The organism is Ruegeria sp. CDSC068, from assembly GCF_059610545.1.
The window spans coordinates 625,002-850,970 of sequence record NZ_JBXWNV010000001.1; the positions used below are offsets into that span (position 1 = coordinate 625,002).

Annotated in this window: 228 protein-coding genes, 6 tRNA genes and 1 other RNA gene (2 of these 235 running past the window's edge); 118 read left to right on the forward strand and 117 right to left on the reverse strand. The window is 56.8% G+C overall.

The genetic code is table 11. From position 1 onward, the window contains the following. Positions 1–684: the 3' portion of a fructose bisphosphate aldolase gene (locus AC2FID_RS02960; protein WP_496835325.1), read on the forward strand. It extends 198 nt beyond the left edge of the window; 684 of the gene's 882 nt are visible here — the last part of the coding sequence; its start codon lies off the left edge, out of view; the stop codon is at positions 682–684. 1 nt (position 685) lies between these two features. Here AC2FID_RS02960 and AC2FID_RS02965 read toward each other — a convergent pair whose 3' ends face one another. The 5 genes from AC2FID_RS02965 to fumC all read right to left on the reverse strand — a co-directional run bounded on the left by AC2FID_RS02965 (position 686) and on the right by fumC (position 3,652). Continuing rightward, entirely contained in the window at positions 686–1,288 is a 603-nt protein-coding gene (locus tag AC2FID_RS02965; RefSeq protein ID WP_496835326.1) for a DNA-3-methyladenine glycosylase I, read from the reverse strand. Between the two features lie 63 nt (positions 1,289–1,351). Beyond that, positions 1,352–1,570: a ribbon-helix-helix domain-containing protein gene (locus AC2FID_RS02970; protein WP_496835308.1), complete on the reverse strand. Its 219-nt coding sequence runs from the start codon at positions 1,568–1,570 to the stop codon at positions 1,352–1,354. After that, a complete protein-coding gene (locus tag AC2FID_RS02975) occupies positions 1,567–1,743 on the reverse strand; it encodes a DUF4169 family protein (protein WP_058271553.1) in 177 nt (58 codons plus the stop codon). Before AC2FID_RS02975 ends, AC2FID_RS02970 begins: the two co-directional genes overlap by 4 nt. Then, positions 1,740–2,264, reverse strand: a complete 525-nt coding sequence (gene aroQ, locus AC2FID_RS02980) for a gamma subclass chorismate mutase AroQ (RefSeq protein WP_496835328.1) — start codon at positions 2,262–2,264, stop codon at positions 1,740–1,742. Before aroQ (AC2FID_RS02980) ends, AC2FID_RS02975 begins: the two co-directional genes overlap by 4 nt. Further along, positions 2,261–3,652: a class II fumarate hydratase gene (gene fumC / locus AC2FID_RS02985; RefSeq protein ID WP_058271555.1), complete on the reverse strand. Its 1,392-nt coding sequence runs from the start codon at positions 3,650–3,652 to the stop codon at positions 2,261–2,263. The genes aroQ (AC2FID_RS02980) and fumC overlap by 4 nt, the downstream gene beginning before the upstream one ends. 207 nt (positions 3,653–3,859) lie before the next feature. Here fumC and AC2FID_RS02990 point away from each other — a divergent pair, with 207 nt between their 5' ends. Further along, positions 3,860–4,423, forward strand: coding sequence for a hypothetical protein (locus tag AC2FID_RS02990; RefSeq protein WP_348774488.1), 564 nt, complete (start codon positions 3,860–3,862; stop codon positions 4,421–4,423). A gap of 34 nt (positions 4,424–4,457) precedes the next feature. Here the strand turns inward: AC2FID_RS02990 and AC2FID_RS02995 are convergent, their stop codons facing one another. The 7 genes from AC2FID_RS02995 to AC2FID_RS03025 form a co-directional block, all read right to left on the reverse strand. Continuing rightward, a complete protein-coding gene (locus tag AC2FID_RS02995) occupies positions 4,458–4,919 on the reverse strand; it encodes an SspB family protein (RefSeq protein ID WP_058271556.1) in 462 nt (153 codons plus the stop codon). A gap of 76 nt (positions 4,920–4,995) precedes the next feature. Further along, entirely contained in the window at positions 4,996–6,249 is a 1,254-nt protein-coding gene (chrA, locus tag AC2FID_RS03000; RefSeq protein WP_496835330.1) for a chromate efflux transporter, read from the reverse strand. After that, positions 6,246–7,058, reverse strand: a complete 813-nt coding sequence (locus tag AC2FID_RS03005) for a chromate resistance protein ChrB domain-containing protein (RefSeq protein ID WP_496835332.1) — start codon at positions 7,056–7,058, stop codon at positions 6,246–6,248. Before AC2FID_RS03005 ends, chrA begins: the two co-directional genes overlap by 4 nt. A 126-nt stretch (positions 7,059–7,184) precedes the next feature. After that, positions 7,185–7,616, reverse strand: a complete 432-nt coding sequence (locus AC2FID_RS03010; RefSeq protein ID WP_496760508.1) for an ester cyclase — start codon at positions 7,614–7,616, stop codon at positions 7,185–7,187. A gap of 99 nt (positions 7,617–7,715) precedes the next feature. Beyond that, positions 7,716–8,061: a transfer-messenger RNA gene (ssrA, locus tag AC2FID_RS03015) on the reverse strand. A 36-nt stretch (positions 8,062–8,097) separates the two neighbouring features. Further along, complete coding sequence (locus AC2FID_RS03020; RefSeq protein WP_058277883.1) at positions 8,098–8,460, reverse strand: DUF4345 family protein; 363 nt, start codon at positions 8,458–8,460, stop codon at positions 8,098–8,100. Positions 8,461–8,470: 10 nt separating this feature from the next. Next, positions 8,471–9,202 carry a FadR/GntR family transcriptional regulator gene (locus AC2FID_RS03025; protein WP_058271561.1) on the reverse strand — a complete coding sequence of 244 codons (732 nt, stop codon included), beginning with the start codon at positions 9,200–9,202 and terminating at the stop codon, positions 8,471–8,473. Between the two features lie 86 nt (positions 9,203–9,288). Between AC2FID_RS03025 and AC2FID_RS03030 the strand changes: the two genes are divergently transcribed. The 18 genes from AC2FID_RS03030 (at position 9,289) to AC2FID_RS03115 (ending at position 25,407) form a co-directional block, all read left to right on the forward strand. Next, positions 9,289–10,080, forward strand: coding sequence for a DUF2182 domain-containing protein (locus tag AC2FID_RS03030; RefSeq protein ID WP_496835335.1), 792 nt, complete (start codon positions 9,289–9,291; stop codon positions 10,078–10,080). 4 nt (positions 10,081–10,084) lie between these two features. After that, positions 10,085–10,789: a DUF1326 domain-containing protein gene (locus AC2FID_RS03035; protein ID WP_058277886.1), complete on the forward strand. Its 705-nt coding sequence runs from the start codon at positions 10,085–10,087 to the stop codon at positions 10,787–10,789. Then, positions 10,789–11,295: a DinB family protein gene (locus tag AC2FID_RS03040; protein WP_282118484.1), complete on the forward strand. Its 507-nt coding sequence runs from the start codon at positions 10,789–10,791 to the stop codon at positions 11,293–11,295. Before AC2FID_RS03035 ends, AC2FID_RS03040 begins: the two co-directional genes overlap by 1 nt. Next, positions 11,296–12,399, forward strand: coding sequence for a dimethylsulfoniopropionate demethylase (locus AC2FID_RS03045; protein WP_496835337.1), 1,104 nt, complete (start codon positions 11,296–11,298; stop codon positions 12,397–12,399). 57 nt (positions 12,400–12,456) lie between these two features. Continuing rightward, positions 12,457–13,452: an acryloyl-CoA reductase gene (gene acuI / locus AC2FID_RS03050; RefSeq protein ID WP_282168351.1), complete on the forward strand. Its 996-nt coding sequence runs from the start codon at positions 12,457–12,459 to the stop codon at positions 13,450–13,452. A gap of 185 nt (positions 13,453–13,637) precedes the next feature. Then, positions 13,638–14,201 carry a ribosome recycling factor gene (frr, locus tag AC2FID_RS03055; RefSeq protein ID WP_058271567.1) on the forward strand — a complete coding sequence of 188 codons (564 nt, stop codon included), beginning with the start codon at positions 13,638–13,640 and terminating at the stop codon, positions 14,199–14,201. Positions 14,202–14,210: 9 nt separating this feature from the next. Then, positions 14,211–14,942 carry an undecaprenyl pyrophosphate synthase gene (gene uppS / locus AC2FID_RS03060; RefSeq protein WP_282118480.1) on the forward strand — a complete coding sequence of 244 codons (732 nt, stop codon included), beginning with the start codon at positions 14,211–14,213 and terminating at the stop codon, positions 14,940–14,942. Continuing rightward, on the forward strand, positions 14,939–15,721 hold the full coding sequence (locus AC2FID_RS03065) for a phosphatidate cytidylyltransferase (RefSeq protein ID WP_496835338.1): 783 nt from the start codon (positions 14,939–14,941) through the stop codon (positions 15,719–15,721). Before uppS ends, AC2FID_RS03065 begins: the two co-directional genes overlap by 4 nt. After that, positions 15,721–16,893: a 1-deoxy-D-xylulose-5-phosphate reductoisomerase gene (gene dxr, locus AC2FID_RS03070; protein ID WP_496753952.1), complete on the forward strand. Its 1,173-nt coding sequence runs from the start codon at positions 15,721–15,723 to the stop codon at positions 16,891–16,893. The genes AC2FID_RS03065 and dxr overlap by 1 nt, the downstream gene beginning before the upstream one ends. A gap of 4 nt (positions 16,894–16,897) precedes the next feature. Then, entirely contained in the window at positions 16,898–18,250 is a 1,353-nt protein-coding gene (gene rseP / locus AC2FID_RS03075; protein ID WP_496835339.1) for an RIP metalloprotease RseP, read from the forward strand. Positions 18,251–18,339: 89 nt separating this feature from the next. Further along, a complete protein-coding gene (locus AC2FID_RS03080) occupies positions 18,340–18,468 on the forward strand; it encodes a hypothetical protein (protein ID WP_282118476.1) in 129 nt (42 codons plus the stop codon). A gap of 126 nt (positions 18,469–18,594) precedes the next feature. Then, positions 18,595–20,955 carry an outer membrane protein assembly factor BamA gene (bamA, locus tag AC2FID_RS03085; protein WP_282118475.1) on the forward strand — a complete coding sequence of 787 codons (2,361 nt, stop codon included), beginning with the start codon at positions 18,595–18,597 and terminating at the stop codon, positions 20,953–20,955. A 79-nt stretch (positions 20,956–21,034) separates the two neighbouring features. After that, positions 21,035–21,547 carry an OmpH family outer membrane protein gene (locus AC2FID_RS03090; protein WP_496704263.1) on the forward strand — a complete coding sequence of 171 codons (513 nt, stop codon included), beginning with the start codon at positions 21,035–21,037 and terminating at the stop codon, positions 21,545–21,547. A gap of 72 nt (positions 21,548–21,619) precedes the next feature. Further along, positions 21,620–22,093, forward strand: coding sequence for a 3-hydroxyacyl-ACP dehydratase FabZ (fabZ, locus tag AC2FID_RS03095; protein ID WP_480792879.1), 474 nt, complete (start codon positions 21,620–21,622; stop codon positions 22,091–22,093). Next, positions 22,090–22,875: an acyl-ACP--UDP-N-acetylglucosamine O-acyltransferase gene (gene lpxA / locus AC2FID_RS03100; RefSeq protein ID WP_058277897.1), complete on the forward strand. Its 786-nt coding sequence runs from the start codon at positions 22,090–22,092 to the stop codon at positions 22,873–22,875. The genes fabZ and lpxA overlap by 4 nt, the downstream gene beginning before the upstream one ends. Positions 22,876–22,878: 3 nt before the next feature. Then, positions 22,879–23,673: an LpxI family protein gene (locus AC2FID_RS03105; protein WP_496835342.1), complete on the forward strand. Its 795-nt coding sequence runs from the start codon at positions 22,879–22,881 to the stop codon at positions 23,671–23,673. Next, positions 23,673–24,839, forward strand: a complete 1,167-nt coding sequence (gene lpxB, locus AC2FID_RS03110) for a lipid-A-disaccharide synthase (protein WP_496835344.1) — start codon at positions 23,673–23,675, stop codon at positions 24,837–24,839. The genes AC2FID_RS03105 and lpxB overlap by 1 nt, the downstream gene beginning before the upstream one ends. Then, positions 24,832–25,407 (forward strand): hypothetical protein, encoded by a 576-nt coding sequence (locus AC2FID_RS03115; RefSeq protein WP_496835345.1) that lies wholly within the window; start codon positions 24,832–24,834, stop codon positions 25,405–25,407. The genes lpxB and AC2FID_RS03115 overlap by 8 nt, the downstream gene beginning before the upstream one ends. Before the next feature lie 10 nt (positions 25,408–25,417). Here AC2FID_RS03115 and mnmA read toward each other — a convergent pair whose 3' ends face one another. Further along, positions 25,418–26,563, reverse strand: coding sequence for a tRNA 2-thiouridine(34) synthase MnmA (mnmA, locus tag AC2FID_RS03120; protein ID WP_282168343.1), 1,146 nt, complete (start codon positions 26,561–26,563; stop codon positions 25,418–25,420). Positions 26,564–26,692: 129 nt separating this feature from the next. Between mnmA and sciP the strand changes: the two genes are divergently transcribed. The 5 genes from sciP to AC2FID_RS03145 all read left to right on the forward strand — a co-directional run bounded on the left by sciP (position 26,693) and on the right by AC2FID_RS03145 (position 32,357). After that, positions 26,693–26,986 carry a CtrA inhibitor SciP gene (gene sciP / locus AC2FID_RS03125; protein WP_108858661.1) on the forward strand — a complete coding sequence of 98 codons (294 nt, stop codon included), beginning with the start codon at positions 26,693–26,695 and terminating at the stop codon, positions 26,984–26,986. A gap of 82 nt (positions 26,987–27,068) precedes the next feature. Beyond that, a complete protein-coding gene (ctrA, locus tag AC2FID_RS03130) occupies positions 27,069–27,785 on the forward strand; it encodes a response regulator transcription factor CtrA (RefSeq protein ID WP_113790658.1) in 717 nt (238 codons plus the stop codon). Between the two features lie 124 nt (positions 27,786–27,909). Then, complete coding sequence (gene ligA, locus AC2FID_RS03135; protein ID WP_496835348.1) at positions 27,910–30,036, forward strand: NAD-dependent DNA ligase LigA; 2,127 nt, start codon at positions 27,910–27,912, stop codon at positions 30,034–30,036. Then, the gene (gene recG, locus AC2FID_RS03140) at positions 30,033–32,123 is read left to right on the forward strand and encodes an ATP-dependent DNA helicase RecG (protein ID WP_496835637.1); all 2,091 of its coding nucleotides are present in this window, start codon (positions 30,033–30,035) and stop codon (positions 32,121–32,123) included. The genes ligA and recG overlap by 4 nt, the downstream gene beginning before the upstream one ends. Before the next feature lie 111 nt (positions 32,124–32,234). Then, the gene (locus tag AC2FID_RS03145) at positions 32,235–32,357 is read left to right on the forward strand and encodes a hypothetical protein (protein ID WP_255414864.1); all 123 of its coding nucleotides are present in this window, start codon (positions 32,235–32,237) and stop codon (positions 32,355–32,357) included. Between the two features lie 187 nt (positions 32,358–32,544). On the opposite strand, the gene AC2FID_RS03150 is transcribed toward AC2FID_RS03145, so the two are convergent. Together AC2FID_RS03150 and AC2FID_RS03155 are read right to left on the reverse strand one after the other, a co-directional pair. Continuing rightward, positions 32,545–33,183 carry a MarC family protein gene (locus AC2FID_RS03150; protein WP_058277905.1) on the reverse strand — a complete coding sequence of 213 codons (639 nt, stop codon included), beginning with the start codon at positions 33,181–33,183 and terminating at the stop codon, positions 32,545–32,547. A gap of 59 nt (positions 33,184–33,242) precedes the next feature. Then, positions 33,243–33,695, reverse strand: a complete 453-nt coding sequence (locus AC2FID_RS03155; RefSeq protein WP_282168340.1) for an iron-sulfur cluster assembly scaffold protein — start codon at positions 33,693–33,695, stop codon at positions 33,243–33,245. A gap of 48 nt (positions 33,696–33,743) precedes the next feature. Here AC2FID_RS03155 and hisI point away from each other — a divergent pair, with 48 nt between their 5' ends. Further along, positions 33,744–34,133 carry a phosphoribosyl-AMP cyclohydrolase gene (gene hisI, locus AC2FID_RS03160; protein WP_496835351.1) on the forward strand — a complete coding sequence of 130 codons (390 nt, stop codon included), beginning with the start codon at positions 33,744–33,746 and terminating at the stop codon, positions 34,131–34,133. Positions 34,134–34,139: 6 nt separating this feature from the next. Here hisI and gluQRS read toward each other — a convergent pair whose 3' ends face one another. The 4 genes from gluQRS to AC2FID_RS03180 all read right to left on the reverse strand — a co-directional run bounded on the left by gluQRS (position 34,140) and on the right by AC2FID_RS03180 (position 38,075). Beyond that, positions 34,140–35,036 carry a tRNA glutamyl-Q(34) synthetase GluQRS gene (gene gluQRS, locus AC2FID_RS03165; protein WP_496835353.1) on the reverse strand — a complete coding sequence of 299 codons (897 nt, stop codon included), beginning with the start codon at positions 35,034–35,036 and terminating at the stop codon, positions 34,140–34,142. Continuing rightward, positions 35,033–35,647, reverse strand: a complete 615-nt coding sequence (locus tag AC2FID_RS03170; protein ID WP_496835355.1) for a class I SAM-dependent DNA methyltransferase — start codon at positions 35,645–35,647, stop codon at positions 35,033–35,035. The genes gluQRS and AC2FID_RS03170 overlap by 4 nt, the downstream gene beginning before the upstream one ends. Positions 35,648–35,684: 37 nt before the next feature. Next, positions 35,685–37,025, reverse strand: a complete 1,341-nt coding sequence (gene trmFO, locus AC2FID_RS03175) for a methylenetetrahydrofolate--tRNA-(uracil(54)-C(5))-methyltransferase (FADH(2)-oxidizing) TrmFO (protein WP_496835357.1) — start codon at positions 37,023–37,025, stop codon at positions 35,685–35,687. 264 nt (positions 37,026–37,289) lie between these two features. Further along, positions 37,290–38,075, reverse strand: coding sequence for an enoyl-CoA hydratase (locus AC2FID_RS03180; protein WP_496835358.1), 786 nt, complete (start codon positions 38,073–38,075; stop codon positions 37,290–37,292). A gap of 58 nt (positions 38,076–38,133) precedes the next feature. Between AC2FID_RS03180 and AC2FID_RS03185 the strand changes: the two genes are divergently transcribed. After that, positions 38,134–38,577 (forward strand): PaaI family thioesterase, encoded by a 444-nt coding sequence (locus AC2FID_RS03185; protein WP_496835360.1) that lies wholly within the window; start codon positions 38,134–38,136, stop codon positions 38,575–38,577. A 58-nt stretch (positions 38,578–38,635) separates the two neighbouring features. Here AC2FID_RS03185 and AC2FID_RS03190 read toward each other — a convergent pair whose 3' ends face one another. Next, entirely contained in the window at positions 38,636–38,863 is a 228-nt protein-coding gene (locus AC2FID_RS03190; RefSeq protein WP_058271589.1) for a DUF1127 domain-containing protein, read from the reverse strand. A gap of 99 nt (positions 38,864–38,962) precedes the next feature. Here AC2FID_RS03190 and AC2FID_RS03195 point away from each other — a divergent pair, with 99 nt between their 5' ends. Then, positions 38,963–40,366: an aminotransferase-like domain-containing protein gene (locus tag AC2FID_RS03195; protein WP_496835362.1), complete on the forward strand. Its 1,404-nt coding sequence runs from the start codon at positions 38,963–38,965 to the stop codon at positions 40,364–40,366. A gap of 4 nt (positions 40,367–40,370) precedes the next feature. Here AC2FID_RS03195 and AC2FID_RS03200 read toward each other — a convergent pair whose 3' ends face one another. Further along, entirely contained in the window at positions 40,371–40,733 is a 363-nt protein-coding gene (locus tag AC2FID_RS03200; RefSeq protein WP_496835363.1) for a nuclear transport factor 2 family protein, read from the reverse strand. Positions 40,734–40,970: 237 nt separating this feature from the next. On the opposite strand from AC2FID_RS03200, the gene rplM reads away from it, so the two are divergent. Both rplM and rpsI read left to right on the forward strand, forming a co-directional pair. Beyond that, positions 40,971–41,429, forward strand: a complete 459-nt coding sequence (rplM, locus tag AC2FID_RS03205; RefSeq protein ID WP_058271592.1) for a 50S ribosomal protein L13 — start codon at positions 40,971–40,973, stop codon at positions 41,427–41,429. Between the two features lie 5 nt (positions 41,430–41,434). Further along, positions 41,435–41,920: a 30S ribosomal protein S9 gene (gene rpsI, locus AC2FID_RS03210; RefSeq protein ID WP_496835364.1), complete on the forward strand. Its 486-nt coding sequence runs from the start codon at positions 41,435–41,437 to the stop codon at positions 41,918–41,920. A 74-nt stretch (positions 41,921–41,994) separates the two neighbouring features. On the opposite strand, the gene AC2FID_RS03215 is transcribed toward rpsI, so the two are convergent. The 16 genes from AC2FID_RS03215 to AC2FID_RS03290 form a co-directional block, all read right to left on the reverse strand. Further along, a complete protein-coding gene (locus tag AC2FID_RS03215) occupies positions 41,995–43,155 on the reverse strand; it encodes an ABC transporter substrate-binding protein (RefSeq protein ID WP_496753988.1) in 1,161 nt (386 codons plus the stop codon). 30 nt (positions 43,156–43,185) lie between these two features. After that, positions 43,186–45,072, reverse strand: a complete 1,887-nt coding sequence (locus AC2FID_RS03220) for an AMP-dependent synthetase/ligase (protein WP_496835366.1) — start codon at positions 45,070–45,072, stop codon at positions 43,186–43,188. Between the two features lie 5 nt (positions 45,073–45,077). Then, on the reverse strand, positions 45,078–45,851 hold the full coding sequence (locus tag AC2FID_RS03225; RefSeq protein WP_496835368.1) for an ABC transporter ATP-binding protein: 774 nt from the start codon (positions 45,849–45,851) through the stop codon (positions 45,078–45,080). Next, positions 45,848–46,612, reverse strand: a complete 765-nt coding sequence (locus AC2FID_RS03230; protein WP_282151185.1) for an ABC transporter ATP-binding protein — start codon at positions 46,610–46,612, stop codon at positions 45,848–45,850. The genes AC2FID_RS03225 and AC2FID_RS03230 overlap by 4 nt, the downstream gene beginning before the upstream one ends. Then, a complete protein-coding gene (locus AC2FID_RS03235; RefSeq protein ID WP_496835370.1) occupies positions 46,609–47,706 on the reverse strand; it encodes a branched-chain amino acid ABC transporter permease in 1,098 nt (365 codons plus the stop codon). Before AC2FID_RS03235 ends, AC2FID_RS03230 begins: the two co-directional genes overlap by 4 nt. A gap of 3 nt (positions 47,707–47,709) precedes the next feature. Continuing rightward, positions 47,710–48,585, reverse strand: coding sequence for a branched-chain amino acid ABC transporter permease (locus AC2FID_RS03240; RefSeq protein ID WP_282168328.1), 876 nt, complete (start codon positions 48,583–48,585; stop codon positions 47,710–47,712). A gap of 75 nt (positions 48,586–48,660) precedes the next feature. Beyond that, positions 48,661–49,689 (reverse strand): alcohol dehydrogenase catalytic domain-containing protein, encoded by a 1,029-nt coding sequence (locus tag AC2FID_RS03245; RefSeq protein WP_496835372.1) that lies wholly within the window; start codon positions 49,687–49,689, stop codon positions 48,661–48,663. Between the two features lie 183 nt (positions 49,690–49,872). Next, positions 49,873–50,367 carry a hypothetical protein gene (locus tag AC2FID_RS03250; protein ID WP_496835374.1) on the reverse strand — a complete coding sequence of 165 codons (495 nt, stop codon included), beginning with the start codon at positions 50,365–50,367 and terminating at the stop codon, positions 49,873–49,875. A gap of 435 nt (positions 50,368–50,802) precedes the next feature. Further along, a complete protein-coding gene (locus AC2FID_RS03255) occupies positions 50,803–52,224 on the reverse strand; it encodes an AMP-binding protein (protein WP_496835375.1) in 1,422 nt (473 codons plus the stop codon). Further along, positions 52,217–53,062: a hypothetical protein gene (locus AC2FID_RS03260; protein WP_496835377.1), complete on the reverse strand. Its 846-nt coding sequence runs from the start codon at positions 53,060–53,062 to the stop codon at positions 52,217–52,219. Before AC2FID_RS03260 ends, AC2FID_RS03255 begins: the two co-directional genes overlap by 8 nt. Then, positions 53,059–54,390 (reverse strand): hypothetical protein, encoded by a 1,332-nt coding sequence (locus tag AC2FID_RS03265; protein ID WP_496835379.1) that lies wholly within the window; start codon positions 54,388–54,390, stop codon positions 53,059–53,061. Before AC2FID_RS03265 ends, AC2FID_RS03260 begins: the two co-directional genes overlap by 4 nt. Continuing rightward, positions 54,387–55,487, reverse strand: a complete 1,101-nt coding sequence (locus AC2FID_RS03270) for a BtaA family protein (RefSeq protein ID WP_496835381.1) — start codon at positions 55,485–55,487, stop codon at positions 54,387–54,389. Before AC2FID_RS03270 ends, AC2FID_RS03265 begins: the two co-directional genes overlap by 4 nt. Beyond that, complete coding sequence (locus AC2FID_RS03275) at positions 55,474–57,936, reverse strand: PEP/pyruvate-binding domain-containing protein (RefSeq protein ID WP_496835383.1); 2,463 nt, start codon at positions 57,934–57,936, stop codon at positions 55,474–55,476. Before AC2FID_RS03275 ends, AC2FID_RS03270 begins: the two co-directional genes overlap by 14 nt. Then, positions 57,933–58,844, reverse strand: a complete 912-nt coding sequence (locus AC2FID_RS03280) for a UbiA family prenyltransferase (RefSeq protein ID WP_496835384.1) — start codon at positions 58,842–58,844, stop codon at positions 57,933–57,935. The genes AC2FID_RS03275 and AC2FID_RS03280 overlap by 4 nt, the downstream gene beginning before the upstream one ends. After that, positions 58,841–60,028 carry a hydroxymethylglutaryl-CoA reductase gene (locus AC2FID_RS03285; RefSeq protein ID WP_496835386.1) on the reverse strand — a complete coding sequence of 396 codons (1,188 nt, stop codon included), beginning with the start codon at positions 60,026–60,028 and terminating at the stop codon, positions 58,841–58,843. The genes AC2FID_RS03280 and AC2FID_RS03285 overlap by 4 nt, the downstream gene beginning before the upstream one ends. Before the next feature lie 604 nt (positions 60,029–60,632). Next, a tRNA-Ser gene (locus AC2FID_RS03290) sits at positions 60,633–60,722 on the reverse strand. 123 nt (positions 60,723–60,845) lie between these two features. Here AC2FID_RS03290 and AC2FID_RS03295 point away from each other — a divergent pair. The 10 genes from AC2FID_RS03295 (at position 60,846) to AC2FID_RS03340 (ending at position 68,791) form a co-directional block, all read left to right on the forward strand. Continuing rightward, positions 60,846–61,688 carry a DUF2059 domain-containing protein gene (locus tag AC2FID_RS03295; protein WP_496835388.1) on the forward strand — a complete coding sequence of 281 codons (843 nt, stop codon included), beginning with the start codon at positions 60,846–60,848 and terminating at the stop codon, positions 61,686–61,688. Beyond that, positions 61,688–62,488: a DUF2059 domain-containing protein gene (locus tag AC2FID_RS03300; protein WP_496835390.1), complete on the forward strand. Its 801-nt coding sequence runs from the start codon at positions 61,688–61,690 to the stop codon at positions 62,486–62,488. The genes AC2FID_RS03295 and AC2FID_RS03300 overlap by 1 nt, the downstream gene beginning before the upstream one ends. A 208-nt stretch (positions 62,489–62,696) precedes the next feature. Then, a complete protein-coding gene (locus AC2FID_RS03305) occupies positions 62,697–63,314 on the forward strand; it encodes a 50S ribosomal protein L21 (protein ID WP_058271645.1) in 618 nt (205 codons plus the stop codon). A gap of 11 nt (positions 63,315–63,325) precedes the next feature. Then, positions 63,326–63,595, forward strand: a complete 270-nt coding sequence (rpmA, locus tag AC2FID_RS03310; RefSeq protein WP_058271644.1) for a 50S ribosomal protein L27 — start codon at positions 63,326–63,328, stop codon at positions 63,593–63,595. A gap of 84 nt (positions 63,596–63,679) precedes the next feature. Next, positions 63,680–64,180, forward strand: a complete 501-nt coding sequence (locus AC2FID_RS03315) for a GNAT family N-acetyltransferase (protein WP_496835391.1) — start codon at positions 63,680–63,682, stop codon at positions 64,178–64,180. Further along, a complete protein-coding gene (locus tag AC2FID_RS03320; protein WP_058271642.1) occupies positions 64,177–64,785 on the forward strand; it encodes a LysE family translocator in 609 nt (202 codons plus the stop codon). Before AC2FID_RS03315 ends, AC2FID_RS03320 begins: the two co-directional genes overlap by 4 nt. Further along, a complete protein-coding gene (locus AC2FID_RS03325) occupies positions 64,782–65,318 on the forward strand; it encodes a GNAT family N-acetyltransferase (RefSeq protein WP_058277925.1) in 537 nt (178 codons plus the stop codon). Before AC2FID_RS03320 ends, AC2FID_RS03325 begins: the two co-directional genes overlap by 4 nt. Before the next feature lie 37 nt (positions 65,319–65,355). Next, a complete protein-coding gene (gene obgE / locus AC2FID_RS03330) occupies positions 65,356–66,390 on the forward strand; it encodes a GTPase ObgE (RefSeq protein ID WP_496835393.1) in 1,035 nt (344 codons plus the stop codon). Further along, positions 66,378–67,484, forward strand: a complete 1,107-nt coding sequence (gene proB / locus AC2FID_RS03335) for a glutamate 5-kinase (protein WP_496835395.1) — start codon at positions 66,378–66,380, stop codon at positions 67,482–67,484. The genes obgE and proB overlap by 13 nt, the downstream gene beginning before the upstream one ends. A gap of 44 nt (positions 67,485–67,528) precedes the next feature. Continuing rightward, positions 67,529–68,791 carry a glutamate-5-semialdehyde dehydrogenase gene (locus AC2FID_RS03340; RefSeq protein ID WP_496835639.1) on the forward strand — a complete coding sequence of 421 codons (1,263 nt, stop codon included), beginning with the start codon at positions 67,529–67,531 and terminating at the stop codon, positions 68,789–68,791. Here the strand turns inward: AC2FID_RS03340 and AC2FID_RS03345 are convergent. Further along, positions 68,788–69,384, reverse strand: coding sequence for a histidine phosphotransferase family protein (locus AC2FID_RS03345; protein ID WP_496695472.1), 597 nt, complete (start codon positions 69,382–69,384; stop codon positions 68,788–68,790). The genes AC2FID_RS03340 and AC2FID_RS03345 overlap by 4 nt on opposite strands. Before the next feature lie 44 nt (positions 69,385–69,428). Here AC2FID_RS03345 and AC2FID_RS03350 point away from each other — a divergent pair, with 44 nt between their 5' ends. From AC2FID_RS03350 to tsf, 5 genes are all read left to right on the forward strand, one after another. Further along, positions 69,429–69,611, forward strand: coding sequence for a DUF3553 domain-containing protein (locus AC2FID_RS03350; RefSeq protein WP_058271637.1), 183 nt, complete (start codon positions 69,429–69,431; stop codon positions 69,609–69,611). Between the two features lie 97 nt (positions 69,612–69,708). Then, positions 69,709–70,464 (forward strand): L-ornithine N(alpha)-acyltransferase, encoded by a 756-nt coding sequence (gene olsB / locus AC2FID_RS03355; protein WP_496835397.1) that lies wholly within the window; start codon positions 69,709–69,711, stop codon positions 70,462–70,464. A 4-nt stretch (positions 70,465–70,468) separates the two neighbouring features. Continuing rightward, a complete protein-coding gene (gene olsA / locus AC2FID_RS03360) occupies positions 70,469–71,305 on the forward strand; it encodes a lyso-ornithine lipid O-acyltransferase (protein WP_282118441.1) in 837 nt (278 codons plus the stop codon). 166 nt (positions 71,306–71,471) lie between these two features. Then, entirely contained in the window at positions 71,472–72,275 is an 804-nt protein-coding gene (gene rpsB, locus AC2FID_RS03365) for a 30S ribosomal protein S2 (protein ID WP_058271914.1), read from the forward strand. A 76-nt stretch (positions 72,276–72,351) separates the two neighbouring features. Continuing rightward, positions 72,352–73,227: a translation elongation factor Ts gene (gene tsf, locus AC2FID_RS03370; protein WP_108858613.1), complete on the forward strand. Its 876-nt coding sequence runs from the start codon at positions 72,352–72,354 to the stop codon at positions 73,225–73,227. 372 nt (positions 73,228–73,599) lie between these two features. Here the strand turns inward: tsf and AC2FID_RS03375 are convergent, their stop codons facing one another. The 3 genes from AC2FID_RS03375 to AC2FID_RS03385 form a co-directional block, all read right to left on the reverse strand. Continuing rightward, complete coding sequence (locus AC2FID_RS03375) at positions 73,600–74,355, reverse strand: helix-turn-helix transcriptional regulator (RefSeq protein ID WP_058271634.1); 756 nt, start codon at positions 74,353–74,355, stop codon at positions 73,600–73,602. Further along, the gene (gene aroQ, locus AC2FID_RS03380) at positions 74,352–74,801 is read right to left on the reverse strand and encodes a type II 3-dehydroquinate dehydratase (RefSeq protein ID WP_496835401.1); all 450 of its coding nucleotides are present in this window, start codon (positions 74,799–74,801) and stop codon (positions 74,352–74,354) included. The genes AC2FID_RS03375 and aroQ (AC2FID_RS03380) overlap by 4 nt, the downstream gene beginning before the upstream one ends. 126 nt (positions 74,802–74,927) lie before the next feature. Beyond that, positions 74,928–75,929, reverse strand: coding sequence for an NADPH:quinone oxidoreductase family protein (locus AC2FID_RS03385; RefSeq protein WP_496835403.1), 1,002 nt, complete (start codon positions 75,927–75,929; stop codon positions 74,928–74,930). 134 nt (positions 75,930–76,063) lie between these two features. Here AC2FID_RS03385 and AC2FID_RS03390 point away from each other — a divergent pair, with 134 nt between their 5' ends. Together AC2FID_RS03390 and AC2FID_RS03395 are read left to right on the forward strand one after the other, a co-directional pair. After that, entirely contained in the window at positions 76,064–76,882 is an 819-nt protein-coding gene (locus AC2FID_RS03390) for an SDR family oxidoreductase (protein ID WP_496835404.1), read from the forward strand. Positions 76,883–76,905: 23 nt separating this feature from the next. Further along, a complete protein-coding gene (locus AC2FID_RS03395) occupies positions 76,906–77,931 on the forward strand; it encodes a phosphotransferase family protein (RefSeq protein WP_496835407.1) in 1,026 nt (341 codons plus the stop codon). 8 nt (positions 77,932–77,939) lie between these two features. Here the strand turns inward: AC2FID_RS03395 and AC2FID_RS03400 are convergent, their stop codons facing one another. Then, on the reverse strand, positions 77,940–78,548 hold the full coding sequence (locus tag AC2FID_RS03400; protein WP_496835409.1) for a 2-hydroxychromene-2-carboxylate isomerase: 609 nt from the start codon (positions 78,546–78,548) through the stop codon (positions 77,940–77,942). A gap of 196 nt (positions 78,549–78,744) precedes the next feature. Here AC2FID_RS03400 and AC2FID_RS03405 point away from each other — a divergent pair, with 196 nt between their 5' ends. Further along, positions 78,745–79,974 carry a serine hydrolase domain-containing protein gene (locus AC2FID_RS03405; protein ID WP_496835410.1) on the forward strand — a complete coding sequence of 410 codons (1,230 nt, stop codon included), beginning with the start codon at positions 78,745–78,747 and terminating at the stop codon, positions 79,972–79,974. 49 nt (positions 79,975–80,023) lie between these two features. Then, on the forward strand, positions 80,024–80,893 hold the full coding sequence (locus AC2FID_RS03410) for an acyl-CoA thioesterase (protein WP_496764877.1): 870 nt from the start codon (positions 80,024–80,026) through the stop codon (positions 80,891–80,893). Here the strand turns inward: AC2FID_RS03410 and AC2FID_RS03415 are convergent. The 12 genes from AC2FID_RS03415 to AC2FID_RS03470 all read right to left on the reverse strand — a co-directional run bounded on the left by AC2FID_RS03415 (position 80,890) and on the right by AC2FID_RS03470 (position 92,660). Continuing rightward, a complete protein-coding gene (locus AC2FID_RS03415; protein ID WP_496764873.1) occupies positions 80,890–81,657 on the reverse strand; it encodes an SDR family oxidoreductase in 768 nt (255 codons plus the stop codon). The two genes, AC2FID_RS03410 and AC2FID_RS03415, sit on opposite strands and share 4 nt — an antisense overlap. Before the next feature lie 120 nt (positions 81,658–81,777). Next, on the reverse strand, positions 81,778–83,007 hold the full coding sequence (locus AC2FID_RS03420; protein WP_496835412.1) for an acyl-CoA dehydrogenase: 1,230 nt from the start codon (positions 83,005–83,007) through the stop codon (positions 81,778–81,780). Between the two features lie 125 nt (positions 83,008–83,132). Beyond that, entirely contained in the window at positions 83,133–83,822 is a 690-nt protein-coding gene (phoB, locus tag AC2FID_RS03425) for a phosphate regulon transcriptional regulator PhoB (protein WP_109311502.1), read from the reverse strand. Positions 83,823–83,834: 12 nt separating this feature from the next. Further along, on the reverse strand, positions 83,835–84,536 hold the full coding sequence (phoU, locus tag AC2FID_RS03430; RefSeq protein ID WP_058271623.1) for a phosphate signaling complex protein PhoU: 702 nt from the start codon (positions 84,534–84,536) through the stop codon (positions 83,835–83,837). Positions 84,537–84,552: 16 nt separating this feature from the next. Then, positions 84,553–85,350, reverse strand: a complete 798-nt coding sequence (gene pstB, locus AC2FID_RS03435; RefSeq protein WP_496835376.1) for a phosphate ABC transporter ATP-binding protein PstB — start codon at positions 85,348–85,350, stop codon at positions 84,553–84,555. Positions 85,351–85,362: 12 nt separating this feature from the next. Then, positions 85,363–86,724 (reverse strand): phosphate ABC transporter permease PstA, encoded by a 1,362-nt coding sequence (gene pstA / locus AC2FID_RS03440; protein ID WP_282118432.1) that lies wholly within the window; start codon positions 86,722–86,724, stop codon positions 85,363–85,365. After that, complete coding sequence (gene pstC, locus AC2FID_RS03445; RefSeq protein WP_496835380.1) at positions 86,721–88,193, reverse strand: phosphate ABC transporter permease subunit PstC; 1,473 nt, start codon at positions 88,191–88,193, stop codon at positions 86,721–86,723. The genes pstA and pstC overlap by 4 nt, the downstream gene beginning before the upstream one ends. A gap of 82 nt (positions 88,194–88,275) precedes the next feature. Next, the gene (locus AC2FID_RS03450) at positions 88,276–89,316 is read right to left on the reverse strand and encodes a substrate-binding domain-containing protein (protein WP_108858624.1); all 1,041 of its coding nucleotides are present in this window, start codon (positions 89,314–89,316) and stop codon (positions 88,276–88,278) included. A 196-nt stretch (positions 89,317–89,512) separates the two neighbouring features. Further along, positions 89,513–90,559 carry an ATP-binding protein gene (locus AC2FID_RS03455; protein ID WP_496835416.1) on the reverse strand — a complete coding sequence of 349 codons (1,047 nt, stop codon included), beginning with the start codon at positions 90,557–90,559 and terminating at the stop codon, positions 89,513–89,515. Positions 90,560–90,590: 31 nt separating this feature from the next. Then, positions 90,591–91,115, reverse strand: a complete 525-nt coding sequence (locus tag AC2FID_RS03460; RefSeq protein ID WP_058277944.1) for a gamma carbonic anhydrase family protein — start codon at positions 91,113–91,115, stop codon at positions 90,591–90,593. Further along, complete coding sequence (gmk, locus tag AC2FID_RS03465; RefSeq protein ID WP_496835417.1) at positions 91,112–91,753, reverse strand: guanylate kinase; 642 nt, start codon at positions 91,751–91,753, stop codon at positions 91,112–91,114. Before gmk ends, AC2FID_RS03460 begins: the two co-directional genes overlap by 4 nt. 16 nt (positions 91,754–91,769) lie before the next feature. Further along, positions 91,770–92,660 (reverse strand): YicC/YloC family endoribonuclease, encoded by an 891-nt coding sequence (locus tag AC2FID_RS03470; RefSeq protein ID WP_496835419.1) that lies wholly within the window; start codon positions 92,658–92,660, stop codon positions 91,770–91,772. A 245-nt stretch (positions 92,661–92,905) separates the two neighbouring features. Between AC2FID_RS03470 and AC2FID_RS03475 the strand changes: the two genes are divergently transcribed. Next, on the forward strand, positions 92,906–93,577 hold the full coding sequence (locus AC2FID_RS03475; RefSeq protein WP_496835421.1) for a PAS domain-containing protein: 672 nt from the start codon (positions 92,906–92,908) through the stop codon (positions 93,575–93,577). A 57-nt stretch (positions 93,578–93,634) separates the two neighbouring features. Here the strand turns inward: AC2FID_RS03475 and AC2FID_RS03480 are convergent, their stop codons facing one another. After that, a complete protein-coding gene (locus AC2FID_RS03480; protein ID WP_496835423.1) occupies positions 93,635–95,005 on the reverse strand; it encodes a class II 3-deoxy-7-phosphoheptulonate synthase in 1,371 nt (456 codons plus the stop codon). Positions 95,006–95,174: 169 nt separating this feature from the next. Here AC2FID_RS03480 and AC2FID_RS03485 point away from each other — a divergent pair, with 169 nt between their 5' ends. Next, a complete protein-coding gene (locus AC2FID_RS03485; protein WP_282168302.1) occupies positions 95,175–96,179 on the forward strand; it encodes a GlxA family transcriptional regulator in 1,005 nt (334 codons plus the stop codon). Between the two features lie 4 nt (positions 96,180–96,183). Here AC2FID_RS03485 and AC2FID_RS03490 read toward each other — a convergent pair whose 3' ends face one another. Both AC2FID_RS03490 and AC2FID_RS03495 read right to left on the reverse strand, forming a co-directional pair. Then, positions 96,184–96,594 carry a hypothetical protein gene (locus AC2FID_RS03490; protein WP_496835425.1) on the reverse strand — a complete coding sequence of 137 codons (411 nt, stop codon included), beginning with the start codon at positions 96,592–96,594 and terminating at the stop codon, positions 96,184–96,186. A gap of 32 nt (positions 96,595–96,626) precedes the next feature. Beyond that, positions 96,627–97,724 carry a PQQ-dependent sugar dehydrogenase gene (locus AC2FID_RS03495; RefSeq protein ID WP_496835426.1) on the reverse strand — a complete coding sequence of 366 codons (1,098 nt, stop codon included), beginning with the start codon at positions 97,722–97,724 and terminating at the stop codon, positions 96,627–96,629. Between the two features lie 166 nt (positions 97,725–97,890). Here AC2FID_RS03495 and AC2FID_RS03500 point away from each other — a divergent pair, with 166 nt between their 5' ends. The 9 genes from AC2FID_RS03500 to AC2FID_RS03540 all read left to right on the forward strand — a co-directional run bounded on the left by AC2FID_RS03500 (position 97,891) and on the right by AC2FID_RS03540 (position 105,290). Further along, the gene (locus AC2FID_RS03500) at positions 97,891–99,072 is read left to right on the forward strand and encodes an ABC transporter substrate-binding protein (protein WP_058271614.1); all 1,182 of its coding nucleotides are present in this window, start codon (positions 97,891–97,893) and stop codon (positions 99,070–99,072) included. A 130-nt stretch (positions 99,073–99,202) separates the two neighbouring features. Further along, positions 99,203–99,991, forward strand: coding sequence for an ABC transporter ATP-binding protein (locus AC2FID_RS03505; protein WP_282118423.1), 789 nt, complete (start codon positions 99,203–99,205; stop codon positions 99,989–99,991). After that, positions 99,988–100,830: an ABC transporter ATP-binding protein gene (locus AC2FID_RS03510; RefSeq protein ID WP_282118422.1), complete on the forward strand. Its 843-nt coding sequence runs from the start codon at positions 99,988–99,990 to the stop codon at positions 100,828–100,830. The genes AC2FID_RS03505 and AC2FID_RS03510 overlap by 4 nt, the downstream gene beginning before the upstream one ends. Continuing rightward, a complete protein-coding gene (locus AC2FID_RS03515; protein WP_496835427.1) occupies positions 100,823–101,266 on the forward strand; it encodes a hypothetical protein in 444 nt (147 codons plus the stop codon). The genes AC2FID_RS03510 and AC2FID_RS03515 overlap by 8 nt, the downstream gene beginning before the upstream one ends. Positions 101,267–101,514: 248 nt before the next feature. Then, the gene (locus AC2FID_RS03520) at positions 101,515–101,838 is read left to right on the forward strand and encodes a hypothetical protein (protein ID WP_170557293.1); all 324 of its coding nucleotides are present in this window, start codon (positions 101,515–101,517) and stop codon (positions 101,836–101,838) included. A gap of 222 nt (positions 101,839–102,060) precedes the next feature. Further along, positions 102,061–102,414 carry a hypothetical protein gene (locus tag AC2FID_RS03525; RefSeq protein ID WP_496835428.1) on the forward strand — a complete coding sequence of 118 codons (354 nt, stop codon included), beginning with the start codon at positions 102,061–102,063 and terminating at the stop codon, positions 102,412–102,414. A 116-nt stretch (positions 102,415–102,530) separates the two neighbouring features. Next, positions 102,531–103,541, forward strand: a complete 1,011-nt coding sequence (locus tag AC2FID_RS03530) for a branched-chain amino acid ABC transporter permease (protein ID WP_282118420.1) — start codon at positions 102,531–102,533, stop codon at positions 103,539–103,541. After that, a complete protein-coding gene (locus tag AC2FID_RS03535) occupies positions 103,538–104,851 on the forward strand; it encodes a branched-chain amino acid ABC transporter permease (protein WP_496695516.1) in 1,314 nt (437 codons plus the stop codon). The genes AC2FID_RS03530 and AC2FID_RS03535 overlap by 4 nt, the downstream gene beginning before the upstream one ends. 187 nt (positions 104,852–105,038) lie before the next feature. Then, entirely contained in the window at positions 105,039–105,290 is a 252-nt protein-coding gene (locus AC2FID_RS03540) for a hypothetical protein (RefSeq protein WP_282118418.1), read from the forward strand. A gap of 42 nt (positions 105,291–105,332) precedes the next feature. Here AC2FID_RS03540 and AC2FID_RS03545 read toward each other — a convergent pair whose 3' ends face one another. Next, a complete protein-coding gene (locus tag AC2FID_RS03545; protein ID WP_496835429.1) occupies positions 105,333–106,874 on the reverse strand; it encodes a helicase HerA-like domain-containing protein in 1,542 nt (513 codons plus the stop codon). Positions 106,875–107,306: 432 nt separating this feature from the next. On the opposite strand from AC2FID_RS03545, the gene AC2FID_RS03550 reads away from it, so the two are divergent. After that, positions 107,307–107,915 carry an invasion associated locus B family protein gene (locus tag AC2FID_RS03550; protein WP_496835430.1) on the forward strand — a complete coding sequence of 203 codons (609 nt, stop codon included), beginning with the start codon at positions 107,307–107,309 and terminating at the stop codon, positions 107,913–107,915. A 63-nt stretch (positions 107,916–107,978) separates the two neighbouring features. On the opposite strand, the gene AC2FID_RS03555 is transcribed toward AC2FID_RS03550, so the two are convergent. From AC2FID_RS03555 to AC2FID_RS03570, 4 genes are read right to left on the reverse strand one after another with little or no spacing between them, the layout of a single operon-like run. Next, positions 107,979–109,187 (reverse strand): beta-ketoacyl-[acyl-carrier-protein] synthase family protein, encoded by a 1,209-nt coding sequence (locus tag AC2FID_RS03555; RefSeq protein WP_282168295.1) that lies wholly within the window; start codon positions 109,185–109,187, stop codon positions 107,979–107,981. A gap of 9 nt (positions 109,188–109,196) precedes the next feature. Next, positions 109,197–109,454 carry an acyl carrier protein gene (locus tag AC2FID_RS03560; RefSeq protein WP_058271604.1) on the reverse strand — a complete coding sequence of 86 codons (258 nt, stop codon included), beginning with the start codon at positions 109,452–109,454 and terminating at the stop codon, positions 109,197–109,199. 32 nt (positions 109,455–109,486) lie between these two features. After that, positions 109,487–110,578, reverse strand: coding sequence for a UDP-3-O-(3-hydroxymyristoyl)glucosamine N-acyltransferase (gene lpxD, locus AC2FID_RS03565; protein ID WP_282118415.1), 1,092 nt, complete (start codon positions 110,576–110,578; stop codon positions 109,487–109,489). Positions 110,579–110,613: 35 nt separating this feature from the next. Then, positions 110,614–112,218, reverse strand: coding sequence for a L,D-transpeptidase family protein (locus tag AC2FID_RS03570; protein ID WP_496835431.1), 1,605 nt, complete (start codon positions 112,216–112,218; stop codon positions 110,614–110,616). A 354-nt stretch (positions 112,219–112,572) separates the two neighbouring features. Here AC2FID_RS03570 and mepK point away from each other — a divergent pair, with 354 nt between their 5' ends. Continuing rightward, positions 112,573–113,142: a peptidoglycan L,D-endopeptidase MepK gene (gene mepK, locus AC2FID_RS03575; RefSeq protein ID WP_113790634.1), complete on the forward strand. Its 570-nt coding sequence runs from the start codon at positions 112,573–112,575 to the stop codon at positions 113,140–113,142. Positions 113,143–113,427: 285 nt separating this feature from the next. After that, positions 113,428–113,604, forward strand: a complete 177-nt coding sequence (locus tag AC2FID_RS03580; RefSeq protein WP_282118413.1) for a hypothetical protein — start codon at positions 113,428–113,430, stop codon at positions 113,602–113,604. A gap of 83 nt (positions 113,605–113,687) precedes the next feature. On the opposite strand, the gene AC2FID_RS03585 is transcribed toward AC2FID_RS03580, so the two are convergent. Next, a complete protein-coding gene (locus tag AC2FID_RS03585; protein WP_496835433.1) occupies positions 113,688–114,023 on the reverse strand; it encodes a winged helix-turn-helix transcriptional regulator in 336 nt (111 codons plus the stop codon). 74 nt (positions 114,024–114,097) lie between these two features. Here AC2FID_RS03585 and AC2FID_RS03590 point away from each other — a divergent pair, with 74 nt between their 5' ends. Next, a complete protein-coding gene (locus AC2FID_RS03590) occupies positions 114,098–115,192 on the forward strand; it encodes an NAD(P)/FAD-dependent oxidoreductase (protein WP_282118411.1) in 1,095 nt (364 codons plus the stop codon). A gap of 101 nt (positions 115,193–115,293) precedes the next feature. Here the strand turns inward: AC2FID_RS03590 and AC2FID_RS03595 are convergent. From AC2FID_RS03595 to iscR, 9 genes are all read right to left on the reverse strand, one after another. Then, positions 115,294–115,370, reverse strand: a tRNA-Arg gene (locus AC2FID_RS03595). A 66-nt stretch (positions 115,371–115,436) separates the two neighbouring features. Beyond that, complete coding sequence (locus tag AC2FID_RS03600) at positions 115,437–116,657, reverse strand: cysteine desulfurase (protein ID WP_496835434.1); 1,221 nt, start codon at positions 116,655–116,657, stop codon at positions 115,437–115,439. A gap of 13 nt (positions 116,658–116,670) precedes the next feature. Beyond that, positions 116,671–117,237 carry a Yip1 family protein gene (locus tag AC2FID_RS03605; protein ID WP_282168290.1) on the reverse strand — a complete coding sequence of 189 codons (567 nt, stop codon included), beginning with the start codon at positions 117,235–117,237 and terminating at the stop codon, positions 116,671–116,673. Beyond that, positions 117,234–117,719 carry a YIP1 family protein gene (locus tag AC2FID_RS03610; RefSeq protein ID WP_058277968.1) on the reverse strand — a complete coding sequence of 162 codons (486 nt, stop codon included), beginning with the start codon at positions 117,717–117,719 and terminating at the stop codon, positions 117,234–117,236. The genes AC2FID_RS03605 and AC2FID_RS03610 overlap by 4 nt, the downstream gene beginning before the upstream one ends. Continuing rightward, on the reverse strand, positions 117,719–118,999 hold the full coding sequence (locus AC2FID_RS03615; RefSeq protein ID WP_496835437.1) for a SufB/SufD family protein: 1,281 nt from the start codon (positions 118,997–118,999) through the stop codon (positions 117,719–117,721). Before AC2FID_RS03615 ends, AC2FID_RS03610 begins: the two co-directional genes overlap by 1 nt. Continuing rightward, the gene (gene sufC / locus AC2FID_RS03620) at positions 118,999–119,754 is read right to left on the reverse strand and encodes a Fe-S cluster assembly ATPase SufC (RefSeq protein WP_058271675.1); all 756 of its coding nucleotides are present in this window, start codon (positions 119,752–119,754) and stop codon (positions 118,999–119,001) included. Before sufC ends, AC2FID_RS03615 begins: the two co-directional genes overlap by 1 nt. 70 nt (positions 119,755–119,824) lie before the next feature. Beyond that, on the reverse strand, positions 119,825–121,345 hold the full coding sequence (sufB, locus tag AC2FID_RS03625; RefSeq protein WP_058271676.1) for a Fe-S cluster assembly protein SufB: 1,521 nt from the start codon (positions 121,343–121,345) through the stop codon (positions 119,825–119,827). 17 nt (positions 121,346–121,362) lie between these two features. Further along, positions 121,363–122,406: a cysteine desulfurase family protein gene (locus AC2FID_RS03630; RefSeq protein WP_496704208.1), complete on the reverse strand. Its 1,044-nt coding sequence runs from the start codon at positions 122,404–122,406 to the stop codon at positions 121,363–121,365. 60 nt (positions 122,407–122,466) lie between these two features. Further along, entirely contained in the window at positions 122,467–122,925 is a 459-nt protein-coding gene (iscR, locus tag AC2FID_RS03635; protein WP_058271678.1) for a Fe-S cluster assembly transcriptional regulator IscR, read from the reverse strand. Positions 122,926–123,102: 177 nt separating this feature from the next. On the opposite strand from iscR, the gene AC2FID_RS03640 reads away from it, so the two are divergent. Genes AC2FID_RS03640 through AC2FID_RS03650 form a run of 3 tightly spaced genes read left to right on the forward strand, consistent with a single transcriptional unit; the run spans position 123,103 to position 125,155 of the window. Further along, positions 123,103–123,756, forward strand: coding sequence for an alpha/beta hydrolase (locus AC2FID_RS03640; protein WP_058271679.1), 654 nt, complete (start codon positions 123,103–123,105; stop codon positions 123,754–123,756). Then, positions 123,756–124,001: a hypothetical protein gene (locus AC2FID_RS03645; RefSeq protein ID WP_058271680.1), complete on the forward strand. Its 246-nt coding sequence runs from the start codon at positions 123,756–123,758 to the stop codon at positions 123,999–124,001. The genes AC2FID_RS03640 and AC2FID_RS03645 overlap by 1 nt, the downstream gene beginning before the upstream one ends. After that, positions 123,998–125,155, forward strand: a complete 1,158-nt coding sequence (locus AC2FID_RS03650) for an HD domain-containing protein (protein ID WP_496754089.1) — start codon at positions 123,998–124,000, stop codon at positions 125,153–125,155. Before AC2FID_RS03645 ends, AC2FID_RS03650 begins: the two co-directional genes overlap by 4 nt. Positions 125,156–125,208: 53 nt before the next feature. Here AC2FID_RS03650 and AC2FID_RS03655 read toward each other — a convergent pair whose 3' ends face one another. Beyond that, positions 125,209–125,340 (reverse strand): hypothetical protein, encoded by a 132-nt coding sequence (locus AC2FID_RS03655; RefSeq protein ID WP_472723796.1) that lies wholly within the window; start codon positions 125,338–125,340, stop codon positions 125,209–125,211. Between the two features lie 205 nt (positions 125,341–125,545). Between AC2FID_RS03655 and AC2FID_RS03660 the strand changes: the two genes are divergently transcribed. From AC2FID_RS03660 to AC2FID_RS03670, 3 genes are all read left to right on the forward strand, one after another. Continuing rightward, positions 125,546–125,881: a DMT family transporter gene (locus tag AC2FID_RS03660; protein WP_282151243.1), complete on the forward strand. Its 336-nt coding sequence runs from the start codon at positions 125,546–125,548 to the stop codon at positions 125,879–125,881. 76 nt (positions 125,882–125,957) lie between these two features. After that, the gene (gene typA, locus AC2FID_RS03665) at positions 125,958–127,775 is read left to right on the forward strand and encodes a translational GTPase TypA (protein ID WP_282118403.1); all 1,818 of its coding nucleotides are present in this window, start codon (positions 125,958–125,960) and stop codon (positions 127,773–127,775) included. A 274-nt stretch (positions 127,776–128,049) separates the two neighbouring features. Then, positions 128,050–129,006: a hypothetical protein gene (locus AC2FID_RS03670; RefSeq protein ID WP_496835443.1), complete on the forward strand. Its 957-nt coding sequence runs from the start codon at positions 128,050–128,052 to the stop codon at positions 129,004–129,006. 145 nt (positions 129,007–129,151) lie between these two features. Here the strand turns inward: AC2FID_RS03670 and AC2FID_RS03675 are convergent, their stop codons facing one another. The 4 genes from AC2FID_RS03675 to recA form a co-directional block, all read right to left on the reverse strand. Beyond that, positions 129,152–129,775, reverse strand: coding sequence for a transglutaminase-like cysteine peptidase (locus AC2FID_RS03675; protein ID WP_282168282.1), 624 nt, complete (start codon positions 129,773–129,775; stop codon positions 129,152–129,154). Positions 129,776–130,141: 366 nt separating this feature from the next. Beyond that, complete coding sequence (locus AC2FID_RS03680; protein ID WP_113790250.1) at positions 130,142–130,429, reverse strand: DUF1330 domain-containing protein; 288 nt, start codon at positions 130,427–130,429, stop codon at positions 130,142–130,144. 1 nt (position 130,430) lies between these two features. Next, on the reverse strand, positions 130,431–133,100 hold the full coding sequence (gene alaS / locus AC2FID_RS03685) for an alanine--tRNA ligase (protein ID WP_282168281.1): 2,670 nt from the start codon (positions 133,098–133,100) through the stop codon (positions 130,431–130,433). A gap of 245 nt (positions 133,101–133,345) precedes the next feature. After that, the gene (recA, locus tag AC2FID_RS03690) at positions 133,346–134,413 is read right to left on the reverse strand and encodes a recombinase RecA (RefSeq protein ID WP_108858591.1); all 1,068 of its coding nucleotides are present in this window, start codon (positions 134,411–134,413) and stop codon (positions 133,346–133,348) included. 192 nt (positions 134,414–134,605) lie between these two features. On the opposite strand from recA, the gene AC2FID_RS03695 reads away from it, so the two are divergent. Then, the gene (locus AC2FID_RS03695; protein ID WP_496835418.1) at positions 134,606–135,199 is read left to right on the forward strand and encodes a sulfotransferase family 2 domain-containing protein; all 594 of its coding nucleotides are present in this window, start codon (positions 134,606–134,608) and stop codon (positions 135,197–135,199) included. On the opposite strand, the gene AC2FID_RS03700 is transcribed toward AC2FID_RS03695, so the two are convergent. From AC2FID_RS03700 to guaB, 3 genes are all read right to left on the reverse strand, one after another. Continuing rightward, entirely contained in the window at positions 135,200–137,494 is a 2,295-nt protein-coding gene (locus tag AC2FID_RS03700; protein ID WP_496835446.1) for an ATP-binding protein, read from the reverse strand. A gap of 104 nt (positions 137,495–137,598) precedes the next feature. Continuing rightward, on the reverse strand, positions 137,599–138,756 hold the full coding sequence (locus AC2FID_RS03705) for an RsmB/NOP family class I SAM-dependent RNA methyltransferase (RefSeq protein ID WP_496754102.1): 1,158 nt from the start codon (positions 138,754–138,756) through the stop codon (positions 137,599–137,601). An 83-nt stretch (positions 138,757–138,839) separates the two neighbouring features. Continuing rightward, positions 138,840–140,288 (reverse strand): IMP dehydrogenase, encoded by a 1,449-nt coding sequence (guaB, locus tag AC2FID_RS03710; protein WP_058271691.1) that lies wholly within the window; start codon positions 140,286–140,288, stop codon positions 138,840–138,842. 217 nt (positions 140,289–140,505) lie between these two features. Here guaB and AC2FID_RS03715 point away from each other — a divergent pair, with 217 nt between their 5' ends. Next, positions 140,506–142,548, forward strand: a complete 2,043-nt coding sequence (locus AC2FID_RS03715; protein WP_496835449.1) for an ASKHA domain-containing protein — start codon at positions 140,506–140,508, stop codon at positions 142,546–142,548. Positions 142,549–142,573: 25 nt separating this feature from the next. After that, positions 142,574–143,431, forward strand: a complete 858-nt coding sequence (locus tag AC2FID_RS03720) for a class I SAM-dependent methyltransferase (protein ID WP_496835450.1) — start codon at positions 142,574–142,576, stop codon at positions 143,429–143,431. Between the two features lie 66 nt (positions 143,432–143,497). Here the strand turns inward: AC2FID_RS03720 and AC2FID_RS03725 are convergent. The 4 genes from AC2FID_RS03725 to AC2FID_RS03740 form a co-directional block, all read right to left on the reverse strand. Further along, positions 143,498–143,571: transfer RNA gene (locus AC2FID_RS03725), tRNA-Gly, on the reverse strand. Between the two features lie 384 nt (positions 143,572–143,955). Next, positions 143,956–145,017, reverse strand: a complete 1,062-nt coding sequence (locus AC2FID_RS03730) for a methyltetrahydrofolate cobalamin methyltransferase (protein WP_058277989.1) — start codon at positions 145,015–145,017, stop codon at positions 143,956–143,958. A 9-nt stretch (positions 145,018–145,026) separates the two neighbouring features. Then, positions 145,027–145,953 carry a methylenetetrahydrofolate reductase gene (locus AC2FID_RS03735; RefSeq protein WP_282168274.1) on the reverse strand — a complete coding sequence of 309 codons (927 nt, stop codon included), beginning with the start codon at positions 145,951–145,953 and terminating at the stop codon, positions 145,027–145,029. A 26-nt stretch (positions 145,954–145,979) separates the two neighbouring features. Then, on the reverse strand, positions 145,980–146,276 hold the full coding sequence (locus tag AC2FID_RS03740) for a virulence factor (RefSeq protein WP_496835451.1): 297 nt from the start codon (positions 146,274–146,276) through the stop codon (positions 145,980–145,982). Between the two features lie 241 nt (positions 146,277–146,517). On the opposite strand from AC2FID_RS03740, the gene AC2FID_RS03745 reads away from it, so the two are divergent. Both AC2FID_RS03745 and AC2FID_RS03750 read left to right on the forward strand, forming a co-directional pair. Next, positions 146,518–147,630, forward strand: a complete 1,113-nt coding sequence (locus tag AC2FID_RS03745) for a Ppx/GppA phosphatase family protein (protein WP_109311858.1) — start codon at positions 146,518–146,520, stop codon at positions 147,628–147,630. Continuing rightward, positions 147,630–148,346 (forward strand): RlmE family RNA methyltransferase, encoded by a 717-nt coding sequence (locus tag AC2FID_RS03750; RefSeq protein WP_058271698.1) that lies wholly within the window; start codon positions 147,630–147,632, stop codon positions 148,344–148,346. Before AC2FID_RS03745 ends, AC2FID_RS03750 begins: the two co-directional genes overlap by 1 nt. 1 nt (position 148,347) lies before the next feature. Here AC2FID_RS03750 and AC2FID_RS03755 read toward each other — a convergent pair whose 3' ends face one another. The 3 genes from AC2FID_RS03755 to AC2FID_RS03765 form a co-directional block, all read right to left on the reverse strand. Beyond that, positions 148,348–148,536: a hypothetical protein gene (locus AC2FID_RS03755; protein ID WP_058271699.1), complete on the reverse strand. Its 189-nt coding sequence runs from the start codon at positions 148,534–148,536 to the stop codon at positions 148,348–148,350. A gap of 97 nt (positions 148,537–148,633) precedes the next feature. Continuing rightward, positions 148,634–150,535, reverse strand: coding sequence for a multiheme c-type cytochrome (locus AC2FID_RS03760; RefSeq protein WP_496835453.1), 1,902 nt, complete (start codon positions 150,533–150,535; stop codon positions 148,634–148,636). Beyond that, the gene (locus AC2FID_RS03765) at positions 150,532–151,398 is read right to left on the reverse strand and encodes a YihY/virulence factor BrkB family protein (protein WP_058271700.1); all 867 of its coding nucleotides are present in this window, start codon (positions 151,396–151,398) and stop codon (positions 150,532–150,534) included. The genes AC2FID_RS03760 and AC2FID_RS03765 overlap by 4 nt, the downstream gene beginning before the upstream one ends. A 178-nt stretch (positions 151,399–151,576) precedes the next feature. On the opposite strand from AC2FID_RS03765, the gene AC2FID_RS03770 reads away from it, so the two are divergent. The 8 genes from AC2FID_RS03770 to AC2FID_RS03805 all read left to right on the forward strand — a co-directional run bounded on the left by AC2FID_RS03770 (position 151,577) and on the right by AC2FID_RS03805 (position 160,004). Beyond that, a complete protein-coding gene (locus AC2FID_RS03770; RefSeq protein WP_496835455.1) occupies positions 151,577–152,662 on the forward strand; it encodes an AI-2E family transporter in 1,086 nt (361 codons plus the stop codon). 3 nt (positions 152,663–152,665) lie between these two features. Continuing rightward, positions 152,666–153,778 (forward strand): acetoin utilization protein AcuC, encoded by a 1,113-nt coding sequence (locus AC2FID_RS03775; RefSeq protein WP_496835457.1) that lies wholly within the window; start codon positions 152,666–152,668, stop codon positions 153,776–153,778. A 108-nt stretch (positions 153,779–153,886) separates the two neighbouring features. After that, complete coding sequence (locus tag AC2FID_RS03780) at positions 153,887–154,864, forward strand: AAA family ATPase (RefSeq protein WP_496835458.1); 978 nt, start codon at positions 153,887–153,889, stop codon at positions 154,862–154,864. A gap of 17 nt (positions 154,865–154,881) precedes the next feature. Beyond that, on the forward strand, positions 154,882–155,829 hold the full coding sequence (locus AC2FID_RS03785; protein WP_496835459.1) for a DUF58 domain-containing protein: 948 nt from the start codon (positions 154,882–154,884) through the stop codon (positions 155,827–155,829). After that, entirely contained in the window at positions 155,826–156,299 is a 474-nt protein-coding gene (locus AC2FID_RS03790) for a DUF4381 domain-containing protein (RefSeq protein ID WP_496835461.1), read from the forward strand. Before AC2FID_RS03785 ends, AC2FID_RS03790 begins: the two co-directional genes overlap by 4 nt. Further along, positions 156,299–157,282, forward strand: a complete 984-nt coding sequence (locus AC2FID_RS03795; protein ID WP_282118385.1) for a VWA domain-containing protein — start codon at positions 156,299–156,301, stop codon at positions 157,280–157,282. Before AC2FID_RS03790 ends, AC2FID_RS03795 begins: the two co-directional genes overlap by 1 nt. Further along, a complete protein-coding gene (locus AC2FID_RS03800) occupies positions 157,279–158,784 on the forward strand; it encodes a VWA domain-containing protein (protein ID WP_496835463.1) in 1,506 nt (501 codons plus the stop codon). Before AC2FID_RS03795 ends, AC2FID_RS03800 begins: the two co-directional genes overlap by 4 nt. Next, positions 158,781–160,004 carry a hypothetical protein gene (locus AC2FID_RS03805; RefSeq protein ID WP_496835465.1) on the forward strand — a complete coding sequence of 408 codons (1,224 nt, stop codon included), beginning with the start codon at positions 158,781–158,783 and terminating at the stop codon, positions 160,002–160,004. Before AC2FID_RS03800 ends, AC2FID_RS03805 begins: the two co-directional genes overlap by 4 nt. Before the next feature lie 2 nt (positions 160,005–160,006). Here AC2FID_RS03805 and AC2FID_RS03810 read toward each other — a convergent pair whose 3' ends face one another. Continuing rightward, on the reverse strand, positions 160,007–160,687 hold the full coding sequence (locus AC2FID_RS03810) for a Crp/Fnr family transcriptional regulator (RefSeq protein WP_058271709.1): 681 nt from the start codon (positions 160,685–160,687) through the stop codon (positions 160,007–160,009). Between the two features lie 194 nt (positions 160,688–160,881). Between AC2FID_RS03810 and AC2FID_RS03815 the strand changes: the two genes are divergently transcribed. From AC2FID_RS03815 to cls, 3 genes are all read left to right on the forward strand, one after another. Then, on the forward strand, positions 160,882–162,483 hold the full coding sequence (locus AC2FID_RS03815) for an arylsulfatase (RefSeq protein ID WP_496754125.1): 1,602 nt from the start codon (positions 160,882–160,884) through the stop codon (positions 162,481–162,483). 102 nt (positions 162,484–162,585) lie between these two features. After that, positions 162,586–163,575, forward strand: coding sequence for an HAD family hydrolase (locus AC2FID_RS03820; RefSeq protein WP_496835468.1), 990 nt, complete (start codon positions 162,586–162,588; stop codon positions 163,573–163,575). 24 nt (positions 163,576–163,599) lie between these two features. Then, a complete protein-coding gene (gene cls / locus AC2FID_RS03825; protein ID WP_496835469.1) occupies positions 163,600–165,012 on the forward strand; it encodes a cardiolipin synthase in 1,413 nt (470 codons plus the stop codon). Here cls and AC2FID_RS03830 read toward each other — a convergent pair. Continuing rightward, positions 165,009–165,443 carry an ion channel gene (locus AC2FID_RS03830; RefSeq protein WP_058278005.1) on the reverse strand — a complete coding sequence of 145 codons (435 nt, stop codon included), beginning with the start codon at positions 165,441–165,443 and terminating at the stop codon, positions 165,009–165,011. The two genes, cls and AC2FID_RS03830, sit on opposite strands and share 4 nt — an antisense overlap. A 170-nt stretch (positions 165,444–165,613) precedes the next feature. On the opposite strand from AC2FID_RS03830, the gene AC2FID_RS03835 reads away from it, so the two are divergent. Genes AC2FID_RS03835 through AC2FID_RS03845 form a run of 3 tightly spaced genes read left to right on the forward strand, consistent with a single transcriptional unit; the run spans position 165,614 to position 169,702 of the window. Continuing rightward, positions 165,614–166,261, forward strand: coding sequence for an ABC transporter ATP-binding protein (locus tag AC2FID_RS03835; RefSeq protein ID WP_496835470.1), 648 nt, complete (start codon positions 165,614–165,616; stop codon positions 166,259–166,261). Continuing rightward, complete coding sequence (locus AC2FID_RS03840) at positions 166,258–168,672, forward strand: FtsX-like permease family protein (protein WP_496835472.1); 2,415 nt, start codon at positions 166,258–166,260, stop codon at positions 168,670–168,672. The genes AC2FID_RS03835 and AC2FID_RS03840 overlap by 4 nt, the downstream gene beginning before the upstream one ends. Then, positions 168,662–169,702 carry a lipocalin-like domain-containing protein gene (locus tag AC2FID_RS03845; RefSeq protein WP_496835474.1) on the forward strand — a complete coding sequence of 347 codons (1,041 nt, stop codon included), beginning with the start codon at positions 168,662–168,664 and terminating at the stop codon, positions 169,700–169,702. The genes AC2FID_RS03840 and AC2FID_RS03845 overlap by 11 nt, the downstream gene beginning before the upstream one ends. A 14-nt stretch (positions 169,703–169,716) precedes the next feature. On the opposite strand, the gene AC2FID_RS03850 is transcribed toward AC2FID_RS03845, so the two are convergent. The 3 genes from AC2FID_RS03850 to AC2FID_RS03860 all read right to left on the reverse strand — a co-directional run bounded on the left by AC2FID_RS03850 (position 169,717) and on the right by AC2FID_RS03860 (position 173,825). After that, on the reverse strand, positions 169,717–170,148 hold the full coding sequence (locus AC2FID_RS03850) for a universal stress protein (protein ID WP_058271716.1): 432 nt from the start codon (positions 170,146–170,148) through the stop codon (positions 169,717–169,719). After that, complete coding sequence (locus AC2FID_RS03855; protein ID WP_282151271.1) at positions 170,145–172,754, reverse strand: TRAP transporter permease; 2,610 nt, start codon at positions 172,752–172,754, stop codon at positions 170,145–170,147. Before AC2FID_RS03855 ends, AC2FID_RS03850 begins: the two co-directional genes overlap by 4 nt. A 102-nt stretch (positions 172,755–172,856) precedes the next feature. Next, positions 172,857–173,825 (reverse strand): TAXI family TRAP transporter solute-binding subunit, encoded by a 969-nt coding sequence (locus tag AC2FID_RS03860; RefSeq protein ID WP_058271718.1) that lies wholly within the window; start codon positions 173,823–173,825, stop codon positions 172,857–172,859. A gap of 389 nt (positions 173,826–174,214) precedes the next feature. Here AC2FID_RS03860 and AC2FID_RS03865 point away from each other — a divergent pair, with 389 nt between their 5' ends. Beyond that, positions 174,215–175,708 (forward strand): BCCT family transporter, encoded by a 1,494-nt coding sequence (locus AC2FID_RS03865; protein WP_496835477.1) that lies wholly within the window; start codon positions 174,215–174,217, stop codon positions 175,706–175,708. 332 nt (positions 175,709–176,040) lie between these two features. Here the strand turns inward: AC2FID_RS03865 and AC2FID_RS03870 are convergent. Then, positions 176,041–176,126 (reverse strand) — tRNA-Leu (locus AC2FID_RS03870). A 146-nt stretch (positions 176,127–176,272) separates the two neighbouring features. Here AC2FID_RS03870 and AC2FID_RS03875 point away from each other — a divergent pair. Next, complete coding sequence (locus AC2FID_RS03875; RefSeq protein WP_058278010.1) at positions 176,273–176,851, forward strand: YqaA family protein; 579 nt, start codon at positions 176,273–176,275, stop codon at positions 176,849–176,851. Continuing rightward, positions 176,848–177,312 carry a disulfide bond formation protein B gene (locus tag AC2FID_RS03880; protein WP_496760334.1) on the forward strand — a complete coding sequence of 155 codons (465 nt, stop codon included), beginning with the start codon at positions 176,848–176,850 and terminating at the stop codon, positions 177,310–177,312. The genes AC2FID_RS03875 and AC2FID_RS03880 overlap by 4 nt, the downstream gene beginning before the upstream one ends. A 6-nt stretch (positions 177,313–177,318) precedes the next feature. On the opposite strand, the gene AC2FID_RS03885 is transcribed toward AC2FID_RS03880, so the two are convergent. Next, the gene (locus tag AC2FID_RS03885; protein ID WP_058278012.1) at positions 177,319–177,903 is read right to left on the reverse strand and encodes an HNH endonuclease; all 585 of its coding nucleotides are present in this window, start codon (positions 177,901–177,903) and stop codon (positions 177,319–177,321) included. 213 nt (positions 177,904–178,116) lie between these two features. On the opposite strand from AC2FID_RS03885, the gene AC2FID_RS03890 reads away from it, so the two are divergent. Then, entirely contained in the window at positions 178,117–178,722 is a 606-nt protein-coding gene (locus tag AC2FID_RS03890; protein ID WP_496835478.1) for an rRNA large subunit pseudouridine synthase E, read from the forward strand. 31 nt (positions 178,723–178,753) lie between these two features. Further along, positions 178,754–179,179 (forward strand): VOC family protein, encoded by a 426-nt coding sequence (locus AC2FID_RS03895; protein ID WP_108858539.1) that lies wholly within the window; start codon positions 178,754–178,756, stop codon positions 179,177–179,179. Between the two features lie 4 nt (positions 179,180–179,183). Here the strand turns inward: AC2FID_RS03895 and AC2FID_RS03900 are convergent, their stop codons facing one another. From AC2FID_RS03900 to AC2FID_RS03915, 4 genes are read right to left on the reverse strand one after another with little or no spacing between them, the layout of a single operon-like run. Continuing rightward, positions 179,184–179,486 carry a putative quinol monooxygenase gene (locus AC2FID_RS03900; RefSeq protein ID WP_496835480.1) on the reverse strand — a complete coding sequence of 101 codons (303 nt, stop codon included), beginning with the start codon at positions 179,484–179,486 and terminating at the stop codon, positions 179,184–179,186. After that, on the reverse strand, positions 179,480–179,983 hold the full coding sequence (locus tag AC2FID_RS03905; RefSeq protein WP_496835482.1) for a GNAT family N-acetyltransferase: 504 nt from the start codon (positions 179,981–179,983) through the stop codon (positions 179,480–179,482). The genes AC2FID_RS03900 and AC2FID_RS03905 overlap by 7 nt, the downstream gene beginning before the upstream one ends. A 2-nt stretch (positions 179,984–179,985) precedes the next feature. Continuing rightward, complete coding sequence (locus AC2FID_RS03910; protein WP_058271726.1) at positions 179,986–180,651, reverse strand: alpha/beta hydrolase; 666 nt, start codon at positions 180,649–180,651, stop codon at positions 179,986–179,988. Beyond that, entirely contained in the window at positions 180,648–181,280 is a 633-nt protein-coding gene (locus AC2FID_RS03915; protein ID WP_496835484.1) for a DNA-3-methyladenine glycosylase family protein, read from the reverse strand. The genes AC2FID_RS03910 and AC2FID_RS03915 overlap by 4 nt, the downstream gene beginning before the upstream one ends. A gap of 97 nt (positions 181,281–181,377) precedes the next feature. Between AC2FID_RS03915 and AC2FID_RS03920 the strand changes: the two genes are divergently transcribed. Continuing rightward, positions 181,378–182,595 (forward strand): MFS transporter, encoded by a 1,218-nt coding sequence (locus AC2FID_RS03920; RefSeq protein WP_058278017.1) that lies wholly within the window; start codon positions 181,378–181,380, stop codon positions 182,593–182,595. Here AC2FID_RS03920 and AC2FID_RS03925 read toward each other — a convergent pair. Beyond that, positions 182,592–183,008: a MarR family winged helix-turn-helix transcriptional regulator gene (locus AC2FID_RS03925; RefSeq protein WP_472723833.1), complete on the reverse strand. Its 417-nt coding sequence runs from the start codon at positions 183,006–183,008 to the stop codon at positions 182,592–182,594. The two genes, AC2FID_RS03920 and AC2FID_RS03925, sit on opposite strands and share 4 nt — an antisense overlap. 91 nt (positions 183,009–183,099) lie before the next feature. Here AC2FID_RS03925 and AC2FID_RS03930 point away from each other — a divergent pair, with 91 nt between their 5' ends. Next, positions 183,100–183,690, forward strand: coding sequence for a YceI family protein (locus AC2FID_RS03930; protein WP_496721752.1), 591 nt, complete (start codon positions 183,100–183,102; stop codon positions 183,688–183,690). On the opposite strand, the gene AC2FID_RS03935 is transcribed toward AC2FID_RS03930, so the two are convergent. The 3 genes from AC2FID_RS03935 to cysS are packed head-to-tail and all read right to left on the reverse strand — an operon-like array spanning position 183,691 to position 187,501. Then, on the reverse strand, positions 183,691–184,473 hold the full coding sequence (locus AC2FID_RS03935) for a squalene/phytoene synthase family protein (protein WP_496721751.1): 783 nt from the start codon (positions 184,471–184,473) through the stop codon (positions 183,691–183,693). It abuts the gene before it with no gap. Then, on the reverse strand, positions 184,470–186,104 hold the full coding sequence (gene cimA / locus AC2FID_RS03940) for a citramalate synthase (protein ID WP_282168246.1): 1,635 nt from the start codon (positions 186,102–186,104) through the stop codon (positions 184,470–184,472). The genes AC2FID_RS03935 and cimA overlap by 4 nt, the downstream gene beginning before the upstream one ends. Then, complete coding sequence (cysS, locus tag AC2FID_RS03945) at positions 186,104–187,501, reverse strand: cysteine--tRNA ligase (RefSeq protein ID WP_496835487.1); 1,398 nt, start codon at positions 187,499–187,501, stop codon at positions 186,104–186,106. The genes cimA and cysS overlap by 1 nt, the downstream gene beginning before the upstream one ends. 215 nt (positions 187,502–187,716) lie before the next feature. Between cysS and AC2FID_RS03950 the strand changes: the two genes are divergently transcribed. Both AC2FID_RS03950 and AC2FID_RS03955 read left to right on the forward strand, forming a co-directional pair. Continuing rightward, on the forward strand, positions 187,717–188,061 hold the full coding sequence (locus AC2FID_RS03950) for an MmcQ/YjbR family DNA-binding protein (protein WP_496835466.1): 345 nt from the start codon (positions 187,717–187,719) through the stop codon (positions 188,059–188,061). A gap of 58 nt (positions 188,062–188,119) precedes the next feature. Continuing rightward, positions 188,120–189,307 carry a pyridoxal phosphate-dependent aminotransferase gene (locus AC2FID_RS03955; protein ID WP_496835489.1) on the forward strand — a complete coding sequence of 396 codons (1,188 nt, stop codon included), beginning with the start codon at positions 188,120–188,122 and terminating at the stop codon, positions 189,305–189,307. Between the two features lie 6 nt (positions 189,308–189,313). On the opposite strand, the gene AC2FID_RS03960 is transcribed toward AC2FID_RS03955, so the two are convergent. Further along, entirely contained in the window at positions 189,314–189,832 is a 519-nt protein-coding gene (locus tag AC2FID_RS03960) for an outer membrane protein (protein WP_496835490.1), read from the reverse strand. Positions 189,833–190,249: 417 nt separating this feature from the next. On the opposite strand from AC2FID_RS03960, the gene AC2FID_RS03965 reads away from it, so the two are divergent. Continuing rightward, the gene (locus AC2FID_RS03965; protein ID WP_058278025.1) at positions 190,250–191,794 is read left to right on the forward strand and encodes a trimethylamine methyltransferase family protein; all 1,545 of its coding nucleotides are present in this window, start codon (positions 190,250–190,252) and stop codon (positions 191,792–191,794) included. 54 nt (positions 191,795–191,848) lie between these two features. Here AC2FID_RS03965 and AC2FID_RS03970 read toward each other — a convergent pair whose 3' ends face one another. Both AC2FID_RS03970 and AC2FID_RS03975 read right to left on the reverse strand, forming a co-directional pair. Continuing rightward, positions 191,849–192,094 carry an EF-hand domain-containing protein gene (locus AC2FID_RS03970; RefSeq protein WP_108859061.1) on the reverse strand — a complete coding sequence of 82 codons (246 nt, stop codon included), beginning with the start codon at positions 192,092–192,094 and terminating at the stop codon, positions 191,849–191,851. A 544-nt stretch (positions 192,095–192,638) separates the two neighbouring features. Beyond that, positions 192,639–196,259 (reverse strand): vitamin B12-dependent ribonucleotide reductase, encoded by a 3,621-nt coding sequence (locus tag AC2FID_RS03975; protein ID WP_496835493.1) that lies wholly within the window; start codon positions 196,257–196,259, stop codon positions 192,639–192,641. Positions 196,260–196,794: 535 nt separating this feature from the next. On the opposite strand from AC2FID_RS03975, the gene AC2FID_RS03980 reads away from it, so the two are divergent. Continuing rightward, entirely contained in the window at positions 196,795–197,229 is a 435-nt protein-coding gene (locus AC2FID_RS03980) for a hypothetical protein (protein ID WP_109311824.1), read from the forward strand. 10 nt (positions 197,230–197,239) lie between these two features. Here AC2FID_RS03980 and AC2FID_RS03985 read toward each other — a convergent pair. The 4 genes from AC2FID_RS03985 to pdxH form a co-directional block, all read right to left on the reverse strand. Further along, positions 197,240–197,316, reverse strand: a tRNA-Pro gene (locus AC2FID_RS03985). Between the two features lie 43 nt (positions 197,317–197,359). Beyond that, on the reverse strand, positions 197,360–197,827 hold the full coding sequence (locus AC2FID_RS03990) for a DUF192 domain-containing protein (RefSeq protein ID WP_496835495.1): 468 nt from the start codon (positions 197,825–197,827) through the stop codon (positions 197,360–197,362). Between the two features lie 7 nt (positions 197,828–197,834). Beyond that, positions 197,835–198,341 carry a cold-shock protein gene (locus tag AC2FID_RS03995; RefSeq protein WP_369934646.1) on the reverse strand — a complete coding sequence of 169 codons (507 nt, stop codon included), beginning with the start codon at positions 198,339–198,341 and terminating at the stop codon, positions 197,835–197,837. Positions 198,342–198,483: 142 nt separating this feature from the next. Next, positions 198,484–199,089 (reverse strand): pyridoxamine 5'-phosphate oxidase, encoded by a 606-nt coding sequence (gene pdxH / locus AC2FID_RS04000; protein ID WP_496835497.1) that lies wholly within the window; start codon positions 199,087–199,089, stop codon positions 198,484–198,486. Between the two features lie 135 nt (positions 199,090–199,224). Here pdxH and fabI point away from each other — a divergent pair, with 135 nt between their 5' ends. The 5 genes from fabI to trpE all read left to right on the forward strand — a co-directional run bounded on the left by fabI (position 199,225) and on the right by trpE (position 205,228). After that, complete coding sequence (gene fabI / locus AC2FID_RS04005) at positions 199,225–200,031, forward strand: enoyl-ACP reductase FabI (RefSeq protein WP_108858520.1); 807 nt, start codon at positions 199,225–199,227, stop codon at positions 200,029–200,031. Between the two features lie 4 nt (positions 200,032–200,035). Then, complete coding sequence (gpt, locus tag AC2FID_RS04010) at positions 200,036–200,545, forward strand: xanthine phosphoribosyltransferase (protein ID WP_058271741.1); 510 nt, start codon at positions 200,036–200,038, stop codon at positions 200,543–200,545. A 57-nt stretch (positions 200,546–200,602) separates the two neighbouring features. Beyond that, positions 200,603–201,778, forward strand: a complete 1,176-nt coding sequence (locus tag AC2FID_RS04015) for an aminotransferase (protein ID WP_282118358.1) — start codon at positions 200,603–200,605, stop codon at positions 201,776–201,778. Positions 201,779–201,862: 84 nt separating this feature from the next. Further along, positions 201,863–203,704, forward strand: a complete 1,842-nt coding sequence (locus tag AC2FID_RS04020) for a peptidyl-prolyl cis-trans isomerase (RefSeq protein ID WP_282118357.1) — start codon at positions 201,863–201,865, stop codon at positions 203,702–203,704. Between the two features lie 12 nt (positions 203,705–203,716). Then, positions 203,717–205,228, forward strand: a complete 1,512-nt coding sequence (gene trpE / locus AC2FID_RS04025; protein WP_496835499.1) for an anthranilate synthase component I — start codon at positions 203,717–203,719, stop codon at positions 205,226–205,228. Positions 205,229–205,273: 45 nt separating this feature from the next. On the opposite strand, the gene AC2FID_RS04030 is transcribed toward trpE, so the two are convergent. Further along, complete coding sequence (locus AC2FID_RS04030; protein ID WP_496835501.1) at positions 205,274–206,866, reverse strand: divergent polysaccharide deacetylase family protein; 1,593 nt, start codon at positions 206,864–206,866, stop codon at positions 205,274–205,276. A 195-nt stretch (positions 206,867–207,061) separates the two neighbouring features. Here AC2FID_RS04030 and AC2FID_RS04035 point away from each other — a divergent pair, with 195 nt between their 5' ends. From AC2FID_RS04035 to lexA, 6 genes are all read left to right on the forward strand, one after another. After that, entirely contained in the window at positions 207,062–207,643 is a 582-nt protein-coding gene (locus AC2FID_RS04035) for an anthranilate synthase component II (RefSeq protein WP_058271745.1), read from the forward strand. After that, complete coding sequence (gene trpD, locus AC2FID_RS04040; protein WP_282168231.1) at positions 207,640–208,659, forward strand: anthranilate phosphoribosyltransferase; 1,020 nt, start codon at positions 207,640–207,642, stop codon at positions 208,657–208,659. Before AC2FID_RS04035 ends, trpD begins: the two co-directional genes overlap by 4 nt. Beyond that, on the forward strand, positions 208,656–209,468 hold the full coding sequence (trpC, locus tag AC2FID_RS04045; protein ID WP_496835503.1) for an indole-3-glycerol phosphate synthase TrpC: 813 nt from the start codon (positions 208,656–208,658) through the stop codon (positions 209,466–209,468). Before trpD ends, trpC begins: the two co-directional genes overlap by 4 nt. Next, positions 209,468–209,941, forward strand: a complete 474-nt coding sequence (moaC, locus tag AC2FID_RS04050; protein ID WP_496835505.1) for a cyclic pyranopterin monophosphate synthase MoaC — start codon at positions 209,468–209,470, stop codon at positions 209,939–209,941. The genes trpC and moaC overlap by 1 nt, the downstream gene beginning before the upstream one ends. Further along, positions 209,938–211,110 (forward strand): molybdopterin molybdotransferase MoeA, encoded by a 1,173-nt coding sequence (locus AC2FID_RS04055; protein WP_496835507.1) that lies wholly within the window; start codon positions 209,938–209,940, stop codon positions 211,108–211,110. Before moaC ends, AC2FID_RS04055 begins: the two co-directional genes overlap by 4 nt. A gap of 78 nt (positions 211,111–211,188) precedes the next feature. Beyond that, positions 211,189–211,887, forward strand: coding sequence for a transcriptional repressor LexA (gene lexA, locus AC2FID_RS04060; protein ID WP_058271750.1), 699 nt, complete (start codon positions 211,189–211,191; stop codon positions 211,885–211,887). On the opposite strand, the gene AC2FID_RS04065 is transcribed toward lexA, so the two are convergent. Further along, positions 211,884–213,926 carry a ComEC/Rec2 family competence protein gene (locus AC2FID_RS04065; RefSeq protein WP_496835508.1) on the reverse strand — a complete coding sequence of 681 codons (2,043 nt, stop codon included), beginning with the start codon at positions 213,924–213,926 and terminating at the stop codon, positions 211,884–211,886. The two genes, lexA and AC2FID_RS04065, sit on opposite strands and share 4 nt — an antisense overlap. Before the next feature lie 78 nt (positions 213,927–214,004). Between AC2FID_RS04065 and gltX the strand changes: the two genes are divergently transcribed. Beyond that, the gene (gene gltX, locus AC2FID_RS04070) at positions 214,005–215,405 is read left to right on the forward strand and encodes a glutamate--tRNA ligase (protein ID WP_496835642.1); all 1,401 of its coding nucleotides are present in this window, start codon (positions 214,005–214,007) and stop codon (positions 215,403–215,405) included. 121 nt (positions 215,406–215,526) lie between these two features. Further along, positions 215,527–216,822 carry a citrate synthase gene (gene gltA / locus AC2FID_RS04075; RefSeq protein WP_109311809.1) on the forward strand — a complete coding sequence of 432 codons (1,296 nt, stop codon included), beginning with the start codon at positions 215,527–215,529 and terminating at the stop codon, positions 216,820–216,822. A gap of 57 nt (positions 216,823–216,879) precedes the next feature. Here gltA and AC2FID_RS04080 read toward each other — a convergent pair whose 3' ends face one another. Next, on the reverse strand, positions 216,880–217,944 hold the full coding sequence (locus tag AC2FID_RS04080) for a PA0069 family radical SAM protein (RefSeq protein ID WP_496835509.1): 1,065 nt from the start codon (positions 217,942–217,944) through the stop codon (positions 216,880–216,882). A gap of 300 nt (positions 217,945–218,244) precedes the next feature. Here AC2FID_RS04080 and AC2FID_RS04085 point away from each other — a divergent pair, with 300 nt between their 5' ends. The 3 genes from AC2FID_RS04085 (at position 218,245) to AC2FID_RS04095 (ending at position 220,874) form a co-directional block, all read left to right on the forward strand. Further along, positions 218,245–218,943: a corrinoid protein gene (locus AC2FID_RS04085; RefSeq protein WP_058271755.1), complete on the forward strand. Its 699-nt coding sequence runs from the start codon at positions 218,245–218,247 to the stop codon at positions 218,941–218,943. A 152-nt stretch (positions 218,944–219,095) separates the two neighbouring features. Next, positions 219,096–220,130: a Hint domain-containing protein gene (locus AC2FID_RS04090; RefSeq protein WP_496695620.1), complete on the forward strand. Its 1,035-nt coding sequence runs from the start codon at positions 219,096–219,098 to the stop codon at positions 220,128–220,130. A 75-nt stretch (positions 220,131–220,205) separates the two neighbouring features. After that, positions 220,206–220,874, forward strand: coding sequence for a DUF1638 domain-containing protein (locus tag AC2FID_RS04095; RefSeq protein ID WP_058278208.1), 669 nt, complete (start codon positions 220,206–220,208; stop codon positions 220,872–220,874). 3 nt (positions 220,875–220,877) lie between these two features. Here AC2FID_RS04095 and AC2FID_RS04100 read toward each other — a convergent pair whose 3' ends face one another. Next, complete coding sequence (locus AC2FID_RS04100; RefSeq protein WP_058271928.1) at positions 220,878–221,288, reverse strand: SufE family protein; 411 nt, start codon at positions 221,286–221,288, stop codon at positions 220,878–220,880. Positions 221,289–221,427: 139 nt separating this feature from the next. On the opposite strand from AC2FID_RS04100, the gene AC2FID_RS04105 reads away from it, so the two are divergent. After that, on the forward strand, positions 221,428–221,952 hold the full coding sequence (locus AC2FID_RS04105) for a hypothetical protein (RefSeq protein WP_109311805.1): 525 nt from the start codon (positions 221,428–221,430) through the stop codon (positions 221,950–221,952). A gap of 6 nt (positions 221,953–221,958) precedes the next feature. Here the strand turns inward: AC2FID_RS04105 and rnd are convergent, their stop codons facing one another. From rnd to purM, 3 genes are all read right to left on the reverse strand, one after another. Further along, positions 221,959–223,116 carry a ribonuclease D gene (gene rnd / locus AC2FID_RS04110; RefSeq protein ID WP_472723854.1) on the reverse strand — a complete coding sequence of 386 codons (1,158 nt, stop codon included), beginning with the start codon at positions 223,114–223,116 and terminating at the stop codon, positions 221,959–221,961. Positions 223,117–223,232: 116 nt separating this feature from the next. Then, the gene (purN, locus tag AC2FID_RS04115; RefSeq protein ID WP_282118345.1) at positions 223,233–223,829 is read right to left on the reverse strand and encodes a phosphoribosylglycinamide formyltransferase; all 597 of its coding nucleotides are present in this window, start codon (positions 223,827–223,829) and stop codon (positions 223,233–223,235) included. After that, the gene (gene purM, locus AC2FID_RS04120; protein ID WP_496835510.1) at positions 223,826–224,872 is read right to left on the reverse strand and encodes a phosphoribosylformylglycinamidine cyclo-ligase; all 1,047 of its coding nucleotides are present in this window, start codon (positions 224,870–224,872) and stop codon (positions 223,826–223,828) included. The genes purN and purM overlap by 4 nt, the downstream gene beginning before the upstream one ends. 107 nt (positions 224,873–224,979) lie before the next feature. Between purM and AC2FID_RS04125 the strand changes: the two genes are divergently transcribed. Next, positions 224,980–225,056, forward strand: a tRNA-Ile gene (locus AC2FID_RS04125). A 909-nt stretch (positions 225,057–225,965) separates the two neighbouring features. Here AC2FID_RS04125 and AC2FID_RS04130 read toward each other — a convergent pair. After that, positions 225,966–225,969, reverse strand: the 3' portion of a protein-coding gene (locus tag AC2FID_RS04130; RefSeq protein WP_058271760.1) for a hypothetical protein. Its footprint extends 257 nt past the window's final position; the window shows 4 of its 261 coding nt (coding positions 258–261); the start codon falls outside the window, past its right edge; it ends in the stop codon at positions 225,966–225,968.

The window sequence follows — 225,969 nt, forward strand, 5'->3', positions numbered from 1 at the left end:
GACAAAGTGATCGGCGCGATCCTTTTCGAACGCACTCTGGGCGAGCAAATTGATGGTCAGAAGGTCGCCGACTATTTGTGGTCAGTGAAAGGCATTGTACCTTTCCTCAAGATTGACAAAGGTTTGGAAGACGAAGCGAATGGCGTTCAGATGATGAAACCCATCCCGGGTCTGGCCGCAACATTGGCCAAAGCCGATGGTGTTTTCGGGACCAAGGAGCGCTCGGTCATTCATGAGGCAAACGCCGAAGGCATCGCGGCAGTTGTTGCACAGCAGTTCGACGTTGCGCGCGAAGTCGTGGCTTCCGGAATGGTTCCGATTGTTGAGCCCGAGGTGAACATCAACTCCGCCACCAAAGCCGAAGCCGAAGACATCCTGAAGGCTGAAATCCTGAAAAACCTTGATCAATTGGCTGACGGACAGGACGTCATGCTCAAGCTGACGATCCCTAACCAGGCTAACTTGTATGACGAATTGGCCGATCACCCGCGTGTTCTGCGCGTGGTCGCGCTGTCGGGCGGTTATTCGACAGAACAGGCCTGTGATTTGCTGGGGCAGAACGGTAAGATGATCGCGTCTTTCTCGCGCGCGTTGACCGAAGGCCTGTCGAAACAGCAATCAGACGCCGAGTTCAATGCTGCCCTGGGCGGCAACATTGACAAGATCTTCCGCGCGTCAGTCTAAACTATTGGGGTTTGGTGAATTCGCGGCGCATCTGCGCCGCTTTTTCACGCATGACGCAACCTTCGGCGTGATCGTTCACCAGCCCCATTGCCTGCATAAAGGCAAACACGGTCGTCGGCCCGACAAACTTCCAGCCCCGTTTTTTCAGGTCTTTCGACATCGCCACAGATTCCGGCGACGTTGAAGCGGTTTGCGGGGCAGGCGGTGTATCCGCCTCGTATCGCCACACATATGCGGCCAGAGACCCTTCGGCAGCGATTAACTCTTGCGCGCGGCGTGCGTTGTTAATCACGGCCTCGATCTTTCCACGATGTCGCACAATTCCTGCATCTTGTAACAAGCGTTTTGTATCTGCATCATCAAACGCGGCTACTGCGTTGATATCGAATGCTTTGAAAGCTTTCCGAAAGTTCTCGCGCTTGGACAAAATCGTGCGCCAGCTTAGACCGGATTGAAAGCTTTCGAGGCATAGCTTTTCGAACAGACGCTGGTCATTGCCAACCGGATACCCCCATTCCTGATCATGGTAGTCAAAGAATTCGGGCGCGGCCTGACACCACGTGCAGCGTGGTTTTCCGTCTGGACCTAGAACTGTATCAACCACCGCTTCGTACTCCTTTTGTTCTATTTAGTGTAAGCGGTTTCAGGATGTCAGAGCAAGACTGATTTACTTGGATTGATACCAGTTTAGAATGAAAACCCTTATGGCCGATGCAAGTCCGATGTTCGGGTCACGCTCGACATCAATTTCGGCCGCCAGAGCGTTGATCGGTAGGTTTTTTTCCTTGGCAATGGTCCGGAACGCCTGCCAGAATTCATCTTCCAGCGATACGGATGTCCGATGGCCTTTCAGCGTCAGGGATCGTTTGACCGGGCGTCCGCTCATTTGTCCAACTTACGGCCTTCGTGGTTTTGGTTCAGCTTGTGTTGCTGCTTTTTTGCCAGATCCTTTTCGGCCTTGGTGCGGCCAAAGGCAACGGCATTTTGATCAGCGCGGGCCTTGTTTTCGGTCCGCGCTTTTTCTTTTCGAAATTTGTTCAGATTGACCGGTTCCGTCATTGCGCATGTCTCACTTTGGTCAGACTATCGAACAATTCCGCACGGCTGTCATCTGAAAGGCACTCGACATTCACGGTGTCCAGAAAATCAGCCTGCGACGCAGTTGAGATCGGTGGTTGATCCGACAATGTGTCAAGGATTTGCCCGCCCAAATCCAACAGAGCGGGGCGCACCTCGGTCGTCAGATCCGCATAGCTTTCGGGAACAGAGGATTGGTCTTCGGTCCACCGTTCAATCCAACAGGATTGAATCTCTTTCGCGGCTTCGATCTGCGCTTCGAAAAACAGCTGAGCGCTGTCCGGGTCAACGCCCGCAAGCGCTGCTTGTTCCAAGGTTTTGTCAATCACGACTTTTTCACGCTCAAGGTCTTCGACCGGGCGGTCATTGGCGTGTTTGAACGCAGCAACGTCCTGCATCCATTCCAACCGAGAGTCGATCAGGTCGAACAGGTCAGCCTGAGCTGAGGTCGCTGTGCCCGCAATAAGCAGGCACAGGCAGGCATGCTGACGCCACCCGATCACTTGGGGCCGATCATGTGCTCGGGCCGCACGACCGCATCGAATGTCTCCTCATCAACAAAGCCCAGCGCAATGGCCTCTTCCTTGAGGGTCGTGCCGTTCTTATGCGCCGTTTTGGCGACAGTAGTGGCGTTGTCGTAACCGATGGTCGGGGCCAGCGCCGTGACCAGCATCAGGGATTCCTTCATCAGCTTGTCGATGCGTGGTTCATTGGCCTTGATGCCCAGCAGCATACGCTCGGTAAAGCTGTCGGTGGCATCACCCAGCAGCTGAATGGATTGCAGCAGATTGTACGACATCATCGGATTGTAGACGTTCAACTGGAAATGACCCTGTGAGCCAGCGAATTTCATCGCCGCATCGTTGCCTATTACATGCGCGGCCACCTGTGTCAGTGCCTCGGCCTGTGTTGGGTTCACCTTGCCGGGCATGATCGACGAACCCGGCTCATTCTCTGGCAGGATCAGCTCACCCAAGCCAGACCGCGGGCCAGAGCCCAGGAACCGGATGTCGTTGGCGATTTTGTAGCAAGAGCCAGCAATCGTCGCCAGCGCGCCCGACAGGAAGACCATAGCATCATGGGCGGCAAGCGCTTCGAATTTGTTGGGTGCGGTAACGAAGGGCAGGCCGGTGATGTCAGCCATGTTCTTTGCGACGGCCTCATCCCAGCCATCATGCGTGTTCAGACCGGTGCCAACAGCTGTGCCGCCTTGTGCCAGTTCATAGATGCCGGGCATTGCGGCTTCGACCCGGGCGATACCCTGACGGATCTGGTGCGCATAGCCGCCGAATTCCTGTTCCAGGGTCAAAGGGGTCGCATCCTGAGTGTGTGTGCGGCCGATCTTGATGATACCGGCAAACTCTTTGGCTTTCGCTTCCAGCGCGGATGCAAATTTCTCAAGCCCGGGCAGCAATACGTCGCGCACGCTCATGGCGGTGGCGATGTGCATTGCCGTCGGGAAAGTGTCGTTCGATGACTGACCCATATTGCAGTGATCGTTCGGGTGCACAGGCTCTTTCGAGCCGATCACACCGCCCATGATTTCAATCGCGCGGTTTGCGATGACCTCATTCGAGTTCATGTTCGACTGAGTGCCAGAACCGGTTTGCCAAACGACCAGAGGGAAGTTGTCATCGAACTTGCCTTCAATCACCTCGCTTGCGGCCTGAATGACGGCATCGGCGATCTCAGCATCCAGCTTGCCGATGGCCTTATTCTCCATCGCACAGGCCTTTTTGATGACGCCCAGCGCACGCACGATAGCGACGGGCTGCTTTTCCCAGCCGATCGGAAAGTTCATGATCGAGCGTTGAGTCTGTGCACCCCAATATTTGTCGGCGGGAACTTCCAACGGGCCAAAGCTGTCGGATTCGGTGCGGGTCTGGGACATCGGTCACTCCGTCTAGTATGCAGTCGTATGCCGTTTACCCGTGACGGCGTCATCGCGCAATCGGCCAGTTGCGCGCACCATAAGCGTAACCCGACCAAAGGTATAGGCGTTGGGGTGGGGCATTTTTCTTTGATACACAGGTACTAGGACCATTGTGTGCGCCTGTGACTGGGGTAGAATGGCAAGATCAAAACGCTGGAGGGTCAGGTGCTGCAATTTAACCGGGTTAATCCGCTGCGGCTTATCGCATTCGCGGTGGGTGCCGTATTCTGGCTTGTCTTTGCCAATCTTCAGGCCCAGGCCGGGGACATCACGCCCTTTATCGGGGATTACGTCGGTTCAGCCAATTTAGTTGACGATGATGGTACCGAAACCCCACGCGATATGAGCGTTTCGATCCATGAAACGAAAGAAGGGTTCAACGTCAGTTGGAAGACCACGACCTATAAGCCGGATGGCCGGGTCAAAGATCAATCCTTCTCGATCGATTTCAAGCAATCTGACAGGTCAGACGTGTATTCAGCGGCGATGAAGCGCAATGTGTTTGGTCACGAGGTGCCCCTGGACCCGATGCAGGGTGAACCGTTCGTCTGGGGCCGGATCGAGGGCGAGACTCTGACGGTGTTTTCGTTGTTCATTGATGAAAACGGTGGCTATGAATTGCAGCAGTTCGATCGCACACTGGCCGACGGTGGGCTTAACCTGTCTTTTTCGCGGTTCCGTAACGGGGTTAAATCCCGCTCGGTCGATACGTTCCTCGAAAAACAGTAAACCCCGCGAGAGGCGGGGTTTTGTAAGTCTGAGCCTACTTTCTGAAGCTGTCCAGTGAAACGACATCCGCGTCTTGCTGGACCGGCGTTTCCTCAACCTCAATCGATTCTTCGACGATATGGGTCGCAACCTCTTCTTCGTCTTCCGGACTTTCGAAACGCAGTCCGAATTCAACCGACGGATCCACGAAGGTTTTGATCGCATCATACGGAATATAAAGCGGTTCTGGAGCGTCACCGAAATTCAGCGTGATCGCGAAACCGTTGTCGCCGACATCAAGGTTTTCGAACCAGTGCTGCATGACGACCGTCATTTCTTCGGGGTAGCGTTCGCGCAGCCAGTCGGCCAGTTCAACACCGTCCTGCCGTGTGTCGAAGGTGATGAAGAAATGATGCGCCCCAGGCAGACCGTTTTCAGAAACGTTGGTCAGAACCTTCTGAATGAGGCCGCGCATGGCGGTGTGCATCAGGGTTCCATAGTCAATGTCCTGCGACATGTTTCATCCTCAAAAGTGGTTATCTCAAGCATAGGGGATTCGTTCGGAAACGAAAGACCGGGAGTTGGTGGATTGTTCAAAGAAAATGAAATCCAACTCCGGCCATGGCCATCAGGGCCAAGGTCATTCCCATGCCGAATTTTAGCTTGAATATCAACACCCCGGCCATGAAGGTTAAAAGGAGCGCTTTTATGTTCAGTGTTGCAAGTTCGGGCCATGGGATGGTTAGGGGTCCCCATGCCAATTCCGGGATTGTTCCGAAAAGAACGTTAAGAGCAAACCACACGGAAAGGTTGAGAATCACACCGACAACCGCCGCTGTTATCCCGTGCAGGGCTGCGGACAGCCGTGGACGGGCGGCCAGTTGGTCCAGATAAGGTGCGGCAAGGAAGATCCACAGGAAACACGGAACAAACGTGGCCCAAAGGGCCACCGCACCAGCGGCAAGTGCTAAAGGGATCCCGCCTGAGATCTGCCCTGTCAGCATGGCCACGAACTGTGTGACTAGGATCAGAGGACCAGGTGTCGTCTCCGCCAGCCCCAGCGCATCAATCATCTGATCCGTGCTGATCCACTGATATTTGTCCACGACGGTTTGGGTCATATACGCCAGAACCGCATAGGCGCCGCCGAACGTAACAACAGCCAGGCGGGCGAAGAACCACCCGAGATCGCTCAGCAATTTCTGACCAGTCACGCTCAGAAACACCAATGGGCCAAGCCATAGGGTCAGCCAGATGGAACAGGTGCGAAGCGGGCGCGTCGCACTTGGGGCAGGAGGTGTTTGGGCGGTGTTGGTCTCACCCTTGAAGCTCAGATACCCCCAAAGCGCTGCAGCCAGAATGATCAAGGGAAAAGGCAGGTTAAAGGCAAAGATTGCGACAAAGCCCAATCCGGCGATTGCCCGGTGCTCCACATCGGTCAGGGCTTTGCGCGACAGGTTTCTAAGCGCCTGGAGGACAATGATAATTACTGTTGCCTTCACCCCAAGAAAAGCGGCCTGAACCAGTGGCAGGTCCCCGAAAGCTGCGTAAAGCCCAACCAATACAGCGATGATCAGTGCGCCAGGGATGACGAACAGGCCGCCGGCGATCAACCCTCCGGTCACGCCCCGCAGCCGCCAGCCGGCATATGTGGCAAGTTGCATGGCCTCGGGTCCGGGCAACAGCATGCAAAGAGACAGCGCCCGCAGATACGATTGTTCTTCCAGCCACGGGCGTTTTTCCACCAATTCCTGATGCATCAGTGAGATTTGCGCCGCAGGCCCTCCAAAAGACAAAAGCCCGATGCGTCCAAAGATACGGACTAGCTCCGATAGGGTCGGGGTCATGATTTGCGGTCCATTGGCCAGTCGTGTTGTTCTTCAAACCCGTCGCGCGCCCAGCGATACAGAGCATCGTACAAGTGCATTCCTGCAGCAAGGTTTTCGTGATCGTCACGGTATTGCCGGGACAACCCGACAGAGACCGCAAGCAACCCGGCGGCTTCTGGTGCGAGGTCATGGCGATTGGTGTCTGCGGCCCTAACGATCATTGCAAGCCGATCCAGCGCGGGCGTGTGCAGTGCGAATTCGTCCAGCATCGTGTCAAAGGTGCATTTGTCTTGCCGGTGGCTCCAATGAGCGCCTTCGATGTCAAAAGGGGTCGCGTCAAATATTGCAGCGGTGGCGTCGACTTCCGACGGGGCAACAAACAGAAACCGGGCATTTGGGTCCACAAACCGCCGGATCAGCCAAGGGCAGGCGATGCGATCGATCTTTGGTCGGTGTCGGGTCACCCAAAGGGAATCTTTGGGCTGCATCGACAACGCTTTCGCAGGCACACGCGGAGCGTCCGGCATGTCTCGCCACGCAAACATGCCGCCCTCCAGATACTCGGCCTGCACACCTTCGCCCCGCAACAAAGAAACGACGGCCTGGCTGAGTTTCTTGCCTTTCTGGCAAATCACGACTGCAGGTCGGTCACCGATCAGGTTGACCAGCCCTTCGATATCCTTCGCAGGATGGCGTATAGAGCCTGGGATAAGATAGGGGTCAGCCTCAAAATCCGCATCCATACAGATGTCAATTAGTATGGGGGATTGCGGCGTGCCGATCAGTCTAAACAATTGCTTTGGGGTGATCGAGTTTGGTGCGGGCACAGCATGTCTCCTGGTTTTGTCGGATACATGCGAAACTTGGGCTGACGCCTCACGGGGTGTTCGCAATCTTACCCCATGGCACTTGCTACCGCGTAAGCGCCGAGGGGGTCAAGATTGCTTATATGGTCAGGCCCAATCCAGCCTTTGACCGGTCATACACACAGGCAATGTGTCCTGCGGGAACTGGCCGAGCTGTTCGAAGAGTGAGATGAAATCGAACTGGTTATACGCTTCAACCATGCGCCCGTTTTTAATCCGCCCCATGACGCTGCCCGTGGCTTGAAGCGGGGCACCGTTATCGGCGCGCGTTGTGCGCAGGTGAATGATGGCGGATACCCAATCGCCGTTTTCGATGATTTTGGGCATATCGACCTGAATGTCCCCAAGGATATGGCGAAAGGCCATGACCAGATCCCGGAAATCATCCGCACCGACCTGCATTTCCGGAATAAGCCCTTCAGCCAAGGCTTCGGGGGCGAAATATTGGTCAATCGCGTCGGTATTGCCGTTTTCCCAAACCTCGGAATACCACTCTCTGAGTAGATCTGCGTGCGACATCCCAGCTCTCCTTATTCTGCTGAGGTAAGCATGAGACCAAATAGTGAAAAAACTCTGAACATGAACATGCTCAGCGAAAAACTCAGACTTTAAGTGGAAGGTGCAGGTTTCTGTTGCCAGGTACCTGCGAACCCCGCCTTACGCGGCTAGGCGCAAGGGCTTAAGTTTCGGTCTTGCTACTGCTTACGCAGCAACTGCAACCGGAGCACGATTGTCATTTGCAATTGTACTTTTCGGGCCGATACGGTGGCACCCCGCCGAGACAAAGCTAACCCCTTTAGACGTTCGTCGATCCTATTTCGGCCCCATGATCCCCAAATGAAGGATGTTGGTGGAGCCGCCGGGTACCGCCCCCGGGTCCGATCCGCTTATTACGAGCGCGTTTATGTCCATAGTCCCGAAGGACATACCCTATATAGGTGAGCCAGCGGCCGGATGCAAACCGGGAATCTTGCCGGGCGTTGGAAATAATTACAGTGGGTTAGGCGGCCCTATTGATGTTGGCCAGTATCAGCCAAAGTGCAAGGACCAGTTCGATTCCACCAAAAGTAGCCGCCTTAACCAACGGTGGGTTGTCCAGAAAAACTGAAACAAACCGGCCCAATGCCGCGCCCGCGTAGACAACCCCCAGCATGGCGTAGGCCATCGGGTTGTTGAGGAATAAAACAGCCACGCCAGTGACGACGAAAAGCCCGCCGACCGAAGCACGCATCTCGCTCAGACCCATGTTGCTGTTGGTGGTGCTTAGATCTAGCGCGCCCAAGGTAAAGCTGGGCGCCAGAAACCCGAACAGGCCGAACCCAATGGTCATAAGGGCTGCAATCACGTTCAAAGCGGTGGTCATTTCAATTTCCTTACGCCGGATTACGTCTTTGCTGCGCCACGTCTTGCGCCAATTGTCTTGTGTAGCTCTCAAGCTCAACTAGCGTCGCGTCCACTTTGGTCGAGTCGCGATCTTCCAGCGCGTCGGCGATCTGATTGTGGAAGGCAATAATTGCTTCCCGGGACCGCGCTGTGAAAGTGATCATGTTCATCAGCGGCTGCATGGCTTCGACCGCGCCGGCCAGTTGATAAGACAGTACGGGATTGCCGGCACCATCAACCAGCGCCCGGTGAAACGCCACGTCCGAGGCGCAGAATGCCTCATCCGTCAGGCCGGGTTGGGATTGGCGGTGAACTTCGGCTCGCATGGTGGCCAACTGATCCGCTGTACGGCGCTGTGCGGACAAGGCGGCGCAGGCGCGTTCGAGCGCGAAGCGCGCTTCGCAGGCGGTGTCGAAACTGACTGCATTCATCGACAGTAGCAGGGTCGAGGTCGTGATCTGTTGGGAATACGCGCCCTCGAAACTTAACCGGTTCACAAATGCACCACCGCTTGCACCACGTTGCGTGCGGATCAGGGATTGCGCTGCAAGACGCTTCAATGCCTCCCGCACGGTTGGGCGAGATACCTGGAATTGCTCGGACAATTCCGCCTCGGAGGGCAAACGTTCATCCACGATCAATTCGCCCGAGATGATTGCGTCACGAATGGCCTGAGCGATCTGCGCAGACAGATCAGCAGGCTTCTTGGGGTCAATTTTCATATTCTGGGGACCGTTGGTGAATTTTTATTTGTCTGACATTTAAAAGTCTGACATTTGAAAAGCAAGGACTGAGTCGGGAGGAGCGCGTGAGTCGCACAGTTCTACGCACTGCATTTTGGCTGGGGTTTTATGCCCTGATCCTGTCCGCGTGGTGGGTCATGTTCACCATGAGCCGCGACATGGATCTGGATTGGATTGGTCGCCCCGGCCCAATGGGTCAGGCCATGGCGGCCATGGACCCGCGCATGGACATGTATATGCCCATGGCCGAGTTTGGCCCGCTGTTCTGGATGTGGGCTATCATGATGGCGGCGATGATGCTGCCGACGCTCGTGCCGACGTTGCGCAGTTATGACGATCTGATCAGCAGCGCCAATGGCTCGCGCGCAGGTTGGTTGGGTGTTCTGTCCGGGTATCTGGTCGTCTGGGTTGGCTTTGCAGCTTTGATCACCGGTGTTCAGTTGGCGCTATTGTTTGGTGGGGTCGTTGACATGCTGGGCATCGGCAAATCCGGGTATTTCGCAGGCGGCCTAATGATCGCCGTCGGCGCATTTCAGTTCTCCCGCGCGAAAGAGGTCTGCCACGGAGTCTGCCATGCCCCCATGACCTATTTTCTGGGGCACTGGAAAACCGGGTTCACTGGCGGTTTGCGCATGGGGTTGGGACTGGGCGCATTCTGTGTGGGCTGCTGCTGGGGCTTCATGGCGCTTGGTTTTGTTGGCGGTGTCATGAGCCTGTTGTGGATGGGTCTCGCGACCCTGTTCATGGTTTTGGAGAAACTACCCCAGATCGGGCACGCAGTGACCCGACCGATGGGATTTGCATTGATTGCGGGCGGTCTTGTTCTGCTCGTCTATCCAATAAGCTACGGAGGATAAGCCTATGGCTAAGAACAGAAAACCCGAGGCCGACAAGCTGCCGATCAGTCAGCGCATTGACAGCCGTATGCCTAATCCCAAGCGGCGCGAGATGAGCCCGACAGATTGGGCAATCAAAGGCGAATTGATCCTGAACTGCTCCTGCGATGTGTTCTGCCCCTGCGTGGTTTCATTGGGCGCACATCCTCCGACCGAGGGGCATTGCCACGCGTGGATGGGTATTATCGTTGATGAGGGCCACTATGAAGGCGAAGACCTGTCCGGTCTAAACGTCGGGTTGCTGGTCGATATTCCGGGCCGAATGGGCGAAGGGCAGTGGAAAGTGGCCGCTTATGTCGATGAGCGTGCCAGCGGCAAGGCCTACAACGGGCTGTTGCAAATCTTCAGCGGTCAGGCAGGCGGGACCACCGGTTTGTTTACCATGCTGGTCAGCGAGATTATCGGGGCCGAGCGCGCGCCGGTTCAGATTGAGCGCGACGGCACCAAGCGCCGCATCGCGATCGGCCGCAAGATACAGGGTGAAATTGAGATGCTGGGCGGCAAAGATCCGGACCACCCTGTCATGGTGTCAAACTCAAAATATTGGATGGGTCCGGATATCATCGTTGCCCGCGGTACCAAATCCAAGGTGCGTGATTACGGTCGTGTTTGGGACTTTGGCGGCAAGTCCGCCGAAATTTGCCCAATCGACTGGCACGGGCCAAAGTGATGATCACCGCGGCCTATGCGCAAGAGATGGCCCGATATAATCACTGGCAAAACAGCCAGTTGAAGGGGTTTCTTACCGCACTTTCGAATGAGGAACTGACCCGCGAGCGCGGAGCGTTTTTTGGTTCGATCCTGGGCACGGCAAATCATTTGCTTTGGGGGGACTGGATATGGATGTCGCGGTTTGACAAGGGGCAAGGCCCCGGCGGCGGTATCCCGGAAAGCCCGTCACTGTGCATCGATCTGGCAGAATGGTTGCCGCTGCGCGATCAGATTGACCAGCGGACAACCCAATGGGCCGCGTCCTTGAATGACGAGGACCTGCGCGGCCCGTTCACATGGTTCTCGGCCGCCAAAGAAGCCGATGTCACGAAACCGTATGCGCAATGCGTCATTCATTTTTTCAACCACCAAACACATCACCGGGGCCAGCTTCATCAGATGCTGACTGAGACGGGTTCGGCCGCTCCGGTGAGCGATCTGGTTTTTCTGCCTGAGGAGGCTTAAGTGGCTCAGATCTCACTCTCGCGTCGCCTGCGCCGAACACCTTTTTCGGATGGTGTCGAAGCTGCTGGGGTTAAAGGATATACGGTCTATAACCGTATGTTATTGCCCACTGTTTTTGAATCCGTCGAAGCAGACTACCGGCACTTGAAAAGCCATGTGCAGGTTTGGGATGTCTCATGTGAACGGCAGGTCGAACTGCGTGGGCCGGATGCCGCGCGGCTGATGCAAATGCTGACGCCACGGGATCTGCGGAGGATGCTGCCCGGTCAGTGCTTTTACGTTCCCATTGTCGATGAAACAGGGGGAATGCTGAATGATCCTGTGGCGGTGAAGCTCTCGGAAGATCGGTGGTGGATTTCGATTGCCGACAGTGACTTGCTGCTTTGGGTCAAGGGCATTGCCAACGGATACCGTCTGGATGTGCTGGTCGACGAACCCGATGTGTCTCCGCTGGCGATACAGGGGCCGAAGGCGGATGACCTGCTGGCCCGTGTTTTTGGCGACCGGGTGCGTGACATTCGTTTCTTTAAATTCGACAAGTTCGAGTTCGAGGGACGTGAACTCGCAATCGCACGGTCTGGTTATTCCAAACAAGGTGGTTTCGAAATCTATGTCGAGGGTTCGGACATCGGTATGCCCTTGTGGAGCGCCCTTTTCGCGGCGGGTGAAGACCTGCACGTCCGCGCGGGCTGTCCCAATCTAATCGAACGGATTGAGGGTGGGTTACTGTCATACGGCAACGACATGACCGACGACAACACGCCGCATGAATGCGGTTTGGGTAAGTTCTGTAACACCCATACGGCGATCGGTTGTATTGGCCGAGACGCTCTGCTGCGCGTGGCCAAGGAGGGTCCGGTTCAACAAATCCGTCCGATCGCAATCGACGGCGAAGCTGTACCATCATGCGACCGCCCTTGGCCGGTAGTGGCTGCAGGCAAGCGGATTGGCCAGATTACGTCGGCCGCTTGGTCCCCGGATTTCGACACCAATGTGTCAATCGGTATGGTCAAGCTGAGCCATTGGGAACCCGGCACACGGATCGAAGTTGAAGCCCCCGATGGGATGCGTGGTGCGACCGTGCGGGACAAATTCTGGATTTGAACGACATATCTCGGATCAGCACTGGCTGGTGACTGATTTAAAAGAAAGGAAAGTTAAATGTTCAATGCGTTGGTAATGGATAAGGACGAAGACAGCGGACTGGCAAGCGCTTCGGTCAAACAGCTTTCCGTTGGGGATCTGCCCCATGGCGAAGTGACAATCGCTGTTGAGTACTCGACCGTAAACTACAAGGACGGCCTTTGTATGTCGCCGAAGGGCGGCGGGCTGGTGCGCAGCTATCCGCACGTACCCGGCGTCGATTACAGTGGCACGGTCGAGGCGTCCTCGGACGATCGCTATAAACCCGGCGACAAGGTCGTTCTGACCGGTTGGCGCGTGGGTGAAGCGCATTGGGGCGGATATTCGCAGAAAGCCAACGCGCTGGCCGATTGGTTGGTTCCCTTGCCCGAAGGTTTGGACACACGTCAGGCAATGGCTGTGGGCACGGCCGGTTTCACAGCGATGTTGGCGGTTATGGCGCTTGAGGATCAAGGCATGCAGCCGGGTCATGGACCTGTGCTTGTCACCGGCGCCGCTGGCGGTGTTGGTTCGGTTGCGACCGCCATTCTGGCCAATTTGGGCTATGAGGTGGCTGCCGTGACAGGTCGGCCAGAGGCGGGTGAATATCTAAAATCACTCGGCGCCACCACGATTGTCCCACGCGAGGATCTCAATGAAACCGTGAAACGCCCGTTGGAAAGCGAGTCCTGGGCCGGGTGCATTGACGCAGTGGGGGGCGAGATGTTGGCCCGTGTACTGGGTCAGATGAAATACGGTGCCTCAGCCGCAGCCGTTGGTCTGGCCGGAGGGGCAGGGCTGCCCGCAAGCGTCATTCCGTTCCTGTTGCGCGGTGTCAACCTGCTAGGCATCGATAGTGTGATGCAGCCCTATGACAACCGGGTTCGCGCATGGCAACGCGTCGCAACCGACCTGCCGATGGACAAGCTTGAGGCAATGGTTCATCCCGCGACGCTGAGCGATCTGCCTCAATTGGGTGCGGATATCTTAAAAGGGCAGGTCAAAGGCCGTGTTGTTGTCGATGTAAACGCCTGATTCCTATGCACATGATCGAACCGGCTGACATCAATGTTGGCCGGTTCAGTTGCCATTGAAAGAACCCGAAAATGCCAGAAACACCTCTGGTCATTGGCTCAATTCCGGATCATCATTGCTATACATCCCAATTGCGATGGACTATGAGCCTTGCAAACATCACCTGAAGACGGGGAGTGAGCAGCATGTCTGACGATTTTGAACTAGACACCGACGATCTGAAGCGCCGTATGGATGGCGCCATGGGCAACCTTAGAACTGAATTCGCTTCACTACGAACAGGCCGTGCGTCGGCGTCGATGCTGGAACCAGTTATGGTTGATGCCTATGGGTCGATGACCCCAATCAATCAGGTCGGTACCGTAAACGTCCCCGAACCGCGTATGGTGACGGTGAATGTTTGGGACAAAGGCCTGGTGGGCAAGGTTGAAAAAGCGATCCGTGAAAGCGGTCTGGGCATCAACCCCCAGCTGAACGGCACCATCATCATGCTGCCGATCCCCGAATTGAACGAAGAACGCCGCCGCGAGCTGGGCAAGGTTGCCGGGCAATATGCCGAGCACGCCCGTGTTTCGATCCGTAACGTCCGTCGCGATGGCATGGACCAGATCAAGAAAGCCAAGGCTGACGGCATGTCAGAAGACGATCAGAAGTTCTGGGAAAGTGAAGTCCAGGACCTGACCGACCAGATGATCAAGAACGTAGACGCCGCGCTTGAAACCAAGCAGGCCGAGATCATGCAGGTCTGAGCCCGCATTATGCCTGACACAACTCAACCCTCACCCGCTATCGGGCCACGCCACGTAGCCATCATAATGGATGGGAACGGGCGTTGGGCGCAGGCGCGCAACCGGCCCAGGCTGTTTGGGCATCAGGCCGGTGCCCGGCGGGTACGAGAAGTGGTTGAGGCCTGTCCGGAATTGGGCATCAAGTATCTGACCGTCTTTGCCTTCTCGACCGAGAATTGGAAACGGACCCAGGTGGAAGTCGCCGGCTTGATGAGCCTGTTTCGACGGTACATCATCAAAGAAGCACGCAACTTGACCAAAGCCGGTGTGCGCGTACGCTTTATTGGTGATCGGGTTCGGCTGGATTCCAAGCTGACCGAACTGATGGACACTTTAGAGGCTGCAACTCAACACAACGATCTGGTGCATCTGACCATTGCGTTAAATTATGGCGGGCGGGATGAAGTTGCCCGGGCGACCAAACGGTTGGCGCGTGACGTCGCCGAAGGCCGCTTGCGCCCCGAAGATGTGGACGAGGAAACCCTGCCCAAGTATTTGGATACACATGTTCTTCCCGATCCGGATTTGGTGATCCGGACCAGTGGCGAAGCCCGTATATCCAACTTTCTTTTGTGGCAATCGGCCTATTCGGAATACGAATTCATCGACACGCTCTGGCCCGACTTCACCTCGGCCGAGCTGGAACGGCTGTGCCGAAACTTTGGAAGCCGTGACCGGCGGTTCGGAGCGGTTCCGGCATGAGCGAGGGCCGATGGTCTGACCTAACCGCCCGTGTTCTGTCTGCTGCGGTGCTTGTGTGCATCGGCTCGGTCGAAGTGTGGCTGGGCGGCCTGTGGTTCGAAGCCTTTATCGCAATCGCCTGCGGATTGATGACTTGGGAACTGGTGCGGATGATCGATCCGGACCGCAATGGTGTGGCGATCCTGTTGGGCATCCTCACCGGTGTTGCTGTCGTTCTTAGCTATCATCTTCCGCCGCTTTATACGCTGCCATTCCTGTTTGCGCCGGCCTTGGTCGGAGCAGGGCAGATCAGTCGATCCAAGGGGATCTACGCGCTTTTCGCTTTCTGGATTGCTGCATCGGGTCTGGGCTTCATCTCAATCCGCGAAAACATGGGGTTCGGCTGGATGGTCTGGCTTATCTCGGTGGTCGTGGCAACGGATGTTGCAGGATACTTTGTTGGCAAAACCTTTGGCGGCCCTAAGTTCTGGCCTGAGGTCAGCCCAAAGAAAACATGGTCGGGCACCGCAGGCGGGTGGGCAGCAGCAGCTTTGGTTGGCACGATCTTTGCCGTTCATGCCGGCTTTGGCGTCATGTTTGTGGTAATTTCGGTGCTTGCGTCGATGGCCAGCCAGGCCGGGGACATTGTCGAAAGCGCAACAAAGCGCAAATTTGCGGTCAAAGACAGCTCGAACCTGATACCAGGTCATGGCGGGTTTCTGGATCGCTTTGACGGCATGATGGGCGCGGCCCTGTTCGTTTTGATAGCCGGGATTCTCTATTCCCCCGGAGCGATGTGATGCGCAAAATCTCAATCTTCGGCGCGACCGGATCAATTGGGCAAAATACGATTGATCTGATTGATCGCGACCCCGCGTCCTATGACGTCGTCGCTCTGACGGGCGGGGCGAATATCGAAAAGCTGGCGGAAGATGCCCGGCGTTTGAACGCCGATGTGGCAGTTACGGCCTATGAAGACCGGTTGGATGATCTGCGCACGGCCCTTGCGGGCTCGGGCGTCAAAGTGGCCGCTGGTCAAAATGCGCTGACGGAAGCTGCGGCACGGCCTGCCGATTGGGTTATGTCGGCCATTGTGGGCGCCGCCGGTCTGGAACCGGGCCTTGAAGTGCTCAGGCAGGGCGGCACGTTGGCGTTGGCCAATAAGGAAACGCTTGTCTGCGCCGGTGCGTTGGTTCTTGAGACGGCCAAAGCGAACAATGCGCGACTTTTGCCGGTCGACAGCGAACATTCAGCCGTATTTCAGGCGCTTGTCGGCGAGGATATGTCTGCGGTCGAGCGTATCATCATCACAGCAAGTGGCGGCGCGTTCCGCGATTGGCCACTGAGCAAGCTAGCGCATGCAACAGTCGAGCAAGCCTCGAGCCATCCGAACTGGGATATGGGGCAGCGGATCACAATCGACAGCGCGTCAATGTTCAACAAAGCGCTGGAGCTGATTGAAACCAAAGAATTCTTCGGCGTGTCTCCGGATCAGATCGAAGTGCTGGTGCACCCGGAATCCATCGTTCATGCCTTAGTCGGGTTCCAGGACGGCGCTGTCATGGCCCATATGGGCGCCCCGGATATGCGCCATGCCATCGGGTACGCTCTCCACTGGCCCGACCGGAAGGGTTTGCCGGTCGAACGGTTGGACCTTGGCAAACTTGGGCAGCTGAGGTTCAGTGAACCCGATGAGGCGCGGTATCCCGCGCTGCGCTTGGCGCGCGCCGTGATGGAACGCGGCGGCCTGTCAGGTGCTGTGTTCAACGCCGCCAAAGAACGGGCGTTGGATCGGTTCGTCGCGCGCGAAATAGGTTTCCTTCAGATGGCCGACATAGTCGAGGCCGTTCTGGACAGATTCGAGGCCGCAGGTGGCCTTATTGATGCCCCTTTAACTCTTGATAACGTGCTGCAAACGGACCATTTGGCACGTACATGGGTAGATGACATCGTCATCCAACGAGCAGGATAAAATTTTGGACGTACTTTCTCTGATCCCTCAGTTTGGCAATTTGCTGTACACGATCATTGCCTTTGTCATCGCACTTTCGGTGATCGTCGCGGTGCACGAGTACGGCCATTACATCGTTGGACGCTGGTCCGGTATCCATGCCGAGGTGTTCTCGGTCGGGTTTGGCCCGGTTCTCTGGAGCCGCATAGACAAGCGCGGCACGCGGTGGCAGATCGCCGCGCTGCCTTTTGGTGGGTATGTCAAATTCCTGGGCGACGCGAATGCGGCGTCGGGCAAAGACGAAGCCGCGATGGAGGAAATTACCGAGCAGAGCCCGGAGGATTTGCGCCGCACTATGCATGGGGCACCTCTTTGGGCCCGGTCGGCCACAGTTGCAGCAGGTCCGGTTTTCAATTTCATCATGTCGATCCTGGTGTTTGGTCTGATTTTCCTGACCCAGGGGGTGACCAAGGACCCACTGACCGTCGGGACTTTGCACCCTTTACCCGGCACTGTTCAGCAATTGCAGGACGGTGACGAAATCGTCGCCATTGGCGGCGTCGCGGTGCCCGATTTTGACGAGGCGGGCGCGTGGACTGACTTTGTTGACGCGTTGCCGGTGGAACCGGTTCTGGATTATACGGTCATCCGCAATGAACAGACCATGGATGTGACCGGTCCCTGGCTGTTTCCGCCCCTGATTCAGCAGGTTACGCCTCGTAGTGCTGCCATGGATATCGACCTTAAGCGTGGTGATGTCATCACGTCGGTCAATGGGGACCCGATCTTTGCATTTGATCAGTTGAAAGAACATGTCGAAGGGTCCGACGGGAAAGTTCTGTTGCTGAATGTCTGGCGCGACGGGGCAGATCTTGAGTTCGCACTTGCCCCGCGCCGTACGGACGAACCGCAGTCAGAAGGCGGCTTTGTTACACATTGGCGCATCGGTATCGTTGGCGGGATGATGCTGGAACCCGCGACCGAGGCGGCCGGAGTTCTTGAATCCATTTCGGGTGGTGCGCGTCAAACCCTGCGCATCATAGACGGGTCGCTGTCGGGTATCTGGCACATGGTTACTGGGGCCATCAGCACCTGCAACATGTCTGGCCCGATCGGTATTGCCGAAACCTCGGGGGCGATGGCCAGCCAAGGTGCGCAAAGCTTCATCTTCTTTATCGCTGTGTTGTCTACGGCTGTCGGGCTGTTGAACCTGTTTCCGATCCCGGCACTGGATGGCGGGCATCTGGTGTTCTACGCCTATGAGGCCGTGGCAGGTAAACCACCAAGCGACGGCGTACTGAAGGTTCTGATGGGGGTAGGGATATCGCTGATCCTTGGCCTGATGATCTTTTCCGTGTCCAACGATCTGTTCTGCTGATTGTGGTGATATGCGCCAACAAAAGCCGCAATTTCGCCCCAATCCGCGCTTAGTTTGACTGCGTCTAAATTTTTGTGTCAGAGGCTCAAATGACAAAGACGCTGCGGAAATCTTTTCAGAGTTTTAGTTTCCTGTTCATGCTGAACTGGGACTTTCTGTTGTTTTTCGGCGCGACGGCGCTGGCGATTGGTGGCTGGGCTGTCGTAGTCAGCATGTGATTCTCGCCACAATTTGAATATAACTTGCAGCGGCCCACTGGGCCGCTTTGTGTTTTCGTCTTTTGACAAGGAAACTTAATCTCGCTACTCAACAATAAAGTCCTAAAATTCTGGGTAGAGAAAAAAATGACTGATAGGCGAGGCGCAGGCACATCCTGCGGGGGGCAGAAGCCAACAAACAAGATTTTGTGGCAGACGCTACGTATTTTTTCCTTTGTAATTATGGCTAGCTTTACCTTCTTGCCGGAGGTTGCGCGCGCGCAAAGCTACACCATCAATTCGTTCGATGTTGAGGGCAACAGACGGATCGAAAGTTCGACAATTATTGCCCGGACTGGAATTCAACCAGGCCAGACTGTGACTGCCGGACAGTTGAACGATGCGTTTCAGCGTTTGCTTGACAGTGGTGTTTTTGAGACAGTTGAGCTGACGCCGCGCGGGAACACTCTGGTGATTGAGGTCGAAGAATATCCGACGATCAACCAGATCAGCATCGAAGGCAATCGTCGCGTAAAAGACGATCTTCTGCTTGAGGCCATCAATTCTCAGCCCCGCCGGGTTTTCACACCACAGCTTGCCGAAGCGGACGCGGATCAGATCGCTGAAATCTATTCAGCGCAGGGCCGCGTTTCCGCGACCGTCATCCCACGCATCATTCGCCGCAGCGACAACCGCGTCGATCTTGTCTTTGAAATTGCCGAAGGCACCACGATCGAGGTCGAGCGTGTCAGTTTCGTCGGCAACCGGGCATACTCGGATCGCCGCTTGCGCCGGATTCTTGAGACAAAGCAGGCCAACATTCTGCGCACGTTCCTGCGCGGCGACACGTTTATCGCTGACAGGATCGAGTTTGATAAACAAGTCATCCGCGACTTCTATCTGTCGCGCGGATACGTGGATTTCCGCGTGAACAGCGCAAATGTCGAATTTACCCGCGAACGTGACGCGTTCTTCCTGGTGATGAATATCACCGAGGGGCAGAAGTTCTCGTTCGGCAAGATTTCGACCGTCAGTGAAATTCCGGGCGTTGATCCTGCCGCATATCAAGCGGCGTTGAAAATTCGTCCAGGCGTGACCTATTCCCCGTCTCTGATCGAAAGCTCGATCGCTCGTCAGGAACGGTTGGGTTTGAAACAGGGTGTTGATTTCCTGCGGGTCGAACCGCGGGTCACACGTAACCCACGTGATCTGACGCTGGACGTTCAGTTTGTTCTGACCAGAGGTCCGCGGATCTTTGTTGAACGTATCGACATCGAAGGCAACACAACGACACTGGACCGTGTGATCCGTCGCCAGTTCGATACGGTCGAAGGTGATCCGTTCAACCCGCGCGAAATCCGCCAGAGTGCTGAACGTATCCGTGCCCTTGGGTTCTTTGCCGTGGCAGATGTTGAGCCGCGCGAAGGGTCCACGCCCAGCCAGGTGATTGTGGATGTGGACGTCGAAGAACAGCCCACCGGCTCGCTGAGCCTCGGTGGTAGTTACTCGATTTCCGACGGTTTCGGGATTGCAATTGGCCTGAATGAATCCAACTTCCTGGGTCGCGGTCAAAACCTTGGCTTGACCCTTTCGACGGCGCAGGATTCCGAGCAATACATCATTAACTTCACCGAACCATATTTGCTGGGTCGCCGGTTGCAGTTCGATCTTGGTCTTGGCCTGGCATCGACGAATTCAAGCTTTGCAAGCTACGATACTAAGCGCGTCTTCTTCGAGCCGCAGCTGAGCTACGCTATCAGCGAATTGTCTTCGCTCCGTCTCCGCTATGGTTGGAACCGCAGCGAGATGACGCAGCAGGATGACGAAGTAAACGGTGCTGTTATCGCTTCGGAAATCGAGCAGGGTAAACGGACATCGAGCACGCTGGGTGTATCTTACCTCTATGATAGCCGACGCGGTGGTCTGAACCCGAATGCGGGCGTTTTGTTTGAGGTGGGCGTTGATGCGGCCGGTCTTGGCGGCGACAACGAGTTCTACAAGACCACAGCGCGCGGCATTGCGCAGACACGTGTCCTGAACGAGGAAGTTGTTCTGCGGGCATCGATGGAAGTAGGTGCACTGCATTGGCAGGGCGACGACTTCAGCCGCGTGCTCGACCGCTTCTTGATTGGTCCGAACACGTTCCGTGGCTTTGAACCTGCGGGCCTGGGTCCGCGAGACCTGTCGAACGGCCAGGACGATGCGATCGGTGGTAACTACTACTGGGTTGCCCGCTTTGAATCAGACTTCCCGCTTGGCCTGCCCGAAGAACTGGGTCTGCGCGGCGGTGTGTTCTACGATGTTGGTAACGTCTACAACATCAACAACGTGAACACTGCTGGTGCCGACATCGTGGGTGCGGACGGGTCTGTCCGCCATGTGATCGGTGTGTCGGTTCTGTGGGAAACGCCTTTTGGGCCTCTGCGATTCAACTTCTCCAAAGCTTTGAAGAAAGAAGACTTCGACAAGGAACAGAACTTTGACCTGACTGTTCAGGCGCGGTTCTGATCGCCAGATGTTGAACCGAATATGTAATGAAGTGCAGGGCCCAATTCGGGCCCTGTGCGTTTTTCTGGCGCTGGCCTGCATGTCGACAGCTCAGGCGCAGCAATTAGGCGTTCCTCAGGCGAATGTACTGACCTTGTCCAGCGACCGGTTGTTTTCCGAGTCGCAATTCGGTCGGCGCGTCCTGCGCGAGATCGAAACCGAAGGTGCATTGCTGGCCGATGAGAATGAACGAATTGTCGCTGAGCTCAGCAGGGAAGAAAAAGACCTGACCGAAAAGCGCGCAGAATTGCCAACCGAAGAGTTTCGCCCTCTGGCCGAGGCGTTCGACAACAAGGTTCAGACACATCGCGAAAGTCAGCGCGCGAAACTGGACGCCCTTGCGCGCCAAAGCGAAGAAGCGCGGCAGACTTTTCTGGTTCTTGTGCAGCCGATCCTGATCGAGTTGTTGCGCGAGTCCGGGGCGTCGGTCGTTATCGAACGTTCCAATGTTTTTCTCAGCGCGGACCGAACTGATGTGACGGACACGGCGATTGCGCGGATCAATGAACAGATTGGCGATGGCAGCCAACTTGAAGAAGAAATCAAAGAATAGGTTTGCTTGCCCTTAAGGCGCGGTGTTGCTAACCACGCGACAAAGAAAAATCCAGAACGGGACGACTGCACTATGACTACGGAAACCAAAAGCGCAGACATTCAGCTGATCCAGCGGATATTGCCTCACCGCTATCCGTTTCTGCTGGTCGACAAGGTCGTTGATATCTCGGGCTATCAATCGGCGGTTGGCATCAAGAATGTCACCATGAACGAGCCGCATTTCCAAGGGCATTTCCCCGGAACCCCGATCATGCCGGGCGTGACCATTGTCGAGGCGATGGCACAGACGGCGGGCGTCATGCTGGGTGTTGGCATGGACGTGATCGACAGCGAACTGCTGATCTATTTCATGAACATCGACAAATGCAAATTCCGTCGCAAGGTGATCCCAGGTGACGTGCTTGAGATGCATGTCGAAACGGTTCGCGGTAAAAAGGGTGGCAAGATCTTCAAATTCAGTGGCCGTGCCACGGTCGAAGGAGAGGTCGCGGCCGAGGCTGAGTTTTCGGCCTATGTCGATTGGGACATGGAAAAGACCACATGAGCGGCATCCATCCAAGCGCAATCATCGAAGAAGGCGCGCAGATTGGTGAAGGCTGCGTCGTAGGTCCGTTTTGCTATGTGGGTCCTCAGGTCAAGCTTGCGGATCGGGTCGAGCTGAAATCGCATGTTGTGGTGACCGGCGATACCTCGGTTGGTGAAGAGACCGTGATCTTCAACTTTTCGGTCATTGGAGAGATCCCACAGGATTTGAAGTTCGGTGGTGAGAATACGCGCCTTGAGATCGGCAAACGCAATCGGATTCGCGAACATGTCACGGTGAATACCGGGACCGATGGTGGCGGCGGCGTTACGCGGATTGGGGATGATTGCCTGCTGATGGCGGGCGTGCATGTGGCCCACGATGTCCAGATTGGCAATCGGGTGATCATGGTGAACCATGCCGGCGCAGCGGGTCATTGCATCATTGAGGATGACGTGATTGTCGGTGGTATCTCTGGATTGCATCAGTGGGTCCGCGTCGGACGTGGCGCGATCATCGGCGCGTTGACCATGGTTCCAAATGACGTGATCCCATATGGCCTGGTTCAGGCGCCGCGTGGCGAACTTGATGGTCTAAATCTCGTCGGCCTCAAACGGCGCGGTGTCTCACGTGAGGATATTGCCGCTTTGCGGGCGGCCTTCCGCGAATTGTCGACTGGCGATGGTACGTTCATGGAGCGCGCGCACCGGGTCGGCACGGATAACGAAAGTGAATACGTTCAGCGGATCGTCGATTTCGTGACCGGACATTCGGATCGGTCTTTCCTTACACCGGGGAAATAAACAATGCTGGCGCTGATTGCTGGAACAGGCGTTTTGCCGGGTGAAGTTGTCGCGCAACTGTCCGACCGCCCGGTGGTCTGCGCGATGGAGGGGTTCCGTCCTGACACTCTGACCCCGGATGTCGAGTTTCCCCTGGAACAGGTTGGAACCTTTATCGCCGACATCAAGGCGCGGGGTGTGACCCAGATCTGCATGGCAGGTGCCGTCGGCCGCCCGCCCATTGATCCTGCAAGGATCGATGCTGCAACAATGCCTTTGGTCCCAATCTTGCAACAAGCCATCATGTCCGGCGATGATGCGGCGCTGCGCGCGGTTATCGGCATTTTTGAGGATGCAGGTCTGGAGGTTAAGGCAGCCCAGGAAATCGCGCCGAACCTTCTTCCGAAACTGGGATGTCTGACGCAGGCGCAACCGTCTGAGGCCGATCTGACGGATGCGGATCGTGCATCGGGTATCGTCCGGGCGATGGGTGCTGCGGATGTTGGGCAGGCCTGTGTGGTTTCAAAACGGCAGGCGCTGGCGATTGAGGGTATCTTCGGCACGGCATGGATGTTGCAGTCTCTGACTCAGCGCCCCGATGCGGGCGGCGGCATTTTGTTCAAAGCCCCGAAACCAGATCAGGACGTTCGTGCAGATCTGCCTGTGATCGGGCCTGATACTGTGTCCGGCGCAGTTGCGGCGGGGCTGTCGGGAATTGTGATCGAAAAGGGCGGCGTCCTTGTGCTTGAGAAAGACCGCGTGATTGCGGAATGTGATAGGCTGGGCCTGTTTTTGTATGTCCGCGAGCGGACGAACTGATGCGGGTTTTCGTCGTCGCCGGTGAACCTTCGGGGGACCGGCTTGGCGGGGCTTTGATGGAAGGCCTGCGCGCGCTGGTACCCGGAGTTGAATTTCAGGGTGTTGGCGGCCCGCTGATGCAGGCACAAGGGTTGGACAGCCTTTTTCCCATGTCCGAATTGTCGGTTATGGGACTGGTCGAGGTTCTCCCCAAGTTTTTTCACCTCAAACGTCGGATTTCTGAGACAGCGCAGGCTGTTCTGGATAGCAATCCAGATGTTCTGATCACCATCGACAGTCCCGATTTCTCATTGCGGGTTGCCAAGCTGGTCAAAGCGCAAAGTACTATTCGCACAGTTCATTATGTCGCCCCCAGCGTCTGGGCCTGGCGTCCCGGGCGTGCGGACAAGATGGCCAAGGTCATCGATCATGTGCTGGCGCTGTTGCCATTCGAGCCGCCCTATATGCAGCGCGCGGGGATGGAATGTGACTTTGTCGGGCACCCGGTGGTCAGCGAACCAGTGGCGACCGAACAAGACATTCAGGCTTTTCGCGCTGCGTACGGCCTAGGCCAATCGCCCATTGTTCTGGCCTTGCCCGGTTCGCGGGGGGGTGAGGTGGATCGTCTGGCTCCGGTCTTTGGTCAGGCGTTAAGCCTGTTTTTGAAACAGCGCCCTGACACGCGCGTTGTCGTGCCAGCTGTGGCCCATATGGTTGATGCGGTCACCGAACATGTTCAGGACTGGCCAGGGTCGCCCGTCGTGGTTGCCCCCCGAGACTTGCCCTCTGATCAGGCTCAGGCGCAGAAAAGGGCGGCTTTTGCTGCGGCCGATCTTGCGCTGGCGGCGTCTGGGACAGTTTCATTGGAACTGGCGGCACAGGCCACGCCAATGGTGATTGCCTACAACCTGAACTGGCTGACGACACTGATCGCAAAGCGCATGGTGAATTTGGACACAGCGACCCTTGTCAATCTGGTGTCTGAAACGCGCGCGGTTCCTGAATGCCTGCTGGATGATTGCGAGCCGGATAAGATTGCCACGGCATTGTCGGACGTGGCCACCAGTCCGGATGCGCAGCGCAGCGCTATGGACGTGACCATGGATCGTCTGGGCCGGGGTGGTGAAGCGCCAGGTCTGCGCGCCGCCCGAGCGGTTTTGAACAGGCTGCCCAATCGCCATGATTGAACACACCCTGTTCGCATTTTCCGCTGCGATCGTGACCATATCAACTAACCTGGACAATCTGGTCATCCTGTTTGGCCTGATCATGGTGATGGAGACGCGCCGGGCCATGTTTGGTTTTGCGGCCGCGCAAATGATAATTCTGAGCCTGTCGCTTGTGATTGCCAGCGGGCTGGATCACAGTCGGTTCCTGAACTGGGTCGGCTACCTTGGGGTTATCCCGCTGTCTCTGGGCCTTTATGGCATCTGGCGACAACGGAAAGGCTCGGGCGGGCGTCAACTGCCCGATACTGGGGCTATCACCTCAGTCGTCGCGCTGTTTTTGACGCTATCGATTGACACGCTTGCGGCTATGACTCCGCTGTTCGCGGATTCGACGCCAGCGTTTCGGTTGACGGCCATGGTCGGGGCCGGGTGTGCACTGGCGACACTAATCGGAATTGCAAGTTGGGGCGCACCACGCGCACAGGTTTTAGGGCCGCGTTTTGCCCGCCTTGATAGGATTGCGCCTTACATCATGGTGGCAGTCGGACTGTATATTCTGGTGAACAGCCCGACCGACGTCTTGTAATCTGGACGCCTCAGTAACCGCGCCAGATCCAGCCGCCGCCGTATATGCGGCTGCTTTCATTGGAGTAGAACACACAGGCCTGACCGGGCGAAATGCCTTCCTCAGGTGTCAGCAATTCGACTTCGGCAGTCGTTTCAGACAGAGGTCGAACAATCGCCTCACGCGGCGGGCGGGTCGACCGCACCTTAACCGACAGATGCCATTCGTCACGCGAAGTAAAAGGTTCATCCCCCAGCCAGTTGATCTCGCGCACCGGAACGGTCCGGGTTGCTAGCAGCTCTTTCGGGCCAACGACAACCTGCTTTTTGTCTACGTCCAGCTTCACCACATACAAAGGCTCGCTTAGCCCGCCGATACCCAGACCGCGGCGTTGACCGATGGTGTAGTGGATGACGCCATTGTGCTGCGCCAGCACCCGACCGTCGGAATGTACGATCTCACCTGGTTCCGCCGCACCGGGGCGCAGCTTTTCGATCACACTGGCATAGTTGCCATCGGGCACAAAGCAGATGTCCTGACTGTCGGGCTTGTCCGCCACTGACAGGCCATATTGCGCGGCCATTTCTCGGGTCGCATCCTTCGAGGGCAGGTGGCCCAGAGGGAAGCGGAGAAAGTCCAATTGTTCGGGCGTGGTCGAAAACAGGAAATAAGATTGATCCCGGTTCGCATCCTCGGCGCTGTGCAGTTCCGGCCCGTTCGCGCCCATCTTGCGCTGGATATAATGGCCAGTCGCCATGCAGTCGGCTTCAAGGTCCTTGGCGGTTTCCAGGAGGTCCTTGAACTTCACGCGCTCGTTGCACCGGATACATGGGACCGGAGTCGCTCCGGCCAGATAGCTGTCGGCGAATTCGTCGATCACAGCATCTTTGAAGATGTTCTCGTAATCCAGAACGTAATGCGGAAAGCCGCGCTCCTCGGCCACACGCCGCGCGTCATGGATATCAATCCCCGCGCAACAGGCGCCTTTCTTGGCCAAGGCCGCACCGTGGTCATACAACTGCAGCGTCACGCCAACCACGTCATAGCCCTGATCGGCCAGATAAGCGGCAACAACTGAACTGTCGACGCCGCCAGACATGGCAACAACCACCCGCGTCTCTGACGGGGGTTTGGCAAAGCCAAGCGAGTTCAGCGGTGTCTCGGTATCGAGGGCCATGAAGATTCCAGTGCGCGTTAAGAAAGACCGGCAGAATATAGGAAAATTCTACACACTCTCAAGGGGCGGTTTCACGCGACATTAAGTAGGCTGTTGTCAGCTTTGTCGCAGCTGAAAAAGGGTCAACAGATGTATTTGCACAAAGTCGAAGGGCCAAGGTCCGTAACCCTGCCGGATGGAACGGTTTTATCGCGAAACGATCTGCCACCTGCTGAGACGACCAGATGGGTCGCTTCGCGCAAGGTCATTGTGGTGCGCGGCGTTCTATACGGGCTGATTTCGTTGTCGGACGCCAAAAAACGCTATGGGCTAAGCGATGAAGAGTTCAATTCTTGGGTTTCTGCGGTCGCTGAACACGGCGCGGATGCTCTGAAAGTGACGGCATTAAAAAAATATCGACAACCTAAAGATGAAAGTGAATAAATGATTCAACGGTAACGTCAGGTTAACCATTTTTGAGCAGTCTCAATTTGAATTGTTAAATTGACCCAAATTGGAGCAGTAAATGCGTATACTTCTTGTCGAGGATGATCCAACCACGTCGAAAAGCATTGAGCTGATGCTGACGCACGCCAACCTCAACGTCTATGCGACGGATCTGGGCGAGGAAGGCATCGATCTTGCCAAACTGTACGACTATGACTTGATCCTTCTGGACCTGAACCTGCCGGACATGAACGGTCACGAAGTATTGCGGCAGTTGCGCATTGCGCGGGTTGAAACACCCATCCTGATCCTATCGGGCGCTGATGACACCGAAAGCAAAATCAAGGGCTTTGGTTTTGGCGCAGACGATTACATGACCAAACCCTTCCACCGAGAGGAGCTGGTTGCCCGCATCCACGCAATCATCCGTCGGTCCAAGGGGCATTCCCAATCCATCATTCATACAGGTCGGGTCGCGGTGAACCTGGATGCCAAAACCGTTGAGGTTGAAGGTAAGGCTGTTCATCTTACTGGCAAGGAATACCAGATGCTCGAACTGCTCAGCTTGCGGAAGGGCACAACGCTGACCAAAGAGATGTTCCTGAACCATCTTTATGGCGGTATGGACGAGCCCGAGTTGAAAATTATTGACGTTTTCATCTGCAAACTGCGCAAGAAGCTCAGCAATGCGACCGGCGGCGAAAACTATATCGAAACCGTCTGGGGCAGGGGCTACGTGTTGCGCGATCCGCAAAGCAACAGCTTGGACGAACGTCGGATCGCTGTTGGAGCCTGACCTAAAATGAAATCTGGTCGCTGTAGGTTCAGGGCGACCCCCTCACTCATGGAACAGCACATCTGGACCTAGCCATGGCCTCGCCCTATCACTGGGTTCAAAGACTATGTGACAGGGCGAGGCCATGAGCGATTCAATTGCGGTAACAGAGCTGACGGAAGATCAAGCACGTGCCGAGCTGGCGCGACTTGCGGAATTGATTGCGCGGGCCAACACGCTGTATCACGCCGAGGACGCCCCAGAGATCTCGGACGCCGACTACGATGCGCTAAAGCGGCGAAACGCGGACATCGAGGCGCGTTTCCCCAAGTTGAAACGGCCCGACAGCCCCACAGATCAAGTGGGCGCAAGACCGGCGGAGGGATTTTCAAAACTCGTACACGCTGTCAGAATGATGTCCCTGGGCAATGCGTTCAACGATGAGGACGTTTCGGATTTTGACAGGTCAATCCGCAAATATCTGGGATTGAGCGACACGGCCGAGCTGGGTTTTACTGCTGAACCCAAGATTGACGGTCTGTCCCTATCGCTAAGATATGAACAGGGGAAGCTCGTGCAGGCGGCAACCCGAGGCGACGGCGAGATTGGTGAAAACGTGACTTCGAACGCGCGGACGATCTCGGACATTCCGCACAGCGTCCAAAACGCTCCGGATGTTCTGGAAGTACGCGGTGAAGTTTACATGTCGCATGAAGACTTCGATAAGCTGAACGCGCGACAGACGGAGTTGGGCGAAAAGATATTTTCAAATCCACGAAACGCTGCCGCAGGGTCGTTGAGGCAGCTTGACGCGAAAATCACACGATCCCGTCCGCTGCGGTTTTTCGCTTATGCCTGGGGTGAGTTGTCGGCCCCTTTGGCCGATACACAAATGGGTGCCATCGAACGGTTGGCGGAATTCGGTTTCTCAACCAACCCACTGACAGCATTGTGCGAAACAACAGATCAGTTGATCGGACATTACCGCAGAATCGAAGCCCAACGCGCCACTCTTGGCTATGACATCGACGGCGTTGTCTACAAGGTGAACGACTTGGCGCTGCAGGCCCGGTTGGGGTTCAGGTCCACGACCCCAAGATGGGCCATTGCGCATAAGTTTCCCGCTGAACTTGCATGGACAAGGCTAGAGGCCATCGACATTCAAGTGGGTCGCACGGGTGCGCTCAGCCCGGTTGCCCGGCTGCACCCGGTAACTGTTGGTGGCGTCGTCGTGTCCAATGCCACGCTGCATAACGAGGATTATGTCGCCGGTCGCGACGCAAAGGGCGGTACGATCCGTGATGGGAAAGATATTAGGGTCGGCGACTGGGTGCAGGTTTATCGCGCGGGCGACGTGATCCCAAAAGTGGCGGATGTCGATATTTCGAAACGTCCAGATGGCGCGCAACCTTATGATTTTCCCACAACCTGTCCGGAATGCGGCAGTGATGCGGTTCGGGAAGAAGGCGATGCCGTTAGACGTTGCACCGGTGGGATTATTTGCCCGGCGCAGGCTGTTGAAAAATTGAAACATTTCGTATCTCGGAAAGCGTTCGATATCGAAGGGCTGGGCGCCAAGCAGATTGAAATGTTCTACGATGACCCGGACTTGCCAATTAAAACCCCGGTGGACATCTTTACACTGCAGACCAGAGATGCGGCCAATCTCAACAAGCTCGCCAACCGTAAGGGTTGGGGTGCCCAAAGTGCCGGGAACCTTTGGGCTGCAATTGATGAAAAACGCCAAATCCCATTCGGACGCCTTCTTTTTGCATTGGGCATTCGACATGTCGGAGAGGCCGCATCGAATCTGATCGCGAACCACTATGGCTCCTGGCCAGAATTTGAACGCGCCGTCACCGCAGCCGCTGATTTCGAAGGTCCTGAGTGGGACGAGCTTTTGGGTATTGATGGCGTAGGTGACGTCATGGCGCGCGCGTTGGTTTCTGCATTTGCTCAGGACGCAGAACGCGCCAGCATCGACGCTTTGGTCGAGCAATTGGACGTGCAGGACGCCAAACGACCCGACACATCGGGCAGTCCGGTGGCTGGCAAGACGGTTGTCTTTACAGGGTCACTTGAAAAGATGACCCGCGCCGAAGCCAAGGCCCGGGCCGAGGCCCTGGGGGCCAAGGTCTCTGGTTCGGTCAGCAAGAAGACCGATTTGCTGGTAGCAGGCCCGGGTGCGGGCTCCAAGGCCAAGAAGGCAGCAGAACTTGGTATCGAGACGCTGGACGAAGATGAATGGCTGCACCTGATCGGCACCGCATGAGCGGCCGCCCTGAAATCCTGTTTCCCCTTTTCGCGGGGCTGGAGACGCTGGAAGGCGTTGGCCCCAAAACTGCGCAGACAATGGTGCAGGCGGGGATCGAGTCGCCGCGTGATGTGCTGTTCGGCTTGCCCTACGCTGTCGTGGACCGGAGGCGGCGCGATACAATCCAGGGGGCTGATCTGCCAACGACATTGACGGTTGAGGTCACGGTCGGTACCCACCGACCGTCGCGAAGCAAGGGCGGGGCCTACCGCGTTCACGTCGAAGACACGCAGACCGAGTTTCAGTTGGTCTTTTTCCACGCGCGTGGCGACTATTTGAAAAAAGTTCTACCGCAAGGCAGCCGTCGTGTGATCTCTGGCAAGCTCGAACTGTTCGACGGCATGGCGCAGATGGTCCATCCAGATCACATGCTGCCCGTGGAAAGCGCGGATGACATTCCTGAGTTCGAGCCGGTTTATCACCTGACGCAGGGCATCACCCAAAAGACGGCGTACAAGGCGGCACGTAGCGCATTGACCCGCGCACCAAAGCTGGCTGAGTGGATTGACCCTGCGCAAGTGTCAAAACAGGGCTGGGCGGATTGGGCCACGGCTGTATCCGCGGCACACAATCCACAGGGGGCGGATGATGTGGCCGCGCATGCGCCAGCCCGGGAACGCCTTGCCTATGATGAGCTTTTTGCCCATCAGGTGACGCTGGCTCTGGCGCGACAACGCGAGCGGAAGGCCCGGGGCATCGTGAGCGTCGGCACTGGTACTCTGCAAGCTAAAGTTCTTGCTAATCTGCCTTACAAACCCACCGGGGCCCAGGCGCGGGCGATCAAGGAAATAACCGCCGACATGGGCTCGGACGCACGGATGAACCGATTGCTGCAAGGCGATGTGGGCGCAGGGAAGACCTTGGTCGCCTTCATGGCACTTCTGGTCGCGGTCGAGGCTGGTGGACAGGGTGTCATGATGGCGCCGACCGAGATTCTGGCCAGGCAGCATTTGGAAGGCCTGCGCCCGCTTGCCGAAGAGGCCGGAGTCGTTCTGGAAATCCTGACGGGACGGGACAAGGGCGCCGAACGGCGTGCAAAGTTGGCCGCCCTAAAACAGGGCGATATTCACATCCTTGTCGGCACCCACGCAGTGTTTCAAAGCGATGTGGAGTTCCACACCCTGCGACTTGCCATTGTGGACGAACAGCACCGGTTTGGGGTCCGACAAAGGATGGAGCTGTCCGAAAAAGGGCAGGGCGCGGATGTTCTGGTGATGACCGCGACACCGATTCCGCGCAGCCTGGCTTTGGCGCAATATGGGGACATGGACGTCTCTGTTCTGGATGAAAAACCACCGGGGCGGAAACCGATCAAAACGGCGATTATCAGCACCGAGCGTATGGATGACGTCGTGGCGCATTTGCGTCGGGCTATCGATGAAGGACGTCAGTGCTATTGGGTCTGTCCGCTGGTCGATGAATCCGAAGTCTCGGACCTGACGGCAGCGGAAGAGCGGTTCAAACGGCTGCGTGCCATACTGGGCGAGGGTATTGTCGGCCTGGTCCATGGCCAGATGCCCGCGTCCGACAAGGATGCCGCAATGGCCGCGTTTCAAGAGGGCCGAACAAAAGTACTTGTTGCCACGACTGTAATCGAGGTTGGCGTGAATGTTCCGAACGCCTCGATCATGGTGATCGAACGGGCTGAGATATTCGGGTTGGCTCAACTACACCAGCTGCGCGGCCGCGTGGGACGGGGTGAGGCGGACTCGACCTGCTTGTTGATGTATCAACCCCCGCTCAGTGAAGGTGGGCGCAAACGGCTGGAAGTTCTGCGTGAGACCGAAGACGGGTTCCGGATATCAGAGACTGACCTGCAGATGCGCGGCGCAGGTGACCTGATCGGTACGGCCCAATCCGGGTTGCCTAAATTCCGGATTGCGGACCTGGAAAGCCAGGCCGGATTGATGGCTGTAGCACAGACGGACGCACGCAATTTGCTTAGCAAAGACCCGACCCTGGCCACGGAACGTGGGCAGGCGGTGCGTGTTCTACTTTGGCTTATGAAACAGGATCAGGCAATCCGTTTAATTTCAGTGGGTTAGTAAATTAGTTCCGCAAAGTTCACAAATGTTCTCAAAAAGTTCTTTACCGACTCGGTAAAATATGAGAACAAAAGGTCAACAAAGGATTAAAACCCGACCGGAGGTGAGACCATGCTGACCCAGATCAAGACCGCCATAAGCCGTTCGCATTCAACGCTATTGCAGGATGCGGCAGGTGCGGTGTCATTGGTGGTGATGCTGGTGGTTGCCCTTCACCTTCCCGGAGCGTTCTGACCATTTCTGCTTGCGATCTCGTGCCGAAAACTCCGCGCCGTCGTCCCCATTTCTGTCAAGGGTGACCTGCCTGTCCCAATTCCCTTGAAAGGGCCATGCCTCGGCCCTGCGCGGAAATACGGATCCCACGCGAGACACGCATTGCCTACCGCCGCCCTTTCCGCCCGGAAGGAGCGGCGGTTTTTTTTTACAACTGTCCCGTTTTGAAGATTTCAAGCATCGCCGACAGCACGGAATTTACCGCAACCGATGCCAGGATCATCCCCATGATGCGGCTGATAATGGCAGCACCGGAATGGCCAATCAGTCGAATGATCGGTTCGGCCAGCAGCATCAAAACAAAGGCGATGGCCACGACAGACAACATAACCAATGCCGTGATGCCTTGATCCGCCACGCTGAACCGGTTGTTGTCAGTCAGGATAACCACGGCCAGCATTGCACCCGGCGACGCCAGTGAGGGTACCGCCAACGGAAAGATCGCGGGGTTGGGCTTATGGAATTTGTCTTCCTGATCGTCTTCTGCTGCGCGTTGTTCAACCTCTTGTTTGCTTTCGCCAAAGATCATCGTCAGGGCGAACAGGAACAGGATGATCCCTCCGGCCACTTGGAACGAGTTCAACCCGATATCCAGCGCCTCGATCAGCAGTTGTCCAAAGACAAGGAAGAACAGCAAAACCCCGGCACTTATGAACGCCGCCAACAGGGCTGTTTTACGACGCGCCGCCGCCCCAAGCCCGGCTGTAACGGCGATAAATACGGGAATTGTTCCAATCGGATCAATAACGACCCACAGGGTAACAAAATGTTCCAGCAAACTATTCAAACCAAATTCTCCCCAAAACTTTGGCGGAGGTTAGATGGGTTTGAATTGAATTACCATCTTCAGGCGCAGTTGGCCTGTTCGGCTTTTTCCATAGCTTCAGCAATAGCATCCAACGCCAGCAGAATCGAAGCGTGCCGGTTCTTGTAATCACGCGCAGGCATAAGAACTTCCAGCCCGTTAAACGGTGCGTCCGGAGCAGGGCCGTCTTTCTTCAGCATAGCCGACAGTTGATCCCGCGCGGTTTCGATTTGCGCGCGCGTGGTTCCTATTACAGCGGATCCAACGACCGAGGCCGAGGCCTGACCCAGGGCGCAGGCCTTAACGTCCTGACCAAAGTCGGACACGTGACCGTCCTCAACCTTGACGTCCACGGTCACGGTCGATCCGCACAATGGCGAGCGTTTCTTGACGGTCGCATCAGGGTTTTCCAGTCGTTCCAGATGCGGAATATCCGCAGCCAGGGCCAGAATGCGCCCGGAATACAGCTTTATCAGGTCGTTCTCGCCAGACATGGCTTTCCCTCGTTGCGTGTTCCCCATACATAGTGGCCATCCACCGGGATGCAAAAGGTTTTTACAATGTCCGAGACCGTCACTTTCGATCTGTCTAGCCTGAAGTTTAACGACGCCGGTCTGATCCCGGCGATCGCACAGGATGAAGCCTCTGGCGAGGTGTTGATGATGGCGTGGATGAACGCAGAAGCGGTTGAAAAAACTCTTGAAACGCGCCGCGTGACGTATTGGTCGCGTTCACGTCAGTCGTTCTGGATCAAGGGCGAAACCTCGGGGCATGTTCAGGAACTGATCGATTTCCGCGTCGATTGTGATCGCGACTGCCTGCTGGTCCTGGTGCGACAGGCCGGCGCGGCGTGTCATACGAACCGGCGCACCTGTTTCTACACCGCAGTGCGGGATGGTGAAGAGGTCGAGCTAATGCGGCCGATGGACTAGGGTCGGTCACAGCCCGACCATGGCCCGAACCTGTTCTGCGGAAATCCCGTCGGCACGATACTTGGAAATTGCTCGCGCATCGTCGCGTTTGGCCAAGCGTTTGGCTGCATCATCTCGGATCAGTTTATGATGGTGATAAACAGGTGTCGGCAAGCCGAGCAGGGCCTGCAACAGAACATGGATACGCGTCGCCTCGAACAGGTCCTGACCGCGCACGACATGAGTTACGCCTTGCGCTGCGTCATCCAGAACGACGGATAGATGATAGGACGTTCCCATATCGCGCCGGGACAATACGACGTCTCCGATTGTGTCCCGTAACTCATCAGCAGTGAAAGTGACGGGCCCCGTTTCCCCTTCCGGACCCGCCCCTGTTTCTTCGAAAACTGCCGTTTTTGTATACGGTTGAGCGGCAGTCCTAAACAAATCTGGAACTACACGTGCAGCCACTTCAATGTCCAGTCGAAGGGGCAAATCTTGTGGAATCGGCCCCGATCGCTCTGAAACATGCCTGCACGTGCCCGGATAAATGATCCCATCCGGCCCATGCAGAGGAACTCCTTCCTGCGGTGCCCCGGCGGCGGCGGCAATGTCCCGACGGTTGCAGGTACAAGGGTACAATAGACCTTGGGACCACAACGTTTTCAGCGCCTTTTCATAAGTCGACACACGAGACGATTGCCGCATCACGGGTTCTGGCCAGGTCAATCCAAGCCAGGTCAAATCGTCATAAATCTGCTCTTCCCAATTTGCCCGGCAGCGGGAGCGGTCGATGTCTTCGATCCGCAACAAAAATTGACCGCCTTCAGCGGCGGCCATATCACTGGCAAGAAGTGCAGAATAGGCATGGCCAAGATGAAGCGGCCCCGTAGGAGATGGGGCGAATCTGGTAATAAATGTCACGTCTTCTCAACAACATATACGTCAGATTTAAGGTCCATCCCGGGAAGATGCGGCCCGTATTCCCGAAACAACAACCGCGCAGCGCCCATGTCCAGCCAATCGTTCAAACGGGTGGTGAAGGACGGGTCGTCAAGTGTGTGATCGTTGAAGGAAAAGGCCAGTAAGCCACCTTTGGGTAGCGCCTTCATCAACAGGTCGAATGTCTCTGGCGGTGCGGCGCCGGTTCCGATCACGCCAATCGCTGTGATTGCCTTATAGGCATCTTGCTCCAGCGGTTCCGGATCGGTGATCTCAAACGTAGTGAGTTTTCTGTAAACCTCCTTGGCGGCGGCCCCTTCAAGCATCTTTGGCGTGGGATCCACACCATCGATTACCTGAAATCCCGTATCGTGCAGGGCTTTGCCGGACAGACCCGTGCCACAACCGTAATCCAGAACAGGCGTCTGCGGTTCGGGCATCTGGGACCAAAGTGCCTCGGCCACGCGGCCAGGCGTGGCGTAGCCATGTGACCCCACTTCGGCGTCGTATGACGAGGCCCACTTCTGATAATGCGTACGGGTCGCTTCGGGCGTATCAAGCCCGTAGGCGTCTTTGAGGTATTTGTCGCTCATACCCGTATGTTAGGCCGGTAGGGTGCAATGCGTCCAGTCAGCAATGCGCCAGCCAGTCTGTCCATTCCGTCTTGGCCCGGTCGGTGTAGGCCTTGTACCGGTCCTTACGGCCCCGGCGCCCCCCTTTGAGGCCATCAACCGGGCGAAACAGACCAAAGTTGACGTTCATGGGTTGAAAGGTCTTGGCTTCGGCCCCGCCGGTGATGTGATGTATCAACGCGCCCATTGCACTGTCCTGCGGGATCTCGGGCAGGGAACGCCCCAGGATCTCGGCAGCAGCCAGCCGCCCAGCCAACAAGCCCATTGCAGCGCTTTCCACATAACCCTCGACGCCGGTGATCTGGCCGGCAAACCGAATATTCGGCTTTGATTTCAGCCGCATCTGCGCGTCCAGCAATGTCGGAGAGTTGATGAACGTGTTGCGATGAATTCCGCCTAGGCGCGCGAAACTGGCATTCTCAAGACCGGGGATCATGCGGAATACGTCAGTTTGTGCACCATATTTCATTTTGGTCTGAAAGCCGACGATGTTGAACAACGTACCCAGTGCGTTGTCTCGGCGCAGTTGCACAACAGCATGAGGTTTGACGTCAGGCTGATGCGGATTTGTCAGGCCGACCGGTTTCATCGGGCCGTGGCGCAGCGTCTCGCGGCCCCGTTCCGCCATAACCTCGATGGGCAGGCAGCCGTCAAAATACCCGGCAGTTTCACCTTCGTGAAATTCGGTTTTGTCAGCGGATAGCAGGGCGTCAATGAAGGCCTCGTACTGATCGCGGTCCATGGGACAGTTCAGATAGGCCGTCCGCTCCTCTTCGGTTTCGCCCTTGTCATAACGTGACTGCATCCACGCCTGGCTCATGTCGATGCTGTCGGCATAGACAATGGGCGCGATCGCGTCGAAGAACGCCAGAGCCTCAGCACCTGTCTGAGCCCTGATTGACTCGCCCAGTGACGAGGACGTCAACGGACCCGTCGCGATGATCCAGTGGCCGTCGTCGGGCAGGGCGGTAACTTCTTCGCCCGTCACCTTGACCCGTGGATGGGCCTGCAGCTTGGCGGTCACTGCTTCGGCAAACGGATCACGATCCACGGCCAATGCGCCACCGGCGGGCAGGCGATGCGTATCGGCGGTGCCCATGATGATGCCGTTGGCTTCGCGCATTTCCCAATGCAGCAGACCGACGGCATTCTGTTCGTCGTCATCCGAGCGGAAGGAGTTCGAACACACCATCTCGGCCAGATTGCCGGTCTGGTGCGCAAAAGTGCCCACTTTGGGCCGCATTTCGTGGATTACAACGTCCACACCCATTTCCGCTGCTTGCCAGGCCGCCTCGGACCCTGCCATGCCGCCGCCAACTATATGCAATTTCTGTGTCATGAGGTGCCACATAGGGCACAGCATCGCGCAACGCAACACACGCAAGATTTCGCGTTGATTAGCTAGTAATTTAAGGAGGGTACTTGGGGTCGCCGCAGCGGGAATGTCAGCGCCGGTGAGAGAAACCAGCTTGGAGGGACCTTCCGCCTACAGCGACCCAAAAGCGTATTTGGGCCTAAGCCATGTCTCAGCTTTGCCACAGTGTGGCCCTTTTGAAAAGGACTAAATTGCGAACAGTCGCGAAAATTACCTTAAATAATCTCGTTATTGTTCCCAATTTGGCGGTCTTTTTTCGATAAATGCAGATATTCCTTCTTCGGTATCCCGATGCATCATATTCTGCGCCATTACCTCTCCGGTATAGGCGTAGGCCTGTTCGATCGGCATATCCAATTGCTTGTAATAGGCCTGTTTGCCCACTTTGACCGCTGATCCAAGCTTGTCCGCCAGTTGTTCGGCCAGCGCCATCGTTTCATGTTCCAACAACATTTCGGGTACTGCGCGATTGACCAGGCCCAGCTCTGTCGCGCGTTCTGCGGAGATGAACGCGCCTGTCGTCAACATCTCAAATGCCTGTTTCCGGGGGATATTCCGGCTGAGGGCCACCATTGGGGTCGAGCAAAACAACCCGATATTGACCCCGTTTACACCAAAGCGCGTGCCTTCGGCTGCAATCGCAAGATCACAAGTGGCCACCAGTTGGCAGCCGGCGGCTGTGGCGATGCCGTGGACTTGCGCGATCACGGGTTGCGGCAGGGATTGAATCGACAGCATCATTTTGGCGCACTGCGCGAACAAGTCCTGGAAGTAGGCTTTTCCCCCATCCTCGCTCTGACGTCCGGCAGTCATCTGTTTCAGATCGTGACCTGCACAAAACGCCTTGCCTTCGCCGGACAGGATCACGGCGCGAATGCTCGAGTCGTAACTTAAGGCGTCGAATTCAGCCTGAAGTGCTGCCAGCATCTCTTCGCTCAGAGCATTCAGGCGCTCTGGCGCGTTCATTTTCAACCGGGCAACGCCATTCATGTCGTTACGTTCCAGAATTCCCATCTTGCTCTCCGATCTGATGTCGGGCCAACTCTAGGGTGGCAATTCGAGGAGGGGAAGTATGTCGTTGGTTTTGAACCGCGAACAACTGTCAGATTATCTGGTCGAGGTGTTTCCGCAGGTCGAGAAGGACTTTGTTATAGACAGGCTGGATGAAAACTCAATCACAATGCGGCTGAAGGTCGGGGACAGACATCTGCGTCCAGGGGGGACAGTTTCGGGCCCGTCGATGTTCGGTCTGGCCGATGTCAGCGTCTATGCAATGATTCTTGCGTTGAAAGGACGTCAGTCGCTGGCTGTGACGACAGGGTGTTCGATGGATTTCATGCGAAAACCTGACGGGACCAACGATATGATCGCGCGCTGCAGCTTGCTGAAACTGGGCAAGACGCTTGCGGTAGGCGATGTTCTGATGTTCTCGGAAGGCTCTGTCAAACCCGTTGCGCGGGCTACGATGACCTATTCATTGCCACCTGCAGGGTCTGCAGCAGCGTCGTTTGGATAAAAAAGGGCCGGGTATGAAACCCGGCCTAGGAAGAGGTCCCGATAGGGACTGGGGATAATTAATACTGCCAGAAATATCGTTTGATCTCGCGGTCGGCCGCGGGGCGGGTCAGGCCGACATCTTTAAGCATGCGATCATCCAGCTTTGACAGGTTAATTCTGCTGCGGCGCTGTCGTTCCCACTGTGTGACAGTCGCCGCAAACCGCACGGCCAGCGCGGCGATCATCGGCAGCCGAGGGCTATCGTTCAGCAGCATGAGGGCGGGGTTGTGCATATGGCGTGTCATCTTGGGTATCCTTTCAAATTGTATTGACACAAAGTACTAATGTTCGGTACATGTGTGTGATACATTCGGGATTGTGTCAAAAGCAAAGGAAGAATTGTAATGGATACAATTTGGCCAGAGGCGTTACCAAAATCCAAAGGTCCCAAGTACACACTGGTCGCCGACACAATACGAAAAGCGATTGAGAACAAAGCGCTGGAGGTAGGATCCAAGCTGCCTCCGGTCCGAGAACTTGCGTATCGGTTACAAATCACGCCTGGCACGGTTGCCCGGGCATATACGATTCTAACGGAGGAAGGCTTGCTACAAGCCGAGGTCGGGCGTGGTACATTTGTCGCCCCTCCGAAATCACCTTTGCTGGACGATGTGTGGGCAAGACAACTCCACCTGCGCGACGACAAGTACAACGCCGATGTCAGCCTGTTCAGCCCCAGATTACCGGATGTGGGGCAGGTGGCATTGATCAGGGAATGCCTTAAAAAAGTGTCGCATGCCGATCCGCGTTTGCTGATGAATTACCCGACGCGCGATGCGTACCAACCCATGCGGCAGGCGGTCGTTGAATGGCTCTCAGATCTGCCGCTTGGCGCAGTGACCCATGATGATGTGGTTCTGACGCATGGTGGGCAAAATGGTCTTTGCCTTGTGTTTCAGACGATCCTGCGCGGCCCCAAACCGGTCGTTCTGGTTGAAGATCTGTCATATGCCGGTTTCCGTCGGGCAGGTGAGTTGATGCGGGCCGAGGTTGTCGGTGTGAAGATGGACAAGTGGGGCATTGACCCTCAGGCCATGGATCACATTTTGCGTCAGACCCAGGCGCAAGCGGTTTGCGTCTCGCCCGAGGTGCAAAACCCAACCGGTACACATACGCCGCTGGAACGTCGAAAAGAGGTTGTGGAAGTCGCCCGTCGCCATGATTTGCAGATCATTGAAGACGATTGTTATCGGATGGGGGACGCGCGCGAGCCCAGCTATCGCGCTTTGGCACCTGAACGGGGGTGGCATGTTTCGTCGATCTCAAAGATCCTGACGCCAGCCCTGCGCGTCGGGTTCGCCATCGCCCCGCGCGAACGCAGCGTCGATCTTCGGCGCTCAGCTGAATACGGCTATTTCGGATTGGCACAACCACTTGCAGAGCTTACCCGGCTGTTACTGTCTGATCCACGGACACGGCAGATCGCCAGGGACGTCCGCGCCCGGATGGGCGATTATGTCCGGGTGACGGTCAATGCGCTTGGCGGCTTTGATCTGAACTGGGCGCCGGACGTGCCGTTTGTCTGGCTGAACTTGCCGTCGGGTTGGCGTGCCGCCGCATTCAGCCGAGCAGCCGAGCGGGAAGGTATTCAACTTAGATCCGCAGACGAGTTCGCGCTGCGGGACGGGCGTGCCCCCAACGCCGTACGCATTGCGATGAATGGGCACGTGTCATTGGAGCGGTTCGAGGCCGCAATGCAGCGCCTGCGTGCACTTCTGGATAATCCGCCGGAACAGATCAGCGTTTAAAGACTCAGCTCGTTGGCTCGGGATCGCCAAAGAACCCGGCCAGATGTGAGATCTTTCCCTCAGCATCCAAATGCGCAAAGTCGTGGCCAGCGACAACTACACTGCCATCCGGGCCAACCAGACGCCACGTGAAGTGAATGACATCGTTGTGGCCATTGGCCTTGCTGGTCAACTCAAGCATTCCGCCCGTGCTTTGCGCCACCTCTCCGATATGATCGCATAGGTTTAAGCGGCCTTTGACCTCGGCCATGGGATCGACATAGATGCCATCTTCAGCAAAGCACCCGGCCAGTATCTCAAGCCGTTTGCCCCGGTCAGGTTCTTTCCATGCTGCCCCATAGTCGTTTACGGTCTGTTGCCAGTTCATTGCGCGATATCTCCCTTTCCGGATCCCGCCGGGTTAATTAACGTTCAATCATGTATTGCGGTTTATCTGTGAAATTATGGGGTAAAATAATACCTATTTTATAACTCCCTGTAATTGCAGAATAAAATAAGTTTCAGTGTTCTTGACGCGCATTACGCCTGCATCTAAATACCCAACATCGAATTCGGGCCGCTCCGTATGTGGGCGGTCTTTCACATCAAACAGGACTATCCTGCCATGAAAACCTTTTCTGCAACACCTGCAGACATTGACAAGAAATGGATCCTGATCGACGCCGAGGGCGTTGTTCTGGGCCGTCTTGCTTCGATCGTCGCCATGCGCCTGCGTGGCAAGCACAAAGCGTCGTTCACCCCGAACATGGACATGGGCGACAATGTCATCGTGATTAACGCTGACAAAATCCAGATGACCGGCAAGAAGCGCGAAGAAAACTTCTACTGGCACACTGGCCACCCGGGCGGCATCAAGTCGCGCACCAAGCAGCAGATCCTTGAAGGCAAGCACCCCGAGCGTGTTGTGACCCAAGCGGTCAAGCGGATGCTGCCTGGCAACCGCCTGTCGCGTCAGGTTATGACCAACCTGCGTGTTTATGCCGGTGCTGAGCACCCGCATGAAGCCCAGTCGCCCGAAGTTCTGGATGTTGCATCCATGAACAAGAAAAACACCCGGAGCTAATGACCATGGCTGATCAGATCAATACTCTCGAAGAGCTGAGCGCCGTTGCAGGCGTTGAGGTTGTGGCCGAAGAAATCATCGTGCGTGAACCCGTACGTGACGAACTGGGTCGCTCTTATGCCACCGGCAAGCGTAAAGACGCTGTTGCCCGCGTTTGGATCAAGCCGGGTTCCGGCAAGGTCACCGTAAACGGCAAGGATCAGGACAAGTATTTTGCGCGTCCCGTTCTGCAACTGATCCTGCGCCAGCCGTTCCAGGTTGCCGGTGTTGAAGGTGAATTCGACGTTGTTGCAACCGTCAAAGGCGGTGGCCTGACCGGTCAGGCCGGTGCGGTCAAGCACGGCATCTCGAAAGCGCTGCAGCTGTACGATCCGTCCCTGCGTGGCGCACTGAAAGCCGCTGGCTTCCTGACCCGCGACAGCCGTGTTGTTGAACGTAAGAAATACGGTAAGCGCAAAGCGCGTCGTTCGTTCCAATTCTCGAAGCGTTAATTCGCCACCGAGTACACAAAATCAAAAGGGCTCGCATTTGCGAGCCCTTTTTCGTTTGAGATGCGTGTTGGGGGTTATTCTTCGTACACCATCTTCCAGGCACCGTTTTCGACAACATTCACATAGACTGAGTCAGCCCCCTGATGGTCATCAGGTCCAAAAGTCATGTGGTTGCCCACCAGTTCATCCTGATAGTCCAGCGTTTCCATCGCTGCGATAAAGCTTTCATGCGTCAGATCGGGGCCAGCAGCCTCAAGCGCTTTGACCATCGTTTCGGCCGCAGAATATCCCAGCATGGCAAATCCGACGGGGTCTTCACCGGTTGCCGCTTTATATTCTTCGATAAAGGCGGCAGGGGCGGGGTCTTCTGCGCGGGACCACAGATCCTGCCACGACGCGGCGGCGTAGAACCCGTCTGTCACTCCGCCCGGCACTTGCGCAACAACAGTCAGGAAACTGGCCGATGTACCGAGAAACTTCATATCCGTCAGGCCCATCTTTTTGGCGGTGCCGACAACGGTAATGGCCTGACGCACACCCAAAGCGATCGTGACGATATCGCACCCTTCTTCCTTGAGCTTGCTCAGCGAGCCCACGAAATCAGTTTCATCCGGCTTGTGCGTGGTCTCGGCGACAAACGCGATCCCGGCTTCTTCGGCACCGGCCTTGGTACCTTCGACGATTTCGGCACCAAAATCGGTTGGCAAGTACATCGAACACACAGACTGCCCGCCGAACTCTCCCGCCAGATACTTCACGCCAACACGGCTTTGGTCAAAGTAGGTCGAAAAGGCCGTGAACTTGTTGTCCATCGGTTCCTGCAGCATTTGCCGTGCAGCGGACAGTGGGGCGACATTAGGAATACCTTTTGGATCCAACAACTTGAAGCCCGCGACATTCATCGGAGTTCCCAGCGACTGTAGCATCGCAAACACCTTGTCGCGGTTCAGCAGCTTATTATAGCCCTGCATCGCGCGCGGCATCTGATATCCGTTGTCCTCGACCACATAGCGGATAGTGCGCCCGTGTACGCCGCCATTTGCGTTTACCCGGTCAAACACCACATTTGCACCTTTGGTGGCCGGAACACCGACGGCCGCGAAGATACCGCTCAGATCGTTGACCGAACCGATGATGATCTCATCATCCGTGACACCCTGTGTCTGTGCGTTGGCAAGGGTCGCCGAAGCCGTCAAGGCGGTGGCCGCCGCCAGCCGCATGATCACATTCTTCATCTTTCTCCTCCCTTTAGGTTATCTCTTTTTTTAACTGTACATGTCTTCAATAAGATGGCCGTGTTTCTTTTCGACAAAACTGCGTTTCAGCTTCATTGTCGCGGTCAGTTCATCATCATCTGCGGTCAGAAGCACATCGATCAGGCGAAAGTCCTTGATCTGCTCGACCCGTGCAAAATCCTTATTCACAACATCAATTTCCGCCTGAATCTGATCTTTGACTTCGGATGCGGCACATAAGGATGCAAAATTCGAGAACGGGATCTTCCGATCTTGTGCAAATTTCTCAACGTTTTCCTGATCAATCATGATCAGCGCGGTCAGATACTTGCGCTTGTCGCCGATGATCACCGCGTCCGCGATATAGTGGCTGAATTTCATTCGGCTTTCGATCTCGGCAGGGGTGATATTCTTGCCCCCGGCAGTGATGATGATATCTTTCATGCGCCCCGAAATGGTGACGTAGCCGTCGTCATCGATATGCCCCAAGTCGCCGGTTCGCAGCCAGCCATCGGCGGTGAACGTCTCGGCCGTTTTAGCGTTGTTGCGCCAATATCCTTGAAAGATATTAAGGCCTTTTAGCTGAATCTCACCGTCTTCGGATATCCGGATATCATTTCCGGGCACAGCGCGTCCGATGGTTCCGACCTTATTGCTTTCAATGGTGTTTAGCGTCGCCAGACCCGAGGTCTCGGTCATCCCGAACCCCTCGACCAACGGCACGCCAATTGCCCAGTACCATTTCAGCAAGTCCGTTGAAATCGGGGCCGCGCCTGAACCTCCGCGCCGCATCTTGTCCATACCCAGCATGCGGCGCAGGTTGCGCAGAACCAGCCGGTCCCACACCCAGAATTGCGCGGCGACACCGGCTGGGACGGGTTTGCCGGCCAGAATGTACTCGGCCCGCGCAAGCCCTGCCTTCAGGGCCATGCCGAAGGCTGCGCGGCCCGTGGGCGTCGCATCCTGCGTCATAATCTGAACGTAGGAATAGATCTTCTCCCAAACCCGCGGAACGGCCGTAAAGGTCGAGGGTGAGATCTCTTGCAGGTTCGCAAACACGGTCTCCGGGCTTTCGGCAAAATTGACGATGCATTTGGCGGCCAGCGGGAAATAGATGGATACGTCACGCTCTAGAATATGGCACAGCGGTAGAAAACACAGCTGTTCGTCCGTCTCTAAGGCAGGCAACGCATGTGCCCCACATTCTATTGCCGCAAGGATGTTCTCATGGCTCAGCATCGCGCCTTTTGGCATTCCCGTGGTGCCCGAGGTGTAGATCAACAGCGCGGTATCCTGCGGCGACGCCAGCGCGATTTCGGCCTCGAAACGGTCGGGATCTACAGCCTCGGCTTGTTGGCCCAGCGTATACAGCGCGTCGATCATCATGCAGCGCGCGTGATCCAGATCGTGCAACCCCTCATCATCAAGAATGATGACATTCAGAAGGCCGGGAACCTCATCTTCGACCTGCAGGAACTTGTCCAACTGCTCTTCGTTTTCGACGATCAGAAATCGGCTGTCACTGTCATTGATGAGATATTTCAATTGGCTGGAAGAATCGGTGGTGTAGACGCCCGATGCGATGCCTCCGACGGCCTGAATGCCCATGTCGAACCAGGCCCATTCTTTTCTATCCTCGGACAGGATCGAGACAACCTCACCCCGTTGCAGTCCCAATTTACGCAGGGCCAGCCCAATCCACTTGGCGTGCTGCCAATAGTCCGTCCAGGAATATGACCTCCAGATGCCAAGGTCCTTTTCGCGGTGCGCCGTTCGATCACCAAGCTCAGTGCAGCGGTTCCGAAACAGCTCGCAAATCGTGGTGCTTCCATCGACACAAACCGGGCGTTGGCCGGGGGTTGCGTTCAGGCGAACGCCGTTGACTGTGATCTGAGGGGGCAGGGTGCTGATATTCATCTGTCTCACCTCCACGTCTTTTTCCGCTTCCAACGGCGGTTTTCCCGCGCGCCTTCTTCCTGAACGCCCAGATAGAAATTCTGGATGTCCTCTGACCGCATCAGAACATCTGCTGCGCCGTCCATGACGATGCGTCCGACCTCCATCACATAGCCATGGTGGGCCAGTTCCAGGGCGGCGTTGGCGTTCTGTTCGACCAGCATCATGGTCATGCTCTGTTCGTCATTCAGTCGCTTGAGGATGCCAAAAATCTCCTGAACCAGCAGCGGTGACAAGCCAAGCGAGGGTTCATCCAACAGCATGATCTTTGGGTTGGCCATCAAGCCACGGCCGATTGCCAGCATCTGTTGCTGCCCGCCAGATAATGTTCCCGCCTCTTGGTTGCGACGTTCCTTGAGGATCGGAAAGTATGAGAACACCAGATCCCGATCGTGATCGATCTGACCCTTGTCCTTCAGGGTATAGGCCCCGAGGCTGAGGTTTTCGTCGACCGTCAGCAGTGGAAACACCTCACGCCCTTCGGGCACATGAACGATGCCTTTCTGCACGACCTTGTGTGGCTCGGACCCCTGAATTTCGTCGCCTTCAAATGTGATCTTGCCCTTTTCCGGATCCATCACGCCAGAAACGGTTTTCATCAGCGTGGTCTTGCCCGCGCCATTGGCGCCAAGGATCGAGACAATTTGGCCCGGATGAACATCCAGAGAAACGCCCCGGATCGCCATGATCGGGCCGTAGAAGCTCTCGACGTTGCGGATTGTCAGTACCGGAGTCTTCATGAGGCTTTCCCCAAATAGGCCTCAACCACCGCCGGGTGCGACTGAACCTCAGCAGGTGTTCCCAGCGCCAGTTTTGCGCCGTCCGCCATTGCCAGAACGCGATCCGAGACGCCGGAAACCAGTCCCATGTCATGCTCGACCATCAGTACCGTGATCCCCATCTGCCGCCGGATATCGTCAATCCACCAGCGCATGTCGGTTGTTTCTTCGACTGACAGACCCGAGGCCGGTTCGTCCAACAATAGCAGCTTGGGATCGGTGGCCAGTGCGCGGGCCACCTCGACTACCTTACGCACGCCATAGGGCAGGCCAGAAATCATTTTGTCGCGGAACGCCTGCAGGTCGAGGAAGTCGATAATCTCTTCGACCTTTTCGCGGTTTTCCAATTCCTGCCTTCGGGCTGAGGGCAGAAACAGCACCTCGGACAGCATGTTCGTTTTGCGGTGGCGGTGCCGGCCGACAAGGAGGTTCTGCAGGACGGTCGCGTGTTCGAACAGTTCAATGTTCTGAAATGTCCGCGCCACACCATATGCAGCCACGCCGGACGGTTTGGCCTTAAGCAAGTCGTGCCCGTCGTAACGGATTTTGCCTGCGTAGGGGTCGTAGAAACGCGAGATCAGGTTGAAGACCGTGGACTTCCCTGCACCATTAGGGCCAACGATGGCGAAAACCTCGCCTTCCTCGACTTCGAAAGATAGATCATTGACGGCAGTCAACCCACCGAACTTCAGGGTGACGTTTTCGAACTCAAGAAGGCTCATCTCAGGCGCTCCGTCTTGAGGTAGGATTTCTGCCGCTTGAACATGTCCTTGCGATAGAAGGGAAACAACTCGAACCACGTGCGGATTTTCAGCCAGCGCCCATACATGCCCATCGGTTCAAACAGGATGAAGGCGATCAGGATCATACCGAAGATACCGAACTCCAACCCCGGGATGGCGACGGTATTGCCACCAAACACTGCGCCCACGTACTCCTTTGATATCGACAGGAACTGGGGCAGGAACCCGATCACGATTGCTCCAAGGAACGCGCCGTGGATGGATCCCAGACCACCGATCACGATCATCATCAGTAGCTGGATTGAGATCAGGACGCTGAACGTCTCATTGTTGAATGCACCCGAGAACATGCCCATCAACGCGCCCGCCCATCCGCTGACCGCGCAGGACAGCGCGAACGAGATCATCTTGGTCCGGGCAATGTCCACGCCCATGGCCTGTGCCGACACTTCAGAATCCCGAACAGCGATAAAGCTACGCCCCAAAGGCGCGCGCAACAGGTTGATGTAGCCAAGCGTCACCAGCACCGCCACACCAAGAACCAACCAGAAGAACTGAACCGGAGTGCCCCAGCGGTCGACCAGGAACCCGAAGATCTCGACACCGCCAAGATATTTGCCCGCGACACCGCCCGTAATCGGCTCGGCCAGAACGATGACGTCATCCATCAGGATGGACAGGGCCATTGTGAAGATCGCGAGATATATCCCATGCAGTCGCAGGGCAGGGATGGCGACCGTCACTCCGGCCAACCCGGTCAGAATACCAGCCAAGGGGAAGGCAATCAGGAACGGCACGCCAGCTTCAAGAAGAATGACGTTGGCGTAGCAACCAAAGGCCAAAAACGCGGCATGACCTAGGCTGACTTGCCCTGTGTGACCCGTCAGGATCATCAACCCCAGGCCCGCGATGGCCCAGATCAGCACGTTTGTCAGCTCACCCAGGTAGAAGTCGTCCAGCCACCACGGAGCGGTGGCGACAACTGTCAGCAAGATCAGGTACAGGCAAAGCTGATACGCGTCCTTCCAAGGTCGGATATCCTGCATGTAGCTGGTTTTGAACACAATCCGCATGACTTAGACCTTCTTGACCCGAACCTGACTGAACAGCCCGTTTGGGCGAAAGATCAGCACCGCCAGCAGCAGCGCATAAGGCGCGATCTGGCTGTACCCTGCTGCAATGTAACGGCTGGCAAAGGGTTCAATCACGCCGACGATCAGCCCGCCAGCCAATGCCCCCGGCAGGCTTCCAAAGCCACCGATTACGGCTGCGGCGAAGGCCTTGATGCCGAGCAAACCGGTGGTTGGATCGACAGACCCCTTGGCCGCGAACAAGATGCCTGCAATCCCCGCTACAACCCCCGCCAAAGCCCAGATAAAGCCCTGCACACGCTTCACCGGTATTCCCATGTAATATGCCGCCAACTGGTTCTGCGACGCGCCCTGCATCGCAAGACCCAGCTTGGTTCGACTGAAGAAAACATACAGCCCCCAGGTCAGCAAGATGGTCACGACAATGACCGCGACGTCCTCCATCCCCAGCACCAGCCCGCCAAAGCGGACTTCCTTGCCGGCCAACGGGTTTTGAAGCGTCTGTGGCTCGTGCCCCCAGATCAACCCGGCTGCGAACCGGATTACGAAACCCAAAGCGATGGTCAGGATAACAACTGCCGTTTGGCTTTCTCCAAATAAACGCCGGATGATCAGGCGATCAAGCAAGTAGCCCAAGGCGCCCATGATCCCCAATGAAATCGGCAAGGCCATCCAGAAGGGCAGCCCCATATACTCCGCATTCGTAAGCCCGATCGTCACGAAGGCGCCCAACATCATGAAGTCGCCCTGCGCGAAATTCACTGCCTCGGTGGCCTTGTAAATCAGCACAAAGCCAAGCGCGATCAGGCCGTAGACACAGCCATTCGCCAGCCCGCTGATCAGCAGCTGTGCGTTATCCAAGTTTGTCCTCCCATGCCGGTTGGCCCGGCGTTCCTTACGCCCCGGACATCCTCCTTCGTCCGGGGCTTTGTTCTACTATGGCGTGATAATCACCTTCCCGTCACTCTTTTTCAGAGCATTGGCCAGATTTGCCACCACATCGCGCAAGCCAAGCCGTTCAGAAACATCCGTTTTCCAGCGTCCGTCAGCAAACCGGGCCTGTACTTCACCAACAACTCTCATCTGGTCCGCCGGAGGCGTTGACATCATCCACTTGGTCAACCAGAACCCCTCGATCCGCTTGCCCATAAAGATCAACTGACCGGTCTGTGTCAGTTTTGGCAATTCGGGACTGAGCTTGCCGTAGATGACCCACCGCGCACCGTTGGGCATCGAACAGAAAATCTGCTCGGAAACCTGATCCGTCACGGCATCCAGAAAGACACGTGGTTTTAGTTCCATGCTGAGCGCTGCGAATTTCTGCATCATGTCCGGGTCGGACGTGACCAAGACCTCATGAGCGCCAAGTTCCTTCAAGGATTCCACTGCCTCGGCCCGACGCACGATTGCGATGGGTTTCAGCCCCAAGTCGCGACCCAATGAGCACATGAGTTTGCCCAACTGGCTGGTGGCCGCCGAAACGACAAATGCATCGCCCGCACCCCGCGCGATGTCCACCATGGCCATCGCAGTCATGGGATTGATGACCTGGGCGGAACCATCTTCGTCCGAGATATCGGGTCGCAGTGGGATACACATCAATGCCTGCGTCACGACATACTCCGCCCACGCCCCGGAACCAGCCGCCACAAAGGCAACCCGTTGACCCTGCAACGCTTCGGCACCGGTGCCGGTGGCCACCACGTCGCCACAGCCCTCAAACCCGGCGGGTGTGCCTTTGACACGCGGTTGCCCGTATTCTCCCTTGATAAAGTGGAGATCGGATGGATTCACCGACGCCGTCCGTAATTTGATCAACACCTGACCAGGGCCGGGTTCTGGCACGGGAAGCTCGGCCTCGGCCAGCCAATCGGCGGCATCCTCGATAAAAGGACCTGTGGCCGATCCGGAATAGCCGTCATGGGTTTGAATGACGGCGAACATGTTTGGGGGCAGGGTGGTCATTATGTCTCCTATCTCCTGTGCGGACACAGCACAGAACAGGTCTGTTGCAAGTGGTGTTGCGTTGGATTTAGGGGCAGCCAATCAAACGGGTGCTGAGACGTCAATCAGAGTTGCGCCTGACGTAACGGGAATGCGCGCCCGGTAAAGAAAAAGGGCCGCTCAAAATAGAACGGCCCCCAGAAATTATTGTTGTCCAGTCAAAAGCGTGCGCAGCTCTTCGATCTTCTGAGCAATCAACTGAGGGGATGCCTTGATTTCATCCAGGATACCCAAGGCTTTTGTTTTCAGGTCCTGTGACAACTGGCTATCCTGAACCGAAGCTACCATGGCGTCATAGTCAAAATTCTCGACGGAAAGCGTACCTTCTTCGATCCAGGAATTCAGCAAGTCTTGCCCCTGATTAGCGAGGGACGCGACCTGATCTCCGGCCTGATCGGCCAGATCGGTGGCCGCCTGTCCGGCTTGTTCGGCCGCTTCGGTGGCCTGGTCAGCAATGGAAGATGCGGCTTCGCTCGCCTGTTCGGTGGCGGCATCCACGGCATCATTTACGGCCGCACCTGCGTTCTGGGCCGCCGATTGCAGGCTTTCGGCAGGCGTGGGTTCGGGTTGATTGAGGTAATAGTAAGCTCCGGCGCCAAGTCCGGCGACGATAACAGCTAATATGAGAGTACGCGACATGGGGTTCTCCTTGAAATATGTGTCGCTTAGATGAGGGTAAATTATCAGTGATCAAAGGGGAATTCCCAGAAATTCATTTCAATTCGGGGGTTTGAGCCAGCCTGCGCCGATCTGATGGAACCAGGTGGCAATAACACGCCGTCATGCGGACAGCACGGCAGGTGAGCTTGATTATTCGCCAAAATCCGAGGCGGAATTGGGCCGGAAGCAGACACATTCGGCACAAAAGGCGAGCGGTGGTGTCAAAGTAAAGTGACATAGTGGGGTGGATTAATGGCGCCGATTGAAAGCTTGGAACGGTGAAATTTTCAAAAATGGGCGGGAAGCTGCCGTTCACCGCGCGAATTAAGCCCTATTTCTCGCATTGCGAGCGCGGACACTCAGGCTTGAATTTCCCGACCAACTAAAAACGGTGCGGTTTCGGCCCATTTTTCATCAATAACCCAAGATGCGTTCAAGTTTCGCGCGATCAACTTTGGAGGCGTGACGCTTGTCCATGGGGATTTTGTCAATTGAAATCACCTTGGGGACACCAAAACCAAGCGCACAACTACTCCAAGCCTCAACTTGACCAGGTAACCCTTGAACGCAAAGAGCCGGGCCTTCATTCGTATTTATTAGTGCGCAGTGTTCTACACCCGGCCATTGCCTTGCCGCGACTTCGATTGCGAAGGGAAATAGTGAACCTGAGTTTACCTCAATTTCGGACCCCGTCCGCCCCCATAACCACAATCGTCCGTGTTCGTCCAACGTGCCAGCGTCACCGGTTCGGTGCCAAACGACGCCGCCTTCTTTAATTTTGTTTTCCACTGATTGGGCCGGATCAAGATAACCGTTGTTCACATGCGCCCCTGCGACCTGAATTTCATTGTCGCAAATACGGAGCGTGATCTCAGGCACTGGATATCCGACGAGAAGCCCATGGCCACCGGACATCCGACGGGAATCCTCCTCCGAGATGTCCCTGGCGTCGAGATGGGCAATCGGTTCGGCCTCGGTCGATCCGTAGACGCAAACAACCGAAAGCCTGTGCCGGGTTCTCAACGTCTCCACCAGGTCCGGGAATACCGGGCCACCGCCCGTGAACACCGTGCGCAACGGACCGGTGTCGCCGGATTGAGCAAGTTTTTCACAAAGTGACGGCGGGATGAGGGTTCGGGTGATTTGCTGCACATGGATCCAGCTGTCCAACTGTTCCGGCGACAAGCGGTCCAGCTTGCTCAACTTCCAGTTCGGGAGAACACTTGTGCGCCCAGCCGCCAGATTGATCAGTGTGAACACCGGAAAGGCCACCAGATCGCGCTCGGCATTGTTGCTGGCGAGGAGGGGCGCGATGGCATCGTGCTGCGCCATCAGAAATGCATGCGAGCGGGGAATAGCTTTCGGCTGGCCCGTCGTCCCGGAGGTGAAAGAAATAAGGGCGATATCCTCCGGTCGAACCTCATGGACCACCGGATCACAGCGACTTTCCCCCGGCTTCAGCAGAGGTAGGGACCAAAGGTTCGGAATCAGAAACTTCAGCAAAGAATACGCGCCCGCTGCACAGAACGCTTTTGGTTTCGTGGTCCGGGCGGCGTGGCGCAGACCGGCCAACCCCATGGCCGGTTCCGGCAAGACTACGGTGGCGCCAAGGGACCATAGGGCGGCCAGACTTGCATACAGGTCCGCATCGACAGGCATGGCCAAAAGCACGCGATCACCTGGTTGGATACCCTTGTACTGCCACCTACCTGCCAAGTGCTGAACCCGCGTGTGCAGTGTTTGAAAACTAATCTGGCGGCCCCTGCCGTCCACTATTGCGGTCCTGTCCGGAAACCGTTCAACCGCAACCGAGAAATGGGCGAGCAGGTCAGCCATTCAGCTTCCGCCCAAGCAGGGAATAGCGCCGGAAAATCGTCGCGCCTTCCGCGGCACTGCGGTCGGCCGAGTTATTGTCATCATGGATCAGCGCATGAATGGCGGTGTCGTACCCCATGCTGAATGCCGTCTTGTGGAACCTGTGTGCCAGATGCCGCCCGGCGCCGGGTTCGAGACTTGCATAGGTCTTAAGGATTGCGGATGTCGGATCGGGGCCTTCGGCATAGTTGGGAATGCCGAACAGAAACCCGGCCAATGACCCGTCGCGGCGGCGCGCAAACAGGATCAGGTCGCGCTTCATCATCGGCACAACCGGCATATACATGGCCAGAAAATCCGCCTCGGATATCGGCTTATAGAATGCGTTCTTTGAGAATGCTCGGGTTGAAAGTTCGAAAACCTGGCGGAACAGGGCCTCGGGGTCTGTTCCATCCCACTTTTCCACCACGAACCCCTCGGTTTCCGGCGGTGCCGACCGGGCGGCGGCCTGCAGCGGCACTCGGGCCGAGAAGTACCGGCTGATCTCTTTAAATCCGGCCGACCGGAACACCTTGGGCTCATGAGGTTTGTTGCTGGGCTCCATCAGGAACGGAGCGGACCCGTCGCTTTCCGAAACGAACCGGTAACTGCGCCAGGTATCGCCCGACATCGGCCCAATAACGCGGTCGAGGCCCACGTTTTGCACCCGCTCTATCCCTTTGCGCAGGATTTCGGCGCCCGCTTCGGGCGTTTTGCAGGAAAAATCGCCGAAGGTTGCGGCGGGAACGCCGTCCCAGTTTGGGCCGTTCAGATACACGGTCAGCTTAGCATCAGCCGTTTTGATGGTCTCTTTGGTCATGAAACCACTCCGGCAAAGAACCCCGCTCCAAGCGATCCAGCAACGACCCAAACATAGTAGAGCAAGGGCAGGGCGAGGGCCAACAGCGTCAACCTAAGAACCCGGTCTTTTCCGAACCAGTGTGGCCGGGCCAATGGAACCGCAACCGTGCACAGCAGTGAAAGCAGGGTCAGAGCCGTCAGTGGCTCAGCCCAGTTCGACTGTTCAGAATTCTGGGAAACAGCCCAAGTCCGAATTATGAACAGGAAAGCCGCAGCAAACGGTATCGCAATAGGATTGGCACACAGCGCCACAGCGGTGAGCCCCATAGCCAACCCCATCGCACTGAGCCCAAAAAAAGAAATCGCATCCCATCCCGTTGCATTTCCTGCCGCAAGCCAACCGAATCCCAAAAACCCTAAGGCGGCTACGATATCCAGATCGGGGTACTTACTGTCACAAGGAGAAGCGGTGCGCGCCCAGCCATGTGCGGCAAGAACCATAATCGGCAGTACTGTGTTCTGCAGTTTAGCGGCCGCAAGCAGCAAAAAAACCGCGACAACATACACACGGGTCGTATGCTTGGTCAGGCCCAGCTTGGTTCCCACCACGCCGAAACTGGCAAGGGCGGCAAAAAACATGGCAGCCAACAGGGCGAGCTCTGCCAAAGAGCTGTGATAGTGGCCGTTCAGAAAAATTAGCAAGCCAAGCGGCAGGAACAAGTTATCAAACCCCCGCCAACTTTGCGCCTCGACCAATGTGCCAAAGGCCGCAACCATAAGACACAACATCATGACGTTAGATGGCGGGAGTTTCGACAAGAACAAGAAGCAGATGATCGCAACCAATAGCGTTACGACAAAAAACACTACTGACCCTTCTAAGCTCTTGTCACCATCTTCCACCACGTAGCGTTTGGTTCCATACGTGGTCCCGGCAAGCGCTGCGGCAGCATCCGCGAGTGTCAGAACTGCGATTGGCAGCAAGTAGAACAGTATGTTTTCGCCCGCCAGCAAGAAGCAAAGTCCAACGGACAAGGCGAGTAGAAAGTCTCCGTAGGATGTGCGTTCGACCCCGTGAAGGGTCGCGCCAAGACCCGATGAAAAACGCGGTAGGCGCAGCACAAGCATCACCAGCATTGTGGCTGCGATCAGCATATAAACCGGCCAGCGATTGGGAAAGAGCCAGGGCAGCAGCAACGCAAAGAGGCCCGTGCTGACATGCATCAGCTTGCGCTGCACTTCGGGGCTTAGGCCCGCCGTGTTGGCCAGACTTCGGATGACCATCATTACTCCGACAAGAGCCAATACGGACCCCGCCGCCAGCAGAACTTGACCAGGAACAGTCACGGCTGCACCTCTTCTACGACGAAATCCGAATAGAAGAATGCCATGTCACGGGCTTTCTGCTGCGTTTCGATGTCGGTCAGGGTGTCTATCTGATCCCTGTATTCCAGCGGAACCCGCCGGGGTGCCATCATGTTCCAATAGACCAGTCGGGCGTGTGGCTCTGCGGCGGTTAGGATGGCACCGTAAACCTGTCGGAAGGTTTCGAGCGACATGTACTCGAAAATGTCGGAAAGGTTGAACCCGCTGGCTTTCTCACCGGCCGACACAAAAGCCTCCAGCGATCCGAGGCGAACGTCCAGACGATCCAGCCGAGATCGGATCGTCTCATAATGTTCGGGACGCCATGCTAATGGCAGCGCGTTACCGTGGTTGCCCTTAAGAATCCAATGCAGATAAGGATTTTGAGACGGATCGGTGGCGACCCCCGCATGACGGATGCGGCGGGCGACATGTTGGGCCGGGCTGCCTTCGACATGATCGAAAAATGCGCTGTCCCGTCCCATGCGCCCCATGACGAAGCGAGAAAAGAAGATGTTCAGCAGAAGACGCCAACGGAATGTGTTGAACCGCGTGTCGAAAAAGGTTTTCCGTGCTTCTGGGCTGCGTGGAGTGAACACTTCGTCGATGGTTCGGCGTGAATGCACCAGCGGCAAAAGCCGGGTCCGAAAGACGCGAAAATAGCGTTCAAATTTGCCGACGCCCCCAATACCGTATTTTTCGACCTCCGGAGTCAGAGCCTCCCAGAAGGCGCGCGTGTCGGCATCTGTGGCATCCAAAACCCGGCCCAGCAATGCATCCCGTCGGGTACTTGGACGCGAGCCAGTAAGCTCGATGAATTCGGAATGAGTCAGCCGCTGATAGGCCGCGATTCTGAGTTTGAGGCAGGCGATCTGCGCCGGTGACAGGTCCAGAACCACGACGCGCGCGGGATCGAGTGTCAGCATCGCCAGCGCATTGTCACCGGCCGAGCAGATGGACACCAATGTCTTACCCGTACAGTCGCCCAGTGCAGAATTCAGGACATCTGCGTCCTCCCACAGTTGGGCATAGCGGATATAGTCGAAATCCGCCTTATTCTCAATCTCACTGCCACCCATCGTACCGCTCCACAGCGCCGATTGCCCCGTCGACCGAGATCATCTCGCCATCCTCGATCCAGTGCGTGGCGCCTTTCAGGCCAACCACGCAGGGGATACCAAGCTCGCGCGCCACAATGGCCGAATGCGACAACAACGAGCCCCGTTCGACAATGATGGCAGAAGCGTTTGAGAATACGGCAATCCATCCCGGGTCGGTGTGGCGTGCCACCAGTATATCTCCGGGGTCCAGGGCCTCAGTGCGTGGATCGCGGATCACACGCGCACGCGCCTTGATTTGTCCTGCGGAACAGCCCGTGCCGTGCTTCACTCGTGCTGTGTCCACTTCGAGTTCCGCGCATTCGGACCAGATCGGCGCGATGGCGGGACCACGGATTTCGATGCGTTCCGGTGGGTCGGGGCGTCGGGACGAGGCTTCATCCTCTTGTTTGCGCCGCGCAACGATGCCTTTCAGATCAGGTGACAGGCTATAGCCTTCGACTGCTCCGAGAACCTCATGTGTTGTCAGGAAAAATACATCCTTTGGTGATGAAAGCAGATCATGGGCGGCGAATTCCCGGCCGATGCCCAAAAACACACGCCGCGCATAACCAAAGATTCGTGTGCGTTCAAAACGCAGGTTTTCGCGGTCGCGCACACGCGCCTTGGTCCAGCCCAGGATCCATTTGGCCGACTGCCGTTTGAGGGGGTTTGCCGGAAACAGTGCTTGCCAATCCGGCTCGGCTCCTTCCTGACGCCCGGGCGGGGGACGCTCGGCGCTGGCTGCAATGGCCAGCAAAAGGCTGGTCGGGTCGTCGCGCAGCGGAACGCTTTCCAGCTTGAGCTCTTCGGTGCACCGGTCGCCAAATTTTTCAAGATACGCATCAACCTCGGCTTCGATTTGCCGGTGCCCGGACAAAACCGACAGCTGCGCGTTGGCCTTCAAAGTTGCGGCAAGACCTGCCTCCCGAACCAGCTTTCCTATTTGGGCAATGCGCTGAGCGGGTTCTGCCGAAACGATATCGCCTTGCCCGATCATGAGGTCATTGTGCAGGGTCAACCCGTCCTCGCCCAGCCACTTTTGTAGCAGGTTGCGCGAGCCACCAAAGGCAATCATGCATAGAAAATCGTTGATCAGCGGGGCGTCCCAACGATCCAGCAAGGTGCTTTCGATGCGCCTGTACTCGGCCGCCAGTTCGGTAGCGTTGGAGGTGTTCACTTCCAGCCCCGCCTGCAATATGTCGTTCAGCCTGTGATAAAAATCGCGCCGGGTCTGCGGCAGTCGCATGGCCTGCCAGATCAGACCGCCCGCAACCTTGGCCAGTTTCGCGTATTCCACAAGCTTGCGCCAGCCGGTGGTGGGGGGCGGGGCAAGAGCATCCGTGACCTCACGTGGCATCGGTTCAGAAACGCCCATCATCGTTTCCATATAGTCGCGGTTCATCGAAAACCCGGGCAACAGCGCCAGCGCGCGATACCAGTTGATCAGATTGTAATAGGCACGCCCATCCACCCGCCCCAGCAAATTGTCAAAAACAGTTGGGTTCCGGGCAACCGTGTGCCGGGAAACGCCCAGCAACCTGACGAAAGCGCGATACACCTGAGAATAAACATGCAGAGCAAAAGAATAGGTCAGCGGGCTGACGATGCCCGGATAGCTTTCTACGATATTGGAGTTGTCGAAAATAGTAAGTGTCTGGTCTTCGAGCGGCTCAGGACGTAAGGGCGTGGTAATCGGTCGGGCCTGCAAAATATGTAGCCCTTGCGCATCAATGGCCCATTCGATGTCCTGAGGTGATCCAAACAGAGCTTCGGCCTTTTGGGCAAGGGCCGCGATGGATTGCGCCTCGTTCACGTTCAAATGTGTTGGGGTGTCTGGTGCGCTTTCCGGTGTGCCATCCGCACCGATGATCCAGTCCTCTCCGTCCGCTTCACCTGACACAAGCTGGTCTGCAAGGCCTTCAATGGCCGAGATCACGACCACATTGCGCCGACCACTGACCGGATCGGCGGAAAAGGCGACACCGGCCGTCTTTGCATCGACCATGCATTGTACGATGATCGCAGGAGCCTCGGCTTTGCCGCCGGATTTGACCGCCCGGTAGGTTTCGACCGTTGCCGAGAAACCGGATTGCCAAACCTGCTTGGCAGCCGCGATAACACTTTTGCCCGGAACGTTCAGGACAGAATCGAACTGTCCCGCGTGACTGTGATCCACGCCATCTTCGGACCGGCCAGAGCTGCGCACCGCGTAAGGCCCGGGCCCAAGCGTTTTAAGTGCGTAGGTCACAGCCGATCGCAGGCCCTTTTTCGCGATGGGCCCGGACTGCCCCATGCGAAATGCGTCATTAGTGATGACAAAGAACTCGGGTGGGGAAAAACCGTGCTGCGTCAGATGCGACAGTGCCGCCGCTTTGCCTCCGACAAACGGGACATCGTTGGCATCCGTTTGGGCGACGATGAAAGTCATACAGCGGCTCCGAACAAGAAGGGCAGGAAACCAGCCGTGGCATAGCAGAAAAACACCCAAAGGCCGGAAACAGTGTCCATCCTGTTCTGGGCTTTCTCAGTTGGTGACTGACTATAGCGGAATACGGCAGCCCCGCAGGGAACCAGCGCCAGCGCGCCGATCAGGGCACTTGGCCAGCCAACGCCTGTGGCGCTGCCCGTTGCGACAAGAAGCGCGTAGGACAGCAGGACGCAGCCGATCCAGATACGCCCCGCCGGACGCGGACCCCATAGGGCGGAATAGGTGTCGACACCGGTAATCTCGTTTTCAGGAGCCCACAGTTTGCGCCCGATCTCAAGGACGCAGCCATTCACAAAGGACAACGCCAGGAACAGCCACAGAGAGGGTGCCGCACCGCCTGCTGGCAGCCATTCGAGACCGGTCAGCAACAGATCAATCAAGGGCATGATCGCCATATGGCTTAGCAGGTACAAAACCGGCCGCGCCTTCAGCCAGGCCGGGACACCGAATTCGACAGTCATCGCCACGAGCCAGATCCAAACCGCGCCCAACAGCCACAAAACCGACGGGTGCCAGAACCAGGCAGCCGTAAAAGCCAGTGGAATGGTCAGCAAACCCAGGCTCAGAACTTCGCCCGGTGAGACCAATCCGCGTGGGATCGGCCTTTCGGGCCGGTAGCGCCGGTCGTCTTCGGCGTCCTTGAACTCGTCACAGACCCGCATCTGGAAAAACAACGCCATGGCCAGTACAAAGCCGACGGCAAAGGCGGACCATTCGGGTAGGGGGCGGTCTGCCAGACGGGCGGACACGCAGATACTGGCCGAGGAAAACACCAGCAGCAGAGGGACGGTTTTCTTCAGCGGAAAACGCTCGGATTGATAAATCCAGAATCGGTTCTGAATGCTCATCTGTGGCGGGCCAGACTTTCATGGGCGCGGGTGAAATGGCCTGCAGCAATCGCGGCGACGATGGAGATTTCACCGCACAGGCACGTGGCCGCGGCCACTTCAGCTAAAGCTGTCCCACTCCCGCTGCCCCGTAAGCCGAGTATGTTCAGCGCTGCTGCCTGGCTGGGCAATCCAGTGCCCCCGCCGACCGAGCCAACCAGAATGTTAGGAAGCGTCACCGAGCAGAAAAGATCGTCGCCCCTAGGTTCCATTCGCGTGACTCCCATTGCGCTTTCGGCAACGCAGGCCGCGTCCTGTCCGGTTGCAATGTAGAATGCCGCCAGCCCGTTGGCATAGTGCGCCTGCGCCCCAAATTGGCCGGACAAAAGCGCCCCCAGATTGGCGACACGGCCATAGTCAAGCATCGCTTCGACCGTCGTTCCAAGCGTCTTTTTAACAACCTCAGCCGGGAGCGTGACCGAGGCGCTGACCTTACGCCCGCGCCCCGTCACCAGCCCCAGCGCCGAAGCCTTTTTATCCCCCGAAAAATTACCTTCGACATACCAGTTCTCAATCTCGACAGGGCAGCTATCCGCGATTGCGTGGCACAAGGCGTCGGTGGCGATGGTCACCATATTCTGACCCGCTGCATCACCTGTGGTGTAGCGGCAAATCAAAAAAACGACGTTTGTATCAATGAACGGCTCCAGCGATACAAGCTTGCCATGACGGGTCGTCGCTTCGGCCGCAGATTTGAGCATGTCGACATTTGTCACAACCCAGTCCACAAATTGCCCGGCCTTAAGAAGGCTCTCGAAAACAAACGCCGGTGTCCGTAGAACACCTTCGTACAAAACAGCTGTACTAACACCGCCCGACCGGGTGGCGGCATAAGCGCCCCGGGCATAAGACGCGACCAGCGCTGCCTCGGTTGTTGCGAGGGGGATATGAAAATCGCCGTTTGCGTTCATTCCGTTCAAGCGTAAGGGTCCAATGACCCCGACAGGAAGCTTAACCGTGCCGATAAAGTTCTCAATATTGGTGCCATAGGTTTCGGCAGCTTCTACCGTTTCCGGATCAGCGATTTGCGCTTGATCCTCGTCGCTGGCCGTGGGTTTCAGCTGCTCCCAAAAACGCGCGACCATCTCTTGTGTAGGCTTGCGGGACGGGCGCAGTGTTGAAAACTCGGCATTATTGGGTGCCATCTGTTTCGGTATCTGATCAGCGTCAAATCGTGCCCTGATGCGTTGAAGCATTTCCCGAACATGAAACGGAATTATCAAGAGTGCACTCCAATAGATTTTCCGCAATAAGCGATTACAATCACAATCTGATGCGTATGCAAGTTACTAATAGATCGACTAATGACCAGCCAAATTTTCTTTTATCAAGTATTTGATCCGAAAGGGTCTCGTATATGTTGCGTTTGATAGTTCTTTCTGTTCGATAAGCGTATCTATTGCCAAAACAAGCACAGATCGTGAGAGCCGAACACTCTTGCGAGCATATCAGCAAGAGCCCAAAACTTGGATGTAATCCATTCAAAAGTTTAGCTGCTTGAAGTGTTGATAGAGAGACAAATAGGATTTGCTGCCGCCCTGCGTAATATAGGAATGATCGAATGTCCGGTGTGGCCGAATAGAGGCTGCAGGAAGAAGCTCGCTCACCTGTGCAGATATATTTGCTGAAACTGAAAAAAGCTGATTTGGTATTTCTGAACACAGACCCCTCTGTTGTTTGACGAAAAGAACACCGATAGTGAGTGATGCTTCGCACCGTTGACCAGGGTATGTGGCGGTCTTGGGATAGTGGCGGAGAGACAGGGATTCGAACCCTGGGTGGGCTTGCACCCACAACGGTTTTCGAGACCGCCCCGTTCGACCACTCCGGCACCTCTCCGCGGGGGTCTGTGAGGGGGGGATTTAGTGAGGAACGCGCGGGGGTGCAAGCAGAAAATTCCTGAAAATGACAAAGGCGGGATTTTCCGTTGCCTGACGCGGTATTTCCCCTAGGCTCATAGGTATGACATATCCTTTACGCCAAACTATCCTGCCGCTATTCGCCGCCGTTCTGTTCGTGATTTCCGGGTCGCAGCAAGCATTTGCTGCCGGACGGGATCGGATCGAAGCCTTTTTGACAACAACCGGGTTCGACGTTGCACTTGAAAGCATCGCTCTGGCCTCGGCCTCAGCCCCGCAAATGTTGGGGATCGATCCTGATGGGTTTGGGTCCGACTGGACACGCCTGACCGAAGAGGTCTTTGATACCAAGGAAATGCGCGAAACAGCTGTGTCTATTCTGGAACAAACGCTGAGCGATGAGGCGCTAACCCATGCGGTCGAGTTTTATGCATCCGATCTTGGGCAACGGCTGGTCGAGTCCGAGAATGCATCGCACATGGTTGAAGATGACGATGCCAAGCAACTTGAAGGGCAGAAAATCGTCTCGGACCTGATCAAGGATGGATCCAAGCGGGTCGAAAATCTGAAACGCATGAACAATGCAATTGATTCCAGCGGGACGGCATTGCGTGCGCTGCAGGAAATTCAGGTGCGCTTTTTGCTCGCTGCCAGCGCCTCGGGGGTGATTGACTTGCAACTGGGCGCGGATGAACTGCGTCAGATGATGAAGCGCAATGAAACCGGCATGCGTCAGGCTTTGCAGCTGTCCGCACTTGCCGGGGCAGCCTATACCTATCAGGACTTCTCGGATTCTGAGGTCGTCGCCTATGCTGAGGCTTTGGAGCAGCCTTTGATGCAAGAAGTCTATGAGCTGCTGAATGCCATTCAATACGAAATCATGGCCATGAAGTTTGAAGATTTGGCCGCGCGTATGGCGGAACTACATCCGGCCCAGGATATCTGATGCGCCTGATCGCTGCTTGTTTCGCCGTGTTTCTGTCAGCCATGCCGCTGGCAGCGTCCGAGCGGGTTGAACGCCTCATGCTGGCACTTCAATTGGAGCAGGTCGTCGATATCCTGCGCGACGAAGGTTTGGCACAGGCGAAAGACCTGAACGACACATTTCTGGGTGGTGACGGCGGGCCGTTTTTTGATGATCAGGTGGACGAAATTTATGATCCACAGTGGATGCAGGAGCAAATTTCAGAGATTTTTGAGGTCAGCCTGACAGCCAGCCAGATGGATCGCGCCATCCTGTTCTTTGAAAGTGATGTCGGGCAAACCGTTATCACTCTGGAAAACTCGGCCAGAAGGGCTTTCGCGGATGAAACCATCAAGGACATGGCACGCGAAAACTATCTGAACGGGGCAGGCGGCACCCAGCTTTACCGGCTGGTCGGCGAGTATATTGAAGTCAACGACCTTATCGAAAAGAACGTACAAAGCTCGCTTAGTTCGGATTATAACTTTTTTCGCGGCCTCAGCGCGGATGCCGGAACCAGCTCTGAGGATATTCTGGCGCAGCTTTTGTCGGACAAGGACAGGCTTACCGAGGAAAACCGCATCTGGTTGTATTCCTTCCTTCTGGTGGCCTATCAACCGCTCGATGAGGCTCAGATGCGGGAGAACATTGCTTTTTCCCGAACTGAGACCGGGCGCGCCGTTAACGAGGCCTTTTTCGATGGTTTCGATAAGATGTATGACCAGATCTATTTTCAACTGGGGCAGGCGGTCTCACGGGCGCTTGGCGCATCGGATCTTTGATCCTGTATTTGATGTTGACTTTGCCGATCAATCTATGGATAAGCGCGCATCCCGGCCGGTTTTCCGCGCCGGGTGTCGTTATTATTGACCCTAGGACCTTGTCCCACGGGTCGTCACACAGCCCGAAAAGGGCGCGCTGTTCGAGGTGGCGAAAGCCAAAAACGCCCTGTCGGGGACCATAGAACGCGATTAGACAAAGGAAAGACGCATGTTTGCGGTCCTCAAGACTGGCGGCAAGCAGTACAAAGTTCAAGCGGGCGATATCCTCCGCGTTGAAAAATTGGCTGCCGACGCAGGTGAAACAGTTCAATTCAACGATGTTCTGATGCTGGGCGGCGACGCTCCGGTTGTTGGTGCACCGTTCGTCGCAGGCGCAGGCGTTCAGGCCGAAGTGATCGAACAGATCAAAGGTGACAAGGTCATCAACTTCGTAAAACGCCGTCGTAAGCACAGCTCGAAGCGTACCGTTGGCCACCGTCAGAAGCTGACTCTGGTCAAGATCACCGACATTTTGGCGTCAGGCGCCGACAAGTCGGGCATCAAAGCTGCAACCGGTTCGGCGCCGGCTGGCGAAGCTGCCCCCGTGGCAAAAAAGCCTGCCAAGAAAGCTGAAGCCAAAGCAAAGGCACCTGCCGCAGCTGCTGCCGCTGACGATCTGACCCAGTTGACCGGTGTCGGCCCCGCCGCTGCCAAGAAGCTGGCCGAAGCCGGTATCGAGAGCTTTGCCGCTCTGGCCGCCTTGTCGGACGATCAGATTGCTGCTATCGAAACGGTCAAAGTGAAACCCGAATGGGTTGAGCAGGCCAAAGATCTGGCTAAAGGCTAAGGAGAGACAGAATGGCACATAAAAAAGCTGGCGGTTCCTCCCGTAACGGTCGCGACTCAGCTGGTCGCCGCCTTGGCGTGAAACTGTATGGTGGCCAGGCCGCCATTTCAGGCAACATCATCGTGCGTCAGCGCGGCACCAAGTTCTGGCCGGGCGAAGGCGTAGGCATGGGCAAAGATCACACCATCTTTGCAACTGTGGATGGCGCCGTGAAGTTCCACAAGGGACTGAAAAACCGCACCTTTATTTCGGTCCTGCCAGTGGCGGAGGCCGCAGAGTAAGCCGAAACCCAGAAGGTTTAAGAAAATTTCATGGGGGACTGGCAGAAAGTGCCGGTCCCCTTTCTCGTTTTCAGGAGCGGTCCCATGACCGAAGTGATAAAAACAGAGCGTCTTGTCTTGCGTCGGTTTCGGCGTGAGGACTCGTCGCGTCTTGTCACTCTTCTGAACGATCTGGACGTGGTGCGCTGGTTGACGGTGGTACCGCATCCCTATGAGGACGCGCATTCGACCGAATTTGTCGACGCGATGGCTGCCGAAGATGATGCCTTTGCCATCACTCGGGAAGAGAACCTCATTGGGTGCATCTCGACCGGATCTCAGCTGGGATATTGGGTTGCCAAAGCGTCCTGGGGGCAGGGCTATGTGACCGAAGCCTCCCGCGCGATGATTTCGAGATTCTTTCGATCTGATCGGCAGGAACTTACCTCGGGTTATCACGTCGGCAACGAACGGTCCAAGGCGGTCTTGTCAAAACTTGGGTTTAAACCAAATGGCCAGCATCGTGCGACGGCGCGGTCGACCAACGAAGATGTGATAATTCAGGACGTTTTGCTGCGTCGTGTGGACTGGGAGGCGATGCAATGACCGTTGCAACAACTAGTTTCCTGATCTTCGCAGCCTCTCAGGTCGGAACGCCCGGACCCGCCAATATGGTTCTGCTGGGCACAGGTGCGCGCTATGGGTTTCGGGCGGCTCTGCCGTTTGTGGCCGGAGTGATCCTGGGCAAACAGCTGATCATCTGGCCCGTTGGTTTTGGTCTGCTGCAGCTCGCGGATCAGGCACCGATTGTCTTTTCGGTCCTGAAATACGCCTCGGCGGCGTATATCTGCTGGCTGGCCTGGAAGATCGCGAACCTGCGTCTTTCGCGCAGTGAAACCACTGGAGACGTGCCCGGTTTTTGGGCGGGGCTGATCGTTCATCCCCTTAACCCAAAGGCATGGGCCATGATCATAGCCGGTTTTACCGGGTTCGTTGCGGTTGGCACGCCCAGCTTTAACGCGACGTTCACGATCGCTCTCTGTTTATTGCTTTGCCAGGCGGTTTTACACCCGATCTGGACATTTGCCGGAGATAGAATTGCCCACGTGGTTGAAGGTCGGCCCGTGGAAAAATATCTGATGTGGACGTTAGCGAGTCTCACTGTTGCGTCCGTATTTTTTGTGTTGTTCGGAGGAGGAACGCACTCATGAAACTCGAGACAATAATAAACCAGCCGGTCCTCGAAACCGAGCGGTTCGATCTGCGCCCATTGCGCCGGTCGGATATGGGTCTCATCGAGCATTATGCAGGCGATGAGCGCGTGGCACGTATGACCACGTCGATCCCGCATCCGCTGCCACCGGGGTCGGTCGAGGCGTTTGTGACGCGTTCAATGGCTGAAGACCGGGATGAGGACGTCTGGGCGATGGACGCCACCAAAGATGGTGGGCCGGAACTGATTGGTCTGATTTCGCTTACACGGCTGGATCGCAATCAGTCCGAAGTTGGCTATTGGGTGGCGCCTGTTTACTGGAATACAGGCGTAGCCTCATTGGCCGTCGAGATGTTGGTGAAAGCTAACCCGCTTGAAAACTCGAATTTGTTTGCCAGCGTGTTTCAGGACAATCCTGCCTCGGCCCGGGTTCTGACCCATTGTGGGTTCCAGTATCTGGGTGATGCCGAAAGTTACTCGGTGGCGCGCGATGCGAATGTGCCCACCTGGACATATAGTAAAAAACTCTGACTTGTGGCCGATGGGGCCCTTGCAGTAGGGGACAGTTATGAAATTTCTCGATCTTGCAAAGGTCTACATCCGGTCCGGGGCCGGCGGTGGCGGGTGCGTCAGCTTTCGGCGTGAAAAATACATTGAATACGGCGGTCCCGATGGCGGTGACGGCGGTAAGGGCGGGTCTGTTTGGGCCGAGGTTGTGGATGGGCTGAACACCCTGATCGACTTCCGCTATCAGCAGCATTTCTTTGCCAAGAACGGTCAACCCGGTCGTGGTCAGCAGCGCACGGGCAAGGATGGTGACGAAATCATCCTGCGCGTGCCTGTCGGAACTGAGATTCTGGACGAGGACGAAGAGACCGTCATCTGCGACCTGACAGAGGTTGGGCAGCGTGTTCTGCTGGCCAAGGGCGGCAATGGTGGCTTTGGCAACCTGCACTTCAAATCGGCAACCAATCAGGCTCCACGCCGAGCCAATCCGGGTCAGGCAGGGATCGACCGCACGATCTGGCTGCGGCTGAAGCTGATTGCGGATGTGGGTCTGCTTGGCATGCCCAATGCTGGTAAATCGACTTTTCTGGCGGCCACATCGAACGCGCGACCCAAGATTGCTGACTATCCGTTCACGACCCTGCATCCTAATCTTGGTGTTGTCGGTGTCGACAATGTGGAATTTGTCGTCGCGGATATTCCCGGCCTGATCGAAGGCGCCCATGAGGGGCGCGGGATTGGAGATCGGTTCCTTGGCCACGTGGAACGTTGCGCCGTTCTGTTGCATCTGGTCGATGGCACCTCGGAAACCGTCGCCGAGGATTACCGCACCATCATTCATGAACTCGAAGCTTACGGCGGTGAACTGGCTGAAAAGCCCAGGATCACAGTTCTGAACAAGGTCGATGCGCTGGACGAAGAGGAACAGGCGCTGCAAAGGACTGAGCTGGAAGAGGCTGTTGGAGGCCCTGTGATGACCATGTCTGGCGTCGCGCATCTGGGCGTGACCGAAGTGTTGCGCGCTTTGCGTGCGCAGATCGACGAAAACCGCCTGCGGCAAAAACCCGTTGAGGAGACCAAGTCTTGGCAACCCTGACCGCAGCACGCCGATTGGTGGTCAAAATCGGCTCTGCCATGCTGGTGGACCGTGATACCGGGTTGCTGAGGTCGGATTGGTTGGTCTCGCTGGCCCAAGACGTAGCCTGGCTCAAAGGGCAGGGAACTGACGTCATTTTGGTCTCATCCGGCTCGATTGCGTTGGGGCGCGGTGTTTTGGGCCTGCCCGTGGCGGATTTGCCGTTGGAACAATCTCAGGCCGCCGCTGCTGTTGGCCAAATTCGGCTGGCGCGGGCTTATGAAGAGGCTTTGACGCCGCACAAAATCACAACGGCGCAGGTTTTGGTGACGCTGGAAGACAGCGAGGACCGGCGGCGGTATCTGAATTCGCGCGCGACGCTGGAAACTTTGCTGAGTTTGGGCGTGGTTCCGATCGTCAACGAAAACGATACCGTTGCTACGGATGAGATCCGCTACGGCGACAATGACCGGTTGGCGGCGCAGATCGCCGTGACGGTTGGGGCCGATCAATTGATCCTGTTGTCGGATGTCGACGGTTTCTACACCGGGATCCCGAGTGAAGACGGAAACGCCAAGCGTTTCGATGTTATTGAGACCATCACGCCCGAGATCGAGGAAATGGCAGGCGATGCCGGTTCCGGTCTATCCAAAGGCGGAATGAAGACCAAGCTACTGGCCGCTAAGATGGCAACTGCTGCCGGTTGTGACATGGCGATTACCGAAGGTTCGACTTTGAACCCGCTGAAATCGCTTGAAGATGGCGCCAATTGCACTTGGTTTACAGCGACGCTGGACCCGCATGCCGCGCGCAAGCGCTGGATTTCGGCCATGAAACCGCGCGGTGAAATCGTAGTGGACGCAGGCGCGGCCAAAGCGTTGGGTAATGGTAAAAGCCTGCTGCCTGCTGGTATCGTTGAAGTAACCGGCGATTTCGGACGCGGTGATCCGGTTGCGATCATGGACCACCAATCGAGGCGTTTGGCGCAGGGCCTCAGCCGGTATACCGCGCAAGAGGCGGATGCGATCAAGGGTCGGAAGTCCTCAGAGATCGAAGCTACACTGGGCTATCCAGGCCGGGCCGTCCTGATCCATCGAGATGATTTGGCGCTGTAATGGCGCGATGATAGAACCAAATGACCGACCGAAAGGCACCTGAGATGAAGGATTTCGACAACATTCCCGCCCTTATGGCCGATCTTGGTAAACGCGCTAAAGCAGCCTCGGCCGATCTGGCCTTTGCAAGTGCCGAGCGTAAACATGCCGCCCTGATTGCCGCGGCTGACGCTGTTTGGGCAAACCGCGCAGATATCATTGAAGCCAACAAGAAAGACCTGGAGTTCGGACAAGAAAAGGGCCTGAGCCCGGCGATGATGGACCGGCTGATGCTGGATGATGCGCGCATTCAGGGCATGGTTGACGGGCTGCGCACGGTCGCGGATCAGGCAGACCCCGTGGGCGAGGTTCTGACCGAATGGGACATGGCCTCGGGCCTGAACATCCAGCGTGTTCGCACGCCTCTGGGCGTTATCGGAGTGATTTACGAAAGCCGTCCGAATGTGACGGCGGATGCAGGCGCATTGTGCCTGAAGTCGGGCAATGCAGTGATCCTGCGCGGCGGCTCTGAAAGTTTCCATTCCTCAACCGCCATTCACGCCTGTCTGGTCAAAGGGCTAAAGGCTGCAAACCTGCCAGAAGACGCCATTCAACTCGTGCCCACGCGAGACCGCGCCGCAGTGCAAGAGCTGCTGACCATGACCGATTGTGTGGACGTCATCGTTCCGCGCGGCGGAAAAGGTCTGGTGGGGTTGGTTCAGCGCGAAGCACGCGTGCCCGTCTTTGCGCACTTAGAAGGTATCGTGCACATCTATATCGACAAGGCTGCAGACCCCCAGAAAACGCTGGACGTCGTGCTGAACGCCAAAACCCGGCGTACCGGAATCTGTGGTGCGGCCGAATGTCTGCTGATCCATCAGGATGTGGCTGAAACACTCGGCCAGGATATCATTTCCGCTTTGCTTGCGGCGGGTGTCGAAATCCATGCCGAAGGCGCGTTGGCCCTGGACGGCACCATTGCGGCCACGGGCGACGACTGGGGCAAGGAATTCCTCGACAGCATCATCGCGGCCAAGCCGGTGGCTGATATCGATGCAGCGATCGCGCATATCCGTCAGTACGGTTCGAACCACACCGATTGCATCATGACCGAGGATGCCGATGCCGCTGCCCGGTTCTTTGAACGGCTCGACAGTGCGATTCTGATGCACAATGCTTCAACCCAGTTTGCCGATGGTGGCGAGTTCGGAATGGGGGCCGAGATCGGAATCGCAACCGGCAAAATGCATGCGCGCGGCCCGGTCGGGGCCGCTCAGCTGACGAGCTTCAAATACCTTGTCCGCGGAAACGGGACCGTCAGGTCTTAAAAACGGATAGCGACGCGGGTTGAGGTGGTTTCCGCCACAACCCGCCGACCCATCGAGGCAGCGGTCTGGGGCAGCAGTGCAAACTGCACCTGTGCTGGCGTCACCTTATTCGCAAATTGGCCTTTGGGTAGGTTCTTCCAAAGATCAGACTCTATATTCAGCTTGTCCGCCACACCGGTCACCGTCCAACTGCCACCGTTATTTTCCACGGTGACGTCGCCCCCCATCGGCATGGCTCTTTCGCAACACATCAGGGCCAAAAAGGCGAGCTTGACCTGATTGCGTGGCATCGCATCGGTCACGTGCCAGTTGACACGCACACGACCAACGCTTTCAACGTCTTTCAACAACTCAGTGACTTCGGCCCGGCCCAACGGTTGATCGCTGGCCGACCCAAAAGCGACGCGAAAAAACCTGATCTTTGCTCCGGCGCTTCCGACGCTGCCCGAGATCAGCTCCATCTCGGGGCCCTGCATGGTTCCGACCATCTCAAGCAGTTCCAGCCCGTTGTTTATTGCGCCAATGGGGCTGATCAGATCGTGACAAATTCGAGACCCGATCAGTTCGGCCAGATTGACGTTGGTGTCGCCCATGCGTACCTCTCCTGTTGTATCTGCCGCCGGACCGGAGCCCGATCATGACAGACCTCAATGCCATACTTGCACCGGGCATGTATGTCCGCCACCCCGATTTCCCCGACTGGGGCGTCGGACAGGTGCAGTCCAACATTGGGGGCAAGATCACCGTGAATTTCCAAGAACAGGGAAAAGTGGTGATTGACGGAACCCGCATCGCCCTGACGCCCGTCTTTGATCCGTGAAACTGGTTTAAGAATGGTTAACGATGGGCCACGCCGTGCTGGTTGCCATTTGACCGAAAACTGCGGTATCAGCGCGCAAACAAAAGCGGAATACCCGATGCCGGATGCAGGCCCTTCTTTCACCGTAAAACTCGCCGAATCCGAGGCCGAATTGCGCGCAGCTCAGAGGCTGCGATATGATGTGTTCGTCCGCGAATTGGGCGGCGGCGGCAAGATGGTGGACCACGAGGCAGGGTTAGAGCAGGATCAGTTCGATCCTTTTTTTGATCACATGCTGGCCTATGATGACGCCACTGGCGAAGTTGTGGGCGTTTACAGGCTGTTACCGGGTGAACGAGCCGTCGAATTGGGGCAGTTCTATTCCGAGGATGAATACGACCTGACCGTGTTGAAACAGAGCGGCCGCAAATTGTTGGAGCTTGGACGTTCCTGCCTTCACCCGGACTATCGGGGCGGAACGGCGATGTACCATCTTTGGAATGGCCTAGCGGGCTATGTGGCCGAGCGCGATATTGAGGTCCTGTTCGGGGTCGCCAGCTTCCATGGCATCAATGCACAGGAGCTGGCCCAGCCTTTGTCGATGTTGCACCACAATCATCTGGCCCCGCCGGACCTGCGGGTCAGGGCGCAACCCGATGTGTTTCAAAGCATGGACCTTGTCGCGCCGGATGCGTTGGATCGCCGTGGGGCGATGGTACAGGTTCCCGCGCTGATCAAGGCGTACCTGCGGTTGGGTGGCTTTGTGGGCGAGGGGGCGTTTATCGACCACGCTTTCAACACAACAGATGTTTGCCTGATCCTCGACACGGCGCGCATGAACGAGCGCCAGCGGCGTATTTACAGCGGAGCCTGATCCAGTGAACGATCCGCTTTGGGACAGTGACGACGCGCCAGACCCGATTGAATTGGGCGTATTTGGCTGGGCATTGGTAATCTTGCGCGGCCTTCCCTTGGCACTGCTGGTTTTTGGCGGGCTGCTCGTTTTGTTGACCGTTCGCCTGATCGAGCGCCCGCTGTTCGGTTTACGGCGTCCGATCACACCGTTCATTGCGCAATTTGTCTGCCGCAATGCGCTCCGGCTTCTTGGCATCGGCTTTCGCAGTTCCGGTGAATTGATGCGCGAACGCGGCGCTGTGGTCGCGAACCACACTTCTTGGCTCGACATCTTTGCGCTGAACGCCCGTAAGCGGGTGTACTTCGTGTCCAAGGCCGAGGTGGCCAAATGGCCGGGTATCGGCTGGCTAGCCCGCGCCACGGGCACGGTGTTTATCGAACGAGATCGCAAGAAAGCCCGCGAACAGACCCTGATCTTTGAAGAGCGCTTGAAAGTCGGCCATAAGTTGTTGTTTTTCCCAGAGGGCACCTCGACCGACGGCCTTCGTGTTTTGCCCTTTAAAACAACGCTTTTCGCCGCGTTCTTCTCGGATGAATTGCGGGACTTCATGTATGTTCAGCCTGTTTCCGTAGTCTTTCACGCGCCAAAAGGGCAGCCTGACAGGTTCTATGGCTGGTGGGGCGATATGGATTTTGCCCCGCATCTTCTCAAGACCTTGGGCGCGCGTCGGCAGGGGACGGTGGAATTGATTTACCACGTTCCAGCCAAAGTCAGCGATTTTGCCGACCGCAAGGCGTTGGCCGCACATTGCGAAGAGGCAGTGCGCCACGCGCATGCAATTGCGCGGCTTGAAAAATAAGGCCATTTGGCACTTGCACAGGGCGAAATCCTACCGTATACGCGCGCCATTAAAACCCGCAGGCGGGGTTTGGGCTATTTGAGGGAGACATCCTTATCTGGCCCGCCGGTTGGAGCATCCGCTTCTTTCACCCCCGCCCAGGCGTAAACCGGAAAAGGAAAATAGCATGGCTCTTCCCGAGTTCACCATGCGTCAGCTGCTGGAAGCTGGCGTTCACTTTGGTCACCAGACACAGCGTTGGAATCCCCGCATGGGCCCGTTTATCTACGGCTCGCGCAATGGCATCCACATCATGGACCTGACCCAGACCGTTCCAATGTTGGACCAGGCTCTGCAGGCCGTTCGTGACACCGTTGCAAAAGGTGGCCGCGTTCTGTTCGTTGGTACCAAGCGTCAGGCAGCTCAGCCGATCGCAGAAGCCGCTGAAAAGTCGGCTCAGTACTACATGAACCACCGCTGGCTGGGCGGCACGCTGACCAACTGGAAAACCGTTTCCCAGTCGATCAACCGTCTGAACCAGATTGACGAAGCCATGGAATCGGGCGCCGAAGGCCTGACCAAGAAAGAGCGTCTGGGCATGGAACGTGACCAGGGCAAACTGCAGGCATCGCTGGGCGGTATCCGCGAAATGGGCGGCGTTCCCGATCTGCTGTTCGTCATCGACGTCAAAAAAGAAGCACTGGCCATCGCCGAGGCCAACAAACTGGGTATCCCGGTTGTGGCAATTGTCGACACCAACTGCTCGCCCGATGGCGTGGATTACATCATCCCCGGCAACGACGACGCAGCGCGCGCGATCTCTCTGTATTGCGATCTGGTTGCTCGTGCCGCTCTGGACGGTATGACCGCTCAGATGGGTGCTGCAGGCGTTGACCTGGGCGCATTCGAAGAAGCACCGGTTGAAGAAGTCGTTGCGGAAGAAGCACCCGTTGCAGAAGAAGCCACGCCGGAAGCCAAAGCCGAAGCGTAAGCTGCCCGTCACGTAAATGACATATGGGGCAGGGTAGACCTGCCCCAATTCCGTTTGAATTGAGGAGAGCCAAAAGATGGCAATCACAGCAGCAATGGTTAAAGAACTGCGCGACTCGACCGGCGCAGGCATGATGGACGCAAAAAAAGCGCTGACCGAAACCGGTGGAAACATGGACGAAGCCGTTGATTGGCTGCGCACCAAGGGTCTTGCCAAAGCGGCCAAGAAATCCGGCCGTACTGCAGCAGAAGGTCTGGTTGCAGTTCACGTCAACGGTGGCAACGGTGTTGCTGTCGAAGTGAACTCGGAAACCGACTTCGTCGCAAAGAACGCAGAGTTCCAGGAAATGGTTGGCAAGATTGCTTACGCGGCAGAAGGCGTCGACAATGTCGAAGCTCTGTTGGCCGCTGATCTGGGCGGCAAGAACGTTGCTGACACCCTGACCGACAAGATCGCCACCATTGGTGAGAACATGTCAGTTCGCCGCATGGCGAAACTGTCAGGCGACACTGTTGTGTCCTACGTTCACAACGCAGCCACCAACGGCATGGGCAAAATCGGTGTACTGGTTGCTCTGTCCGGTGGTGACGAAGTGATCGGCAAGCAGATTGCGATGCACATTGCAGCTGTGAACCCGGCGGCCCTGTCCGAAGCGGACATGGACCCGGCTGTTGTCGAAAAAGAAAAGCAGGTTCAGATGGACATCGCCCGCGAATCCGGCAAGCCGGAGCAGGTGATCGAAAAAATGATCGTTGGCCGTATGAAGAAATTCGTAGCGGAATCAACTTTGCTGAACCAGTCGTTCGTTGTGAACCCTGACCTAACCGTCGAAGCCGCTGCCAAAGAAGCAGGCGCAACCATCACTGGTTTCGTCCGTCTGGAAGTTGGCGAAGGCATCGTGGTCGAAAAAGAAGACTTCGCAGCTGAAGTTGCCAAAGCCGTACAGGGCTAATTCTGGCAGAGGCCCTGAAAGGGGCCTCAAACTGAACAGAATAAAACCGGCTACTTTCCTGTAGTCGGTTTTTTTGCGCCTTCCGGCGTTAGGAACAACAGATCATACACTACTATCGGAAGGATTGAGGGGCCCCGCAGATGGGGATGGTCGAGGCCCCCCAAAATTCCGACTAAGAGACGCGGACAAATAGACGCCTTTATGTCAGAGCGACCGGAGAGCTTTGGTATTGCAAAGATCCGATCAAAACGTTCCCAGGCTAAAGCCACCACTCACGGAACAATATCACTTTGCAACTGGGGCTCAGATTCGGGAAGTCATGATTTCCTTACCCTACGTAAATTGACGCAATTTAGCGTCAAAAAAAACACATCATGCTTCCATGATGAACATCTGATTTTGCAGGGATGCTTTGAGCACGGCTTGCGCAGTTGTTTCCACTGAAAGGGACTCCCGGGCCAGCCTCAAATGCTTTTCAACGGTCGCCGATGTCAGGCCCATCAAAAGCGCTATGTCTTGCGTCGTCTTCCCATCTCCAACCCATTCCAGCGCCTCGCGCTGCCGCTTCGTCAGAGCGCGATTGGGGGTGTTGTAGGGCAGGGTAAGTATCTTCAGATGCGCGACATTGTTCATCAACAAGATGTCATCGCCATGTTCAGCCCAGATTGCGTCAACCTCATCCTGGCTAGTGGCACCACCAGCCGAAAGAGAGATCGCCCCCTTGGACCGCATCGAAACCGAGGTGAAACTGATAGTGTATCCCGCCACAACGCCTTTTGACCGGTTGAACTCGTATACCTGGCGTTCCTGGGCGGTCATCGTGCCGTCGGAATTCATATCCTGAATCATTCTCCAACTGGCCGCGCCTTCATTGTGCAGCGCCCATTTCAGCATGGGTGCATGAAAGTACAGCCCATCGCGCACGAAACCATCGATGTACTCTTTGCCGTGGTTTGTAAGGATGGTGAAGTCTTCGGGGTCTCCCAAAGACGTTTCGGTCCTGTAGCGCGTATAGCCGTATAGCAGACGGTCGAAACCGAAAATTGCCATCTGGCGGCAATGAGCGTCCCAAAGCTCTTCCAGAGTTTTGACGTAGCTGAGGAAATTCAGATACTCACCCAGCTTCATACGGACCCCTCATTTTGCAAATGCGCCGACAGCGCATCCAACGCCATCACATAGCTCTGAAGCCCAAAGCCGCAGATCTGTCCCAGCGCAACCGGCGCCACATAGGATTTGTGCCTGAAGGGTTCGCGGGCGTGTATGTTCGAAAGGTGAACCTCAACAACTGGCAGCTCTACAGAAGCGATCGCATCCATCAAAGCGACCGAGGTGTGGGTATACGCCCCGGCGTTCAGAATGATCCCATCCTGATTGCCCTTGGCCGCGTGGATCGCGTCGATCAGCACACCTTCGTGATTGGATTGCAGGTGTGATACGTCCAACCCGATCGACGCGCCGTGACTTACACAGGTTTCTTCGACCATTTTCAGCGTTGTACGGCCATAAACCTCGGGTTGTCGTGTGCCCAGCAAGTTCAGGTTCGGACCGTTCAAAATCAGAACTTTATGCATTCATTCTCCGTCCCTTTACTGGTTGATAAACGTGATTAGGCATGGATGTCCACCAACCTGCGCACTCATCAGGCGAGTGTCGCGCATCGGACACCATCTGATCTTGAACCAAGTGTCGAAAACCAGTCAGGATTCTGGCATCGTTACCACAACTTTTCCAAGAACGGTGCGGTCGTTCAATAATGTCAGTGCCTCGCTTGCATCCGCTAAAGGAAACCGCCGACTGATTTGCGGCTTTATCTGTGAATTGGTGTATAAGTCGAACAACTCGCTGACATTTTCGGCATGGCCTTTGGGATCACGATAGACCGAAGCCCCCCAGAACACGCCAACGATCTGGCAGCCCTTCAACAATGGTAGATTGAGTGGGACTTTGGGAATACCGGCCGGAAACCCTACAACAAGGAACCGGCCATTCCACGCCATGCTGCGCAGCGCGGGTTCGGCATAATCTCCGCCAACGGCATCATAGACAACATCCACGCCATTTGCGCCCACTATAGCCTTGATTTCGCCAGAGAATGCCTTTTGCGCATCACGATCCATCTGGCGGGAATATACGATTGTGTCGTCCGCGCCGATTTGACGGCAAAAATCCGCCTTTTCCTGAGAAGATACGGCCGCTATGACACGCGCGCCCATCGCCTTGCCCAGCTCAATGGCCGCGCTACCGACACCACCTGCGGCACCCAGCACCAAAAGCGTTTCACCAGGCTGCAATGCGGCACGATCTTTCAGCGCGTGGTAAGACGTGCCGTAGGTGAAAATGAAACATGCGGCATCATCGAATGGCATCGATGTGGGGAATTTCAACGCTGTAGCCGCCTGGACCGTCAATTGCGTGGCAAAACCGCCATATCCGGTCAGCGCCAGAACCCTGTCCCCAACCTCGAATCCGGTTACGCCTTCGCCAACGCCCAAGACCTCACCTGCGATTTCCCCACCCGGGGCAAATGGTCTGGTTGGTTTAATCTGATACAGGTCCTGGATCATCAACGTATCGGGGAAATTGACGCCAGCAGCCTTGACCCCGACCAGCAACTCTCCCTTTCCTGGCACCGGGTCGGGCAGGGTCGTAAGTTCCAAAGTATCCGGTCCGCCCGGCGCGACGCTGAGTAACGCTTGCATATTGACTGTCTTGTCCTTGTTATTCGGTTGAGAGGACCTTTGGCGTAGCGGTGAATGTTGTCAAGAATTCCGCAGGGTGCAAATCTCTCCGAAAATCGCCACCTGTGCCACAATTCAAAACCGAGGAGCAGACCATGACCCCTGAAACCCTATTTTCGCTGCAGGGAAAAACCGCACTGGTGACAGGTGGTGCCACCGGCATTGGCCGGATGGCCGCGGAATCGCTTGTAAGGGCAGGGGCACGCGTGCTGATCGCGTCGCGCAAGGGGGAAGCCTGTGAAACCGTCGCGGCCGAGCTGAATGCCTTGGACGCGCCCGGCAGCGCCGAAGGTTTCAGCGGAGATGTAGGGACGGAAGAAGGCGTTCTGGCCATGGTCGATGAGGTCAAGAATCGCACGGATAGCCTTGATATCCTGATGAATAATGCGGGCATCTCTTGGGGTTCGCCGCTGGGGCAGTTTCCCCATCACGCGTGGGAAAAGGTCAATTCCGTCAACGTCGCTGGTCTGTTCGAACTGACGCAGCGCCTGTTGCCGATGCTGATGAAGTCCGGAACACCTGATGATCCGGCGCGCGTCGTCAACGTTGGATCGGTAATGGGTGAGGTACCGATGGGCGACGGTGCCTACAGCTATTCCGCATCCAAAGCTGCGGTGCTGCACTTGACCAAGATTCTGGCCAAGGAATTGTCGGCTTATCACGTCACTGTTAACGCGCTTGCGCCGGGACCATTTGTATCACGGATGACAGCCTTTGCGACGGCAGACGAGGGCACGCGCGAAAAGGTTGGCAAGACAGTTCCGTTGGGCCGTGTTGGTCGCGACGAGGACATCGCCGGGTGTATGTTGTTCCTGTGCGGGCGTGGCGGCAGCTATGTGACCGGAGCCGTCATCCCGGTTTCTGGGGGCCTAAACGTGGTGACCGCCGGTAATCTCTTCGCCGAAGCACTATAGGGCCGGGGGAATAGTTATTGGAAATGCGTGATAAATCACAACTCGACCTGACGGCGCTAGACACCTATCTCAGCGCAAATTTGGACGGTTACATGGGGCCGCTGGAAGCGACGAAGTTCGCCATTGGACAATCCAACCCGACTTTCGAACTGCGCACACCGTCCAAGACTTACGTGCTGCGCCGTAAGCCGCCAGGCGTTTTGCTGAAATCAGCCCATGCTGTGGAACGCGAGTTTCGCGTTCAAAGCGCACTGGCCGATAGCGCGGTTCCGGTCCCTCGGATGATGCTGCTTTGCGAGGATGACGACATCATCGGTTCGGCGTTTTATGTCATGGAACGGTTGCAGGGGCATGTATTCCTTGAACCTACGACGGATGAGGCCGACAACCCAACTCGCAGTGGTATATTCGACGAAATGAACCGCGTGCTGGCCGATTTGCATGACGTCGATGTGGACGCGGTAGGCCTGTCCGATTATGGCCCGCCGGGCAACTACTTTGAGCGCCAAATTGCCCGTTGGACCAAGCAGTATCGCGCATCCGAGACAACGACCATCCCCGAAATGGACGCGCTTATTTCCGCGCTTGAGGGGGCCATTCCAAACGATGACGGTCAGCGAACTTTGGTGCATGGTGACTACCGCATTGATAATCTGATGTTCGAGCAAAACGGTTCGCGCTGCATTGGCGTTCTGGATTGGGAGCTGTCGACGATTGGGCACCCATACGCAGATCTGGCGGCAGTCATCATGCAGTGGCAATTACCCCCCGGAAACGAGGGGCGCGGGTTGGCAGGCATCGACCGTCAAGCCCTGGGAATACCGTCAGATCAAGAGTTTATCGGGCGATATTGCCAGCGTCGCGGCCTACCCGGAATCAAAAATTTCGGGTTCTACCTGGCGTTCAATTTCTTCCGAATGGCCGGAATTCTACAGGGTGTGTACAAGCGCGCACTGGATGGCAACGCGTCTGATCCCAAACGCGCGCAGGTATTTGGGGCTTATGTTCCGGTGTTTGCAAAACACGGGCTGGAAGCACTGAAATCGTAGATATTCCGTCAGGCTAATGGCCGGGAAAGCTCCAACTCAATATTGCCAAGGCTGTTTTTGCCAAAGAACATTTCGGTGCCCACAAACATTGTGGGCACACCGAATACACCTTGCTTTACGGCGGCTTTGGATTGCTCTTTGAGCCGCTGCTTTACCTCAGCACCCGTCATAGCCTCGCGGATCTTGCGCGCAGGAAGTTTGTTTTCCTGCAAGATATCCATCAGCACACCCAGTTCGTCAACTTTCTGCCCATGCACCCAAATCGCATCAAATATTGCGTTTATGTATTTGGATTCCCATGATTTACCCGAGGCAAATACAGCGCCGCGCGTGGCAAATTTTGTGTTCACCGGGAAATGCGGGCTCATATGAAAATTCAATCCGCGTCTGCGGGCAAAGCGATGAAGATCATGGGTCAGATAGGCCGTTTTCTGGCGGTTTTCCGAGAATGCCTCGAACGGGTTCTGATTATGCGTCGCCTTGAATATCGTCGGCAGTAACACGGGCACATAGCTTACCTGCATGCCATTTCGTTCCGCCAATTCGGGCAAGACCTTATGGGCCAAAAATGCGTTTGGGCTGCAAAAATCGAAAATGAAATCTATGGTCTGCGTCATTGTCTAAACTCCGATACGACGATCTGTGAAATGAACTCTGAACCACCGGACGAATCTGTAACGCGTCCAGTGTACAGGCGGGAAGGCTGGCGCGCACTGGCCGTTGGTCACGATGTGCGAAATCAGGAATTCCTCTGTCAATTCAGTGCGTCACCGGTCAAGATCAACGAAACCGCCGAGGAGGTTCGAGAATCCCATGCGCAGCAAAACCACCCTTGATCCTGCCCGCCTGAACCGCATACGGGACTGGATGCAGCGCTATGTCGATGAGCGCAAATACGCGGGCAGTTCATTACTATTGACCCACCACGGGTCCGAGGCGTTTTTTCACGCCTGTGGCCTCAGAAATGTCGAGAAGGACCTGCCGTTTCAGCGCGATACGCTCGTTCGGATCTATTCTATGACGAAACCCATCACCTCGGTCGCGGTGATGATGCTGGCCGAGCGTGGGTTGTTCCACCTCGACGCGCCACTCTCTGAATTCCTGCCTGAATTTGCTTCCGTTCAGGCTCTTGTTCCCGGGGCGGAGAGGCTGGATCAAACCGAAGATGCTCCATCCCCGACACTGCATCAGCTTCTGACCCATACAAGCGGATTCAGTTATCCGTTCAATCCCGGTGTTCTCCCGGCAGCAATGGATGCACGGAAGCTAATTTTTAGCCCAAATCAAGGGCCTTTGAAGGACAGGATCAGCGCACTGGCACAACTGCCATTGGCGTTCCAGCCCGGAACCCGTTGGGAGTATTCAGTTTCTACTGATGTGTTGGGCCGCGTGGTCGAGGTTGTATCCGGCAAAACCTTGGATCAGTTCTTCGAGCAAGAGATCTTTGAGCCGCTTGAGATGGCCGAGACCGGATTTTCTGCACCCAAAGGGGCAGGGGATCGGTTCGCGTCTCTCTATACGCCGTTGGCCGGGGACGCGATGGCGCTGAATTCAGCCGAGACCGGCGACGACACCCTGCGATTGACAGACGAGGCAGGCGCATCCCCATTTGAAAAGGCGACGACCTTTTCGGGCGGTGGCGGTCTGGTTAGCACGATCGACGACTACGTCAAATTCACCGAGATGATGCGAAACCGGGGGCAGGGCAACGGCCACCGCTTGCTGGATCCAAAGACAGTCGACTTCATGCTGCAAAACCACTTGCCGGGCGATATCGCCTCGATGGGCCCGCAAAGCTTTGCCGAGCAACCGATGGAAGGTATGGGATTTGGTCTGGCCGGGTCTGTCATCATAAACCCTGGCAGAACCCGAACACCTGGGTCATTAGGTGATTTTAGTTGGGGCGGTATGGCTTCGACATTCTTCTGGATTGACCGCAGCAACGATCTGTCGGCCGTATTCTTCACCCAATTGTCGCCGTCCAGTTCTTACCCGTCCCGATCCGAGCTAAAGGCGCTGGTAATGGGCGCGTTGGTTGATTGACCCGGATGGCGCTGATACGCCTTTTTCATAGCCAACCGGAGAGTCGCCAATGACCGAAGCAGAACGTGTCCTTCTTGACCTTTTGAACCTCGAGAGGCTCGAAGTTGACCTGTTCCGAGGCACCGGGTCAGGCGGCGAGACTCCGACGCGAATCTTTGGCGGGCAGGTGGTGTCGCAGGCTCTGGCGGCGGCGTACCGTACTGTGGATGATCGGCTGTGCCATTCGCTGCATGCGTATTTTATTCGCCCGGGTGATCCATCTATTCCTGTTATTTATCAAGTTGATAGAGCCCGAGATGGAGGTTCATTTACCACACGGCGCGTGGTCGCGATACAACATGGCAAACAGATCTTGAACGTATCGGCCTCGTTCCACATTCAGGATGAAGGCTGGGATCATCACCATGAGATGCCCCAGATGGAGGACCCGGAAAGTTATCCGTCGCGCACTGAACTGCGCAAAAAATACGTGGATTTGGTACCCAAACACATGCGTGGAGAGCTGACACGCGAACGGCCGATCGAGGTCCGCGAGGCCAGCCATCTTGATCCGTTCCATCCTGAAAAATCGGACGATCGAAATCAGGTCTGGTTCCGCATGCCCGGCGCTGTAGGGGCGGATTCTGCCACCCAGCAATTGCTGCTGACTTACGCGTCTGACATGTATCTGATGGGATCAGGTATGCGACCGCATGGCCTCAGCTGGTTTACGGGTCAGGTCAATGGGGCCAGCCTGGATCACGCCATGTGGTTCCACGCGCCGATCCATTTCGAAAACTGGCATCTGTATTCGATGGATTCGCCATGGAGCGGGCGAGGGCGCAACTTCAACCGAGGGTCGATCTACGCACAAGACGGCACTTTGGTTGCGTCGGTCACGCAGGAAGGCCTGATGCGCAAAGCCCAGAAGAAACTTTAATCATCGTCCGTAAACTGTTGATTTAACTTGTTCATGCCCCTAAGCCAGCTGTCGTAATCACTGGATTTGTGCCGAATGTAGTCCAACACTTTCGAATGCGGTAGCACCAGAAACTGTTCCGACTCAATGGCTTCGACACAGGCCTGGGCCACGTCTTCAGGCTCTAGCATACCGTCGATAGACGCTACCGAATCCTCAAAGCCGCGTGTCATTTCGGACCGAACCGCTTGCGGACATAGAACGGAAACGCGCAGGCCTTTATGGCTGTATGTCAGCGACAGCCATTCGGCAAAGCCCACGGCGGCGTGTTTGGAAACGCCGTATGGTGCAGCGCCAGGCTGGTTCAAAAGTCCCGCAGCCGAGGCCGTTGTCATGATGTAGCCACCGCCGCGCGCGATCATACGCGGAGCCATATGCCGCGCGGTCCAGACATGTGACATGACGTTGATTTTCCAGATCCGGTCCCAGTCTTCATCCGGAACGTCCAGACCACCAAGAGTCAGGATGCCGGCATTTGCACAAAACAGATCAATCGGGCCAATCTCATCTTCGACGTGATCAATCAACGCTTTGATACTGGCTTCGTCTGAAACATCGCATGTAACCGCGTGTCCGTTGATTTCTGTGGCCAAGGATCGCGCAGCTTCGGTGTCTATGTCTGCGCATACGACCGTTGCACCTTCGCGCGCGAACCGGATTGCCAGACCTTTACCGATACCGTTAGCTGCACCGGTGATCACCACAGTCTTGCCATTCAAGTTCATCAGGGGCTCCGAATTGGACGTTTTGAAAGGCATCGTAAGGCATTGGCAATTTTGGGAAAACCGGAAATTGCCAATGCTACGTTTTTACCATAATACCGATTATGCGATATTTAGATTATCTTAGTAGAAGGCCTGAAGTCCGGTCTGTGCCCGCCCCAAAATCAACGCATGAACGTCGTGCGTGCCCTCATAGGTGTTCACAGTTTCCAGATTGACCATGTGGCGGATAACCTGGAATTCCAGTGAGATGCCATTGCCACCGTGCATGTCGCGGGCATTCCGTGCGATGTCCAACGCTTTGCCGCAGTTGTTTCGCTTAACGATCGAGATCATCTCGGGCGCAGCTTCTGCCTCATCCATCAAACGGCCAACGCGCAGGCTAGCTTGCAGGCCCAGGGCGATCTCGGTTTGCATATCCGCCAGTTTGCGTTGGAACAGTTGCGTCTGTGCCAGCGGCTTGTTGAACTGTTTGCGGTCCAGACCATACTGACGCGCACCGTGCCAGCAGCTTTCAGCGGCGCCCATGACGCCCCAGCTGATCCCGTAGCGCGCACGGTTCAGACAACCAAACGGACCTTTCAGGCCCTGAACATGCGGCAGCAAGGCGCCCTCGTCCACTTCGACGCCGTCTAGAACGATCTCACCCGTAATCGATGCCCGCAGGCTCATCTTGTTCTGAATTTTGGGCGCGCTCAAACCTTTGAGACCCTTGTCCAAAACAAAGCCACGGATCTTGCCGTCATGAGCATCGGACTTAGCCCACACCACAAAGACGTCTGCGATGGGTGAATTCGAGATCCACATCTTGCTGCCGGTCAGCCGATAACCACTGTCGATCTTTTCCGCGCGGGTTTTCATGCCCGCCGGGTCCGAGCCGGCATCAGGTTCTGTCAGACCAAAGCAACCGATCCATTCGCCGCTGGCCAGTTTTGGAAGGTACTTCCGGCGCTGTTCTTCGCTGCCATAGGCATAGATCGGGTACATCACCAATGAGCTTTGCACCGACATCATCGAGCGATAGCCAGAATCCACACGCTCAACCTCGCGCGCGACCAGACCGTAAGACACATAGCCGCCACCAAGACCGCCGTATTCTTCGGGGATCGTGGTGCCCAAAAGGCCCATTTCACCCATTTCGCGGAAGATTTCCGGGTCCGTTTCCTCGTTCTGGAAGGCTTCCAGAACCCGTGGTTGCAGCTTTTCCTGACAATATGCCTGCGCACTCGCGGCGATCATGCGCTCATCTTCTGTTAGCTGATCCGCCAGACGAAATGGATCGTCCCACGAGAACGCCCCCATGTCAGGTGCATCTTTGGCGCGCAAAGTCGGTTTGGTGTTCGGGGCGTTCATTTTGGTTCTCCGCTAGTCGGCTTTGTCGCAAAATACCCTGCCGTAACCGCAAATAACAGCTACAGATTCGCAACGAACCATGAGTAAACCGCATAGAACAGGGCAGTGCGCCCTGCCCCGTGTTTTTATCCCAGCGCATACCCTGCGCCGCGAACCGTACGCACGGGATCTTCACCGCCATGCTGCGTCAGCGCCTTGCGCAAGCGGCCGATGTGAACGTCAACCGTTCTGGTATCGACGTAGATATCGCGCCCCCAGACCCGGTCCAGCAGCTGTTCGCGGCTCCAGACGCGGCCCGGTTTTTCCATGAACGTGCTCAGCAGACGAAACTCGGTCGGGCCCAATTTCAGCGGCTTGCTGTTGCGGCTGACCTTATGTGTCTCGGAATCCAGAATGATATCCGCAAATTCAAGCTTGATACCGACCGTCGCCGGGCGAACACGGCGCAACTGTGTGCGCACGCGCGCCATAAGCTCGACAACCGAATACGGCTTGACCACATAGTCATCCGCCCCGGTTTCCAGCCCGCGCACCTTGTCGACCTCTTCCGACCGGGCTGAAAGCATGATGATGGGGATCGATCGTGTATCCGGGCGCGTTTTAAGGCGGCGGCACACTTCGATCCCGCTGAGGTTGGGCATCATCCAGTCCAGAACGATGATGTCCGGGCTGTCTTCATCAACTAGCAGCAATGCCTCGTCGCCATTGGCTGCCTTGGATACACGAAACCCTTCTGCTTCGAGGTTGTAAGCCAGCACTTCACGCTGGGCCAGTTCATCCTCAACAACCAGTACCGTAGGCTGATCAGCGGACATAATCATTGCCTCCTAGGCGGTTTGCGAGGTGGTATCGGCTTTGGGACGTGCTTCTGACGGCCGTTCCCCAGTCACCAGATAAACCACCTGTTCAGCGATGGCTGTAACGTGATCGCCCATCCGTTCGATGTTCTTTGCAATGAAATGCAGGTGCATGCACGACGAGATGTTGCGGGGATCTTCAGCCATGAAGGTCAGAAACTCGCGGAATAGGCCGTTATACATCTGGTCTACTTCTTCATCCCGCTGGATCACGTCAGCGGCCAATTCGGCGTCACGTTGAATATAAGCGTCCAACGCGTCGCGCAGCATCCGCTCAACCTCGCGCGCCATACGGCGCAGGGCCGCGGCACTGCCGTTGATCTCGCCGGCGTCGACAAGAACCGTGGTGCGTTTGGCAATGTTTTTGGAATAGTCGCCGATACGTTCCAGGTTTGCCGAGACCTTCAGAACCGACAGAACCAGACGCAGGTCGCTCGCTGTGGGTGCCCGCAGCGCGATCACCCGCGCGGTTTCTTCGTTGATCAGATCCTCAAGCGCATCAATGGCTTTGTCGCCCTGACGCACCTCTTGGGCCAATTCGACATCCCGGGTTTCAAGCGAGCGCGCAGCGTTCATGATCGCGGCCTCGACCAGACCACCCATCTTCATGATATGGGCCTGAACCGCTTCAAGGTCGCGGTCGAATGCGGATGCAATATGTTGTTCGGTCATGTTCAAATACCTGTCCTCAGCCGATACGGCCGGTGATGTAGCTTTCCGTGCGGGGGTCTTCGGGGTTGGTAAAGATCTGACCGGTCTCGCCGAATTCAACCAGATTACCCAAATGAAAGAACGCCGTTTTCTGGCTGACCCGTGCAGCCTGTTGCATCGAGTGGGTCACGATCACCACCGAATAGCGCGAGCGCAGTTCGTCGATCAGTTCCTCGACTTGCGCAGTGGCAATCGGGTCCAGCGCCGAGCAAGGCTCATCCATCAGCAAAACCTCAGGTTCCGTTGCTACGGCGCGGGCAATACACAGGCGCTGCTGCTGACCACCGGACAGGCCGGTTCCGGGGGCGTCCAAGCGGTCCTTGACTTCATCCCAGATCGCAGCACGACGCAGAGATTTCTCAACAATATCATCGAGTTCTGATTTGTTCCTGGCAAGACCATGGATGCGCGGGCCATAGGCCACGTTGTCATAGATCGATTTGGGGAACGGGTTGGGTTTTTGAAACACCATTCCGACCTTGGCACGCAGCTGCACCGGGTCGACACGCTTGTCGTAAATGTCTTCGCCGTCCAGCAGGATATCGCCTTCGACCCGGCAGATGTCGATGGTGTCGTTCATCCGGTTGAGGCAGCGCAGAAAAGTGGACTTGCCGCAGCCCGATGGGCCGATAAAGGCCGTCACGGTCTTGTCCTCGATCTGGACATCCACGTCTTTGATGGCGTGCGTGTCGCCGTAAAAAACTTGAACATTGTTGGCGGCAATCTTGATGGCTTTGGAGTCCACGGTTCTCTCCACTCGTGTCATATCATTCATAATAGCCCCCATTTACCAGCGGCGTTCAAAGCGGCGGCGCAGAAGTACCGCAATGGTGTTCATTGTAACGAGGAAGATCAACAGGATGATGATGCCCCCCCATGCGCGTTCATAAAAGGCCGGGTCGGCGCGTTTGGACCATTCATAGATCTGCGCCGGCATGGCCGAGTTGGGCGACAGGAAACCCGCAACAATTCCGTCGGGCGGGTTTGAGGCGATAAAGCCCACCATACCGATCAGCAGCAGCGGTGCGGTTTCCCCCAACGCCTGTGCCAGGCCAATGATGGTGCCGGTCAGAATACCGGGCGCGGCCAACGGCAGAACGTGATGGAACACGGCCTGCATTTTCGAGGCCCCTACCCCAAGCGCCGCATCACGGATCGACGGCGGAACCGCCTTCAACGATGCGCGGGTCGAGATGATGATCGTCGGCAAGGTCATCAGTGTCAGCACCAGACCACCCACCAGCGGGGCCGAAGTTGGGAGGTGCATGTAGTTGATGAACACAGCCAGACCCAGAATACCGAACACGATCGACGGCACAGCGGCCAGATTCGAGATGTTGACCTCGATGATGTCAGTCAGCCGGTTCTGTGGCGCGAATTCTTCAAGATAAATCGAAGCCGCCACACCGATGGGCAAGGCCAGTGCTAGAACCACCAACATCATGAACAATGAACCCAGCATGGAGACACCGATCCCAGCCGCTTCGGGCCGTTGGTCCGACGCATCTGCACCGAAAATGAAATCCAGGTTGAAGGCTTTGTACAGCACACCCGCATCGCGCAGTTGATCCACGAAATCCAACTGTTCGACCGAAATGCTTTTGTCGTTGGCAATCGACTCGCGGGTTACGCGGCCTTTCATGTAGCCATCGACACGGCTGTTGACCAAAAAGCGGAAGCTGACGGTCTTGCCGATCTCATCAGGATTGGCGATGACATAGTTCCGCAACTCGGCCTGCGCCGCCTTGGACAGGATCTTGCCCATCTCCTTGGGTTTCAAGTCTGTCTGGATGCCCAGCTTTTCGACTTCGCTTTCCAGCGCAGACGCGATCAGAGGGGCATAGCCAAAGGTCGAAACCTTCTTGATATCCTCGATGTTCCGGTTGCCCTTCTTGTCCAACTTGTCGGCCTTGAGCTCGACATTCAATTCAAGAAAGCTTTGCTGAAAGGCACCAGTTCCGGCTGTGACAATATTGGTCACCAGCACAATTAGCATCAGCAAGCCGATCCCGATGGCGGCGATGCCGTACATTTTGAACCGGCTTTCAGCCGCATTGCGCCGCTTGGTGCGTGCATCCTTTTCGAACAGCGAACCACCTTTGGGCTTCGCGGTCGGAGCAGCGTCAGGCGTTTGGGAAATATCGGTCATTCGTACTGCTCCCGGTATTTGCGTACGATGTAGAGGGCGAAGATGTTCAGCCCCAGCGTGATGATGAACAGGGTCAGACCCAGCGCAAAGGCCACTAGCGTTTCGGGGCTGGCAAAATCGGTATCGCCGGTCAGCTGGCTGACAATCCGTGTGGTGATGGTTGTCATCGCCTCGAACGGGTTACCCGAGAATTTGGCGATCGCTCCGGCGGCCATCACAACAATCATCGTTTCACCAATGGCGCGGCTTGCGGCCAGAAGGATCGCGCCGACAATACCGGGCAGCGCGGCCGGTAAGATCACGTTGCGCACGGTTTCCGAATGGGTCGCACCCAGACCCAGCGAGCCGTCGCGCATGGTTTGTGGCACCGCGTTGATAATGTCGTCCGACAGTGACGAGACAAACGGGATCAGCATGATCCCCATAACCAAGCCGGCAGTCAGAACCGCGTTCGAGCTGGCCATCCAGCCCACACCCAGCATGCCACCGTCGCCGAACATCGACACCAACGCCGGACCCACGGTCAGCAGAGCAAACAGACCGTAAACGATGGTCGGAATACCGGCGAGGATTTCCAGCAGTGGCTTGGCGATGGACCGCGTCACGCCGGAGGCATACTCGGACAGATAGATCGCGGCAAACAGGCCAATCGGGACCGCCACAAGCAGCGCGATCACTGAAATGTACAGCGTGCCCCACAACAGCGGCAGGATCGACAGCTCACTGCCACCGCGGAAGTTCGGCGCCCATGTGCTGCCAAAAAAGAAGTCCTTCCACGAATGCAGCTGAAAGAAGTTCATCGTCTCAAAAAGCATCGAAAGAACAATGCCGATGGTTGTCAGGATCGCGATTGACGCGGCCAGCAATAGCAAGGCCAGAACCCCCTGCTCTACCACGTTACGGGCCCTAAATTCCTTGTGCGTACGTACATAGGCAAAGGCTGCCCCAAGCAGTGCCAAGGCCAAAACCACGACCTGCATCGCAACTGTCCCTGTGGACGTCATGCTGCGGAACTTTTGTGCCGCGACCAAAATCGGCTGTGTGATGTCCTGAGTCAGAACCTGGCCTGCGTCTTTCAGCGTTTTTGTCAGCGCTTCAATATCCGCATTGCCGTTCTGGGCTTGAGTTTCGGTCATCGCGCCGCTGGCGACAGCGCCGTCCAGGCCGTATGCGACGCGGCGCACTTCACTCATGATCAGGCCACGCTCCGACCCTTCGGGCACTGCCTGATCAGGAATGAGGCTGGATACCGTGCTGTTTACGATCATCGGCTGGGCAAGAAGCCAGACGATCAGCACCCCTACTGCGGGAACCAGAGCCGTCAACGCAACGTTGTAACCGTAGTAAGACGGTAAAGAATGCAAATCGCGGACGTTACCACCCGCACTTGCCAGAGCGCGGGACCGACCCGCAAAAAATCCGATCACTGCCAGCGCAAGCAGGATAAGCAACAGCCAGGATAACGCCATGAGAACTCCGTGGGGATGGCAGAGATGGAGTCAAAAAGAACCGGGGCGCGAAAAACCGCCCCGGTTCCGTTCGTATGTGTGATTAGGAACCGCCGCCCAGAACGGTTTCGTTGGCAACAGCTTCCTGTACCTTGACCAGCTCAGGGTCGGATACCAGGCCGTATTCTGCCAGCGGGCCGTCGGGCCCTGCGATCTCGTCGGCGACGAAGAACTCAGCATATTCTTTCAGGCCGGGGATCACGCCGATATGTGCTTTCTTAACGTAGAAGAACAGCGGGCGCGAAACCGGGTATTCGCCGGTTGCGATCGACTCGGTCGAAGGAACAACGTCAGACATGGTTGCGACTTGCAGCTTGTCGGTGTTGTTCTCGTAGAACGCCAGACCAAAGACGCCGATGCCGTCTTTGTTGCTGTCGATACGGGCCAGAGTTTCGGTGTAGTCACCGTCGATGTCGACCGAAACGCCGTCGGTGCGGATGGCGATGCACTGCTTTTCAGCCGCTTTCTTGTCGTCGCCGGCGGCTGCCTTGAACACTTCGAAATCGCCCAGGTGCTCACAACCTGCCAGGATCACCTTGTCTTCAAACACTTCACGTGTGCCGTGCTTGGTGCCCGGAATGAAGGTTGCGATCGGTTGCGCCGGGAAATCCGGGTTCACGTCGGCCCAGGTTTTGTTCGGGTTGTCGACGACTTCACCGTCTACAACGATTTTCGCGGCCAGCGCTTTGTACCAGTCTTCCGGCGTGAACTCGAACGAGTTGCCGTTGATGTCAGATGCGAAAACGATGCCGTCATAACCGATCTGAACTTCGATGATGTCGGTCACGCCGTTTTCGGCACAGGCTTTGATTTCTTTTTCACGGATCGCGCGCGAGGCGTTTGCAACGTCGATGGTGTTTTCGCCAACACCTTCACAGAAACGCTTCAGGCCCGCCGAGGAACCACCCGATTCAACAACTGGCGTAGGGAAGTCAAAGTTTTCACCGAAGGCTTCAGCCACGATCGAGGCATAAGGCAGAACGGTCGACGACCCTGCAACCTGAACCTGATCACGAGCGGCGGCCGTGGTGGCCGATACAGCAGCGATGGTGAGAGCCGAAGCCGACAGTTTAACAAAGGACATTACAGTCTCCTTGAGAAAGGTAAATTCTGATCACCCCCATGATGATCTTGGGGCGAACCCCTAAGAGGCGTCGGTAAGCCTTTTGTGACAAGTTCGTAACGGTTTTATGACACGTAACGATTTTCCTACGTTTTCTTAACTTGACCCCACGGAACACCGTTCGCGTTCGAAATGGACCTGTGCTGGAAGTCCGAGATCAGCGTGGCAAAATCACTGTAAATACAGAACCCTTGCCCAGGGTGCTTTCGACACGCAACCGGCCCCTATGGCGGTTGACGATGTGCTTTACAATCGCCAGGCCCAACCCTGTACCGCCCAATTCGCGGGACCTGTGACTGTCGGCACGATAGAATCGCTCGGTCAGGCGCGGCAGGTGTACGGCATCAATGCCTGGGCCTTTGTCTGCGATCTGTACCCGAACCGCAGGGCCGCGCATGGCGGTGTCGCGCTCGGATGCCTGAATGCGCACATCGACACTACCGCCGCTGCCACCATATTTGATGGCGTTCTCAACGAGGTTCGTGAACACTTGGCGCAGTTGGTCGCTATCTCCGGTCACCGAAATTGGTCCCGAAGACGTATCCAGTGTCAGGTCCACATTTGCAACCTCGGCAAGGGGACGCAGCGTTGTAAGCGTTGATTGCAACAGGCCTGTCAGATCAAGCTGCTCTTTGGGGCGAACTCGCTCTTCGCTCTCGACCCGGTTCAGGGATAGCAGATCGCCGACCAGCCGGTTCATTCGATTGGCTTCGTCGGTCATGATCTGCAGAAACCGCTCACGGGCAGCTGCATCGTCTCGCGCTGGACCACGCAATGTTTCAATAAAGCCCATAAGAGCGGTCAAAGGCGTGCGCAGTTCGTGGCTGACATTCGCCACGAAGTCGCGTCTCATTTGTCCGGCCTGTTCCAGATGCGTGACGTCCTGGAAAACGACCATCACGGCCCCGCCCTCCACCGCGCCCACACCGTTCATGTAACGGCATTGCACTTCGAAAGTGGTGTCCTGGGCACCATCATTGGACAAATGGCGCGTTTTGGACGAGCCCTTGTTGCGCAGGCTCTGCTCTATCGCGTCGATAACTTGTGGTTGCCGAAGGATCGTCGCGAAATGACGGCCTTCGATGTTCTGACCCAGCATTGTTCTGGCTTCGGTGTTGGCCGCTATGATGCGCTCGGTCTGATCAACCATAAGCGTGGGCATCGGAATGGCCGACACAATTTCAGCAAGCAGGTCGTTTGGCATTTCCGTCACTCTTGATGCGTTTGGAATCAACCTAGGACACAGGTTTCAAAGTTTTGCGAAACGCGCGCATATTCTGCTGATAGTGAAGCGCGCTGAAGGTGATTTTTTGCGCTGCCGCCGCATCCAGTTCCCGAACAACTTTACCCGGCGACCCCATGACCAGAGAGTTATCGGGTATCTCTTTGCCTTCCGTAATCAGGGCGCCGGCACCGATCAGGCAGTTTTTTCCGATCTTCGCCCCATTCAGGACAATCGCCCCCATCCCGATCAGCGTGTTTTCCCCGATCGTACAGCCATGCAGCATGACCTTGTGTCCGATGGTGCAGTTCTTACCAATGGTTAGCGGATACCCGGCGTCGATATGCATGACGCAGTTTTCCTGGACGTTGCTGCCCTCGCCCACGCGGATCTCTTCGTGGTCGGCGCGGATCGTGCAGCCAAACCAGACCGAGGCACCCTGTTCCAGAACGACTTTCCCAATCAGGTTTGCGTCCGGCGCAACCCAGGTGTCTTCATGGATTTGCGGCACGTGGTCACCCAAAGCGTAAATGGTCATGCCAAGCCCTCAAATTCGTTTTGCAGCGCGCGGACATGGTTCTGTAGGCTGGGCTGCTGGATGCGGCGCATGCGTTCGGCGCTGACGATGGTTTTCAGCTTTTCTTCGGTGGCATCCAGATCGTCATTGATCAGAACATAGTCATAATAGCCCCAGTGGCTAATCTCATCCCAGCTTTTCAGCATACGTTTGGCGATCACGTCTTCACTGTCCTGACCGCGGCTTTCCAGCCTACGGCGCAGCTCAGGGATCGACGGCGGCAGGATAAAGATCGACAAAGCGTGCTTGCCCAAATCCGAATTGCGGATTTGCACCTCGCCCTGCCAGTCCACGTCAAACAGAACGTCTTTGCCACTGTTAATGGACTCGCGTACCGGACCCGCAGGTGAACCGTAGAAATTGCCGAACACGTGCGCATGTTCCAGCATTTGCCCCTCAGACACCTGCTGCCGGAACGCATCCTCACTCAGGAAGTAATACTCGCGCCCTTCTTGTTCCCCCGAACGTGGCGCGCGGGTGGTGGCTGAGACCGAAAACTCTAGCTCTGAATCCCACTGCATCAGCCGTTTCGCCAAGGTCGATTTACCGGCCCCCGAAGGCGAGGACAGAATGATTAATAGGCCGCGTCGATCCGCCATTTGGGCGCTCCTGTGGTTATTCAACGTTCTGCACTTGCTCGCGCATCTGATCTATTACGGCCTTCAACTCAAGGCCTACCGCTGTCAATTCTGCGCTTTGCGCCTTTGAGCACAAGGTATTGGCCTCGCGGTTAAACTCCTGCATCAGGAAATCCAGCTTGCGCCCGACCGCCGCGTCCTGCGCCAGCAGATCGCGTGCTGCCACGACATGCGCTTTCAGGCGATCAATCTCTTCGGTGATGTCCGCCTTGACGGCAATCAACGCCAGTTCCTGAGCAACGCGATCCGGATCAGCCCCCTGCGCGTTGTCCATTACCCGCGCCAGATTATCCCGCAGCGCCTCGGCCATCTTGTCCTTGCGCTGCTCTGCCAGCTCTGCCGCCTGGACCGTTAATGAAGCCACCTGCCCTAGTTGATCTTCCAGAACAGTTGCCAGCGCCCGACCCTCGGACTGGCGCATTTCTATGAATTCGCCCAATAGGCCACTGAATTCTGTCGTCAGTTGGCCAACCAATGGGCCCGGGTCATCCCCATCACTACCCGCATCCAACATACCCTTGAGCGAGATCAGATCAGCGGCCGTCGAGGGCCTAAGGGTCACGTCCCGCGCAATGGCCATTTCCTGCGTTCGCGCCACAGCCTCAAGAACGGCACCCATGGCAGTCTCGTTCAGGATCAGGTCCGCCTGCGTCTCATCTCGGCTGAGGCGCAAAGACAATGTCACATTGCCCCGGCTGAGTTGTTTCGACATGGCGGCGCGCAACGCGGCCTCAAGCCCGGTCAACCAGTCCGGCACACGCAGACGCATGTCCAGCCCCTTGCCGTTCACGCTGCGCAACTCCCACGTCCAGCTATGCGGCCCAAACGCCCCTTTGCCCGAGGCGAAACCCGTCATGGATTTAATCATGCCTGCCCTTTCCATAGCTGCCTGTTTTCAGTTTGCTGGGCGCACCTAATGCGAACTGCGCGCACAGGGCAAGAGTTTGCTGACTCTGCCTTTGTCCGCCAGTCGTTAACCATTCGTTAAAGATTTACTCCAAAATTGAATCAACCTGCGTCAGTCTTACACCTGCGAACACCGGTCTCGGATAGAGGTCCCCAGTATTTCGCATTTTAGGAAAATGACGGTCGATAGGCGCCAGGGTGATAATGATGAAAACCTTTTTCGGGAACGGTTTCGGGTCAAGTTTTGGAAAGATCGTCGCTATGGATCGTTTTGACAGCGGGCGCAGCCTTTCGCCCATCCGGCAGGCCGAGGCGTATTGGACGGCACTTTTGACAGGTGACGGTGTTCCCATGCGGTCGCAAATCGACCCCCGCGGGCTTGAAAACATATTGGAATACACTTTCGTTCTGGAACGCATCGCCCCCGGACTTACCCGGTTCCGTCTGGCCGGGAGGCATTTGAACCAGTTGGCCGGGATGGAAGTGCGAGGTATGCCGCTGACCTCTTTCTTTGAGCCCGACGCGCGGGACCAGATCAAAACCGTGTCGGAACAGGTATTCGCACAGCCAGCAATCGCCAATCTGACCCTGGACTCATTAGGTCGATTGGGACGTGTGCAATTGCAGGCCCGCATGCTTCTGTTGCCGCTGAAAAGTGATCTGGGTGATGTCAGCCGCATTCTGGGCGTATTGGTCAGCGACGGCGCAATCGGTGCAACACCCCGTCGGTTCACAATCTCAGAAACCAACTTGCGCCCGGTGTCGCATGTGCAGGTTCCCAAACCGTCGCAAACGGTCGAGACCGGCTTCGCCGAAGATCAGCAAAAATTTGACCGTCCCGGTTCACATTTGAGGCTGGTTGTGTCGCGCGATGACTAATCACAAACAAAAATGGCGGGCTTTTGCAGCCCGCCTTTTCGTTGATTTTTGATAACCTTAACCGGCGGCGCGCTTTTTGCGGTCGCGGCGCAAGTTGGTCAGTTCTTCTGCAACCAGGAATGCCAGTTCCAAGGACTGCGACGCGTTCAAGCGTGGGTCGCACGCTGTGTGGTAGCGGTCCGACAGGTCCTCTTCGGTCACCGCGCGCACACCCCCGGTGCATTCGGTGACGTCCAAACCGGTCATCTCGAAATGCACACCGCCGGGAACCGTACCCTCGGCCTGATGAACGCCAAAGAAGTCGCGCACTTCGCGCAGGACCGAGTCGAACGGACGGGTTTTGTACCCGGTTGCCGACTTGATCGTGTTGCCATGCATCGGGTCGCAAACCCAGGTGACCTTGGCACCCTCTTCCTTAACCGCCTTGACCAGACGCGGCAGGTGTTCACCTGCCTTGCCTGCGCCAAACCGTGCGATCAGGGTCAGGCGACCCTCTTCGTTTTCCGGATTCAGCTTGGCCATCAGAACCTTGAGGTCCTCGGCTGTCGTGGTCGGGCCACATTTCAGACCAATCGGGTTCAGAACACCGCTGCAGAATTCCACATGCGCACCGTCTGGCTGACGCGTGCGATCGCCGATCCAGATCATGTGACCGGACCCTGCCAACCAGTTGCCAGACGTCGAATCGAGACGGGTCAGAGCCTCTTCGTATTCCAGCAGCAAGCCTTCATGGCTGGTGTAAAACTCCACGGTTGAGAACTCGTGCGTAGTGTCCGCTGTGATCCCGGCGGCATCCATGAAGTCGATCGTGTCTTGAATACGGTCTGCAATTTCCGAGTATTTCTGAACATCCTGTTCATCCGTGAAACCCAATGTCCACGAATGCACCATGCTCATATCGGCGAATCCGCCGGTCGAGAATGCACGCAACAGGTTCAAGGTTGCGGCAGCCTGAGTGTAGGCCTGCAGCATCTTTCCGGGATTCGGGATGCGGGCTTCGGGCGTGAAGGCCAGTTCGTTGATGATGTCACCGCGGTAGCTGGGCAGCTCAATACCGTCCAAAACCTCGGTCGGCGCACTGCGCGGCTTGGCAAACTGGCCCGCCATGCGGCCCACTTTGACCACGGGCACCTTGGCACCATAGGTCAGTACCATCGCCATCTGCAGCATCACCTTAAAGGTGTCACGAATTGCATCCGCGCTGAATTGTTCAAAGCTTTCAGCACAGTCCCCGCCCTGCAACAGGAAAGCCTCGCCGCGACCAGCCGCACCCAGATGTTGCTTGAGACGCCGTGCTTCGCCAGCAAAGACCAGCGGGGGATACTGAGAAAGCTGAGCCTCGACTTTGGCCAGCGCGGCCGCATCGATATAGTCTGGCATCTGAACCCGGGGCTTGTTGCGCCAGTTCGTTTTTTGCCATTCGGTCATAGCTTTGATCTCCGCTGAAGTAGTCAGGTCGTCTCTATACAAAATGCATTGAAGAGTGACCATATACGATTTGCGCCTCTTGACGGGGGAAACAAGCTTTGATCATGGTGGCTGGCAACAACGACGCCGGACGCGACGTAACAACGCGCCGAATCAAGGACACCAAGCCATGCAAGAGCAACGCCAAGTTGTCACAGTGGAAGGCGCTGAGGCCAATCCTCGGCATTTCGTATTTGTCCTTTTGGACAAGTTTTCCCTGCTGTCTTTTGCCTCGGCGTTGGACAGCCTGCGGATTGCCAACCGTATGGCAGACAAAGAACTCTACACATGGACCCTTGCTGGTGAAGGTGGTGATACGGTCAGCTGTTCTGCCGGGACTACCTTTAACGTTGAAGCCGACTTGGTCGAACTGCAACGCGACGACGTGATTCTGATCTGCGGTGGCGTAGACGTTCAATTGGCGACAACAAAGAAAGTGCTGAATTGGGTCCGGCGCGAGGCCCGGCGCGGTTTGCGCATCGGCGGATTGTGTACGGCAGCTTATACGTTGGCCAAAGCCGGGTTGCTGGACGGCAAACGCGCCACGATCCACTGGGAGAATTCTGACAGCTTTATCGAAGAATTCGACGAGGTCGAGCTTACCAAATCGGTTTTTCAGATCGACGGTAACCGCATGACGACCGCTGGCGGCACGTCCTCAATCGACCTGATGCTCAAGATCATTGCCGATGACTATGGTGAGGATCTGGCGAATGCCGTAGCGGATCAGATGATCTATTCCTCGATCCGCACCGATCAGGACACACAGCGCCTGTCGACCCCGACCCGGATTGGTGTACGCCACCCCAAGCTAAGCCAGGTCATCCTGATGATGGAAAAGAACATCGAAGAGCCGATCTCACCCTCGATTTTGGCCAAGGATGTCGGCATGTCCACGCGCCAGCTGGAACGCCTGTTCCGGCGCTACCTCAGCCGCTCGCCCAAGCGATACTATATGGAACTGCGTCTGCACAAAGCGCGCAACCTGCTGATGCAGACAGATATGAGCGTGATCAATGTGGCTCTTGCTTGCGGCTTTGCCTCGCCCAGCCATTTCTCAAAATGCTACCGGGCTCATTACAACACCACGCCTTACCGTGAGCGTGGTGCTCAAAGCGGGCGGCTTTCGGTCTGATATTTTAGAACATTTGCAAAACCGGTTCCGGGCTTGTGTTCATCGAGAATTGAATCACAATCACCCCATCGTTTCGTTCTTGTAGGAACGCATAAAGAAACAAGTAGCTGTTGTCCTTGTTCCAATAGGCTCTCATTTCTTGTGAAAATCCATTTTCGAGTTCAATACGCTTAACAATTGCAACGTCGGTCAAATAGAACGGAACGACATCACGGAGCTGATTTTGGATCATCTGTAATTGTTGTTTGGTGTATTCGTCGGCTCCGCCCAATCGACTTATAACTGTTGAAAACTCTCTATTCTTAATCCGTTTGTCTACATATTGTTCAAAGTCTGAATATGTCTGAAAGGCTTCATCTGCGTAAGCAGCGCACGCGGAAATAATCATGTAGAAGCTAACAAGTAGGTAGCGCATTAAGGTGTCCTTTAAATTTCGCCAATTTCTTCTTAAGGTTGTGGTGATAATCTGTAAACGGCCCCCTCACCAACCGAAATGAACCAAATGGAACCGTCCGGGGCCTCAACAATATCGCGCACCCGTATCGTTTCAGGGCCCTTGATCTGCTCGATCTCTTGTAGCGGCGATCCTGTCAGTCGCGCGATATAGTCGAACTTAAGCGACCCGACAAAAATGTTCCCCTTCCAATCCGGCCACAGTTTGCCGGAATACACCATCAATCCCGAAGGAGCCATTGACGGGTCCCAATAGTGCTCAGGCTGCTCCATGCCCGGCTTTGCGGTGCCTTCGCCAATTTTCTCACCAGAATAGTGCACGCCGTAAGAAATGACGGGCCAGCCATAGTTCAAACCTGGTTGCACCAAATTGACTTCATCCCCTCCTTTGGCCCCGTGTTCTGAAATCCAAAGGCGACCCTGCGCGTCCAATCCGGCCCCTTGTGGGTTGCGATGGCCAATGGACCAGATTTCGGGTCGTACATCTTCATTTCCGACAAACGGATTGTCATCAGGTACAGTACCATTGCGGTTGACACGGACCACCGATCCCATGTGATTGGAAGTATCTTGCGCCGCTGGTCGGTCTCCGCGATCTCCGATGGTGACCAGCAAGGTTCCGTCTTGTGCCTCAACCACGCGAGACCCGAAATGTTTGCCAGTTCTACCGCCCGGCACGGCTTCGAAGATAACACGCACTTTGGTCAGCCTGTCGCCGCTTTCAGATAGTCTGGCAACCGCAATCGCATTGCCGGACTTGCGGAATTGGTGTTTGGTAAAGGTCAGGAAAATTTCACGCGTTTCCAGAAAGTCGCGTGCGATAGTGACATCCAACAGACCGCCCTGCCCCTTCGCGGACACTCTAGGCACGCCTTTTACCCGTTTGGTTTGTCCATCCAACACATAAAGAAGTTCGCCGTTACGCTCGGTCACCAGAAACCCTTTGTCAGGCAATACACCAATCGCCCATGGTTCATCCAAATTCTGGGTCATAGGTTCGATCTGCACAGGACCGGATGAAGTTTGCAGGGTGTCCGCACTAACCAAACCAGCCTTTATCGAAAAAAATAGAATCGTGACTATTCTTAACATTACAACTCCGTTTGCGGCATACCAGCCACCAGGCAATGAGACAAACCCAACAAAACAATCAAAACTATAGGGAACAAAAACACATTTGCGTTAGGACTTTTCTTTTCCAGACAGCTTGCCTAGGGTCTTGCCCAGAACGAATACGTTCCAATAAGGGAGTAACCATATGAAAAAGCTGCTTACTGCAACTGCAGCATCCGCTCTGCTGGCTGGTCCGGCACTGGCCGAAGACGTCACTTTGGGCGTTCTGTTTGGGTTCACCGGCCCGATTGAATCGCTGGCACCAGCGATGGGTTCGGGTGCCGAAATGGCGATGGCCGAAGTCACCGAATCCGGCAAACTGCTGGACGGCTCAAAGGTCACCGCGTCGCGCGCTGACACCGGCTGTATCGACAACGGTCTGGCGACATCGAACGGCGAACGCATGATCGCGGACGGCGTTGCCGGTATTGTCGGCGGCGACTGCTCGGGTGTGACCGGCGCGATCCTGCAAAACGTTGCGATCCCGAACGGCATGGTCATGATCTCGCCGTCGGCAACGTCGCCCGGTCTGTCGACCATGGAAGACAATGGTCTGTTCTTCCGCACCGCCCCGTCGGATGCACGTGAAGGCGAAGTGATGGCCGACATCCTGAAGGATCGCGGCATCAACTCGATCGCCCTGACCTACACCAACAACGACTACGGCAAGGGTCTGGCAGACGCGATCCAATCCTCGTTCGAAGCAGCCGGTGGTGAAGTGACCATCGTTGCCGCGCACGAAGACGGCAAGGCTGACTACTCGGCTGAAGTTGGTGCGCTGGCATCGGCTGGTGGCGATATTCTGGTTGTCGCAGGCTATCTGGACCAGGGCGGTCTGGGCATCATTCAGTCCTCGTTGGACAGCGGTGCGTTTGACACATTCGGTCTGCCGGGCGGCATGATCGGTGACTCGCTGCCCTCTAATGTTGGCCCTGATCTGAACGGCTCGTTCGGTCAGATCGCTGGTTCGGGCGGTGAAGGTGCTGAAAAGTACTTTGCCATGGCCGAGGCTGCAGGCTTTGACGGCTCATCGCCCTACTCGCCTGAGTCCTATGACGCGGCGGCTCTGTTCATGCTGGCCATGCAGGCCGCAGGTTCGACCAACCCGGCCGAGTATGGCGCCAAGATCATGGACGTCGCCAACGAACCGGGTGAGAAAATCTATCCGGGTGAACTGGCCAAAGGTCTGGAGCTTCTCGCCGCTGGTCAGGACATCGACTATGTCGGCGCGTCGGGTGTTGAGCTGATCGGCCCCGGTGAAAGCGCGGGTTCTTATCGCGAGATCGAAGTAACCGACGGCGAAAACAAGACCGTCAACTTCCGTTGAACCGGTCTTAAACGTCATAAAATCAAGCAGCCCGGGCCTTGTGTCCGGGCTGTTTCAATGAAAAAAGGCCGCACCTCACCTTTTGGGGTCGAGGAAGCAGAAACACCGACAAGGGTGGCTAGGGGAAAAGATGATCGTCGTCGAGGACGTGCACAAGCATTTCGGCGGGTTTCACGCGGTGGATGGGGCGTCGCTGGAAATCCAAAAAGGTTCGATCACAGGCCTGATCGGGCCGAACGGGGCGGGAAAGACCACCCTTTTCAACGTGATCGCGGGCGTTCTGCCTCCGACAAGCGGCAGAGTGTTCATGGACGGCGAAGAGATCACCGGCCTGCCTCCGCATGACTTGTTTCACAAAGGTCTGCTGCGCACCTTCCAGATCGCGCACGAATTCTCTTCGATGTCCTGCCGCGAGAATCTTATGATGGTGCCCGGCACGCAATCAGGTGAATCCCTGTGGAACACCTGGTTTGGTCGCAAGCGCATCGCCGACGAAGAACGAGCCCTGAAGGCCAAGGCCGATGAGGTGCTTGAGTTTCTGACTATCGAACATCTGGCCGACCACAAGGCGGGTCAGGTCTCGGGCGGGCAAAAGAAGCTGCTGGAACTCGGTCGCACCATGATGGTCGACGCCAAGATCGTGTTTCTGGACGAGGTCGGCGCAGGCGTGAACCGCACCCTGTTGATGACCATCGCCGACACAATCCTGCGTCTAAACAAGGAACGCGGCTATACTTTCGTCGTCATCGAGCACGACATGGATTTTATCGGCAAGATCTGTGACCCGGTCATCTGTATGGCCGAGGGCAAGGTTCTGGCTGAGGGTACACTGGACGAGATCAAGGCCAATGAGCACGTGATCGAAGCCTATCTGGGGACCGGCCTCAAGAACAAAGACAAGCTGGAGGCCCAAACATGACCGCGGGTGCAGGCGATAATCCCTATCAGGACGATCACGGCAACAAAGACGCCTCGATCACCAATACCCGCGGCGTTGGCACCATGACGCCCGCGCATGCGAAAAGCGGTCCCGTTTCCAAGGTTGAAGGCGGTCCCTTTCTGATCGGCGACACCATGACCGGCGGTTACGGCAAAGGGCCGGACATCCTGCACGATTGCACCATCGCCGTCGACAAGGGTGAGATTGCAGTCATCGTTGGCCCCAATGGCGCCGGCAAATCGACGGCTATGAAGGCTGTCTTTGGTATGCTGGATGTCCGTTCCGGTGCGGTGCGGCTGGATGGAGAGGATATCACCAACCTCACCCCGCAGGACCGCGTAATCCGCGGTATGGGGTTTGTTCCACAGACCTCGAACATTTTCACGTCAATGACGGTTGAAGAAAACCTTGAGATGGGTGCCTTCATTCGCCGCGACGATATCAGCCAGACGATGGAGCAGGTTTATGACCTCTTCCCCATCCTGCGTGACAAACGCAACCAGCCGGCTGGAGAGCTTTCGGGCGGCCAACGCCAGCAGGTTGCCGTCGGCCGCGCGCTGATGACCCAACCCAAGGTGCTGATGCTAGACGAACCAACCGCAGGTGTATCGCCCATCGTGATGGACGAGCTGTTCGACCGGATCATCGAGGTTTCGCGAACTGGTTTGCCAATCCTGATGGTGGAGCAGAATGCTCGTCAGGCCCTAGAGATTGCCGACAAGGGTTACGTTCTGGTTCAGGGGCGAAATGCTTATACCGGTACGGGCAAGGAACTGTTGGCTGATCCGGAGGTTCGGAAGAGTTTCTTGGGTGGGTGAGTTGAAGGCCGTGGCGACGCTCGCGTTTACCGCAATTGGCAGTACAGCGCTTTCATCTCCCTGCGTCTTGCAAGAAACCTGCGCGTATGTGGAGGACTGCGAGGGCGCTGAACTCACGCTCGAACTTTTGGGTACTCCACCAGAGCTTGTTCAAAGCAATTTTGGTGACTTTTCTGTGGATCAGATAGCAAGGGCAGGCGAAATCACTTCGAAAATCCGTTTATCAAATGGACAAGAGTGGACCGCCACCGCGAAAAACGACTTGCTGACCGCATCTCGGACACAGGACGACAAACACATAAACATGTATGTGACGAAGACCTCAGACACCGAAGTGGCAGTGACACTTCTTACCCTGCCAATGCGCTATGTCGATTATGCGCAAGCAGGCCAAGCAAGACGCGCATTCTCCGGAAAATGCGGACTGGAGTTTTAATGGAGTTCCTCAATGCCATTATGGCGCTCTCCAACGTCATCCTTGTTCCCGAAATTGTCTGAAATCAATACCCGAAGTTTCCCGAAATTCTCCTACCATCCCAAGATTTCCACGCCTCGGCTGCAATCCGGTCACATTGTGCGTTTAGCGCCGGGCTTTGTGAAGGAAACGGTTTCCCGGTCAACCAAAGTTAGTTCCGTGAAATCAAGCGAACCTTCTGAATGAAAAACTCTATTCAGGACCCATAAATGAAAAAATGGATGTGTGTGGCCGTCGCCACCTTGTGCGCAACCGCCGCAACGGCGGAAGAGCGCCACTTTGTCTGCGTCTCAGACCGCGACGGCAGCGAAGTGCGCCTCAACAGGGCACCGGAGGGAGACAAGGGCAACATCGAAACTGCGAACATTTCCGGCGATGCCATGGTGCTTAAAGGCGTTGGCAACATGACGTTTGTCTATATCGAAGGCGCGGACGTCATGACCTTTGTCGTCCACTATGACGACATGTCTTATGATCTTTCAGTCAAAGGCCCGCATGCCGGTACCGATCACGGGACATGTAAAGAAGTATAAGTGCTCTCGCAGAGAACCCCGAAACAAATCGGGGCTATCGAGGTTAATATCTCAAGAAATATCAAGAGGATGTGAGCACATGCTCACACCTCTTTTTTTTCGTATGATATTGTCTAGGTCAGATGAGGGCGACACAGATAACCGCTCGCTCTTCACTCTCAACCACCCGCATTCCAGCAGAATCCCCAACATGGAAAGCGGAGCGAACCACCAAGGGACACCATGAAAAATCTGACTGCACTGACACTCGCCATTCTCGCCCCCTCATTTGGTTTGGCTGCTGGTTCCGGACCGCTAGACGGCGCTGATTTTGTCGTAACCTGCGTCTCGGACACCGATGGTAGTAGCGTTACTCTGGCCCGTTCGGGTGCGACTGATACCGGCTTCATCGTAACGGACACAATTCGGGGTGAGGCCAAGATTCTATCGGGTGTTAACTCGCTGACGTTTCTCCACATCATGGACAAAGACGTGGTCACTTTTGTCGTCGATTTCGACGACCTAAACTATGACATGTCCATCAAGGGGCAGCACACTGCAAACGACCGTGGCATTTGCGATGACCCCGTAAGCTGACAAAGCGATAACTCTCTCACATTCCGGCCCTTTCAGTCCAAAAAAGGGAGCGCAAATTGTTGTGTCTGACATAAGCGTCGTGCCATAAAGCCGCACCCGGACAGTGAGAAGAATTGATGGACTTACTAAACGCGCTTGTTGCGCTTTCGAACTTTGTGATCGTGCCTGCGGTTGCTTACGGCAGCCAGTTGGCTCTGGGGGCGCTGGGGGTCACGCTTATCTACGGCATCCTGCGGTTTTCGAATTTTGCCCATGGCGACACGATGGCCTTTGGCGCGATGATTGCCGTGCTGGTCACCTGGGGCCTGCAAGCCGCCGGAGTGAGTTTTGGCCCACTACCCACCGCGCTGCTGGCCCTGCCCTTTGCGATCCTGGGCTGTATCGTACTTGTTCTGATAACCGATCGGTTGGTCTATCGGTTCTATCGGGAGCAAAAGGCCAAACCGGTGATCCTTGTGATCGTCTCGATGGGCGTCATGTTCATCATGAACGGGCTTGTTCGCTTTGTCATCGGACCGGATGACCAAAGGTTTTCAGACGGCGCGCGATTTATCATATCCGCCCGTGACTTTAAGGCGATGACCGGATTACGTGAAGGGCTTGCGATCAAGACCTCTCAGGGCATCACTCTGGTAGTTGCCGTTATTGCGGTGGCGCTGCTGTTCTGGTTCCTCAACAAGACACGCACGGGCAAATCGATGCGAGCCTATTCCGATAACGAGGATCTGGCGCTGCTCTCGGGTATCAACCCCGAGCGCGTTGTGATGATCACCTGGATTATCGTGGCGGCATTGGCGACCACCGCTGGTGTTCTCTATGGGTTGGACAAAAGCTTTAAGCCGTTTGTCTATTTCCAACTTCTGCTGCCGATCTTCGCCTCGGCCATTGTCGGCGGTCTTGGCAACCCGCTGGGCGCCATCGCTGGCGGGTTCATTATCGCGTTTTCCGAGGTCACCGTAACTTATGCGTGGAAAAAGGTGCTGACTTACGTCGCGCCAGAAAGTCTGGCGCCTTCGGGACTAGTGCAATTCCTATCCACCGATTACAAATTCGCCGTCAGCTTTGCCATCTTGCTGATCGTGCTTCTGTTCAAGCCTACCGGCCTGTTTAAAGGGAAAGCGGTATGACCGAGTCTGTCAAAAACACGCTGCTTTTTGTTGTCGTTGGCGGCTTGATCCTGCTGACCGGTTTCACACAAAGCTGGAACTCCGCGATCCTGATCCTGAACATGGGGCTGATCTCTGCCATCATGGCGATTGGGGTGAACCTGCAGTGGGGATTTGCTGGCCTCTTTAATGTCGGTGTCATGGGTTTTGTGGCGCTGGGTGGTCTGGCTGTTGTGTTGGTATCGACCGCTCCAACACCCGGTGCGTGGTCTTCGGGCGGGTACGGCATCGTTCTTTCCTTGCTTTTGGGGGCTGCGACCGTTGTGGCGGCGGTGCTGGTGGCGACCCGGATGCCAAAGGGCCGCGCCCAAACCTTGACGATTGTCGCCATTCTTATTGTAGGATTCTTTGTTTACCGCGCGGTATTCGATCCCAGCGTGGCTGGTGTTGAAGCAATCGATCCGGCAGTTGCCGGCAACCTCGGCGGTTTGAACCTGCCGGTCCTTGTGGCCTGGCCTGCGGGTGGTCTGTTGGCTGCTGGTGCGGCGTGGCTGATCGGAAAAACGGCGCTGGGTCTCCGCTCGGACTACCTGGCAATTGCAACGCTTGGCATTGCCGAGATCATCATTGCGATCATGAAGAACGAAGACTGGCTGGCCCGGGGCGTCAAGAATGTCTACGGCATCCCGCGCCCTGCCCCCGTGGTAGGCTACGAGGTCGAACTGCAGAACGATCCCGGCTTTGTCGCGCGCGCCGATTGGTTCGGGTTGGACCCCGTCATCGCATCGACGCTTTCGGTCAAACTGGGCTATTCGCTGCTGTTCATGATCGTTCTGCTTGCTTTGCTGTGGATGGCGCAAATGGCGTTGAAAAGCCCGTGGGGCCGCATGATGCGCGCCATCCGCGACAATGAGGTCGCGGCAGAGGCTATGGGCAAAGATGTCACCCGCCGCCACCTGCAGATATTCGTGCTCGGCTCGGCCATCTGTGGCATCGCCGGTGCGATGATGACAACTCTGGACGGGCAACTTACGCCGGGCACATACAATCCGCTGCGGTTTACGTTCCTTGTCTGGGTGATGGTCATTGTGGGCGGTTCAGGCAACAATTTCGGTGCTGTTCTGGGCGCATTCCTGATCTGGTTCCTGTGGGTTCAGGTCGAACCAATGGGGTTGTGGTTCATGAGCCTGATCACATCGAGCATGCCAGATGGCAGCGCGCTCAAATCTCATTTGATCGACAGCGCCGCGCATATGCGGCTGTTCACCATGGGCCTAGTCCTGCTGATTGTTCTCAGGTTCAGTCCAAGGGGTCTGATTCCGGAAAAGTAAGATCACAATCCATCAATTCATGAAACCGCGCCACCTGACTGGTGCGGTTTCTTGATTTTGTGGAGTATACGGATTAGACGAATCCCAGTACCGCCTTGATCCAGCCGTCTTTTTGGCCACTATTTACGCTGAATTGACGCTTGGCCCGCGATCATTCGGGAAACATACGAGTATAAGAAGAGTGCACATGAATACTTCCTTCACTAAAATAGCCCTTATCGTCCCGCTGTTCGTAACGCTGGCCGGTTGTATTCCCTCACCGGAAGATCTGGAATCCACCCCGGTCAAGGTGCAGACGCCCAAGGGCGAAGTCACCTGCCAGCTATATCGTCAGGACCGTGTGACCTGGGATCGGGCGATCAACTTCCCGGCAACCAAGATGTCGGTTCCCGAGGCGGATGCCTACTGCCGCCAAGAAGGTCAGCGCCGTCTGAAGTAACAGAATGCGCGCCGGGTAGAAGGTTTCTGCCCGGCACAACCCTTATCTGGCTTTGAACAAACCGCCCAGAATGCCGCGGACAATGCGGCGTCCGGTTGTTCCTTTCAGTTCCTTGATCACGGCCTCGCTCATCGCGGTTGCGAACGTGTCTTTCTTACGCATCACGCGAGAGGATGACCGCCCGACCCGGCTGCCGGAATAGCGTCTTGCTGTCGCAAATTCACGCTCGGCCGTGGATTGTGTTTCCAACTGTTCTTCGGCTTCGGCCGCTGCTTGCGCTGCTGCATCTGCGCGGGACTGAAGGATTTCAAAGGCAGATTTCCGGTCCTTCAACTGCCCGTATTTCGCTTTCATCGCTGACGCATCCATAAGCGCTTTCCGCTCGGCCTTGGTGATTGGACCCAGTTGCGTTCCAGGCGGGCGGATCAGCGTGCGTTCTACGATCCCTGGCACGCCTTTTTTCTGCAACATCGAGGTCACGGCCTCACCGACACCAACCTCACGGATCGCCTCTTCGGTATCGAAGGCTGGGTTTTCACGATAGGTTTCTGCTGCAAGCCGCAGGTTCTTGCGATCCCGCGCCGTGAATGCGCGCAAGGCATGCTGCACCCGGTTGCCCAGCTGGCCAAGAATGTCTTCCGGAACGTCCGCCGGATTCTGCGAGATGAAATAGACACCCACCCCCTTGGAGCGAATGAGGCGGGCGACCTGTTCGACCTTGTCCACCAGAACCTTGGGCGCATCATCGAACAGCAAATGCGCTTCGTCGAAGAAGAACACCAGTTTAGGTTTGTCCGGGTCGCCAACTTCGGGCAGTTCTTCGAACAGCTCGCTTAGCAGCCACAGCAGGAATGTTGCGTACAGACGCGGTGACCCCATCAACTTGTCAGCGGCAAGGATGTTCACGACGCCCTGCCCGTTTTCATCCACGCGCATCAGATCGGGCAATTCCAGCGCGGGTTCACCAAACAGTTTGGTGCCGCCCTGGTTTTCCAGCACCAGCAGGCGGCGTTGAATGGCCCCGATCGAAGCGGTTGAGACATTGCCATAGCGCAAAGACAACTGAGCCCTATTTTCCCCAATCCAGACCAACAAGGACTGAAGGTCTTTGAGGTCCAGTAGCGGTAAGCCCTCTTCGTCTGCCACCCGGAACGCGATGTTCAGAATGCCCTCTTGTGCTTCGCTCAGATCCATCAGGCGCGACAGCAGCAGTGGTCCCATCTCGGTTACTGTTGTACGAACGGGATGTCCCTGTTGCCCGAACAGATCCCAGAACGTAACCGGGCACGCGCCATACGTATAATCGGCAAATCCGATCCGCTGGGCGCGATCCTGAAACGCCTGGTGAAGCTTGTGGCCTTCGCTCCCCGCCTTGGCCAGACCGGACAGGTCCCCTTTGACGTCAGACAGGAATACCGGAACACCGGCTTGGGAAAACCCCTCGGCCAGAATTTGCAGTGTCACCGTTTTACCTGTTCCCGTCGCCCCCGCGATCATGCCGTGACGGTTGGCATACTTCAGCGTCAGCGACTGCGGCTGGCTGTAGTCGTTGCCACCGCCGCCCAAGAATATGTTTTGGTCCATGAATGTAAGGCCTTATTTCCACCGATCTGCGGCCAGCATACAAAGTTAACCTTTAACTGCGAAAGTCTAATTGCTGCCCACGTCGCTAAGGTGACGGGGCGGCAATTTTCCTCCCTGTCGACTGACCGCGCCTTCGGGCGCGGTTTTTTTCACAAATCATGGCCGTTACATTAAAATTTCAGGTTTTCAGTTGACCGATGCCCCTGCCTTTCGTAACGTCTGCGCATAAATAAGTCGGCCAGTCCGACGGGGAGAAAATTTTTAGAAGGGAGCCGCTCCACCGGCTCCCTTTGTTCTTTTTGCCGTAGCGCTAGATTTCCGATAACCCGGCGAAAAACCGTTCACATGTTGAAATGACCCACCTTAGCCCCTGACAGTGTGGGACAAGGGTGATAGACGAGTGAAAAAGTCCAACATAAGACCGAGGCAATCATGATCAAGAACACCCTTTCAGTCAGCCTGGTGACCGCTTCTTTGTGGTGCGGAGTCGCATACGCTCAGGAAACGACGCAGGAAACCGAACAGCAACCCCAGACCTCGCAAACTCAGATCGGCAACGATCTGGACCTGGGTGAAGCCGGTCCGCGTAACGGCGAACAATACGTCAAGGAAGAAAAAGGCGACTGGGCGATCCTGTGCATCAAGACCGATGCCGACGAAGACCCCTGCGCGATGCGTCAGATCCTGACCGGCGAGCAAGGCCAGCCGATCGCGGAAATTACTCTGGAAAAATTGCCCGAGGGCGTGGCCGCGGTTGCCGGAGCAACTGTGGTTGTCCCGCTGGAAACGATGCTACAGGCGCAGCTGGCGCTTTCGATCGATGGTGCTCCGGGCAAGCGCTATGACTACCACCACTGTAACCCCGTTGGCTGTGTCGCGCAGATGGGCTTTACCGAGGGCGACGTGGAGGCAATGAAGGTCGGAACCAAAGCGACCTTGTCGCTTGTGTCGGTTCTCGCACCAAACCAACTGCTGCAACTTGAAGTATCGCTGTCAGGCTTTACAGCAGGTTTTGAAGGCTTGAAAGTTCTGCAGAACTGAGGTTTCGCTAAGCTAAAAACGCCGCCCGGATTTACCGGCGGCGTCTTTGTTTGAAATCAGCATTTATATGCGTTTTAGGGCTATTACCGCATTCAGCCCGCCAAAAGCAAAGGCGTTGCTCAGTGCTACGTCCACTTTCGCTTCGCGGGCTTCGTTTGGCACAACATCCAGCGCGCATTCGGGGTCCGGCTCTTCATAGCCGATGGTCGGAGCGATCACGCCATCCCGCAGTGCCATGATACAGGCCAGCAGTTCGACCGCGCCGGTGCCACCGATAAGGTGGCCGTGCATCGACTTTGTCGAAGAAATCATCAGCTCATCTGCATGGGGGCCAAAAACACCGGCCACGGCCGCGCATTCCGTCTTATCATTGGCCGCGGTGCCGGTTCCATGCGCGTTGATATATCCAACACTGTCCGCGCTTAACCCTGCATCCGCAAGCGCGCCCGACATGGCACGCGCAGCGCCCTGTTTGCTGGGCATGACAATGTCCGACGCATCTGACGACATCGCAAAACCCACGACCTCACACAGGATATCAGCCCCACGGGCGCGGGCGTGCTCGAATTCTTCGAACACGAAGACACCTGCGCCTTCGCCTTGCACCATGCCATTGCGATTCGCGCTGAACGGGCGGCAGGCGTCCTTGGACATGACACGCAGCCCTTCCCAGGCTTTGACACCACCAAAACACAACATCGACTCTGACCCACCGGTCAGCATCGCCGGAGCAGCACCGCTGCGTACCATCTGGAACGCCAGCGCCATTGCGTGGTTGGACGAGGCACAGGCCGTCGACACCGTAAAGCTGGGGCCCTTAAGGTTATGCTCCATCGAGACGTGACTGGCCGCCGCATTGTTCATCAGCTTGGGAACGACAAACGGGTGCACCCGGTTTTTGCCATCCTCGTAAACGGAACGGTAGTTGTCATCCCAGGTCGAAACGCCTCCACCAGCGGTTCCCAACACAACGCCCGAGCGGGCCGCGAGGTCACCGTGGAATTCGATCCCGGATTGATCAATTGCTTCTTTGGCCGCTGTCAGAGTGAATTGTGTGAACCGGTCATACAGGGTCATTTGCTGGCGGTTAAACCGCCCCTCGGCCTCGAACCCGCGGACCTGACCACCAATCTGAATGGCCAGTCTTTCAACATCGCGAAATTCAAGCGCAGAGATACCGCAGCGCCCTTCGCGCATAGCCTCTAACGTATCAGGCACCGAATGGCCCAGTGAATTGATTGTACCGGCCCCGGTGATAACGACGCGTTTCATAGGATTATGTCAGACCTTTTCCGACACCAGCTTTTGGATACCGGTGATGATGGCCGCGACATTCGAGATGTCGAAGTCGCTGGCGCTCGGCTCGTTTGCGTTGAACGGAATCGAGATATCGAACTCTTCCTCGATGGCAAAAATGCTCTCGACCAGTCCAAGGCTGTCGATACCCAGATCTTCGAGCGTGCTTTCGGGTGTCACATCCGACGGCTCCAGCACGGCCTGCTCTGCAATGATTGCGATGACGCGGTCGCTGATGCTCATGTCGATCCTCTAATTATCATGTTGTGGTTGATTTAATCGCTCGGAGGCTGTTTGGAAACAGCCTTTTTCAGCGCCTCAACGTCACGTGCCAATCTCGGCAGCCGGCGCTGCGCTTTGTAAATGTCTGTATGCGTTTCCATTTTGATGGCGGGATAGCCCATAACCACGCGCCCTTTGGGGACGTTGGATAGGATTTTTGTGCCCCCGCCCGCAATCACACCATCGCCGATAAAGATATTGTCCGACACTCCGGTCTGTCCGCCCAAAACAACGTTGTTTCCAATTTCAACTGATCCGGACACACCGGATTGCCCGCATAACAGGCAATCCTGCCCGACACGTGTGTTGTGCCCAATATGAACCTGGTTATCGAGCTTTGAGCCATCGCCGATGCGGGTGTTCCTGATGGTTCCATTGTCAATGGTGCAATTCGCACCGACTTCGACATCATCGCCAATCTCAACGGCACCCAAAGAATGAATGCGGAGCCAGCTTTGCGCCCGGGCTTCACCCTGATCGCCCATGGATTTGCGGGCGTTTTCCACGCCTGATACCTCGGGCGTCACAAAGCTGAAACCGTCACTGCCGATCCTAGCGCCGGGTTGCGCAATGAAACGATCACCGATCTGAGCCCTTGCTCCGATACTCACCATCTCGCGCAGAAACGCGTCGTCGCCCAGAACGGCATCCAGACCGATCACGCAATGTGGACCGATGACCGCATTCTTACCGATACACGCACCGGCACCAACAACCGCCAATGGGCCGATCGAGGCACCCTCGCCTATCTCCGCCGTTGGGTCGATTACGGCAGAGGGGTGAATGCCCGGCTGCACTCCTTGCCCGCGATCCAGCATTGCCGTGATACCCGCCATCGCCATGCGTGGACGCGGCACAAAAATCGCGGCCTCCAGCCCCAGAGCCTGCCAATCCGCACCTTCCCACAAAACGGCGGCGCGGGCGGCACCCGTGCTAAGCGCGTCCGCGTATTTCGGCGACATCGCCATTGCCAGGTCAGACGGCCGGGCATCGACCGGTTCTGCGGCGCGCTCTATAATAAGGCCAAGTTCACCCTGACAGTCCGCGCCCAAGGCTTCGGCGATTTGCTGAATAGTGTACTGCATGACGGGCTTCCCGAATTAAGGACCTGCCCCGGTGATTACCCCTGAACGTCCGGCAGGGCTACCCCTGCTTTCTGCAGAGCGTCCCAGATTTTCCGGTCCCGGTCATAGACATCGCGGCGGTACTGAACCTCACCTTTCGGACCGACATAGGCGGTGCGATAGATCAGATGTACCGGAACATGCTGTTCCAGCGGGACAGTCGTTTCCTTGCCGGACGCCAATATACGGTGGAAAAACGCCTTTGGGTCCTCTTCCTGTTTGGCCAAAAGTGCATAGGCAAACTCGAAGGGTTGCGCCAACCGGATACACCCGTGCGAGAACGCTCGCGTCTCACGTACAAACAGAGATTTCTGAGGCGTATCATGCAGATAGATGTTGTGCTTATTGGGGAACATGAACTTTACCAACCCCAGCGCGTTGCTTTTGCTGGGGGGCTGACGCATGGCAAACGGGAAGTTTCTTGTGTTGAACTGGGTGAAGTCAACCGCGCCCCGATTAACCAGACGACCGCTGCGATCCGTGATCTGGATGTGGCCAACGGCGTTCGGATTTGACTGCAGTTTTGGCAGATATTCCTTGGTGATGATCGAGCGCGGCACATACCAACTGGGGTTGATGACCATATGCTCCATCTCGTCCGAAAACTCCGGGCTGCGACGGTCATGCACGTTCTTGCCAATCACGGCGCGGGTCTCAAAGGTAATCCGGCCATCGTCCACGATCTTGGCCGAAAAGTCGGCCTGGTTGACCAGAATGTGCCGCTCACCCCGTTCACGCGGCAACCAGCGTTCGCGTTCCAGTGCAACATAAATGGCCTTCAAACGCTCGGACGCCGTGCGGTTAAGCTCGGTGATCGTGCCCTCACCGGCGACACCATCGGTGGCCAGACCGTGCGCCTGCTGGAAGTCTTTGACAGCAGCCAGCATTGCCTCATCGAATTCGGGACTTGCGGTCGGGCTTAGATACCCCATTGTAATCAGACGGTTACGAAGCTTAATTACATTAGATCCGGTATCGCCATATTCCAACTTACCCACAGGCACACCAGCACCCCAACCGCCTTGGTTGACCAATGCCTCAAGCGCGATCTTCTGTTTCATCAACGCGCGGTATTGGGTGGATTGCGGTGCAAGCAGATCGAAATACGCGTCACCCTCCGCAGTAAGCAGGCCCTGCAAATGGTCATTCGCCGACCGACGCGACACTGTGCGGACCAGCCCATCGTCAATCTGCGCAGGACGCAATGCGCCTGAATACAGATCACTTGCATAGCTGACAAACGCCTTGCTTAATTCGATTTCAACCGCACCCAAATCCCGCAGCGATCTGGCGTCCTGCATTTTTGATACGATCGACTGAACGTCAAAGCCCCCTTCGGGCAAGCCATGCAGGTTTGTTGAAGATAACGCCTTTATCAACCGCGCTCTGCGCGCTTCATGCTCAGGCGTGTCGCCCACCCATATTGGAACAAAGGCGTTGGTACGATAGAACTCTGCCAGACCTGAACCTGCAGGCGCAAACTCGGCCACAGCCATTTGAAATGCCGTTCCGGGTGCAGACTGGGCACTTGCCACAGAGGCAGACGCCGTAATGCAAGCGGCGAAGATAAGACTTTTAGGCAACCGATAAAGTGCTCGCATGGGATGACCTTGATTATTCAATACTTTGCGCGTTCTGAGGCGCGTTCCGAATGAATATGGTTTTCAGCTGGACGTTTTGTCCATTCACAAATACATCAATGCGAAGCATCCATCCGAGCCTGATGCGCGTTTGCATCGGCTGCGTTGCGCCAACGCCTAATTGCCTCAATACTATACCGATTTGCATCACCTGCGCAAAAAATCGCCGAAAATTCCCCCTTGAAAAGATGAATGTGAAAGATTTCTTGGCTGGCATTTCGTACTGTGTCATAAATCCCGCATCTGGGACGGGAAAAAATTAAGATCGCGCGCGTAACATCGTGTGCAGGCAGGAACAGTACGGGACGAAACGAAATGACCACGAGCAGTACATCGGGCTTGACCCGGCGTGCCCTATTGGGCGCATTCGCTGCAACAGCAGTTGTAGCAGCACCGACTTATTCCAATGCAGCAGGTTTTTTGCGCGGTGGCGGCGATATTCGCCGTATCCGTATGTATTCGGGCCGCACGGGCGAACGGCTTGATATGATATATTGGGTTGACGGAAAATACATCAAGGACGCTGTCAAAGAAGTGAACCACTTCATGCGCGACTGGCGTACTGATCAGGCCAAATCCATGGATCTGCGCACCATCGACATTATGGCAGCCTCTCATAATCTTCTGGACGTGAATGAGCCCTACACTCTTTTGTCCGGCTACCGCTCCCCCCAAACCAATGCAATGCTGCGGTCTCGTTCGCGTCGTGTGGCCAAGAACTCGCTGCACATGAAAGGCCAGGCTGCAGACTTGCGCCTGTCCTCCCGTTCCGTATCCCAGATGGCCAAAGCAGCCATGTCCTGTCGCGCTGGCGGTGTTGGCAAGTATCACCGCTCGAACTTCGTCCATATGGATTGCGGCGAGGTTCGCAGCTGGGGCGGCTAAAAGACACCCAAACTGTTTCTCAACGACGAGCGCCCTTGGGCGCTCTTTGTTTTTTGGACTACCAGCGTACATGTTTTGCCCGGATACGGGATCGCTGATTGCCGCGCTAACAGGACCGGAATTGGCTGCCGAATATGTGTTCTCACGGACTTGAAAACGTCATTCTTAGGTGAGCCAGCGCGCACTCCTCGCGAATTTTCATATAACATGATGAAAAATATCGCGATTTTATGAAGAGATTTTTTACGAGAAAGGAGTCATATTGCAGCGTTAGAGGAAAGATTAATGATTTCGATTGTCGCCAAAGTAATAGCTTTGTTCCTGCTGGTTGCCGCGCTTTATCTGGCATATTATGCCGGTTCGTTTCAGCAAGAACTCAAGGATACTGATAGACCGCCGCCGGTGGTTCTGTTTTCCATTGTAGTGGCCCTTGCCGCCTATCTGCTCTTAGTGCTGGTGTAATTGCTCCTGTCTGGCATCCTGGCTTCATTCCGAGCAATGGCGCCAGCACGCCTGCTATCGCGGTTTAGCTTACTGCAGTGCCATCATCTCGGATTGTGCAGCAGATCTGCGTTGCTCGCCGCCCAGTCATGCATGGCCTGCAGCAGAGGTATCAAGCTTTGCCCTAAAGGCGTCAGGCTGTATTCCACATGGGGCGGGATGGTTTTGAAGTCCTTGCGTGAAACAAAGCCCGCTTCTTGCAACTCACTTAGCTGGCGGGTCAGTGTCCGGTGCGTTATCCTGCCAAGGTTTCGCTGAAGCTGATTAAACCGCGAGGTTTCCTGGGCCAGCCAATAGACAATCAAAAGTTTCCACTTACCCGAAATCGCTTCGATCAAAGGCTCAATAAGGCAATTCTCTTTCGATTCGAGAGTTGTCATGACAGTATCCTAAATGACCGTACTTGTCGTTTTGATCATGTAATTCTAACTACTGCCCGGAACACCCAAATGCAATGAGGATTGGGATGAGCAAGAAGAAGGTAGTGATTGTTGGTGGCGGATATGTCGGCTTTGAAGTTGCCAAAGAATTGGATGGACATGCCGATGTCACACTGATCGAGCAACGCGAAGCTTTTGTGCAGCCGCCGGCGACAATCCGGGCGCTCTTGGATCCTGCTTTGCTGGATCAGATCGTTCTGCCGTATGATCGCTTGCTAAAGACCGGGCGGGTCGTGCGTGGCCGCGCTGTATCGGTGTCTCAAACCGAAGTGACCCTGGAAGATGGCAATGTCTATCCGGCTGACTTTATCGTCGTGGCCACAGGTTCGTCCTATGCAGCACCGTTCAAACCATCGGGCGACAGCATTGATGATTTTCGCCAGGCCAGCGCAGACGTCAGCGCGCAATTGGCAGCCGCGAAATCGGTGGCAATCGTCGGGGCTGGTGCTGTTGGCACAGAACTGGCGGGTGAAATTGCTGCGGCACGACCGGACAAGGACATCACTTTGATTTCGTCGGACGATACCCTTTTCCCGATGTACCCTGCTAGGTTTGGCAGCCAGATCAAACGCAAACTTGAACGCGCCGGTGTATCTGTCGTGCTTGATCAAAGAGTCGAGGATTTACAGCGCATGGACATGCCTTACACGGGTTCGGTGAAACTGACCGATGGTCGGGTTGTCTCCGTTGATCTGGTGTTTCCGGTCGTCGGATCAAAACCAAATACGACCTTGATCCAGACTATGCCTGGGGTGAACGCTGTACCATCCGGCCGGATCAAAACCGACAAGTGGATGCGCCCGTCAAATTTTCCGAATGTCTTCATTGCGGGCGACATCGCCGACATAGGAGACGGTATGACGATTGTCGCGATCACTAGGCAAAACCCATGGTTGATCAAGACATTGAAGCAGGTGTTGAAGGGACAAGCGGTCGAAGATCAAAAACCCTATGTGCCTTGGAAGAAGGCACCGATCCTCGTTCCGCTGGGACCTCATGTCGGCAATAGTTGGCTCTTTGCGACTGTTGGCGATTGGATCACCCGCAAGATGAAAGGAAAAGAGCTCTTTATCCCAAAGTATCGCAAGGCATTTGGTCTTTCACGATAGCAGAAGGTCTGAGCCGGTGCATTTCCCGGCCTAATCTATTGAAAGCCGAAGCGAAAGCGGGCAAAAACATAACCCAGCTGGCCGTAAGCCATTTAAAGTAATGGCGCACCTGAGAGGATTCGAACCTCTGGCCTCTGCCTTCGGAGGGCAGCGCTCTATCCAGCTGAGCTACAGGTGCCTTGGCCGTTAGCTAACCTTGATCCGATCCGGGTGCAACTGCAAATCTTTCCGGATCGGCCAGGTTTCACGCAAACAAATCGTGTGCCAATTCCAGCGCGTCGATCAGTATGTCGACCTCGTCCGTGGTGTTGTACAGACCAAAGCTTGCGCGGCAAGTCGCGGTGACACCGTAGAAATCCATAAGAGGACCAGCGCAGTGATGACCGGCACGGACAGCCACGCCTTTCTTGTCCAGAATGGTCGAGACATCATGCGCGTGCCCTGCCCCGTCCATCGTAAAGCTGAAGATCGCGGCCTTGTCCGGGCGTGTGCCCTGCACCTGCAACCAGTTCAGACCAGTCAGTCTCTGCATAGCATAGTCGCGCAACCCGGCCTCATGAGCGGCGATATTTTCCATCCCCATATCCATCATGTAATCCAGCGCAACACCCAGACCGATAGTTTGGACAATGCCGGGCGTTCCGGCCTCGAACTTCATTGGCGGGTCGTTGTAGATCACCTGGTCCTTGCTGACCTCTTTGATCATGTCGCCGCCACCGATAAAGGGGCGCATCTCGGCCATGCGTTCGGATTTGATGTAGATTGCACCTGACCCTGACGGGCCATAAAGCTTGTGGCCGGTGATTGCATAGAAATCGCAGCCGATATCGGCGACATTGACGGGCATGTGCACAGCGCCCTGGCTGCCATCGACCAGCACCGGAACGCCTTTCGCGTGCGCGCCTTCTGTGATCGCTTTGACGTCGACCACTGTGCCCAACACGTTCGAACACTGCGTTACTGCAACCAGCTTGGTCTTGGGACCGATCGCGTCGATCACGGCCTGCGGGTCAAGCCCTCCATCGGCGTCCACATCGACCCATTTCAGGACGACGCCCTGACGTTCGCGCAGAAAATGCCAGGGGACAATATTGGCGTGGTGTTCCATCACGCTCAGCACGATCTCATCTCCGGCCTCCATGCGCGGCATGGCCCAGCCATAGGCGACCAGGTTGATCCCCTCAGTCGTGCCCGAGTTCAAGACAATTTCATCCTCGTCCGCCGCGCCCAGAAAACGGGCGATGGTTCCGCGAACGGATTCGTATTTTTCGGTCGCCAGATTGGACAGGTAATGCAGGCCGCGGTGAACATTCGCGTATTCTTCGGAATATGCCCGTGTCACCGCATCAATCACGACCTGCGGTTTCTGCGCCGATGCGCCATTGTCCAGATAGGTCAACGGCTTGCCGTTCACTTCCCGAGACAGGATTGGAAAGTCTGAGCGGATTTTCTGCACGTCATACATGGTCTTCTATTCCCTATACGGGGCCGCCGGGCGTTAAAGCGAGGACAAAGGGCACTGCAATCAAAGCAGATAACACGATGACCCCGAAAGATTTAGCAAGCGAACCGAATTGGTGCGCTTCATTCAGAAAATGGAGCGTGACGTAAAGGCTGATAATTGCCGTGGCCAGCAAAAACATCAGCATCAAAAACGGCAGCACGATCGTGATGACCAGCGTGATCACCATCGCAGCGATCTGAAGGTACTGCAGCCAGATGGTCAGCGTCAGGATGTCATCGAATGTTGCGCGACCACCCAGAAACCTCCCCACGAACAGGAATGCCCCGACGCTTAGCAGCATGGCGCCGGCAGATCGGACCAGCCCCAGGAACACTGGCGTAGGTGGGGGTACGGATTCATCACCGGGGACTGGAAGCAAATGATCAATACCCAGTTGCACAAGGCCGTTGAGCACCACGGCCAGAAAGAAAGAAAGCCATAAGATTTCTCGCCCCGGGCGCATGTCCAAAAGGCGCCGGGCCGCTTGGGCGGGGTGTGTCAGGGTCAAAATCGCAAGATCAACAAAGCCAGTGGGTTTCATTCTTGCCGCCTTTGCGCTTGACTGAGACCTGCCAGCCAGAACCACAGGAACACTGCGAACCAGACGATCCCGACGAGTGTCAGGGCCGGGCCAGATCCTATGAAACCGCCGACCAAACCATTCAACAAAACCAGAGGTGTTGAGGACAATAGCGCCCAGAACAGAGCCAATCTAGCGCCATAAGACGTCCCCTGACCACCAACCAACCGGGCCGCACCGTATGAGACAAAGGCCAGCAGGTAGAAAAACAGAGGCAGAATAATGACAGTGCCCATCAAGGCACCGCCCATCAGCATATCCAGCTCAAGCCCTTCGATATGCGCGCGTCGCGCAAGGCTGGGCAATTGCGCGATGAATGCAACGATGCAAAACGCCATGACAAACATCAGCGCCCTGTCCTCGCGCGGGCCAAGATCCAGAAGCCGCCGCACGACACGACCCGGCCCCCGATAGGTGGCCACGATATCCGAGGTCAAAGGCATCAGATGTGTCGCGACAGCCAGCCTTCAAGGCGGTTCACAATGGCCTCAGCCAATACCTCATCCTCGATCTCATCGACGGCTTCGGCCAAAAATGCCAGCGTCAGCATATTGGTGGCGTCCTTAACCGAAACCCCGCGCGAACGCAGGTAAAACAGCGCCGTCTCATCAATCGCACCCGAGGTCGAGCCGTGCGAACACGCAACATCGTCGGCATAGATCTCAAGCTCTGGCTTGGCGAGGAACTGGCTGTCGTCATCCAGCAGCAAGGACTGGCTGATCTGATATCCATCAGTCTTCTGTGCGCCTTCCTTGACCAGGATCTTCCCCTGGAACACGCCGGTCGCGCCGTTGCGCAGAACTTTCTTAAAGACCTGACGGCTCTCACAGTTCACCGCGTCATGCGTAACGAAAACCGTGTCGTCATGGTGAAAATCACCATCACCTACGCAGGCGCCTGCCACATGAGCAATAGCGTCGTCGCCAGTCAGTTCGATCACCTGTTCGTTGCGTGTCAAAACTCCATTCACTGTCAGCGTGAAGGACTTAAAGACAGATTCCCGTCCCAGCCGTGTGAACATGTGAGTCGCAGCGCGACGTTCGTGGTCCCTGCCCTGCGCGCGCACGTGATGCAGCGTACCGCCATCTGCGATGTCGATCTCGATGCATTTGTTGAACCGCGATGCCGCAGGACCGTTTTCCAGAACCGTCACTTCAGCGCCGCTTTCGACACGGATGATGTGATGCAGCATGGCGTCCGAGGTCTCGGATGCATGGCGATAGATCAGGCTGATCGGCTTGGTCGGTTTGCCGGTGACGTGGATCGCAACGCCATCTGCGGCAAAGGCGGTATTCAAAGCAGCCAACGGCCGCTGAACCGGGGATTGCCCGCGCGATTCCAGAACGCCGTACAACTCTTTGGCCCAGTGAATATCCTTACAGCAGATATCCTCAATCCGGTCGATGTTGACACCTTCCAGCTCTAAATCATCCGAGTCTTCAGCGCTGAACACACCGTCGATGAAAACGATCTTCAACCGGTCGAGATTGCCAAACAGCAGCGGCTCGTCTGAGTGGAACAATGCTGCATGCGGCTGCTCGGCCGAGATCAGGGTGTCAGGGCGCGTGTACTTCCAATACTCGTCGCGCCGCCCCGGCAGGCCCATTTCCAGCACTCGCGCCAGCGCGTCTTCGCGCGCGGCCCGGGTGCAGCCGGCTTCGGGCATGGTCAGCGTGGCCAGCCGTGCCTCGGTCGCGGTTTGTTTTACTTCGGGCAAAGCCATCAGTTCACCTCGGCCAGGATGTCGGCATAACCGTTGTTTTCAACTTCCAACGCCAGTTCGGGACCACCGGTTTTAACAATGCGACCGTCCGCCATGATATGCACAACATCAGGTTTGATGTGGTCCAACAGGCGTTGATAGTGGGTGATGACCAGGAAACCACGGCCTTCATCACGCAGCGCGTTCACGCCTTCGGCCACCAGTTTCATCGCATCGACGTCCAGACCCGAATCCGTTTCGTCCAGGATGCACATCTTGGGTTCCAGCATCGCCATCTGCAGGATTTCGTTCCGCTTCTTCTCACCGCCTGAGAAGCCAACGTTTACCGGACGCTTGAGCATGTCCGCGTCGATTTTCAGCGATTTTGCCTTGGCCCGAACTTCCTTCAGGAAATCAGCAGCTGACAATTCGTCTTCGCCGCGGGCCTTGCGCTGAGCGTTCACGGCCGTGCGCAGGAAGGTCATGTTGCCAACACCCGGGATCTCAACAGGGTATTGGAACGCCAGGAAGACACCCGCAGCCGCGCGCTCTTCCGGCTCCATCTCCAAAAGGTCCTCACCTTCCAGCGTGGCAGAGCCTTCGGTCACTTCGTACCCATCGCGGCCCGACAGCACATAGCTGAGCGTCGACTTGCCCGAGCCGTTCGGCCCCATGATCGCATGTACTTTTCCGGCCTCAACCGTCAGATCGACACCTTTGAGGATTTGCTTTTCTTCTTCCTCGAGTTTCACGTGCAGGTTTTTGATTTCCAGCATTTTTTGTCCTTTTGCGTACCGCAAGGGGCCATCCGGCCCCGATATGTTCTAAATTCAGAGGAATGCGGGGTTAACCCACTGATCCTTCGAGGCTGATGGCCACCAGCTGCTGCGCTTCCATGGCAAACTCCATCGGCAACGCCTGCAGGACGTCCTTGCAGAACCCGTTGACGACCAGCGCCACGGCCTCTTCCTCGTCCATGCCGCGCTGACGGCAGTAGAACAGTTGATCGTCATCCACTTTGGAGGTCGTCGCCTCATGCTCCACGCGCGATGAATTGTTGCGAACCTCGATATACGGTACCGTATGAGCCCCGCATTTATCGCCGATCAGCAAGCTGTCGCACTGTGTATAGTTGCGGCTGTCCTTCGCCTTGGGGTGCATCGAAACCAGACCGCGATAGGTGTTCTGTGCTTTACCCGCGCTGATCCCCTTGGACACGATGCGCGACTTGGTGTTCTTGCCCAGATGCACCATTTTGGTGCCGGTATCAGCTTGCTGCATGTTGTTGGTAATGGCGATCGAGTAAAACTCACCCTGGCTTTCATCACCGCGCAGGATGCAGGACGGGTACTTCCAGGTCACGGCGGATCCGGTTTCCACTTGGGTCCACATCACCTTGGACCGATCACCCCGGCAATCGGCGCGCTTGGTCACAAAGTTGTAGATACCGCCCTTGCCGTTTTCATCCCCGGGGAACCAGTTCTGAACGGTCGAGTATTTCACCTCGGCATCTTCTTCGATGATGATCTCAACAACGGCCGCGTGCAGCTGGGCCGTGTCGCGCTGCGGCGCGGTGCAGCCTTCCAGATACGAAACGTAAGAACCCTTGTCCGCGATAATCAGTGTGCGTTCGAACTGACCCGTGTTTTCCGCGTTGATGCGGAAATAGGTGCTCAGCTCCATCGGGCAGCGCACGCCTGGCGGGATGTAGACAAACGAGCCATCCGAGAACACGGCCGAGTTCAGCGTGGCGTAAAAGTTGTCAGAAACAGGCACAACGGTGCCAAGATATTTTTTGACCAGCTCAGGGTGTTCCCTGATCGCCTCTGAGATCGAACAGAAGATCACGCCATGTTTGGCCAGTTCGTCCTGGAACGTTGTGCCAACGGAAACCGAGTCGAACACCGCATCCACCGCCACCTTGCGACCTTCGGCAGGCATGTCCTCGGCGCCTTCGACACCGGCCAGAATCATCTGCTCTTTCAGTGGGATACCAAGCTTTTCGTATGTGGCCAGAAGCTTGGGATCGACCTCATCCAGCGATTTGGGCTTTTCCTCCATCGACTTGGGACGGGCATAGTAATACTGGTCCTGAAAGTCGATCTTGGGATAGTGGACCATAGCCCAGTTCGGCTCGTCCATCTTTGTCCAGCGTTCGAAGGCCGCCAGACGCCATTCCGTCATCCATTCGGGCTCTTCGTTCTTTTCCGAGATCAGCCGGACGATATCCGGGTTTACGCCCTTGGGAGCATATTCCATCTCGATATCGGTATCCCAACCGTATTTGTAGGTACTGACCTCGCGTACCGCGTCCACGGTTTCCTGATCGACACCTTCTTTTACCTGGGTCTGGTCCAAAGCGGCCATATGACACCTCCGTCAGATCACGCGGCGCGCGCGCGATGCTTCTTTTCTTTTTCAAGCCACGTTTCGGCGAAACGCAGCACATCTTCTTCAGTGGTCAAAGGTCCCAGAGACACGCGAATCGCGCTTGCTGCTGTGACCTCATCAAAACCCATCGCGGTTAACACCGCGCTTGCCCGGACCTTGCCGCTGGAACAGGCAGAACCTGCACTGATAGCGAAACCTGCCAGATCCATCTGCATGACCTGCGTTTCGCCCTTCCAGCCGGGGGTTGCGAAACACGAGGTATTCGGAAGGCGGTCCTGACCTTTCCCGACAAAAATAGTAGATTTAGAACCAGCCTCAAGGGCATTTTCTAGAATATTTCTAAATTCACGAACCTGTTCCCAGATACCATTTGAAAGATCCCGCGCCGCAGCTTCAGCTGCCGCCCCGAACCCCGCGATTCCAATGACATTTTCGGTGCCTGACCGTCGGCCCATCTCTTGCCCACCGCCTTTGATCATTGCAGGCAGTTCAGTGCCACGTTTCATCACCACCGCGCCAATACCTTTCGGGCCGCCCAGCTTATGGGCCGAAATCAACGCCATCTGGACGCCCAGCCAATTAAAAGCCACCGGCAATTTGCCAAAGGCCTGTGTCGCGTCTGTCACCGCCAATCCGTTTGGCAACGATTGGACAATCCCCGTCTCGGAATTCGCCAATTGCAGGGTCGACTGCTGGGGGTTTGACACGTCCACCTGACCAGATTGCGACGCGGGCAAGTCTTCGGTGATCCATGATCTGATCGCGTCATGCTCAATCGCGGACCCGTGCAAATCACGATTGATCAATGTCAGCGCTGCCCCTTCGGTCGAACCTGATGTGAACACAACGTCTGCCCCATCCGCACCAAATGCGGCTGCAACCTGCGCCCTTGCCCGCTCGATCAGAGCCTTGGCCGCACGGCCCTCGGCGTGAACGGACGAAGGGTTCCCGCACAATTCCATCGCCGCCACCATGGCCTGGCGGGCCTCGGGGCGCAGCGGTGTTGTTGCGTTATGATCCAGATAAACACGATTCATGGATACATCTTTTCCTGGTCGCAAAGCGGGGAAGAAACCCAAGAGGCAAACAGCATTAGATTACTCATCAACGATGGAAAACAGACTGGGAACTGCCGGGCACGGGGCCAAGTCGTTCTTGATCACGTCAGACAGGCGCGTCTGGTGCAAAAAAACGTAGACATGCGCACTGAGACCTTCCCAAAGACGGTTGGTCAAAGACTGCGCCCGGCTGCCCGAGGATGCCCCGGATGCCCCGGCACCTTTTTGCAGCGCGTCCACGGTTTCATCCACCGCCGCCAGAACTTCGACCACCCGAATCTCGGAAGCAGGCCGCGCCAGACGATACCCGCCGCCCGGTCCACGTACGGACGAAACCAGTTCGGCCCGGCGCAATTTGACGAAAAGCTGTTCAAGATAAGGAAGCGAGACATCCTGACGTTCGGAAATTTCGCTAAGCGTCACCAAGCGGTCCGAGGGCTGTAGAGCAATATCAGCCAGTGCAACCATCGCGTAACGACCCTTTGTCGAAAGCTTCATTGTCTTTCCCTCATGGCAGGTTATAAGCGAAAACATTGACGCCGCCGCCGCCAGTGCGTATCTCCGACAGGCAGCGCCTTGCGCAAAGCATCATAATTAGAACCGTTCTAAAGTGCCTTACGATTACCGTCAAGTATATCGTGGCATCAGGAAGAAAAAGACAGGACCAAAGCACACATGCCCGAGGTGATTTTTCCCGGACCCGAAGGCCGCCTGGAAGGCCGCTACCACCCGCAAAAGGAAAAAGACGCACCGATTGCCATCGTGCTGCACCCGCATCCACAATTCGGCGGGACCATGAACAACAAGGTGGTCTATAATCTGCACTATGCGTTTTACAACATGGGCTTCACCGTGTTGCGATTTAACTTCCGCGGCGTGGGCCGCAGCCAGGGCGAATACGATCAGGGCATCGGTGAGCTGAGCGATGCAGCGTCAGCGCTGGATTATCTGCAGTCGATGAACAACAACTCTAAGCACTGCTGGGTTGCCGGCTTCTCGTTCGGTGCCTGGATCGGAATGCAGCTGCTGATGCGCCGCCCAGAAATTACGGGCTTTATTAGCGTGTCGCCACCAGCCAACATGTATGACTTCTCGTTCTTGGCCCCCTGCCCTTCGTCCGGCCTGATCATCAACGGCTCGTCCGACCGTGTGGCCCCGCCCGCCGACACCACGTCGCTGGTCAACAAACTGCACGAACAAAAGGGCATCACCATCACCCATAACGAGGTTGAGGGTGCTGATCACTTCTTCCAGGACCGTCACATGGACACGCTGATCACCGATGTCAGTGACTATGTGAAGCGTCGCCTGACCGAGAACACGCGCTAATGTCGAATACCATCACAACGCTTGCGGCCAAACTGGCCGAGGACACAATGAAGGTGATGGACGAAACCGGCAATGATCGTTTCTTTGTCGAGGTGGGAGAGCTTTTGGGCGCCTCCTCCCAGACCTTGGAAGAGGCCTTTTTGACCGAAATGCGTGTACGCATCGCTGAACGCAAAGCGCGCAAGTTTGTCATCGACGCACTGACCAAACATCGATCCCAGGTGAAAGCGATTGAAAAGAAATGACTGAAAGACTGTCCGCGCAACTTGAATTCCTGAAACGCGCGGACAGGCTAAAGTCGGTCGATCGCGCCAATGCGCTACTGGATCGGTCCCGCCCTGAAAACTCTGCAGAACACAGCTGGCACCTGGCCTTATGGGCATTGACGATGGAGCCGTTGGCGGGTGACGACGTTAACATTAACCGCGTCATACGCATGCTGCTGTTGCACGATCTGGTCGAGATCATCGTCGGCGATCACCCCATTCACCTGGAAACCGATTGGAACGCCGTGGAACGCGCCGAGCGCGCGGCGGCGGACGAGTTGTTTAGTCTCTTGCCGGACGATCAGACGTCTGCGTTTCAAGCCCTGTGGGAAGAGTTCGAGGCCGACACGACGTCGGACGCGAAATTCGCCAAGTATCTGGACCGATGCCAACCACTGTTTCAAGTCTTGTGTTCGCCAACCCCCAACCCGGATCATGTTGAAGTAGCGCGGGAAAACCTCTGCAGTGGTCGCGCCGCGTATTTGGCACGGGAATTCCCCCAAGCACACGCTCTGGCCAGCGCCATGCTGCACGCGCAGTCAACGCCCGAAACTGCGTTTTCTGAACGGCTGGCTTTTCTGACTGAGGCAGACCGCCTGAAGTCCGTTTACCGCGCCTCGCGCCTGTTGTCTGATGATCGGTTTGAAAACTCGGCCGAACATTCCTGGCACATCATGCTGTTTGCTTGGGTTTTGGCGGAATACGCGCAGCCCGGTGTATCGCTGGACCAAGTCCTGAAAATGCTTCTGCTGCATGACATCGTCGAAATTGATGCCGGAGATCACCCCATCCACGGTCAAGTCGACCACGCCGCACAAGAAGCCGAGGAAAAGGCAGCAGCCGACAGGTTGTTTGGGTTGTTGCCCGAGGCACCGCAGCACGCCTTCCGAATGCTTTGGGAGGAGTTCGAAGCCGCCGAGTCACCAGACGCGCGATTTGCCAAGGCGATCGATCGGTTTCAAACCCCAGTCGGGAACCTTGAAACAGGTGGCGGATCCTGGGTCGATTACAACGTGACGTTTGCCCAGATCGAACGCCGTGTTGGAACGCCGATCAATCGCGGCGCACCGGCGCTGTGGTCATGGTTGCGACCGCAACTGAGTACGTATTTTTCAGAAAACACTGTAGGTTGAGCCAATAGAAAAAGGGGCGCAAAGGCCCCTTTTCCAATCGTTCCGGCAGGCACTTAAACCTGAAAACTTTCAAACCGCTCAACACCACTGGCTGCGTTTATGTCGACGGACCCCCCGCCCGCAAGCCACCCAAGCGCCACTATGAATGCCGAAGCAACGATCACGGATATCGCAAATTTCGTCATTGAAAACTCATAAAAGAAAACTAAAAACCTCCCATTTCATATCAGAATTTTTCTCTTTGAAACAGTATGGTTATCCTGACCTCTTCGGTGGGAAGTCCGGGTTCTTCCGACACAGAACTTTTCCAGATATCCATTCACATTCCCCTTGTCGTGAATTGGGATTTTGTGGTCAACCTCCCCAACTGCAACTGAATCGAGACCTGCCGTGCCCAAAGCCTATCTCATCCTATTGCTGGCGGTTTTCGCCGAAACAATTGGCACAACGGCGCTGCAGGCCAGCCAGCAGTTCAGCCGGTTTTGGCCCTCTGTTTTGGTTGTCGTGGGTTACGGAGTTGCTTTTTACTTACTGGGCCTCACCCTGAAATTTATGCCGGTCGGCATCGTCTATGCCATTTGGTCAGGCTTGGGGATCGTTCTGATCGCCATCATAGGCTTCATTGTTTTTGGTCAGCGCCTGGACTGGCCTGCGGTGCTCGGTTTGGCGATGATATTGGCCGGAATCCTGATCATTCACCTGTTTTCCAGCACAGCGGGCCACTGACGACCGGTTAGGGCTGGCCTATTCAGCCAATCCGCGTTATGCGCGCGGCAACTTCCCGTTCAAAGGCTGACCTCTCATGGACCTGCGCAATATCGCAATCATCGCTCACGTGGACCACGGTAAAACGACCCTGGTGGATGAGCTGCTCAAACAATCCGGTGCGTTCCGGGAAAACCAGGCGGTGGCCGAACGCGCCATGGATAGCAATGATCTGGAGCGCGAACGCGGCATCACCATCCTTGCCAAAGCGACCTCGGTCGAATGGAAAGGCACCCGGGTCAACATCGTTGACACCCCCGGCCACGCCGATTTCGGTGGCGAGGTTGAGCGGATCCTCAGCATGGTCGACGGTGTTGTCCTGTTGGTGGACGCCGCCGAAGGCCCGATGCCGCAGACCAAATTCGTGACGTCCAAGGCGTTGGCGCTGGGCCTGCGTCCCATCGTAGTGCTGAACAAGGTCGACAAACCCGACGCTGAACCCGACCGCGCACTTGATGAATGCTTTGACTTGTTCGCCAACCTCGGCGCTGACGACGATCAGCTGGATTTTCCTGCCATGTATGCCTCAGGCCGTTCCGGCTGGGCAGATATGGAGCTGGACGGGCCGCGCAAGGACCTGACCGCCTTGTTCGATCTGATTGTCGATCACGTCCCTGCCCCAAAGCAGGTCGAAAACAAAGACGAACCCTTCCGCATGCTGGCCACGACGCTGGGCAGCGATCCGTTCATCGGTCGCATCCTGACCGGTCGTGTGGAAAGCGGCACTTTGAAAGCGGGCGACAACCTCAAGGCGCTGAGCCGCGATGGCACGCTGATCGAAAACTTCCGCGCTTCGAAAATCCTCGCGTTCCGCGGACTGGCCCAACAGCCCATCGACGTGGCCGAAGCCGGTGACATCGTCACCATTGCAGGCATGAGCAAGGCAACTGTGGCCGACTCGTTGGTTTCGCCGCAGGTTGACGAAGCCCTGCCCGCACAACCCATCGACCCGCCAACCATCACTGTGACCTTCGGCATCAACGACTCGCCGCTGGCCGGTCGGGACGGCAAGAAAGTTCAGTCGCGTGTTATCCGCGACCGCCTGATGAAAGAGGCCGAGTCAAACGTTGCCATCCGCATCAGCGACACACCTGGCGGCGATGCCTTTGAGGTTGCTGGCCGTGGCGAATTGCAGATGGGCGTTCTGATCGAGAACATGCGCCGTGAAGGGTTCGAGCTCAGCATCTCACGTCCGCAGGTTCTGTTCCGCGAGGAAGACGGCCAGCGCATGGAGCCCATCGAAGAAGTCACTATTGACGTCGACGATGAATATTCAGGCTCGGTGATCGAAAAGATCACCGGCGCGCGTAAAGGTGAACTGGCCGAAATGCGTCCGGCCGGCGCGGGCAAGACCCGTATTATCGCGCATGTACCGTCGCGCGGGTTGATTGGATACCATGGTGAATTCCTGACCGACACGCGCGGCACCGGTGTTCTGAACCGTGTGTTCCACGGCTGGGCAGCCCACAAAGGCCCGATCCCGGGTCGTCGTGCGGGGGTTTTGATCTCGATGGAAAACGGACAGGCCGTGGCTTATGCACTGTGGAACCTGGAAGAGCGCGGCCGGATGTTTGTTGCCCCGCAAACCGACGTGTATCAGGGCATGGTCATCGGCGAGCACTCACGCGATAACGACCTTGAGGTGAACCCGCTCAAAGGCAAGAAACTGACCAACGTACGCGCCAGCGGTTCCGATGACGCCGTCCGCCTGACACCTCATATCCAGTATTCTCTGGAAGAGGCGATTGCCTATATCGATGATGACGAACTGGTTGAGGTCACTCCAAACGCCATTCGGTTGCGCAAGCGTTTCCTTGACCCGCACGAGCGGAAACGGATGGCAAGATCGGCCTGATCCGACCCAGAGCATTGTTTCTTAGCAGGCTACAATGCCTCAATTGTGACATTTTTGCTTCCTGGATGGCAAAATTAACCAAAAAAAAGTCCGTCCCAGCGACGGGCTTTTTTGTTGTTTTTCATATAGTTTCACCAATAGGTTGCATACTTCCCCGCTTTTTTTGCAGACACCCAGCAAAAAAATGAGGCAAGATACAGATGTATTTTTGTCAAATCTGTGGCACAATTACTTAATTCAAAGGTGTTGGTAATGAGTTTAAAGGAGTAGCGCTATGCGCGTAAGGTCCCGTTTATATTCGTTTGTATTTTTATCCGCGGCATTCCCATTGATGACAACAAGCACGGCTTATGCGGCTGAGGTTTGTAATGTCAAAACAGCCCGGCAATCTGTATCCACCGAAACGCTTTGTAGTTGCAAGGTCGTCGACAAGCGGATGCTGCGTTACATTCAGCGTCGTGCCGACTTTGAGGACATCTTAGCCCGCACGTCCCAGACGTGCCCCCTGTTCGCGGCCATTTTGACCGACATCCCAACGGCGTCAGTTCGAACCGATCGAAATGATGACAATGACAACAACTCGGTGAGCCGCAGCGGCGCATCCGCAGGTAACACCGGTGGCAGTGGCGGCTCGGGCGGTTCAGGTTCGTCGACAAATGGTGGCGAAGGCGACAATGGCGGCGACGGCCGCAGTGGCGGCGGCGGTGGTTCCGACGATGGCGGCGGCGGCGGTGGTTCCGACGATGGCGGCGGCGGCAGCAACGGCGGCGGCAGCAACGGCGGCGGCAGCAATGGCAGCGGCGGCAGCAATGGCGGCGCGGACTCCGGTAGCGGTAGCGGCGGCGGCGGCAGCAACGGTGGCGGTAACTCCGGCAGCGGTGACGGCAACGGCGGCAGCAACGGCGGCGGAAACTCCAGCAGCGGTGACGGCAATGGCGGCAGCAATGGTGGTGGAAACTCCGACAGCGGCGACGGCAACGGCGGCAGCAATGGCGGTGGAAACTCCAATGATGGCGACGGCAATGGTGGCAGCAATGGCGACGGCAATGACGGCGGTGGCAGTGATGGCAGCGGCGGCGGTGACGGCGGCGGCGGCAACGATGGCAGCGGCGGTGGTGACGGCGGCGGTGGCAGCGATGGCAGCGGCGGTGGTGCAGGCGGCGGTGGCAGCGACGGCAGCGGCGGCGGTGCCGGTGGCGGCGGCGCCGATGGCAGCGGCGGTACCCTCTGACGCGATCGAATGCAAAGCAGCCTGAATTCTTAGGTTATGCCTTGAAAAACCCCGAAAACGTCTCGACGTTCGGTCTGAAAAACAAAGGGGCGACAATCGTGTCGCCCCTTTTTTCTTGCTTAATCTGATAGATGAGTTGAAAGCCTTAGCTTCTTCCGTACACACCGACCCAATTGCTGGGCTTAGTCGGATCCTGCATCCGAAGGAACAAATACCGCGTGGCCGACCAAGGTTTTATCCGATTGGTCAAATTGTCCAGCACCAGATCCCCCCGAGCGGAGCGATAGACAAGAACTGCATGTGCGTTCCGGCGCGTATCCAACACCGTCGCGATCAGCAATTTGTTAGGATCAACACCTGCCCTGATCAGATCTCTTTTCTTCAAAAGAGCAAAATCTTCGCAATCCCCGCCGCGCGTTGTCGGCAAAGCCCACCGCTCGGTGGTACGGTATTGCGTCTGATCCGTAACCGCGCGCGTCGTTGCGTTGACCTGACGGTTGATCCGCTCAATGATCTGCATTTCCTGCTGTGACGTCATGCGCACCGACGCCTTACTGGCACATGCCCAAGCATACTGACGGCACAATTGCTGCGCGCCCGAAGGCGGAGGGGACGCCGCGAGGGTTCGGATGAAGCTGCCCTCGCTCGCATCCACTTGGGACCCGGCAAGCGTCGCCCCGCATACCAATACGGCAATCCCCACTGCCCGACCTGAATATGTTTTTAACCGCCCGAGAGCAGCTTGGAGTCCGATATCTTCCGATTTCATGCCTGTACCTCGATCCCTGTTCACTCGACGATTGTCGACAAACGGGACCGCGTGCGATTAGAACCAACTAACGGTATACGGTAGCGCTTGTACAATCTGGGGCGAACGTGAAGGGGAAAAAAGGCGGAAATTCGTCACTCATTAAGACCATTTCGCGCTGGAATTGAGGGCAACGCGCCACAATCTAGGCGGGAAAATACCCGGCAACTCGTGTCAAAATAAAGTAAGATGCTGGAATCACATAGATTTCGTGTGCGTCCAAAATTGCCACAATACCGTTCACTTCACTTGTGAACAGTTCGGCTGAATTCCGCCCATGAATGTATCTGATCGGCGGAAAATCCACCGACCAGACCGGGCTCATTTTCAGTCGGTAACTTCTACAACCACCAGTTCACGCTCACTTGCGCCGCGCGCGTGGTCCAGGGCCTGCTGGTATTCCGGTGAATTATAGCACTCGACCGCGGCCTCGACGGACGGAAACTTGGCGACCACATTGCGCGGACGCTCCTTCCCTTCCAGTTGGACGTAACGTGCAGCGCGGGCAATAAACGCCCCGCCGTGCTTGGCAATCGCAGGCCCTGCGAGCTCCGCGTATTTCGCATATGCGTCCGCATCCGTCACGGTGACGTGGGCAATCCAGAGTGCAGCCATCTTATCCTCCCAAAACCTGTTCTGCGGCTTTGATCGCCGCATCTGCGTTCGACGCGTCCTTGCCACCGCCCTGTGCCATGTCGGGGCGTCCACCGCCGCCTTTACCGCCCAGTTCTGCGACAGCCGCACGAACTAGATCAACGGCCGAGACTTTGTCGATCAGATCGGCCGTCACACCGGCGGCCACAGCAGCCTTACCGCCCGCATCCGCGATCAGCAGAACGGCACCAGACCCCAGACGGCTTTTGTGTTCATCAATCAACGCCGGCAAGTCCTTGCCCGATACGCCGTTCAGCGCCTGCGCAAGGAAGGCGACCCCGTTCACATTACGCGCTTCGCTGCCACCCTGCCCGGCCCCTCCGGCCATGGCCAGATCGCGGCGCAGCTGCGCCACTTCGTTTTGCAGCGATTTGCGTTCGTCCAACAGCAAAGACAATCGTGTTGGAACCTCGGTAGGTTGCGCCTTAAGAAGTGATGCAGATTCGGCGAGTTTAGAATAGTAGTCTCGCAGCAATAACGTTGCAGATTCACCCGTAATCGCCTCAATTCGTCTTACCCCCGCAGAGGATGCCGCGTCCCCCAAGATGACAAACGACCCAATATCACCAGTCTGGCGAACATGCGTACCGCCACACAGCTCAATCGACCATGTCTCGCCATCCTGACCCTTGCCGGTCGGAGCTTTGCCCATGGACACAACCCGGACTTCGTCGCCGTATTTCTCGCCAAACAGCGCCTGTGCGCCCAATTCGCGCGCATCATCGGGGGTCATGATCCGCGTTTCGACAGTCGAGTTCTGACGGATGAAGTCATTCACATCGCGTTCGACCTTTTGAATCTCATCCCCGCTCAGCGCCTTGGAATGGCTAAAGTCAAAGCGCAACCGGTCGGCCGCGTTCAGCGAGCCGCGCTGTGCAACATGATCGCCCAGCGTTTCACGCAACGCCTCGTGCAGCAGGTGCGTGGCCGAGTGGTTTGCGCGAATTGCCGTGCGCCGCGCGTGGTCGACCTCAAGCTCGACCGCGTCACCTTTGGACAAAGCGCCCTGATCAACGGTCACTTTGTGGGCATAGATTTTGCCATCGGCGAATTTTCTGGTGTCTTCGACCCGCGCCATGTCATCGCGTTCTTCAAGACGACGGATTTCGCCAGTATCACCGATCTGACCGCCAGCTTCGCCATAAAACGGCGTCTGGTTGACAATCACCCAACCGGATCCGCCCTTTTCAATTGTGTCGACCAATGCACCATCGACCACCAAAGCGGCAATCTGCCCTTCGGCCTTTTCCGTGTCATAGCCCAGAAAATCCGTAGCTCCGGCAGTATCCAGCACATCAAACCACACTGCCTGATCTGCAGCCTCACCCGAACCGGCCCATGCCGCACGGGCCTTGGCTTTTTGTTCGGCCATGGCCGCGTCGAATCCGTCCGTGTCCACGGAACGACCCTTTTCGCGCAGGGCATCCTGCGTCAGGTCCAGTGGGAATCCATACGTGTCGTACAATTTGAATGCCGCATCACCCGGAAGCGCCGCGCCCTCGGGCAAGCCTGCAACTTCATCATCCAGGAGTTTCAGACCACGATCGAGGGTTTGCTTAAACCGCGTTTCCTCCAACAGCAGCGTCTCTTCGATCAACGGCTGCGCCTGTCCCAACTCGGTGTATTGCGCTCCCATCAGCTGCACCAGACTTGGCACCAGCTGATACATAACCGGATCTTTCGCCCCCAGAAGATGCGCATGACGCATAGCACGACGCATGATCCGGCGCAGCACATAGCCACGCCCGTCATTGGACGGCATCACGCCATCAGCGATCAGGAAGGATGTCGCGCGCAGGTGGTCCGCAATTACCCGGTGGTGCACATTCTGGTCGCCATAGGGGTCAACCCCGGTGGCATGAGCAGACGCTTCGATCAATGTCTTGAACAGGTCGGTGTCATAGTTGTCATGGCTGCCCTGCAGCAGCGCGCCAATCCGTTCCAGCCCCATGCCGGTGTCGATCGACTGCATGTCGAGTTCGACCATCGAGCCGTCCTCGAATTGCTCGTTCTGCATGAAAACGATGTTCCAGATTTCAATGAACCGGTCGCCGTCTTCGTCGGGCGATCCCGGAGGACCACCCCAGATGTGATCGCCATGGTCGTAGAAAATCTCGGTACACGGTCCACACGGACCAGTCGGACCCATCTGCCAGAAATTGTCGCTAGTGGCGATGCGGATAATCCGGTCTTCGGGAACGCCGACCTTTTTCCAGATCTCGAACGCCTCGTCATCCGTGTGATACACCGTTGCCAACAGGCGGTTCTTGTCGATGCCGAATTCCTTGGTGATCAACTCCCACGCAAACGGAATCGCCTCGTGTTTGAAGTAATTGCCGAAGGAAAAGTTGCCCAGCATTTCAAAGAAGGTGTGGTGCCGCGCGGTATAACCAACGTTATCGAGGTCATTGTGCTTACCGCCGGCGCGCACGCATTTCTGTGCCGTCGTGGCGCGCTGATAATCACGGGTTTCAACACCGGTAAACAGGTTCTTGAACTGCACCATGCCCGAGTTCACGAACATCAATGTCGGGTCATTGCGCGGAACCAGCGGGCTGGACGCGACAATTTCATGCCCCTGTTTGGCAAAATAATTCAGAAAGGTTGAGCGGATATCATTCAGCGTGGGCATATGGCTCTCTCGGCGCGCAATCTCAGTGTTCTGAAATGGTTTATCCCCGTCCCAATGGATAGTCCACAAAGATAAACCGGCCTTATATTTGAAGGGCTAGAAAACCCGTCAACAAGATCCGTACACACCAATAGTACAAGATCACCGTATGCAGAACGAGTTAAGGCGGCCACGCGGACCGCCTAGTTTCGAGTATTCTCAATTCTTGCAAAACCGGGGGATTTTTGCGGCCCCCAATTGGGCTGTTACGCCTCGAGGATGTCATCTTCCTCGGCAGAACCGGGTGGCATGTCGAACTCCAGGCCGTGCGCGGCCCGAATCTTGTCTTCGATATCCAGCGCAATGCGGCTGTTGTCGCGCAGGTATTGCTTGGCATTCTCACGCCCCTGCCCGATCCGTTCGTCGCCATAGCTGAACCACGAGCCCGATTTCTCGACCACTCCAGCCTTGACGCCGAGATCTAGCAACTCACCCATCTTGCTGATGCCTTCGCCATACATGATGTCGAATTCCACTTGCTTGAAGGGCGGCGCCACCTTGTTCTTGACCACCTTGACGCGCGTCTGGTTGCCGACAACCTCATCACGATCTTTGATCGCGCCGATGCGGCGAATATCCAAACGAACCGAGCTGTAGAATTTAAGCGCGTTACCACCAGTCGTGGTTTCGGGGCTGCCGAACATAACGCCGATTTTCATGCGGATCTGGTTGATAAAGATCACCATGCAATTCGAGCGGCTGATTGAGCCTGTCAGTTTACGCATCGCCTGGCTCATCAATCGGGCCTGCACGCCAACACTGCTGTCGCCCATGTCGCCTTCGAGTTCCGATTTCGGCGTCAAAGCCGCAACTGAGTCGACGACAACCATATTCACAGCGCCCGAACGCACCAGCGTATCGGTGATCTCAAGCGCTTGTTCACCGGTGTCAGGCTGCGAGATCAACAGTTCATCAAGATCGACGCCCAGCTTACGGGCATATTGTGGGTCCAGCGCGTGTTCGGCATCCACGAATGCGCACACACCGCCACGTTTTTGCTGTTCTGCAATGCAATGCAGCGTCAGCGTGGTCTTGCCCGAGCTTTCCGGGCCATAAATCTCAACAATCCGACCCATCGGCAGACCACCAATACCCAGCGCGATATCCAGGCCCAAAGACCCGGTCGAGCTTGCATCGATGTCCTGCTTGGCATCCTCGCCCAGCTTCATGATCGAGCCTTTGCCGAACTGCCGTTCGATTTGCGCCAGCGCGCTATCAAGCGCCTTTTGCTTGTCTGCGTTTTTCTTGTCGCTCATTGTCAGAAGATCCGCCATTGTCCTGTCGCCTTCTCTTTTGTCACACCCATGATCGGGCGGCAATCACTGCTTTGTTCGCCTCTTGTTCCTTATGGGACCAAAAAGAGAACATTTCAACTAAAACTTACAATACTTACTGTTCGGCAATTGTGTTAAAGAGTCGTTTACGCCAATCTGCGACTACTAAATTAGGCGGCGAAGGGCGAATAAATGCTTGTTTTCTATAAGGAACGCCTTGCGTTTCTGGCAGTTCCAAAAACAGGCAGCACAGCCTATCACACTGCCCTGAGCGCGCGGGCCGACTTTGTCGTCACCGGCCCGCCCGAATTGAAACATGCGCCTGTTCGCCGTTATGACAGGTTTTTTCAAAACATTTTTCGCAAAATGTATGACACCGAAATGGAAATCATGGCCGTCGTGCGCGAACCTATCGACTGGCTCGGCAGTTGGTACAAATACCGCAGCCGGGACGACCGCATTGGGCACCCGCATTCAACCCGCGACCTGAGCTTTGATGATTTTGTTCAGGGTTACATGCAAAACCCCCGCCCGGAATTCGCAGATGTCGGCAGTCAGAGCCAGTTTTTCCGCACCCGAAACAACGGTTTCGGTGCGACGCATGTTTTTAAATACGAAAATCAAGATAAGATACTAAACTTTCTTCAGGACCGGTTGAACATGGAAATCACCCTGCAGCGCGAGAATGTCTCACCAAAGCGCGACCTATTCTTGTCGCCGGAAACGGAAAAGAAGTTCCGCAAGCACCACGCCGAGGAGTTTTCCTGCCACGACGCGGCGCGTTAGTCAGTTCAGTTGGTTAAACACAGCCTCGGTCAACTGCGTCAAAGAGAATGGCTTGGGCAAAAAGGTGGAATTCGCAATCTCAGGGCCTGAATCGCCAAAGGCGCCTTCGGTATAGCCAGACATAAAGATCACCCGCACATCCGGGCGGGTCTCCATCGCTTTGCGCACCCAGGTTGGCCCATCCATGCCGGGCATGACTACGTCTGTCACGAAAGCATCCACATGCACCGACCCATCCTCCAGCAGGTGCAGCGCCTCTTCGGCGGACCCGGATTCGAGCACGGTGTAGCCCTTCAATCGCAATGCACGCGTGGCAAAGGCCCGGACCGGGGCCTCATCCTCGACCAGAAGAACCACGCCTTCACCCTGCCGGGACGTCGGGTTTTCCGGAAGGCTGGCGATATCCTGCTTGATTTTCTGCGGTTTGGTTGAAACCGGCAGATACACGGTAAATTCGGTTCCCTTGCCCTGAATGCTATCGACAAAGATGAACCCTCCGGTCTGCTTGACTATGCCGTAGACCGTCGACAATCCAAGTCCAGTCCCCTCACCGGTGCGCTTGGTGGTATAGAATGGCTCGAAAACTTTTTGCAGCTTGTCTGTTGGGATGCCCGTGCCACTGTCGATCACTTTAACGGTGACGTATTCGCCGGGTTGTACCGTTGCCCGGTCCCGCTGGAGCGGTTCGGTCAGAGACACAACTTCGGTCTCGATACGTACCTCGCCACCTTCAGGCATCGCGTCCCGTGCGTTCACGACCAGGTTCATAAAGACCTGTTCGAGCTGCCTTTTGTCTGCGCGCACAGGCTTAAGCACGGGATCATGACTTAACGTCAAGCGAACCTTTTCGCCGACCAAGCGGTTCAAAAGATGGATCAGATCAGAGATCGTATCCCGGAGGTCCAAAACCTCGGGCTGCAGGGTCTGCTTTCGCGAGAATGCGAGAAGTTGACTGACCAACGCCGCGGCCCGGTTTGCGTTCTGGTTGATCTGAACCAGGTCACCATAGTTCGGATCATTCTGATCATGCCGCAGCAGCAATAGATCGCAATGCCCAGAAATCGCAGTCAGAAGATTGTTAAAATCATGCGCCACGCCGCCCGCCAATTGCCCGACGGCCTGCATCTTTTGCCCCTGCACGAACTGAGCTTCCAGTGTCTTCAACTCGGTCGCATCATTCACGACAGCGATCAGACAAATCTGTCCCTTGCACGTCACTCGGTTCAGCGTGACCTGCACGAAAACCTCTTTATCCTGTCGTGACAGGCGCAGAAATTCCGACCGGGGAACGGCATTCTCTTCGGTCGCGATGCGGGTCAACCAATCCAAAATGGGATAGCCCAGCCCGTGCATGATTTCGGCCACGTTCGACTCTCCCGGCTGGATCTCTCCGATCAGCTTAATCGCCATCCGGTTCGCATCCAAAATTTCGCCTTCGGGGGACAAACACATCACCGGCACGGGCAGTTCAGCGAATGGGGCATCGCCCCCGGATGGGCCCGCAGATTTCATCGGCAACAAAAGCAGATCACGCACAGTGCCCGAGCGGGATAGCTCGGACACGGTCACGGGCACCTGCCCGTCCAAGGTTTCAGCAAGCGAGATTTCACCCGGTTGCGGGATGTCTTTGGGAAATATCCTACCCATATCGTCGGGCCTGTGACCCAGAATGGCCTCTGCCATTCCATTCACCCGCAGAATTGTCCCGTTCCGACCCTCTGTCAGCACCGGAACAGGGGCGTCATCCCATTGCCCGTCTTCATCCAGAAGGAACCGCCAGCAGAACACATCCTGCCCCACGCTGAACACCGAGATCGGGATTGTCGAGCCAACAGTCACGATATCTTCGCGGGCGCGTTCGTGGATTTCCGCGATGGATTGCAAGCGCAGCAGGATCGCTGCGGGATTAGCGAATCTGGATTTCAGGCAATGCTGCAATCGCGCACCTGGAAAAGCGTTTAACTGTGCCTTTGCACGTGTGTTCGCGCTCAGAATATCGCCATTTGCGTTGGCGATCACTGTCGGACTTAAGTCCTGTTCGGTGAAGACGGCCATCACTTCTGCCAAATTACGCGCCGCTCGGTCGGCCGTGACCCCCCGAAAAACAACCAGAAGGCCGGCGGACAACAACGACACACCCGCAACAACAAGACCCGTATTCCAGGCGGTCGGCAAAAGGTCTGTCAACGGTGTTAAACTTAGCAATGCGCCCAAAACAACGAGTGGCACAAGGCGCGAGAAGGCCGGTGTTTTTCTTGAGGTCGGCTCAGAAAAGATCTCTGCAATGTCGGACATTAACAACTCAGGTCAAAAGGCTTTGTCACACTCAGCCCGAATTTGGTTAACGCCCCCTTAAGGACAGCGGAAACTTCTACCTAAGGTTGTTATTCAATGACGCGCTATCGCGTCAAGTGCGACGTAAAGAACCCGTCTGCACCGTGTGTCACAAGCCACGACTTTCGCAGCGTTTCGGTCCAATCAGGATTCAGTTTCAGAAATCCGTCGACAATTTCGCCGTTTTCATCATCCAACATGGAACAGGTCGCATAGGCCAGAATTTCACCCGGTCCAACCAGTTGAGCGGCGGAATTCAGGATGTCGGACTGAAGTACATTCAGCGCGTTCAACCCCTCTTCGGACAGCGCCCACTTGCCTGCCGGGGCACGCCGCCACGAACCGCTGCCCGAGCATGGCGCATCCGTCAGGACAATATCGAACGGAGCCTGACGGGCCACATCTTCCGGCTGCAGGCAGGTTACACCCACACCAGCCCGTTTTGCCCGCGTCGGCAGATCGCGCATGCGCCCTGCGTTCACATCATGCGCAAAGACCTCGACACCCGAATGGGCCGCCAGAGCCAGCGACTTGCCGCCACCGCCTGCGCAATAATCCAGAACACGCAGACCTGGCTGGAGATCGAGCGCTGCGACCACGGCTTGGCTGGCTGCGTCCTGCAATTCAACCAGACCTTCGGAATAAGCGCGGCTTTGGGCAATTTTCCGGGCCCCTTCAGTGACCTCTAGGGCGGTTTCACACGCCGGATGGTCCTGCGCGCTGATCCCATCAACGGTCAAAGCAGCAATCGCACCAGCACGATCGGTTTTGGCAAGATTAGCACGCAAATGAACAGGTGCACGGGTTTGCAATACCTGTGCCGCCGCCTCTGCCTGATCCCCGAGCGACGTTTGAAAGCGCGGCCAGAGCCATTCGGGGATGTCGCACCGCTCGGCATCCGAGCTGAACGCGCGCGGTGCATCGGCGGCGGTTAACGGCTCTGGCGTATATCGTTCGCCTGTAAACAGCGCCTCTGGATCACCGCCGGTTGACCGGATCGAACCGATCATCAACCCGCGCCCGGTTTCTGCCCCGCCCAAGGCCGAGAAGGACCGTTTGCAACGAAGCGCTTCGAAAACGTGATCGCGCACGGCGGCCCGGTCTTTCGAGCCCGCAAACCGGCTGCGGCGCGCCCATCCTGTCAAAGCCTTTTCAACCGGTGCCCCTGCGAGGATATCATCAAGGATTTCAATCGAAGCCTGAACACGCGCTGCTGGGGTCATAAGATATTTCCGATTTCTCTGCTAAACCCAAAAAACGCAAAACGGCGCCCGCGTTGGAGCGCCGTGCTGCAAACTCTGTTGCGTCACATTACCCGGTAGTTCGGGCTTTCACGCGTGATCTGAACGTCATGCACATGGCTTTCTTTCAGGCCAGCGCCGGTGATTTTGACGAAGTTACAGTTCTTGCGCATTTCTTCGACCGTTGCACAGCCGGTATAACCCATCGCCGCGCGCAGGCCGCCGACCAGCTGGTGAACTACTGCACTGGCCGATCCCTTGTAGGGCACCTGCCCTTCGATCCCTTCGGGAACCAGCTTGTCGCTGGCCGCGTCTTTCTGGAAATAGCGATCCGCCGACCCGCGTGCCATGGCGCCAAGGCTGCCCATACCACGATAGGATTTGAACGAACGGCCCTGGTACAGGATCACCTCACCCGGGCTTTCATCCGTTCCCGCGATCATCGAGCCAACCATTGCACAGGACGCGCCTGCGGCAATGGCCTTGGCGAAATCGCCTGAGAATTTGATGCCACCATCAGCGATGACCGGAACATCTCCGGCAGCCGTCGCGCAGTCCATGATCGCTGTCAATTGGGGTACGCCGACGCCTGCAACCATCCGGGTTGTGCAGATGGAGCCCGGCCCGATGCCAACCTTGATTGCATCCGCCCCAGCATCGATCAGCGCCTTGGTGGCCTCGCTCGTCGCTACATTGCCCGCAATGATCTGGACCTCGTTCGAGAGTGTCTTGACCCGCCGCACCGCGTCCAGAACGCCCTGCGAATGCCCATGAGCAGTGTCGACCACGATGATATCAACGCCCGAATCCACCAACTGCTCGGACCGTTCGAAACCAGAATCACCAACAGAAGTCGCCGCAGCGACTCGCAGGCGTCCCAGCCGGTCCTTACAGGCGGTCGGGTTCAGCACGGCTTGCTCGGTATCTTTCAGGGTCAGCAGGCCTGTCAGCTTGCCCTCACCATCGACCACCAGCAGTTTTTCGATCCGGCGGGCTTTCATAAGGCTCTTGGCCTCCTCCAGATCTGCAGGTTCCTGCAGCATCGCCAGATTGTCCGAAGTCATCATCACGTGAACTGGCGTTTCGTCCGAGGTCGCAAAGCGCATGTCGCGATTGGTCAGGATACCCACGACGCGCCCGCTTTCATCGACGACCGGGAAGCCGGTAAAGTTATAGCGCTGCACCAGCGCCTTCGCGTCCGCCAGGGTTTGATTCACGCTCAGCGTGACCGGGTTGTACACGATGCCCGACTCAAATCGCTTTACGCGCCGAATCTCTCGGGCTTGCTCTTCGACCGTCAGGTTCTTGTGAACAACACCGATACCGCCTGCCTGCGCCATTGCGATGGCCATGCGCGCCTCGGTCACCGTGTCCATGGCCGAGCTGAGCAGCGGGATGTTCATCGTGATTTCACGCGTCACACGCGTGGCCGTATCCGCCGTCGCCGGCAGCACCGACGAGGACGCCGGAACCAATAAAACATCGTCAAAGGTAAGTGCCTCACGAATCTGCATCTGTTAACCCCATGCAAAAGCCCGTTTGGCGGTGACCCTATTACATGGATTTAACCTAAGGAAAAGCCCCTGACCTAAACTAGTTTCCCTTCGCTGGCCGATACCGCGGCAAAAAACGACGCAAGACGTTCAAAACGTGCCGCTGAATGGCCTTTCCCTTTGCGCACAAACCCATATCTTGCCGGGCATACGTGCGAATACAAAAGGCAGGCCAAAAATGACCACCGACCCCCTTGTTGTCTTTACTCCGTCAGGCAAACGCGGGCACTTCCCCGTGGGTACCCCGGTTCTGACCGCTGCACGGCAGTTGGGTGTGGATCTGGATTCGGTCTGCGGCGGCCGTGGGATATGTTCGAAATGTCAGATCACGCCCAGCTATGGCGAGTTTCCTAAACACGGCGTAACCGCATCCGAGAACGCGCTGAGCGAATGGAACGCGGTCGAACAGCGTTACGATGACAAACGCGGCTTGAAATCGGGCCGTCGTCTGGGCTGTCAGGCGACAGTTCAGGGCGACATCGTGATCGATGTCCCACCCGAAAGCCAGGTTCACCGTCAAGTTGTTCGCAAGGCCGCCACCGCGCGGGCCATTACGATGGACCCGGCAACCCGGCTGTATTTCGTAGTGGTAGAAGAGCCCGACATGCATTCGCCAACAGGCGATCTGGAACGGCTGGAACGCGCGCTGCGCGAGCAGTGGAACATTGACGCCATCACCGCCGATCTTTCGCTGATGTCCAAGCTGCAGCCCGTCCTGCGCAAGGGCAAATGGGAGGTCACTGTCGCCCTCCACAAAGGCCACAAGGATGAAGCGGCGCGCGTGGTCGAAATCTGGCCCGGATTGCATGAACATGGGCTTTATGGTCTGGCCATCGACCTTGGCTCGACCACAATTGCGGCGCACCTGACCGATATGGAGACCGGCGAGGTCAAAGCGTCCTCGGGCCTGATGAATCCGCAGATCCGCTTTGGCGAAGACCTTATGAGCCGCGTTTCATACTCGATGATGAACCCCGGCGGTGATCAGGAGATGACCAAAGCCGTGCGTGAGGCGATCAACGATTTGACCACCTCAATTTCTGAGGAAGCCGGGATTAGTTCCGAGCTGATCGTGGAAACCGTTTTCGTCTGTAACCCGGTGATGCACCATCTGCTGCTGGGTCTGGACCCGGTTGAGTTGGGTCAGGCCCCCTTTGCCTTGGCAACCTCGGAAAGCATGTCCCTGCCTGCGCGTGAGATGGACCTGACAAATATGAACCCGCGCGCGCAGGTCTACATCTTGCCGTGCATTGCGGGCCACGTCGGCGCCGACTGCGCCGCGGTGGCACTGTCGGAGGAACCGGGAAAGTCCGAAGACCTTGTGCTTATCGTGGACGTGGGCACCAACGCTGAAATCCTGCTGGGCAATACCAGCCGAGTCTTGGCGTGTTCCTCACCTACCGGCCCGGCATTCGAAGGCGCGCAGATCAGTTCCGGCCAGCGTGCCGCGCCCGGGGCGATTGAGCGCATCGAAATCGACCCTGTCACCAAGGAACCGCGCTTTCGCGTGATCGGGTCCGAAAAATGGTCCGACGAGGAAGGCTTCGATCAAGAGATTGCCACAAGCGGCATCACCGGCATCTGCGGCTCGGGCATTATCGAAGCGGTCGCCGAAATGCGCATCGCCGGATTGCTGGACGAAAGCGGCCTGATCGGGTCTGCAGATCAGACCGGCACGCCCCGTTGTGTACCCGAAGGTCGCACCCACGCCTATCTGATCCACGACGCCAGCGCCGAGGGCGGTCCGCGCATCACGGTCACGCAGGGCGATATCCGCGCCATCCAACTGGCCAAATCCGCGCTTTATGCCGGTGCACGCCTGTTGATGGATGAAATGAACGTCGACACGGTGGATCGCGTTGTGCTGGCCGGGGCGTTCGGCGCGCATATTTCGACCAAGCACGCAATGGTTCTGGGTATGATCCCCGATGCGCCCTTGAACAAAGTCTCAAGTGCAGGCAACGCGGCTGGCACCGGTGCGCGGATTGCCTTGTGCAACATTGGTGCCCGGTCCGAGATTGAGCGTGTCGTGCGTGAGATCACCAAGGTCGAAACGGCCATTGAGCCGAAATTTCAGGACCATTTCGTTGCCGCCAATGCCATCCCGCACAAGACGGATCCGTTCCCGGAATTGTCGCAAGTGGTCACTCTGCCCTCGCCCTCCTTCAATGCCGGTGGTGGAGAAGAAGGCTCTGGTCGCAGACGGCGCAGGCGGTCATAGTCACCCCTGACATAAGGGAGGCGACATGCAGATCGCAAACGAGGAACAGGCGGAATATTGGGGGAAATCCCCGTCTGGAGCAAAATGGCTGACCTGTGAGGACCAGCTGGATCAACTGATGGCCCCGGTCCTTGATCTGGTGCTAGAACGTGCCGGATTAAAACCCGGCATGCGTGTTCTGGATATCGGCTGTGGTACGGGTGCAAGCGCGATCGCCGCCGCACATTCCGTGGGGCCAGAAGGCCACGTTCTGGCTGCAGATGTCTCGCAGCCATTTCTGGACCGCGCATCGGCACGGGCATCCGATGCCGGATCGCAAAACATCACCTTCCAGTTCGCCGACGCCCAGACCTACGCCTTTGAAGCAGCGGACCGAGACACCATGATCTCGCGATTTGGGGTCATGTTTTTTGAGGATACGGTTGCCGCCTTTACCAACATGACCCGCGCGCTAAAGCCCGGCGGCACGATGACCTTTGCCGCCTGGGGGCCATTGCCCGGAAACCCATGGTTCAGAATGCCCCATATCGCGGCCTCGGAACGGCTGGGCACGCCGCCCAAGGTCGACCGGAATGCACCGGGCCCCTTGGCGTTTCATGATCGTGAGCGTGTTACCGGGTTGCTGGAAAAGGCAGGTCTAAGCAATATTCGCGCCGATTCTGTTAACCTTATGTTGGACTTTCAAGGCTCTTTGCTGGATTGCGCCGCCTTGTGTACCCGTGTCGGCCCCGCCGCCCGTGTTATTACCCATTTCGACGGTAAACCCGAAGACGTGACTGCGATCCAACACGCCGTCGCCGAAGCGTTTAACCCCTTTGCCAAAAATGGTGCGGTGCACATCCCGGCTGATATCAACCTATTTCAGGCGCGACGCCCGGAGTAAATGACCACAGACGTAACCACGCCCAAAGCGCTGATTTCTAAGCTTTTCCGATGACAAACTGAGTTCTGGAGCGGGTAGCGGGAATCGAACCCGCGCGTTCAGCTTGGGAAGCTGACAGGCTACCATTACATCATACCCGCCGCGTTTTTCACCGATATCACCAGAGGCTTATCGACTTCAAGAACCCATCATCGGAAAAGCGGCATCGCCTTGTTCCGTCCTGACACACCCCAACCTTCGAACAGGACAACGCACCTGGCTCCGTGAAATAGAAAAATCTTCTGCCTCAACGCCAGTTGCGCTTGCAGATCGACCAGCTCCTCGAAATTTTCTTTTTTCCCAAACGCTTGCTTAAGTCAGCGTCTGCCTGTGTTGGGCGATGATGTTGGCTCATCTTCGTACGTGACGACTATCGCGATATCGCCACTAATCTAGCGATCTTGTCAGGTTCCGGCGGCGATCAGCACCAATACGAAAAAAGGCCGGACACATGGTCCGGCCTTTTTTCTCTAGAAGTGATTGGATCATGCGCGACGACGACGCCCGCCACCACGACGGCCACCAACAGCGCCCGCTGCGCCGGCCTCTTCCGGGGATTTGTTGAACCGGATCCACTCACCACCATGCGGGTCATTATTGGTCAGCAGGTTGGCGGCACGGATGGCTTCCATTTCCTTACCGGCACGCGGTTTGGTCGAACCCAGACCGAACAGCTGACAGAAGGTTTCGTCATCCATGTCCGCAGGCAAAATGATCCCCTTGGCTTCGACCTCGGCCTTTTTCTCGGCCAACTTTTTGGGACCCACAGGCAGCGCCACCGGGTTCATGATTGCCGACGTCATGCCTGCGCCCATTGCCATCGGCAGGAACGCATTGTTGATCCCGTGGCGGTTTGGCAGACCAAAGGACACGTTCGAAGCACCGCAAGTGGTGTTTACGCCCAGTTCTTCGCGCAGGCGACGGACCAGCGCAAAAACCTGCTGCCCAGCGGTCGCCATTGCACCGATGGGCATCACCAGCGGGTCAACGACGATGTCATGCGCCGGGATACCGAAATCGGCGGCCCGCTCAACAATCTTCTTGGCCACTTCGAAGCGCACATCGGGATCTTCGGAAATACCGGTGTCATCGTTCGAGATCGCAACAACCGGCACGTTGTATTTTTTGACCAGCGGCAGAACCAGTTCCAGACGATCTTCTTCGCCGGTGACCGAGTTCAGCAACGGGCGGCCCTCGGCAGCTTCAAGACCAGCTTCCAGAGCGCCGGGAACGGACGAGTCGACACAAAGCGGCACGTCAACCAGACCCTGCACCAGCTCGACGATCTTGCGCATCAGTGGTGGTTCGGTCTCGTTCGGGTTGGGGTTCGAGTTGTAGACAACTCCTGCGTTGATATCCAGAACGGTTGCGCCTGCAGCAACCTGCGCCAGCGCGTCTTTCTCGACAGTCGAGAAATCGCCGGCTTCCAGCTCGGCCGCCAGTTTCTTACGGCCCGTCGGATTGATCCGCTCACCGATCACGCAGAACGGTTCGTCAAAGCCCAGAACGGCAGTTTTTGTTTTTGATTCTACGACTGTACGCGTCATGTCCGTTCCTTAGGAGTTTACAGGCTTTGCCGAAGCGCCGCCGTTATTGATGGCCCAGTTGGCGTTGGTCTTGATGCCGCCAAGCGGGAAGAAATGTACGTTGGTGATGTTGAAGTCCGGGTTGGCCGCTTTGTGGTTGGCCAATTCGGTGATCACGTCTGTGGGCTCATAAGGCAGCAACAGCTTGGACACGTCCATCGCACGCTTTTGCAGGACCTTCAGCGACGGGCCAACACCGCAGGCGATGGCAAACTTGATCAGCGTCTGCAGCTTGGCCGGACCGGCGATACCAATATGAATCGGAATATCGATACCAGCTTCTTTCAAACTGTCGGCCCATTCGATGATCGGTTTGGCTTCAAACGCAAACTGTGTTGCCAGCGCCATTTCGGCATCAGTGGTCTCGCTGAATTTCTGCTTCCAGCGCAATGCGTCGTCGACATTCTTAGTCGAGCCGTCGGGGTCGATATCCTTGTTGCCCTCAGGGTGACCCGCGACGTGCAGACGCTTGAAGCCTGCCTTGTCGAACAGACCACTTTCCAGCAACTGCATCGAGCTGTCGAAATCGCCATGCGGGTTGGTAACCCCACCGGCCAACAGCAATGCCTGATCAACGCCTGCCTCGCCCTGATACATCGAGATCCAGTTTTCCAAAGTCGCCGCATCCTTGATGATCCGCGCCGGGAAGTGCGGCATCACTGGATAGCCTTCGTCGGCGATCCGCTTGGCGGTTTTGACCATATCCTCGATGGGCGTGCCTTCGATATGAGCAATGTAAACGCGGGTGCCTTCTGGCAGCAGCGCGCGGAAATCTTCGACCTTTTCGGCGGTGCGCGGCATCACCTCGATCGAATAGCCTTGCAAAAAGGCTTCGACGGTCGGGTTTACAGGGCCGTTTTCGACCGCATCACGTTTCTTGAAGTTCAGCAAAGCCATTGCGGCCTCCCATAGATGTCTCGGGCTCATGCCCAACCGTCATTGGCGATCAGGGCTTTGATGCGGTCCTGATCGTATTCTGTTTCCAAACGCGTGGCTTCGGCCTCGGCAATCTCGGACGGGTCGCCGTCGACTACAAAGGGGGCCGCCTTGCGCCACTCGGCCAGATAGGCATCGCTATCCTTGGCGTTCACCTTCATGGCCGCGCGGTCGATGGCTTGTTCGAACCGTTCCTCCAATTGCCGCTTTGCGCCACGACGGCCTTTGCCGACGATGACTTGGGCGGGAATATCGCGCCAGTAAACAATGGTGACGTCAGGCATTGCGTTTGATTCCTCCTAACCAGATGGACCGGTTCTAAACGTCTATGTGGGGGCAAGTCGGTCGATTTTCGACACACGGCGCATTTCCAGCGACGTTTTTGCCCGCGATGGGATACCGGGGTTGTAACGAAGACTGAACCAAACGCGCATATCAAAATTCTCATCACTTTAATGAGCGTCTTGCACGACGCAATCGCCCGACCTATGGTCGGGGTAACTCGAAAATCGGAGGGCGTTTAATATGGCGCCCAAGCGTCCCAAAGGTGCGGGCGCGTTCCCGAAGGCGGTCGAAAGCCCCGCGCCGGCAAGACCCGATCCAGATGCGTTGTATGCGGCGCTGGATTTGGGAACCAATAGTTGCCGCATGTTGATAGCCCAGCCTAAGGGCAGCGGCTTCCATGTGGTCGACAGCTTTTCCAAATCCGTGCAATTGGGCGCGGGTTTGGAACGGACCGGACGGTTGTCTCGGTCTTCTATGGCGCGCACCATACAGGCGCTTCGCATCTGTCAGCAAAAGCTGAAACGCAACAAGGTCAGGCGCATGCGTCTGGTCGCAACCGAGGCGTGCAGGCGTGCCAAAAACTCACGCGAATTTATCCGGCAGGTAAAACGCGAAACCGGACTGACGCTTGAGATCATCCAGCCCGAGGAAGAGGCGCGCTTGGCCGTGATCTCCTGCGCGCCGTTGGTGTCCACCAAGACCGATCAATTGCTGGTCGTGGATATTGGTGGCGGATCAACCGAACTGGTGTGGATCGACATCTCATCCGTACCGCGCCGGGACCGCCCCGCCGCGATCATGCGGTTGCACCATGGGTTTCACACGACTGACAGCCCCTTCCCTGCGGCAAAAGTCGTCGACTGGATCAGCGTACCCCTGGGTGTTGCAACCCTGCGCGATCAGTTCAACGACGTCGAAGATGACTCCGCTCGCTTTGCCCTGATGAGCTGGTTTTTCGAAGAAAACCTTGCCGATTTCGCGCCTTACAAGGACGAGCAAGCCCGCCTCGGGTTCCAGATCGTCGGTACTAGTGGCACGGTTACAACCGTTGCGGCCTCGCACCTTGGGCTCAAGCGCTATGACCGGACCAAGGTCGATGGTTTGCGCATGACCAGCGATCAGATTGACAAAGTCATACGAGGGTATCTAGAACTCGGCCCTCAGGGTCGGCGCCGGGATCCCCGGATTGGCGATGACCGGCAGGCCCTGATCATGTCCGGCTCGGCCATTTTGCAGGCGCTGTTAAGATGCTGGCCCACCGACCGCCTTTCAGTGGCGGACCGGGGGCTGCGCGAAGGCCTGCTCTATGCGCAGATGAGCGCGGACGGCGTACTGGAAGACGGACCGTTCTGATGGCGAAGACACCAAGTGGCAAAAACAACTCGGGGCGCGGGCAGCGTGACCTGAAGGTCAAGGTAAAGACTGCACGCGGGCGTAAGCTCAGCTCGACCCGTTGGCTCGAGCGGCAGCTGAACGACCCCTATGTGAAACGTGCGCAGGTCGAAGGGTACCGTGGGCGCGCAGCGTTTAAGATATTGGAGCTGGACGAAAAGTACCGGTTCCTCGTGCCGGGTGCACGTGTCGTCGACCTGGGCTGTGCGCCGGGTGGATGGCTGCAAGTGGCGGTCAAACGTGTGAACGCGCTGGGCGAACGTTCCGGCAAACGGATCGGCACAGTTCTGGGTGTCGACCTGCAAGAGGTCGAACCGGTCGCAGGTGCCGAGGCACATGTGCTGGACTTCATGGAAGACGATGCCGACGACAAAGTCAAAGAGTGGCTGGGCGGCAAGGCTGACGTGGTGATGTCCGACATGGCCGCGTCGTCATCTGGGCACAAGCAAACCGACCACATGCGCATCATGGCTCTGTGCGAAACGGCGGCCTATTTCGCCTTTGACGTACTGGAAGAAGGCGGCACGTTTGTTGCCAAGGTTCTGGCCGGTGGCGCCGAAGGCGATCTGCAAAAGCTGCTGAAGCAGAAATTCGACAAAGTTGCGAATGTGAAACCACCCGCGTCGCGTTCGGACAGTTCCGAGAAGTTCGTTGTCGCAACCGGGTTCCGGGGCTAGATCAGTCGTCCAGCGAAATCCGATCCTCTGTCAGCACCTGTTCGCGCAGTGAAGCGGCGGCAATACCTTGTATCAACAACGCTTGGCCGTGATTGATGTATTCCGGTGGTCGGGCCCGCAATTCCTCGATCCGTTGCGACAAAGCCAGTGGCTTTTTGAGCTTGGACGTGTGGACCGGTTTGAGAAACATGTGTCACCTATAAGCTGGGGCAATTCTTGCCTCAGCTTGATCGGTAACTATGAAATTTGCCGGGAAAATGACGGAAACCGGGCCAAGCCGTGCCGTTTCAGCGGCCCAGTTGCTGCTTCAACTGCAATAGGTTCGGGTCCTCTGGGATGATCTCTAATCCCTGGGCCAGAACATCGCGTGCGGCCTGAGGTCCACGATTGATCTGCGCCAGTTGCACCAGCATTGGCCAGGCTTCGGCGCGTTGCGGGTCAAGGGTAACCACCTCTTGAAACGCCCGCTCAGCCGCTAGCGCGTTGCGGAACGTCAGGGCCATCCCGCCAAGCACGAGATGCGTTTCAGGAAAATCCAGACGGTTGGAAATCGCCGACTGCCACTCGGACATGCCCCGCCCCGACAATTGCTGCTGTTCCGCAGTCAGGGCCTGCGGCGGAATGTTCAGAAACTCCTTTGCTGCCGAAATGCGGACATTCCGTAACGGGTCGGACAGCAGCGGCTCAAGCCGTTGAACTTGATCGGGCAAACTGGCCTGACGCTGCAGCGGAGCCGCATTTGCCCGAACCAAAGCGTCTTCGTCCACCAACAGCTCTGCAGTTCTGGCCGCCACATCTGCGGACCCAAAAGATTGCAGCAGATAGGCAGCCGTGGCGCGCACGATGCCGGGTTGCTTAGGGTCGGTTGCGATGTCCAGTAGCTCGTCTGGCCCATCCGCACGACCAAGCGTTGCTGCCTGAAAGGCCGGTCCAAAATGCGGCTCTCGATGCGCGCTGTCCGGAAACCAGCCTTCGATCTGCTGGGCGGCCCATGTCTGATCCTGATCCGAATGGCAATCCGTACAGGCATCCTGCCCAAGCCCCAAATCGGGACGAGGTACACGGAAACTGTGATCGCGCCTGCCGTCGACACCCATATAGACACGCTCGATCATGTGGCAGGACTTGCATTGCGCGCCGTCACTGCCCTCTGGGTGATTGTGATGTTCTGGCGCGTCGTAATCTTTGGCAGCCAGAGTCGGAAACCGTGGATTTGCGGCGGGCGAATGACACTGCGTACACACCCCGTTTCCATCCGCCCTCAGACTCGCGCTGTGCGGCTCGTGACAATCCATGCAGCCCACGCCGCGGTCATACATCTTGGATTGCAGGAACGAGCCGTACACATAGACTTCATCCAAAATCTGACCGTCCGAGTGGTACAACCCCGGACGAAGGACCGCCAGATTGTAGGCGTCATGATAGGGCGTTCCGGGCAGCGGGTTGCCATCTCCATGCGCCTCACGACGGGAATGACACCCGGCGCATTGCTGAATCTCGGCCTCGGTCTGGCCTTTACCCCAATCCATCAGGAACCCGGTGTCGCCCAGACCCTGCGGCAGGCTTTGCCCCCCGACCCACTCGATATGTGCCGAACCCGGGCCATGGCAGCTTTCGCACCCTACGCCGATCTCGGCCTGTACCGAGTCGTATGTTCTGGTTTCAGCGTTGTACTGTTTCTCAAAACCGGTCGCGTGACATTCCGCACACCGTGCATTCCAGTTCTTGTAGGGTCCGGTCCAGTGCAACCCGTCATCTGGGGGTAAATCCTGATCGGGATAGAGGTGAAACCACTGCTTGTTCTCGGTATCCCAAACAACATCGAAACTCTGCAACCGGCCGGGTTCTGTTTCGAACAAGTATTGCTGCAATGGCTCAATGCCGACGACGGAATGTACGCCGTATTCGGTGGTCACTCCGTCTTTTTCCGTGACTTTTGCGCTCAGCGCGCCTTCGGTGTCGGTGAATTCAACGGACATCCCGTCATGTTCGAACCGCGTTCCGTCAAAATCGGCAACAACAGCCCCGTCTTTAACCTCAGTCCAGGCCAGCGCGTGGTGGGAATTGGACCACGCCGCCGCCTCGTCCTTGTGGCAATCGGCACATTGATCCGACCCGACATAGGCCGGAGACTGGCTAAAGGCGGCCACAGGCACAAACAGCCCGACACACAACGTCAGAAATTTCACTGAGAACCCCGATCCTGATTGTCTTCCAGATCCATCAAAGCGCCGTTGTATTCGGCACCAAGGATCAGAATTGCCGCGCACAGGTACAAAAAGATCAGCGCCGCCATGACGCCAGCCAAACCCGCATACGTGGCGCTGTAGCTGGCAAATTGCGCGATGTAGATCGAGAACCCCCACCCGCCGGCCGCCCACAAGGCCAACGTCAGAACAACGCCAGGCAGGATTTGCATCAGCTTGTGCCGCCGCGTTGGCAGGATCAGATGCGCCAACAGGACTGTGCCTGCCGGAACCGCAACCGTGAAGGTCCAGCGCAGCCTGTCTACCGACAACCAGTCCGACACGTTCACATCAGTCTTCTCGCTTACTAGTTGGGTGTAGGCGGGCAAAACAACTTCGACCGCGGCAATGGCCAGAATGGCAACACCACCAACTATAACCAGCCCCAGGCACAGCAACCGGGTTTTCCAGAACGGCCAAACGTCGCTATCGTGATAAGCTTGGTTCATGGCCGCCCGCACAGCCATCACACCGTTCGAGGCGAAGAAGATCGCCAGTAGACCACCCAGCGTTATGACGCCCGAGCCGGATTCCTGCAGGACGGCCCGCAATTCAGCCACGATTGGCCCCGCGACATCTTTGGGCCACGCTCCAAACACAAGCTCAATCAGTTCGTCGGTGACATAACCCTGAGACAATGACCCCGCCAAAGCCACTGTGAACAACACAAATGGAAACAAAGCCAGCATCAGGGACATAGCGACGTGGCTGCTCATCACGAACCCGTTTTTGTTGTTGAACCGCACTACGGCCAGCCACAGCGCCTGAACTGGCCGGCCAATTGAGGGAATCACACGTGCATTCATGCGCTCAGCCTAACCCGCCTCGGCTTTGCTCTGAAATGGCAAATCCCTTCAGAACGTAAATTATCTCGCCCAAATGTTTGGGCACATTGCAGAATCTCGCCCAGCGGTGCAGGATCATCTACCAGAGCGACCACCAATCGTTGTAACGTGCTACGCGGCATCACAGGCGGGCTAAGCGATGACTTTGGAACCTGATCAGAACACGGGCGGTCCGCGGCTGAAGCTGTCGGTTGTTCGGGATGCGACAATTGTCGCCACACTGATTGTATTGGGACTTTACGCGGGTTCAGCATTCCTGATCCCGCTAACCATGGCTTTGTTGATCAACGTTTTGATTATCGCGCTGAGCGACCGGGTAATCTCGATGGCCCGGGTGCCCGTCTGGCTGGCCAACATCGCCGCAATCACAGTTGTTTTGGCTGGTTTGTTCGTGATCATGTACATCCTCGGCAGCCAGGCGACGCAGTTCGCCCGATCCATCAGCACGTATGAAACCCAGTTCGACGGCGCCGTGAACCGGGTCACGGGGCTGGTTGGCAATGACGTCACCACGTTTATCCGTGACAATCTGGTCAGTATCGACATGTCCTATGTCGCGCGTGTGTTGCTCAGCAGTGCAACATCGCTGCTGAACCAGTTTTTCCTGATCAGCCTGTACGTGGCCTTCCTGATGGCCGAGCGTCTGGCGTTTCGCAAAAAGATACAACTGGCGGCGGGCAATCCTGAAACCGGGGCCGAATTCACCACAATTCTGGATGCGATCACCGACAGCCTGCAGCGCTATGTCGGGGTAAAAACCTTTATCAGCCTGGTCACGGCGGGCATCAGTTATTCGGTTTTCAAGGCGCTTGGGCTTGAATATGCCGAAACATGGGCCGTGCTGACCTTTGCGCTGAACTTCATCCCGTCTATCGGTTCGATCATCGCCGTAATCTTTCCGGCCATGATTGCCCTCGTTCAATATGAAACGATCGGGCCTTTCCTGATCATCGTGTTCGGTTGCGGCACCATCCAGTTTCTGATCGGCAATTTTGTTGACCCTGCCTTGCTGGGCCGGTCGCTGAACATGTCTACGTTTCTGGTGATCCTCGCGCTAACGTTCTGGACAACCGTTTGGGGGCTGATCGGTGCATTCCTGAGTGTTCCTTTGACTGTCTGCATTCTGATCATCTTCAGCCACATTCCTGCCCTTAGGCCAGTGGCTATTCTGATGTCTCTTGATGGCCGCCTTGGTGATGACAACGCACCCGCACGGACCCAATAATCTGTGCAAAAACCGATCTTCATAGGGTCCGAGATCTATCGCCATTCGACCTATGGTTCAAAACACCCGCTGGCTATCCCGCGCGTCTCCACCGTCATGGACCTGTGCCGCGCGCTGGGCTGGATCAATTCGGAAAATTACAGGGTCAGCCCCCGCGCAAAACCCGGCGCGCTGCACCGCTTTCACACGCCGGACTACATAGATGCGCTGCAGGCCGCGGAAAGAGCTCAAAGCGTCTCGGATGATGTACGCTCGACCTATGCGCTGGGCACGCTGTCCAACCCGGTATTCCCAGAGATGTACAGACGCCCCGCCACTGCGGCCGGAGGATCAATGTTGGGCGCTGAACTGATCCGCGATGGCGGCATCGTTTACAACCCTGCGGGCGGAACACATCACGGCCTACCCGACCGTGCCAATGGGTTTTGTTATCTGAACGACCCGGTTTTGGCGATCCTGACACTGTTGCGAATGGGCCTGGACCGGATTGTCTACGTCGATATCGACGCCCATCACTGCGACGGGGTCGAGGCCGCCTTTCAGGGTTTGGAAACGGTTCGGATGATTTCCATTCATGAAGCCCGACGGTGGCCGTTCACCGGCAAGCTTGATGATGATGCAGGCGGCGCGGCGTTTAACCTTCCGGTGTCCAGAAACCTCAACGATGATGAATTTGGCGCCATTCTCGACCAGCTGATCCTGCCCGCGGCTGAGGCCTTCAAACCGCAAGCCCTTGTCCTGCAATGCGGCGCCGATGCGGTTGCCGAGGACCCGCTGTCGCGCCTGGCGCTGTCCAACAATTCTCACTGGAAAGCCGTCGCCGCACTGAAAGGTCTTGCGCCCCGCGTTCTGGTCCTGGGCGGAGGCGGTTATAACCCGTGGTCAGTTGGCCGCTTGTGGACTGGTGTTTGGGCCACCTTGAACGACCTCGACATCCCCGAAGTGCTGGAGGCAGACGCGCAAGCCATCCTCGACGCATTGACCTGGAACCGGGCAGCTGGCCGAAATCCTCCGATTCACTGGCTTCGAACGCTGCGCGACGCGCCAAACCACGGACCTATCCGACCAGAATTGAAGGAAGATTTGCGCCGTCTGACTGGGCGGATTTCACAGTAGATCGGTGAATTAAAGGCTGCTAACATACCGCTGTTACGACACATTTTCTAAATACCGCACAAAATCACAAAGTCAGTTTGGAAAATTGACGTCGATTGGACCCACCAAATGAATGCACTTAATCAGATAAATGATCTCAAAGCCCGAATGGGACAATCCATTATCGGACAGACTGACGTGATCGACCGCCTGCTGATCGGGATGTTGGCCAACGGAAACTTGCTGATCGAAGGGCTTCCCGGTCTGGCCAAGACCCGCGCGGTCAAGGCAATGGCCCGCAATCTAGACGCGCGTTTCAGCCGGATTCAGTTCACTCCGGATCTGCTACCATCGGACGTCACGGGGACCGAGGTGTTTCAGCAGACCGATGACGGTGGAACATTCCGGTTCGAGCCAGGCCCTATCTTCGCCAATATCGTTCTCGCGGACGAGATCAACCGCGCTCCCGCCAAAGTTCAGGCTGCGTTGCTTGAAGCGATGGAAGAACGGCAAGTAACCGTCTCGGGAACCACGCATAAAATGGAACCGCTGTTTATTGTGATGGCAACCCAGAACCCGATTGAACAGGAAGGCACCTATCCATTGCCCGAAGCGCAAATGGACCGGTTCCTGATGCATGTTCAAATCACTTACCCCCCGGTTGAGGATGAGGTTGAGGTGATCCGTCTGGTTCGGGGCGAGGAAATCGCGGCGGGTAAAGGCGCAACCAATGAAGCGCCGCCGACAATCCCGCAGGACGCCGTATTCGCCGCGCGTTCTGAAATCGGTCAGATCCACGTATCCGACGCAATGGACCGCTACATGGCCGATCTGGTGCAGGCCACGCGAACGCCCGGCGCGTTGAGCGATGAGCTGGCCAGCTGGATCGACATCGGTGCCAGCCCACGCGCCTCGTTGGCTTTGGACAAATGCGGTCGCGCGCATGCCTGGATGAACCAACGCGACTATGTCGACCCCGCCGATATTCGCGCCATCGCACATGATGTATTCCGCCACCGCATCACCCTGAGCTTTGAGGCTCAAGGCAGCGCCAAATCTGCGGATGATGTGATTTCGGAAATCCTGCAGCTTGTTGCGCTGCCCTGAAACCAAAGGAACGCCGCGTGTCCCAGACCGCCGCATATCCCGACGACCCACGCATACACGTTGATGCGGACCACCTGTTAAAGCTGGGTCCAAAGTCCCGCGCGATCAGCCTGCTGCCCCGCCAACCTGCCCGTTCGATCCTAAACGGCCGGCATGCCTCACGCTTGCGCGGGCGCGGTCTGAACTTTGAAGAACTGCGAAACTACTTGCCCGGCGATGACATCCGTACCATCGACTGGAAAGTGACCGCGCGCACCGGAGAACCCCATGTTAGGGTCTATACCGAGGAACGCGACCGCCCCGCCCTTTTGCTTGTGGACCAGCGTGTTTCGATGTTTTTCGGCACGCAAGTCTACATGAAATCGGTCATCGCGGCCGAAGCCGCGGCGATCGCTGCGCACCGGGTGCTAGGGCAAGGCGACCGGGTCGGTGGGATCGTCTTTGGCGATTCCGATGTGGCCGAACACCGACCCCAACGGCGACCCGCTGCCCTGACACGGTTCCTGTCATCGGTGGGCGCGCTGAATTCAAACCTACGCGCAACGTTGCGGGATGAGCCAACCGTGGCGTTGAATGATGTGCTGAAGCAGGCCGCGCGGATCGCGCATACCAATACTTTGGTGTGCGTCTTTTCCGATTTCGATGGGCTGAATGAGGTGTCAGAGAAACTACTTAGCAGACTTTCTGCCTCGAATGATCTGATATTGTTCAATATTTCCGACCCCAGCTCTCGCGAACTTGCCCCGAACCTTCGGCTTACGGTGTCCGATGGCGACCGTCAGATTGAACTCGACAGCTCGGACCCCGACTTGTCGCACCGAATAAGAACAGCGCTGGAAGATCGACTTGCCCAGCTACAGACGTGGTCGCGCCGCTATGGATTTCCCGTAGTACCGCTGACCACGGCGGAGCCGACGCTCGACCAGTTGCTCAAGCTATTTGGTCATCCCGGAGGCCGAAGATGAGCGTCGATGTCGAAGGCAAATCACTGGTTGACCTGCTGGACATGCTGGAACCTGCCCCGGTGCCCGAGCCTATTTCCATGGTGCCCCAAACCTGGGGGTGGAGTATTTTGGCCTTAATCCTTGCTGGGCTTATCATCCTTGGCGTTTATGCCTTTCTTCGCCACCGACAGTTTAATGCATACCGACGTGAAGCGTTGATCGAATTGGCCGCGTCAGACAACAACGCTGCAAAGATAGCCGAAATACTCCGCCGCACGGCTCTGGTCGCGTATCCACGTCGGAAAGTCGCTGCATTGCATGGAAAAGAATGGACCAACTTCCTAAACCAAACCTCTGATAATGTTACCTTTACTGATGGCGCTGGCCGCCAACTTGTGGAAGCACCATACAGAGATGCAAAAGCCGATCCTGATCTGGAAATCCTCGCGCGAAATTGGATCAAATCCCATAAGCGGGAAAGGACAGCCTGATGTTCTCCTTTGCCGCGCCTTGGGTTTTCCTCCTGCTCCCGTTGCCATTTTTAGTGTATCGGCTTGCCCCACCGTATCGCGAAAAAAGCAGCTCGATCCGCATCCCATTCTTTCGCCATGTCGCACAGGCCGCTGGAGTTGAACCCAAGTCAGGATCCGTCATTCCCCGCCGAGCACGGTTTCAGGCCGCCACAATCGCATTGATCTGGCTTCTTTTGGTAGCAGCCATGGCCCGCCCCGAAAAACTTGGTGAACCATTGGTTATCGAAAAGTCGGCGCGCGACGTGGTGCTTGCCTTGGACATTTCAGGATCAATGGACCAGCGGGACTTCACAACAACGGACGGCGCTCCAAAGCAACGACTGGCCGCGGTTAAGGATGTGCTGCGTCAATTTATTGCCGAACGCCAAGGCGACCGGATGGCTTTGATCATCTTTGGTACTCGGGCCTTTGTTCAAGCCCCTTTCACCGAAGATCTGAACAGTTTGAATGGGTTCCTGGATCAAACTCAAGTTGGCATGGCCGGTCCCAATACCGCGTTGGGGGATGCAATTGGTCTGGGCATACGCACCTTTGACTCCAGCGAGGTCGACCAGCGCCTGATGATCGTTTTAAGCGACGGGGCGGATACGTCCAGCCGCATGACGCCGGTAAACGCCGCAGCAATCGCGGCCGAGAAAGGCGTCGTCATCTACACGATCGGCGTTGGTGATCCAGACGCCTCGGGCGAGGACCGGGTGGATCTGGATGCCTTGAAGGACATTGCAGACCGTACGGGCGGCGAATACTTTTTTGCAGACGACGAAGAGGCATTGGCTGACACATACGCACGCATTGACGAACTCAATCCCCGCGTCGTGGAAACACAAAGCTATAGACCACGTGAAAGCCTTGCACATTACCCGCTTGCGTTGGCATTGCTGACAATGCTCGTCACTATGACCGGTCAACTTGTAATCCAGCGGCGCCGAGGTGCAGCATGAGCGACGCGTTGGCGGATTTCCATTTCTTGCGAGCCTCTTGGCTGCTGTTCCTCATCCCTATTGCGATACTCTGGTGGGTGATGCGGCCCAAACCCAATTCGCACTCCCAATCCATAACCGGCATCGCGCCGCACCTTGCCGCCGCCCTGACCCTGGGGGCAGAAAACAAGAAGCGTGTGTACCCGATAGACGTCGCGATGATCGCAGCAATCTTTGTCACCTTAGCCGCGGCCGGACCGACATGGTCACGGGCCCCGAACCCTTTGGTCGCGGACACGGCACCGCTGGTAATAGCACTGAAGGTCACGGACAGTATGAAGGACCCGGACCTGCCACCATCCCGGCTGGATCGGGCCAAGTTCAAAGTGACTGATCTTATCAATGCACGTGTCGGAGCACAGACGGCGTTGATTGCCTACGCCGGAACCCCACACAGCGTTGCTCCCCTGACCGAAGACGCCAACATCCTGCGCCCGCTTTTGGAGGGCCTCGCGCCAGCAGTCATGCCAAAACAAGGGGATGCAGCCGCAGACGCACTGACCCTCGCCGAAACGATCCTGAACGACAGTGATACACCCGGCGCAGTTTTGTTTGTTCTGGACGATCTGGACCCGTCTCAACTCTCTGCTTTTGAGAACACAACCGTGCCCGTGTTTTTTCTGACAATGCTGCCGAACGGTCAAAACATCGCTCAGTTAAGTGATCTGAGGACCGCGACGGTTGTTCCATTCTCTAACGATGAACGTGATATCAATCGCTTAGAGCGTCAAATTCAATCCGCTTACACTGCGGCGCTGGACGACGATGATCGATTGGACTGGCAGGACAGAGGGTGGATGTTGGCCTGGCCCGCCGCGTTTTTGTCGTTGCTTTGGTTCCGGCGCGGTTGGGTGATCCGTTTGTTGTTGCTGGCAGTGATTTTTGCGGCTCCATCAGGACCCGCAAAAGCCGATGGTTGGCGAGATTGGTTCCTGACCCCGGATCAACAGGGACAGATTGCGATGAACCAGAAACGCTACGTTCAGGCGGCAGAGCTGTTTGGAGACCCATATCACAGGGGGTATGCACAGCTGAAAGCAGGTCAGTACCCCGAAGCCGCGGCAGTCTTTGCCGAACTGGACACACCCGAGGCTGCCTTTTCCGAGGGAATGGCGCGCATTCGAAACCGCGAGTACAGGCCGGCCATAGCAGCGTTTGAAACAGCTTTGGAGCGTCGACCAGACTGGTCCGAAGCGCAGCACAACCTGGAAGTTTCCAAAGCCATCCTCGACTTCGTTGAAACAACCCGGGAGCAGTCGGACACAGGCGAAGAAGCGGGCATCGGGGCCGATGACACAGTCTTTGACAATGAAGCCGGGCGCGGCGAGGACACGACCATTCAGGCCCCGACCGAAGGTGCGCAGGCTATGTCTGCCGATCAGTGGATCAGCACGATCGACACAGATATGCAGGACTTTCTGCGAAATCGATTCCTGTTGGAAAGTCAGGAGCAGAAGCAATGAGATACCTCATATTCCTCATGCTGTTTTTCCCGATACAACTGGGGGCGCAGACAGGTGTTCAACCGCAGGTCACAGCCGAGGCACCTACCGATCCGGTTACTGTCGGGCAACCGGCAATCGTACGGATAAAGGTACTTGTCCCCACATTCATGCCGTCCCCGCCGGTGTTTCCGTCGCTCGAACAAGAAAACATGCTTGTTCGCCTGCCTGAGCGTGCTTCCGGCCCAATCAGCGAAACTGTGGATGGCGAGACCTGGTCCGGTGTTCAACGCAGCTACCGTCTGTATCCGCTTCAGGCTGGGCCGATTGAATTCGGCAAGCAAGAGGTTGTGGTGACCTTTGCCGATCCCGAAACGAATGCTCCAACGACGGTCAGTGTTCCCTTGCCCGAAATGGCCTTGAACGCCGTTGTACCAGAGGGCGCTCGCGATCTGGACCCGCTGATCCTGGCCACGGGGTTCACGGTCGACCAGCAGATCGACGGATCAACCGAAATGGAAAACGGGGGTGCCATCACTCGACGCCTGACTGCCAAAATTGCCGGCACGACGCCCCTTCTGGTGCCTGAATTGATCCCCGGCATGCAGGACCCGCTTCTGAGCGCCTATCCGAAAGAGCCACGTATTACCGAAAGTGAAGACCGGGGTGTTCTGTCTGGCCAGCGCGTTGATGAGATCGTCTATCTTGCGCAACAAGGTGGCCAGACCCAACTGCAGCCTATCACGATCCGGTGGTACAATCTGGACACCAATCAGGTTGAGAAAATTGATGTCGACGCGGTTGATCTAACGCTTGCTCCACCGAAGTGGCAGCCACCGGATGCGGATACGATTTTCAGGTTGCTTGCCTTGTCGGCCGCGTTGACGCTGGTTCTGTGGGCTCTGGCGCGGTTCCTTGGTCCGCGTGTCACAAGTTTGAAACAGGCGCGGCACGACAAATACCAAAGATCCTCTGACTATGCGCTGTATGCGTTGACTAAAGCCTTGCAAACGCGTGATTTATCAAAGTCTTATTCTGCCTTGGAGTTGTGGAAACTGCGCAGCGATACCCCCGACATGGCAATTGGCCTGGAAGAGCAACTGGCTAGGATCGGGGCCGCAAGATACTCATCCCGCACCGGCTCAAAACCCGAGGCTTGGGCAGCGGCATTGTCCGAACTCAAGGTTATGAAACAGACGGAACACCGCGCTCGGAACCAGCTACCGCCGCTTAATCCGTAGGGTCAGCACTGGCAGGCAGCGATCAACTTGCGCCTATCCTTAAGCCGTACGCGGCCATACCCAAGCTCGATCAATCCCAGCTCTACCAAGTTGTGCAATTTACGGTGTAGCGTAGGCAACGACACGGCCACCATTTCGGCCAGTTCATCCTGTGACACGACGATCCACCCATCGGATTTTGAGGCCCCTTCATCCAGGTGCAAAAGGCGCAGAACCAACCGTTTTTCCGCCCCGGTCACTGCCAAATTTGCCATGATGCGCAGCGCAGTTTGCATGTTCTCATGCGATAAAGCATAGAAATCACGAACATATTCGGGGTTGTCACGAACAAGTCGGTCCAGCCGCCGAGACGGAAAAAACAATGCTCGCGTTTTCTGTGTCGCAACAACACTTACCAGTCGGTTGGACTCGGCTAACAACGCAAGATCACCGATCCAGAACCCGCCACCCTGTCTGTGGACAACGAAGTCCTGTCCATCATCCGCAGGTGCAGTGATTTGAACGGAACCCTCTAGAACCGCAAAGACTCCGTTGGCGGGATCTCCGTAGTTATACAGCGCCTCACCCTCATCGAAGGATTTTGCGACCCCGCATGCAAGTAAATCCGATTGAAAGCTTGCGCCTCGCGCCCCGAACCACCCTGAGGCAAGCAGCATCTGTCGGTCACGTGGATTTTCAAACATTAGTATTCATCAATCTCATCATATGATAGGTTTCCGAGCATTGTCATAGCCTAAGGTAAGGCTATTCGATTCTCGACGTAATGTGAATTTTTCCTACCGGGAATCAATACGTTGTTGGCGGAAAAGATAATCGCCGCCATCAATTACTTTTAGATCAACGGATCATTAAGATCCGGCCAATTCAGGAGTAGACCATGTCACCACCCCTATTGATTACAGATAGTTGGCGCGGCACATTGCGCAAATTCGCCGTAGCTACTGTCGCGGTTGCGCTGGCCCTGCCCGCCTGGGCCCAGGATCAAAAGCCCAATATTCTTGTGATCTGGGGCGACGACATCGGACAATCCAATATCTCGGCCTATACGATGGGCCTGATGGGATACCAAACGCCGAACATCGACCGCGTCGCGAATGAGGGCATGATATTCACCGACTATTATGGTGAGCAATCCTGCACCGCCGGTCGATCATCTTATATCATGGGCCAATCGGTATTCCGCACGGGCCTGTCAAAGGTCGGTCTGCCGGGTGCAAAAGAAGGTATGCAGGTCGAGGACCCGACCATTGCCGGTCTCCTGAAAGCTCACGGCTATGCAACAGGTCAATTTGGTAAAAACCACCTGGGCGATCGGGACGAAATGCTTCCGACCAATCATGGTTTCGATGAGTTTTTCGGCAATCTCTATCACTTGAATGCAGAGGAAGAGCCCGAGAACGAAGACTATCCCCAAAACGCTGAATTCCGCGAGCGGTTCGGTCCGCGTGGGGTCATCAAATCCAGTTCCGATGGCATGATCGAAGACACCGGCCCGCTTACCAAAAAGCGGATGGAAACCGTGGATGACGAAACAGTTGCGGCCGCGCTCGACTTCATCACGCGCAAAACCGAAGAAGGCGTACCGTGGTTTGTCTGGTGGTCGGGCACTCGGATGCATTTCCGTACGCATGTCAAAGACGAAATGCGTACAAAGGCTGACGAAATTGCCGGCAAGCATATGGACGAGTACCAAGCGGGTATGATCGAGCATGACATGCACATCGGTCAATTCCTTGCTCTGCTGGATGAACTGGGGATCGCAGACAATACCATCGTTCATTATTCCACCGACAATGGCCCTCATATGAACACTTGGCCAGATGCGGCCATGACGCCGTTCCGGGGTGAAAAGAACACCAACTACGAAGGTGGGTGGCGCGTGCCATCCATGGTACGTTGGCCCGGTAACATTGAGGCCGGTTCGGTCAGCAATGAAATCATGCATCACATGGATTGGTTGCCAACTTATCTGGCGGTCGCCGGAAATCCGGACATCAAGGAGCAACTTCTGGAAGGGATCACCGTTGCCGAAGTGGGCGGCGGACGAGACTACAAAGTGCATCTCGATGGATACAATTTCCTGCCATACCTGACCGGTGAGGCCGAAGAAGGCCCACGGCACGAGATTTTCTACTTCTCGGATGATGGTGATTTGACTGCGCTGCGCTATGACGATTGGAAGGCCGTGTTCCTCGAGCACCGCTATCCGCAGACTCTGCGCGCCTGGGCCGAACCCTGGACCGAACTGCGCATTCCATTGCTGTTCAACCTGCGCCGCGATCCCTACGAGCGGGCCAATATCACCTCGAACACCTATTGGGACTGGTACATTGACCGAGTCTACCTGCTGTTGCCAGCGGCTGAATATGTAGGCCAGTTCCTTGATACTTTCGAAGAGTTCCCACCGCGGCAGAAGCCCGGTAGCTTTACGATTGGCGATGCCAAGGACAAGATCTTCAGTCAGGTTGGCTCGAAGTAAAACCGAAAAACCAGAACCCGCAGTACCCATCTGGCACTGCGGGTTTTTTTGATTTGTTTGCAGCATTTTTATTGCCGCAAGATGCGTCAAAGGTAACGAACCATGACACGAACACTCTCTGCTCTTGCTGTGGCAGTCGCTCTGAACAGTTTCGGAAATTTCACCGCGTCAGCGGACCCGCTGCCCTCTTGGGCGGAATCGGATTCGCGGGACCGCATTATCGAATTTGTCGCCGCCGTGACCGACCCGCAGCGCCCTGAATATGTGACGCCAGCAGAAAGGATCGCCGTTTTCGACAATGACGGCACGCTTTGGGCCGAACAACCTGTGTATTTTCAATTGATCTTTGCTATGGATCGGCTGGCTCAGATGGCTAAGGATGACCCTTCGATCCTGACTACGCCCGTTTTGCAGGCCGCTGCGACAGGCGATCTGAAGACGGTCGCGGAAGGTGGTCATGATGCCTTGATCGAGGTGTTGAATGCCTCTCATTCCGGCGTCACGGTCAACGAGTTCCAAAGCGCCGTCGCCGACTGGCTGGAAACCGCCCGGCACCCGGAAACCGAACTGCCCTATGACCAGATGACCTATCAGCCGATGGTCGAGTTACTGCGGTATCTGCGAGACGAAGGGTTCAAGACCTACATCGTCTCAGGCGGTGGGGTGCACTTTATGCGCGTCTTCGCCGAAGACGCCTATGGCATTCCGCCCGAACAGGTTCTGGGTACATACATGGACACCATTTATGACAGCGCGGAAGGCGAACCGGTTATCACCAAGGCCGATGGCATCGCTTTTGTGGACGACAAAGAAGGCAAACCGATCAACATTGAGCGGACGATCGGTAGACGCCCGATTCTGGCCGGGGGAAATTCGGACGGCGATTTTGCCATGTTGGAATGGACCACCGCAGGCGATGGGCCACGGTTGGGTGTTTTGATTCACCATACCGATGCAGAACGTGAATGGGCCTATGACCGGGAAAGCCCAATCGGCAAACTGGTCGATGGACTGGACAAAGGGCCAGACATGGGTTGGGTGATTGTAGATATGGCGCAAGACTGGTCGCGCATCTACACTGGGGCGAATTGAACCACCACGGAGCCCGATAACCCCATGTGGACACTGCTTGTTTCCGCCTTCGTCTTTGCGCTTTACACAACAGCAGTTTTCTTTTCTGTCCGCGCGGCCCAAACCGCGCGGACACCTCAGGGCGCGGTCGGTTGGGTGGTCTTTCTGATCTCGGCCCCGATGTTTGGCGTACCGCTTTACCTGTTTTTGGGACACCATAGATTTCGGGGCTACCGTATCGCGCGCAAGGAAAGCCAGCGTGTGGTTCAGGGGATCAAGACCTTCGCCGACTACTCAACGCCCGACGCCGACAAATTGCTTATCAACCCCAAACCGTTCGAGGCGCTGGCGCATATGCCAGTGTCGCGCGGCAACGGGGCAGAGCTATTGGTGGATGGGCAGGCCACCTTTGATGCGATTTTTGAGGCGATTGATGCTGCCAAAACTTACGTTCTGATCCAGTTCTACATCGTACGCGCCGATGCGTTGGGTCAGAAACTGAAAGACAAGCTGATCGAAGCAGCCAAACGCGGTGTCAGCGTCCGGTTCATGATGGATGCCGTCGGCAGTTACGCCCTACCCAAGGACTACATCGAAGAGATGCGCGAGGCCGGTATCGCCGTTTCGGATCCGCATGAACAACGCGGACCAAAATTCCGTTTCCAGTTGAACTACCGCAACCACCGCAAAACCGTTGTTATCGATGGCGAAACGGGATTCATCGGTGGTCACAACATCGGGGTCGAGTATTTGGGCCAGGACCCGCATTTCGGACATTGGCGCGACACCCATGTCAGGTTGACCGGTCACATTGTCCGGCAATTGCAGTTGATCTTTATCGAAGACTGGCATTGGGCGCATGAAGAAGATCTGATCGACCAGTTGGATTGGGCCGGGTCCGAGGCGGATCAGGATATCAACGCATTGCTGGTCGCAACAGGCCCGGGCGATGAAACCGAAACCGGGTCAATGATGTTCTTCGCCGCGATCACTGAGGCGAAGAAACGAATCTGGATCGCATCGCCGTATTTCGTACCCGACATCGATATCATGACCGCCTTGAAACACGCAGCATTGCGCGGTGTCGATGTGCGCATTCTTGTTCCTGATGTCATTGATCACCGCCTGCCGTGGCTGGCAGCTTTTGCCTATTTTGATGAAGTTCGCGCCTGTGGTGCACAAGTCTTGCGTTACACAGACGGCTTCATGCATCAAAAGGTCTTCGTTGTGGATGACTCACTGGCCGCAGTAGGCACGACCAATCTGGACAATCGATCATTTCGGTTGAATTTCGAGGCAATGGCCTTGTTCTTTGATCCCCAGACCACAGCCGCCGTCGATGCGATGCTGCAAAAAGACTTTGCCAAAAGCTATGAGCTGACGCGCTATCTGGAACAGCAACCCGTGCACATACGCCTCGGCGCTCCGCTGGCGCGATTATTCTCACCCATCCTTTAAGCCATGAACCTTTCCTGAAACACCCGGGTCATAAGGGCGACCATGTAGGCCGTGGACAACCCAAAGGCCAACAGGCCTGTAACTGCAGCAAAAGTACCGAAGATCCGCAGATCTTCACCCAAGACGATGTCGCCGTAGCCAAGCGTTGTGAATGAGACCAGCGAGAAATAAAGCGCCGTATTCCAGTCGGGCAATACATCGCCGAAAACCCAGACGATGGCCCAAATCCAGACCTGAATGGTGTGGGTCGCGACAATAAAGGCAAGCGCGGTTGCAATTGGACCGGCCGTTGCCAAAATGGCGCCTCTGGCTTCCCAACGCTCGATCAGCCTGTTGATGGCCAGCGTGCACAGAGTCAGAAGAAAGATTTCGACCAGAAAGCAAAGCCCGAGAAACGTGCTGCCCCAAAGGATCTGCTGTGACAAGGTCATGTTTTCGCATCCTGAATTGTACCGACGACAGATCGCCTCACAATGACCTGCACTTCCGGCTGAGACAACCCGATCACCCATGTTCATAGTGCGGCGAAAGGAACCTATGGCGCGTCAACGCTGGACAGTTGGCGAAACTGTTGCAAATCCTTGTAAAAATGAGGGCGAACATGCTTGTGACATTTGACAAGGTTCAAAAATCCTATCCCGGTGGTCGACCGGTCCTGCGCGACGTGTCATTGTCGCTGGATCGCGGCCAAACGCTAGCCCTGACCGGCGAAAGCGGCAGCGGTAAAAGCACCCTGCTGAACCTTGCTGCTGCATTGGACACTGTGGACAGCGGGGAAATCACACTGGGCGGCGTAGCCCTGTCGCAACTGGATGATCCGGGCCGGGCCGCCCTGCGCCGCACGTCCTTGTCGCTGGTGTTTCAACAATTTAACCTGATCCCATCTTTGACAGCAGGTCAAAACCTGTCGTTTCATGCCCGGTTGGCCGGATGCCACGACCCCGATTGGTGCGCCCATCTGGCCCAGCGGCTGGGCCTTTCCGATCTGCTTGATCGATATCCCGAGAACCTGTCGGGCGGGCAACAACAGCGCGTTGCCATCGGTCGTGCCATGGCCGCCCGGCCCAAATTGCTACTGGCGGATGAACCTACGGGAAACCTGGACGAAACAGCCAGCGCCACCGTTCTTGACCTCATGTTGGCTCTTGTTGCGGATACCGGGGCCGCGCTGCTTTTGGTCACCCATTCGCACGAGATTGCGGCCCGTTTGGATCGGCGTGTGCATCTGTCTGGCGGGCTTATCGCATGACGCTGACCGTCATTCAGGCGCTGGCCTCTCATTGGCGGGCACACCGGCTGCAACTGGCGACCCTGCTGATCGGCCTGGCCCTTGCGACCGGTCTTTGGTCGGCGGTGCAGGCCATCAATGCCGAAGCCCGCGCCAGCTATGAACGGGCCGCTGATCAACTGGCGCTAGGTCGGTTTGACGAATTGCACAACCCCGTCGGTCCAATCCCACTGTCGCGTTACGTCGAGCTGAGGCGCGCGGGCTGGCAGGTTGCTGCGGTACTGGAAGGCCCATTGCGGGTTCAGGGTCAGACATTACGGGTCCTTGGCGTTGATATGGTGGCCTATCCCGCCCTGCCCGCCGTCACGCAGATGGAACAAAGCGGCACGCCACCCAACCCTGCCGATATGTTGACCGCGCCGGGGCGACTGCTGACGACCCCGGTTTTGGAGCCGCTATTGGCCGGCCAGACCGGTTTGCCTCCGATCCTGATCAGCGATGCCTTACCGCCCGATCTGATCCTGACCGACATCGGTGTTGCCGAGACGTTGCTGAAGAAGCCGGGAGAGATTTCGCACCTGATCATTTTACCGGATCAGCCCGGTTCAATTCCACCGCTGTCGACTATTGCCCCCGAACTGGAGCGGGTCCCGGCACAGGAACAACTGGATACCGCACAACTGACCGACAGTTTTCACCTGAACCTGTCCGCCTTTGGCCTGCTGTCCTTTGCGGTGGGTCTGTTCATCGTGCACGGAACCGTGGGCCTGGCCTTTGCCCAGCGGCGCGGCATGATCCGGACCCTGCGCGCTTTGGGCGTTTCGATGCGGCGGCTGGTTTGGCTGATCATGGCTGAGCTTTCCGTGCTGGCGATTGTCGGCGGAGTACTCGGTTTGGTGCTTGGCTTTTTCCTCGCAGGCGCGCTGTTGCCGGATGTGGCTGCAAGTTTGCGTGGACTTTACGGCGCACCTGTCAGCGGCCAGATCTCATTGCAACCACAATGGGCACTGTCCGGGTTGGCGATGGCTTTGGTTGGCACTTTTCTGGCCAGCGGACACGCCTTGTATCGCCTGTCGCGAATGCCGATCCTAAGCGGCGCAGGCTTGCAGGCCTGGCGTAGCACAGCTTCGGGTAGCTGGGTCGTCGCCCTTGCTGGTGTCGCCGCTATTGTCGGGGGCATCCTAGCCCTGCTGTTGTTCGGAGGGTTGGAGGCCGGTTTCGTCATGGTCGCCGGGTTGCTGGTCGGGTCTGCGTTAGTATTGCCCTATGCCTTGTCGCGCGTCTTGATCCTGTTTCAGCGTTCAGCGAAAGGGCCAATAGCCCAATGGGTCTGGTCGGACATGCGCGCCCAACTGCCGGGCTTATCTTTGGCGCTGATGGCCCTGTTGCTGGCGCTTGCCGCGAATATCGGCGTAGGCACGATGGTTTCCAGCTTTCGGTTGACCTTTACCGGCTGGCTGGACCAGCGCCTTACATCCGAGCTCTACGTCACCGCTGCCACCGATCAGCAGGGTAAGGACATCGCGGAATGGCTGAACCCGCAGGTAGATGCCATCTTGCCGATCCGAAGCGTTGAACTGGCGAAATCGTCGGGGCCTCTGTTTCTCTATGGTATCATCGACGATCAGACTTATCGTGAGAAATGGCCGCTTATCAGCACCTCGGAACGTGTTTGGGACCGGGTCCACGACGGAACCGCTGTGCTGATCAACGAACAACTTGCCCGCCGGGAAAACCTTTGGCCTGGCGACTCTTTGGCCATCACACCCGCCGACACGATGACCATCGCAGGTGTCTATTCGGACTATGGCAACCCAACCGGTCAGGCCATCGTTTCTATGGCCCAACTTGATCAGATCGCGCCCGGCGCTGAGGCGCGCCGATTTGGCATTCGTGTCGCGCCTTATCGGGCCACGGATCTGGCCCAGGCCTTGCGCGAGCAGTTCGACCTGCCCCGCCGAGCAGTCGTCCAGCAAGCTGCAATGAAGGCGCAATCCATGCAGGTGTTCGAAAAGACCTTCGTTGTTACCTCGGCCTTGAACATCCTGACGCTAGGGGTTGCAGGGTTCGCCATTCTGACCAGCCTGCTGACGTTGTGGACGCAGCGCCTGCCGCAAATTGCGCCCGTCTGGGCGCTCGGGCTGACACGTGCAGAACTGGCCCGGCTTGAACTTTTGCGCAGCGTGCTGCTGGCCGCTTTGACCGCCTTGCTGGCTCTGCCGCTGGGGTTGGCTTTGGCGTGGACCTTGCTGACTGTCATCAACGTAGAGGCGTTTGGCTGGAGGCTGCCGATGTACCTGTTCCCTGTCGACTGGGTTTATCTGTTGGGTTTGACCCTGCTTGCGGCAACCGTTGCCGCGGCCCTGCCTGCCGCCCGTTTGCTGCGCCTGCCGCCTGCGGATCTACTGAAGGTGTTTGCCAATGAACGTTAGGATCTGGCTGATCGTCTTGCTGCTGGCCGTGCCGGGCATTGCCCGCGCACAGGGATACGCAGGCATGGGCGGTTCGGCTGAAGGGTTCACTGTGCCCCAGCCGGAGTATGCGTTTCAATTCCCGCAGGATCATGGCCCCCACCCGGACTACCGGATCGAGTGGTGGTATCTGACAGCAAACCTGAAAGGTGAAGACGGGCGCGATTACGGTATCCAGTGGACCCTGTTTCGGTCGGCACTGAAACCGCATGAGGTCAAGGGATGGCAAAGCCCACAGATATGGATGGGCCATGCTGCGGTGACCACGCCCGACAAACACTATTTCGCGGAGCGTCTGTCGCGCGGCGGCATCGGTCAGGCAGGGGTTACGGCAGCGCCATTCGAGGCTTGGATCGACGAATGGCACATGCGCGGGTCAGACCCAAACGCGGTCAGCCTCTCTGCGAACGGTGCGGATTTCGGCTATGACCTAAAGCTCGAAGCCAACGGGCCGTTCGTTTTTCACGGCGAGGACGGATATTCGGTGAAATCCGGCGACGGGCAAGCCAGCTATTACTATTCCCAGCCGTTTTACGAGGTACAAGGCGTTTTGCGGCTGCCAGATGGCGACGTGGCGGTCAACGGACAAGGCTGGCTGGACCGCGAATGGTCATCACAACCTTTGGCCGCAGATCAAAGCGGCTGGGATTGGTTCTCGCTCAGCTTTGACAATGGCGACAAGATGATGGCTTTTCGGTTACGCGGCGACCGAGGTGATTTCACCGCGGCAACGTGGATCGCCGCCGATGGTACGACGACTGCGATCCCCGATGGTTCGGTCGCGTTCGAGCCGCTGACGACCGCGCCCGTTGCTGGCCGCGACGTACCTGTCAGATGGCGCGTCACATTGCCTGACCGGGATTTGGACGTCGAGGTATCAGCGCTGACACCCAACGCGTGGATGGCCACCCGGTTTGAATACTGGGAAGGTCCCGTCCAGATCAGCGGTAGCCATTCCGGACGGGGATATCTTGAGATGACAGGGTACTGATCCGCCCAATTTTCTTAGCGCACCACGTAGACAGAGACGTCTGAATGCCGCACGACCCGTGCAGCATTCGGGCCCAGCAGATAATCTTTCAAGTCGGGTTTGTGCGCACCGATCACGATCAGATCGCTACCAGCACTGTCCGCAGTTTTCAGGATTTCCTGATAGGCAGTACCCGTCGCGACCACGTGGCGGATCTTTTCATTCCGATCTGCCCCCAGTGTGGACACACACATCTCGGCCAGTTTGGTGTGCGCCTCTTCCAGCGCCTTGTCGTGAAAATCACTTTCGAAAAAGCCGGACACCCAGCTTTCTCCGAAATCCGGCAGGACCGTCACCACATCCAGTTGAGCACCTTCCTGATCGGCCAGCTTCGCAGCTTTCTTCAGGACATGCGTATCAAGATCGCCGTTGCTGATATCGACGGCGCAGAGAACAGCGTTTGTCATGCGGTCACCTCTTGTCTGGCGGCGCGGCCGCGCTGAAGGAAAGCGATCAGTCCCAGCAAGAGCATTGCCGGAATGTAGATCAACTGTTTCGGTGGCTGACTGGCGGGCAAGCTGACCGAGGTCAGGCGCACTGCCTCATCCCCGTAGTAGTCGAAGATATCCAAGTCATCCGCGACAGGTGTCCCGAACAATGGCTCTTCGAGTTTGACCAACCCGTCTTCTTCAAGCAGCAGCAAGCCCATCGCGTCGACACGCGCTTGCCCGCCCTCTTCGCTGCCAACGGGAACAACAACCGTCGTGTCCGTCATCTCAAGCGTGTCAAAGTCTGGCCCGCTGATGACCATGCGCACCTCGGTACCCGGAGGTGTTTCGCCGATGGTCTCCACAAACGCAGCAGGCTCGACCGAGGTAAACGGCGGCGCGATGCGGTTCATGAAGAAGTCGGGCCTGAACAGCGCGAACGCCACAAGGATCAGCGCGATGCTTTCATAGATGCGGCTGCGGGTCAGGAAGTACCCCATTGTGCCGGCTGTGAAGACGAGGATGGCGATTGTCGCAAATATCGCCACGGTTATGCCTTCGACCCACGTCACATCGATCAGCAGCAGGTCCGTGTTGAAGATGAACACGAACGGCAAGGCCACGGTGCGCAGGCTGTAAAAGAACGCAATGAAACCGGTTTTGATTGCGTCACCACCGGATACTGCAGCGGCCGCAAAGCTCGCCAATCCAACCGGCGGGGTCACGTCAGCCATGATCCCAAAGTAAAAGACGAACAGGTGCACTGCGATCAACGGAACGATAAGTCCGCTTTGCGCACCCAGCTCAACAACCACACCAGCCATCAGCGAACTGACCACAATATAGTTTGCGGTGGTCGGCAGGCCCATGCCCAGGATCAGGCTCAGCAGGCCGACCATAATCAGCATCAGGATTAGGTTGCCGCCTGACAGGAACTCAACCAGGTCGGCCATCACTTGTCCGACACCAGTCAGCGTCACAGTGCCCACGATGACGCCGGCTGTTGCCGTTGCCAGCGCGATACCAATCATGTTCCGCGCGCCGTCGATCATGCCCTGCCAAAGGTCAGCGACACCATCAATGAACGTGTTGTAGACGTTGCTTTGCCCGCGGAATATCGCCTTGAGCGGCTTCTGCGTCAGCAGGATCACGAAGAGCAGCGTCGTGGCCCAGAAAGCCGACAGACCCGGTGACTTCTGCTCGATCATCAAGAAGTAGACCAGCACGATAATCGGCAACAGGTAGTGCAGCCCAGCTTTGTAGATGTCGGCAATGATCGGCAAGGTCACTTCCTTGGCGTTTGGATCGTCCGGCTCAAGATCCGGCACCTGAGCGGCCAGATACAGCAGTGCCACATAGATGGCACAGATGATCAGGCTGAGGACCAGCCCAGCCGATGACGGCACCCAGTTTGTCACCGCTTCGACCGGGAATTGAGAACCGTAGCACAGCCCGGCAAAGACCAGGAAGAAGGACAACATACCGACAACTGTGCGCGCCAGCTTTACGTCGCGGTCGCCCAGCGTGGGCATGTTCCGCTTCACGGCCTCAAGGTGCACGATGTAGACCAGCGCGATGTAGGAAATCGCGGCAGGCAGGAAGGCGTGGGTGATCACCTCGACATATGAGATGCCCACATATTCGACCATCAGGAAGGCCGCGGCCCCCATCACCGGGGGCATGATTTGCCCGTTCACGGATGAGGCAACCTCGACCGATCCGGCTTGTTCGCTGCTGAACCCAACACGCTTCATCAGCGGTATGGTGAATGTACCCGTTGTCACAACATTGGCGATGGACGAACCCGAGATCAGGCCGGTCGCGGCCGAACCCACGACGGCCGCCTTGGCAGGACCACCACGCAGGTGCCCCAAGGCACCGAAAGCCATCTTGATAAAGTAGTTCCCTGCCCCGGCCTTATCCAGCAAGGCCCCGAACAGAACGAACAGGAAAACGAATTTGGTCGAAACCCCAAGCGCGATGCCAAACACGCCCTCGGACGTGATCCACATATGGCTCATCGCCTTTTTCAGGCTTGCGCCTTTCCAGCGAATAACCTCGGGAACCCAATCAGAGGATCCGAAAAACACATATACCAGAAAGATCGTCGCAATGATCGCCATTGCGGGGCCAAGCGCACGACGCGCGGCCTCGAACAACAACAGCAGACCAACCAGGGCGACCCATTTGTCGGTGTCATCCGCAAGACCGCCTGCATCGACGATCTTGTTGTAAAAGAAATAGCCATACAGCGCGACAAACGCGCCCAGCAGCCCCATGATCCAATCCTGAACCGGGATATAGTTGCGCGGGCTTGATTTCAGCGCCGGATAGGCTGCAAAGGCCAGAAACAACGCAAAGGCCAGGTGAAACTGCCGCGCGTTGTTCACAACGCTGCCGGGCAGCACATAGTTCGCAAGTGGCGAGGCCAGGACGACCTGAAAGATCGACCAGATCGCGGCTACCACGGCCAGGAATATCCCGACATTACCGACCGGATTACGTCCACCCGCATCGGATGAGGCCACAAGATCCTGTAGCTCTTCTTCGGATAGCGGACGATTGGATTGTGTGTCGGAACTCATGAAATGTCTCCCCGTCGCGGCCATTTTTGGCCTTCTGATCCACCCGATTTGTTCGGGTTTGGGTCGCAGGGCGCCCGTTGGGCACCCTGCTTTAGGTCTGGTTTACTGAACCCAGCCTTTTTCTTTGTAGTACTTCTCGGCACCCGGATGCAGCGGAGCCGACAGGCCGTCTGCAATCATCTCTTCGGGCTTGAGGTTGGCAAATGCAGGGTGCAGCTTTTTGAAATCGTCGAAGTTCTCGAAGACCGAGCTGACAACGGCATAAACCGCGTCATCTGACACGTCTGCCGAGGTCACAAACGTCGCGCCCACACCAAAGGTCGAGGTGTCGCCATCCGAACCACGGTACATGCCACCGGGGATTGTTGCGGTACGGTAGAACGAGTTGTCGTCAACCAGCTTGCTGACGGCGTCGCCGCTGACGTTCACCAGAACCGAGTCACAGGCTGTAGTCGCTTCCTGGATCGAGCCCGACGGGTGACCAACGGTGTAAACCATCGCGTCGATCTGGTTGTCACACAGAGCCGCCGACTGTTCAGCCGCTTTCAGCTCGGTCGCCAGTTCGAAATCGTCGGTGGTCCAACCCATTTCGCCCAGCAGGACTTCCATCGTGCCGCGCTGACCGGAACCGGGGTTACCGATGTTGACGCGCTTGCCCTTCAGGTCCTCGAAGTTGGTGATGCCGGAATCGGCACGTGCAACAACGGTGAACGGTTCGGGGTGTACCGAGAAGACGGCGCGCAGGTTTTCGAAGGGGCCAGCCTCTTCGAATTTCGAGCTGCCGTTATAGGCGTGGTACTGCCAGTCGGACTGGGCAACACCAAACTCCAGTTCGCCTTCGCGAATGGTGTTGATGTTGTAGACCGAACCACCGGTCGACTCGACCGAGCAACGCACGCCGTGCTCTTTACGGCCTTTGTTCACCAGACGGCAGATCGCGCCACCAGTCGGATAGTACACGCCGGTCACACCGCCGGTACCAATGGTGATAAACTCTTCTGCATAAGCGGCCGGAGCCATAAGAGCTGCGGTAACGACCGCGCCCAGGCTAAGCTTGCTGCTATTTTTCATTTTTGAGAACTCCCAACTCTTATTGTGGATGAGAGACAGTTCAGCGGCCCCCATCCAGGGACCCTGCCGGTACGGCAAGCGAACCCGTCTTGCAACGGGTCAAGCATCTGAAATTTAAAAGTCTCCCAACGCCTTTGACGTTTCATTCAGACACTCCGCTTGTCAACCCCTGCGCGGGGTATGAAGGCCCCGATCCGCAGATGTGAGGAGATTTCCGAAAGTTTCCCCCTTTAACGGGGCGGTTTTGCACAGATCGGCATCACTGGGCCGGATCATGAGAAACCGCGCCAGCTAAATATCCAAAAACACTTTGAAAGTTTGGATTCCGCAACCTAGGCTTGGCCAAACGACCCGATGTTTCATGAATTTACGCGGAAGGGTTCTGGACAGTGGACGGCAAATCACCCAGTCCGATGCTTGTGATCGCCCTAGCCCTTAGTGCGGCCATCGCAATCTGGGGCATTGCTGACCCGCAAGGCCTGGGTCGCATTGCTGCATCGGCGGTTGAGACGCAATTCAACAGCCGCGGCTGGTTCATCATGCTTGAGGTCAGCGGGCTTTTGTTTGTGGTCCTCTTTCTGGCCCTGTCACGGTTTGGAGATATCCGCCTTGGCCCTGACACAGCCGAACCAGAGTTTTCAACGACCGCGTGGATCGCGATGCTATTCGCCGCAGGGATGGGTGTCGGTCTACTGTTCTATGGCGCAGCCGAGCCGCTGACCCACTACGAAGTGCTGCGTCAATACAATAGCGACGCAGAAGCGGCCAGTTATGCGATGTTCGTGACCTACTTGAACTGGGGATTCCACGCCTGGGCGATTTACGGAATCGTCGGATTGGTCATCGCCTACTTTGCCTATCGCCGAAATCGCACTTTGTTACTAAGTGCCCCAGTCACCGACGCACTTGGTGAAGCAGGATGGACAAAAGCGCTGGGGTGGGTTTTCGACTTGCTCTCGATCGTCGCAATTGCCGTCGGGTTGGCGGGCTCAATGGCAATGGGGGTATTTCAGATCCAAACCGGATTGGCAGGCCTGTTGGGTATAGAAACCCCAGGCGTGCTGACTCTGCCCGTTTTTGCCGCGCTTTGTATTGCATTCATCATACCGTTGCGTCGCGATCTGGGCGACGGAATGGCCCTACTGTCCAACGCAGCAATGCTGATCGCCGTCGGGATGATGGTCTATCTTCTGGTGCTGGGTCCCACATCTTATCTGATGGATGGCATCGTTTCGGGATTCGGACGCTATCTGTTCGGTGTCCTACCCGCAGGATTCTCGACCGCGGAATTCTTCGACGACCTCTTGGTCGACTGGTTCCACGGCTGGACGCTGAACTATATGATCTGGTGGCTTGCTTGGTCACCTTTCGTGGGCATTTTTATCGCCCGGATTTCCCGCGGACGCACGATCCGAGAGTTTCTGATCGGAGTCGTCGTCACCCCTACACTTTTCTCTATCCTGTGGTTCGGCGTTTTTGGCGGCTTGGGTTTTTTCGATGCTTTGCGTCAGGACGGAGCCTTATCAGCCGTCAACGCAGAGAACCTTGACGCAACAACATTTGCGTTGCTTGAGCGCTTCCCGCTAGATGGCATCACAAGAATAGCAACAATCCTGGCCGCGTTCCTGTTCGTGGTTACCAGCGTCGTAAGCGCCGGGTTCACCCTTGCGATGATAGGAACCGGAGGCGACGACAACCCCTCCCCCCGAATTCGTACGATTTGGGGCATTATCCTTGGCGCGTTAGGGATGGCGATGATTCTGGTGGGCGATATCTCTCTGGTAAGGTCCATAATAGCGCTGTCAGCCATCGCCTTCGTGTTTATCGTGCCAATTATTGTTGTCTGTCTGTTCAAACGTCTGGCGCAGGAGGACCGATCATGAGTGGCCAACTGATCGACACCGCACTGAACCTAAGCGTTTTCGCCTATGTTGGGTTTCTGGCGTGGCTGATCCTGCGACGCAGTAAGTGAGCGCAGAAACTGGGATTGGATTCGGCATGAACAACCCTAGTTTGTTCGCTTTTTCCTGAGTTTGCCGGAAAACTTGCCCGAAAAAGCTGCGCGCAATCCGGAACTTAGATTGTCGCCAAGCTTTCCAACGACCGTCAAAACCCCGACATTTTCGGTACCGGACCAAAAGTGGCAACATGAGCATTCGAAATGCCAAAAAAGAAAAAACAGAGAGCAGGTTACCCTAACTCTCTGTTTTTACCTTGGTACCCAAGGCCGGACTCGAACCGGCACGTCCGTTAGGACGGGGGATTTTGAATCCCCTGCGTCTACCATTCCGCCACTTGGGCCACGAACACTGGATTAGCGCTCATAATCGGGAAGGTCCAGAGGCAAAAAACAACCGATATTCAGTTTGTTTTCTTCAGGCACGGTTGACGACCCATCAGGCGCATGGTTTGGCTGACGCAACAAGAGAACGGGATTTTAGCATCTGATGTTGCGATCGCTCTATGACTGGACCATTCGTCTGGCCGAACACCCGCACGCGCTTTGGGCTCTGGCCATTGTGGCATTTGTCGAAAGCTCGTTCTTTCCGATTCCCCCGGACGTTCTGATGATTCCCATGATTCTTGCGCGCCCGTCGCGCGCCTGGCTGATCGCGACGGTCGCCCTGGTGGCGTCGGTGCTGGGAGGCATGCTGGGTTATGCGATCGGCGCGTTCTTCTATGAAAGCATCGGCCAACCCATCCTCGAATCCATGGGCAAAGCGCATGCCATGGAAGAGTTCAACACCAAGTTCAACGACTTCGGATTCTGGGCCGTGCTGGGCGCAGGGATTACCCCATTCCCGTATAAGGTAATCACCATCATGTCCGGTTGGACGGGCATGCCGCTGGGCACATTCATCGCCACGTCGATTCTGGCCCGCGCGCTCAGGTTCTTTGTTGTTGCCGGGCTGCTTTGGGGCTTTGGTGAACCCATTCGCAACTTCATCGAAAAGCGTCTGGGGCTTATGTTCACTCTGTTTGTCATCCTGCTGTTCGGTGGGTTCTTAGCGGTGAAGTTCTTATGACACGCAAAAAACTGTTGATCCTGATAGCGGCTGGCGGTTCTGCTGCACTCTTGCTGGGCGCGTGGGCGTTTCAACACCTGGGCGGTATGACCCCGTGCAAAATGTGCATCTGGCAACGCTATCCCCACGGCGCGGCTGTTCTGATTGGCGTGTTGGCCTTTGCCTTTCCAGGCATTCGCCCCCTGCCGCTTTTGGGTGCGGTTGCCGCGATGGTGACTGCCGGGATTGGCATGTACCACGCAGGCGTCGAGCAGAAATGGTGGGAAGGTCCAACCAGCTGCACGTCGGGCGATATTGGCGGATTGTCCGCTGAGGAGCTTATGGATCAGATCATGTCCGCGCCGCTTGTGCGCTGTGATGATATCCCGTGGGAGATGTTCGGCCTGTCGATGGCCGGGTGGAACGCTGTGTTATCGGCTGGTCTGGTTTTAGTCTGGTTGGCCGCGTTCCGCGCAAAATAAACTTTACTACGCGTCCAGTTCGGCATCCCAATACAGAAAGTCGATCCAGCTGTCATGCAGGTGGTTCGGGGGGAACTTGCGCCCGATGTTTCGCAGCGCCTCGGCATCTGGCTGACGCGGCGGTTTGCGCAGCGACATGCCCGCCTGCCGCAGCGACTTCGATCCCTTCCTCAGGTTGCAGGGGCTGCACGCCGCCACAACGTTCTGCCAACTGGTCACACCCCCGGCAGCCCGCGGAACAACATGGTCAAAGGTCAGGTTGTCCCGGCTTCCACAATACTGGCAGCGGAACTCGTCCCTTAAAAATAAATTAAAGCGCGTGAAGGCCACGCGCTTTCTGGGTTTTACATAGTCTTTGAGGACAACGACCGACGGTATTCGGATCTCGGTACTGGGGCTTCGGACGACCTCGTCGTATTCGGCCACGATATCCACCCTGTCCAGCCAGGCCGCCTTGATCGCTTCTTGCCAGGGCCACAGGGACAGTGGGTAATAGGATAAGGGGCGATAATCGGCGTTCAAAACCAATGCCGGATGGTGCTTTAGGGCACCCGGTTCCCTGACAAATTCGGTCCTGAATTCTCCGTCCATATCGGAATCGCTCCTCGCTCTGCTCTGCCCGTTATTGACACCAGAGCGGGGAACACCCGCCCCGGCCTTAACTCAACTATATATCGTGTTAAAACTCTGACAAGCCCTGAGTTTCCACAACATCTCGGGTATTGAGTATGCCTGCTCCGTAACAAAGACGTGACAGTTATCCACAGGTTGCGTTCTCTGCCTCTGGCAGGCTATGGCGGGATCATGAGCTGGTTCATACGATTCAACAAACCCTTCGAAGTGTTGCCGCAGTTTACCGACCGCGCAAATGCAGAGACACCGCGCAGCACTTTGTCGGATTTCATCGACCTGCCCGGTGTGTATCCGGCTGGGCGGCTGGATCGCGACAGCGAGGGTCTGATGCTGCTGACTGACAACGGCCGGCTGCAGGCGCAAATATCGGACCCCAAGCACAAGATGCCCAAAACCTATTGGGTTCAGGTGGAAGGTTCACCCGATGCTGCCGCCCTGAAGGCTCTGCGCGACGGGATTGATCTGAAGGACGGACCGACGCGCCCGGCCAAGGCCCGGTTGATGGATGAGCCCGAAGGCCTGTGGCCACGAAACCCACCTATCCGCGTCCGCCAAACTATACCGGATAGCTGGATCGAGCTGACCTTGCGCGAAGGCCGCAACCGGCAGGTTCGACGCATGACGGCAGCGGTCGGTCATCCCACCCTGCGCCTGATCCGCGCCCGGATCGGGGACTATACACTGGAGGGGTTGGAGCCCGGCCAATGGGACAGCCTGACAGCCCCTACATTGGATTCCGCGCCGCAACGAAAACGGGACCGCCGACCGCGCAGGTGACAAAAACGTCCTTTTGTGATAGGGTTAAGGCATGAAAGTCACCCGAAGCACACCATCCCCAGGGGGGATCCTTGAGGCCGCGCTTTATGTTGGCGATCTGGACGCGGCTGAACGATTCTATGGTGAAATATTGGCGTTAGAGTGTATTCAACGCGTCGCGAACCGGCATGCGTTTTTCCGCATCGGCGGATCGGTGTTGTTGCTGTTCAACGCTGATGAGACGGCAAAACCGCCGGAAAATCCGAACCTGCCCGTCCCGCCGCATGGCGCACGCGGGCCCGGTCACGTCTGCATGACTTTATCGCGGACAGAGATAGACGAAATGCGCAAGCATCTACTGGAGTGGAACATCCCCATAGACGCCGAGTTCGATTGGCCAAGCGGGGCACGATCGCTGTATGTTCGGGACCCCGCCGGGAACTCGGTGGAATTCGCTGAAGGTCACCTGTGGGACTGAGACCCTAGCGCAGCGGTTGCCTTTCTCCCCCGACAATTCTGTAGATGTCGCTCGAAACAACGCCCACTTCGCCCAGAACAGCTTGAAACTCGGCCATATGCGGGGCAGCGAAATGCGCCTCGAGCGCGGCCTGATCCTGCCATTCTTCATACACGCGGAACTTGTTGGATTGCCCGAGTATCTGGCTGAATTCATAGATCAGGCAGCCGGACTCTTTTACGGTCTCGGCGACCATTTTCTGAGCGGCCTCAATGGCTTTGTCGACACTATCTAGCGACACTTCAACCGTTCCGGTGACAATCAGCATGTCGTTTCCTTCATCAATTCAAACCGTTTCGAAATCCTGTCGACTGGCGTTCCGTCTTGCAGAGAAACAGCATATGTGACCGAGTAGTCGCGGAAACCCATCTTGTCGTAATAGCTAAGCCCCTGCCGGTTGTCGGCCCGGATCGTCGCGTTGAGCGCGCTGAACCCAAGGGCCGCAGCGTAGGTCGTGGTTTCAGAGAACAACGCCCGCCCTGCCCCTTTCAACACCGGCTCTCGCCGGGTGAAAGTCGCTATATCCGCGCAATCTTCCGGCAGGTTCTCATTCGTGCCAAGCCATTGAAACCCGGCCACCTCGCCCTGTTCATCAAGGGCAACGAGGCAACAGATTTTGTCTGCGCCATTCAGGTAGACTTGGGCAAACAGCGCCTCGGAAAACGGTGTTTCAAACGCGGTCGTCCCGCCGATAGCAATGATTTCATTGAGAATCCGACAGGCAACTGCCACATCCTCAGGCATCATGGGACGGACCGCGATCATCGCTACAGGCTCAGCTTGTCGCGCATAAAGGCCAGCGCGACACTAAGACCGTCCGGGGCAATCCCGTGGCCGGTGCCTTTCATGACATGCGCATATACTTCTTTGAAATCTGCAGCCTGCAGTGCTTCGGCAGCTTCGGGCAACGATTGTGGTGGAACCACGTCGTCGGCATCACCATGCACCAAAAGGATCGGCATTCGGCTGACGGTTTCGTCGGGCAGCAGGTCCGGTTCCAACAACCGGCCAGAGAACGCAACAATCCCAGCCACCGGGTCTTCGCGGCGCGGCGCGACGTACAGGCTCATCATCGTACCTTGCGAGAACCCAAACAGGACCACCTGCTCGGGCAGCACATCTTCATCCACCATCAGGGCATCAAGGAAAGCGTTGAAATCGTCGGCGGCCATTTCCATGCCACGGCGTGCTTCTTCTTCGGACGACCCGTCAATCCACGGGATCGGGAACCACTGATATCCGTTGGGCATTCCGGGAATCTGTTCCGGCGCATCGGGTGACACAAACAACGTGTCGGGCAGATGTTCCCCCAGCGGATCGGCCAACCCCAGCAAATCGGCCCCGTTGGCGCCATAGCCGTGCACGAACACCACGACCGAGCGTGTATCGCCCGAAACCGGCTCTTTTCGGAGCGCATTCAAAACCCGTGTCATCTGATCCCTTCTCGTTCTTTTGCCACCCGGTAATAGGCCCACAAAACCCGCGCCGCAACCGACCGCCAGGGCGACCAGGCTTCGGCCATCTGGCGCAGCTGTTTGTCGGTCGGCCGATCGGGCAAATCATAGAGGATGCGCGCAGCCTCTTGCAGCGCCAGATCGCCCGGCGCGATCACGTCAGCGCGGCCGAGCGAAAACATGGCGTAGATCTCGGCGGTCCAGACGCCAATACCCGACACCTCGGTCAGGATCGCCACTACGTCATCGTTTGAAACGTCCCGCAAGGCTTTGTAGTCAACGCGCGCCTCAGCCAAAGCGCGGGCGTAGCGGATTTTTTGCCGGCTTAACCCAACTGCACGCAGATCATCGTCGGTGGCCCACATGATTTTGCGCGGGCCGGTCAGTTTCGCATCCTTCAACCGGTTCCAGATCGCATTGGCCGAGGCCACACTCACCTGCTGACTGACTATGGCGCTAAGCAGTTGCGCAAACCCGTCCGGGCGACGGCGCAAGGGCAGCGGACCGGTCTGTTCCATCGCATAAGCCATGCGCGGGCAGCTTTCGGCCAGCCACGTCGCGCCTTCTTCCACACAGTCGGGTGTTTCTATGATCCGTCCAACGGACATGTGCTCTCCGGCCTCGATGATCGACTGCACGTTAGGCTGCTTTGCCGCAGATGCAACCCGCTTGTGCACAATCGTTTTCGCCATTACGCATGTGCTCATGACGATGACCGCCACCCCCTCCGACAACAGTCAGGCCAAACGGAATGTCGCCGTTCTGGTGGCCGCGCAGGCCTTGCTTGGCGCACAGATGCCGATGATCTTTATCGTCGGTGGGCTGGCCGGACAGTCATTGGCAACCAATCCCTGCCTGGCGACTCTGCCCATATCTTTGATCGTCCTTGGCTCAATGCTGGCGGCGACGCCGATCTCGGCCATCATGCAACGGTGGGGTCGCCGGGCTGGATTTCTGGTCGGCGCGACGGCAGGGGCTTGCGGCGGGCTTGTCGGTGCATATGGCTTGTTTCTGGGGTCATTCCCAGTGTTTCTTGCTGGCAGCCTGCTGACCGGCATCTACATGAGCGCGCACGGTTTCTACCGCTTTGCCGCCGCTGACACCGCATCGGACGATTTCCGTCCCAAAGCGATTTCCTACGTCATGGCGGGCGGTCTGGCAGCGGCAATCATCGGGCCTCAGATCGTCAAACTGACCTCGACCGCGTATGTCATCCCTTTTCTCGGCACGTATATCGCTGTTATCGCGGTGAACGTCATTGGCTCGGCCCTGTTCTTTTTCCTCGACATTCCGACCCCGCCCAAGCCTGCGGCTGATGCCCCCAAAGGCCGGTCCCGGATCGAGCTTCTGAAGACGCCGCGTATTGCGGTCGCAATCATCTGCGCCATGGTGTCCTACGCGCTGATGAACCTTGTGATGACGTCGACACCGCTGGCCGTCGTGGGCTGCGGGTTCAGCGCCAATGACGCGGCGGATGTCGTCACCAGCCACGTGTTGGCGATGTACATTCCCAGCTTTTTCACCGGACAATTGATTGCCCGCTTTGGGGTCGAACGGATTGTGGCACTGGGCCTTCTCATACTAGCTGCGGCCGGAGTGGTGGCTTTGCAGGGCGTTGAACTAGGTAACTTCTTTGTCGCGCTGATCCTGCTGGGCATTGGCTGGAACTTTGGTTTTATCGGCGCAACCACCATGTTGGCTGAATCGCACGACGTCAGCGAGCGCGGACGCATGCAGGGGTTGAACGACCTGCTGGTGTTTGGTGGCGTCACGTTTGCCTCACTGGCTTCCGGCGGGCTAATGAACTGTTCTGGCGGCTCTCCAATCGAAGGTTGGACCGCGGTGAACGTCGCGATGATCCCCCTTCTGACTTTGGCGGGCGGCGCGCTTTTGTGGCTGACGATGCGGCCCCGAACGGCCTAATCGTTAAGGTTCAGTATCGGTGCAAAGGCACCTAATTTCTGTGCCTCGGCGATCCCCTCATCAATGTGCTTGCGGTAGATATCCCACATCTGCCGCCTCAGGGTGCGACCTTCGTCTGTAATGCGAAGAACCTTCCCCCGCCCATCCCCAGCTGCAGCATGGCGTGTCAGCAACCCGTCTTCCGCCATCCGTGCGACCTGACGAGAAAAGCTGGACTGATCAAACAGAAGTTGCTGCTCTAGTTGCTTGGGGCGCAGACCGTCCGGCGATCTCTCTAACTCCCACAGAACATCATACCAGTGCAGTCGTGGATATCCGGCTGCCACCAGCGCGCGCTCAGCCCGGGAAAAGATCCGGGTGCGTGTCTGGTTCAGTGCGATCCAAGCCGCCTCTCGTTCTTCAAATCCGCTCATCACGCCTCCGCGAGGATTGTGGTTTTTCTTTGCTCATCATTTTAGATGCATTTACATGTTAATCATCAACCCTGCAAATCAGAGAAATGTCATGAAGCTGTTTACCGCATCTGCCCTCGTTTTGGCACTGGCCACGCCAGCCTTTGCCGAAACCTATCACTTTGATCAAAGTCACACGGAAATCCGGTTCTACTACAACCACGCGGGACTGACCGAACAATCCGGCGAATGGACCGCCGTATCCGGCACCGTCGAGTTTGATCCCGAAAATGTCACCGCAACCAGCGCGGATATCACAATCGACGCCTCAAGTGTCGAAACCGGTTGGGGGCCGCTCAACGATCACCTCAAAAGCGGTGATTTCTTCGACGTCGAGGCTTACCCAAACATCAAATTCGTCTCGACCTCGGCGGTGCAAACCGGTGCAAGCACCCTGCAAATGATCGGAGATTTGACAATCAAGGATCAGACCAAGCCCGCAACGCTTGAGATCGACCTGACCTTCATGGGTGAACATCCCCTGGCTGGATTCTTCGATTACTACAAAGGTGACTGGGTTGCCGTCGAAGCCGATGGCCAACTTTTGCGCAGCGAGTATGGCGTCGGGATGTTTGCCCCGGGAACGTCGGACTTGGTGCAACTGAAAATCTCGGCCGAAATGCGCGCCGGCGGCTGGGAGTAACTACCAGCGCCCCGTTGCCGCCTGCACCATCAATGACAGGCGGCGGCGGATTTCACCCGGCCCAAGGGTTCCTGAGGCGACCTTATCCGGGCGCGCAATGACCTGCTTTAGAACCAATTCGGTTTGCCAACCGGCATGCAGAGCGGCAGCAGCTTTTGCCGAAACCAAGTTTCGCTGAGTACGTGCCCGTTTCAACCGCCCGTGCGCTTTTTCAGCCAGACGCTGAACACCCGCAGGCGTTCCATCCAGCAGCGGAATTCGCCCGCGTGCTTCGAGGTCTGGGATGGCGCGCAACCAGTTGGCTACCCCAACGGCATAGCCAAAGTCCCGCACGACATCCTCATCCGCCGACCCCAGCGCCTGTGCCGCTACTACCGTGAGCGTGCCTGCGCTGTGGTTTATGTACGCGTCGAAATGATCTTCGTCCTCGAACGGGTCGCGATAAATATCCCAACGCCTTACAGCCACATATTCATCCATCATCGACGCAAGATGAGGGGACAAGACACGCGACAGCGGTGTGACGACCTCGTGCCGGCGAACAGTCGGACCCTCGGCAATCTCCTGCAAGGCATCGCGCCACCATTGCAGGCGCATCTCGGCAATCATCGGCTCTTGCGTCACCCAGGGTGCCCGGGCGACTTCGATGTTCAGCGCATAAATCGGAAACAACACCGCCCGTGCGGAAACCGGGGCCGCCATGGCAGCCATGAACCGGTCGGGATCGGCCTTGTGTAACAGCGCTGCACAGGCCTTGACGTCATCGTCAAATGGAGCACTCACTCGGCGACTGCCGACTGTGGGCCGCAATCACGCACCAGTTTCCATTGGATCGCGTCCAGCAACGCCTCGAACGAGGCATCGACTATGTTCGCGCTGACGCCAACGGTGGACCACCGGCGACCCTGCCCATCTTCACTGTCGATGATAACGCGGGTTACAGCCTCGGTGCCGCCCTGCGTGATACGCACCTTGAAGTCGACAAGATGCATGTCGTCCAATATCCGCGAGTATTGACCAAGATCCTTGGCCAGCGCCTTGGCCAGCGCGTTCACCGGACCCCGGTCGCCGCCGGACCCATCCAGAGACTCGCTGACCGACAGTTTCTTTTCGCCGTCGACCTTCACCACAACAACGGCCTCGGACAAGCTGACCATTTTGTTGTACTTGTTCTTGCGCCGTTCAACGGTGACCTTGTACCGCTTTACCTCGAAGAACTCGGGCAGTTGACCCAGTTCGTCCCGCGCCAGCAACTCAAAGCTGGCCTGCGCGGTGTCGTAGGAATAACCTTCTGCCTCGCGCAGCTTGATCCGTTCGAGGATGCGGCCCAAGGCCGGGTCACCGGATTCGACCGACAAACCGGCCTCGATCAAGCGCTGGCGCAGGTTCGACTGCCCCGCCTGGTTCGACATCGGAATGATCCGTGTGTTCCCAACCGACGCCGGATCCACATGTTCATAGGTCGTCGGGTCCTTAAGGATCGCGCTGGCATGCAGCCCAGCCTTGTGCGCAAAAGCCGACGCCCCGACATAGGCGGATTGTTTGCTGGGCACCCGGTTCAGGATCTCGTCCAGCATGCGGCTGACGCGGGTCAGACCCGCCAGGGCCTCTACACTGACGCCGATGTCAAAGTTCGATGCATAAGGTTCTTTCAGCAGCAGCGTCGGGATCAATGAGGTCAGGTTCGCATTTCCGCAACGCTCTCCCAATCCGTTCAAGGTTCCCTGAACCTGCCGCGCGCCCGCATCGACAGCCGCCAAAGAACAGGCCACCGCGTTTTCCGTATCGTTGTGGGTATGGATACCCAGCCGGTCCCCCGGCAGGCCTGCCGCGACCATCTCGGACACAATCCGAGACACTTCCGCAGGCAAAGCCCCCCCATTGGTGTCACACAAAACTACCCAGCGCGCACCGGCATCCATCGCGGCCCGACAAACCTCAAGCGCATAGGTTGGATTGTCCTTGTAGCCATCAAAGAAATGCTCGGCATCAAACAGCGCCTCGCGCCCCTGCGCTACGATATGTGCAACAGAGGCACGGACGTTCTCGACATTCTCCTCAAGCGAGATGCCAAGCGCATGGGTCACGTGGTAATCGTGCGACTTACCCACCAGACAGACCGCCCGCGTACCCGCGTTCATCACCGCCGCCAGAACATCGTCATTCTCTGCCGACCGGCCCGATCGCTTAGTCATCCCAAAGGCCGTCAAGCAAGCTGACGTCTTGGGAGCCGCATCGAAAAACGCACTATCCGTCGGGTTCGCCCCCGGCCAGCCGCCCTCGATATAGTCTACGCCCAACTCGTCCAGAGCCTGCGCGATCTGCACTTTCTCAGCGGTCGAGAACTGCACACCCTGTGTCTGCTGCCCATCGCGCAGAGTAGTGTCGTAGAGGTAGAGGCGTTCTTTGGTCATCATACGCCCTCCAGCTTGGCCGCATCGAACCCAGTGCCTGGAACCAGTTCGACACCGTCCTTGCTCATCCGTACTTCCAGACCAGCGGCCACGTAAGCTGCCTTTAGGCGATCGACCTCCGAGAAGTCTTTGCTCTGCATTGCACTCGCCCGCGCATCAGACAATCTGTCTGCATGAGCTGAAAGATCCACGGAAGCCGTATCAGCCCAAGCACCCATTTCTTGCGACAACAGACCAAGCAGCTGAGCACCGGCCAGCAACGAGGCCGCATCACCATCCGCCGCCAAACGGTGCAACTCTGCCAAAGCACCCGCCGTGTTCAGGTCGTCCCCTAGCGCAGCAACGACTGCGGGTGCAGCGCTGGCGGCGGGCTCGATGCCTGCTGTCAGCGCCCGCCACTTGCGCAACGTCGCCTCAGCCTCACGGGCCTTTTTCTCGGTCCAGTCCATCGGCTTGCGATAATGGGTCTGCAGGAAGACAAACCGGATCACCTCGCCCGGAACGCCCTGTTCCAACAAGTCATGCACAGTGAAGAAGTTGCCCAGCGATTTGGACATCTTCTTGCCTTCAACCTGCAACATCTCATTGTGCAACCAGTACCGCGCGAACTCACCGTGCGGATGGGCGCATTTGCTCTGGGCGATCTCGTTTTCATGGTGCGGGAACATCAGGTCGTTTCCGCCACCGTGAATATCAAAGCTCTCGCCCAGCAGCTCATAGCTCATGGCCGAACATTCGATGTGCCACCCCGGACGACCACGACCCCATGGGCTATCCCACCCCGGCAACTCATCGGTCGAGGGCTTCCACAGCACGAAATCCATCGGGTTCCGCTTGTATGGCGCAACCTCAACCCGGGCACCGGCGATCATGTCATCCACCGATCGACCAGACAAAGCGCCGTAGTGTTCCTTCCAGCTGTCAACTGCGAACAGAACGTGCCCTTCGGCTGCGTAAGCGTGCCCCTTCGCGATCAAATCTTCAATCATCGCAACCATTTGCGCGATGTACTGAGTCGCACGCGGCATCTCGTCGGGCTCAAGCGCGCCCAACGCGCCCATGTCGTGCAGATACCAGCCGATGGTTTCATCCGACCGCTCCTGCACCAACTGCTCCAGCGTGCCCTCAGCACCCGCCTTCTGGCGTGCCAGCGCGGTTGCGTTAATCTTATCATCCACGTCGGTGAAATTGCGCACATAGGTCACGTGATCCGACCCGTAGACATGGCGCAGCAACCGATAGAGCACGTCAAACACCACCACGGGCCGCGCATTGCCCAGATGGGCGCGATCATAGACCGTGGGTCCGCAGACATACATCCGCACGTTATCGGCACTAATCGGAACGAAATCTTCTTTCGCCCGTGTCCGTGTGTTGTGCAGTTTGATTGTCGTCATCAGTCGGCTCCTAAAGACAGCAAATGCTTGCGCTTGGCGCGGGCTTAGCAACTTGTCTCAGGGATGAAAACGAAAGAAACCGGCCCGCTTGATAAATCAGCAGGTAATGCAGCAGATAATGATGCAGGTCATACGGTTCATGTCCTTCCCCTAGCATGGACAACGCGTTCAGCCAAGACTTGAGTTCAATCTCAAGGTGACGCACCCTTTCGACCATGAGCCGAGAATTTGTCAATTCCATCTGCCGCACGTTCCCAGGCGCTGACCTTTCCGACCCTTGGGGCGGAGGCCATGATGCCTGGAAGGTTGGCGGTAAGATGTTTGCCTGCATCGGCACTGCCAACGATGGCGTGTCCGTCAAAACGCCTGATATCGAGACAACTCAGATGCTGATCGAAGCAGGCGTCGGTACCAAAGCCCCCTATTTTCATAGCAGCTGGATCCGCCTGCCGTTTGACTGTGACGAGGATGAGATGCGTCATCGGCTGGCCACATCTTACGATCTGGTGCGGTCTACCCTGACGAAAAAAGTACAGTCCACTCTGCCCCCACGAAGCTGATTGACATTTTCCAATGCCTCTGGCCCATTCTGCGCTGAAGACAAGATCGGAGCGTGCCATGAAACTGTCGCAGCGTATCACTCATCTGACCGGAGGTGGCAGTGATGGGTGGGATGTATTTTACCGTGCGCGCCGGATGATCAGTGAAGGGCACGTCATTTCTGAACTCACCATTGGTGAGCATGACATTCGCACGCACCCGACCATTTTGGATGCCATGGATCTATCGGCGCGTCAGGGAAACACCGGCTACGCTGTGGTGCCCGGATCGGATTTGCTGCGCGATACCGTTGCGGCGCGCATTCAGGCCCGCACTGGTCAGAAGACAAGCCGAAATAACGTGTTGATCACTCCGGGCGGCCAATCTGCGCTATTCGCAGCCCACGTAGCGGTGTGCGATCCCGGTGATGTCGGCCTATATCTCGATCCCTACTACGCGACTTACCCCGGCACGATCCGGGGCGCCGGTGCGACAGCCCGCGCCATCCAGACCACCGCCGAGGATGCATTTCAGCCGCGCGCGCAGCAGATCGATGCGGCGGCAGATGGTGCGGTTTCGCTGTTGATCAACAGCCCGAACAACCCCACTGGTGTCGTATATTCCCGCGAGACGCTGAACGGTATCGCAGATGTTTGCCGTGCCCGCGACCTGTGGCTGATCTCGGATGAGGTTTATGACACGCAGGTCTGGGAAGGTGAGCATATCTCACCACGTACCCTGCCCGGAATGGCCGAGCGTACTTTGGTCGTTGGTTCGATGTCCAAGTCGCATGCGATGACCGGGTCCCGATGCGGTTGGGTGGTCGGCCCCGAGGAGGTGATCGCCCATCTCATCAATCTGGCAACGCACACAACTTACGGCGTGCCCGGGTTCATTCAGGACGCCGCCAGTTTTGCTTTGAGCGCGGGTCATGATCTTGAAGAGGAAATCGCCGCTCCGTTCCGGCGTCGTCGCGCGTTGGCGGTCGAGATTCTTGCCACCCAGAACACCATTGGCCTCGTGCCGGCACAGGGTGCAATGTACCTGATGCTGGACATCCGCGCAGCGGGGCTAAGCGGTGAGGCATTCGCCAACGCATTGCTGGATACACACGCAATTGCCGTCATGCCCGGTGAAAGTTTTGGCTCAGCGGCGGCAGGACACGTGCGTGTTGCGATGACAATTGATGACGACCGCTTTGCTGCAGCACTCAGTACGATTTGCAATTTCGCCGCCGTCCTGGCGGAAAGTCACGCGGCAGAATAGACGGCCTTAAAACCGGAAGGTTGTACGCAAGTTGAACACGTTGGCGTCAATATCGCCCTGACTTCGTGTGACGTCGTTAAAATCCTGACGCAAAGCCTCACCGCTGATGACGAAACTGTCGCCGATGGGATAGGCAATTCCGATGCCGTACACTGCAGCGGTGTCATTTTCCGGTGACGCATCCAATCGGGCCGCGCCTACGACGACATAGCCCAAGGCCGGTCCGAAATCATAACCACCGCGCAACTTAAGGCGGGTCAGACTGTCCACGCTACCTTCACCCTGCCCCAGATCCAGAGAAAGTCGATTGTATTCCAGCTCACCGCCAAGAACGAAATTCCCGAAGTCATGGTCATAACCGACAAGCGGTCCAAAAGTCGTGTCGTTTCCGCCAGAGTTATTTGGGCCATCTACATCCGCATAGCCAAAGCTGAAGCCCGCATACGCCCCCGTCCAATCCTCTGCATGTACCGGTGCAATGCCGATTGTCAGGCAGGTGGTCATGAGGGCCATCAGGGCTTTCATCAACCTCTCCAAAATTCCTTGCAGCGCGCCCACCAAACGATGGGCTTCATCACATAAAACTTGGTCTGCAATCGTTAAAAATCCATTGAGATCACGGACCACTCTTAAATAAGTGATAGAAGCTTAACAGATTTTCCCACATTCGGGAAAAAACTTCACCCCACGGCAAGAACGTGATGCCGACAAGGCACAACACTTCGTTTTTGGCCCCTCAGGTCGCAAACAGGACAGATTGTGCGCCCTCGTATTGAGAGAGTTTGCATCACCAATTGAGGACCCGCATGCAAAGTGACGTTTGGAAGATTCGCCTGATCAGCCGTACCATTGGTGCGGATCGCGGGCGTGCCGCGCGTGGGCGGCCGGTTGTGGTCTGAGTACACTCACCCTGAACGTACTTTTTCGACCGGACCTTAAATTATGAACGAACAAACCCGAAATTCATCGCGCAGCGGCGGTCGTGCCGCGCGCCGTGCGGCCCGTGCCACAGCGCTGCCCGAACATCTGCGCCCGATCCGCCCCGGCATGGAGGGCGGCATGCTGAAGGTGCTAACCCCGGCGCAGATCGAGCGTATCCACCAAGCCGCGCTGACCGCGCTGGAAACCATTGGTCTGGCGGACGCCCCACAGAGCGGGATCGACTATCTTGTCGGCGCTGGCTGTATCTTGGGTGACGACGGGCGTATTCGCTTCCCCCGCGCCTTGGTCGAAGACACAATCGCCAAGGCCAATCGCTCGGTCACATTGCATTCAAGAGATGGCAACTCCGATCTGGAACTGTCGGGCAACCGCGTCCACTTTGGTACTGCCGGCGCGGCTGTCAGCATGGTTGATGTTCACGGGCAGGAATACCGGGATTCGACACTTCAAGACCTGCACGACGCATCCCGAATCTGTGAACAACTTGAAAACATTCACTTTGTTCAGCGCCCGATGGTGTGCCGCGACATCGCCGACAACCTCGAGATGGATTTGAACACGGTCTACGCCACCACGTCAGGAACGTTCAAACATATCGGCACGTCCTTCACCGAACCCAGCCATGTTGCCCCCGCGATCGAGATGCTGCACATGATCGCTGGTGGCGAGGATAAGTGGCGTGAACGGCCCTTTATGTCGAACTCGAACTGCTTTGTTGTTCCGCCGATGAAATTCGCAACCGAAAGCTGCGAAGTCATGGAGGAATGCATCAAAGCGGGCATGCCCGTTCTGCTGCTATCGGCCGGAATGGCCGGCGCCACCGCGCCTTCGACAATCGCTGGTGCTATTGCGCAGGCCACCGCCGAATGCCTGGCCGGGTTGGTTTATGTAAACGCCGTAAGTCCAGGCGCTCCCGCGATTTTTGGCACTTGGCCTTTTGGCCTTGATCTGCGTACAGGTGCGATGTCCATCGGGTCTGGCGAACAAGCACTCCTGACAGCGGGCTGCGCCCAAATGCACCACTTCTACGACCTGCCGGGCGGCGCGGCCGCCGGTGCATCGGATGCGAAACTGCCCGACATGCAAGCCGGGTGGGAGCAGATGTGCTCGAACGTCATGGCCGGGCTTTCGGGTTTGAACATGGTGTATGAGTCCGCAGGCATGCATGCCTCGCTGCTGGGATTCTGCCATGAAAGCCTGATCCTCAGCGATGATTTAATCGGGCAAGCGCAACGCTGTGTTCGCGGCATCGAAGTGACGGACGAAACGCTGGCACTGGATCAGATGGCCGAAGTCTGTATCGGAGGACCCGGTCACTATCTGGGAACCGATGCAACGCTGAGCCGCATGCAGGCGGACTATGTCTACCCGACTTTTGGCGACCGGTCGTCTCCGAAGGAATGGGTTGAAATTGGCAAGCCCGATTTGATCGAAAAGGCGGTGAAGCGGAAAGAAGAGATTCTCTCGACGCCGTCTCCGGCCAGATTCGATCCGCTTTTGGATGCCGAACTGCGCGGCAGGTTTAACATTTATTTGCCGGCGTAACCCATTGAAATATGGCGGCCCGTGGGGGTACGGGCCGCCGATGCCTTCGCGGGATTAACCGTTGCTGGGCGGTAGCAACCCTGCTTCCTGCGCGATGGCAATTTCATCTGCGTCCAGCGACCCGTCGCCGTTGGCGTCCATCGCCGAGAAACCATCGGCGTCAACCTCGGGCAGAACGGCCTGAACTTCTTCTATGGTCAGAACTCCATCGCCGTTGGTGTCCGCCGAGGACTGCGCAGCAGCCATCGCCGGCAGGCCCAATACGAATGCAGAAATGATTGCCAGGTTTTGCGGTTTCATTGTGATGCCTCCTAAGTGGTAATTGTGTGTGTTTTCGTCCGGACAGGCACCACAGACACCAAACCGATGAACGTCGTCACCCCAACCCGGCAACACGCGCTGTTTCGCGCCATTCTCCGCGTGTTTGTCCGAGTCGCGTCTGCAATCAACCGCTGGGCGAAACGTACAATCCTCGTTTCGGCGGTTCTTGCCCGATGCGCCTGTGCCGTTCCGGCAAGGCCCTGCCTAAATCACCGACTCGGGGGGCAAAAAGAAAGGGGGCCGAAGCCCCCTGTCAGTTTCGCCATCCAGGCTCCATTCGTTGACCGCCCGGTGTTTTGTTTGCCTGCGGCCTGGACGTCGCATGGAACGAGCGCACCCGTCCCGTGAGAGAGTGGGAAAGAGCAAATATTCCGCCCCACCCTGTTCCCGGTCGACACGGGCATGTCGACCGAGTGGACCAAGGCGTATTTGGTAAGTCTCAACGCCTTGTTCCGTGTTCGTCGGGATCGGACATCCGAGGGGAAACCCTGATCCCTACACCCCGCCTGACGGGGCGTTTTCCTTAGCTACACCCGCTGGTCGCTCCGCAGGTGTTGCACTTCATGCAGGTGCCATTGCGCACCAGCGTGTAATTTCCGCATTCGCCGCAAGGATCGCCCTCGTACCCCTGCATCTTGGCCTTGGTCCGTGCGTCCATGCCCGTGGCAACGGCAGTTTCCGTAACCGGAGCTTCGAATTGCGCAGCCGGTTCTGCCATGCCGTTCACTTCCGGTTGGCCGCCGTTGAACACCACCAGATCCTGCGGCAAACGTTTGCGCAGATATCCGGTCGAGCTGATTTGTTTCAACACTTCCAAGGATTTGGACGCAGCGCTGTCACTGATTTCTGATACGTTGGACAGTCCGTCTTCTTCGCCGCGGCCCAGATCGTCGAAGGTTGCGCCTTCGGGTTTCACATGGGCCAGATCGGTGCGATCCAGATAAGACACGGCCAGTTCGCGGAAGATGTAATCCAGGATCGAGGTCGCGTTCTTGATCGAGTCGTTGCCCTGCACCATTCCCGCCGGTTCAAACTTGGTGAAGGTAAAGGCGTCGACGAATTCTTCCAGCGGCACACCGTATTGCAGGCCAACCGACACTGCGATGGCAAAGTTGTTCATCATCGCCCGGAAGCCAGCGCCTTCCTTATGCATGTCGATGAAGATCTCGCCCAGCTTACCGTCTTCGAACTCACCTGTTCGCAGATAGACCTTGTGGCCACCGACGATCGCTTTCTGGGTGTAACCCTTGCGGCGATGCGGCAGTTTCTCACGATGGCTGCGGATGATTTCCTTGACGACGACCTTCTCGATGACCTTTTCGGCGAGAACGACGGCTTTTTCATGGGCCGTGCCGCTTTCCAGCACCTCTGCTGCCTCGTCATCGTCCTCGACCAATGCGGCCGCCAGCGGCTGCGACAGTTTCGAGCCATCACGATACAGCGCGTTGGCCTTCACACCCAGCGACCAGCTGAGTTCATAGGCTTTCTGGCAATCCTCGATGGTCGCGTCATTCGGCATGTTGATCGTTTTGCTGATCGCACCCGAGATGAAGCTTTGGGCCGCGGCCATCATGGTGATGTGGCTATCAACCCCAAGGAAACGCTTACCTTTCTTGCCGCACGGGTTGGCGCAGTCGAAGATCGAATAGTGCTCTTCCTTCAGGTGCGGCGCGCCTTCCAGCGTCATGGTTCCGCAGACATGGTCATTGGCTGCGTCGATATCCGCCTTGGTAAAGCCCAGATGGCGCAGCAGATCGAACGTCGGATCATTTAGCTTGGTCGCCGGGATGCCCAGAACGCCGGTGCAGAAATCCTCGCCCAGTGTCCACTGGTTGAAGACGAACCGGATATCAAAGGCGCTTTCCAGCGCGGCATCCACCTTGGCCAGCTCATTTGGGCCAAACCCGTGACCGGTCAGCGAGGTGTGGTTGATCCCCGGCGCGTTGCCGATGGTGCCGTGACCAACCGCGTAACCCACGATCTCTTCAATCTGAGACGAGGAATAGCCCTGCTTTTCCAGCGCCGACGGCACCGAGCGGTTGATGATCTTGAAGTAGCCGCCACCCGCGAGCTTTTTGAACTTCACTAGGGCAAAGTCGGGCTCGATCCCGGTCGTGTCACAATCCATCACCAGACCAATGGTGCCGGTGGGCGCGATCACCGTGGCTTGCGCGTTACGATAGCCGTTCTTTTCGCCAAGGCTCAGCGCCTCGTCCCAAGCCGACATCGCTAAATCGACCAGACGCTTGTCCGGGCAGTTGCCATGGTCCAGAGGCACCGGCTTCACGGCCAGTTTCTCATACCCATCGGTCACACCTTGCGAGGCACGGCGGTGGTTACGGATGACGCGCAGCATGTTGTCTGCGTTGCGCTCATAGCCCTTGAAGGGTCCAAGCTCTCCGGCAATCTCGGCCGAGGTGGCATAGGCCACGCCGGTCATGATCGCGGTCAGCGCGCCACAGATCGCCCGACCCTCATCCGAGTCGTAGCTGTAGCCCATGTTCATCAGCAGACCGCCGATGTTGGCATAGCCCAGACCCAAGGTGCGGAAATCATAGGACAGTTGCGCGATTTCCTTGGATGGGAACTGCGCCATCGTGACCGAGATTTCCAGCGTCAGGGTCCATAGGCGCGAGGCGTGCATGTAGTCTTCCGCCTGGAACTCACCATCCTTGAGGAAGGTCAGCAGGTTCATCGACGCCAGGTTACAAGCTGTGTCATCAAGGAACATGTATTCCGAGCACGGGTTCGAACCGCGAATCTCACCATCTTTGGGGCATGTGTGCCATTCATTGACGGTGTCGTGGAACTGAATGCCGGGATCGGCACAAGCCCATGCGGCGTGGCCGACTTTTTCCCAAAGGTCGCGTGCCTTGACGGTCTTGGCAACTTTGCCATCGGTGCGGTTGATCAGTTCCCAATCGGCATCTTTCTCAACTGCGGTCAGGAAAGCGTTAGTCACGCGGATCGAGTTGTTCGAGTTCTGACCCGAGACCGAGCTATAAGCTTCCGAATCCCAGTCCGTATCGTAAGTCGGGAACTCAATGCTGTCGTGACCCTGCTTGGCATAGTCCAGAACGCGCTTGATGTAAGTTTCTGGGATCGCAACCTTTTTGGCTTCGCGAACCGCGTCCTTCAGGGCATCATTCTTCTTGGGATCATACGCGTCGTCTTGCGCGCCGTCCCATGTGCGGATGGCCTCGAAAATGCCGTTCAGCATCTTCTCGTGCATCTTCGATCCGGCTACGATCGAGGCCACCTTCTGCTCTTCGATCACCTTCCACTCGATGAATTTCTCGATGTCAGGGTGATCAGCATCGACGATTACCATCTTTGCTGCTCGACGGGTTGTTCCGCCTGATTTGATCGCGCCAGCGGCGCGGTCGCCGATCTTGAGAAAGCCCATAAGGCCTGAAGACTTGCCGCCACCCGAAAGCGCCTCGCCTTCTGCGCGCAAGTGGCTGAAGTTGGTCCCGGTGCCCGAGCCGTATTTGAACAGGCGCGCCTCGCGCACCCACAGATCCATGATGCCGCCTTCGTTCACCAGATCATCATCGACAGACTGGATGAAGCACGCGTGCGGCTGCGGATGTTCATACGCGGATTTCGATTTGGTCAGCTTGCCGGTCTTGTAGTCGACGTAGTGATGACCTTGAGCGGGACCGTCGATTCCATATGCCCAGTGCAGACCGGTGTTGAACCACTGTGGGCTGTTCGGCGCGGCGCGCTGGGTCGCCAGCATATAGCGCATCTCATCAAAGTAGGCGCGCGCATCCTCTTCCGTCGAGAAGTAGCCACCCTTCCAGCCCCAATAGGCCCAGGCGCCCGCCAGGCGGTCAAAAACCTGCTTTGAAGACGTCTCACCATCGAACTCCGCGTCATCGGCCGGGACCGAGCGCCACAGAAATTCGGGGACGTCTTTCTCTTTTACTTTCTTCAGCTTAGTCGGCACGCCCGCCTTACGGAAATACTTCTGCGCGATGACGTCGCTGGCAACCTGGCTCCAACGCGTGGGCACTTCGATGTTGTCTAGGCGAAAAACGATGGTGCCATCGGGGTTTCGGATCTCAGACGTCGCTGAGACAAAGTCCAGTTCCGCATAAGCGTCCTGCCCCGGTTTCGTAAATTTCCTGTCAATCTTCATGTCCGCACGCCCTAGATTCAATCAACTTGTCTTTCAGCGTCAGGTCCTCAAGACGCGGACCGATCGCCATGCCGTATAAAATTGGGCGCAATAGACCAGCCGCTGCATTCCGCAGCGCAAAACCGATCAAACGGTTGCACGTTACTATGATGTGCTTTCCGACCCTCGCCCTGTGCCCTATTCTGGTTTTGATACCAGATTTTGTGGCAACCCTTCCGGCCCATACAACTTGGCGTATCGACCCATAGATCGTCAACGCCATTTTTAAGTCATTTTTGATATCTTTTGTGTTGACCCATTTCTGACAGCTTGCATCCCGACACCCTGTTCTGATTCCTCCACAGGTTCATCCACCGGATACGCGCAGCGATTTCAAAAACCCGCAGGTAAATTAACTGTGTTTCCCGGCACAGTTATCGGAATTTGATAATCTAACGCTAAGATGTCTAGGTTGGATGAGAATCACGAAGCAGTCATTTTGATCCGCGGCGCTGGGTAAGCAGCCAGGCGCGATCACACAAAGGGGAGCGGACAGATGTCGTTGTTACGTTTACTTCCGATTCTGGCCCTGATCGTGGCCTGCACACCACAAGATGTGCGCCCTCCGGCACGCAGCGCCCAGTTCGATGATTTCCCCAAAAGGCTGTTCGACACGTTCGAGATAAGCTGCGACGGCCCGGGTGAACGCTTTGAAAGTACCGGGAATCGGGTTTTCGAATGCACCGAGCTTCTACCTCCGGACATGACCGCTTTTCTGATTCTCAACTATGACGGTTACCCTCAGGATCTGCCCAAAAGCGTGATGCGGCTGACAACGACCAAGAACAACTCGGGCTACCGTGTCGATGCCGAGCTGTATTTCAACGTCCCACGCAAAAGCGGCCCGTCGGTCAAAGTACCAGTGGAAAGCGAAACGCTGGATAAGGCGCTTGGCGCGCTTTACCAAGCGTTGGGTGGATCACCAACATAAGTGAAAGAAGTGGTCGGGGCGGCAGGATTCGAACCTACGACCCCCTGTACCCAAAACAGGTGCGCTACCAGACTGCGCCACGCCCCGAACCGTGCGCCTTCCTAACCATGCCAATCTGATTTGAAAAGCCCTAACAGGACCAAATTGCAGGACCTCGCGAAAAAATTTCGTGCCGCACGACGGTTCCGGGCTTAATCGAGTAGCGCGCGGCCAGTCCGGCGTTGATTTCGAGAACCGCAAAGACGGAATCGCCGCCTTCGATTGGCGTCAAATCACCGGGAATCGCGCCTTGATGAACATGCGTCACCGTACCGGCCCGATCGAGGAAAATGATGTCCAGGGGAATCAGCGTGTTCTTCATCCAGAACACCACGGGCTGCGGCGGGTCAAAAACGAACAGCATGCCCGAACGGTTTGGCAGCGACTCGCGGAACATCAAACCGCGCGACCGATCCTGCGGGCTAATCGCCAATTCGATATTGAATCGGATCTGGGCCGAGTCGTTCCTGATGTCGATCTGATCAGGCTTACACGCAGCCCAGGTCATCCCGGACCAAAGCAACAAAACCGCTAAAAGACCCGAAAAAAACTTAGGCATGAAACACTCAGTCGTCCAAAGCAGCTTCCCAGGCCAGTACCTGAGCCGCCATACGTCCACGCTTGCCACTGATGACACGCATCGCGAGGGCCTCGCCCGGCTGCAGATCCGACAGACCAGAGCGGCGCAGAACTTCGATATGCAGGAACACATCTTCACCACGGCCAAAAACATTGGCGAACCCAAAGCCTTTGCCTTTGTCGAACCATTTGACTCGCGCGGCCTCTAGCGGGGCAGCGGCGATCTCAACCGGATCAAGCTCGGCAAAATCAGCCAGCATCATCGTGTCCGTCCGCGCGGGCGGATCGACACTGATGACCTCGACCGCCTGAACACCACGGTCCGTGCGATGGGTCATGATTTCTATGCCCGCACCATCTGCGACCGAACTTTGGCCGAAGTTGCGCAACACATTGACGTGCAACAAAATATCCGGACCGCCCTCATCAGACACAACAAATCCGAAGCCCTTTGCAGGGTCAAACCATTTCACGTGTCCACGGACGCGGTACATGTTGTTCAGATCTTCTGGCACGGCGTTCCCATCGCGAAAATTGTCATTTCGTTAAGGGTCCGATGTGTATGGGAATGGCTCGCAAATTCAAGCTGAAAAAACCCTTTGTTTTCGGCTTCTTGCATTTCACGATACGCGAACGTCATGGATTTAACCTCTGTATCTGCCAGTCGGAACCCACTTGATCCCGCTGCCATCGGAACCTGTCGTGCAACCGAAAGGCCCCATCGGCCCAGAATTCGATTTCGGTTGGCACCAGCCGATAGCCGCCCCAAAACGGCGGGCGTGGCGGGTTCGGGCCCAACTTGGCCGTCACCTTGGCCACCTCGGCCATCAGAACCGAGCGACTGTTGAGAGGCTGAGACTGCTTGGACGCCCAGGCCCCCAATCGGCTTTTTAGCGAGCGGGACGCATAATACTCATCCGCCTGCGGCCCGCTTTCTCTGGTTATTGTACCACGAACTCGGATTTGCCGCCGCAGAGATTTCCAATGCATCACAAAAGCAGCTTTTCCAGCGCCGTCCAACTCGGCCGCCTTGGCACTTTCGTAGTTGGTGTAGAACACAAAAGCTGCCGGTTCGATCTCTTTCAGAAGAACCATTCGCACATTCGGCATACCGTCCGAATCGACGGTCGCCAAAGCAATAGCGTCCGGATCGTTCGGTTCATTCTCTTTGGCCTCAGCCAGCCACCGCCCCGCTATTTCAAACGGATCGGTGCCGGCAAATATGCCGCTACGTTCGCTCATTCCCATCCCCTGGAAACTAATAAAGCCCACCCTAGGGCGAGAACCCGCCACGGGCAAGAGCGCGCGGCCTTGATGCAGCGCACCCAATGGCATAAACCATCCCAACATAACGCGAAGACAGGCGGAGAACCAAACATGTCAAATCAGTTGATGGCCGGCAAACGCGGCCTCATCATGGGACTGGCCAATGATAAATCAATCGCATGGGGAATAGCCCGTGCCTTGTCCGAATCCGGAGCAGAGCTGGCTTTTTCTTATCAAGGCGACGCACTTAAGAAACGCGTTGATCCACTGGCGGCACAACTTGGCAGTGAAATTGTTCTGCCCTGCGACGTCAGTGACGAAGAATCGATTGATGCGCTGTTCACATCTCTGGAAGAGAAATGGGGCAAGCTGGACTTTGTTGTTCACGCCATCGGTTTTTCGGACAAGAACGAACTGCGGGGCCGCTACGTCGACACGTCGCGCGCGAACTTCAAACTGACCATGGACGTGTCGGTCTATTCCTTTACCGCTGTGATGCAACGGGCCGAAAAGATGATGTCCGAAGGCGGCAGCGCAGTCACCCTGACCTATTACGGTGCTGAGCAGGTGATGCCGCATTATAACGTGATGGGTGTCGCCAAAGCTGCACTTGAGGCATCGGTCAAATATCTGGCCGAGGATTTGGGCAAGGACGGTATCCGCGTGAACTCGATCTCGGCCGGTCCGATCAAGACATTGGCCGCCAGCGGGATTGGCGACTTCCGCTACATTATGAAATGGAACGAGTATAACTCGCCCCTGCGCCGCAACGTGACTATCGATGATGTTGGTAAATCGGCACTGTATCTGCTGTCGGACCTCAGCAGCGGTGTAACAGGAGAAAACCTCCACGTGGATTCGGGTTATCACATTGTCGGCATGAAAGCCGTCGACGCACCTGACGTCGAAAAGGGTTAATGACATGAGCGCCAAGGATCGCCTGCCCCACGAAAAAGGGTTTCACATCAGCTGGGATCAGATCCACCGTGATTCCCGCGCCTTGGCCTGGCGTCTGGACGGGCAAGGCCCGGATGACGGCGCATGGCGCGCTGTTGTGGCCATCACCCGTGGCGGTATGGCGCCTGCGATGATCGTCAGCCGCGAGCTGGACATTCGCACCGTCGACACAGTCAGCGTGCGCTCGTACCACCATCAGGACCAAGGCGAAGCCGAGGTGTTGAAAGCCCCCGATGCCCAGCTGATGCGCGACGGCGAAGGTATTCTGATCATCGACGATCTGGTCGACAGCGGCAAAACGCTGGAGCTGGTGCGCGCAATGTACCCCAAGGCGCATTTCGCGACAGTTTACGCCAAGCCCAAGGGTCGTCCGATGGTGGACACGTTCATCACCGAGGTCAGCCAGGACACCTGGATCTTTTTCCCTTGGGATATGGCCCTGCAATATGTCGAGCCCTACCGCGGGACCGACTAAAAGAACCCTCTCAACCCACAAAGAGTGAGGCAAAGCCTTACCAAGGACAGGCCCGTCATGACCCAGTCCCGTACCACCGCGACATTTGCCCCTCCGGTCATGGAGGCGCGGCGCTGGTTGGAGGGGGTGGAGTTTCCTGATGACCGTCCCCTGATCAACGTCAGCCAGGCGGCCCCGGTCGATCCACCGCCCCTGGCGTTGCGCGAAGCGATTGCCAGCTTTGCCGTGACCGAAGACAGCGCCCATCTTTACGGGCCGGTTCTGGGCAATCCTGCCCTGCGATCTGAACTCGCCCTTCAGATCGGGTCGCATTATGACGCGCTGGTGTCCAGCGATCAGGTGGCAATCACCTCGGGCTGCAATCAGGCATTTGCGGCTGCGGTCACAGCGATCACCGATCAGGATGACGAGGTGATTGTTCCAACGCCTTGGTACTTTAATCACAAGATGTGGCTGGACATGGCAGGCGTCCGAACCGTGGATCTGCCAACCGATGACGCTCTGCTGCCCGATCCGGACGCAGCCCGTGCTCTGATCACTGACAAAACCCGCGCTATCGTTCTGGTGACCCCGAACAATCCCGGCGGAGTGGAATACCCTGCCCCTTTGGTGCGCGCATTCTTTGATCTTGCGCAAGAGGTCGGCATCCGGCTGATCGTGGACGAAACATATCGGGACTTCGACAGCCGCAGCGGCCCACCGCATGACCTGTTCGCCCAGCCTGACTGGGATCAAACCCTGATCCACCTCTATTCCTTTTCCAAAGCATACAGGCTGACCGGCCACCGTGTCGGCGCGATTGCGACCGGCACTGACCTGCTATCCGAGATTGAAAAGTTTTTGGACACGGTCGCCATCTGCCCAAGCCAGATCGGCCAGCACGCAGCCCTTTGGGGAATGCATAACCTGTCGCAATGGCTGGCAGGAGAACGGGATGAGATCCTCGACCGCCGCGCCGCAATTGCCGAGCTGTTGCCAAGCCTGACGGACAAGGGTTGGCGGCTGCTGGGTCTGGGCGCTTATTTCGCCTATTTCGAACACCCGTTCGATATCCCATCGGACGAACTGGCCCAACGACTGGTCCCCGAGGCCGGCATCCTGCTGCTGCCCGGCACAATGTTCATGCCCGAAAATGATGCGGCCGGAAAACGTCAGGTTCGTATCGCATTTGCCAATCTGGACCGCGCCGGATTGGGGCAATTGTTCGAACGGCTGGCTGCTCTGTCCTTCTGAGCTTGCTCCCCGACGGTGCGCGTCGTATTCAGGGCCGCAACCGACAGGGCAGTTACCTGCCGACAAAAGCACGAAGAGGGCACAATGGCCGCAGGCGTAAAAAAGTTATCAAAGACCTTTGTCTGGATTCTCATGGGCCTTTTGATGCTCGGACTTGCAGGGTTTGGCGCAACCAGCCTCTCTGGCACCGTGCGTTCGGTGGCCCAAGTCGGGAATGAGGATATCTCGGTTGATGACTATGTCCGCGAGCTGCAGCGCGAAATTCGCGCGGTTGAACAACAGACAGGCCAGCCTTTGCAAATGTCGCAGGCCATTGAATTTGGTCTGGATCGTCTTGCCTTGTCGCGCCTGACGGCTTTAGCGGCGCTGGACAATGAGGTCGGTTTGTTGGGTATCTCGATCGGTGATGAGAACCTGCAGGAAGAAATTGTTGCGATTCCGGCTTTTCAGGGCGTCAACGGCACATTTGACCGCGACGCGTATCAGTTCCAACTGGAACAGGTCGGCATGTCAGACACCGAGTTCGAATCGGACCTGCGCAAGGAAACATCCCGCACAATCGTGCAGAGTGCCGTGGTTAGCGGTGTGAAGATGCCCGAAACCCTCACGCAGGTGTTGACCGACTACGTTGGTGCCCGCCGCAGCTTTACCGTCGCAACTTTGGCGCCTGACGCCCTGCCCGCACCTGTTGCCGCCCCGACCGACGAGCAGGTCCAAACGTTTTATGATGAGAACACCGAGCTGTTCGCCCTGCCGCGCACCAAAAAGCTGACGTATGCGATCCTGTCACCCGAAATGCTGCTCGACGACGTGGAAGTCGACGAGGATTCGGTAAAGCGTTTGTACGAACAGCGCGCAACTGAATTCCAACAGCCCGAGCGTCGCCTAGTTGAACGCCTGACCTTTCCGGATCAAGAAGCAGCACAAACTGCCATGGCTCAGCTAGAGGTCGGCGGTGCAACCTTCGAACAACTGGTTCGGGATCGCCAACTTGAGCTCAGCGATATCGACCTTGGCGACGTCACCCGCGAGGATCTGGGCGAAGCAGCCGATGGTGTCTTTGCTGCCGATCTGGACGCTGTTGTCGGCCCGCTGCCTTCCACCTTCGGACCGGCGCTGTTCCGCATCAATGGCTCGCTTGCCGAAAACAACACGTCGTTTGAAGATGCCGCCCCTGCCCTGCGCGAGGAATTGGCAGCCGATCGCGCCCGCCGCCAGATTGAGGCGCAGGCCGAGGATATCAATGACCTGCTGGCCGGTGGCGCGACTTTGGAAGAACTGACCTCCGAGACCGAAATGGAGTTGGGCCAAATCGACTGGAGCGCGCAAACCGGTGAAGGCGTGGCCGCCTATGACGGGTTCCGCAGCGCGGCCGAAGCCGTACAGGACGGCGACTTCCCCGAGGTTGCGTTCCTCGAGGACGGCTCGATCTTTGCTCTGCGTCTGAACGAGGTTCTCGAACCCCGGCCGGAACCGATTGATTCTGCGCGTGACCGCGTTGTTGCCGCCTGGACCCAGGCCGAAACCAACAAGGCGTTGGAAGAACAGGCAAATGCTGTTCTGGAGCAGGTGCAGACCGATGGTGAGTTTACGGCTACCGGATTGCCGTTCCGCGTCGAAAACGCCCTGACCCGCACGGCCTTTTTGGAAGATGTACCTGCAGACTTCATGACTCAGGTCTTTGAAATGGAGCAAGGTGACCTGCGCGTCATTCCCGGTGCCGGAACCGCGTTTATCGTGCGTCTGGATGAACTGTTGCCACCTGCCGAAACAGATGAGCTGCGTCAGGTCCAAGCGGCCCTTACCGCGCAGCTGGATCAGGCTTTGGCACAGAACATCTTTGATGCGTTTGTCCGCGATGCACAGGTCCGTGCCCGTCCCGTCGTAGATCAGCAGGCCCTGAATGCTGTTCAGGCGAGCTATTAAAAGAGACTGAATATGGCGCTGACCCCCGACTTTGACCGCTTCGCCCGCGCCTATGAGGCAGGCGAGAATCAGGTTGTCTACACACGCTTAGCCGCTGATCTGGACACGCCGGTTTCCTTGATGCTCAAGCTGACAGGCGCGCAGAAAGACGCGTTCATGTTGGAATCGGTTACCGGTGGTGAGGTTCGTGGCCGCTATTCGATCATCGGGATGAAGCCGGACCTGATCTGGCGCTGCCAAGGCGAGACGTCCGCGCTGAACCGTTCGGCCCGGTTCGACCCTGACGCGTTCTCGCCCGAAACGGGCAACCCGATGGATAACCTGCGGGCGCTGCTGGCGGAAAGTAAGATCGACCTGCCGGACGACCTACCCCAAGCCGCAGCCGGGCTGTTTGGCTATCTCGGCTATGACATGGTGCGGCTGGTGGAATACCTGCCTGATGTGAACCCTGATCCGCTCGGCCTGCCTGATGCCATCATGCTCAGACCCTCGGTCATTGCAGTGCTGGACGGCGTCAAAGGCGAGGTCACGGTTGTGTCGCCTGCATGGGTCAGCGAAGGGCAATCGGCCAAGGCTGCTTATGCACAGGCCGCAGAACGTGTTATGGACGCAGTACGCGATCTAGAACGTGCCATGCCCGCCGAGACGCGCGATCTTGGCGATGCTTCCGAGGTGGCTGCGCCAGTGTCAAATTTCACCAAATCCGGCTATTTGGAAGCGGTCGAAAAGGCCAAGGAATACATCCGCGCGGGCGACATCTTTCAGGTTGTTCCGGCACAGCGCTGGACTCAGGACTTTCCGCAACCTCCCTTCGCGCTCTATCGTTCTCTTCGGCGCACGAACCCGTCGCCCTTCATGTTCTATTTCAACTTTGGCGGCTTTCAAGTCGTGGGTGCCAGCCCCGAGATTCTGGTCCGCGTCTTCGGCGATGAGGTCACGATCCGCCCCATCGCCGGCACTCGGCCACGCGGCGCGACCCCCGAAGAGGACAAGGCCAACGAAGTTGATCTGCTGGCCGACAAGAAAGAGTTGGCTGAACATCTGATGCTGCTGGATCTGGGCCGAAACGACACCGGGCGCGTGGCAAAGATCGGTACTGTGCGCCCAACCGAAGAATTCATCATCGAACGCTACAGCCACGTGATGCACATCGTCTCCAACGTTGTTGGTGAGTTGGCCGAAGACAAAGACGCGCTGGATGCCTTCTTTGCCGGAATGCCTGCAGGCACCGTTTCAGGCGCGCCCAAGGTCCGCGCAATGGAGATCATCGACGAGCTCGAGCCCGAAAAGCGTGGCGTTTACGGCGGTGGTGTGGGGTATTTCAGTGCTGGCGGCGACATGGATATGTGTATCGCCCTGCGTACGGCCATCGTGAAAGACCAGAAGCTTTATATTCAGGCAGGCGGAGGCGTGGTCTATGACAGCGACCCCGAGGCCGAATTCATGGAAACCGTCCACAAATCGAACGCCATTCGGCGTGCGGCTGCAGACGCGGCCCGGTTTACCGGCTCTGGCAACTCTTAAAGAATAGCGGCTGACCTCATGGTCAGCCGTTTTTTATCTTCAGCCTTACTGAGCTTCTTGCGTCATGACCGCTGAAATCGGGGCCATGGCCACGCGGCCACCGCGATCTTCCAGCCCCCATAGCAACAGGGCCGAGATCGTGTCCGGGCGCAGCCGTCCCAACATGACGACAGTTCCTTGCTGACCAGCCCGGAACGCCGCCTGATCCAAGAAACGTCGCATGATCGTTGGGTCCTGACGGGCACCGTCGATGTCGCGAAAGATGACCCCGGAAGGGATGCCATTGCGAGCGGCCAGTTTCTGGACGGTGTTCAGGCCATTATCCTGGGTGATAAGCCCGCGCCCGGTATCACCGGCAATTGCGGCCACCTGATCGGCCAATTTGCGATTGCCCTGAATGCCGGTTCCCACGCCTTCCAGAATACCAACGGTTTCCGGCAGAGTGTCCAGCCAGACAGCCATCGAAACCTCTGCATCTTGTGCGCTGGCCGCCTTGGGCAAGTCGGCAAGGGCCAGAACCTCGAAACCCGCTGCGCGATGGCGGGCCATTTTTTCGGCCGCATCGGGATCAGACGGGCTGACGGCAAAGCTCAGTGGGTATGGGAAATCCTTCAACGCCTCGGCTCCAAAGGCCCCTTCATCATCAATCAAAATGATCGACATAAGCGGTTTGGCCTCGGGGTTTTCGAACTTGGCGGCATAGGCATCAATTGGCTTACCGGGCAGAAGTACCGCGGGTTGCTCGTCCGCTGAAACCGGCGCGTCATCGCGTTCAGTCAACGGGACGACTCGTTTGCCAACGATCAGACCGTCGGCATCCGTTTCTTCACCGCCGATCTGTGGGACCGCTGCGATCCGGGGCAGCTTTTTAAGCTGTGGGTCTTCTTCCCCTTCTACGGCAATCGGGTTTTCCTCAAGCGGATCGACCTCGGGCTCCAGGGGTTCGATTGCCGTGGGTTCAGGCTGCGGCTCGGGTTCCGGTTGAACCGCTGCGACCTCGGGCTCGGGCTGGGGTTCTGGTTCGATTTCCGTTTCGGTGACTTCCGGCAACGGCTCTGCGATTTCAGGCTGGGTCTCTGTCACCTCGGGCTGCACCTGTTCCACTTCCGGTTCGGGCAGTATTTCCAGGACTTCGGGCGCGGGCTGCGGCTCAACCTCGGCAATGGTCTCTTCTTGCTTGGGTGCAACCGGCGGTTCCGGCGCGGTTTCCGAAATGATCGGCTCACCTTCGGTGCTGGGCAATGACTGCAATTGCGCAGGCGACTGCGGCACGACCGGAGCCTCGTTTGATGTGGTTACCTCAACCGTTTCAGGTATTTCGACCCCTTCGACCTGCGTGACGATCTCACTGATCGTCGGCTCAGAGTCTGGCACAGTCTCCACGTCCGCCAGCCCGGCAAGATTGTCCGTTTGATCCCCGGACGCATCGGATGTCACCGGCGCCGCGGTTACCAGATCGGCATCTGCCACCGTCTCAGCCGCTTCGGCGCTGACCTCGGGGGTTGCAGCCGGTGCCGGCTCGGGGGCCTCGGCGTTTACAACCGGTTTCCGGGTCAAAGGGGTATTCAGGGATAGTACCACACCAAGCAGACCAACAACGACCGCCCCTGCGATCATCCCGCCTAAAAATCCGCCCATCTTAACTGCCTCTCGCCTTCATCCTGCTTCGATCGCCTCAACGCCGTTTACCGCGCCTTTGGCCTGCGATTGCGCCCTGAACAGGATGTCCTCTTGACGCTGCCCCGCAAGCCTGAGCATGTATGTCCCGACATTATACCGTGGCCAAGGGCTGTATCGCCAGTCCGAAATGCCCAAGCCGAGACAAGTGCCCAAATGCTGCTGCTGATCGACAACTACGACTCGTTTACCTACAATCTGGTACACTATTTAGGCGAACTTGGCGCCGAAATGGTCATTCGGCGGAATGACGCCCTGGATGTACAAGAAGCCATGGCGATGAACCCTGCAGGAATTCTCCTCAGCCCTGGCCCGTGCGATCCTGATCAGGCCGGTATTTGCCTTGCGCTGACAGAAGCAGCAGCCGAAACAAAGACACCGCTTCTGGGGGTCTGTCTTGGTCATCAGACGATTGGGCAGGTGTTTGGCGGCAATGTTGTCCGCTGCCACGAGATTGTCCACGGCAAGATGGGTATGATGCACCACACCGGTAAAGGCGTGTTCGCTGGCCTGCCCACCCCGTTTGAGGCGACCCGCTATCATTCGCTTATCGTGGATCGGGACACGTTGCCAGATAGCCTTGAGATCACAGCAGAACTGGAAGACGGCACCATCATGGGCCTGCAACACAAAGAATTGCCCATTCACGGCGTACAGTTCCACCCGGAATCAATCGCCTCTGAGCATGGCCACGCTCTGCTCAAGAATTTCCTGTCCGAGATGAAAGTTCCTGCATGAGCGACGCTCTGAAGCCACTGATCGGAGCCGCTGCCGATCGACCCTTAACTCGTGCCGAGGCTGAACAAGCTTTTAGCATCCTGTTTGATGGCGAAGCCACGCCCAGCCAGATTGGCGGCCTGCTGATGGCGATGCGCACTCGTGGTGAAACAGTAGACGAATACGCCGCTGCCGCTGCTGTGATGCGCGCTAAATGCAATGCGGTCAAAGCTCCGGCTGGTGCGATGGATATCGTTGGCACTGGCGGCGACGGCAAAGGCACACTGAACATTTCCACCGCCACAGCGTTTGTTGTCGCCGGGGCTGGTGTCACTGTCGCCAAACACGGCAATCGAAATCTGAGTTCCAAATCAGGTGCCGCGGACGCCTTGGGACAGCTGGGCATCAACGTTATGGTTGGCCCGCAAACCGTTGAAAAGGCTCTGCAAGAGGTCGGCATCGGCTTTATGATGGCACCCATGCACCATCCTGCGATTGCGCATGTCATGCCCAGCCGGCAAGAGCTTGGGACGCGTACGATTTTCAACATTCTTGGCCCGTTGACCAACCCCGCTGGTGTTCGGCGTCAACTGACCGGTGCGTTCAGTCGCGACCTGATTCGCCCAATGGCGGAAACGTTGGGACTGCTGGGCGCTGATCACGCCTGGTTAGTGCACGGATCAGATGGCACGGATGAGTTGACGATCACCGGCGTAAGCTGGGTCGCCGCGCTGGAAGATGGCGTTGTGAAAGAGGTCGAGCTGCATCCTGAAGACGCAGGGCTGCCGGTCCACCCGTTCGAGGATATCATCGGCGGAACGCCCGAGGAAAACGCCGTGGCCTTCCGCGCCTTGTTGGACGGCGCGCCATCGGCCTACCGCGACGCTGTTCTGTTGAACTCTGCCGCAGCCCTTGTGGTTGCTGGCTCTGCTGATGACCTGAAAGACGGCGCTGCCAAGGCGCGGGAAAGCATCGACAGCGGAAAAGCTAAAGACAAAATCGCGGCCCTGGCCCGAATTACGCAGGAGGCCGCATGACCGAGACGGTTCTGGACAAGATCAAAGCCTACAAACTTGAAGAAGTTGCGGCAGACAAGGCGCAGAAGCCGCTGGAAACACTGGAAAACGAGGCCCGCAACGCACCAGAGGTCCGCGGTTTTGCCGATGCGCTTCGAACAGCGGCGCGTCGGGGTTACGGCCTGATTGCCGAGGTCAAGAAAGCCAGCCCGTCCAAGGGTCTGATCCGCCCGGATTTCGATCCACCCGCTCTGGCCAAAGCCTATGAGGAAGGCGGCGCTGCGTGTTTATCGGTGCTGACCGACACGCCGAGTTTTCAGGGTGCAAAAGAGTACCTAACCGAAGCCCGGTCTGCGACCGAGATTCCGGCGCTGCGCAAGGATTTTATGTACGACCCCTATCAAGTGGTCGAAGCGCGTGCTCTGGGTGCAGATTGCATCCTGGTCATTATGGCATCGGTAGAAGACGCCCAAGCCGCCGAACTGGAACAGACTGCATTCGACTGGGGTATGGATGTCCTGATCGAAGTTCACGATCAGGAAGAACTGGAACGTGCCGCCCTTTTGAAAAGCTCGCTGATTGGAATAAACAATCGCAATCTCAAGACCTTCGAGACATCTCTTGATACCACACGGCATCTGTCCAAGCTTGTACCAGCGGGCCGGACGATCGTTTGCGAAAGTGGTTTGAGCACACCGGAAGATCTGGCAGACATCGCACGTTACGGCGCGCGCAGCTTCCTGATCGGTGAAAGCCTGATGCGTCAGGACGACGTGGCAGCAGCCACCCGCCACCTTTTGGCAAGCCCTCTAATCCCCGGAGTCATGTGATGCCGCTGACCCATTTTGATGCTCAGGGACAGGCCCATATGGTCGATGTCTCGGACAAGGAAGTAACCGACCGCGTCGCCGTGGCGGCCGGATACATCAAAATGGCGCAGGACACCTTTGATCTGATTTCCGAAGGCCGCGCCAAGAAAGGTGATGTTCTGGGCGTGGCACGCCTTGCAGGCATTATGGGCGCGAAGAAAACACCTGATCTGATCCCTTTATGTCACCCGCTCCCGGTCACCAAAGTAGCTGTCGAACTGACGCTGGATCCCGACTTACCCGGAGTGCTGGTCGAAGCCACAGTCAAAACTTCGGGCCAGACCGGTGTCGAGATGGAAGCGCTGACCGCCGTTTCTACGGCTGCCTTGACGGTCTATGACATGACCAAGGCCGTGGATAAGGCCATGGAAATCGGCGGCATCCGTGTATTGCTGAAAGATGGCGGTAAATCAGGGCGTTACGAAGAAAAATGATCACCGTCGAAGAGGCCCGCGCGCTGTTGTTTGAACTGGTCTCGCCCCTTCCAGCCGAGACCGTTGCTTTGTCCGACGCCGCAGGTCGTGTTCTGGCTCAGGATATCGAGGCCACTCGCGACCAGCCGCCTTTTGAGGCATCCTCGATGGACGGCTACGCGCTGAAAGCGACCGAGGTCGAGCTGCACGCCATGTTCATGGTCATCGGCGAGTCGGCCGCTGGCAACCGCTACACTGGTCGCGTCGGGCCTGGACAGGCAGTGCGTATCTTCACCGGCGCCCCGGTCCCCGAAGGTGCTGATTTCGTTGTCATTCAAGAAGATACCGAACGTCGCAGCGACCTGATCACAATCTCGGACCTGCCCGGGCCAAAAACGAATATCAGACCTGCAGGCGTCGATTTCAAAGCAGGAACAAAGATCTCGGCCCCCCGTCGTTTGCGCGCAGAAGACATCGCGCTGATGGCGGCGATGAATGTTGCGACCGCTCCAGTGACTCGAAAGCCTGTTGTCGCTCTGATCTCCACCGGTGATGAGCTGGTAATGCCGGGTGAAACCCCCGGCCCCGATCAGATCATCGCATCCAATACGTTTGGCTTGAAAGCACTGTTAGAGGACGTTGGCGCGCACGTCCGCATCCTTCCGGTCGCGCGCGATACGGTCTCATCGCTTGAAACAGCCTTCGGACTTGCCGAAGGAGCAGATCTGGTTGTGACCATCGGCGGCGCATCGGTTGGAGACTACGATCTGGTGTCAGATGTCTCAACCGGGCTGGGAATGGAGCAATCTTTCTACAAGATCCGAATGCGCCCCGGCAAACCCCTGATGGCGGGTCGATTGGGACAAACGGCAATGGTCGGCTTGCCCGGAAATCCTGTCAGTGCAATGGTTTGTGGCTATCTCTTCCTGTTGCCAATGGTGCGTCGGATGTTGGGTGTCGAACAGGTTCTGCCGCCATTACGAACCGCAAGGCTTGCTGAACCGCTCGGCGAAAACGGTCCGCGTGAGCATTACATGCGGGCTATGCTGGATGAAACCGGCATTCGCGCATGTTCCGATCAGGACAGTTCACTGCTCAGCGTTTTGGCGCAGGCAAATGCTCTGTTGGTGCGGACTCCGCATGACCCCGCCCGACCTGCCGGGGATGAGGTTCATTACCTGCCGATCTAAATCCCGCTCAAATCCGTTGACACAAAACGTGAACATGCGTAGAACAAAAGAAAACGCATGACCGATGAGGTGTGAGCAATGTTGACCAAGAAGCAGTTGGATTTGTTGGAATTCATTCACAAACGCGTTCAGGCGGACGGTGTTCCGCCCAGTTTCGATGAAATGAAGGCCGCGTTGGACCTCAGGTCCAAATCCGGCATCCACAGATTGATTACGGCACTAGAGGAACGCGGGTTCATTCGGCGTCTGGCGCATCGTGCACGGGCCATTGAAATCGTCAAACTGCCGGAAAGCCTGGGTGGAGAACCCACAGTGGCCTTCAAGCCGCGTGTGATCGAAGGCGACAAGCCTTCCGGCCCCCGCCCCGCGAACTTTGAGCCGGTGACCGTCGATGCGATGGAATTGCCAGTGATGGGCCGCATCGCCGCCGGTGTTCCAATCGAAGCGATCAGCCACGTCTCGCACCGCGTCGCGGTACCCGGAACAATGGTTTCCGGAAAAGGAGAGCACTACGCGCTGGAAGTGCGTGGCGACTCGATGATCGACGCGGGTATCAACGATGGCGACGTGGTGGTGATCCGGGAAACCTCGGTTGCCGACAACGGCGATATCGTTGTTGCTCTTGTCGAAGATCAGGAAGCCACCTTGAAGCGGTTCTTCCGCCGCGGGCAGGCGATTGCGCTTGAGGCCGCGAACCCCGCCTATGAAACCCGCGTTCTGCCGGAAGATAAGGTCAAGGTGCAGGGTCGTCTGGTTGGACTGATCCGCAGCTACTAAAACTGCTTGGTAGCTCGGTTCCCGGATGTGTTCGGGGACCAGAGCCTGTCGCCCATCACCTCTTTAGACGTTGTGATCTTGCCGCCCGACAGGGACAGGCTTCCCGTTGCCAGCAGCCGTTTCGGATCAAAGACTTCACAGCCACCGGACAGTTGCAGCGCCACGGCAGAAATCACGATCTGATCGGCATTGCAGGCACTGATCCCGCGCGCCGCGCGTTTGCCTGTAACGTGCAACACCTCTTTGCCCTGCCAGTCATACCGTTGAATGGTGCCGGAATCATGCGGCCAACGGCTGGCCGCATGCAGCTGATCTGCCCCGTCCCCATCATTTTCCAGCCAGACGGTTGCGACAAACCCGCTTCCCTTTTTCTTACTCAAGGCGCGTCCTTGTTCGGTCATCACGCCAACAAGACCACCACTATCCGCAACCAGTATTTCAGGGCGATTTCCCTGCCCCCATAATATCAACGCCACGGCCATTGGTGCCACCCCAACCCATTTGGCCCGTCCTTGCCACAGCGCAAGCCACAGGCCGCCAAGCGCAATTAGCGGCAGGACAGGGGTCGGCGGGCTGACAACATATCCTTGCGCGCCGTCAAATCCCGATACCCATTGCGAAACCGCAAGAATCCACTCTAAACCCAGCCCCATCACTGCCAGAGGCACCATCTCAAAGCCGAATGGCGACAGCAGTGCTGCCACCACGGCCGAGGGGACGACAATCATGCCCATGACCGGCACCGAAAGCATGTTGGCCAGAAGGCCATAGTGAGACAATGTGTTGAAATGCGCCGCACCAATTGGCGCGGTTGCAAACCCCGCGATAGCCGAGGAAATCAGAAGGCCCGCGACAGGTTTCAGCCACTTTGGCCCCGGCATCGGTCCCAATTTACGCAACGCTCCGAACACCGCCACAAGCGCTGTCGTTGCGGCAAAAGACATTTGAAACCCCGGGCTAAGCAAGGATTCGGGGCGCAGAATGAGTACAATAAGGGCGGCGACCGCAACGGCCCGTAGGGAAATAGCGCGTCTGTCGATCAGTATGGCCATCAACATGACACTCGCCATGACAAAGGCGCGTTCCGTGGCGACGTTTCCCCCAGACAGTAACAAGTAGATCGTGGCCGAGACCATCGCACAGACAGCCGCCAGTTTGCGCACAGGCAATCTGAGAGCCAGCGCAGGAATGGTTGAAAACAAAAGCCTGCACATCAAGTAGACGAACCCGGTCAGCAGGCCCATGTGGAGGCCCGAAATCGCCAACAGATGCGCCAGGTTGGAAGCGCGCAGTGACTTTAGCGTTTCTTGCCCCATACCGCTGCGATCACCCGTTGTGACGGCGGCCGCAAACCCGCCAATCTCACCCGGCAGGATCGTGCGGACATGGTTGGAAATCGCCATTCGCCGTGCTGTAATGCGGATGCCTTCGGGCTGCGGGGGCGCAGCGATCAGCACCGGAACTCGGGTGTATCCCACGGCCCCCAGTCGTTGAAACCACGCGTGTCGCCGAAAATCGAACCCTCCCGGTTCCACCGGGCCTTGTGGGGGCGACAAATGGGCAGTGGTCATGATCCTTTGGCCGGGCGCTAGTGACCGTGCGCCGCCGTGCAGGGAGAGCCGCACGCGCCGCGGCCGCCGGTCACCGGGCACATCCCCTATACGCACCCGATCCAGCGTAATCCGCAGCGCATCCGACGCAGAGCGATCCATGGCTACAACCCGCCCCTCGACCGGGCCGTAATAACGCCAGGACAGGACCGGCTCTGCCACCGTGTGGGCGCGCGCGCCCGCCAGGATAAACCCGGCAGCGATCAGCGCCCCCCCTGTTGTCAACGCAGCCCAGCCAGACGGAAGCCAGCGCACCAAGCCTAAGCAAATCGCGATCACGGCAACGAGGCCTGCATAGATCATCCACCCCGGTTCAAACCGCAGGCTGAAATACAGACCAATACCGACGGCCAAACACACCGGAGACCACTGAAACAAATACCCTGTCTGGTTCAGTAATGCGGTCTCGACCCGTGCCAGAACACGCATGGTTGCCCCCGTCCTTCCGGCTCGTTAGACAGGCGCCAATCTATGCCCGACACGGTTACCAAAAGGTTAATCCACACAATGTCCGATCAGGTCGTCACTCGTTTCGCCCCGTCCCCAACCGGTTTCCTGCATATCGGCGGGGCCCGTACGGCGCTGTTCAATTGGCTTTATGCCCGCGGCCGCGGCGGCAAGTTCCTGTTGCGGATCGAGGACACCGACCGTGAACGTTCGACCCCCGAAGCAACGGCTGCAATCCTGCAAGGGATGGAGTGGCTGGGTCTTGATCACGACGGCGATGTAATTAGTCAATTCGAGGGTGCCGAACGTCACGCCGAGGTAGCGCATCAGTTGCTGGCTGAGGGCAAGGCGTACAGGTGCTTTTCAACGCAGGAAGAGATCTCGACCTTCCGCGAACAAGCACGGGCCGAGGGGAAATCGACCCTGTTCCGCAGCCCTTGGCGCGATGCCGACGCGTCCTCCCATCCGGACGCTCCGTTTGCGATCCGCATCAAGGCGCCTCAGGACGGCACGACGGTAATCCGCGATCAGGTTCAGGGTGACGTGACCATTCGCAACGATCAGTTGGACGACATGATCCTGCTGCGGTCTGATGGGACGCCGGTCTATATGCTGGCGGTCGTGGTAGATGACCACGACATGGGTGTGACCCATGTGATCCGTGGCGACGACCACCTGAACAACGCCGCGCGGCAGATGATGATTTATGAGGCTATGGGCTGGGACGTACCTGTCTGGGCGCATATCCCCCTGATCCACGGGCCGGATGGTAAAAAGCTGTCCAAACGCCACGGTGCTTTGGGCGCGCAGGAATATCAGGCCATGGGCTATCCAGCCGCAGGTATGCGCAACTATTTGGCGCGTCTGGGTTGGAGCCACGGTGATGATGAATTCTTTACGGACGCACAGGCCAAAGAGTGGTTCGATCTTGACGGAATCGGCAAAAGCCCTGCCCGTTTCGACCTGAAAAAACTGGAAAACCTGTGCGGGCAGCATATCGCCATCGCGGATGATGCTGCGTTGCGGCAAGAGATCGAAGCCTATCTGGCAGCGGCAAATTTACCTAACCTCACGGAAACACAATCCGGTGATCTGGAACGTGCGATGTATTGCCTCAAGGATCGCGCGCGGATGTTCCCGGAACTTCTTGAAAAAGCTCACTTTGTGTTGACATCTCGGCCAATTGACCCCGATGAAAAGGCTGCAAAAGCGCTGACCTCAGTATCCGATGGTATACTGAGTGAATTGACGCCGCACGTGCAAAATGCTAGCTGGACGCGAAACGAACTGGAGCAAACCCTAAATTCGTTTGCAGAAGCGAAAGAGGTTAAGTTCGGCAAACTGGCGGGTCCGTTGCGGGCTGTGTTGGCAGGTCGGGCAGTGACGCCTTCAGTTTTTGACATGATGCTTGTGCTGGGGAAGGAAGAAACCCTGGCCCGGCTTTCTGACGCAGCGACGTAAACCCAATCTTCATATTTGGGTAACGCTGCTCCGCTAACACCCGGACTGCGCGCCCGCGCGCAGCCGTTGCCCGCAAGGTCGGACAGCGATTCGACATGCGTAAGAATGAGGAAGGGACACTATGACCGACAGCAATAAAACAGCCACTCTGACAGTCCATGGTGAAACGTACGAGTTGCCGGTTCATTCTCCGACCGCTGGACCTGACGTCATCGACATCCGTAAACTGTACAGCGATGCCGGAGTGTTCACCTACGACCCCGGTTTTACGTCGACCGCAAGCTGTGACAGCACCATTACCTATATTGACGGCGAAAAAGGCGAGCTGCTGCACCGTGGCTATCCGATCGACCAGCTGGCCGGAAAATCGCATTTCCTAGAAGTTTGCTATCTGCTGCTGTACGGAGAGCTGCCGCAAGCCAAAGATCTAGAGCAGTTCGAAACCACCATCACGCGCCACACCATGCTGCACGAACAGATGCAGTACTTCTATCGCGGCTTCCGTCGGGATGCGCATCCGATGGCGATTATGGTGGGTGTCGTTGGCGCAATGTCGGCGTTCTATCACGACTCAACCGACGTATCTGATCCGCATCAGCGCGAGGTCGCTTCGCACCGTCTGATCGCCAAGATGCCGACGATCGCCGCATGGGCCTATAAGTATCACATCGGCCAGCCCTTCGTTTATCCGCGCAACGATCTGGACTACGCGTCCAACTTCCTACGCATGTGCTTTGCCGTTCCCGCTGAAGAATATGAGGTGAACCCGATCCTCAGCCGCGCGATGGACCGGATTCTGACGCTGCACGCAGATCACGAGCAGAATGCGTCGACCTCGACCGTGCGTCTGGCGTCATCCTCGGGCGCAAACCCGTTTGCGTGTATCGCGGCGGGTGTGGCTTGCCTTTGGGGCCCTGCCCATGGTGGCGCAAACCAGGCCTGTTTGGAGATGTTGGAAGAGATCGGTTCCGTCGATCGTATTCCGGAATACATCGACCGCGCCAAGGACAAGAACGACCCGTTCCGCCTGATGGGCTTTGGCCACCGCGTCTACAAGAACTTCGACCCGCGCGCGACTGTGATGAAGCAATCAGCCGACGAAGTGCTGGAACTGCTTGGCGTCGAGAACAATCCGAAGCTGCAGGTTGCCAAAGCATTGGAAAAGCAGGCGCTGGAAGATCCGTATTTCGCCGAGAAAAAACTGTTCCCGAACGTGGACTTCTACTCGGGCATCATCCTCGAGGCGATGGGTTTCCCCACTTCAATGTTCACGCCGATCTTCGCGCTGTCGCGCACCGTTGGCTGGGTCAGCCAATGGAAAGAGATGATCGCAGATCCACAGAACAAAATCGGTCGTCCGCGTCAGCTGTATCTGGGCGAAACGACCCGCGATTATGTGGACATCGAAAACCGCTGATAGCCGGTTACAATTTCGAAACGCCTCGGACCCGTGTCCGGGGCGTTTTTTTTTGTTTTAGAATAGTGTCAGTTGATCCCCGGCCTGCGCGGGCCTGGAAAACAGATCACATCGTAGCGGCGGTGTTTTTGTGGCCAACCCCAAACGTTTGACCGCGAGCTTGAAGCGCTTGGCCACCAGCCCGGCATACTCACCCTCCCCCCGCATGCGGTGCCCCCAACGCGGGTCGTAGCCACGACCGCCGTGCATTTCGCGCAGTTTGGACATGACCTTTTCAGCTCGAGCCGGCTCATGCTGATGCAGCCAGGATTGCCACAGCTCAGAGACTTCGCCCGGAAGGCGCAGCATGATCCAAGTTGCGGAATCAGCGCCCGCGTCTCGCCCGGCTTCCAGCATGGATTCCAATTCGTGATCCGTCAGACCCGGTATCAAAGGCGATGTCATGACGCGTACCGGCACTCCTGCATCGGTCAACCGTCGGATCGTCGCCTGCCGTCTTACAGGGGATGGCGCGCGTGGTTCCATCCGTCGAGACAAGCCTGGGTCCAAAGTTGTCAACGAAATGCCGACCCGAACCAACCCAAGTTGCGCCATAGGGGTAAGGATATCCAAGTCCCGCTCGATCAACGCACCTTTGGTCACGATTGCGACCGGGTGCTGGAACTCTTGCAAGACCTGCAGGCAAGCCCGTGTGATTTGGTGGTATTTTTCGATCGGCTGATACGGGTCGGTGTTTGTTCCCATCGCAATGGTCGCCACTTTGTACCGGGCTGAGGACAGTTCTTTCCTAAGGACCTCTGCCGCGTTTGGCCGTGCAATCAGCCGGGTTTCAAAATCCAATCCCGGCGACAATCCCAGATAGGCATGTGTCGGGCGGGCAAAACAGTACACGCACCCATGCTCGCACCCGCGATACGGGTTAATCGAGCGGTCGAACGGCAGATCGGGCGATCGGTTGTAGGTGACCACACTGCGCGCTACCTCTTCTCGGACCTCGGTTCTGAGCTGGGGAAGTTCTTCTTCCATCTCCCAGCCATCGTCACAGGCCTCGGTCGCAAAGCGTTCGAATCTGCCTGATTCATTGCTGGCCACGCCGCGGGCCCTTATGTTGAGTGCAGGCATATTTGTTCCCGTTATGTTCTTGCTCATGAATCAATAGACCCTGAATCGCCATGCGACAAGGAAAACTGCGCGAACCGCCCTATTCGCCCCCGATCCTGGACGACCGGTTTTTCCCCGGTTGTGAACAGATTGCAGGATGTTGTTGCAGATAATTCCATCGTGATCGCAAACAATTTGACGTATAGGTCGGTCCCGGAACTGCCAAGGTCGCAATCGTAACAGTCTAACTGCGACGAAATGGCCAAAACGGAAAAAATGCCACCACGGGCCGATGGCCCGCCCAGCACAGGGAAATGCCCCATGTCCGATGAAGAAGACATCGTCCTGTCCGAACTCAACGACGACGAACTTGTCGAGCAGATGTTCGACGATCTTTATGACGGCCTGAAAGAAGAGATCGAAGAAGGTGTGAACATCCTGCTTGAACGCGGATGGACGCCATATGACATCCTGACCAAAGCATTGGTCGGTGGCATGACCATCGTGGGCCACGATTTCCGCGACGGCATCCTGTTCGTGCCGGAGGTTTTGCTGGCGGCCAACGCGATGAAAGGTGGGATGACGATCCTCAAGCCGCTGCTGGCCGAAACCGGCGCGCCGCGGGTCGGCAAGATGGTGATCGGCACCGTCAAAGGCGACATCCATGATATCGGCAAAAATCTGGTGTCGATGATGATGGAAGGAGCCGGTTTTGAGGTCGTGGATATTGGCATCAACAACCCGGTCGAAAACTATCTGGAAGCACTGGATTCCGAACAGCCAGACATTTTGGGCATGTCGGCCCTGCTGACCACAACTATGCCCTACATGAAAGTGGTCATCGACACGCTAATCGAACAGGGACGGCGTGAAGATTACATCGTACTGGTTGGCGGTGCCCCTCTGAACGAGGAATTCGGCAAGGCCATCGGCGCAGACGCCTATTGCCGTGACGCCGCTGTGGCGGTGGAAACGGCCAAAGACTTTGTTTCGCGCAAGCACAACCAGCTTGCCGGCTGATCCTGCTCACAGGGAAATGATCAAGGCCGCCCTTTAAAGGGCGGCTTTTTTCGTTTTTGGGCTTGCTACTCATGGAAATTTGGACAAATTAAGCCTGTAGTTAAGGCCCAGTTTGTTACGCGGGTTTGGTTAAAGAGTTTTTGGGGTACGGAATGCCGACGACATTCAATGCTATTTTTCTTGGTAATCTTGCAATCATCGACCCGACTGAGGGTAACAACACCGCTGAAAACGCGGGCGCTTTGGTTGGACAAACTTTTGGTGGTCCGGGTGATCCATTACTTGACGACGCTGTCGTTTGGACACCGGTAGGAAACCCTGGTGGAACCTACGAAAACAACGCCAACTCTGACGTGGATTTTTTTGCAATTGATGGCGCTGCGACCACTTTCGATGCAGCTGTCGCCTACAATGCGACAATTACGTATGTCGACGGCACAACGGCAGACATAACGGCAGTCATCGCGCAAGACACGCTCGGGAACACTTTTCTGGTTCCAGAATTCTCAGCCAACAGCGATCAGGCCGCATTGGAATTTGCGGGCATCAGGTCACTAACGCTCAACAGTATAAACACCGCCACAACTACGGGTTTGAACGCCGACCGTGAATCCTGGGACATCGCCAGATGTTTCGCAACCGGCACTCTGATCAAAACGGAACGTGGTTTGGTCGAGGTCGAGAATTTGCGCGTGGGTGACAAAATTCCGACGCTGGATCATGGGCTGCAAACACTGCGTTGGATTGGCTCTCAGACCGCGCGTGCCGCAGGCGTGTTCACGCCTGTGCTGATCAGGGCGGGTGCGCTTGGCAATGATCGCGATCTCTTGGTCTCGCAACAGCACAGGATGCTGATCAGCGACTGGCGGGTCGAGCTGCATACGGGCCACGCTGAGGCGCTGGTGCCTGCCAAGCATTTGGTGAATGGCCGCGATATCGTGATGAAGCCCGGCGGTCTTGTGACCTATTATCACCTAATGTTCGATCAGCACGAACTGATCTGGGGCGAAGGGTGCCTGAGCGAGAGCTTTCACCCCGGAATCCAGGCGTGGAACAGTTTTGAGCATGAAACACGGCAAGAGATCCTGTCGCTATTTCCGGAACTCACCAGTCACGGGATCACCGCCTATGGTCCCCCTGCCCGCCCATCGCTTCAGTCTTTTGAAACGCGTGCGTCGGTGGCCTGACACGGGATGTCGGAAGCGGGCTTGCCTTGATCCGGCATTCATTCTTTGATGCTGCAATCCTTCAGGGAATTGACGATGCAGCAGAACACCACACCGGATGACGCAAGCCTGACGACAAAAGGCTATACCGAAGACACTCGGCAAGGCGGCATACTGCTATTGGCATGCGGTGCGTTGGCGCGCGAAATCCTGCATCTAAAAAAACGCAATGGCTGGGATCATATGACCCTGACTTGCCTGCCCGCCATACTGCACGTCCACCCCGAACGGATTACGCAGGCTGTCGAAGAAGCTGTTGCCAAGCACCGCGGTAACTTTGATCAGATCTTCGTCGTCTATGCCGACTGTGGCACCGGAGGGTTGTTGCAGAAGGCTTGCGAAGAGATGGGCATTGAGATGATCAAAGGCCCGCACTGCTATTCCTTTTTCGAAGGAAATCAAGCCTTTGAAGACCATGGCGATGATGAAACGACGGCCTTTTATCTGACAGATTTTCTGGCCCGTCAGTTTGACGCCTTTGTGTGGAAGCCGCTGGGTCTGGACCGCCACCCCCAGCTGCGGGACATGTATTTCGGGAACTATACCAAGCTTGTCTATCAAGCCCAAACAGACGACCCGGACCTGACGGCCCGCGCACAGGAATGCGCCGAACGCATGGGCTTGACGTTTGAACGACGCTTCACCGGCTATGGCGATCTTGAGACAACTCTGACCGAGTGGGCCACCCGCAAGCCGACGGCCTGAACGTCAGGCGTTCTCTTGCGCGACTTCGCGGATACGCTCAATCATTGACCGCAAACCATTTGACCGCTGTGCGGACAGGTGATCATTCAGGCCAAGGCGCGCCAACTCACCGCCCGCGTCGACCTTTGGAACTTCGCCAACAGGCAAGCCATTATACAAAGACCGAAGCACCGCAATCAGCCCGCGCACGATCAACGCGTCGCTGTCGCCGTCGAACCGGAAAACACCGCCGTCGATCATGGGGTGCAGCCACACCTGACTGGCACAACCATGCACCTTGGTGGCCGGCACTTTGAGCGCATCATCCAGCGGCTCCATCGCCTTGCCCTGATCGATGACGTGGCGATACCGGTCTTCCCAGTCATCCAGAAACTCAAAATCCTCGACGATTTCCTCAAAGGCGGGCGTTGCCATTTCGCAGCGGTCCTTTTTGTTGCGATCACATTTGTGACCTATGCCTCTGTTGGGCACCTGTCCAGCCCCGGTGTGGGTTTTCAATCTTTGGAATTTACGATAACCCATTGCTGAAAATACTTCTCTGGGCTTTGGGACCATGAAAAAATCAACACCTCTTCTATTGGTCAGCACTCTGGCACTGGCGGCCTGCAGCGGCTGGAGCGAGTCGCGCGTGAATCCGACCAATTGGTTCGGGTCCAGTACACCTGCCCCTACTGAAGTATCCGTAAACGAAGCCGATGCTCTGGTGCCCGAAGGGCGTGACGGCCCGGGCCTGTTTTCGCGACCTGAGAAGGAAGTGATCGGCTTTGCCATAACCAAGGTAGATGAGCTACGCATCGACCCCACACCAACTGGGGCAATCATCTATGTCAAAGGTACCGCCTCAAGACAGGGGGCTTACAATGCGCGCCTTGTACGCGTGGAAAGCGAAGAGAACGAAAAGAACGGCATTCTGGAATACACGTTCGAAGTCAGCTACCCAAGCTACGCAACCAATCTGGGCTCCGAAAGATCGCGTGAGGTCAATGATGCCACTACGGTTGGCCGAGCCGAGCTGCGAAACATCCGTCTGGTTCGCGTTCGCGGCGAACAGAACACATTGGAATCCCGGCGGCGCTAACGGTCGCTAAAGCGACACGACTTGTACGGATTGCCCCTTGGCGGCCAGAGCGATCTTGCCGTCACACAGTTTCAGGGCATCTTCGCCAAACACCTCAAATCGCCAGCCTGACATTGAAGGCAGCTTGCGCTCGCCCGCAGCCAATTGGTCCAGTTCGGAACTTGTTGCGATCAGCTTCGCCGCCACGCCTGAGCTTTCGGTTTTGGACTTGAGCAACACGCGCAGCAGATCGGCAAGCGCCGGGTTGATCTTTAGCTTGTCACGGCTGTTATCGACGCGCGGCATTTGATCGGCAGGGCAGTTTACCCCGCGTTTCACCGCCGCCAGAATACCATCGGCAATCGCGCCTTTGCGCGCCTCGCGCAGCAGCAGGCGAGAACCACCAAGGTCCGATGGAGATTTGGGCTTGGTTGAGGCAAGCTCGATCAGGGCGTCATCCTTGAACACACGGCTGCGCGGGACGTTGTTCTCCTGCGCATAGGCCTCGCGGAACTGCGCCAACTCGCGCACGACGGCCAGGAACTTGGCCGAATTCGTCCGGGTTTTTACCCGCTTCCATGCATCTTCGGGACGGATATCGTAGGTTCCGGGCTGGGTCAGTGTGCGCAACTCTTCGGATACCCAATGGCTGCGCTGCGACTTGTTCAACTGGGCCGCCAGATATTCGTATATCTGCCGCAAATGCGTGACATCTGCCAAGGCATAGGTCTTTTGCGCATCTGTCAGCGGCCGACGTGACCAATCGGTAAAACGCGAGGTTTTGTCGACGCCTTCCTTGCAGATTTTACGCACCAAAGTCTCGTAGCCCACCTGCTCACCAAAGCCGCAGACCATCGCGGCGACCTGGGTGTCGAACAGAGGTTGCGGGAACACGGACGCCTCGACCCAGAAAATCTCAAGATCCTGCCGCGCGGCGTGAAACACTTTGACCACGCTTTCATCACGAAACAGCTCATAAAGCGGATCCAATGACAGGCCATCGGCCAATGGGTCCACCAGAACGGCACTGCCTTCATCATCAGATGGAACCGCAAGCTGCACCAAACAGAGTTTTGAATAGTAAGTCCGTTCGCGCAGAAACTCGGTATCTACGGTGACATAGTCATATTCCGCCGCGGCCTTGCAGAAATCGGCCAGCTCTTGCGTCGTCGTCAGGGTTTTCATGCGCGGTGCTGTTCTTGCTCTTGTTCTGTGCGGCCGATTATCAGTTTCATTCCGTACCCAGCCGTATTGCGGACCATAGGATGAATTTGACGCGGGTGTAAATCATCCTGAGACGTTCAGGGCAGCAACACCGGAGTCCGATCCCCACTGGCGTAACGGCGCAACACTGTAGGGTAGAGTTTGTGTTCCCACACCAGCACCCGGGCGGCCAATCCCTCGGGCGTATCACGCGGTTCAATATTCACCCGCGCCTGCCCAAGGATCGGTCCGTCATCCAAAGCTGCGGTGACTTCGTGGACCGAACATCCATGTTCGGCATCCCCGGCTTCAATAGCGCGCGCGTGGGTATTGAGACCCTTGTATTTCGGCAGAAGCGAAGGGTGGATATTCAGCATCCGCCCCTGAAAGCGCGAAACGAAATCACCGGTCAGAACGCGCATGAACCCTGCAAGGCAAACGATATCGGGTTGCGCCTCTTCCAGCGGTTTCAGCAACTCGGCCTCAAACGCGGCGCGGTCACCCTTGAACGGTCTGTGATCCACCGACGCGGTTGGAATGCCACGCTCTGCCGCCTTTGTCAGCCCACCCGCGTTCGCATCATTGGACAGAACCAGGCTGGGCCGCGCAGGGTGATCGCCGGTCATGCTGTCGACCAGCGACACCATGTTCGACCCCCCACCAGAGATCAGAATTGCGACGCGTTTGTGGCTCACAACAGGGTGCCCGAATAGGCCATGCCCGCTGTCCCGGTCACAGTGCCGATCCGCGCAACCGTTTCGCCCGCGTCGGCCAGTAACCCCGCCAGATCATCCGCGCGATCCGCGTCACATGCGACGATCATGCCAATGCCGCAGTTGAAGGTTTTCAGCATCTCGGCCTCGACGATTCCACCGGTTTCCGCCATCCAGCGAAATAAAGGCGGCAAGTCCCATGCATTCAGGTCAATCTCGGCGCCCAACCCCTCGGGCAACACGCGCGGCAGGTTTTCGGTCAGGCCACCGCCAGTGATATGAGCTAGTGCATGAACGCCCCCTGCCCGGATCGCCTGCAACGCAGGTTTAACATACAGACGCGTTGGGGTCAGCAGCGCCTCACCCAGAGAACCGTCGCTGAACGGGGATGCTGCATCCCAGTCCAGGCCCGAAATTTCGACAAGTTTCCGAACCAGCGAGTAGCCGTTGGAATGCACACCGTTCGACGCCAGCCCCAAAAGCACGTCGCCGTCCTGAACGCCGGCCGGCAGATGCGCACCACGCTCCATCGCGCCGACCGAGAACCCGGCCAAATCGAAATCACCATCCGGGTACATGCCGGGCATTTCAGCAGTTTCACCGCCGATCAAAGCGCATCCGGATTGGACACAGCCTTCAGCAATGCCTTCGATGATCCGCGCGGCTGTGTCGGTATCCAGTTTGCCGGTCGCAAAGTAATCCAGGAAAAACAGCGGCTCAGCACCCTGACAGATCAGGTCATTGACGCACATGGCCACAAGGTCGATGCCCACACCGTCGACAACACCGGTATCAATGGCAATGCGCAGCTTGGTGCCCACCCCATCGGTGGCTCCAACCAGAATCGGGTCCTGATATCCGGCATCCTTTAGATCGAACAGAGCGCCAAAGCCGCCCAGCCCGCTCATCACACCCGAGCGGTTGGTTCGTTTTGCGGCCGGCTTGATCCGGTCGACTAGGGCATTCCCCGCATCAATATCAACGCCTGCATCGGCATAGGTGATTCCGTTCTTGCCCGTGGTCATGGCCAGCCCCTTATGAATGGTTCCCGCGCGGGTTAGTCGATTGTGCGACTTGTTGCAACGGTCAGGCTTGACGCGGCCGTTCACCATGGTACTCAAAGCGCTCAGGCGGGCCTGTAGCTCAATTGGTTAGAGCAGAGCGCTCATAACGCTTTGGTTGCGGGTTCAAGTCCTGCCGGGCCTACCACCGTCTACTTGTACATTGTTATCAGTTTCAGATGCTTGCCAGACCAGCGATGCATGGTGTTTCTACTGTCCTGCCCAAACATAAGATGCATTCTTCTAAATCTGCAGGATTGCCCAGTAACTCTGAACCTTATTCAAACCCCTAGAGTTCGGAGTCCCCGCTCAAGCGGAAGTGCCATTTGGTACATTCAAGAGAAATGACACATCCGCATACTATACTTTTGGATATATCACCTATTCGAATGGGTTTTTGGCTATCCCATTTCCATTTAGTGAAACTTGAAAATTCATGTTTTTATGATCTTGCACGTCCCATACATGTGCATCCCAGCCTCCGACCCGCACCCAGTAGGAGGAAATTGACCGGCTTCGCGACCCCTCCGCTCACTCGGACCGCGAAGCTGGTTTTTTTTGTGCCGTTTTTTGATTGTAAAGAGCTTTCAAAGACAAAGCGCACCGGCAAACCTCCAATTGAAGTCCCTACCTACTTTGGAGGTTCTCCGAAGTATCCACCAAAGTATCCAACCATCGCACCCAAAACGCCGACTATGATGACAATCGAGATTAATGCACCACTGCTTTTTGAGTAATATCCAAGCGTCAGGAGCCCAACGACAAATATACCAACCAAGAAATACAATACAGTGTTGTCCATACCTAAACCTATGCCGCAAAAGACGTTCTGTAACGTTACGATAGAAATGCGCCTCAAGTCTAATGGGGGAGTTACACCCCGTTAAACACCAGGGTAGCCACTCGTTCCCGCTCCAAAAAACCCGCGTTGTTCGGAGGGAAACCGTTACAAACAACGCGGGCGGCAGTTGGGGTAGTGAAGGCGATACGGAGCGGGTCAAGAATTGGACCAAAAAACCCCGGGTAAAGCCGTTCGGTCTAATATGAGGAGGTAACTTTAC

Excerpts from the sequence above, each read along its gene's own strand:
- AC2FID_RS02970 (WP_496835308.1), bottom strand. The coding sequence starts at position 1,570 with ATGAGCGGACGCCCGGTCAAACGATCCCTGACGCTGAAAGGCCATCGG.
- AC2FID_RS02975 (WP_058271553.1), bottom strand. The coding sequence starts at position 1,743 with ATGACGGAACCGGTCAATCTGAACAAATTTCGAAAAGAAAAAGCGCGG.
- fumC (WP_058271555.1), bottom strand. The coding sequence starts at position 3,652 with ATGTCCCAGACCCGCACCGAATCCGACAGCTTTGGCCCGTTGGAAGTT.
- AC2FID_RS02995 (WP_058271556.1), bottom strand. The coding sequence starts at position 4,919 with ATGTCGCAGGACATTGACTATGGAACCCTGATGCACACCGCCATGCGC.
- chrA (WP_496835330.1), bottom strand. The coding sequence starts at position 6,249 with ATGACCCCGACCCTATCGGAGCTAGTCCGTATCTTTGGACGCATCGGG.
- AC2FID_RS03010 (WP_496760508.1), bottom strand. The coding sequence starts at position 7,616 with ATGTCGCACGCAGATCTACTCAGAGAGTGGTATTCCGAGGTTTGGGAA.
- AC2FID_RS03020 (WP_058277883.1), bottom strand. The coding sequence starts at position 8,460 with ATGACCACCGCTTTGAACGTGATTGCAGCCCTTATGACCATTGGGTTC.
- AC2FID_RS03025 (WP_058271561.1), bottom strand. The coding sequence starts at position 9,202 with ATGAAAATTGACCCCAAGAAGCCTGCTGATCTGTCTGCGCAGATCGCT.
- AC2FID_RS03035 (WP_058277886.1), top strand. The coding sequence starts at position 10,085 with ATGGCTAAGAACAGAAAACCCGAGGCCGACAAGCTGCCGATCAGTCAG.
- AC2FID_RS03040 (WP_282118484.1), top strand. The coding sequence starts at position 10,789 with ATGATCACCGCGGCCTATGCGCAAGAGATGGCCCGATATAATCACTGG.
- acuI (WP_282168351.1), top strand. The coding sequence starts at position 12,457 with ATGTTCAATGCGTTGGTAATGGATAAGGACGAAGACAGCGGACTGGCA.
- frr (WP_058271567.1), top strand. The coding sequence starts at position 13,638 with ATGTCTGACGATTTTGAACTAGACACCGACGATCTGAAGCGCCGTATG.
- uppS (WP_282118480.1), top strand. The coding sequence starts at position 14,211 with ATGCCTGACACAACTCAACCCTCACCCGCTATCGGGCCACGCCACGTA.
- AC2FID_RS03065 (WP_496835338.1), top strand. The coding sequence starts at position 14,939 with ATGAGCGAGGGCCGATGGTCTGACCTAACCGCCCGTGTTCTGTCTGCT.
- dxr (WP_496753952.1), top strand. The coding sequence starts at position 15,721 with ATGCGCAAAATCTCAATCTTCGGCGCGACCGGATCAATTGGGCAAAAT.
- AC2FID_RS03080 (WP_282118476.1), top strand. The coding sequence starts at position 18,340 with ATGACAAAGACGCTGCGGAAATCTTTTCAGAGTTTTAGTTTCCTGTTC.
- bamA (WP_282118475.1), top strand. The coding sequence starts at position 18,595 with ATGACTGATAGGCGAGGCGCAGGCACATCCTGCGGGGGGCAGAAGCCA.
- AC2FID_RS03090 (WP_496704263.1), top strand. The coding sequence starts at position 21,035 with ATGTCGACAGCTCAGGCGCAGCAATTAGGCGTTCCTCAGGCGAATGTA.
- fabZ (WP_480792879.1), top strand. The coding sequence starts at position 21,620 with ATGACTACGGAAACCAAAAGCGCAGACATTCAGCTGATCCAGCGGATA.
- lpxA (WP_058277897.1), top strand. The coding sequence starts at position 22,090 with ATGAGCGGCATCCATCCAAGCGCAATCATCGAAGAAGGCGCGCAGATT.
- AC2FID_RS03105 (WP_496835342.1), top strand. The coding sequence starts at position 22,879 with ATGCTGGCGCTGATTGCTGGAACAGGCGTTTTGCCGGGTGAAGTTGTC.
- lpxB (WP_496835344.1), top strand. The coding sequence starts at position 23,673 with ATGCGGGTTTTCGTCGTCGCCGGTGAACCTTCGGGGGACCGGCTTGGC.
- AC2FID_RS03115 (WP_496835345.1), top strand. The coding sequence starts at position 24,832 with ATGATTGAACACACCCTGTTCGCATTTTCCGCTGCGATCGTGACCATA.
- mnmA (WP_282168343.1), bottom strand. The coding sequence starts at position 26,563 with ATGGCCCTCGATACCGAGACACCGCTGAACTCGCTTGGCTTTGCCAAA.
- sciP (WP_108858661.1), top strand. The coding sequence starts at position 26,693 with ATGTATTTGCACAAAGTCGAAGGGCCAAGGTCCGTAACCCTGCCGGAT.
- ctrA (WP_113790658.1), top strand. The coding sequence starts at position 27,069 with ATGCGTATACTTCTTGTCGAGGATGATCCAACCACGTCGAAAAGCATT.
- ligA (WP_496835348.1), top strand. The coding sequence starts at position 27,910 with ATGAGCGATTCAATTGCGGTAACAGAGCTGACGGAAGATCAAGCACGT.
- recG (WP_496835637.1), top strand. The coding sequence starts at position 30,033 with ATGAGCGGCCGCCCTGAAATCCTGTTTCCCCTTTTCGCGGGGCTGGAG.
- AC2FID_RS03145 (WP_255414864.1), top strand. The coding sequence starts at position 32,235 with ATGCTGACCCAGATCAAGACCGCCATAAGCCGTTCGCATTCAACGCTA.
- AC2FID_RS03155 (WP_282168340.1), bottom strand. The coding sequence starts at position 33,695 with ATGTCTGGCGAGAACGACCTGATAAAGCTGTATTCCGGGCGCATTCTG.
- hisI (WP_496835351.1), top strand. The coding sequence starts at position 33,744 with ATGCAAAAGGTTTTTACAATGTCCGAGACCGTCACTTTCGATCTGTCT.
- AC2FID_RS03170 (WP_496835355.1), bottom strand. The coding sequence starts at position 35,647 with ATGAGCGACAAATACCTCAAAGACGCCTACGGGCTTGATACGCCCGAA.
- trmFO (WP_496835357.1), bottom strand. The coding sequence starts at position 37,025 with ATGACACAGAAATTGCATATAGTTGGCGGCGGCATGGCAGGGTCCGAG.
- AC2FID_RS03180 (WP_496835358.1), bottom strand. The coding sequence starts at position 38,075 with ATGGGAATTCTGGAACGTAACGACATGAATGGCGTTGCCCGGTTGAAA.
- AC2FID_RS03185 (WP_496835360.1), top strand. The coding sequence starts at position 38,134 with ATGTCGTTGGTTTTGAACCGCGAACAACTGTCAGATTATCTGGTCGAG.
- AC2FID_RS03190 (WP_058271589.1), bottom strand. The coding sequence starts at position 38,863 with ATGACACGCCATATGCACAACCCCGCCCTCATGCTGCTGAACGATAGC.
- AC2FID_RS03195 (WP_496835362.1), top strand. The coding sequence starts at position 38,963 with ATGGATACAATTTGGCCAGAGGCGTTACCAAAATCCAAAGGTCCCAAG.
- AC2FID_RS03200 (WP_496835363.1), bottom strand. The coding sequence starts at position 40,733 with ATGAACTGGCAACAGACCGTAAACGACTATGGGGCAGCATGGAAAGAA.
- rplM (WP_058271592.1), top strand. The coding sequence starts at position 40,971 with ATGAAAACCTTTTCTGCAACACCTGCAGACATTGACAAGAAATGGATC.
- rpsI (WP_496835364.1), top strand. The coding sequence starts at position 41,435 with ATGGCTGATCAGATCAATACTCTCGAAGAGCTGAGCGCCGTTGCAGGC.
- AC2FID_RS03215 (WP_496753988.1), bottom strand. The coding sequence starts at position 43,155 with ATGAAGAATGTGATCATGCGGCTGGCGGCGGCCACCGCCTTGACGGCT.
- AC2FID_RS03220 (WP_496835366.1), bottom strand. The coding sequence starts at position 45,072 with ATGAATATCAGCACCCTGCCCCCTCAGATCACAGTCAACGGCGTTCGC.
- AC2FID_RS03225 (WP_496835368.1), bottom strand. The coding sequence starts at position 45,851 with ATGAAGACTCCGGTACTGACAATCCGCAACGTCGAGAGCTTCTACGGC.
- AC2FID_RS03230 (WP_282151185.1), bottom strand. The coding sequence starts at position 46,612 with ATGAGCCTTCTTGAGTTCGAAAACGTCACCCTGAAGTTCGGTGGGTTG.
- AC2FID_RS03235 (WP_496835370.1), bottom strand. The coding sequence starts at position 47,706 with ATGCGGATTGTGTTCAAAACCAGCTACATGCAGGATATCCGACCTTGG.
- AC2FID_RS03245 (WP_496835372.1), bottom strand. The coding sequence starts at position 49,689 with ATGACCACCCTGCCCCCAAACATGTTCGCCGTCATTCAAACCCATGAC.
- AC2FID_RS03250 (WP_496835374.1), bottom strand. The coding sequence starts at position 50,367 with ATGTCGCGTACTCTCATATTAGCTGTTATCGTCGCCGGACTTGGCGCC.
- AC2FID_RS03255 (WP_496835375.1), bottom strand. The coding sequence starts at position 52,224 with ATGGCTGACCTGCTCGCCCATTTCTCGGTTGCGGTTGAACGGTTTCCG.
- AC2FID_RS03260 (WP_496835377.1), bottom strand. The coding sequence starts at position 53,062 with ATGACCAAAGAGACCATCAAAACGGCTGATGCTAAGCTGACCGTGTAT.
- AC2FID_RS03270 (WP_496835381.1), bottom strand. The coding sequence starts at position 55,487 with ATGGGTGGCAGTGAGATTGAGAATAAGGCGGATTTCGACTATATCCGC.
- AC2FID_RS03275 (WP_496835383.1), bottom strand. The coding sequence starts at position 57,936 with ATGACTTTCATCGTCGCCCAAACGGATGCCAACGATGTCCCGTTTGTC.
- AC2FID_RS03280 (WP_496835384.1), bottom strand. The coding sequence starts at position 58,844 with ATGAGCATTCAGAACCGATTCTGGATTTATCAATCCGAGCGTTTTCCG.
- AC2FID_RS03285 (WP_496835386.1), bottom strand. The coding sequence starts at position 60,028 with ATGGCACCCAATAATGCCGAGTTTTCAACACTGCGCCCGTCCCGCAAG.
- AC2FID_RS03295 (WP_496835388.1), top strand. The coding sequence starts at position 60,846 with ATGACATATCCTTTACGCCAAACTATCCTGCCGCTATTCGCCGCCGTT.
- AC2FID_RS03300 (WP_496835390.1), top strand. The coding sequence starts at position 61,688 with ATGCGCCTGATCGCTGCTTGTTTCGCCGTGTTTCTGTCAGCCATGCCG.
- AC2FID_RS03305 (WP_058271645.1), top strand. The coding sequence starts at position 62,697 with ATGTTTGCGGTCCTCAAGACTGGCGGCAAGCAGTACAAAGTTCAAGCG.
- rpmA (WP_058271644.1), top strand. The coding sequence starts at position 63,326 with ATGGCACATAAAAAAGCTGGCGGTTCCTCCCGTAACGGTCGCGACTCA.
- AC2FID_RS03315 (WP_496835391.1), top strand. The coding sequence starts at position 63,680 with ATGACCGAAGTGATAAAAACAGAGCGTCTTGTCTTGCGTCGGTTTCGG.
- AC2FID_RS03320 (WP_058271642.1), top strand. The coding sequence starts at position 64,177 with ATGACCGTTGCAACAACTAGTTTCCTGATCTTCGCAGCCTCTCAGGTC.
- AC2FID_RS03325 (WP_058277925.1), top strand. The coding sequence starts at position 64,782 with ATGAAACTCGAGACAATAATAAACCAGCCGGTCCTCGAAACCGAGCGG.
- obgE (WP_496835393.1), top strand. The coding sequence starts at position 65,356 with ATGAAATTTCTCGATCTTGCAAAGGTCTACATCCGGTCCGGGGCCGGC.
- AC2FID_RS03340 (WP_496835639.1), top strand. The coding sequence starts at position 67,529 with ATGAAGGATTTCGACAACATTCCCGCCCTTATGGCCGATCTTGGTAAA.
- AC2FID_RS03345 (WP_496695472.1), bottom strand. The coding sequence starts at position 69,384 with ATGGGCGACACCAACGTCAATCTGGCCGAACTGATCGGGTCTCGAATT.
- AC2FID_RS03350 (WP_058271637.1), top strand. The coding sequence starts at position 69,429 with ATGACAGACCTCAATGCCATACTTGCACCGGGCATGTATGTCCGCCAC.
- olsB (WP_496835397.1), top strand. The coding sequence starts at position 69,709 with ATGCCGGATGCAGGCCCTTCTTTCACCGTAAAACTCGCCGAATCCGAG.
- rpsB (WP_058271914.1), top strand. The coding sequence starts at position 71,472 with ATGGCTCTTCCCGAGTTCACCATGCGTCAGCTGCTGGAAGCTGGCGTT.
- tsf (WP_108858613.1), top strand. The coding sequence starts at position 72,352 with ATGGCAATCACAGCAGCAATGGTTAAAGAACTGCGCGACTCGACCGGC.
- AC2FID_RS03375 (WP_058271634.1), bottom strand. The coding sequence starts at position 74,355 with ATGAAGCTGGGTGAGTATCTGAATTTCCTCAGCTACGTCAAAACTCTG.
- aroQ (WP_496835401.1), bottom strand. The coding sequence starts at position 74,801 with ATGCATAAAGTTCTGATTTTGAACGGTCCGAACCTGAACTTGCTGGGC.
- AC2FID_RS03385 (WP_496835403.1), bottom strand. The coding sequence starts at position 75,929 with ATGCAAGCGTTACTCAGCGTCGCGCCGGGCGGACCGGATACTTTGGAA.
- AC2FID_RS03390 (WP_496835404.1), top strand. The coding sequence starts at position 76,064 with ATGACCCCTGAAACCCTATTTTCGCTGCAGGGAAAAACCGCACTGGTG.
- AC2FID_RS03395 (WP_496835407.1), top strand. The coding sequence starts at position 76,906 with ATGCGTGATAAATCACAACTCGACCTGACGGCGCTAGACACCTATCTC.
- AC2FID_RS03400 (WP_496835409.1), bottom strand. The coding sequence starts at position 78,548 with ATGACGCAGACCATAGATTTCATTTTCGATTTTTGCAGCCCAAACGCA.
- AC2FID_RS03405 (WP_496835410.1), top strand. The coding sequence starts at position 78,745 with ATGCGCAGCAAAACCACCCTTGATCCTGCCCGCCTGAACCGCATACGG.
- AC2FID_RS03410 (WP_496764877.1), top strand. The coding sequence starts at position 80,024 with ATGACCGAAGCAGAACGTGTCCTTCTTGACCTTTTGAACCTCGAGAGG.
- AC2FID_RS03415 (WP_496764873.1), bottom strand. The coding sequence starts at position 81,657 with ATGAACTTGAATGGCAAGACTGTGGTGATCACCGGTGCAGCTAACGGT.
- AC2FID_RS03420 (WP_496835412.1), bottom strand. The coding sequence starts at position 83,007 with ATGAACGCCCCGAACACCAAACCGACTTTGCGCGCCAAAGATGCACCT.
- phoB (WP_109311502.1), bottom strand. The coding sequence starts at position 83,822 with ATGTCCGCTGATCAGCCTACGGTACTGGTTGTTGAGGATGAACTGGCC.
- phoU (WP_058271623.1), bottom strand. The coding sequence starts at position 84,536 with ATGACCGAACAACATATTGCATCCGCATTCGACCGCGACCTTGAAGCG.
- pstB (WP_496835376.1), bottom strand. The coding sequence starts at position 85,350 with ATGAATGATATGACACGAGTGGAGAGAACCGTGGACTCCAAAGCCATC.
- pstA (WP_282118432.1), bottom strand. The coding sequence starts at position 86,724 with ATGACCGATATTTCCCAAACGCCTGACGCTGCTCCGACCGCGAAGCCC.
- pstC (WP_496835380.1), bottom strand. The coding sequence starts at position 88,193 with ATGGCGTTATCCTGGCTGTTGCTTATCCTGCTTGCGCTGGCAGTGATC.
- AC2FID_RS03450 (WP_108858624.1), bottom strand. The coding sequence starts at position 89,316 with ATGTCCTTTGTTAAACTGTCGGCTTCGGCTCTCACCATCGCTGCTGTA.
- AC2FID_RS03455 (WP_496835416.1), bottom strand. The coding sequence starts at position 90,559 with ATGCCAAACGACCTGCTTGCTGAAATTGTGTCGGCCATTCCGATGCCC.
- AC2FID_RS03460 (WP_058277944.1), bottom strand. The coding sequence starts at position 91,115 with ATGACCATTTACGCTTTGGGTGACCACGTGCCGCAAATCCATGAAGAC.
- gmk (WP_496835417.1), bottom strand. The coding sequence starts at position 91,753 with ATGGCGGATCGACGCGGCCTATTAATCATTCTGTCCTCGCCTTCGGGG.
- AC2FID_RS03470 (WP_496835419.1), bottom strand. The coding sequence starts at position 92,660 with ATGATTAAATCCATGACGGGTTTCGCCTCGGGCAAAGGGGCGTTTGGG.
- AC2FID_RS03475 (WP_496835421.1), top strand. The coding sequence starts at position 92,906 with ATGAAAACCTTTTTCGGGAACGGTTTCGGGTCAAGTTTTGGAAAGATC.
- AC2FID_RS03480 (WP_496835423.1), bottom strand. The coding sequence starts at position 95,005 with ATGACCGAATGGCAAAAAACGAACTGGCGCAACAAGCCCCGGGTTCAG.
- AC2FID_RS03485 (WP_282168302.1), top strand. The coding sequence starts at position 95,175 with ATGCAAGAGCAACGCCAAGTTGTCACAGTGGAAGGCGCTGAGGCCAAT.
- AC2FID_RS03490 (WP_496835425.1), bottom strand. The coding sequence starts at position 96,594 with ATGCGCTACCTACTTGTTAGCTTCTACATGATTATTTCCGCGTGCGCT.
- AC2FID_RS03495 (WP_496835426.1), bottom strand. The coding sequence starts at position 97,724 with ATGTTAAGAATAGTCACGATTCTATTTTTTTCGATAAAGGCTGGTTTG.
- AC2FID_RS03500 (WP_058271614.1), top strand. The coding sequence starts at position 97,891 with ATGAAAAAGCTGCTTACTGCAACTGCAGCATCCGCTCTGCTGGCTGGT.
- AC2FID_RS03505 (WP_282118423.1), top strand. The coding sequence starts at position 99,203 with ATGATCGTCGTCGAGGACGTGCACAAGCATTTCGGCGGGTTTCACGCG.
- AC2FID_RS03510 (WP_282118422.1), top strand. The coding sequence starts at position 99,988 with ATGACCGCGGGTGCAGGCGATAATCCCTATCAGGACGATCACGGCAAC.
- AC2FID_RS03520 (WP_170557293.1), top strand. The coding sequence starts at position 101,515 with ATGAAAAAATGGATGTGTGTGGCCGTCGCCACCTTGTGCGCAACCGCC.
- AC2FID_RS03525 (WP_496835428.1), top strand. The coding sequence starts at position 102,061 with ATGAAAAATCTGACTGCACTGACACTCGCCATTCTCGCCCCCTCATTT.
- AC2FID_RS03530 (WP_282118420.1), top strand. The coding sequence starts at position 102,531 with ATGGACTTACTAAACGCGCTTGTTGCGCTTTCGAACTTTGTGATCGTG.
- AC2FID_RS03535 (WP_496695516.1), top strand. The coding sequence starts at position 103,538 with ATGACCGAGTCTGTCAAAAACACGCTGCTTTTTGTTGTCGTTGGCGGC.
- AC2FID_RS03540 (WP_282118418.1), top strand. The coding sequence starts at position 105,039 with ATGAATACTTCCTTCACTAAAATAGCCCTTATCGTCCCGCTGTTCGTA.
- AC2FID_RS03545 (WP_496835429.1), bottom strand. The coding sequence starts at position 106,874 with ATGGACCAAAACATATTCTTGGGCGGCGGTGGCAACGACTACAGCCAG.
- AC2FID_RS03550 (WP_496835430.1), top strand. The coding sequence starts at position 107,307 with ATGATCAAGAACACCCTTTCAGTCAGCCTGGTGACCGCTTCTTTGTGG.
- AC2FID_RS03555 (WP_282168295.1), bottom strand. The coding sequence starts at position 109,187 with ATGAAACGCGTCGTTATCACCGGGGCCGGTACAATCAATTCACTGGGC.
- AC2FID_RS03560 (WP_058271604.1), bottom strand. The coding sequence starts at position 109,454 with ATGAGCATCAGCGACCGCGTCATCGCAATCATTGCAGAGCAGGCCGTG.
- lpxD (WP_282118415.1), bottom strand. The coding sequence starts at position 110,578 with ATGCAGTACACTATTCAGCAAATCGCCGAAGCCTTGGGCGCGGACTGT.
- AC2FID_RS03570 (WP_496835431.1), bottom strand. The coding sequence starts at position 112,218 with ATGCGAGCACTTTATCGGTTGCCTAAAAGTCTTATCTTCGCCGCTTGC.
- mepK (WP_113790634.1), top strand. The coding sequence starts at position 112,573 with ATGACCACGAGCAGTACATCGGGCTTGACCCGGCGTGCCCTATTGGGC.
- AC2FID_RS03580 (WP_282118413.1), top strand. The coding sequence starts at position 113,428 with ATGATTTCGATTGTCGCCAAAGTAATAGCTTTGTTCCTGCTGGTTGCC.
- AC2FID_RS03585 (WP_496835433.1), bottom strand. The coding sequence starts at position 114,023 with ATGACAACTCTCGAATCGAAAGAGAATTGCCTTATTGAGCCTTTGATC.
- AC2FID_RS03590 (WP_282118411.1), top strand. The coding sequence starts at position 114,098 with ATGAGGATTGGGATGAGCAAGAAGAAGGTAGTGATTGTTGGTGGCGGA.
- AC2FID_RS03600 (WP_496835434.1), bottom strand. The coding sequence starts at position 116,657 with ATGTATGACGTGCAGAAAATCCGCTCAGACTTTCCAATCCTGTCTCGG.
- AC2FID_RS03605 (WP_282168290.1), bottom strand. The coding sequence starts at position 117,237 with ATGAAACCCACTGGCTTTGTTGATCTTGCGATTTTGACCCTGACACAC.
- AC2FID_RS03610 (WP_058277968.1), bottom strand. The coding sequence starts at position 117,719 with ATGCCTTTGACCTCGGATATCGTGGCCACCTATCGGGGGCCGGGTCGT.
- AC2FID_RS03615 (WP_496835437.1), bottom strand. The coding sequence starts at position 118,999 with ATGGCTTTGCCCGAAGTAAAACAAACCGCGACCGAGGCACGGCTGGCC.
- sufC (WP_058271675.1), bottom strand. The coding sequence starts at position 119,754 with ATGCTGGAAATCAAAAACCTGCACGTGAAACTCGAGGAAGAAGAAAAG.
- sufB (WP_058271676.1), bottom strand. The coding sequence starts at position 121,345 with ATGGCCGCTTTGGACCAGACCCAGGTAAAAGAAGGTGTCGATCAGGAA.
- AC2FID_RS03630 (WP_496704208.1), bottom strand. The coding sequence starts at position 122,406 with ATGAATCGTGTTTATCTGGATCATAACGCAACAACACCGCTGCGCCCC.
- iscR (WP_058271678.1), bottom strand. The coding sequence starts at position 122,925 with ATGAAGCTTTCGACAAAGGGTCGTTACGCGATGGTTGCACTGGCTGAT.
- AC2FID_RS03640 (WP_058271679.1), top strand. The coding sequence starts at position 123,103 with ATGCCCGAGGTGATTTTTCCCGGACCCGAAGGCCGCCTGGAAGGCCGC.
- AC2FID_RS03645 (WP_058271680.1), top strand. The coding sequence starts at position 123,756 with ATGTCGAATACCATCACAACGCTTGCGGCCAAACTGGCCGAGGACACA.
- AC2FID_RS03650 (WP_496754089.1), top strand. The coding sequence starts at position 123,998 with ATGACTGAAAGACTGTCCGCGCAACTTGAATTCCTGAAACGCGCGGAC.
- AC2FID_RS03655 (WP_472723796.1), bottom strand. The coding sequence starts at position 125,340 with ATGACGAAATTTGCGATATCCGTGATCGTTGCTTCGGCATTCATAGTG.
- typA (WP_282118403.1), top strand. The coding sequence starts at position 125,958 with ATGGACCTGCGCAATATCGCAATCATCGCTCACGTGGACCACGGTAAA.
- AC2FID_RS03670 (WP_496835443.1), top strand. The coding sequence starts at position 128,050 with ATGCGCGTAAGGTCCCGTTTATATTCGTTTGTATTTTTATCCGCGGCA.
- AC2FID_RS03675 (WP_282168282.1), bottom strand. The coding sequence starts at position 129,775 with ATGAAATCGGAAGATATCGGACTCCAAGCTGCTCTCGGGCGGTTAAAA.
- AC2FID_RS03680 (WP_113790250.1), bottom strand. The coding sequence starts at position 130,429 with ATGGCTGCACTCTGGATTGCCCACGTCACCGTGACGGATGCGGACGCA.
- alaS (WP_282168281.1), bottom strand. The coding sequence starts at position 133,100 with ATGCCCACGCTGAATGATATCCGCTCAACCTTTCTGAATTATTTTGCC.
- recA (WP_108858591.1), bottom strand. The coding sequence starts at position 134,413 with ATGGCGGATCTTCTGACAATGAGCGACAAGAAAAACGCAGACAAGCAA.
- AC2FID_RS03695 (WP_496835418.1), top strand. The coding sequence starts at position 134,606 with ATGCTTGTTTTCTATAAGGAACGCCTTGCGTTTCTGGCAGTTCCAAAA.
- AC2FID_RS03700 (WP_496835446.1), bottom strand. The coding sequence starts at position 137,494 with ATGTCCGACATTGCAGAGATCTTTTCTGAGCCGACCTCAAGAAAAACA.
- AC2FID_RS03705 (WP_496754102.1), bottom strand. The coding sequence starts at position 138,756 with ATGACCCCAGCAGCGCGTGTTCAGGCTTCGATTGAAATCCTTGATGAT.
- guaB (WP_058271691.1), bottom strand. The coding sequence starts at position 140,288 with ATGCAGATTCGTGAGGCACTTACCTTTGACGATGTTTTATTGGTTCCG.
- AC2FID_RS03715 (WP_496835449.1), top strand. The coding sequence starts at position 140,506 with ATGACCACCGACCCCCTTGTTGTCTTTACTCCGTCAGGCAAACGCGGG.
- AC2FID_RS03720 (WP_496835450.1), top strand. The coding sequence starts at position 142,574 with ATGCAGATCGCAAACGAGGAACAGGCGGAATATTGGGGGAAATCCCCG.
- AC2FID_RS03730 (WP_058277989.1), bottom strand. The coding sequence starts at position 145,017 with ATGACGCGTACAGTCGTAGAATCAAAAACAAAAACTGCCGTTCTGGGC.
- AC2FID_RS03735 (WP_282168274.1), bottom strand. The coding sequence starts at position 145,953 with ATGGCTTTGCTGAACTTCAAGAAACGTGATGCGGTCGAAAACGGCCCT.
- AC2FID_RS03740 (WP_496835451.1), bottom strand. The coding sequence starts at position 146,276 with ATGCCTGACGTCACCATTGTTTACTGGCGCGATATTCCCGCCCAAGTC.
- AC2FID_RS03745 (WP_109311858.1), top strand. The coding sequence starts at position 146,518 with ATGGCGCCCAAGCGTCCCAAAGGTGCGGGCGCGTTCCCGAAGGCGGTC.
- AC2FID_RS03750 (WP_058271698.1), top strand. The coding sequence starts at position 147,630 with ATGGCGAAGACACCAAGTGGCAAAAACAACTCGGGGCGCGGGCAGCGT.
- AC2FID_RS03755 (WP_058271699.1), bottom strand. The coding sequence starts at position 148,536 with ATGTTTCTCAAACCGGTCCACACGTCCAAGCTCAAAAAGCCACTGGCT.
- AC2FID_RS03765 (WP_058271700.1), bottom strand. The coding sequence starts at position 151,398 with ATGAATGCACGTGTGATTCCCTCAATTGGCCGGCCAGTTCAGGCGCTG.
- AC2FID_RS03770 (WP_496835455.1), top strand. The coding sequence starts at position 151,577 with ATGACTTTGGAACCTGATCAGAACACGGGCGGTCCGCGGCTGAAGCTG.
- AC2FID_RS03780 (WP_496835458.1), top strand. The coding sequence starts at position 153,887 with ATGAATGCACTTAATCAGATAAATGATCTCAAAGCCCGAATGGGACAA.
- AC2FID_RS03790 (WP_496835461.1), top strand. The coding sequence starts at position 155,826 with ATGAGCGTCGATGTCGAAGGCAAATCACTGGTTGACCTGCTGGACATG.
- AC2FID_RS03795 (WP_282118385.1), top strand. The coding sequence starts at position 156,299 with ATGTTCTCCTTTGCCGCGCCTTGGGTTTTCCTCCTGCTCCCGTTGCCA.
- AC2FID_RS03800 (WP_496835463.1), top strand. The coding sequence starts at position 157,279 with ATGAGCGACGCGTTGGCGGATTTCCATTTCTTGCGAGCCTCTTGGCTG.
- AC2FID_RS03805 (WP_496835465.1), top strand. The coding sequence starts at position 158,781 with ATGAGATACCTCATATTCCTCATGCTGTTTTTCCCGATACAACTGGGG.
- AC2FID_RS03810 (WP_058271709.1), bottom strand. The coding sequence starts at position 160,687 with ATGTTTGAAAATCCACGTGACCGACAGATGCTGCTTGCCTCAGGGTGG.
- AC2FID_RS03815 (WP_496754125.1), top strand. The coding sequence starts at position 160,882 with ATGTCACCACCCCTATTGATTACAGATAGTTGGCGCGGCACATTGCGC.
- AC2FID_RS03820 (WP_496835468.1), top strand. The coding sequence starts at position 162,586 with ATGACACGAACACTCTCTGCTCTTGCTGTGGCAGTCGCTCTGAACAGT.
- cls (WP_496835469.1), top strand. The coding sequence starts at position 163,600 with ATGTGGACACTGCTTGTTTCCGCCTTCGTCTTTGCGCTTTACACAACA.
- AC2FID_RS03830 (WP_058278005.1), bottom strand. The coding sequence starts at position 165,443 with ATGACCTTGTCACAGCAGATCCTTTGGGGCAGCACGTTTCTCGGGCTT.
- AC2FID_RS03835 (WP_496835470.1), top strand. The coding sequence starts at position 165,614 with ATGCTTGTGACATTTGACAAGGTTCAAAAATCCTATCCCGGTGGTCGA.
- AC2FID_RS03840 (WP_496835472.1), top strand. The coding sequence starts at position 166,258 with ATGACGCTGACCGTCATTCAGGCGCTGGCCTCTCATTGGCGGGCACAC.
- AC2FID_RS03845 (WP_496835474.1), top strand. The coding sequence starts at position 168,662 with ATGAACGTTAGGATCTGGCTGATCGTCTTGCTGCTGGCCGTGCCGGGC.
- AC2FID_RS03850 (WP_058271716.1), bottom strand. The coding sequence starts at position 170,148 with ATGACAAACGCTGTTCTCTGCGCCGTCGATATCAGCAACGGCGATCTT.
- AC2FID_RS03855 (WP_282151271.1), bottom strand. The coding sequence starts at position 172,754 with ATGAGTTCCGACACACAATCCAATCGTCCGCTATCCGAAGAAGAGCTA.
- AC2FID_RS03860 (WP_058271718.1), bottom strand. The coding sequence starts at position 173,825 with ATGAAAAATAGCAGCAAGCTTAGCCTGGGCGCGGTCGTTACCGCAGCT.
- AC2FID_RS03875 (WP_058278010.1), top strand. The coding sequence starts at position 176,273 with ATGTTGCGATCGCTCTATGACTGGACCATTCGTCTGGCCGAACACCCG.
- AC2FID_RS03880 (WP_496760334.1), top strand. The coding sequence starts at position 176,848 with ATGACACGCAAAAAACTGTTGATCCTGATAGCGGCTGGCGGTTCTGCT.
- AC2FID_RS03885 (WP_058278012.1), bottom strand. The coding sequence starts at position 177,903 with ATGGACGGAGAATTCAGGACCGAATTTGTCAGGGAACCGGGTGCCCTA.
- AC2FID_RS03890 (WP_496835478.1), top strand. The coding sequence starts at position 178,117 with ATGAGCTGGTTCATACGATTCAACAAACCCTTCGAAGTGTTGCCGCAG.
- AC2FID_RS03895 (WP_108858539.1), top strand. The coding sequence starts at position 178,754 with ATGAAAGTCACCCGAAGCACACCATCCCCAGGGGGGATCCTTGAGGCC.
- AC2FID_RS03900 (WP_496835480.1), bottom strand. The coding sequence starts at position 179,486 with ATGCTGATTGTCACCGGAACGGTTGAAGTGTCGCTAGATAGTGTCGAC.
- AC2FID_RS03905 (WP_496835482.1), bottom strand. The coding sequence starts at position 179,983 with ATGATCGCGGTCCGTCCCATGATGCCTGAGGATGTGGCAGTTGCCTGT.
- AC2FID_RS03910 (WP_058271726.1), bottom strand. The coding sequence starts at position 180,651 with ATGACACGGGTTTTGAATGCGCTCCGAAAAGAGCCGGTTTCGGGCGAT.
- AC2FID_RS03915 (WP_496835484.1), bottom strand. The coding sequence starts at position 181,280 with ATGTCCGTTGGACGGATCATAGAAACACCCGACTGTGTGGAAGAAGGC.
- AC2FID_RS03920 (WP_058278017.1), top strand. The coding sequence starts at position 181,378 with ATGACGATGACCGCCACCCCCTCCGACAACAGTCAGGCCAAACGGAAT.
- AC2FID_RS03925 (WP_472723833.1), bottom strand. The coding sequence starts at position 183,008 with ATGAGCGGATTTGAAGAACGAGAGGCGGCTTGGATCGCACTGAACCAG.
- AC2FID_RS03930 (WP_496721752.1), top strand. The coding sequence starts at position 183,100 with ATGAAGCTGTTTACCGCATCTGCCCTCGTTTTGGCACTGGCCACGCCA.
- cimA (WP_282168246.1), bottom strand. The coding sequence starts at position 186,104 with ATGACCAAAGAACGCCTCTACCTCTACGACACTACTCTGCGCGATGGG.
- cysS (WP_496835487.1), bottom strand. The coding sequence starts at position 187,501 with ATGACGACAATCAAACTGCACAACACACGGACACGGGCGAAAGAAGAT.
- AC2FID_RS03950 (WP_496835466.1), top strand. The coding sequence starts at position 187,717 with ATGAGCCGAGAATTTGTCAATTCCATCTGCCGCACGTTCCCAGGCGCT.
- AC2FID_RS03955 (WP_496835489.1), top strand. The coding sequence starts at position 188,120 with ATGAAACTGTCGCAGCGTATCACTCATCTGACCGGAGGTGGCAGTGAT.
- AC2FID_RS03960 (WP_496835490.1), bottom strand. The coding sequence starts at position 189,832 with ATGAAAGCCCTGATGGCCCTCATGACCACCTGCCTGACAATCGGCATT.
- AC2FID_RS03965 (WP_058278025.1), top strand. The coding sequence starts at position 190,250 with ATGAACGAACAAACCCGAAATTCATCGCGCAGCGGCGGTCGTGCCGCG.
- AC2FID_RS03970 (WP_108859061.1), bottom strand. The coding sequence starts at position 192,094 with ATGAAACCGCAAAACCTGGCAATCATTTCTGCATTCGTATTGGGCCTG.
- AC2FID_RS03975 (WP_496835493.1), bottom strand. The coding sequence starts at position 196,259 with ATGAAGATTGACAGGAAATTTACGAAACCGGGGCAGGACGCTTATGCG.
- AC2FID_RS03980 (WP_109311824.1), top strand. The coding sequence starts at position 196,795 with ATGTCGTTGTTACGTTTACTTCCGATTCTGGCCCTGATCGTGGCCTGC.
- AC2FID_RS03990 (WP_496835495.1), bottom strand. The coding sequence starts at position 197,827 with ATGCCTAAGTTTTTTTCGGGTCTTTTAGCGGTTTTGTTGCTTTGGTCC.
- AC2FID_RS03995 (WP_369934646.1), bottom strand. The coding sequence starts at position 198,341 with ATGTACCGCGTCCGTGGACACGTGAAATGGTTTGACCCTGCAAAGGGC.
- pdxH (WP_496835497.1), bottom strand. The coding sequence starts at position 199,089 with ATGAGCGAACGTAGCGGCATATTTGCCGGCACCGATCCGTTTGAAATA.
- fabI (WP_108858520.1), top strand. The coding sequence starts at position 199,225 with ATGTCAAATCAGTTGATGGCCGGCAAACGCGGCCTCATCATGGGACTG.
- gpt (WP_058271741.1), top strand. The coding sequence starts at position 200,036 with ATGAGCGCCAAGGATCGCCTGCCCCACGAAAAAGGGTTTCACATCAGC.
- AC2FID_RS04015 (WP_282118358.1), top strand. The coding sequence starts at position 200,603 with ATGACCCAGTCCCGTACCACCGCGACATTTGCCCCTCCGGTCATGGAG.
- AC2FID_RS04020 (WP_282118357.1), top strand. The coding sequence starts at position 201,863 with ATGGCCGCAGGCGTAAAAAAGTTATCAAAGACCTTTGTCTGGATTCTC.
- trpE (WP_496835499.1), top strand. The coding sequence starts at position 203,717 with ATGGCGCTGACCCCCGACTTTGACCGCTTCGCCCGCGCCTATGAGGCA.
- AC2FID_RS04030 (WP_496835501.1), bottom strand. The coding sequence starts at position 206,866 with ATGGGCGGATTTTTAGGCGGGATGATCGCAGGGGCGGTCGTTGTTGGT.
- AC2FID_RS04035 (WP_058271745.1), top strand. The coding sequence starts at position 207,062 with ATGCTGCTGCTGATCGACAACTACGACTCGTTTACCTACAATCTGGTA.
- trpD (WP_282168231.1), top strand. The coding sequence starts at position 207,640 with ATGAGCGACGCTCTGAAGCCACTGATCGGAGCCGCTGCCGATCGACCC.
- trpC (WP_496835503.1), top strand. The coding sequence starts at position 208,656 with ATGACCGAGACGGTTCTGGACAAGATCAAAGCCTACAAACTTGAAGAA.
- moaC (WP_496835505.1), top strand. The coding sequence starts at position 209,468 with ATGCCGCTGACCCATTTTGATGCTCAGGGACAGGCCCATATGGTCGAT.
- AC2FID_RS04055 (WP_496835507.1), top strand. The coding sequence starts at position 209,938 with ATGATCACCGTCGAAGAGGCCCGCGCGCTGTTGTTTGAACTGGTCTCG.
- lexA (WP_058271750.1), top strand. The coding sequence starts at position 211,189 with ATGTTGACCAAGAAGCAGTTGGATTTGTTGGAATTCATTCACAAACGC.
- AC2FID_RS04065 (WP_496835508.1), bottom strand. The coding sequence starts at position 213,926 with ATGCGTGTTCTGGCACGGGTCGAGACCGCATTACTGAACCAGACAGGG.
- gltX (WP_496835642.1), top strand. The coding sequence starts at position 214,005 with ATGTCCGATCAGGTCGTCACTCGTTTCGCCCCGTCCCCAACCGGTTTC.
- gltA (WP_109311809.1), top strand. The coding sequence starts at position 215,527 with ATGACCGACAGCAATAAAACAGCCACTCTGACAGTCCATGGTGAAACG.
- AC2FID_RS04080 (WP_496835509.1), bottom strand. The coding sequence starts at position 217,944 with ATGCCTGCACTCAACATAAGGGCCCGCGGCGTGGCCAGCAATGAATCA.
- AC2FID_RS04085 (WP_058271755.1), top strand. The coding sequence starts at position 218,245 with ATGTCCGATGAAGAAGACATCGTCCTGTCCGAACTCAACGACGACGAA.
- AC2FID_RS04090 (WP_496695620.1), top strand. The coding sequence starts at position 219,096 with ATGCCGACGACATTCAATGCTATTTTTCTTGGTAATCTTGCAATCATC.
- AC2FID_RS04095 (WP_058278208.1), top strand. The coding sequence starts at position 220,206 with ATGCAGCAGAACACCACACCGGATGACGCAAGCCTGACGACAAAAGGC.
- AC2FID_RS04100 (WP_058271928.1), bottom strand. The coding sequence starts at position 221,288 with ATGGCAACGCCCGCCTTTGAGGAAATCGTCGAGGATTTTGAGTTTCTG.
- AC2FID_RS04105 (WP_109311805.1), top strand. The coding sequence starts at position 221,428 with ATGAAAAAATCAACACCTCTTCTATTGGTCAGCACTCTGGCACTGGCG.
- rnd (WP_472723854.1), bottom strand. The coding sequence starts at position 223,116 with ATGAAAACCCTGACGACGACGCAAGAGCTGGCCGATTTCTGCAAGGCC.
- purM (WP_496835510.1), bottom strand. The coding sequence starts at position 224,872 with ATGACCACGGGCAAGAACGGAATCACCTATGCCGATGCAGGCGTTGAT.